A 175,704-nucleotide genomic window follows, 5' to 3' on the forward strand; every position below is an offset into this window, starting at 1 on the left:
GGGGCCCCGCAGGGGCAGGGCCAGCGGGCCGGCCCCGACACCGCCGGCCGGGCCTGGGCGTTCGGCCCCGGCCCCGCCCGCCGGGGTGGCCGAGGATCCCACCTGTGCCACCCGCACGGGCGACTCGCGCAACATCCCCGCCGCCCGCGCCGCGACGAGTAGCCCGATTGCCGAAAACGGTGCCCCGAGCAGGCCGGCACCCGCATCACCAAGTGCCGCGGCCACCGGGTACGGCACGCCCAGCCGGCCCAGCACCGCATCATCGGCCGAGCCCACGAGCGCCCGGACCACTGCGACCGTCCCCGGGTCGGTGAGCCGCCGCGGATTCTCCCGCAGCCAGTCGGTGAGCGGCGGCGGCAGCACCGACGGGGTGCGTCCCAGCGCCGCAGTGGACAGCAGCGAGCCGGCGGCCAGGTAGGCCAGCGGCGACGCCAGGGACAGCACCAGCACCGGCGCCAGCACCCCCAGGGTGTGTGCCATCCAGGCGCCCGTACCCCGCAGCACCAGGTCAAGACCGGACTCCAGGCGACCGTACTCCTCGGCGGCCTGCTCGAGGGCCTCGGCCAGCTCGTGGCTCCGTGCGGCAATCGCGTCTATCGCCACGGACGCGCCGAACACGCAGGCGCCGAGATCGTCCGGTTGCCAGCTCGGCGCCGAACCGACGCCCAACGCCCGCACCCGGCCGATTTGCCACTGCCACTGCTCCGCCTCCCGCTGCACCAGGCGCAGCGCCGCCATCTCGGCGAACACGGTGTCGGTGGCGACCTGGATGCTGCCGCCGCCGGACACCGTCAGGGTCCCGTCGTGTCCCCCGGGCGCAGCGCCCGAGCCGGTCACAGCGCTGCCTTCAGCCGGTCGATGGCCTCATCCACGGCCCACAGCGCATCGTCCAGGGCTCGCCAGACCCCGGCCAGGTCAAGGCCCAACTCACCCCGGCGGGTGCCGTACGCCCGTTGGGCCGGCGACCGCCAGGCCCCGCCGGACGCCTGGCCCGCCAGCCGACGCCCCGATTCCTCCACACCGTCCCGCACCCCTCTCAACAGCCGCCGTTGCTCGCGCAGCCGCGCGAGGGTCTCGGCATCCGGCCCATTGCCTGCATCCGGCAGGATGCTGCCACCCAGTGATTCCACCGCGCCTCCTCGGTCCAGACTGTGCGGCCCACCCTGGGCCGGCCCGGTCGTGGCCGCGTGGTCCGCGCTCAACCCGGGGAAAATTTGCCCAGGACCGCGGATGTGGAGGAGGGGAATGTGGAACACAATGGACACATGAATTTCGCGGCGCTCAGTCCAGATGAGTCGACGCCATTCCGGATCATTTTCGTCTGCACCGGCAATATCTGCCGGTCGCCCATGGCCGAGGTGATGCTGCGCGACCTCGTCACGCGCTCCGGACTGGGTCGGCTCATCACGACGAGCTCCGCGGGCACCGGCGACTGGCACGTCGGCGAGCAGGCCGACACCCGCACGATCTCGGCGTTGGCCAAGCGCGGCTACGACGGCAGTCACCACCGGGCCCGCCAATTCGACGCGGGCTGGTTCGACGACCTCGACCTCGTCGTGGTGCTCGACAGGTCGCAGGAACGCATCCTGCGCAATTGGGCGCCGACCGAACGGGACCGCAACAAGGTGCGCCTGCTGCTCAGCTTCGACCGGGATCAGGCCACTCTGCGGGACGTGCCCGACCCCTACTATTCCGACGATGCGCTGTTTGACTCCGTATTAGGCATGATTGAGAGAGCCAATTTTGCGCTCTTCGCGCAGCTCGCACCCGCAATCAGACAGGGAGTCCGATGAGTCCTCTACCCCCGCAGGTCCTCAGTCCACTCGACGGCCGGTATCAAGCCGCCGTCACCGAACTGGGCGAGTACCTGTCTGAGGCCGGACTGAACCGGGCCAGGGTCAAGGTCGAGGTGGAGTGGTTGATCACCCTCACCGACCGCAGCCTGTTCGGATCCACGCCGCTCACCGTCGACCAGAAGTCAGGCCTCCGCGCCCTCGTCACCGACTTCGGTCAGGCCGAGATCGACGAACTGGCCGCCCTCGAGGCCGTCACCCGGCACGACGTCAAGGCCGTGGAGTACCTCGTGCGCCGCCGCCTGGTGCCGCTGGGCCTCGAATCGATCAGCGAACTGACCCACTTCGCCGCCACCAGTGAGGACATCAACAACCTCGCCTACGCCCTCACGGTCTCCGACGCCGTGCGTGAGGTCTGGCTGCCCAAGTTCCGCGCCCTGATCGGCGCCCTCCGCGCCCTGGCCGGCGACTACCGTGCCGACGCCATGCTGGCCCGCACCCACGGCCAGCCCGCCACGCCCACCACCATGGGCAAGGAGCTGGCGGTCTTCGTCTACAGGCTCGAGCGGATCCAGAAGCAGATCGAGGCCAACGAGTACCTCGGCAAGTTCAGCGGCGCCACCGGCACCTTCGCCGCGCACGTCGCCGCGGATCCCGCCGTGGACTGGCCGTCGGTGTCCCGCGAGTTCGTCGAGGGCCTGGGCCTGGGCTGGAACCCGCTGACCACCCAGATCGAGTCGCACGACTGGCAGGCCGAGCTGTACGGCAAGGTGTCGCACGCCAACCGGGTGCTGCACAACCTCGCCACGGATGTCTGGACCTACATCTCGATCGGCTACTTCCGTCAGGTGCCGCAGGCCGGCGCCACCGGATCGTCGACCATGCCGCACAAGATCAACCCGATCCGGTTCGAGAACGCCGAGGCCAACCTCGAACTCTCCAGCGCCCTGCTGGATTCGCTGGCCGCCACCCTGGTCACCTCCAGGCTGCAGCGCGACCTGACCGATTCCACCACCCAGCGCAACATCGGCGTCGGTTTCGGGCACTCGTTGCTCGCACTGGACAACCTGGTGCGGGGCTTGGGCGAGATCGACCTGGACCGCGAGCTGCTCGCCCACGACCTGGACACCAACTGGGAGATCCTCGGCGAGGCCATCCAGACGGTCATCCGCGCCGAGGTCAGCTCCGGGCGCTCCACCATCGCCGACCCGTATGCGCTGCTCAAGGAACTCACCCGCGGCAAGCGGATCAACCGCGCCGACCTGGTCGCGTTCGTGCAGGAACTCGAGATCGGCGACGCCGCCAAGGCCCGCCTGCTCGAGCTGACGCCGGCCGGCTACGTGGGCCTGGCCGACCCGCTGGTGGATTACCTGGGCTGACCGTCCGACGGCCGGGCATCCCGGGGTGCTGCGCCCCGGGATCCCGCCGCACTGTCCGCGCGGCGGCGCGCCCCGCGCCGGCCGATCAGCTTGTTGACTTCGACGAGCAGGAAGATCACCAGGGCAAGGCCCAGCGTGTACACCCACTCGCGTAGGCCGATCGGTGTGGAGCTGAACCATACGTTCATCACCGGCGTGTAAATGAAGACCAGCTGCAGCACGAGCATCGTGCCTACCGAGATCCACACCGACCGATTCCCGCGCAGCACGGCCGGGGTGAGGCTCGACGCGCGCAGGAACCGGCAGTTGAACAGGAACACGAGCTGGCTGAGCACCAGCATCGTCACGGCGGTGGTCTGCGCTACCGCGCGCGGCGACCCGATCGACAGCTCGTAGAAGAACACCCCGATGGTCGCGGCCGTGATCAGCACCGAGACCCAGAGCAGCCTGCCCAGGTATTCGGAGTCGAGCACCGCGCCGCCGGCCGGCCGGGGCCGGCGCAGCATGATGCCGGGTTCGGCGGGTTCGGTGGCCAGGGCGAGCGACAGGGTGACGGCGGTGATCAGGTTCACCCAGAGGATCTGGGTGGGCTGCAGTGGCAGCGCAAAACCGAACAGCACCGCCAGCAGCACCACCAGCGACTGGGCCGCGGTGGTGGGCAGGATGAAGATGATCGATTTCTGCAGGTTGTCCCTGATCCGCCGGCCCTCTTCGACGGCCTTCTGGATGGTGGCGAAGTTGTCGTCGGCCAGCACGATGTCGGCGGCCTCCTTGGTGGCCTCCGTGCCCTTGATGCCCATCGCCACGCCCACATCCGCCCGGCGCAGTGCCGGGGCGTCGTTGACGCCGTCACCGGTCATCGCGACGACCTCACCGTGCGATTGCAGCGCCTTCACGATGCGCAACTTGTGCTCAGGGCTGGTGCGGGCGAACACGTCGACGTCGCGCACCACCCGTGCCAGCCGGTCCTGGGAGAGTTTCTGCAGCTCGCCACCGGTGAGCACCCGGGGTTCACCGGTCACGATGCCCATCTCCCTGGCGATCGCGACGGCCGTGCCGTGGTGGTCGCCGGTGATCATCTTCACCCGGATGCCGGCGGCGTGCATGATCCCGATCGCCGCGATCGCCTCCGGCCGGGGCGGATCCACGATGCCGACCACGCCGAGGAACAGCAGGCCGTCCTCGACATCGCCCAGGTGCAGGGCGCTCAGGTCGGCCGGGGCGTCGCCGACGGCCGCGCCGAGGACTCGCAGCCCGGTGGAGCTGAGCTCGTCGACCTGCTGCTCCCAGAAGGCCTCGTCGAGGGGTTCCGGCAGCCCCGCGGCATCCAGCTGCCTGCTGCACCGCTCGAGCAGCCGGGCCGGTGCGCCCTTGACCAGGATGCGTGCGGGCTCGTCGTGCCACCGGTTGAGGGTGGCCATGAACTTGTTGGCCGACTCGAACGGGATCACGGCCAGCCGATCGAAGCCCGCCGGGTCGAAACCGGCCTTGTGCCCGAGGGTGCGGAGCGCCCCCTCGGTCGGTTCGCCGACCACCCGCCAGACGCCGTCGTCGGCGCTGACCCTGGCGTCGTTGCAGACGGCCATGACCTCCACCAGCCGGGCCAGGTCGTCCTGGTCGGCCACGGTCACGGGCCGGCCGTCCCTGAGGACCGCGCCGTCGGGCTCGTAGCCGATCCCCAGCACCTCGTACCGGGCCGCACCGGTGATCACGGTGCGTACCGTCATCTCGTTGCGGGTGAGGGTGCCGGTCTTGTCGGTGCACACCGTGGTCACCGACCCGAGGGTCTCCACGGCGGTGAGCTTCCGCACGATGGCGTTGTGGGTGGCCATCTGCCGCACGCCGAGGGCCAGCGTGATGGTGACGAGTGCCGGCAGCCCCTCCGGCACCGCCGCCACCGCGAAGCCGATGGTGGCGGCGAAGAGGTCGGCAAAGCCGCGGTCGTGCACCAGCCGGCCGATCACGAGCATCAGCCCGGACACGGCGAGGATGCCCAGCGAGATACGGGTGCTGAAGACATCCAGTTGCCGGGTCAACGGGGTGGCCAGGGCTTCGGTGTCGGTGACCAGGGTCTGGATGCGGCCGATCTCGGTGTCCGATCCGGTGCCGGTCACCACGCCCCGGCCGCTGCCCGCCGCCACGATGGTGCCGGAGAAGAGCATGCAGTGCCGGTCCCCGACGCCGGCATCCGCCGCGACGGCGGCGACGTCCTTGCCGGCCGGCACGGATTCGCCGGTCAGCGCGGACTCCTCGACCCTGAGATTGGTGCCCTCGATCAGACGCAGGTCGGCGGGCACCTTGTCGCCGGACTTCACCCGCACGATGTCGCCGGGCACCAGGGTCGCGGCGTCGGTGTTCACCCAGTGTCCGCCGCGGCGGGCCTTCGCGTTCAGCGACAGCATCCGGCGGATCCCGTCGAGCGCCTTCTCCGCCCGGCCCTCCTGCAGGAACCCGATCACCGCGTTGATCACGGCCACCGCGAGGATCACCGACGCGTCCACCCAGTCGCCGAACACCATCGTGAGCACTGCGGAGCCGAGCAGCACGTAGATGAGCACGTCGTTGAAGTGGCCGAGGAAGCGAAGCACCGGGTTCTTCTTCGCCACGACGGGCAGGGCGTTGGGGCCGAACCGGACCAGCCGTGCGGCGGCCTCGGCCTCGTCGAGACCGTGCCGGCTGGTGTGCAGGTCGGCGCACACGGCCTCGACGGTGCGGGCATAGGGCCGGTCTGGACTCGCCGGGGCGGGGCCGGCCAAGCCGTCTGTGGTCATGGCTGCCCCGTCAGGGGAGGAAACGCCGGGAAGCGGACCACAATGGGTCCATTAAAGCACCCTGCGGGCGGCGGAGGAGGCTAGAGGCCCGGGGTCTCGCCGGTCTTGTTCTGCTCGTCGAGGTCGCTTTTCTCGGCCGCGTCGGGCTTCATACCCAGCGCGAGCATCGCGATGACGACCAAGGCCACGATGAAGGTGATGCCCAGGGCGATCGACGACAGCGCCCAGTTGCGGGTGGCCAGCAGGATGGTGAGCCCGACGAAGAGCCCCATTCCGGCGGAGATGGCGACCAGCTCGACGGGCTTGAGGATCTCGGACCGGCTGGGCTTGTGTGGGCTGTTCTGGGTCACGGGGTGTCCGAATCTGTGGAGGAGGAGGCCAGGTCGCGCGGCGCATCCGCGTGCGCAGAAGAAAGGGAGACGCCGGCGATGACCAGGTAGACGCCGATGATCACCAGGTAGGCGCCGAGCAGCCCGACCGCGACGACGGCGTGCGGCGGCAGCAACAGGAACACCAGCGCGAGCACCGCGGTGAGAGAACCGACGACCAGCCAGTCGCGGGTGACCTGGCCACGTCCGCGGACGCGGATGCCCGTGTACAGCTCGAGAGCGCCAGTGACCGCAGCCCACACCGAGACGATGTAGAGGAAGAAGCCCAGCCCGCCGGCGGGCATGGCCAGCGCGAGCACGCCGGCGAGCACACCGACCGCGCCCTGGATGGCGAAAATGTTGCGGTCGCGGGGGTCGGTGACGGTCTTCCAGCTGAGCAGCCCGGTGATCAGGCCGCTGACCAGCGCGAAGGCGCCGAACACGATGAGCCCGAAACCGGCGGAGTGGTCGGCGTTGAACGTGATCACGGCCGCCGGCACGAAGGCCACGATGGCGCGCGTTATGGGCACGGTCCAGTACCGGGTACCGATGACGGCTGCTGCCGGGGCATGCGCCACGCGGGCACCTCTTTCGTCGCAGGGAGTCCTGCCAGTCTACGCGGCGCATTCGGCCGGGTTCGGTGCCCGGGCGTAGCGGGCGCCGGCATCCGCGACTACCGTCGGACGGGACAGGGGGTCCAACGGTGGTCACTTCGAACGTACCGGCCGGCAGCGTGCGGGTCAGCCCTAGGGAAGACGCGGCCTCGTTGGCGGACCTGCTGGCCCGGGCGCCGGCCGAGGTGCCCGGTTTCCTCACCGGTCGCTCCGGCCTGCCGGGCCCGCGGGCCAACCTCCCGCTCGCCGATGCGTTCGCCGGTACGGCGCCGGCCGAACTGATCTGGAGCCTGGTCGATTCGGCCGACGAGTATCTGGCATTCTGCGGCACCGAGGGGCTCGGACGGCTCGCGGTCTCCCCCGACGAGCGGCCCGCTGCCCTCACGGCGCTTCGTCGGGCCGCCGCCGACGAGCGCTGGCGGGTACGGGAGGGCGCCGCGCGGGCGCTGCAGCTGATCGGGGACGCCGACCCGGCCCTGATGCACGCCGTCGTGGAGGCCTGGTCGGAGTCCATGGACGCCTGGCTGGCGCGCGCCGCCGTGGCCGCGATCTGTGAGCCACGGCTGTTGGCCGATGACGACGCCCAGGCGCTGGCACTGCGGGTCTGCGACCGGGCCACGGCCCTGCTGCTTCGCGGCGAACCGAACCCGAACGACCCTGTGCGCGCCCGCGAGGCGCACCGGGTGCTGCGCCAGGCCCTGGGCTACGGCTGGAGCGTGGCGATCGCCGCGAGCCCGGCGGCGGGCCTCACCGCTTTCCGCGCGCTGACCGCCAGCGACGACCCGGATGCCCGCTGGATCGTGCGGTCGAACCACGCCAAGGCGCGGCTGCGGTCGGTGCTCGCCGATCGCAACCTTTGGGGAACCCTCGGCTGAACCGCGCTCTGTACTCCGAGGCACTGAGTCGCCCCGCCTTGCAGTGTCGAAGGGACGCAGCCCGGTTCAGAGGGCGTTGACGGCGCCGAGCACCTTGGTGAGCGAGTCCTTGGCGTCACCGAACAGCAGCGTGGTCTTCGGGTCGAAGAGCAGCTCGTTCTCGATGCCGGCGAAGCCCGGGCGCATCGACCGCTTGAGGAAGACGATCTGGCGGCCCTCTTCGACCTCGAGGATCGGCATCCCGTAGATCGGCGCGCCCGGCGAGGTCTTCGCGGCCGGGTTGACGACATCGTTCGCGCCGACCACGAGCACCACATCGGTGTTCTTGAACTCGGGGTTGACCTCGGCCATCTCTTTGAGCGACTCGTAGGGCACGTTGGCCTCGGCGAGCAGCACGTTCATGTGTCCGGGCATCCGCCCGGCGACGGGATGGATCGCGAAGGCCACGTCGACGCCGCGCGCCTCGAGGGTCGTGGCGAGCTCGGCGATGGTGTGCTGACCCTGGGCCACGGCCAGGCCGTAGCCGGGCACGATCACCACACGCTGCGCGTAGGCGAGCATCACGGCGACGTCCTCGGGGTTCGAGGAGCGCACCGGGCGGTCGCTCTGCGTTGTGGAGCCGGCGGTCGAGCCGCCGCGGAAAGCGCCGAACATGATGCCGCTGACGCCGCGCCCCATGGCGGAGGCCATGGCTCGGGTGAGGATGGTACCGCTGGCACCGACCAGGGTGCCGGCGACCACGAGCAGCACGTTGTCCAGCACCACACCGGATGCCGCGACCGCGAGTCCGGTGAAGGCGTTGAGCAGCGAGATGACGATGGGCACATCGGCGCCGCCGACGGGCAACACGAGCAGCAGGCCGACGACCAGGCCGAGTACCAGGAGCAGCAGCGCCCAGCCGGTGGACCCCGTCGCCACGACGAGCCCGCCGATGACGAGGGCTGCCACGACCGCGAGGGTCATGACCCACTTCATGCCGGGGAACACCACCGGGCGGGTGGTGATCAGTTCCTGCAGCTTGGCCACGGTGATCGCGGAACCGGCGAACGAGACCGCGCCGACGAGCATGGTGAAGACCACCGCCACGAGCACCCAGGGGCCTTCACTGTGACCGAGTTCGAGCATCGCGACCAGCGCCGCGGCGCCGCCGCCGACGCCGTTGAACAGTGCCACCAGTTGGGGCATCTGAGTCATCTGCACCCGACGGGAGATGGGCGCCGCGATCGCGGATCCCACCGCGATCGCCAGCAGGATCAGCGGGATGTTGTCGAGCTTGGCCGACAGGAACACCGTGATCACGGCGAGGGTGGCGCCGGCGGCGCCGATCAGATTGCCGCGGCGGGCGGTGCGGGGCGAGCTCAGGCCCTTGAGGGCGAGGATGAAGCAGACGGCCGCGGCCAGGTAGAGCAGTGCGGTCCACTCGGCGGACAGGAGGCTCATTTGGTGGTGTCCTTCGGGGTGGCGGCGGGCTTCCGGCCGCGGAACATGCCCAGCATCCGGTCGGTGACGACGAAACCGCCGACGAGATTGGCGGTGGCGAGGGCGACGGCGAGTAGGGCCACGAATATCAGCCACGGGTCGTCCAGCTGGCCGGCGACGATGATCGCGCCGATCAGGATGATGCCGTGGATGGCGTTGGCGCCGCTCATCAGGGGGGTGTGCAGGGTGCTGGACACCTTGGAGACCACCTCGAAGCCGACGAAGACGGTCAACACGATGACCGTGAGCAGAGTGATCGGATCCATCAGTTCTTTCCTTCCAGCGCGGCAGCGGTCGGTGCGTGCCGCACCTCGCCGCCGGTGGTGAGACAGGCTCCGGCGATGACCTCGTCGGTGAAGTCGGGTACGACCTGGCCGTCATGAATCATCAGCGCGAGCAGGTTGGCGACGTTCTTGGCGTACAGCCGCGATGCGTCGGAGGCCATCGCGGAGGCGGCGTCCTGCATGCCGACGAGGGTGACGAAGCCGTCACCGGCCGCGGTGGGCACCAGCTGGTCGACGCCGGGGAGTACGCCCTCTACGTTGCCGCCGGTTTCGGCGGCGAGGTCGATGACCACGGAACCGGCGGGCATGGCCGCGACCATCTCCCGGGTCACCAACAGCGGGGCCGGCCGGCCGGGGATCGCGGCGGTGGTGATGAGCACATCCGCCTTGGCCACGTGTGGGGCCAGCAGTTCGCGCTGGCGCACGGCGCGGTCCTCGGCCAGTTCGCTGGCGTAACCGCCGGTGCCTTCGACGGCGGCCAGGTCGAGGGTGATGAAGGTGCCGCCCATCGAGGTGACCTCGTCGGCCGACGCCGGCCGCACGTCATAGGCGGAGACCCTGGCGCCGAGGCGCTTGGCGGTGCCGATGGCCTGCAGTCCGGCGACGCCGGCGCCGAGTACGAGCGCCCGGGCCGGCGGAATGGTGCCGGCCGCGGTCATGTAGAGCGGGAAGAACCGGGGGAACCGGATGGTGGCTTCGAGCACGGCCCGGTAGCCGGCGACCAGGGCCTGCGAGGTGAGCGCGTCCATCGACTGGGCCCGGGAGATACGTGGCACCAGTTCGAGCGCGAACGATGTGACCTGTGCGGCGGCCAGGGCTGCCACCGTGGGCAGTTCGGACGCCGGCGACGCCAGACCCACCGTGATGACTCCGGCCGGTAGCGTGGCGGCCAGCTGGGGACTCAGCGGACGCACGTGGCAGAGCACATCGAACGCGGTGGCGTCGAAGTCCGCGACCAGCTGCGCGCCGGCCTTCTCATAGGCGGCGTCGGAGTAGCCCGATGCCAGTCCGGCGCCGGCTTCGACGGTGACGTCGACACCCAGCGCGGTGAGTTGGGTCACCGTTTCCGGTGTTGCTGCGACGCGTTTTTCGCCCTCTCGGCGTTCACGCCCTATGCCAACCTTCACGAGTAACCACTCCTTTGACGCATCTGCCACCTGACGAGCGAAACGGGGTCGTTCGCGCGTCCCAGGGCGATCTCACTCCGTAGCGTACCGTCGGGTTTTGCCGGCCCGGGGCGTTTTTCAGGGCCGAAAGACCCTGCCCGGGTGGCCAAGAGCACCCTCGACCTCGTAGGCTGAAGGATTGCCCGGGCCGCCGTAGTGGCGCCCACCCCGTACGAATTGCCTGATCTTCCCGCACTGCCGCCGGCATCCACACCCGAGCAGCGCCCGGCTAAACGGATGCCCCAACCCGATTGGTTGTCCGTTATCAGCTCCACTGAACCTGCCGACGTGGCGGGCGCTCCCAGCGCCGCCCCGTCCCCGTCAGCCCCGCAAACAGCAGCCGCCTCGACCAGCCGGCCCCGACGTTTCGGGGTGCACGTGCCGGCCCCGCGGATCTTCTATCCGGCGTTGGGCATCATCGTGGCCGTCGTCCTGGTCAGCATCTTCTTCCCGGTGCGCACCGGCGCCGTCCTCGCGCAATTGCAGACCCTGGTGGTGGCCGGCCTCGGGCCGTATTACCTCGTGCTGGTGGCCTTCTTCGTCATCTTCGCACTGTGGATGGGGCTGAGCCGGTTCGGTGACATCAAGCTCGGCCAGGACGACGACAAGCCGGAATTCGGGCTGATGTCCTGGTTCTCGATGCTCTTCGCCGCGGGCATGGGCATCGGCCTGGTGTTCTGGGGTGCCGCCGAGCCGCTCACCTACTTCCTGGAGCCCAAGCCGGGCGTGCACGGCAGCCGCCCGGAACTTGCGGCCGCAGCCATGTCCCAGACCTTCCTGCACTGGGGCTTCCACGCCTGGGCGGTGTACGCCGTGGTCGGCCTGTCCCTCGCCTATGCCATTCACCGCAAGGGACGGCCGGTCTCGATCCGTTGGGCCCTGGAACCGCTGCTCGGCGACAAGGTGAAGGGTCGCCTCGGCGATGCCATCGACGTCACCGCGATCGTGGGCACCCTGTTCGGTGTGGCCACGTCGCTCGGGCTCGGTGTCAAGCAGATCGCTGCGGGGCTGCGCCACCTGGGCGTCGTCGATTCCGTGAGCAACACCCTGCTGGTGGTCCTGATCGTGATCATCACCCTCATCGCCATCGCCAGCGTCGTCAGCGGCGTCGGCAAGGGCATCAAGTGGCTGTCGAACATCAACCTCGGCGCGGCCGCGCTCTTCCTGGTCGCCGTCCTGCTGCTCGGCCCCACGATGTACCTGCTGCGGGTCTTCGTGGAGTCCCTCGGCGGCTACTTGCAGAACATCGTCGGACTCACCTTCGACGCCAGCGCCTTCACCGGACAGGCGGGTCTGGACTGGCAGGGCAGCTGGACGGTCTTCTACTGGGGCTGGTGGATTTCCTGGGCGCCGTTCGTCGGTGTCTTCATCGCCCGGATCTCCCGTGGCCGCACCGTGCGCGAGTTCGTCGCCGGCGTTCTCCTGGTGCCGACCCTTGTCACGTTCCTCTGGTTCGCCGTGATGGGTGGCAGCGTTATCAAGCAGGTGTGGGAGGACCCCGCGGCCCTGGTCGACCCCGAGGTGGGGATCGTGCCGGAGAACGTGCTCTTCGACTTCCTCGCCGCGCTTCCGTTCGGGCCGGTGCTGGCGGTGCTGGCTGTCGCGATCGTCGCGATCTTCTTCATCACCTCGGCCGATTCCGGCTCCCTCGTGATCGATATACTCGCCTCCGGTGGCGAGACTGATCCGCCCAAGTGGAGCCGTATCCTGTGGGCCAGCCTGGTCGGCGTCGTCGCGATCGCTCTCCTGCTCGCCGGTGGCCTGTCCGCGCTGCAGACCGGCGCCATCCTCACCGCCATCCCGGTGAGCGTGGTGATGATCGGCATGTGTATCGCCACCTATCGGGCCTTCAGGGCCGAACACCAGGTGCTCGTGCAGGTCGAACGCCGGGTCCGCCGGGAGGAAATGGCCCGCCGGATCAGCCAGAGCGTCACCAACCATCTGGAGAACAACTTCGACGACCACTTCGGCGACCAGATGGACGGCCGCATCAGCGCCGCGATCACGGATGCCGCCGGCAACGTCTCCATCCAGACGCGGGAACGACGTGCTTTCTGGCCACGCCGACCGCGCGGCCAGACCCCTCTGGTCGACCGCCCCGACCTGGGCGATTTCACCCCGGAGGAGATCGGAGAGATGCAGGACCTGGGCGATCTGATGCCTCAGGACCCGCAGCCCACTGCGGACACGTCGTCGGCGCACCCGTCGGCGGCAGACCACGCCGAACCCGACGCCGTGACGCCGGATGCCGCTCTCGCGCCGGACGCCGACCCGGAGGACCCGCGCACGTCGTGAGCCGTCTGGCGAACCGGGCCGGCCGGGCCTGATGCGCCGCACACCGAAAGGGCCTGACAGGCGAGGCCATCCCCGCTGTCAGGCCTTTATCGACGGTTGCCGAAGCGGGCCAGTGGCTCGCTGAGGCAAGTCACGTGGGCACAGAGTCGAGGCTCGGTACCTACGACACGTGAGCACACACCCCCCAAACGCGACAGACTGAGGACGTGACCCGTCTTTCGTTCGATCCGTCCAGACTCGGTCGCGGGCTCGCATTCGCCTCGGCGATCGATGATCTGAGTGCTGCGCTTGATCGGAGCCGCACCGTGGTCGTCAGCGCGCCGCCGGGCACGGGAAAGACCACACTCGTGCCGCCCATCCTCGCCGATCGGGTTCCGGGTCGTGTGATCGTCACTCAGCCACGCCGGGTCGCTGCCCGCGCTGCCGCCCGACGACTCGCGCAGTTGGACGGATCCTCTCTCGGCTCTCGCGTCGGATACACCGTCCGTGGCGAACGCCAGGTGAGTCCATCCACCCTGATCGAGTTCGTTACCGCCGGCGTGCTCCTGCGCCGACTGCTCGATGACCCTGGTCTCGACGGGATCGATGCGGTCATCATCGACGAAGTGCACGAACGGGCTTTGGAGACGGACCTGCTGATCGGGCTACTCGGCGAGGTCCGCGAGCTGCGCGACGACCTCGTCCTCATCGCGATGTCCGCGACCCTCGACGCCGAGAGGTTCGCGTCAATTCTCGGTACGGATGCGGGCCCGGCCCCGATCGTGACCCAGAGCGCACCGGCCCATCCGCTCGAGGTGCGCTGGGCGCCCTCTCCCACCCCTCGACTGGATGAGCGGGGGGTCACCTGGGCTTTCCTCGACCACGTCGCGAGCACCGCGGTTGCCGCACACCGCACCCTCGTGCGCACCGATCCGGCCGCCGATGCTCTCGTCTTCGCGCCGGGTGCGCGTGAGGTCTCCGAGATCGCCGGACGCATCCGTGGTCTCGCCGCGGAGTTCGACGTGCGGGAACTGCACGGCCAGATCCCCGCCGCGGAGCAGGATACGGTGGTCAGTGGGCGGAGCCCCGATGCTGCGGCACGGATCATCGTCACGACGTCACTGGCCGAATCCTCTCTGACCGTGCCCGGCGTACGCCTGGTCGTCGACACCTGCCTGTCTCGTGCTCCGCAGCGGGATGCTGCGCGCGGCATGAGCGGTCTCGTCACCGGCCCGACGCCCAAGGCCTCCGCCATCCAGCGCTCGGGGCGCGCCACCCGGCAGGGGCCTGGCGTCGTGGTCCGCTGCGTCGACGAGCGCACCTTCGCCACGGCGCCGTCGCACGCCGCCCCTGAGATCCAGGCGGCAGATCTCACCGATGCAGCCCTGCTCCTCGCCTGCTGGGGCGCCCCAAGTGGCGTGGGCCTGCGGCTGCTCGATCCGCTCCCGTCTGGCAGCCTGGACGAGGCCCTCGCCGCGCTGCGTGGGCTCGGCGCGATCGATGCCGATGGCCGCGCCACCGACGAAGGCCGAGCGCTCGCCCGCGTCCCGACAGCTCCGCGCCTCGCCCGCGCACTGCGCGCCGGGAGTGACCTGGTCGGCGGGCGCACAGCGGCCGAGGTCATCGCGCTGCTCACAGGTGACCTCCGCGTTCACGACGGAGACGCCCAGGCCACTCTCAACGCGCTGCGCACTGGACGAAGCCCGGATGCCCGCCGATGGGAGCAGGATGTCCGCCGTCTCGAGCGCTTCGCCGGGGCGATTGACACGGCGCGAGGAGGCGCTGATCAGACCGGACTGATCATCGCGCTCGCCTTTCCCGAGTGGATCGCCCGCCGCGTCGATCAATCGCCCAACGGCGCAACCTTTCTTCTCGCCTCCGGCACCCGTGCCGGGATCACCGGTCAGCTCGCGAGTGCCGACTGGTTGGCGGTGGCGGACGTCACTCGGGCAGAGGGACGAGCGGCCGCAGGAACCGGAGCACTCATCCGCTCTGCCGCCGTCATCTCCGAGAACCAGGCGGAGCAGGTGGCGCCCCATCTCTGCACAGACCGGGTCGAAGCACGGTTCGTGGACGGGCGCGTCGTGGCCCGCCGCGAACGTCGGATCGGTGCGATCATTCGTTCGTCCTTGCCGGTGCGCGTACCGGCGGACGATGGCGGACGGGATGCCGTCCGCCGTGCCGTCACAGCGCACGGCCTCGGAGTGTTCATCTGGTCAGACGCCGCGGACGCTCTGCGGCGTCGCCTCGCGCTGCTGTATCGCGAGCTCGGATCGCCCTGGCCGGATGTCTCAGACACCGTTCTGCTCGCTACGCTCGATGCCTGGCTCGGCCCCGAGCTGTCAGACCTGGCCGCCGGCACTCCGGCCGCGCGCATCGACCTTGCCCCTGCACTCCGCCGTACCCTGCCCTGGCCCGCCGCGGTCGACCTTGACGCTCTGGTTCCGGAGCGCTTCCGGGTTCCCAGCGGTTCGCATGTCCGTCTCAGCTACCCACCCGCCGATGATTCGTCGGCTCGTCCCGTTGTGGCTGTGAAACTCCAGGAGTGCTTCGGATGGGCAGAGACCCCACGAATCGTCGGAGGACGAGTGCCGGTGTTGTTCCACTTGCTTTCCCCCGCCGGGCATCCCCTTGCCGTGACCGACGACCTCGCATCCTTCTGGGCAGGTCCGTACTCGCAGGTGCGAGCGGAGATGCGCGGACGCTACCCGAAGCACCCTTGGCCGGAGGACCCCTGGTCCGCCGTACCCACCCGGCACACCACGCGCCGCGCTGCCCTGGGCTAGGGCCGCGACACACCCTGCGGTCAGCTGAGCGCTATGCGCCGGGCACCATGTCTGCGAAGCGGGAGTAGTGGCCGTGGAAGGCCACGGTGACGGTGCGGGTGGGGCCGTTACGGTGCTTGGCCACGATCAGGTCGGCCTCGCCCGCGCGCGGGTTGTCCTTTTCGTACGCGCTCTCGCGGTGCAGCAGGATCACCATGTCGGCATCCTGCTCGAGCGAGCCGGACTCGCGAAGGTCGGAGATCGCGGGCATCTTGTCGGCTCGCTGCTCCGGGCCACGGTTCAGCTGGGACAGGGCGATCACGGGGACCTGCAGTTCCTTGGCGAGCAGCTTGAGCGCCCGGGAGAACTCGCTCACCTCTTGCTGGCGGGATTCGACCTTCTTGCCCGACGTCATCAGCTGCAGGTAGTCGATCACGACGAGCTTGAGGCCGACGCGCTGCTTGAGTCGTCGGCACTTGGCGCGGATCTCGACGAGGGTCATATTGGGGCTGTCGTCGATGTAGAGCGGCGCATCGTTGATGCGGCCGCGGGTGGCGGCGATGGTGGTCCAGTCGCGCGCTTCGACGTTGCCCTTACGCATGCTCTGCAGGGGCACGGAGGCCTCGGCGGCGAGCAGACGCATGGCGATCTCACTGCGGCCCATTTCGAGCGAGAAGAAGATGCTCGGCATGTCGTGGTGGATCGAGGCGGCCCGCGCGAAGTCCAGCGCGAGGGTGGACTTACCCAGGGCCGGTCGGGCGGCGACGATGATGAGCTGGCCGCCGTGGAAGCCGTTGGTGAGCTCGTCGAGGTCGGCGAAGCCGGTGGGGACTCCGGTGAATTGGCCGTCCTTGAGCTTGGCGGCCTCGATGTCCTCGATAGCGGCCGTGACGGCGTCGGTGAGGGGGACGTAGTCTTCGACCTCGGTGCTGCCGGTGATCGAGTAGATCTCGGCCTGCGCGGTGTTCACCAGGTCGAGGACCTCGCCCTCCCCCGCGTAACCCATCTGGGCGATCCGGGTTCCGGCGTCGACGAGCTTACGGAGCATGGACCGTTCGGCCACGATGGTGGCATAAAAACCGGCGTTGGCGGCGGTGGGCACCAGGCTGGTGAGGGTGTGCAGGTAGTCGGCGCCGCCGGCGCGGGAGATCTCGCCGAGCTTGGTCAGCTCGTCGGTGACGGTGATGACGTCGGTGGGTTCACCCTGCGCGTAGAGCGAGAGGATCGCGTCGAAGATGATCTCGTGCTTGGGAACGTAGAAATCGGCCGCGCGGACGGTCTCGACGACATCGGCGACGGCATCCTTGCTCAACATCATGCCGCCCAGGGCGCTCTGTTCGGCCAGCAGGTCGTGTGGCGGCGTGCGTTCGGCGTGGCGCGGTTCGGAGCTGCCACGGTACTCGGAGCCGCGTTGATCTGAGCCGCGTTGATCGGCGTAACCCAGGTGAGCTATCGACACGCCGAGCCTCCTCGTGTTGGTGTGGTTCTGGTGTATCAGGAGCCGCTGACAGCGATCATCCGGTAGGCAGGCGCACAAGAGCGAATACCTGCTTGCCCACCATAGAGAGACTCGTCTGCCCAGCCAAACCACCCTGTGGATAACTCTGTGAGTAATCTGCGCGAAACGCCGCACGACTTGTGCACAACCTGTGCACTCGGCTGTGGACAACTCACGGATATTTAACTAGAAGTTGCGTTTGATCAGGCATTAAAACTACTCACATGTGTGTGGAAAAACTAGTTTCAATGCTCGATTGAATGTTGATGAAATAGGTGGACACCTGTGCACAAAGCGGTGTGAAACACGGGACAAATGTGCCAAGAACGGGGGCTACGCGCTTGCCATTAAATAGGAGTAGCGGCGGCTTCTTTCGAAACCGCCGCTACTCCTGATGAAACGAGACTACTTTGCGGCTACCACCTGGAGGGTGATGGTCGCGCTGACCTCGTCGCGCAGACGAACCGTCGCGGTGTGCTCACCGGTCAGCTTGATCGGGCTGAGCTCGATCTTGCGCTTGTCGATGGCACCGAGGCCGGCCGCGGCAACCGCGTCGGCTACGTCGGTGGTCTTGACGGAGCCGAACAGGCGTCCGCCGGCGCCGGCCTTGACGACCAGCTTGACCTTGGTGTTCTCAAGGGTTGCCTTGAGAGCCTGGGCCTCTTCGAGGGTGGCGTGCTCGCGGGCTACGCGGGCGGCCTTGATCTGCTCGATCTGCTTTTCGCCACCGCGGGTCCACGCAACAGCGAAGCCCTGGGGGAGAAGGTAGTTGCGAGCGAACCCGTTCTTGACATCAACGATGTCACCGGGGGTACCGAGGCCGGAGACCTCGTGCGTCAGAATCAATTTCGACATGTGAGGGCTCCTTACCGGCCTGAGCCGGCGTAGGGCAGCAAGGCCATTTCGCGGGCGTTCTTGACGGCACGCGCGATCAGGCGCTGCTCCTGGACGGAGACGCCGGTGATGCGGCGGGCGCGGATCTTTCCACGCTCTGAGATGAACTTCCGAAGAGTGGGGACATCTTTGTAATCGATGACACCAACCCGGATCGACTTCGCGGGAGCGGCGTTCTTGCCACCCTTAGCACCGCGGAGCGGCTTGCGGCGGTCGCCGCTCGACTTTCCAGCCATGATTTCCTAACTTTCTAAAACGTGTGAGTGCAGCCGTCAACCGTGAGGTTCGGCTTAGAAGGGGGTCTCGTCGCTGAAGTTGCCCGGGGTGTTCCAGACGTCGCCGCCGCCAGTGTTGGCTGCGGGGGCGCTGGGTGCCCAGGGCTCGTCGTTACCCTGCTGCTGCGCGACGGGCGCGCCGCCGCGGGGAGCAGAGGATGACTGCGCGCGCGTGAGGGAGGCGGTGGCGTAGCGCAGCGAAGGACCAATTTCGTCGATCTCGAGCTCCATGCTCGTGCGCTTTTCACCTTCCTTGGTCTCATACGAACGCTGCTTGAGACGCCCGGAAGCGATGACACGGGAACCCTTGGTCAATGAACCGGCCACGTGCTCGGCGAATTCACGCCAAACGCTCGCGCGCAGGAACAGTGCCTCGCCATCTTTCCACTCACTCGTTGCGCGATCGAAATTGCGCGGAGTGGAAGCGATGGTGAAGTTGGCTACCGCCAGCCCGTTCTGCGTGTAACGCAGTTCCGGATCGCTGGTGAGGTTGCCCACCACGGTGATTACGGTCTCGCCGGCCATGGGCTACTTGTCGCTTGCCTTGTCGGCGTCTGCCTCGGCAGGAGCGTCCACGGCGACCGGAGCTGCCGGGGCAGCTGCAGGCTTCGCGGATGCGGCGACCTTGGCAGCGGGAGCTGCGGCAGGAGCGTCGGCCTTGACCGGAGCAGCAGCAGCCTTCGGGTTGGCTGCCTTGCGGGCGGCCTTCTCGGCGGCAAGCTTGCTTGCGACGGCAACCTGGGCGATGCCCTCTTCTGCGCGAAGCACCTTGGTGCGCATGACGGCTTCCGACAGCTTCAGCTGACGGTCGAGCTCGGCAGTTGCTGAGGCGTTTGCGGTGAAGTCGACGACGGCATAGATGCCTTCGGCCTTCTTGTTGATCTCGTATGCGAGACGGCGGCGACCCCAAACGTCAACCTTGTCAATGGTTCCACCATCGTTGCGAACAACGTTGAGGAACTTGTCAAGGCTGGGAGCTACGGTGCGCTCATCGATCTCGGGATCGAGGATTACCATCAATTCGTACTGATGCATGACTAACCCACCTCCTTCGGACTAAACGGCTGCAGTATTTCTGCAACAGGAGGGTTGTGCATGTGTTGAACGTGGAGGCCGGGAATCCGGCACACAGACAACCTGCCAAGACTACTGGAACCGCGGCGATTGCGCCACCATCGCCTCCGATGCCCTCCGCACCGGAAATCTTCGGCCGGGACCGCCGACCCTCCCGGCAACACGTGGAAGCCGCGGCGCAGGTGCTCGGTGGCGCCGGGTCCGTGCTCGCGGGGCCGGGCGCGAGCGTCGTGGTCAAGCTGATCGCGAGTGAGTCGCAGCTGGGACAGCGTGGAAGCGTAAGGGTCCATGCCGAGAAGCGTCTCCCGGTGGTCGTGTCAGGCGCTGACCGCTGCGTGGGCGGTGCAGAACACGGCCGGATTCAACCTGTGGAGGACAGGCACTCCTACCCGAGTTACCCCGCCCCGGTTGGCAACGCGACGAGGGGGTGCAGCGGCGGGCGGGTCAGGCGTTGCGGGCCGCCCACCAGGACTGCAAACGGCGGGTGGCTTCCTCGGTGCCGAGAGGCCCGTCGTCCAGGCGCTGCTCCAGGAGATAGCGGTAGGCCTCGCCCACCTCACGGCCCGGCGTCAGGCCCAGGATCGCCATGATCTCTTCACCATCGAGGTCGGGCCGAACCGAGTCCATCTCTTCCTGGGCCGCGAGCTCACGGATGCGCTGTTCGAGGTCGTCGTAGGCGAAGCCCAGCCGGTCGGCCTTGCGCCGGTTGCGGGTGGTGACGTCGGCTCGGGTGAGGATGTGCAGCCGCTCGAGCTGGTCGCCGGCGTCGCGCACGTACCGGCGCACGGCGGAGTCGGTCCAGGCCCCTTCGGTGTAACCGAAGAACCGCAGGTGCAGTTCCACGAGTTTGCCCACCGCAGCGATGGTGTCGTTGTCGAAGCGCAGCGCACGCAACCGTTTCTTGGCCAGCTTCGCACCGACCACGTCGTGGTGGTAAAAACTCACCACACCGCCGGACTCGAGCCGCCGGGTGGCCGGCTTGCCGATGTCGTGCATGAGCGCCGCCAACCGCACCACGAGGTCGGGTTCGGGAAGGTTCTTACGGGTTCGCTCGTAACCGATGGCCTGGTCGAGCACCGTCAGGGTGTGCTGGTAGACGTCTTTGTGATGATGGTGCTCGTCGACCTCCAGGCGCAGGTCCGGGATCTCCGGCAGCACGATCGCGGCCAGGCCGGATTCCACGAGCAGCTCGATGCCGGCACGCGGGTTCGCCGAGCGCAGCAGCTTGCCGAGCTCATCGCCGACCCGTTCGGCGGAGATGATGTTGATGCTCCCGGCCATGGCGGACATGGCGATCGCGGTGTCGATCTCGAGGGTGAAGCCCAGCTGAGCGGTGAAGCGGGCGGCCCGCATCATCCGCAGCGGGTCGTCGCCAAACGAGATCTCGGGTGCGGTGGGCGTCCGCAGCACCCCGTTGAGCAGATCGTCGATCCCATCAGACGGGTCGACGAGAGTGAGCTGCGGCAGCCGCAGAGCGAGCGCGTTCACGGTGAAGTCCCGCCGCAGCAGGTCATCATCGAGGCTGCTGCCGAAGACCACGTCGGGGCGGCGGGTCTGACCGTCGTAGCTGTCGGCCCGATAGGTGGTGATCTCGACCTTCTCGCCCGCGATCTGGGCGCCGATGGTGCCGAACGCACGACCGATGTCCCAGTGCGCCTCGGCGATCGGCTTGACGATCGTCAGGATCTGGTCGGGAGTGGCGTTGGTGGTGAAGTCGAGGTCATTGGTGACCCGGTTCAGGAACGCGTCGCGGACGGGACCGCCCACCAGGGCCAGTTCAAAACCGGCCGCGGCGAATGAGTTCGCCAAACGGGACACCGTGGGGGACGCAGCCAGGTCGCCCAGTCTTGCGAGGGCTGCCGTGACGCTCTGCATGCCCCAATGGTAGTTGCTCGCCCGTCCCACCCGCGCGCCACCCAGCCGGCGCGGAGGGTTCTCACGTGGCTACGCCGTAGAATCCCGTACATGCTGGCCGATCCGAATCACGCGCGTCGGCCTGCGCTCCCCGGAATCCGGCGTCGCATCGTGGCCGCGCTGCTGTGCGCCCCCCTGCTGCTCTGCCCGGCGCTGGCCACCGCGACTCCGGCAACCGCCGCGACGGGCACGTTCGTCGGGTCGGTGGACACGGCGACCAACGACGACACCGTCGCCCTGCACGTCACACCGGCCACCTCCTCGATCCTGCGCCTCAACGAGGACCTCAAGCTCTCCGTCACCATCACCAACGATTCCGCCACCGCCATCCCCGCCGGAAACATCGACGTCTTCCTGGCGGAGCGGGCGCTGACCAGTTCAACGGACCTGGACGACTGGCTCGCCTCGGACGAGGACGACGACACCGGCAGCGACCTGATGACCAGCGTCCCGCTCACCGTCCCCGTGCAGCCCAACAGCACGGTCACGGTCGCGGTCTCGGTGCCCAACGCCGCGCTCGGCCTGTTCGAGTGGAGTCCCTGGGGACCGCGGGGCATCGCGGCCTCCCTCAACACTGATGAATCGGTGCGGGCGTCCGGTCGGTCCACCTTCGTCTGGTACCCGGATGCCTCCGTGCAGCAGCCCCCCGTCGTCACCCCGGTCAACCTCGCCGTAGCGATGCCGATCACCACCCCCGCGAACAGCTCCGGCCTTATCAGCGCCGAGGATCTCGCCGCGTACACCTCCAGCTCCGGTATCCTCACCCGCCAGCTCGACGGGCTTCTCAACCGCCCCGTCGCAATCGCCGTCGACCCGATGATCATCGCCTCGATCCGGGTGCTCGGAACGAGCGCGCCTGAGTCCGCGATCACCTGGCTGGACCGCCTCGATCTGGCGGAAAACGATATATTCCCGCTCGGGTATGCAGACTCGGATCCTTCCCTGGCCGTTCAGGCCGGGTCAAGCAGCCCGCTCTCACCGACCTCGCTGACCTTCGCCACCGACCCGGCCCTGTTTGTTCCCATCGAACCCACCGCCGCGCCAGAGCCCGAGGGCAGCGCCGTCGATCCCGGCGCACCGACCTCGTCCGACGCGCCCGCGGTCCCGGACCAGCCCACCGGTGAAAACCCTGTGCCGACCCTCGACCAGCTGCTCGCCTGGGACTACACCTCCACGTCCATCGCCTGGCCCGCCGACGACGCCGTCGCTCAGGCAGACCTGTCCGCCTTCGCGACCGCGGGACTCACCACGACGCTCCTCTCATCGGGCAACGTGACCCTGGACGACCCTGAAGTCACCACCAGCACAACTGTCGACCTGGGCTCCAACGAACTCGGCCTGGTTGCCGACGCCGGGATCTCGGAGGCGATGCGCTCGGCCGTCATGGCCACGACCGATGACGACTGGCGCGGGTACATGGCCGAGTTGTCCTCCCAAATCGCCGTCGTGGCCGCCGCGAATCCCGACCAGGCGCACACGCTCCTCGCTACCCTCGATCGCGGCTGGCCGCCGACCGCGGCGCGGCTGGCGCAGACCATCGACGCACTGTCGGCCCTGCCCTGGTACTCCGCAACAACGCTGACGGCGGCAGCAGCAGCCCCGGTTTCCACCGACGTCACCTTCCGGCCGCAGGCCGAGCCCAGCAGCAGCGTCGACCTCGCGAGCCGACTGATCGCCCGGGAAGCCGAGATCGTCTCCTTCTCCACAGCCCTTGCCGATCCGGCCGCCGTCACGGCACCGAACCGGCTCGCCGTGCTGGCCCTGCTGGCGACGTCCTGGCGGGCCGACCCGGACGACTGGCGCACCGCCGTTGACGACAATCTGGCGACGTCCAGCGAGGTGTTGCGGTCGGTCACGGTGAGCACCAAGGGACCGATCAATGTCGTCGGAAGCAAGGTCGACATCCCCGTCACGCTGAACAACGCCCTCGGCCAGGCCGTCACGGTGCGGGTACAGGTCGTCCCCTCCAACGGCCGCCTGGTGGTGGGCAACGATGTCGAGGCCGTGATCGACGCGAGTTCGGCCAAGACAGTGTCTATCCCCGTGACCGCAGCGGTCGGAAACGGCGCGGTCAGCCTGCGAGTGACGCTCTTCACCCCGTCCGGGGCGCAACTGGGTCAGCCCTCGTTAATCTCGGTCAATGTGCGCGCGGACTGGGAAGGCATCGGATCCCGCATCTTTGCCGCTCTGGTCGTGCTGTTCTTCGGCTTCGGCGTGTGGCGCAACATCGTGCACCGGCGACGCGACCGTTCACAGGGCGCCGAAGCTGACGCCGACCCGCTCGACAGCGACCCCGCCGTCACTCCCCCAGCTGTTGCCGACGATGTCCCCCCGGCTCCCCGTGGTTAGCCAGGGCGGCGTCGGCCGCGCCAGTGCGATCCTGGCCTCGGGAACTCTCGTCTCGCGTCTGCTCGGTTTTCTCAAGGTCATCGTCTTCGCCCACATCATCGGGCAGATCGGCAACGTCCCCGACGCCTTCACGGTCGCCAACCAGCTGCCGAACACCGTGTACACGATCGTGGCCGGCGGCGTCCTCACCGCGGTGCTGGTTCCCCAAATCGTGCGCGCGAGCCTGCACGACGATGGCGGGACCGCATACATCAACAAGCTCGTCACCCTGGCCTTGAGCATCCTGGCCGTCACGACCCTGGCCGCCACGCTGCTCGCACCCCTGATCACCCGGTTCATCGGCCTGGGCTTCTCCCCCGAGCAACTGTCGTTGGCGATCGGATTCGCGTACTGGTGCCTGCCGCAGATCTTCTTCTACGGCTTGTACACGGTCCTGGGCGAGGTCCTCAACGCCCGCAAGTCCTTCGGCCCGTTCACCTGGGTGCCCGTGATCAACAACGTGATCTCCATCGGCGGTCTGCTGCTGTTCGGTCTCCTGTTCGGTATCGACACGGATGGCCAACGGCCGCCGGCCGACTTCACCCCGGGGATGACCGCCCTGCTGGCCGGCAGCGCGACGCTCGGTGTCGTGTTGCAGGCCGTGGTGCTCTACTACTTCTGGCGCCGCATCGGCTTGCGCTACCGTCCCGACTTCGCCTTCAGGGGTGTCGGCCTCGGCGCGGCCGGCAAGATGGCCAGCTGGACCTTCGGCATGCTGCTGCTGACCACGATCGCCGGCATCGTCGAAACGCAGGTCGTGACCCTAGCATCGGGAGAAGGCGCTTCCTCCACCGTCATGAGCACGGCGTGGCTGATCTTCATGTTGCCGCACTCGATCATCACGGTTTCCGTGGCCACCGCGTATTTCACCCGGATGAGCGAGCACGCCGCCCGCGATGACACCGAGAAGTTGCGCACGGACGCCTCCTCGGCCATCCGCGGGACCACCCTGCTGATCGTGCTCGCCAGTGCGGTCATCATGGTCTGCGCGTACCCGTTCGCCACGGTCTTCGGCGAAGCCGGGTTCGAACAGGTGCAAGCCATCGGCAACGTCATCATCGCCTTCCTCCTGGGCCTGGTTGCCTTCTGCGTGCTCTTCGTCGTGCAGCGCACCTTCTACGCCCTCGGCGACACGCGGACCCCGTTCTTCTTCACCCTGTTCCAGGTGGTCCTGGTCATCACGGGTGTGCTGGGCTGCGCCCTGCTTCCGCCGCAATGGATCGCGTTCGGCATCGCCCTCGTGGTGACGGTATCCGGGATCCTCCAGGCGATCCTGGCCGCGTGGCTGCTGCGCAAGCGGCTCGGCGGTATCGACGGGCGGCGGATCCTGCGCAGCCTGGTGAAGTACGTCGTCGCCGTCATCGTCCCGGTCGCCGCGGGAATCGGCATCCTGGTCGTGCTGGGCGGCACCACGGCGGGCGGTTTCGCCGTGTCGGGAATCGGACCGGCGATTCTCTCCATGATCCTGATCGGTTCGGTCATGGCCGTGCTGTACTTCGGCCTGTTGCTTCTCATGCGCAGCCCCGAACTACACGGCTTCCTGGCCCCGTTGAAGGCCCGTCTCGGGCGGTAGCCCGCCCGTGCTGCGGGTAATGGCCAGGTGACCGGTTGCTGAACAGCAGCTGTGCAGCGGGGGCTCGAGCCGGACGGAGCGGAATAGCTTCCGATTAGGATGTGTTGTACCCGAATGTGAGGCGCCGAAAGGCGTCTCTTCCACTGATTTCAAGGAGTCTACGCGTGCGTCAGATCATCATCATCGGTTCGGGTCCTGCCGGATTCACCGCCGCCATCTACGCTGCGCGTGCGAACATGAAGCCGCTGCTGATCGCCAGTTCGGTCGAGGCCGGCGGTGAACTGATGAACACCACCGACGTTGAGAACTTCCCGGGCTTCGCCGACGGCATCCAGGGCCCGGAGCTGATGGCGAAGATGCAGGAGCAGGCCGAGAAGTTCGGCACCGAGGTCGTCTACGACGACGTGACCAAGCTCGAATTCGGCGACACGGTCAAGTCGGTCACCCTCGGCAACGGCGAGAAGCACGAGGCCCTGTCGGTGATTTTCGCCACCGGGTCCGCCTACCGCAAGCTCGGCATCCACGACGAAGAGCGTCTGAGCGGCCGGGGCGTGTCCTGGTGTGCCACCTGCGACGGTTTCTTCTTCAAGGAGAAGGTCATCGCCGTTGTCGGCGGCGGCGACTCCGCCATGGAGGAGGCCACCTTCCTCACCCGCTTCGCGAAAAAGGTCTACATCATTCACCGCAAGGACACCCTCCGGGCGTCCAAGATCATGCAGGAGCGCGCTCTGTCGCACCCGAAGATCGAGTTCGTCTGGAACTCCGAGGTCGTCGGCATCGATGGTGAAGAGGCCGTTGAGGGTTTGCGTCTGCGCGACACCGTCACAGGCACCGAGAGCACCCTCGAGGTGGGCGGCCTGTTCGTCGCCATCGGCAACGACCCGCGCACCCACCTCGTGCACGATCTGCTCGACCTCACCAGCGAGGGCACCATCGCCGTCGCGGGACGCTCCTCCAAGACCAGCCAGGCCGGCGTCTTCGCCGCCGGAGACGTCATCGACCCCACCTACCGCCAGGCCGTCACCGCGGCCGCCAGCGGCACTGTGGCGGCCCTGGACGCCGAGCACTACCTGGCCACCCTCCCCGAGGACTTGCTGGCTGCGGCCGGCGACCCCGAATTTGCAAGCGTCACCAACTAAGGAGCACTACATGTCAGCACGCGCCGTCACCGACGCCACCTTCGACCAGGAAGTCATCAACAACGAGAAGACCGTCCTGGTGGACTTCTGGGCCGAGTGGTGTGGTCCGTGTCGCGCCGTCAGCCCGATCCTCGACCAGATCGCCGCGGAGCACTCCGACAAGATCGACATCGTCAAGCTGAACGTGGACGACCACCCGGCCCTCGCCGCAAAGTACATGATTACCTCCATCCCCGCGATGAAGGTCTTCCAGAAGGGTGAGGTCGTCAAGACCGTCATCGGCGCCAAGCCGAAGCCCGCCCTCGAAGCCGACCTGGCCGCCTACCTCAAGTAGCCGCCGGCAGGTTCTTCCGCGAACCCGACACCCGCCCGGCAGCCGCCGGGCGGGTGTTTTTGTATATTCAGGCGGATGCGGCCGCTGAGCGACGCACCCCATACGATTAAGGCCACACCAGAACGGATATGACGTGACAGCGATAGGCACCTCCCAGGCCGGCAACAACCTCGACCCGTGGTACCACCACTACGCCGAGCGGGCCGCCGCCCTGCGCGCCTCCGAGGTGCGCGCCCTGTTCGCCGTCGCCTCACGCCCCGAGGTCGTCTCCCTTGCCGGTGGCATGCCCTACGTCGCCGCCCTGCCCCAGGACCTCGTGATCAACGCGATGGACAGCGTTATGCGCAAACAGGGCCCCGTTGCGCTGCAATATGGCTCTGGCCAGGGAGTTCCCTTGTTCCGTGAGCAGATACTCGAGGTCATGGCGCTGGAAGGCATCCGCGCCCACGCCGATGACGTCGTCGTCACCACGGGGTCGCAACACGCTCTCGAACTGGTCAGCAAGCTCTTCCTGGACCCCGGCGACGTTGTCATCGCTGAGGGGCCGAGCTATGTCACGGCCATGGTCATCTTCAAGTCGTACCAGGCCGATGTCGACCACGTACCCATGGACGAGCACGGCATGATCCCCGAGGCCCTCCGCGAACACATCGCACGCCTGAAGGCCGCCGGTCGCAAGATCAAGTTCCTCTACACGATTCCCAGTTTCCACAACCCGGCCGGGGTGACCCTCAGCTGGGCCCGCCGTCTGGAGATCCTGGAGATCGCGAAGGCCAACCAGATTCTGGTCCTCGAGGACAACCCGTATGGGCTGTTGTATTTCGACCAGAAAGCACCGGATGCCATGCGTTCCATCGAACGGGACGGTGTGGTGTACCTGGGGACCTTCTCCAAGACCCTCGCCCCCGGCTTCCGGGTGGGTTGGGCCCTGGCCCCGCACGCCATCCGCGAGAAGCTCGTGCTGGCCAACGAGGCGGCGGTACTGTCCCCCAGCTCGTTCAGCCAACTGGTGATCTCCGAATACCTGTCCACCGCGGATTGGAAGGGTCAGATCAACACCTTCCGCGGCGTCTACCGCGAACGCAAGAACGCCATGCTTTCCGCGTTGATGGAATACCTTCCCGAGCTCACCTGGACCAACCCCAACGGCGGGTTCTACGTGTGGCTCAATCTGCCGGACACCCTGGACTCCAAGGCAATGCTGCCTCGCGCGGTCAAGGAGCTCGTGGCGTACACCCCCGGCACGGCGTTCTTCGCGGATGGTCAGGGTCGCCAGAACATCCGGCTTTCCTTCTGCTATCCCACGCCGGACCACATCCGCCTGGGTATCCGTCGCCTCGCCACCGTCATCCGTGACGAACTGGAGCTGCTCGACACCTTCGCCGGAACAGGCTCGCTGTTTCCCGCCCACGACGGTCGCCGCTTCGGCGCCCCGCCGCCCGACATCAACTAACCCCGCGTTTCTCCGGCTCGAGCTAAGGAAAACCCCAGATCATGAGCGAATCAGAGTTTCTTGACATTGTGGTGCTCGCGGGTGGAATCTCGCACGAGCGCGACGTCTCCATGCGCAGTGGCCGCCGGGTGGCAGACGAGCTGACCGGGCTCGGTCACACCGTGACGGTGCTCGACCCGCAGGCGGGACTCCTCACCGAGCTGGCCACCCGCAAGCCCGACGTGATCTGGCCCGTTCTGCACGGTGCGACCGGAGAAGACGGTGCCCTGCTCTCACTGCTCGAGACCACCGGGATCCCGCACGTCGGCCCGCGTGGCACAGCGGCGGGACTGGCCTGGTCCAAGCCCACCGCCAAGGAGCTTGTGCGTCGCGCCGGATACGCCACCCCGACCTGGATCGCCCTCTCGCGTGAGACTTTCCGAGACCTCGGTGCCGCCAGCGTGCTCGAGCACCTCGTGACCGCCCTGGGCACACCCCTGGTCGTCAAACCCGCTCAGGGTGGTTCCGCCCAGGGCGTGACCATTGTCGACACGGCAGCGGGTCTCCCCCGCGCCATGGTCGATGCTTACACCTACGACGAGACCGCCCTCGTCGAGACGAAGATCGAAGGCACCGAGCTTGCCGTCACGGTCATCAACACCGGTGCCGGGCCCGTCGCACTCCCCGCCGTTGAAATCGTGCCCGTGAGTGGCGTCTTCAGCTTCGAAGCGCGGTACAACGCCGGCGAAACGCTGTTCTTCACGCCGGCCCGCATCGCGCCGGACGTCGCCCAGCGGGTGGCAGAGACCGCTGTGGCGATCCACAGCCTGCTCGGATTGGCCCAGCTTTCCCGCATCGACCTGATGGTTGACGCCGATGGCGTCGCCTGGTTCCTCGAGGCGAACGTCCTACCCGGACTCACCGAAACCTCGCTCGCCCCGCAGTCCATCGAAGCCTCCGGAGAATCGCTCGGAACCGTCTACGCCGCCCTCGCTCGAGCGGCCTCCACAAGCCTGCAGTAGCCGCCCGAGCCGTCATGTTTCACGTGAAACATGCCCCTCCTAGGGTGAGCGTTTCACGTGAAACATTGACATCGACTGCTCCCGGCGGCCGCTCGTTACCCTCTCGCCGGTCCAGCCAGGGCGCGAGGCGCGCATGCCGGTGGTGGAGGTTGTCGAGCAGTCACGAGTCGCACATCGCCGGTGGTCGAGGTTGTCGAGGCCCTGCCGGCGGCACCTTGGGTGCTGTCCGCTTTTGGCGACAGATCCGAACTTCGGTCCACAGTTCGTGTGATTTTCCGGTTCGGAGCGCCACCGCTGCCCACTCCCCCGCGCGTCAATGCTGCCGAAGCATGTCGGGAGCGCCACAATCGTCCTCAACTGGCCCCAAACCGGCCCAAAATGCGCTCTAGAAACAGTCTCATGAGCCCCAGTGCAACCCATAGCCACCGAAAACCCGCTTTCGACCAGCACAATCAGCGAAGGGGCACACCCAAGACCATGAAGTGCAGGCCGTAACCACCTCGCCGGTCGAGACTGTCGAGACCCGCCACGACCAATGTTTCACGTGAAACACCGAGCCTGAGACGAGGTAGCTTCGGACTGTACATCGGCCGCAACGACCAAATTGCCTCAATTTTCGCTGAAATAGCCCCGTAGGTCCCCTCCTACGACCGCTCCCCTCAGGGGATCGTACGTACTCATCAGTGCCGGGAGCTTGATTTCGACGAGCTCAATATACGAGAAATGCAGCCCGCTGGGCCTGTCCAGAAGCAGAAGCTGAACCTCGACGGGCTCAATCAGGGAGCGGGTCATGTCGAGACAGCCAGACGGCCCGAACCACGGGCACGGCCGGATTGCCCCGGCTAGCTCCGGCCAGAACACCATGTCGCAACCACGTCGGTGGTCAGGCCTCTTCAGACCCGACAAGGCCAGTGGTTCACGGGCAGGTAGAAGCCTGCAGGGACACGCGATTCAGTTTCAACTGAACAGCCATCGACCCCGTTGCTGCCGGTTGAGGTCTAGTCGGCACAATCGCGGGCCGTTTCACGTGAAACGGGAGACCTGAGCGCCATCGTGCGGCCACTCCCCCGCGCTTCGGACGGCCAGAGACAGCCCTGTAACGCCAGGATCGTCTTACGAACGTCCGGAATTGGGCCGGAAGGCGGTCAAGGTCGGCACAGAGCAGTGCGAATCGCGCACATTGGCACAAGAGGGCTCATCTCGAAAAGGTCAAGCGGGTAGGTCAGGCCTGTCCAACTCGGCTTCTCGAACCGGTCAACCCGACTTCGGGGCGCCCATTCAACCCGCCCCGAATGAAATGCAATGGCATGCGCGGCGCAACCACGTCGTTGGTCAAGCTTGTCGAGACCACGCGCCGCAAATGTTTCACGTGAAACATGAGGCCCGAGAACCCTCCCGCCGTGAGCCACGGTTCGGCAACCAGCGGCCAACCGGATTCCCGCCGCGGCGGGGCTCCGATGAGCAGTTTTCCGGCGAGAAAGGGATGAAACGGCGCCCCTGAGAGCCATCGTACGGCCGCTTCTGCGCTCATCAGCCGCGCAAATGCTGCACCGTCGCGCCACAATTGCCCTCTCAACGCCCAACATGGGCTGAAATAGCGCTCCCCGAAGACAGCCGGCCGCGCCGTTGGGTGCTCATAGGCACCGGGAGTCCGATTTTGACACGCTCAAGCAAGGAGGACTACCGCAGGGCAAGCGTGCCCAGAGTAGGTACTCCGACATCGATCAGCTCGATCAGCGAGACCCGCCGTTTGGCAGGCCTACCTCGTCCCACACCGAATGTTTCACGTGAAACAGTGCCCGGCTAGTTGGCTCCGAAGCCGGGTTCCCCGAGGACGCCGAGGATGCGGTTCAGGTCGCCGATCGTAGCGAAATCAACTGTGATCTGGCCTTTTCGTGCGCCCAGGCTGATTTTCACGCGGGTATCGAGGCGGTCTCCGAGGTGTTCGGCGATCTCGTTGAGATGTCCCTGCCGCTTTCCGGGTGCGGGTTTCACGACAACGGGCTTGGGTCCGGCAGCGGCTGCGGCCTCAGCCGCCCGCACCGACAGGTCCTCGTTGACGATCTTGTCTGCGAGGCGCAACATGCCCTCGGTGTCCCCCACTGACAGCACTGCTCGCGCATGACCAGCCGACAATACGCCGGCCGCAACACGAAGCTGCACGGCCTCCGGCAGCTTCAACAGGCGCAGGGTGTTGGTGATCTGCGGGCGCGACCTACCGATGCGGCTGGCCAGCTCTTCCTGGGTGATGTCGAAGTCCGACAGCAGCTGCTGGTAAGCGGACGCTTCTTCGAGCGGGTTCAGCTGCGCACGGTGCAGATTCTCCAGCAGCGCGTCGCGGAGCATGTCGATGTCAGCGGTATCCCGCACGATCGCCGGGATGCTGTCGAGGCCGACTTCCTTGGTGGCGCGCAAGCGCCGCTCCCCCATGACGAGTTCGTACTTGCCCGGCTGCTCCACGAGCGGACGCACGACGATGGGCTGCAGCACTCCGACTTCGCGAATGCTGTGCACGAGTTCAGCCAGGTCGTCCTCGTCGAAAACGCTGCGTGGCTGTACGGCATTGGGCACGATGTCGGCCGGATTCAGATGCGCAAGGCGCGCCCCGGGAACCGGAAGCAGCTCAACGGTGGCCTCGTCGGCCGCCTCGATGGTCGCCGTCGAAGCCGAACCTGCGGAAGACGTCGGCGCAGAGCCGGGCACCGGGGAGGCGCCGGCGGTGCCCTCGGCGTGCGGGACCTCGTTGTACGGGAAGAAGACGTCGACGGGCCGGGCCTGTGAAGGGTTGTCCTGCACGGGAATGAGCGAACCGATACCGCGGCCGAGCCCTGTACGTTTCGCCATTACTGCGCATCTCCTGTTCGTGGAACGCCCCGACGGGCGATTTCTGCGGCTGCTTCGAGGTAGGAGAGCGATCCTGCCGAGTTGAGATCGTAGCTGATGACGCTCTGACCGTAGCTGGGCGCCTCAGAAACCCGCACCGAGCGTGGAATCAGCGTGTCCAGCACCTGTTTCGGGAAGTGGTCGCGCACATCTTGCGCCACCTGGTTCGCGAGGTTCGTGCGGCTGTCGTACATGGTGAGCAGGATCGTCGAGACGATGAGTTGCGGGTTCAGGTGCTTCTCGATCAGCTCGATGTTCTTCAACAGCTGACTCAGTCCCTCCAGCGCGTAGTACTCGCACTGAATCGGGATGAGAACCTCCCGAGCGGCGACGAACGCATTGATCGTGAGGAGCCCGAGGGACGGCGGGCAGTCGATGAAGACGTAGTCGTAGGGGTCCGCCATCTCCTTGATGTGCAGGTCCAGGGCGCGACGCAGTCGCTGTTCCCGGGCAACGAGCGAAACGAGTTCGATCTCTGCGCCGGCCAGGTGGATGGTCGCCGGTACACAGTACAGCGCCCCGAACTCCGGGCTCTTCTGCACAACGTCCACCATCGGCAGGTCATTGATGATGACGTCGTAGACACTCGAGGTCTCGGCGCGGTGCTCCACACCGAGCGCGGTGGAGGCGTTGCCCTGCGGGTCCAGGTCAATCACGAGAACACGCGCACCCTGGCGGGCCAACGCGGCGGCCAGGTTGACGGCGGTGGTGGTTTTGCCCACCCCACCCTTCTGATTGGAGATGGTGATCACCCGAGTGCTCTCGGGCTTGGGTAGCCTCTCGGCGGCGATCACCTGACGGCGGCGGGTCAGATCCGAGATCTCCCGCGCCAGGGGGGTGCTGTTGTCGACGCCGGAACCGGGAGTGCCGGTCTGCTGGTCTTCGCCGGGATGTTTCACGTGAAACCTTTGCGTTCGACGGTTGATGAGCCACCCGAAAGGGTGCCCCGGAGTTCTCCGCCCATGTTGCGCGGATGTTGCCGGGGACTAGTCCACTGTAGCCTTAATGACCCGCGTGACGTCCTCCAGCACACCCTCGCCGAGGGTGAGGACCTCCACATCGCGCAGGCGGAACTTCTTGATCGGCTTGGCGGCGTTGGCGATCTCCCCCGCGGCACCCGCGCCCTTCATCAGCACGAGTTCACCGCCGGAACGCAACAGTGGGGCCGTGAGGGGAATCAGGGTCTTGAACGCGCTCACGGCGCGGGCGGTGACCTGATCCAGGGGCGTATCCAGACGGATGTCTTCGGCGCGGGCCCGCTGCACCCGTGCGTTGGTGAGGCCGAGTGCGGCGATCTGGCCGGTCAACCACGCCACTCGGCGTTCCATCGGCTCGATGAGCACGAACGAGACATCGGGCCGCGCGATCGCCAGCACCAGACCCGGCAGCCCGGCGCCCGATCCCACGTCGCCGACCAGGCCGGGCTTCAGGAGTGGTGCGACCACGACGCAGTTCAGGATGTGCCGGCTCCACAACCGGGGAAGTTCGAGCGGACCGATCAGGCCGAGCTCCTCCCCCTGCTCGGCGAGGTGCCTGGTGAACTCTCGGGCGACCTCGATGCGGTCACCGAAGAGTCCAGCTGCAACGGCGGGCTCGGCCTCGAGGGTCTCAGTCATACTCGGTGTGGCTACGCTGCCGTGATGACGGTGTGACGGTCGCGACCTTCGCCCAGGGACTCGGAGACGTATCCGCGCTCCGAAACGATGTCGTGCACGAGCTTGCGCTCGTAGGACGACATCGGGGGGAGGGAAGCCTCCGTTGCGCCGCCTTCGATGCGCTCGATGGCGTGGCCGACGAGGTCGGTCAGCTCGGCCTCGCGGGCCTCGCGGGATCCGCCGATGTCGAGGATCAGCCTGGAGAAGGACCCGGTCTTGTTCTGCACGGCCAGTCGGGTGAGCTCCTGCAGGGCGTTCACGGTGTCGGGCTTGGACAGCAGGCGCAGGTTCTGCGGGTCAACCGAATTCACCGACAGGTAGGCCCGTCCGTTCCGGGCATCGATGTCGATGTCACCGTCGAGGTCGCAGATATCCAGGAACTCTTCAATGTAGTCCGCTGCGATGTCGCCTTCCTGCTCCAGCTGGCCGATGGTGGGAGCGGCGTCGGACGCGGCATCCGCGTTGATCACGTCGGTGTTCTCAGTCACGATGTCCATCCCTCTTACTTCTTGGGGCCGGTCTGCTTTTTGGCACGGTTCTTGCCAACGGGCTGCTGGCGCTGGGCCGGCTTCTTGGGCTCGTCGACAATGATGACGTCTCCGTCGGTTGCGATGAGCTTGCCCTTGCGGGCGAGCCGCTCTTCGCGGGCCTTGGCGGCCTCACTGCCCGGTGTGGGCATGTTTCGGATGACGAGGAACTGCTGGGCCATGGTCCAGATGTTCGAGGTGAGCCAGTAGAACATCACGCCGAGCGGGAAGGCCACACCGGAGAAGGCGAAGACCAGGGGCAGCAGGTACAGCATGATCTTCTGCTGCTTGAACATCGGGCTGGCCTTGGTCTCCGGCGACATGTTCTTGGAGACGATCTGCAGCTGGGTGATGAACTGCGACGCGGTCATCAGGACGACCATCGTGGCCGCGATGATCATGACGGAGAGATTGAAGTCCGCTCCGGAGGTCCACAGCGTCCACTGCTGGGCGAACGTGTCGTGCAGCGGGGCAACGCCGAACAGGTTGGCATTGCCGAAGCTGGTCGCCAGGGCCTGGTTGAGGGGGCCGACGCCGGCGTTGGAGCGCTGGGCGTCGTTGAGCACCGAGAACAGGGCGAAGAAGATCGGCATCTGCAGGAGCAGGGGCAGGCACGAGGCGAGCGGGTTGGTCCCGGTGCGCTTGTACAGCTCCATGGTCTCGCGGGACATGGCCTCGCGGGAGAACTGGTCCTTCTTGCCCTTGTACTTGTCCTGGATCTTCTTCAGCTGCGGCGCGACCTCGAGCATCTTGCGCTGGCTCTTGATCTGCTTCACGAAGATGGGGATCAGCGCAGCTCGCACCACGAGGACGAGGCCAACGATGGACAGCACCCAGGTGATGCCGTCGTTGTAGCCCATGCCGAGGTTGGAGAACAACCAGTGGAAGGCGACGAGCAGAAGCTCAACGGCCCACTTCAGCGGCCAGAGGATAGTACCTATGAGGTCCATACGTGCGGGTCAGCCCTTTCCGTGGCTAAAGGAACTACAAATCCAAACGACGTCACGGTGTAGCGACGGTGTCGTTTCAGGGGAACATCATCGATTCCGCCCTCAGCCCAAGGATGACAACGCAAGACCCGACGTGCGGCGAAAAAAGAGCCGACGATCAGGCCATATTCTTGGACGGCGCCGAGGGCGTACGCCGAACACGAGGGGTAGTACCGGCAAACATCGCCGTACAACGGTGAGATTACTGCGCGATAGACCCGCAGGAGGGCTACCCCGAGATTTCGGGGCAGCAATACCAACGTGAGGATCACCCTGTTCATCTCGCGCGCTGCCCCTTGACCAGTGCAGTCGACAGCTCGGCCACAAGATCGGGCCAGCTGGCGTGCACAGATGTCGGCAGTGCGCGAAAAACGATCTCCGTCCCGGCGGGAACGCCAGGAAGGAGATCGAAGCTTGCCGCTTTCAGACGACGACGCACGCGGTTTCGAACCACCGCGCCGCCCACGTTCTTGGCGACGATGAACCCGAACCGCACCGGGGTGGGTTCTGAGTTGCGGCGGAGGTACGCCACAGTGTGCGGGCCGACGACCCGCACACCTCGTCGAACGACAGCCTTATAGTCGCTCCCGCTCGTGATGCGATTGGCGTGAGCGAGCACGGGAGGTCTTACGCGGAGAGTTCGGTGCGACCCTTGCGACGACGAGCACCGAGGATGGCGCGTCCGGCGCGGGTGCGCATACGAAGACGGAAACCGTGCACCTTCGCGCGACGACGGTTGTTCGGCTGGAACGTTCTCTTGCTCATTGTTCAATCTCCACGTATTGGATCTCCGCAGGCCAAAACGAGCGGCCGGGAAAGAGTGAGGTAGCCCACGGGCTGGGGTCAACTGATTAAAACTACGGCTTCGCTCGCCCGTGGTCAAACTGACGACGCCCAAACGTTCGATTCTGCCCATTGAATTCCCATTTCCGGTACAGACACGCTGGCAATCTTCAAGCTAATTTGGCCTGACCGCCGGTCATTGACTACCGTGAGGACAAGTTATCCACAGGTTGTGGGTAAACCCTGAGAATCCAGTTGTTATTTGCCCACAGGCGGTGGATAACGTTGTGGATGAATCGCCCGATGGGCATTCTGTGTCCACCCGCGAAGGCTCTCTCAGGGCGGCAAACGTACAGATGAAGATTGTGGGAAACCATGCCAGACGGGGAACAGCCCATCAGCGAGACATGGCGGTCAGTTCTGACCATTCTGGAGTCGGACGACACGGTCACTCCGATGCTGTACGGCTTCCTGAACCTGGTCGAGCCCAAAGGCATCGCGGCCGGCACCTTCTACCTGGAAGTCCCGAACGAGTTCACCGCGAGCATGCTCAACGTGCGCATGCGGGTTCCCCTGCTCACGGCCATGGGCCAGCTCAGCGAATCGGTCGCGGTCACCACGTTCTACGTCGTGGTCAATCCCGAGCTCGAGCAGGAGTCCCTGCGCCCGGTTCAGGAACCCATCGAACGCCAGCCTGACATCGAGACGCCGGCCACGCCGCAGTCGGTTTTCGAAAGCACTCCCCCTGAGCGCCCCCACGACACCCGGCTGAACTCCAAGTACAGCTTCGACAACTTCGTCATCGGACAGTCCAACCGGTTCGCACATGCCGCGGCCGTCGCCGTTGCCGAGGCTCCGGCCAAGGCGTACAACCCGCTCTTCATCTACGGTTCCTCCGGCCTGGGCAAGACCCACCTGCTGCACGCCATCGGCCACTACGCGATGAGCCTGTATCCGGGCATCCGTGTGCGCTACGTCAGTAGCGAGGAATTCACCAACGACTTCATCAACTCGATTGCCAACAACCGCGGTTCCGCCTTCCAGAACCGGTACCGCAACATCGACATCCTGATGATCGACGACATCCAGTTCCTGCAGGGCAAGGCGGAGACCCAGGAAGCGTTCTTCCACACCTTCAACACCCTGCACGATCACAACAAACAGGTCGTCATCACCAGCGACCTGCCGCCGAAGGCCCTCACCGGGTTTGAAGACCGCATGCGGTCGCGCTTCGAGTGGGGCCTGATCACGGATGTCCAGGCTCCTGACCTGGAGACCCGCATCGCGATCCTCCGCAAGAAGGCGCAGAGCGAGAAGCTGCAGGTTCCGCACGACATTCTCGAGTTCATGGCGTCGAAGGTGTCGTCGAACATCCGCGAACTCGAGGGCACGCTGATCCGGGTCACCGCGTTCGCGAGCCTGAACCGCACCCCGGTGGACATGAACCTCGTGCAGACGGTGTTGAAGGACGTGATCACCCTCGATGAGGACAACGTGATCGCTCCGGTGGACATCATCACGAACACCGCGGACTACTTCAAGCTCACCGTCGACGACCTGTACGGTTCGTCACGTTCGCAGGCTGTGGCCACCGCACGACAGATCGCAATGTACCTGTGCCGGGAACTGACAAATCTCTCGCTCCCCAAGATCGGCCAGCTGTTCGGCAACCGCGACCACACGACGGTGATGTACGCGAACAAGAAGATCAGCGAGCTCATGAAGGAACGCCGATCCATCTACAACCAGGTGACGGAACTGACAAACCGCATCAAGCAGGATCACCGCTACAAGTAAGAGAAAATTTTTTTGTGTTTCGTACCTGTGGATAACCCTGTGGAAACTGCCCGGACAACTTGGCACAATCTGTAGAAACGCACGGCTCGCTTGTGAAAACTCGGAATTACAGAAACAAGTTCGTGTCATTCATTGGGCTTACCGCTCACAGGGCGTCCACAAGTTACAAGTTTGTAGTTCCCAGTCGCTGAGCGCTATCCACCGAGTTATCCACAGTTTCCACAGCGGTTAAGAAGATTAACGATTAACTTCATTAGCTCCAGGTCCAACAACCTTTACTCGCCGAGGCTCACAAGAAATGGGCAGCGGATAAACCCGACTAGCATTGAGGCCGTATCCAGGTCTCCACCGACAGGAGTGACTTCGTGAGATTTCAGGCCAATCGGGATGTCTTCAGCGAAGCCGTATCTTTCGCTGTCAAGCTCCTTCCCCAACGCACCACCCTGCCCATTTTGAGCGGCGTCTTAATCGAAGCGACAGAGACCGGCCTGATCCTGTCCTCGTTCGACTACGAAGTGTCGGCCCAGACCGAGATCGCCGCCGATGTCGAAGAGACCGGCAAGGTGCTCGTCTCCGGACGCCTTCTGGCCGAGATCGCCAGCCGGATGCCGAACGCTCCGGTGCGGTTTTCCACCAACGAGTCCCGCATCACCGTGAGCTGCGGTACCGCGAACTTCACCCTGCTGTCTATGCCGGTAGAGGAATATCCAAGTATTCCCCAGGTCAGCGCCCAATCTGGCCTGGTACCCGCCGAGGAATTCGCCGCGGCAGTCTCGCAGGTCGCTGTCGCCGCATCCCGCGATGACGTCACACCGGTGATCACCGGCGTGCAGCTGCAGATCACCGAGAACAGCATCAGCCTCGTCGCAACCGACCGGTACCGTGTCGCCGTTCGCGAGATCGACTGGGACCCGGGAGCCAACCAGGCCCAGGAACCGATCACGGCCCTGGTGCCGGCGCGGACCCTGCAGGAGGTCGGTAAGACCTTCGGCCACAGCGGCACGATCTCGGTGGCCATCACCAACACCGACGACCGCGAACTGATCGCCTTCACCGCGGACAAAAAAACCGTCACGTCGCTGCTGATCAAGGGCAACTACCCGCCGGTGCGTCGCCTGTTCCCGGACAACGTCGACAACTACGCCGTGATGAACACCGCCGAACTGATCGAGGCCACCCGCCGCGTGCAGCTGGTGCTGGAGCGGGAGGCGGCCCTGCGGTTCAGCTTCACTTCCGACGGTCTCACCCTCGAGGCCATCGGCTCGGAGCAGGCCCAGGCCTCTGAGACCATCGACGCGATCCTCGCCGGCGGCGACACCGTCGTCTCTCTCAAGCCGCAGTTCCTGCTGGACGGCCTCGGCGCCGTGCACTCCGAGTTCGTGCGCATCTCTTTCACCAAGACCGAGAACCCCAACAAGCCGGGACCCGTGCTCATCACGAGCCAGACGTCGCGCGAGCAGCCGGGCGCCGACAGCTACCGGTACCTGCTGCAGCCGAACCTGCTCCTGCGCTAACCCGCCGGCCTCACCAGCACGACACGAACCACGAAGGACTGCCATGCACATCGGAATCGTCGGCCTGGGCAAAATGGGCGCCAACATGCGCGACCGCCTGCGCGCCGCCGGTCTGACCGTCACCGGCTACGACCGCAATCCCGAGGTTTCCGACGTCGCCGGCACCGCCGAGCTGGTCGAGGCGATCCCGTCTCCCCGGCTGGTCTGGGTCATGGTTCCGGCCGGAGCCATCACCACCGCGGTGATCGCGGACCTGGCCACGAAGCTCTCCCCCGGCGACCTGGTCATCGACGGCGGCAACTCCAGGTTCACCGACGACTTCACCCATGAAGCGCTGCTCGCCGAAAACGGGATCCACTACGTCGACGCCGGTGTTTCCGGTGGGGTCTGGGGTCTCACCAACGGATTCGGCCTCATGGTCGGCGGTTCCGCCGCCGATGTGGAAACGGCCATGCCGGTCTTCGACGCGCTGCGTCCGGAGGGCCCGCGCGAAGAAGGCTTCGTGCACGCCGGCAAGGTCGGCGCCGGTCACTACGCCAAAATGGTGCACAACGGCATCGAATACGCGCTGATGCAGGCCTATGCCGAGGGCTACGAACTGCTGGAGAAGCGCGACGACCTCATCCAGGATGTGCCCGGCATTTTCACGGCCTGGCAGCGCGGCACCGTCGTGCGGTCCTGGCTGCTCGAACTCCTGGTGCGTGCCCTCAAGGACGACCCGCAGCTGGGCGACATCGAAGGCTACGTCGAAGACTCCGGCGAGGGACGCTGGACCATCGAAGAAGCCATCAACAATGCCGTTCCGGTGCCCGCGATCAGCGCGTCGATCTTCGCCCGGTTCGCCTCCCGCCAGGATGATTCCCCGGCCATGAAGGCGGTGGCCGCGCTGCGCAACCAGTTCGGTGGGCATGCCATAAAGAAGGCAGACTGATCCCGAGTGCGGGTCACACACCTCTCCCTCACTGACTTCCGCAACTATGCGCAAGCCGAAGTCCCGTTCGGCCCCGGACCCAACCTGATCGTCGGCCGAAACGGCCAGGGCAAGACAAATCTGGTCGAGGCGCTCGGATTCCTCAGCACCCTGAGCTCGCACCGGGTGTCCCAGACCGGGGCGATGGTGCGCTCCGGCGCAGAATCCGCGATCATCCGCGCACGCCTTGAGTACAACGGCCGGGACATCCTCGCTGAGGTGCAGATCAACCGGTCCGGACTCAACCGGGCCCAGATCAACCGGTCGGTCATCAAGACCCGGGAACTTCCCCGCTATTTCTCCAGCGTGCTGTTCGCACCGGAAGACCTTGCCCTGGTGCGCGGCGACCCGTCCGGTCGTCGACGATTCCTCGACCAGTTGCTGGTGTTGCGGAGCCCCAGACTCTCCGGGGTGCTTGCCGACTATGACCGGGTGCTGAAACAACGCAATACCCTGCTCAAGTCCGCCAGGGCCTCCGGTTTGAAGACCACCCAGCTGGGCACCCTCGATATCTGGGACGAACGGCTGGTGGCACTGGGCTCCGAGATCATCGATGCCCGCGCGGATCTGGTGGCTGAGTTGATGCCGCCGCTGCAAAAGGCGTACAAATCGGTTGCCGGCGCGGATCACGGGCCGAACCTGGTCGCGTCGCTGAGCATTCTCGGTGCCGATGAGGAAGCCGGCGAGACCGCCTCCCCGGCCGCAGCTTCGCCGAGTGCGAGCTCAGGTTCCGCGACGGCCGACACCTTCCGCACCGCGCTGGCCGGTCTGCGGCGCAAGGAACTGGACCGCGGAATGACCCTGGCCGGACCGCACCGTGACGATCTGGTCTTCGAACTCAACAATCTGCCGGCCAAGGGCTATGCCAGCCACGGCGAATCCTGGTCCTTCGCGCTTGCGCTCAAACTCGCGTCGGCGGAGCTGCTCCGGCGAGATTCGTCCAGTGGTGACCCGGTGCTGATCCTCGACGATGTGTTCGCCGAGCTCGACCAATCTCGCCGCCGGCGCCTCGCCGAAGCCGTCACCGGCTACGAACAGGTTCTGATCACGGCCGCCGTCTTCGAAGACGTCCCTGCGGTGCTCGCTGCCCACGCCATCCACATCCACGCCGGCGCCGTGGTCGCTGCGCCCGAGGCCGAGAGCGGGACGGTCCGTGGCTGAACACAGTGAAGCCGCCAAGGTCTACCTCCGGTTCAAGGATGTCTTCGGCGACCCGAACGCGAAGCGAACCCGCGCCAGGCGCAAGGCCAGCCCTCAAATCGGGTCGAGCGTGCCGTTCGGCGCCGGCCGGGACCCGCGGGGACTGGGCGAAACCATCAATTCGCTCACCGCGCAGCTGGGCTGGAATTCACCGATGGCCCAGTCGGACCTGCTCGGGTCCTGGATCGAACTCGCCGGTGAGGAAACCGCGAAACACTCCACCCCGGCCGGTATCGACGAGGGCATCCTGACCGTGCACTGCGAGTCGACGGCGTGGGCGACTCAGCTGCGCATGATGCGGGTGGAAATCATGACTCAGATCATGCAGAAGTTCCCGGATGCCGGCATCGCCGCAATTCGTTTTCAAGGACCCAACGCCCCCTCCTGGAAAAAGGGTCCCAGATCAATCCCAGGGCGTGGTCCACGCGATACCTATGGCTAGGTAGCCAAAACAGGTCACCCTTACGAATAAAACGCGTCAAACGGCGGTTTTGGCCGTTGGGGCTTGGGGTGTTTGGTAGGCTGAGGGGTCGCCTGTGCGACGGTCAGGAGCCCAATTTCACATGACAATTGAACCGAAAACTGAGCCGGAGCAGCACGCTTACGGCGCAGAAGACATCCAGGTTCTCGAAGGCCTCGAAGCTGTTCGCAAACGACCCGGAATGTACATCGGTTCAACCGGTCCACGCGGTCTGCACCACCTGGTCTACGAGATCGTCGACAACTCCGTCGACGAGGCCCTGGCCGGCTATTGCGACACCATTGACATCCGTATTCTTCCCGATGGCGCCGTGCGCGTGCAGGACAACGGTCGAGGTATCCCTGTCGATATCCACAAGGCGGAAGGCAAGTCCACCGTCGAGGTCGTCCTGACCGTGCTGCATGCCGGTGGAAAGTTCGGGGGCGGCGGTTACGCGGTCTCCGGAGGACTCCACGGCGTCGGCAGCTCGGTGGTCAACGCGCTCTCCAGCCGCCTCGAGGTCGAGGTGCGCCGGCAGGGCCATGTGTGGCGCCAGAGCTTCCACGACGGTGTGCCCAACGAGTCACTGCACCAGGACGAGGTCTCCGACGAGACCGGGACCACGATCACCTTCTGGCCGAGTTCGGAGACCTTCGAGACGACGGTCTTCGACTACGAAACCCTGCGCGCGCGCTTCCAGCAGATGGCGTTCCTCAACAAGGGTCTGCGCCTCACGCTCACCGACGAGCGTGCCGACAGCTTGGACGCCGAGGACAAGCCGCTCAGCAACAGCTTCATGTACGAGCAGGGCCTGATGGACTACGTGGCCTACCTCAACCGGGCCAAGAAGGCCGAACTGGTCAACGAGGAGATCATCTCCTTCGAGTTCGAGGACACCGAGAAGAAGATCGCCCTCGAAGTGGCTATGCAGTGGACCACCGCGTACACCGAGAGCGTGCACACCTACGCGAACACCATCAACACCCACGAGGGCGGTACCCACGAAGAAGGCTTCCGCGCGGCGCTGACCACCCTGGTGAACAAGTACGCGCGTGAAAAAGGCATCCTGAAGGAGAAGGACGACAACCTCTCCGGCGACGACGTGCGCGAAGGCCTCACCGCCGTCGTCTCGATCAAGCTCGCCGAACCGCAGTTCGAGGGCCAGACCAAGACCAAGCTGGGTAACACCGAGGCCAAGGCATTCGTGCAGCGGGTCGTCGGCGACCAGCTTTCCGACTGGTTCAACCGCAACCCGGTTCAGGCCCGCGAGATCATCCGCAAGTCGCTGCAGGCCGCGACCGCCCGGATGGCCGCCCGCAAGGCCCGCGAGACCGCCCGACGGAAGGGCCTGCTCGAGGGTGGCGGCATGCCGGGCAAGCTCAAGGACTGCCAGAGCAAGGACCCCGCCGCCTCAGAGATCTTCATCGTGGAGGGCGACTCGGCCGGCGGCTCCGCCGTGCAGGGCCGCAACCCGGAGACCCAGGCGATCCTGCCCCTGCGCGGCAAGATCCTCAACGTGGAGAAGGCGCGCCTGGACCGTGCCCTCGGCAACGCCGAAGTGCAGGCGATGATCACGGCGTTCGGCGCCGGCATCGGTGAAGACTTCAACCAGGACAAGGTGCGCTACCACAAGATCGTGCTGATGGCCGATGCCGATGTCGACGGCCAGCACATCACCACCCTGCTGCTCACCCTGCTCTTCAGGTACATGCGTCCGCTGATCGACCTCGGCTACGTGTACCTCGCGCAGCCGCCGCTGTACCGACTCAAGTGGTCCAACTCCGCCCACGAGTACGTGTACTCGGATGCGGAGCGGGACGCCCTGCTCGCCGACGGCGCGGCCGCCGGCAAGCGGATCCCCAAGGACAACGGCATCCAGCGCTACAAGGGCCTGGGTGAGATGGACTACAAGGAGCTGTGGGAAACCACGATGGCTCCCGAGTCCCGCACCCTGCTCCAGGTGACCCTGGACGACGCGGCAGCCGCCGACGAGATTTTCTCCACCCTGATGGGCGAAGACGTCGAATCCCGACGCAACTTCATCCAGAAGAACGCGAAGGACGTGCGTTTCCTTGACATCTGACGACACCACAGGCACCACGCCGGAAGCCCCCGACGCGGCCAGCGTCGCGGCAGCTGCCGCGCACCTCACCCAGCACGGCAAGATCGACCAGGTCGACCTGCAGCTGGAAATGCAGCGCTCCTACCTCGACTACGCCATGAGCGTCATCGTCGGGCGCGCGTTGCCGGACGTGCGTGACGGCATGAAGCCCGTGCACCGCCGCGTGATCTACGCCATGTACGACGGCGGCTACCGCCCCGACAAGGCGTTCTCCAAGTGCGCCCGCGTCGTCGGCGACGTGATGGGCCAGTTCCACCCGCACGGTGACTCCTCGATCTACGACGCACTCGTGCGCCTGGTGCAGCCGTGGAGCCTGCGGTACCCGCTGGCACTCGGCCAGGGCAACTTCGGCTCCCCCGGCAACGACGGCGCCGCCGCCCCGCGATACACCGAAACCAAGATGGCTCCGCTGGCCCTCGAAATGGTCCGCGACATCGACGAAGACACCGTCGACTTCCAGGACAACTATGACGGCCGGACCCTCGAGCCCACGGTGCTGCCCGCCCGCTTCCCCAACCTGCTGGTGAACGGCTCCGTCGGCATCGCCGTCGGTATGGCCACCAACATCCCGCCGCACAACCTGCGCGAGGTCGCCGCCGGCGCCCTGTGGTACCTCGAGAATCCCGACGCCAGCCGCGACGAGCTGCTCGAAGCGCTGATCCAGCGCATCAAGGGCCCTGACTTCCCCACCGGTGCGCAGATCCTGGGCATCAAGGGCATCCAGGACGCCTACCGCACCGGACGTGGCTCGATCACGATGCGCGCCGTGGTGAGCATCGAGGAACTGCAGGGTCGCACCTGCCTGGTGATCACCGAACTGCCGTACCAGGTGAACCCGGACAACCTGGCGATCAAGATTGCCGACCTGGTCAAGGACGCCAAAATCACCGGCATCGCCGACATCCGCGACGAGACCAGCGGCCGTACCGGTCAGCGCCTCGTTATCGTGCTCAAGCGCGACGCTGTGGCCAAGGTCGTGCTGAACAACCTCTACAAGCACACCCCGCTGCAGGAGAACTTCGGCGCGAACATGCTCGCGATCGTCGACGGCATCCCGCGCACCCTGGCCTTGGACGGCTTCATCACCGCCTGGGTGTCGCACCAGATCGACGTCATCGTTCGCCGTACCCAGTTCCGGTTGAACAAGGCTGAGGCGGATGCGCACATCCTGCGCGGCTACCTCAAGGCGCTCGACGCGCTCGACGAGGTCATCGCCCTGATCCGCCGCTCCCCCACCGTGGACGACGCCCGTGAGGGTCTGATGGACCTGTTGACGGTCGACAGGCTCCAGGCCGACGCCATCCTGACGATGCAGCTGCGCCGCCTTGCCGCTCTCGAGCGACAGAAGATCATCGACCAAGCCGCCGAACTCGAACTGCAGATCGTCGAATTCAAGTCGATCCTGGCCAGCCCCGAGCGTCAGCGCACCATCGTGAGCACCGAGCTCGGTGAGATCACCGATAAGTTCGGTGACGACCGCCGCACCGAGATCATGTTCGGCTTCGACGGCGACATGTCGGTCGAGGACCTCATCCCCGAAGAGGAGATGGTGGTCACCGTCACCCGCGGCGGCTACATCAAGCGCACCCGCAGCGACAACTACCGCAACCAGCACCGCGGCGGCAAGGGCGTCAAGGGCGCCCAGCTGCGCGCCGACGACGTGGTCGAGCACTTCTTCGTCACCACGACCCACCACTGGCTGTTGTTCTTCACGAACACCGGCCGGGTCTACCGGGCCAAGGCCTATGAAGCTCAGGAATCCGGTCGGGACGCCAAGGGCCAGCACGTGGCCAACCTGCTCGCGCTGCAGCCGGGCGAGGAGATCGCCCAGATCCTGGACATCCGGGACTACGGCGTGGCCCAGTACCTCACCCTGGCCACCCGTGACGGCCTGATCAAGAAGACCGCGCTCAGCGAGTACGACACCAACCGCACCGGCGGCATCATCGCGATCAAGCTGCGCGAGGGCGACGAACTCGTCTCCGCGCTGCTCGTCGACGAGGATTCCGATCTGCTGCTGGTGTCGAAAAAGGGCATGTCCATCCGGTTCACCGCCTCCGACGAGGCGCTGCGCCCGATGGGCCGCAGCACCTCGGGCGTGATCGGTATGCACTTCCGTGGCCAGGACACCCTGTTGGACGCGTCCGTGGTTTCCGACGACGGGTTTGTGTTCGTCGTCACGGAGGGCGGCTACGCCAAGCGCACCGCCGCCGACCAGTACCGCCTGCAGAACCGCGGCGGACTGGGCATCAAGGTGGCCAAGTTGAACGATGACCGCGGCGATCTGGTCGGTTCTCTCATCGTCGACGAGGAGGACGAAGTCCTTGTGGTCCTTGCCAGTGGCAAGGTGGTACGCTCTGACGTCGCCGAAGTGCCGGCCAAGGGCCGGGATACCATGGGCGTCGTTTTTGCAAAGTTCGCGACCGAAGATCGAATCATCGCCATCGCGAAGAACACCGAACGCAATCTGGTCGCCCTCGAAATCGAGGGGGCCACCGAGATTGATTCGGGGAAAGTAGAATCAGCAGATGAGTAGTGTTGCCGAGAAACTGGCCAAAAAGTCGAGTCGGGGTGCAATGTCGTCCAAGCAGGTACGTCTGAAGCTCGTTTACATCGACTTCTGGTCGGCCGTCAAGCTGTCCTTCCTGATCGCCGTGTGCCTGGCCGTGGTGACCATCGTCGCCACGTTCCTCACCTTCACGGTCCTCAATGGAACAGGCATCTTCACCCAGATCGACGCCCTGTACACGGATATCGCCGGGAGCGCGTCTGAGCTCACGACAATCCTGTCGATCGGCAACGTGATGGGCTTCGCCGTGGTCGTCGCCGTCATCAACACCGTCGTCGTCACCGCGCTGGGCGCAATCTTCGCCGTACTGTACAACCTGAGCGTCAAGGTCACCGGAGGCCTGCTCGTCGGATTCACCAACAACTGACGGATGTGTGCCCAATCGATGGTCGCTTGCGGCCTCGATTGGGACTTTTCGCCAGTTTCCGTTAGTCTGAAACCTGCCCAATGGGGGGATATAGCTCAGTTGGTTAGAGCGCTTCGCTGATAACGAAGAGGTCCCAGGTTCAAATCCCGGTATCCCCACGCAGTACCTCAACACCGTGTCCGTAAACACCGTGTACTTCATAGCCTTACATCTCCGCCAGATCCTCACCCGTGAAGATCCGGTTCGGGGCCATAGCTCAATTGGTAGAGCGCCTGCTTTGCAAGCAGGAGGTCCGGGGTTCGATTCCCCGTGGCTCCACAGAAGAAAACCCCCCAGTCGGCACTGCCGGCCGGGGGGTTTTTTGATTGTCCCCTCTTCGGGCCCCCAGTGGGCCTCTGTACACCGCAGGATGCGCCCGGGCCAGCCGCGTCCATGCCGGCATGCGCGTCCGCTCACACCAGCACTCAGCGCCGTTGAAGGTATGGCCGGGCGAAGCAGCACAAAAAGGGGCCCCCGTCGTATGACGGGGGCCCTCTTCTGTAAAGTGCCGGAGCTAGATGTCCGAGGACTTCTCGATCGGCGAGTCAAGCAGCGACTCGTCTTCGGAGACCCACAACTCATCGTCGGCACGGAAGGTCTGCCAAAGGGCGTAGGCGACCCCGGCGGCGGCAGCGATGCCGACTCCGATGGCGATGTACGTGCCCGCGCCCAGACCCTGCTTCTCAATCACGACGGGCTTCTGGAAGCGAACCCGGTTGAGAGCGGCGATGCGCGCGTCCTTGGCGATATCCCCCACCGACATGACAGTGCCCAGTGCGGTTCCGATCCCCGGCAGAACCTTGTCAGTGACCTGGTGGCGTACGCCACCGGCAAAATCTTGGGTAGCGTGCACGCCGGGGAGCAGGTAGTGCTCGTATCCCTGGCGAACGCGGGGTACAACTTCTTCACGAGTGAGCACACCAGCCTGACGGCCGGCTTCACGTGCAATCTCGTTGGCGCGGTCGAGAACTTCCTGCTGATTACTCCACAGTTCGTCCGCGCTCTTGCGCAGACGAGTGAGTTCCTTTCGGCGCTTGCGTGACAGGCTCATCTGGACCCTCCATCGTTTCTTGTGGTGAACACTGCCCATCTTGCCACTGAATACCCTGTGAGCGCTCTGAATGCCTGACCGGCATACGGATTCGGATAAAGCTGCTGTGCAAGAATTGTGCCTATGTCTAAGCACACTGCCGTCGCCACGCTCAATACCACCCTCGGACCCATCAAGGTCAACCTCTTCGGGAACCACGCTCCGAAGACCGTCAAGAACTTCGTCGGCCTCGCCACCGGCGAAATCGAGTGGAAGCACCCGGCCACGGGAAAGACCTCCAACGACCCGCTGTACAACGGGACCGTCTTCCACCGCATCATCAAGGACTTCATGATCCAGGCCGGCGACCCGCTGGGCCAGGGCACCGGCGGACCCGGCTTCCAGTTCGACGACGAGATCAACCCCGAACTCGACTTCACCCAGCCGTACGTCCTCGCCATGGCCAACGCCGGCATCCAGGGCGGCCGCGGCACCAACGGTTCGCAGTTCTTCATCACCGTCGTGCCCACCACCTGGCTGCAGGGTAAGCACAGCATCTTCGGCGCCGTCGAGGACGAGGCGTCCCGCGCGATCGTCGAGCAGCTTGCTGCCGTGCCGACCGATGGCCGCGACCGTCCGCTCACCGACGTCGTCATCGAGAGCATCACCGTCGAGCAGGTCTAGGACCACCAGCTCATGAGCCTGCCCGGAACCGCCGCCAACTTCTGTTACCGGCATCCGGGCAGGCAGAGTTTTATCCTCTGTCAGCGCTGCGGACGCACCATCTGCCCCGAGTGCCAGACCCAGGCCGCCGTCGGTGTCATCTGCCCCGAGTGCATGCGCGAGCAGCGCCAGAGCGCGCCCCGCACCAAGTCGGCCGCCCGCACCCGGCTCGGCCGCATGACCGCTGCCGGTGAGCCGGTGGTCACCTATTCGATCATCGCCCTGACTGTCGTGGTTTTCCTGCTGCAGCTCGTTCCCGGGCTCGATGTCACCAACCGGCTGCTCTACGCCGGCCTGTACTCCTACCCGGTCGCCTTCGAACCGTGGCGGATGTTGACCAGCATTGTTGTGCACTCCACGGGGTTCTTCTTCCACGTGCTCCTGAACATGTACACTCTGTGGATCTTCGGCCAGATCCTCGAGCGGATGCTCGGACGCGGCCGATTCCTCACGCTCTACCTGCTCAGCGGCCTGGCCGGTTCGCTGGGCGTGCTGTTCCTGGCCGACCCGCGCGTGGCCGTGGTGGGCGCCTCCGGGGCGATCTTCGGCCTGATGGGCGCGTTCCTGGTCATCCAGCGAAAGCTCGGCGGTAACGCCACCCAACTGTTGATCCTGGTGGGGATCAACCTGGTGATCGGCTTCCTGCCCGGGCTCAACGTCGCCTGGCAGGCCCACGTGGGTGGTCTCATCGGCGGTGCCGTCATCGGCCTGATCTACGTGCAGACCCGCCAGCGCAGTAAGCGGACCCTGCAGTTCGCCCTGATCGGCGGTTTCGCTGCCCTGCTGGTGGCGTTGAGCCTGACCAAGCTGTTCGTCTAGGCGGCCCGGCGACTGAGTTTCCCCAGGGTTATCCACACCCCGGGAGAAAGTTATCCACAGGAGTTTCCACATTGGGGATAATTACACTGCTGTAATTGACTACCCGAACGGGTGGTTAATTCACGCGGAACGGGTGGTGAACAACCGGGCTCAGCGCCAGCGGGTGGTCATCAGGAAGCCGATGAAGGCGATCCCGAAACCGACGAGGATGTTCCACGATCCGAACGCTGCGACGGGTAGGGCGCCCTGGCTCACGTAGAAGACGATGATCCAGGCCAGCCCGATGAGCATGAAACCGAACATCACGGGCTTGAACCAGACGGCGTTCGGGGCTTCCTCGCCCGCGCGGGCCTCGGGGCGGGCGGGCTTGGTTCGGGGATTTGTGCGTGCCATGCCTGCGATTCTAGCGTCACTGCCTGCGCGGGCCTGCCGGAACTGTCGGCAGATCACCATGTGCGCCCCGATTAGAATCGACTGCATGACCGAGTCGGCCAAGACCGAAGTTCCGGCCCTGCGCGGGCGGAGAGCCCTTCGCGGGCCGAAGGCGCGGGTGCGCCCCCGGGTGAGCGTGTTCGGCGTCCTCGGTGAACTGCTGATCACGGGCGGCGTGCTCGTGCTGCTCTTCCTGGGTTGGCAGCTCTGGTGGAACGACGCCGTGATGGCTGCCTCCCAGTCGCGTGCGGCGGAGTCGATCAGCCAGGGCTGGGTCGAAGACGTCAAGCCAGACCCGGCACCGGCTCCGGCTGCCGAGACGGGGTTCGGCGATCCCGTGGTTGCGACGGCCCCCGGTGATCAGACGGCCTTCGCCGTGCTGTACGTGCCGCGCTTCGGCGACACCTACAAGCGCACCATCGCCGAGGGCATCGGCACCAATGTACTGAACAGCCCCGACCTCGGCATCGGCCACTACCCGGGCACCCAGATGCCCGGGGAGGTGGGTAACTTCGCGATCGCCTCCCACCGCAGTGCCAATGGCGGCGGGATGCACCTGATCAACGAGCTGCAGCTGGGCGATGCGATCTACGTGCAGACCGCCGACGGCTACTACACCTACAGGTTCCGCGACATGGAGTACGTGCCGCCGAGCGCCGTCGAGGCCATCGCACCGGTCCCGCACGACCCTGACGGCACACCGGTGGACCGGCTGATCGCCCTCACCACCTGCAACCCGCTGTTGTCCACCGCTGAACGGATCATCGCTTACGGTGTGTTCGAGTCCTGGCAGCCGACCTCGGCCGGGCCGCCGACCGAGCTGGCGGCTTTGCTCCCCGCCGCTTAGCGGCCCCTCCCTCCACCCGCGACACAGAAGACCGAAGGAACATCCGATGTACGCAGCAATCTGGCGCCTGATGCCCGGACCGGTCTGGGTGCGCATCCTGCTCGTTCTGGTGCTCCTGGCCGCGGTGCTCTATTCCCTCGCCACCTGGGTATTTCCCTGGGTCGACACGATGGTCAACAACCAGGAAGTGACGGTGGGCGTCCCATGACCCGCATCCTTGTAATCGACAATTACGACAGCTTCGTCTACACCCTCAACGGATACCTGCGGGAGCTGGGCGCCGAGACCGAGGTCGTGCGCAACGACGCCTTCCCGGCAACGGATGTGGCCGCCCGCCTCGCCGAGTTCGACGGGGTGCTCGTCTCCCCCGGCCCCGGCAAGCCGTCCGACGCCGGGGTATCGATCGCGGCGGTGGAAGCGGCCCTCGCGACCAATCAGCCGTTGTTCGGGGTGTGCCTGGGCCACCAGGCCATCGCCGAGGCCTTCGGTGCGACAGTCACCAACGCCGAAGAGCTCATGCACGGCAAGACCTCGCAGATCACTCACGACGGCAGCGAGTTCTACGACGGGGTGCCCCAGCCCTTCACGGCCACCCGGTACCACTCCCTGGCCGTGGTGGACGGAACCGTCCCCAGCGATCTGGTGGTGACCTCCCGCACCCAGGGCGGAGTGATCATGGGACTGCGGCACGTCTCGGCGCCGATCCTCGGGGTGCAGTTCCATCCGGAGTCGGTGCTGACGGAGGGGGGCTACCTGATGGTGGCCAACTGGCTGGCGCTGGCCGGCCTGCCGGATGCGCGCGAGACGGCCAAGCACCTCACCCCGATGCTCAAGCTCAACTGACGGCTCCGCGGCCCCAGGTGGTCCGGACAGGATCGAGGGCGTGCCCAGTGCAGGTTGAGCCTGTTGAGCCTGTTGAGCCTGTCGAGCCTGTCGAGCCTGTCGAGACCCGGTGAGACGGCCTGCGCGGCGTTGGCGGCTGGTTAGCCGGCGCAGTAGGTCAGGACGACCTCGGACTTCTGCGGCACATCGCCGGGTGGCAGCGACTGCTTGGTGACCGGTGAGCCGTCGGCGCTGTCACAGGTGTAGTCGGGCTCGAGCTCCAACTCCAGTTGCGTGTTGTCGGATTGCAGGAGCGCGGTGGCCGCGGTGAGGGCCTGGCCGACGACGTTGGGCATGGTCACCAGGCCGCTGGACACCGTGAAGTCCACCGTGGAGCCGACCGGCGTCTTCTCTTCCGGAGCCGGGATGGTCTTCAGCACGATGCCCTCCGGAACGTCCGGAGAGTTCTCGGTGGTCACCGAGCCAGACACGAAGCCGCGTTCGGTGAGGAACGGTTCGGCCGCGGCGAACGGCTGCGTGGTGGTATCCGGCATATCGACAAGCTCAGCGCCAGACGACACGTAGACCTTGACGACGGTGGCCGGCGGTGCGATGGTGCCGGACGGCGGATCGGTGCGGATGACCTCGTCCTTGGCCACGGTGGGACTGCTCTCTTCGGCCTTCGTGGCGGCGAGATCCAATTCCAGCAACGCATCCTGAGCGTCGTCGTAGCTGAAGCCGGTGAGGACCGGAACCCGGCGGGACGTGTCGGGCAGGTTGTTGCTGGGGGTGAGGCTCAGCGCCCAGAACATCACGGCGATGACGATGACGATGACACTGACGATGCCGGCCCAGATCCAGATCACCGGGGGGCGACGCTGGGTACGGTCCATGGTCTGGTCTTCGGCAAGCTGTTTGAGGGCGAGCTCCGAACTCGATTCCACCTCTGGAGGCGCGCCGAACAGACCGCCGGCGACATCGTCCGCCGGGCGTTTCACGGGAATGTGGCCGGCGCCGGCCGTTTCGACGTCGTTGCGGAACTCGACGGCGCTCTGGTAGCGGCCGAAGCGGTCCTTGGCCAGGGCGTGTACCACTACCGTATCCAGCGCGGGGGACACCTTGGGGTTGATGGAACTGGGCTTGACCGGGGCTTCGCTGACATGCTGGTACGCCACGGCGACGGGGGTGTCGCCCCGGAACGGTGGGCGGCCCGTAAGCATTTCGAAGAGCACCACACCGCTGGAGTACAGGTCGGTGCGGGCATCCACCGACTCGCCCTTGGCCTGCTCGGGGGAGAAGTACGAGGCGGTGCCGAGGATGGCGGTGGTCTGGGCGACCGTCGTGGCGGAGTCGGAGATGGCCCGGGCGATACCGAAGTCCATCACCTTGACCTGGCCGGCCTTGGTGATCATGATGTTGCCGGGCTTGATGTCCCGGTGCACCACACCGGCACGGTGCGAGTACTCCAGGGCGGTCAGGACCCCGTCGATGATGCGCACGGCCTCGACGGAGTCGATCGGACCCTCACGGATGATGTCCTTGAGTAGACGCCCGTCGACGAACTCCATGATGATGAACGGGATCTGCGATTCGTTGCCGTTGTCCTCGGTGATGGTTTCTTCGCCGGCGTCGAAGACCCGAACGATCGTCGGGTGCGCCATTCGCGCGGCGGCCTGGGCTTCCTGGCGGAACCGGGTGCGGAAGGCGGGGTCCGCGGCGAGGGAGGACTTGAGGAGCTTGATGGCCACCGTGCGGCCGAGCCTGGAGTCGGTGCCGATGTGCACGTCGGACATGCCTCCGCGGCCGATCGACGCCCCCACGCGGTATCGACCAGCAAGCAGACGGCCCTCATCACTCAATGCAAAACTCCCTGCTCGCGGACAATGTTGATCATTTTAGTCAAGATCCGGTGGGCGCCGGCGGGCGCCCACCGGGTGCACCTACCCTGCAGGCGTGGTGGGGGTCGGGACGGGCACAACCGGCGCCGTCACGGTGACCGTGCTCGCGCCCGAGTAGTCGGAGGCCGTCTCGCCGCAGAAGTACCGGAACTTCACGGTGAAGTTTCCGGTGCCCGCCGTGACGGTGGTCGTGGTCGTGTCCGGCCCGGTGCGAGCGGGGGAGGAGACCCCGTTGCCCTCGGCGAGCAGCTCGTAACCGGAGAGCTCCTGGCCGGCCGGGCAGGACTGCCCCGGCCAGGTGACCGTGACGGTACCGGCGGGAGCGACGGTGGACGGCGTGGCCGACGGCGTGCCTGAGGGCGCGTCGGGGAGCGCGGGAATGAAGTCGGAATAGACCCGCACCTCGATCGGCGTGCCCTCGGCGACCCGACCCGTGGGGTTGATCCCGTAGACCCTGTCGACCTGGTCGGCGTCGGGCGCGGCCTTGTCCGCCACCACGTTGGCGCTGAGACCGAGCTCGCTGAGCCGGTCCCGTGCCTCGGAGCTGGTCATACCGAGGAACTCGTTCTGGTCGAGTTCCACCATGTTGGTGGTCGGCGTTGGTGTCGGCGTGGGCGTGGTCTTGGGCGGAGTCGGCGTCTGGGAGGTTGCCGTGGGTTCCGGTTCCGGCGTGGCGGCCGGCTGCATGAACAGCGTGACCAGGGTACCGACGAGAACCAGACCGAGGATGGAGATGAGCGCCACCAGCGGCCAGGTCCAGGGACTGCGCTTCTTCTTTTTCTTGGGATCCGCTGCGGCTGCCGCGGCGGCCGCCTCAGCGCGGGTGCCCGGCTGTGTCACACCGGACGCTGACGGCATCAGCTGGGTGGTCTGGTCGTTGCCGGCACCGGGCATCAGCATGGTGGCCGCTGTGGGCGTGAGGCCCGTCATGACGGCCGGTACGGATGCGGCAGCGGCCGCGACGTCACCGCGGCGGAGCGCGATGGCGGCACGAGCCAGGTGCGCCGCCGAGGCGGGGCGCTCGGCTGGGTTCTTGGCCAGGCAGGAGATCACCAGGTTACGGACCGGCTCCGAGACCGTTTCGGGCAGGGGCGGTGGCTGCTCGTTGATCTGAGCCATCGCGATCGCCACCTGGGACTCACCCGTGAACGGGCGCCGGCCGGCGAGGCTTTCGTAGGCGACGATGCCCAGGGAGTAGATATCGGTGGTCGGCGAGGCCGAGCGTCCGCTCGCCTGTTCGGGCGAGAGGTACTGCACCGTGCCCATGACCTGGCCGGTCGCGGTGAGGGGAACCTGGTCGGCGATACGTGCGATGCCGAAGTCGGTGATCTTGACGCGGCCCTCTGGGGTGATCAGCAGGTTGCCCGGCTTGATATCGCGGTGCACGAGCCCGGCCGCGTGCGCGGCATGCAGGGCGGCGGCGGTCTGCGCGACGATGTCGAGGACCTTGTCGGCGGGCAGCGTGTGCTCGCGTTCGAGGATCGTGGAGAGCGCCTCACCGGGCACCAGCTCCATGACGAGGAAGGCGCTGCCGTCTTCTTCGCCGTAGTCGAAGACGTTGGCGATGCCCTCGTGGTTCACCAGGGCGGCGTGCCGGGCCTCAGCGCGGAAGCGCTCGAGGAATCCGGGGTCGCCAAGGTACTCGTCCTTGAGGATCTTGATGGCGACTGTGCGCCCGATCACCAGGTCGACGGACTGCCAAACCTCGCCCATACCGCCGATGGCGATGCGGGATTGCAGCTCGTATCGTCCCCCGAAGGTGAGCCCTGCTGTGGGTCTCATTTATTCAGCACCGCCTCTAGTACCTGTTTCGCTATCGGTGCGGCAAGCAAGTTGCCGTACCCCGTCTGACCGAGTCCCCCGCCATCTTCGATGAGAACGGTGATCGCGTATTGCGGGTCTGCCGCGGGGGCGAATCCGGTGAACCACAGTGTGTATGGGTCATCGGCGCCGTTCTCCGCAGTCCCCGTTTTTCCCGCCACGTCGACTCCGTCTATTCTTGCATTGCTCGCGGCCCCGTCCTGGACCCCGTTGACCATCATCTGGGTCATGGTCGCCGCGGTTTCGGCGCTGAGCACCCGGTCGGCGGCGACGGGTTCGAAGGTCTGCAACGGGCTGAGGTCCGGTGCCAGGATTTCATCGACCAGGTTGGGCTGCATTTCGATACCTCCATTGGCGATCGTCGCTGAGACCAGCGCCATCTGCAGTGGTGTGGCGCGCACGCTGGTCTGGCCGAAAGCCGACAGGGCAGTCTGCGCGTCGTCGGGGTCTTCGGGATACTCACTGGCGGTGACCGACAGGGGGATGGTGAATTCGGAGTTGAAACCGAACTTCTCCGCCATGGCGCGGATGGCGTCATCGCCGAGCGCCAGGCCGAGCTCGGCCATGGGGATGTTGCAGGACAGTTTGAGCGCCGTGGCGATGGTTACGGTGTCGCCCGAACCGCAGGTGCCGCCGCCGGAGTTGATCACGACGGAGCTGGAATTGGGCAGCGTCCAGGTCGCCGGGTTCGGGAAGGTGCTCTCCGGGGTGTACTGACCCGATTCCAGGGCCGCGGCCACCACCACGAGCTTGAACACCGAACCGGGCGGGTTGAGCGAATTGATGGCCCGGTTGATCAGCGGGTTGCCCGGAGCGTTGACGAGGGCGTCGTAGGTGTCGTTGACCGCGGCACTGTCGTGCACGGCGAGGGTGTTGGGGTCGTAGCTCGGCTTGGACACCATCGCGAGCACCCGGCCGGTTTTGGGCTCGGTGACGACGACGGAGCCGGTGTTGTCGCCCAGCGCGTCCCACGCGGCCTGCTGCGCGACCGGGTCGATGCTGGTCTCGACCGAGGCGCCCTTGGGGTCCTGGCCGGTGACCAGGCTGGAGACCTGGTCGAAGAACTGCGCATTCGAGGTGCCGCTGAGCTCGCCGTTGAGGGCCTGCTCCAGCCCGGTGGGCGCACCGTTGACCGGGATGAAGCCGGTGATCGGGGCGTAGAGCAAGCCGTTGCTGTAGGTGCGCTGGAACTTGTAGTTGTCATCGACCGGCATCGACTGGGCGATCGGCTCGCCGCCGGCGAGGATCGCGCCGCGCTCGACGGAGTAGCTGTCGAGAAGGGTGCGGGTGTTCCGGTCATCCGCCGCGAGGTTATCGGCCTGGAAGACCTGCACGACGGAGGTTGATCCGAGCAGGGCGGCGAACATGAGCATCACGACGATACTCACGCGCTTGAGTTCACGATTCATCTAGACCACCAGCCGAGGTTGGTTGCGCACAGTGTCGGACAATCGCAGCAGCAGGGCCACGATGATCCAGTTGGCGACGAGGGAGGAGCCACCGGCGGCCAGGAACGGGGTGGTGAGGCCGGTGAGCGGGATGACACGGGTGACACCGCCGATGACGATGAAGCACTGCAGGGCGATGACGAAGGAGAGTCCGACGCCGAGAAGCTTGCCGAAGTCGTCTTGCCCGGCGAATCCGATACGGAAGCCGCGGGCGACCAGGAGCAGGTACAGGGCCAGGATCGCGAAGACGCCGGCCAGGCCGAGTTCTTCGCCGAGGCTGGCGATGATGTAGTCGCTCTGGGGGACCGGGGTGAGTTCCGGACGGCCCTGGCCGAGGCCGGTGCCGATCAACCCGCCCTTGGCGAGGCCGAAGAGACCCTGAACGAGCTGGTAACTGCCGCCGGCTGCGTCGTAGACGGCCGGGTTGAGCGCATCCAGCCAGTTGGTGAACCGGCCGTTGACGTACTCGAGGGTCTGGCTGGCGATGAGGGCCCCACCGAGGAACAGGCCCATGCCCAGCAGCACCCAGCTGAGCCGGCCGGTGGCGAGGTAAAGCATCACCAGGAACAGTCCGAAGTACAACAGGGCTGTGCCCAGGTCGCGCTGGAAGATGATGACCGACATGGACAGGGCCCAGACGACCAGGATCGGGCCGAGGTCGCGCAGACGCGGGAAACGCATTCCCAGGAACTTCTTGCCGACCATGGAGAGGCTGTCGCGGTTGCGCACGAGGTAGCCGGCGAAGAACACGGCCAGGGCGATCTTGGCGATCTCGCCGGGCTGGAAGGTGGCGAACGAGCCGAAGCCGATCCAGACCCTGGCACCGCTGACCTCGCGGCCGAGACCGGGAACCAGCGGCAGCAGCAACAGCGAAACGCCGACAAAGCCGGCGACGTAGGTGTACCTGAACAGCACGCGGTGGTTGCGGATGATGAGGAGCACGGCGATGGCGAGGGCGATGGCCAACCCGCTCCACACCGTCTGCCGCACGGCGGCACTGGCCCAGCCGGCTTCCTCGTTGGCGATATCGATGCGGTAGATCATCGCGATGCCGATGCCGTTGAGCAGGGTGGCGATCGGCAGGATGAACGGGTCGGCCTCCCTCGCGACAAAACGCAGCACGATGTGCATCGCGAAGACCAAACCGGACAAGCTCGCGCCCAGGAGCACCAGGGTGGTGTCGATCTGGCCGAGTGCGCCCAGCTGCACGAGCACGACGGCGCCCAGGTTGATGCCGCAGGCGAGGATCAGCAGAAACAGCTCGAGATTGCGCAGCTTCTGCGGCAGGTGCAACCGGCGGATTTTGCCGGTCTGCGGGGCCGCCTCGCGGGCATCCGAGGTCGTTTTACTCTGCCGGGGCATTGCTCAACCGTTCCACGATGAGTTTGGCGTCTTCCAGGGATGACGCGTTGATGGTGCGCTCCACCAGCTGGCGGTCGTAGACGCGCAACTGGTTCAGCTCCAGGTTGGTGTCTTCGTAGACGCTGGACAGTTTGAGCGGGCCCAGATCCTGCTGGATGCCCTGGTAGATCGCGACGGTGCTGCCTTCGACGCCGACGAAGTACCGGCTCTGCGTCCACTGGTAACCCAGCAACGCGGCACCGACGATGGTCACGATCAGCAGCACGATGGCGGCCAGCCAGGTGACCTTGCGGCGTGTGGCGCGGCGCGCGTCTTCCTCGATGAGTTCGGACAGGTAGTCCTGGGAGTCGGGTTCGAAGTGGGTTTCCCGCACGGGGTGCAGCCGCAGCGATGGGATGCGGGGCGCGCGGGTGCGCACCGGCTCCTCACCGAACGCCAGCGGCGCCGCGGCGGAGCCGACCACGATCGGCTCACCCAGTCGTTCTCCGCCGGAACCGATGTCGACGACGACGATGGTGACGTTGTCTGGCGCGCCGCCGTCCAGGCTCTCCTTGACCAGGCGGTCGGCAACGGCCTGCGCATCGAGCGAGGATCTCAGGGCGTTGCCGATGCCCGTGTTCGACACCACGCCGCTCAGCCCGTCGGAACAGATCAGCCAGCGGTCGCCCGCCCGGGTGGCCAGGATCGAGGTGTCGATCTCCGGAGAGGACTCGACGTCGCCGAGCACCCGCATCAGCACCGACCGGCGCGGATGCACCATGGCTTCGGCCTCGGTGATGCGACCGCTGTCGACGAGGCGCTGCACGAAGGTGTGGTCGGTGGTGATCTGCGACAGCTCACCGTCCCGGAACAGATAGATCCGGGAATCACCGATGTGCGCGATGGCGACCTGGTCATCGAGCACCACGAGGGCGCTGACGGTGGTGCCCATGCCGGTGAGTTCGGCGTGCTCGAAAACAGTCTCGGCCAACTGCGAGTTCGCGGCGATCAGCGCAGCCTGGAGCGCGAACTCGGCGTCCTGAGCCGACAGGTAGGCCGTGTCGGCCTCCATGATGCGCTTGGTGGCGATGGCCGAGGCCACGTCACCACCGGCGTGTCCGCCCATGCCGTCGGCCACGACGAACAGGGTGTGTCCCGCGTACCCGGAGTCCTGGTTGTTGGACCGAATCTTGCCAACGTTGGACGCGGCTGCGCTGTGACTAACCGATGCCATGCACTACCGCCGAAGCTCGAAGCTCGTCGCGCCGATTTTCACGGTGGCGTTCAGCGGCACCGACGTGGGCACGGCAACACGTTTGCCGTCGAGGAAGGTGCCGTTGGTGGAATCCAGGTCCTGCACCATCCAGTCGTCATGCCACAGCATCAGCCGTGCGTGGTGGGTGGAGGTGTAGTCGTCCCGGATGACCAGGCTCGAATCGCTGGACCGGCCGATGGTGACGGGCTCGGTGCCGAGCGGGAACTCGGTGCCGGCCTTGGGTCCGGAGGTGATGACCAGGCGGGTGGCGGTCTGCGCGGTGGCCTTCTCTGGCCCGGCTTGCGGGAGCGGAGCGGCCTTCTGGCGGGAGAACTGCTCGGTGGGTGCGGAGGCCGAGGCCGCCGGGGGCTGCGCGAACGCTCCGGCGGGTACCGGCGCGGGCGGCGGGGTGGCGAAGGGTACGGGTGCCGCTGCGGGCGCATCCGTGGACATCTTGCGCACTCGCTGGCCGAACAGGTCACTGCGGAGGGCGTAGACGATGCCGAAGATGAACAGCCAGAGCACCAGCAGGAACGCCAGGCGCAGGACAAGAAGGGTCAGTTCACTGGGATTCATGCGTTCGGCCCCCAGAAACCGCCCATATCGTGCCGTTGGGTGGACTCGTCGACCCGACGGGCCTCGGTTCTGTCGGTGCCGGCCTGGGCGACGACCCTGAAGACGATGCTGGTGCGCCCGATGGTGATGACAGAGTCGGGCTCCAGGATGGCCTGTTTAACGGGGGAGCCGTTCAGCTGGGAGCCGTTGGTGGAGCCGAGGTCGCGTACCTGGGCGCGGGCGCCGTCCCAGATGATCTCGACGTGGCGGCGGGAGGTGCCGGTGTCGTCGATGGTGATGTCGGCGTCCGAGCCGCGGCCGATCACCGTGCGGGACTTGACGAGCTGATGACGGTGCCCGTTGATGTCAACGACCGGGGTCCAGGCCACGCTGCCGTTGACGGAGGTGGAATCGATCTGCACCATGCCCTCGCTGAGGCCGGGGTCGTTGGCGAACGTGATCGAGACGACGCCGGTGAACTGATAACCCTGCGAGGACGCGTGCTGCTGCACGAGCTGGACGAGTTCGTCGATGAGGGCGGGGCCCAGATCTCTCATGCGGCCGAAGTCGGCCTGGGCCAGGCGCACGGTGAAGCGATTGGGCGCCAGGATACGATCCCGCGACACGACCGCGGCTTTGGTGTCGAGCTCACGACGCAGCGCTGAGGTGATCTCCACCGGCTGCACGCCCGACTTGAAGGTCTTGGCGAAAGCGCCGTTTACGGCGCGCTCAAGACCTTTCTCAAAGTTATCCAGTATGCCCACAGGTCTCCCGATCCGGTCCGTTTGGCTATGAGCATGTTACTTGCCTCACGTGTTAACTCGCCCAATGGGCGGGTCAGGGCACGGGAAGTCATCCTACGGGGGTAGTGCGGTCAGACCACTAACGGGGGGCATTCCGCGGGTCTGGCGCAGGCTGAGTCGGGGCGGAAGCCCTCGAATGGCGTTCAGGCCCTGCGGAATGCTAGGATTTCAAAGTTCGCGCGAGTGGCGGAATTGGCAGACGCGCTGGCTTCAGGTGCCAGTGTTCGAAAGGACGTGGGGGTTCAAGTCCCCCCTCGCGCACAGTGAAAAGTGCACGATGGATGAATAATCTGCGCGAACAGGAAAGGCCCCCGGGAAACCGGGGGCCTTTCGTCATTCTCGGTGGTGCATACGGAACTGCACTCGTTGTCAGGCTCTCACCGGATTCACCAGTTCTGGTTCTCAATGGCATCGGTGAGTGTTGTTGTACTTCTGCACCGCGCGTCCCTACGGTGGAATTACACCGCAGCGGCGCGAGAGGCTCGAACGTGCAGCACCCGCCGCCGGTGCATCACCCGAGAGGACCACCGTGAAGCGTTTCACCATGCCCGGAACCGAGATCGTCGCCCCGAACGTTGTGCTGGGCCTGATGCGGATCGCGGAGAAGACCGACGACGAGGTGCGCGAACTGGTGCGCACCGCCCGTGACGCCGGCATCGACTTCCTCGACCACGCCGATGTGTACGGCACCGACCTGCACGGGTGCGAGCGCCGGTTCGCCGAGGCGATGCAGCTCACCCCGTCGCAGCGTGACGAGCTGACCATCCAGACCAAGACCGGGATCGTGGGGGATGGGCCGTACTTCGACTTCTCTTATGAACACATCATGGATTCGGTGGACGGTTCCCTGGCCGCGCTCAACACGGACCACATCGACATCCTGCTGCTGCACCGCCCAGACGCGCTTGTCGAACCCGCAGAGGTCGCCAGGGCCTTCGACGAGCTGGACGCCGCCGGCAAGGTGCGCGCCTTCGGTGTCTCCAACCACACCCCGCGCCAGATCGACCTGCTCAAGAAGTACGTACGACAGCCGCTCGTTGCCAATCAGCTGCAGCTCTCGATCACCCACGCTCCGATCGTCGCGCAGGGCGTGGCGGCGAACATGGCCGGAGAGCGGCAGTCGCTCACCCTCGACGGCGGCGGAATCCTGGACTACTGCCGGCTGAACGACATCACGGTTCAGGCCTGGTCGCCGTTCCAGGCCGGCTTCTTCACCGGGGTCTTCCTCGGCTCAGCGGAGTACCCCGAGCTGAACGCGGTCATCGACCGTCTCGCCGCTGCCTACGACGTTCCCGCGATCGCCATCGCCACGGCCTGGATCACCCGCCACCCCGCACAGATGCAGGTGGTGCTCGGCACCACCAGCCCTGAGCGGGTGGCCGCGGCCGCGCTCGGCTCGGAGATCCCGCTCACCCGCTCAGAGTGGTACGAGCTGTTCCGCGCCGCGGGCTACCGGGTGCCGTAACCCTGGCTAGTCCTCGACGGTGAAGCCGAGGAGGGCGCCGGGGGAGGCGACGATCAGTCGCCCGGCTCCGGCGTCGACCCCGACCATCCGCACCGACCCGATCGAGAACGTGTCACTGAGCTCTCCGGTCGCTTCGCAGGCTTGGTGGTCGTCGCCGCCACCGAACGACGTGCTCTCTCCGGTTCCGGGGTACATCGCGATCAGCGGCTCGCGCTGGATGGAGCAGGCGTAGACGGCCTCCTCCGAGGCGTCGGAGTGCTCCCCGGTGATGAGGTTCACGATCGTCGATTTGCCGTCGATGAGCCTGACGCTGTCGGCAGAGAATGAGGCGAAGGTCGATTCCTTCTCGTCGCCGGTGCCGTTGTAGTCGTCGCCGCCCAGCGGGAGGGTCCAGTCGATCTCCCCTGTTGCCACGTCGACCCCGACGAGATCGACGTCGAAGTCGGTGCGGGTGACGTCGAAGCCCGACCCGTCTGCTTTCTTGACGACCGATGTTGTACCGGAGTTGATGACGCAGAAGGTGCGCTTGCCGTCGGCGCGCGCCTCTTCACGCACGTAATAGTCACAGAACTCGGCTCCGTCGAGGCTCCAGACGCTCTCACCGGACTCCGGATCCAGCGCCACGACGCGCTGCTGCGTTGCGTCGTCGGTGTATTCGGTGGCGTCCGCACGGGACGCGTCGAACAGGCCCCCGGCGCCGATCAACAGGCCGGTGGTTTTCTCCTTGGTCCAGAACCAACCGCCGTCGGACGAGGTGCCCTCGCCGAAGACCTCCTGATAGGGGCGCTCCCAGAGAAACTCGCCGTCGGCGCTGCTGCCGAGCATCTCGGTGCCTTCCGGGGGTCGGCTATTGGTGGAATAGACGCGGTTGCCGATCAGGCGGGCCGAGTCCGGCAGCACGACGTCGGTATCCGGGGTGATCTCGCCTCCGGCGGTGGTGAAGCGGTAGCTCAGGCTGCCGGCGTCGTAGTCGGTCTGCTTCCAGCCCGTGAAACAGATATCGGTGCCGTCGGCGCAGGATGACGGTCGGCTGGTCGCCCAGACCCGGTTGTCGGTCAGCGGGACAGGCGTTCCCGTGCCGAGGTCCGCCAGCACCAGGTCCTGCCAGTCTTTGTCGTCGCCCGGGCGAAGGTAGGCGGCGTAGTGCTGGTCGCCATCGCTGATGATGGTGGCCGACGCCTGCACACCGACCGTTGCCGCCCCGGTCACTGCGCTGTCGGCCCAGAGCTGTTCACCGGTCGTGGCGTCCCAGGCCACGACCTGCAGGGAACCTGAGGACGCCTTCGCGTAGGCGAGAACCACGCCGTCTGCCGCGGCGGGATCGCCGACCAGGGACGCGTCGACGGACCAGTCCGGCGTGGCCACCTCGTCGAGCTCCCGAGCCGCGATATCGGCGGCGCTTTCCGGGATCAAGCTGGTCCCCGGTGTGCAGCCGGTGAGAGCAACAAGCAGCACCAGAGCCGCGATCGGCAGCGTGGACGTGGCTCTGAACATGGTTTCCCCCGAATCCCCCCTGGCGCGCTCGCCAAGACTGCAAGTATGGCGCATCCGCCCCGCTCGGGTGACTATCGAGAACGAACGCAGGGCGCGGTGGCGTTGATCGAGATGCCCGCGGCGGTGCCGCGGATCGACAGGGTCTCCAGGCTGCCGTCCGGCACGGAGTAGAAGTCTGTTCCCATGGCACGGTCGGATCGGCTGAAGCCGCTGATCTCCCAGGCCGTTGTGATCGCGTCGAAGGCCTCGTCGGCGCTGTCGGCGATCTCGAAGATCGGGATCACGACAGAGCCCGTCACCTGCTCGTCGGAGCCGCCGGTGCACGTCGTGGTGGTGACAGAGGCCGGCCCGCGAATGCCCGCTTCGTCGCCGGCGGCATCCAGCAGCGCCGTCACCAGGGCGAGGTCGCCGGCAATCCGGGTGGTGGCATCCGCCGGATCGACGACGGCCGGGGGAGTGGCGCCGGGCAGCCCGGCCAACCTGTCGTCGGGCTCGGCCGAGCCGAGCGGGAGCCCCAGGTAGCCCGTCAAGGTCTCTGGTGAGTCGGTGGCGGTGGCTGGTGCCAGGGATACGTCGAAAGATGCCAGAGGCAGGCCGTCGACCTGGGTCTGGGAGTCGTCGAGCTCGGTCAGCAGGCCGGCCACGTCCTCGACGTCTCCGAGAGCCGCGACCCGCACCCTCAGGTTCGGACGCCACGCTGCGGAGTCCTTGCGGTTGTCGACACCGTCGAAGTACACGGAAGTGACCGCCAAGTCGGTGCTGAGCTCGGCGAGAAACCGTACCAGGCCGGTTCCGGGCGAAGTGGGGTCGATTGTCAGGGAGGAGCCCTCGCTCGAGCCGTCCGCCGGCGAGGTGAGAGTGATCGCCGGCAGGGCTCCGCTGCCGAAATCGGGCAGTGCCCGGACTGTTGTTGTCAGGTCGGCCCAGACCGAGGCGGACTCGACCTCGATGCCGACAGGCTCACCGTGCTGGAACACCGACACCGACAGGGTTCCAGGCAGGTCGCGCAGGGCGACGGCCGCGTCGGCCATCTGCTCAGGATCGAGGCTGGTGATGACGCCGATGCCGGGCGGCGAGAAGCTCAGCGACACGTCGGCGCCCCCCTTCTCGCCCGGGATCCGCACGACGGAACTCATCGAGACCGTGCCGTTCTGGGCAGCCGAGTCGACCGACACCGCCAGAGCCGGCACGTCCACGTTCGAGTCGTCGGCCTGCACCGTGAAGTGGGCGTCCCACAGGTCCGGTGCGGTGGGCGACTTGTCGGACTGGGCGAAGCCGTCGCTGACCCGGATGTCCGCGGTCACACTGGCCACCCCGGGGGTGGCCCGGATCTCGGTCAGGGCCTCGTCGACCACCGTAGTGACCTCTGTCGGTGGCCCGTCGGCGGGCCCTGCCCAGGCCGCGCACCCCGTCAGCGTAAGCGCCAGCGCCAGCGCCCCGACCCCCGCGCCGGCCGTCATCCGTAAGAACCCCCGTGCTGTCATCGAGCCAGTATCCCGCACCGACCTGGACGGTGTGCCACGCGGAGCCAGGCGCCCGGCTGAACACTCACGGCCGACTCAAGGCCTGCCTGTTACTGTCGGTTGGTCACCTCGAACCGAGCTGACACCACAGTCGTCAGGGAGATCCCGTGAATCAGCCGCGCATGAACGTCGAGTCGTTCAACCTCGACCACCGCACCGTCGTTGCGCCGTACGTGCGCCTGGCCGACACCAAGGTGCTGCCGCTGGGCGATGTCATCGTGAAATATGACGTGCGCTTCACTCAGCCCAACGTCGCCCACCTGGAGATGCCGGCGGTGCACTCGATCGAGCACCTCTTCGCCGAGCACTCCCGCAACCACTCGGACCGGGTCATCGATTTCTCGCCGATGGGCTGCCAGACCGGTTTTTACCTGATCCTGCAGGGACGACCGGAGTTCACCGAGGTGCTCGAGCTGATCGAGGCCACCATGACCGACATCCTCGGCGCCTCCGATGTGCCGGCGGCCAACGAGGTGCAGTGCGGCTGGGGCGCGAACCACTCGCTGAGCACCGCCCAGGAGGCCGTGACGGTGTTCTTGGCCGGCCGCGACGGCTGGGCCAACGTCACCGCATGAGCAGCGTAGACACCCTCGGCGCGAGCACCCTCATCCCTGACAGCCCCGACGCGATCGTCCTGGTCGCCATGGCGGAGGAGGCCGCGCCGTTCCTGGCGGCGGCCACCGTCGCCGCCGAACCGGTCACCGTGGGCAAGGCCCTGCAGTACCGGCTGACGCTGGCCGGGCGCGATGTGCTGCTCGTGCAGGGCGGTATCGGGCTGGTCAATGCGGCCGGTGCAACGACATCCGCGATTCTCGCCGCCCGGGCGGGTGACCCTGTGGCCGCGCCGCTGGTGATCAGCGCCGGCTCGGCCGGCGGCGTGGGCGTAGAGGTGCGGGTCGGTGAGGTCGTGATCGGCAGCGACTGCCTGAACAGCGACGCGGATGCGCGCCCCTTCGGCTACGCCCTCGGCCAGGTGCCCGGTATGCCCGCCCGGTATGCCGGCGCGGCCGCTGCCCTCGACGCCGCCGATACGCCCACCCGGATGCCCGACGGGTCGGCCCTGGTCGTGCAACGCGGGCTGATGGTCTCCAACGACAAGTTCGTGGGCGCCGAGCTCGCCGAGACCCTGCGCGAGCTGTTCCCAGGGGTGCTCTGCACCGACATGGAAACCGTGGGAATCGCGCAGACCTGCTTCGCCTACGGGGTGCCCTTTGTGGCCATCCGCGGCATCTCGGATCTGTGCGGACCCGTGGGCGATCACCTCACCCACGTTGACGATGCGGCCGAACGTTCGGCCGTGGTGGTGCTGGAAACCCTCCGCCGGCTCTAGAGCTCGTCCATCGCGGGCGGGGGAGACCGGACCGATCAGGGTGCTGCTGGTCGTGCCGGCGTTGCGCGCATCCGCCGAGGAGGTGATGGCCAACCCCGCCGGTACCGCCAGGGTGGCCGGTTACCCGCGTATCGCCGCCGGATCCGGCATCGTCACCCTGTTGCTGGTCGGCGTGACCGTGGTGATGGTCTGGAAGCCGTAACCGGGGCGGGTCAGGCAGCCTCGTAGGCGCGCCGCAGCCAATCGAGCACCTCGGCGGTGAGATCGTCGGGCTCGGCCAGGCGCAGCCGGTGGGTGACCATGCTGTTCCAGCTGCCGGATGCCTCCAGCGCGTCGGCGCCATCGACGCCGGGCAGCTTGAGACCCAGGTCGAGCCGGCCGGCGGTGACCTGCACGATGGCGAACTTCTTCGTCCCCTTGAGCAGACTGATGTAGCTGTTCGTGGGAGCGAGGTTCACCTCGCCGCTCTCACGGGCGTGGCTGACCAGGGCGTCGTAGGTACCCCGCCAGTGCGCCTTGCCGCCGCCGAACTGGGCGTTGATCTTCTCGTCGACCGGCAGGCGCTGCCCGGAAACCTGCCCCAGGGCCGAGACGAGGGCCATCGCATGGCCGGTGCCGAGGCCATAGTCGTCCTTCAGCCAGGCCACGATGCGGGCGGTCTTCACGTCGGGCCCGAGCAGGCCCTTGGCGGCCGCGGCGGCACGGAAGTCGTCCGGGTCGAGGCCGGTTTTGGCCTTGATGGTGTCGAAATACGCCTGGATCGTCATGGAGGTCCTCGCTGCGAGCCGGATCAGTGACGTTAACGTAGCAGGGCCGCGCATCCGGGTGGATGCGCGGCCCTGCAATGGTGCGAACGCTAGTCGAGCGTGGGCATCTGCTCGGTGATGTGCGCGATCGTGGGGATCGACGAGGTGATCACGGTGCCGTCGGCGCGACGGGTGTCCTCGATGAGCGCCGCCGTGGGAGCGCCGGGGTCGCGGGCGCCCTGGTGCGACAACGGAACGGTCTCCGGCTGGCCGGCAGTCACGATGACCTGCAGACCGCGCACGGTGAGCCGCGCCTCGGTGCCCTCCTCGATGCTGAGGTGCACGCTGGTCTGCGTGACGGCCACGCGCAGGCGAGAGCCCTTCAGCGTGACCCTGAAGATCAGCTCATCCCAGTCCTCCGGCAGGCGCGGGTCGAGCGTGATGCGCCCGCTGTGGTCGCGCAGGCCACCGAACCCGTAGACCAGCGCGCTCCACACGCCACCGGCGGAGGCGACGTGCACGCCGTCCTGCGCGTTGTGGTGCAGGTCGGCGAGGTCCACGAACAGCCCGGAGGTGAAGTAGTTCAGCGCGAGCTCGTGGTAGCCCACCTCGGCGGCGATGATCGACTGCACGACATCCGACAGCGTGGAGTCGCCCGTGGTCAGCGGGTCGTAGTAGTCGAAGTCGGCACGTTTCTCTTCCGGCGTGAACTGGTCGCCCTGCAACAAGAGCGCCAGCACCACGTCGGCCTGCTTGAGCACCTGGAAACGGTAGATCACCAGCGGGTGGTAATGCAGCAGCAGCGGCCGGTTCTCCGGCGGCGTCGCGGTGAGGTCCCAGCGTTCCTTCTCGAGGAACTGGGCGTCCTGCGGGTGGATGCCGAGGTTGCGGTCGAAGGGGATGTGCATCGCCTCGGCGGCGAAGGACCACTCCATCACCTCGGCCTCATCGAGCTTCAACCGTGCGGACATGGAGTCGAACGAGGCCCGGTCGACCGAGTACAGCCGGCGCACGCTCTTCACCGCGGCACGCAGGTTGGAGCGGGCCATGATGTTCGTGTACAGGTTGTCGTTGACGACGGTGGTGTACTCGTCCGGGCCGGTGACGCCGTGGATGTGGAAGACGTCGTTGCCGTTGCCGCGCCAGAAGCCCAGGTCGGCCCACATCCTGGCGGTCTCCACCAGGATGTCGATGGCTTCGCGGGCGAGGAAGTCCTCGTCGCCGGTGGCCGCGACGTACTGGCTGAGCGCATAGGAGATGTCGGCGTCGATGTGGTACTGCGCCGTGCCGGCCGCGTAATACGCGCTGGACTCGAGCCCGTTGATGGTGCGCCACGGGAACAGGGCGCCGAGCTGGTTCAGCTCGGTGGCGCGGGCGCGGGCGTGGTCGAGCATGCCGTGCCTGAAGCGCAGGGCGTTCCTGGCCGCGTTCGGCGACGTGTAGGTGAGGAACGGCAGCACGTAGACCTCGGTGTCCCAGAAGTAGTGCCCGCCGTAACCGGACCCGGACACCCCCTTGGCCGAGACGCCCTGGCCGTCGGCGCGCATGGACGCCTGGGCGAGCTGGAAGAAGTTCCACCGGGTGGCCTGCTGCAGGGCCGGCTGGCCGGGCAGCTCGACATCCGTGCGGGCCCAGAAGGCGTCGAGCCAGTCGCGCTGCTCCTGGATGATCGCGGCGACGCCGGCTTCCTTGGCACGGTCGAGGGTGCGGTCGCACCGGTCGGCGAGCTCGTGCGTGGGCACCCCGGCCGAGGTGTGGTAGCTGAGCAGCTTGGTGATGCGGATGGGGTTGCCCATCTTGGCCTTCACCTTGTACACGTGCTTGGCCAGATCGTCGCCCAGCTGCGACGACTCGTCGAAGTCGTTGATCGTGTCGATCGAGTGGTCGGACGCCGTGGCGATGGTCATGCCGGAGTTGGTGCACCGGAAGCCCAGGATGTAGCGGCCGTTGTTGGCCCGCTTCAACCGCGGCTGCAGCACCCGGTCGGTGAACGTCTCGGCGCGGCGGGGATCCCAGTCGTTCGCCGAACCGGACTTGGGCCGGTCGTACTCGCCGATGCCGTCCTGCCGGTTGAGGGTCTGGCTGGAGATGACGACCGACGCGTCGGCATCGAGCATGGTGACCTCGTACTCGATCACAGCGAGGTGGCGTTCGGTGAACGACACCAGGCGGCGCGAGCGGATCAGCACCTGCTTGCCCGACGGGGTGCGCCAGACCAGCGACCGCGACAGGATGCCGTCGGCGAAGTCGAGCCGGCGCTCGTAGCTGAGCAGCTCGGCGAGGGTGAGAACCAGGGGCTCGTCATCGACGTAGATGCGGATGATCTTCGCATCCGGTGCGTTGACGATGGTCTGGCCGACCCTGGCGAAACCGAAGGCCTCTTCGGCGTGCCGGATGGGCCATGTCTCGTGGAACCCGTTGATGAAGGTGCCGTGCACGTGGCCGTCGCGGCCCTCGTCGACGTTGCCGCGGAGCCCCAGGTAACCGTTGCCGACGGCGAACAGGGTCTCGGTGCGGCCCATGTCCTCGCCGGAGAAGTCGGTCTCCACCAGCGCCCACTCATCGAGCGGGAACCGGCTGCGGTCCAGTGGGTCGGAGAGGTTCTGGATGGTCGCGTCAAGAGTCATGCGCGCACTCCACTCGGGGTCAGGACGGTGCTGCCGATCAGCGGCAGGAGTTCGTCGAGGTCGGTGACGACGGTGTCGGCCCCCGCCTCGAAGAGCACGTGGGCGCCGACGCCGCGGTCGACACCGAGCACCAGGCCGAAGTCGCCGGCGCGGCCGGACTGGATGCCGGACTCGGCGTCTTCGACGACGACACACTGGGCGGCGGTGAGGCCGAGCAGCTCGGCGGCGAACGCGTAGGTATCGGGGGCGGGCTTGCCGGCGAGCTTCTCGGCGCGGGCGCGCACACCGTCGACGACGATCTCGAACCTGTTACGCAGGCCCGCGGCGGTGAGCACCATCTCACCGTTGAGGGAGCTGGTGACCACGGCGACCTGGATGCCGGCCGCGACGACCGCGTCGAGGAACCGTAGCGAACCGGGGTACGGGCTCACGCCGTCCTCGGCGAGGGTCTCGTTGAATGCCTTGTTCTTGCGGTTGCCGAGTCCGCAGACGGTCTCGAGCTCCGGCGCATCCGTGGGCTCGCCGTCGGGCAGGGACAGGCCGCGGGAGGCCAGCAGTGACCGCACGCCGTCGTACCGGGGCTTGCCGTCGATGAAGCCGAAATAGTCGGCGTCGGTGTACGGTTTGACGCCCTTCGACTCGAGGAACGGGGTGAACAGTCGCGACCAAGCGCTCATGTGCACCTCGGCGGTGGGGGTGAGCACACCGTCAAGGTCGAAGAGCACGCCGCGCGCGCCAAGTACCCGGTCTCGGGTCTCAGCTGGCGTAAGGGGGGAGTGGGGGGAAGTCAATATGGAGCCCTGCTTGGTAGGTGCGTGACGAACAGATGGCGGAAACGGGTAGTCGAGCTTGTCACCTGCTCTGCGGATCACGAAATTCCGAAGGCTAACGCCCCAGGGTCCGGGAGGCCGAGCACGTGCAAGTCGATCCTAGGTCGCGGACCGGTCCAGCATGGTGCCGGAGTGTTAACATTCTGTTGCCATTCGGGCGGACTCGGCGCGCTGTGATGCCGCCTCGGTGAACGCTCAGTGCGCCATCATCGGCGCGTCGTGGGTGTCGGTGACCGACGGGGCCGGCTTGCGGATGAAGAACGCCAGCGGGATCGCGAAGAGCGAGATGATCGCGCCGTAGAGGAAGGCGCTCTGGGTGCCCGCCGCCGTCGCGGCGACCTCGCCGGCACCGTTGGCCATCTGCGTCGCCGCGGTCGAGGACATCACCGTGACGAACAGGGCCGTGCCCGCGGCTCCGGCCAACTGCTGGGCGGTGCCGACGACGGCGCTACCGTGCGAGTACAGCTTGGGCTTGAGGGAGGCGAGCGCCGAGGTGAACAGCGGAGTGAACAGGAACGCCAAGCCGAAGCTCAGTGTCACGTGGGCCACGAGCACCCACCAGACCGGCGTCGTGGCGGTGAGCATGGTGAGGAACCAGAACGCGGCGCTGACGATGATCGACCCCGGCACGAGCAGGACGGTGGGGCCGAACCTGTCGTAGAACCGGCCGACGAACGGGGCGAGCAGGCCCATCGTGAGACCGCCGGGCAGCAGCAACAGACCGGTGGTCAGCGCATCCAGGCCCAGCACGGTCTGCATGTAGATCGGCAGCAGGATCAGGGTGCCGAACAGGGCCATCATGCTCACGGCGAGCATCACGATGGCGAAGCTGAACGTGCGCGAGACGAAGGTACGCAGGTCGAGCAGGGCCCGGTCGGTGCGCTGCAGCGTGAGCTGGCGCCAGACGAACAGGGCGATCGCCAGCACGCCGATGGCCAGTGGCACCAGGCCGGCGGCGGCGTTGCCTGTGGCGGATTCGCCGAGGTTGCTCAGCCCGTAAACCAGGCCGCCGAAGCCGAAAGCCGAGAGGATCACCGAGACGACGTCGAGGGGCACCGCGGTGGGAGTGGTCACGTTCTTGATGCGTGCGGCGCCGAGCGCCAGGGAGCCGAGGGCGATCGGCAACACGAGGATGAACATCCAGCGCCAGTCGAGCACGCTCAGGATGAGGCCGGAGATCGTGGGGCCGATCGCCGGGGCGACCGAGATGACAATGGAGATGTTGCCCATGGTCTTGCCGCGGGCGGCCGGTGCCACCAGGGTCATCACGGTGGTCATCAGCAGCGGCATCATGATGGCGGTGCCCATGGCCTGCACCACCCGGCCCACGATGAGCACCTCGAAGCCCGGTGCGATGGCGGCGATGAGGGTGCCCGTGCTGAACAGGGTCATCGCGGCGAGGAAGACCGGGCGGGTGTTGAACCGCTGCAGCAGGAAACCGGTGATCGGGATCACCACGGCCATGGTGAGCATGAACGCGGTCGTCAGCCACTGGGCGGCGCCGGCCGTGATGTTCAGGTCCTTCATCAGGTGCGGCAGCGCCACACCCATGATGGTCTCGTTGAGGATGACCACGAACGCGGACACCAGCAGCAGCGAGATGACGAGCTTGGTGCCGGCGGCATCCGGGGCATTGCCGGTCGGCGCGGCGGGCGCGGGGGCAGTGGTGACGGCGGAGTCGGTCATCGGGGTCCTAACGGAACGGGCTCAGGTGCGACCCCGGTATGAGGTACCCATGGTTCAACCAGAATGCGCCGGTTATGTTCCCGAATCGGACAATTCCGTCCGGCGCACCGGCACCATTTGTCCGCACGGGCAACAGTTGCCGGTCTTTTAGACTGGGGAGCATGGGGGAATGGCTGATCGACAACTGGACCGAGGTTTTGGGATTCGGAACGGGGGCCGCGTGCGTGTGGTTGGCCGCGCGCCGCAACATCTGGACCTTCCCGCTCGGCATCGCGAACAACCTGGTCTTCATCGTGCTGTTCTTCGGCGCCGCGCTCTACGCCGACCTCGGCCTGCAGATCGTCTACCTGGTGCTCGGGGTGATGGGCTGGCTTGGCTGGTCCCGGCACCGGGCCGCCGACGACCGCGCGCTGATCGGCCGGATGCCCAGGCAAGCCATCCTGCCGCTGGTCGCCGCCGCGCTGGCCGGCACCGCGATCATCGCCTACGCCCTGCACTCCTACACCGACTCCACCACCGAGATCGCGGATGCCGCCACCACCTCGGTGAGCCTGGTCGCGCAGTACATGCTCAACCGGCGCTGGCTGGAGAACTGGTTCGTCTGGATCGCCGTCGACGTGGCCTATGTGGGCCTGTTCCTCTATAAGGGGCTGAACATCACCGCCGCGCTCTACCTGCTCTTCATCGGCCTGTGCGTCTGGGGCCTTCGCGGCTGGATGCGGGCCCGCACAGATCAGACGGCGAGCGACTCCGGGGCGGCCGGCGCCTCGCCCCACCAACCGGTGCCAGCCGGCACGACGGGTGCCCGAGCCGGTGCCTGACCCGCTGCCGGCGGCTGACCCGGTGCCGGTGGCGGCGACCCGATTCGGGCACGGCCTGGTGCTCGGCAAGTTCTACCCTCTGCACGCCGGGCACTCGGCCCTGATCCGCACGGCCCTCAGTCGCTGTGACAGGGTCACCGTGCAACTGTTCGGGGCCAGCGTGGAATCCATCCCGCTGAGCGTGCGCGAGGAGTGGCTGCGCGAAGAGCACCCCACCGCGCACGTCGTGAGCGCCATCGACGACGCTCCGGTGGACTTCGACTCCGCCGACGCCTGGGACGAGCACATGGTGTTGATCCGGGCGCTGCTGGACGCACCGGTCGACGCCGTGTTCTCCAGTGACCCGTACGGCGCCGAACTAGCCGCCCGCCTGGGCGCCGCGTGGGTGCAGGTCGACCCCGGCCGGCGGCACACCCCGGTCTCCGGCACCGCGATCCGAGCGGATGTGCCGGGACACTGGTGGGCGCTGGCCCCCGCCGTGCGCGCCTGGCTGACCCCGCGCGTGGTGGTGCTCGGTGCCGAATCCACCGGCTCCACCACCCTCGCCGAAGCCCTCGCCGACCACTACGACACCGCGTGGGTGCCGGAGTACGGCCGCGAGCACAGCGAAACCCGGGTGGGCGGCCTGGACACCCCGTGGCGTAGTGACGAGTTCGACGTCATCGTGGACCGTCAGATCGGCTGGGAGAACCAGGCCCTGCGCCGGGTGCCGCGGCCGCTGCTCATCTGCGACACCGACGTGCTGGCCACCACCCTCTGGCACGAACGCTACGTGGGACCGACCCCGGCGGGGCTCGTGGCGCGCGCCGCCGCGCATCCGCCCGCGCTGTACCTGCTCACCGGGGACGAGATCCCGTTCGTGCAGGACGGCCTGCGCGACGGCGAGCACATCCGGCACGCCATGCAGCACCGGTTTCGCCAGACGCTGGCCGGGCAGGACGTGCCGTGGCTGGAGGTGACCGGGTCGGTGCCGGAGCGCCTGGCGCAGGCGGCCGTTGCCATCGACCGGATGCTCGCCGGAGTCTTCGACTTCGCGCTGCCCCTGGAACAGCAGGCCGCGCTCGAGGCCGCCGTCGCCGCCGGGCCCGCCCGATAGGCTGAAAACCATGGCGCTGGGGAATCGTTGGAACAAGGTATCCGAATCACCGACGCGCGCTAACGCCGCCACACTGGCCGAGGAGCTGACCGCGGAGGACCTCTTCACCGAGGCGCCGGCGGTGGTGGACACGGCGCTGGACGAGAAGCTGCGCCAGGCCTACTTCTGGTTGGTGAACCGGGCCGTGATCTCGCCGTTCTACGACGTCGAATTCTCCACCGGCTCCCCGGTCACCTTCGAACTCGGCGACGCCGGCGCCGAACTGCACCTGCCCACCGACCAGTCCTACTCCTCGAACGTGCTGCTGCCGCTGCTCACCTTCGCGGTGGGCGGCAAGTGCCTGCTCGTGGGCGGTCCCGGGCGTGGCAAGACCACCCTGGCCATCCTGATGGGTGTGCTCGCCGGGTCGAGCGCCCGGGAGGTGCGCCGCAACGTGCAACAGGGCCAGCCTCAGGTCACGGTGAGCGACCTGGTCGGGATGCCGCTGCCGCGCGACCTCGTCACCGCCGGGAGCCTGGCCGAGATCGAGATCGCCTGGCGCGGCTGGCTCAGCCAGCCGGTGAAGATCATCGACGAGTACAACCGCATCCCCACCAAGACCCAGTCGGCGCTGCTCACGATGGTGGCCGAGGGCTACGTGGAAAGCCACGACCAGATGCACTCCACCGCGCCGGAATCCGGGGTGGAGAGCTGGTTCTTCACCGCCAACGACGACGCCGGCGGCGGCACCTTCCCGGTGATCCAGGCGCTCCGCGACCGGATGGACGTGACCGTCGCCGCGCAGGGTTTCAACAACCGGTTCTTCGACGAACTCGTCGCCCGCGTCGAGGCCGGCGAACGGCCGGAGGACCACCTGCCGCCCGAGCTCATCTTCGACGCAGAAGAACAGCGCCTGCTCGAGGCGGCCATCCGGGCCGTGCCACTGCCCGGTGCGGTGCGTCGCCAGCTGGAGTTTTTCGCCAGCCACTTCGAATTCGTGCAGCAGGGCGGGCGCCGCTTCGAATACCGCACCAAGGACACCGTGCGCACCGGCGGCGGCGAGGTGGCCGAGGTGATCGAGGCCAACTCCGGCGCCGACCTGCAGGTGGACCTCGGCTCGCAGACCAGCAACAGCCTCTCGGTGCGGTCGCTGCAGACCCTCATCCGCTACGCCAAGGCGATGGCCTACTTTCGCGGCCGGCCCGTGGTGGGCCTGGACGACCTAGCCGCCGTGCTGCCCTTCGCCCTGCGCGGCAAACTACTGCCCAACGAACTGCACCCCCGCTTCGACGTGGGTGCCGACCGGGAGCTGGCCACCGACTCGATCAGCTGGCTCGCCGACCTCTTCACCGAGTCCCGCCGGCAGTTCACCGCCCTCGGCCTCGGCGGCAACGACCCGATCAGCGACGCCCTCGACCTGTTCAACCAGGGCCTGGATGCAGTCAGCTCCGCCGAGGCCGCGCAGCGCCTCACCGGCATTGAATCCCTGATCAGCGGCATCGCCAAGCAGGGCAAGCTCTACGGTCGGCACTTCGACGACCTGCTCGCCCTCAAATACCTGCACCAGCGCTACACGAACTACGTCAGCTGGTTGGGGTTCAGCGGGTGACCCAGCGCCCCCGGCACCTCGTGAACGATTCGCTGGAGCTCACCGACGAGGCCCTGCCGGAGACCACGGTCGACCTCGAGCTCTCGGCGACCCGCATTCAGGAGCGGCACGGCGAGGCGGCCGGCGCCCGCTACCGCCACTTCATCGGCCGGGCCGTGGCGGCAGCGCCCGACGCCGACCGGGACGACCTGCTCACCCTCGCCGCCCTCGCTGCCTGGCGCTCGGGTGCGCCGGCGTTCCGAACGGATGCGCTGCGTCGCCTCGACCTGGCCCTCGCCGCCGGCCGCACCGGCCTGCCCGCCCTCGCCGCGGCGCTGGGCCTGGGTGAGGGCGGGGTGGCCCCGTTCGCGGCGTTGCAACTGAATTCCCGGTTCGGTTGGCCCGGCCTGCACGCTCCCGGAGAACTCCTCGCCGTGATCGGCGGTTTCCGCGGCCTCTACGGCCCGTGGCTGGCGCCCCCGGTGGCGGCGCTGCCCGGCGACCGGCCGGGCAGCTTCCTGATCCGCACGGGCAGTGCTGCCACGGCCGAGGACTGGCTGCTCACCGTGGATGTCTTCGGGCACACCCTCGTGCGGCTCGCGACCGACGAGCAGGGGAATGTCGACGCTGCGGCCGACGCACGGTGGTCTGCAGCGGGCGATACCGCGCAGGGGCTCGCCGAGACTGGAGCGGCCGGCGCCGTGCTGACCGTGCGCGCCTACACCGCACAGCTGTGGACCCCGGAGAAGAGCCCGTGACGGCTGCGCCGCTCACCCCCGAGCAGCGCAGCGCCTGGCAGAGCGCCCAGGCGCTCTGGGGCGTCGAACTCCACGACCCCGAGCTCGCGCCGGACGCGAAGGAGGCGTCCTTCGCCTGGTTCAGCTTCCCGCCCCAGGTGGCCTTCGACCTTCCGCAGGCCGAGCGGCTGGGCGTCGGGGCGTTTCTGGAGAGCATCTTCGCGCACGAGATCGGCCACCACGCCCTTTCTCCCTCGACCCGGCTGACGAGCCTGAAAATCCGGCACCAGATCGCGCGGGCGCTCGCGGCCACCGATGCCGCGCGCATCCCGGATGTCGCCGACCAGGTTCACAAACTCTCGAACCTGTGGTCGGACATGCTCATCAACGTGCGGGTGGCCGAGCTGCAACGGCGGCGGGACGGCGAAGCCACGCCGCCGGAGATGGTGCGGATGTGGGCGGTGCTGGGCGGGAACGACAGCGCCGATCGGCTCTGGTGGGTGCTCCTGCGGGCCTACGAGATTCTGTGGGTGCTCGCGGCCGGGGCACTCTGCTCGGCCGAGCCACCGGCCGTCCCGATAGACCCTGACGAGGTGGTGCGGCAGCGGATATCGAAGATCACCGACGCGTGGCAGAAGAAGAACCGGCTCAATGAGGTCTTGGCCACCAAAGACCCGAAAAAGCTCGCCGAGTTGCAGCTGTCGGAGCGGACCCAGGAGCTGGCCGCCGAAGTGCAGCGCGAGTTCGACGCCCTGGCGCTCACCGACCCGCGGCTCGACGCGGTGCTGCTGGCCGAGACCGTGCGCACATTCGGTGACGATCCGGTGAGCGGGGCGCTGCGCTTCGGGATGCTGCTGGCACCGTACCTGGTGGCCCAGGGGCCCACCAGGCACCGCCCCGGGTTGGTGGTTCACGGGGGAGGCTGCGACGGCGAGTCCGGAGCAACCCCGGCGACCGCGGGTGAGCTGGTCGCGGTGCTGGGGGATGCGCGCCTACGGGAAGACCCGGCGCATCCGGCGGTGGCCAAGGCACGCGGCCTCACGACGGCCAGCCCCGGCGCCGGCACGGTGCCGGGCGCCCCGGACTCCCCGGGTGACGGCCCGCCCACCGCGCCCACCGGCCAGGGCTACGGCCTGGCCCGGACGCTGGAGCTCTACCGCGACAGCGGCGCCAACGCTGTCATCGCCGCCTGGTATCAGACCCGGGCGCGCAGCTACGTTAAGCCGCTGCTGCAGCGCACTCCGGATGCGCCCCCGGCCGACGCCGAGATCCCGGGTCCCCTGGCAGCGTGGGAGCTCGGCGACGACCTCGCCGACATCGACTGGGCCGCATCCATGGCGAGAAGCCCCACGGTCGTGCCCGGGGTGACCACCCGGCAGCGGGAATACCTGCCCGACGCGCCGCCCGTGGCCACCGCGAGCCTCGATCTGGACCTGTACATCGACTCCTCGGGGTCGATGGTGAGTCCCGCCAACGAGTCGCCGGCCGTCCTGGCCGGCAGCATCCTCATCCTCTCGGTGCTGCGCGGCGGCGGCCGGGTGCGGGTGACCTCATTCTCGGCGGCCGGACAGGTCGCCGGTGGCGAGAGATTCACCCGTGACCGCCTCGAGGCGCTGCGTGACCTCACCACCTACTTCGGCTGGGGCACGGTCTTCCCGCTCGACCTGTACGGGAGCCGGTATCGCGGCCTGGGCCGCACCAGCGCGAGTGTGCGCCGGCACGTGGTGGTGCTTTCCGACGAGGGACTGCTCTCGATGTTCGGCGCAGGGCAGCCAGAGTACGCCGACGTCGCCGCCCGGGTGCGCCGCGGGCTCGACACGGCCACCCTGATCCTGCAGGATCCCCGCCGCTCCGTCGCCGAACCTGCCGCTCTGGCCGGCTATGACGTCGAGTACATCCAGCGGATGGACGATGCACCGGCCGCCTGCGCCCGGCTCGCCCGGCGACTGACGGAGAGCGATCCGCGCCGTGCCGCCCGAACACCAGGAGGATTCCGTGGCTGAGAGACCCGCGCCGTTCTGGCGACGGCTGACCAACTCCGCCGGGCTCAGGGAGCCCGACCGGGGGGAGCTGGCGACGAACGCCATCCCGTTCTCTCCTCCCACCGCGCGGGTGCCGCGCCCGGCGGCCGACGCGGAGCCAGCCGGCGCCACGCCGGATGCAGTTGACTCGGAGGTGCTTCTCGCGGTGTGGTTCGCGCGTGAGCAGGACGACATGCTCGTCTGGCGCACCTGCCTGCCCGGGGCGAGTACCGCCGAGATCGCCACCCGCCTGTCCTTGGTTCCGGCGTCCTTCCTCGCCGATGACGTGGCTATCCTCCCGCTCGCCGAGAATATTCTTGAAATGGAATACGGCGCCGTCGGATCAACGCCGCCGGACCGGAGGGGGCAGGAGGTCCTCCGGATTGTGGACCAGGTGCGTGCCACCGGGTCGGCCGCCGCCCGCCGGGGCGCGGCCCTGGTGCTGTGGCTCTGGGCCAGCGAGGACCTGAACGGTCCGTTGTCGGTGCCCTTGAGCCCGGTTTGGTACGGCCGCGCCATGGCCGCGCTCTCGTTTCGGTTGGCGGCGGTGGTCGACCCGGCCGAGTGGGTGCGCACGGCCGACCGGCGCGACGAAGCAGCCCGCACCTTCCTGCTCTGGTCCGGCCATCTGCCGGCCGGCGAGGACGAGGCCACCGCCAGGTCGATCCTCGCCATGCGCGACTCCCTGCAGCAGAACGCGGCGCTGGCCCAGACCATGGCCGAACACGAACACCGGCTCCAGGTGACCAAACAGCTGCAGGAGGCCAGGGCCCGCGAGGCCGCCGCCCGGTACTCGAATGAGTAACCCGCCGGGGCCGGCCATGGCAGTGCCCGACCCGGACGACCCGCTGGCGCTGGCCGAATACGCCCCGGGCGGCACCGTCGCGCTCACCGACGCCGAACGGTGGCCCACCCTCGATGTGGCCGGCGCGGCGCGTCTGGATGCCGTGCAGCGGCATCCGCTCGCCCCGGCCTGGGTACACCGGACCGGTGACAGGCTCACCGCCGACGGAGTCGCCAGGGCCCAGGCGGCGCTGCCCGTCACCGGTTGGCTGGCCGAGCACCTCGCCATCGCTCGCCGGCTGCCCGCCTACCGCAGGGTCGCCGACACCCTCGGTGAGCTGCGCACCTGGCCCACCGTGACCCGCGACGACCTGCTCGAGAACGTGTCGGCGTTCGTGCCGCTGGATGCCGACCTCGATCGGATGATCGAGGGCTCCAGTTCCGGCACCACCGGGCGCGCGCTACAGATCCCCGACGACATCGAGGAGGTCGCTCGCAGCTTCCACCTGCTGGTGACCCTGGTGGCCGAGCAGGGTATCGACTGGCGGCCCGACCCGGCACGGATGGCCCTGGCCTACCTGGTGCACCAGCGCCAGGCGTTCACGTACACGTCCTCGATCAGCAGTTTCGGTCAGTCCACCATGGCCAGGCTCAACCTGCATCCTTCGCAGTGGCCGGCGCCCGGGCAGCGCACCGGGTTCCTGCTTGACCAGCAGCCGCAGGTGATCACCGGCAACCCCACCAGCCTGGCGGAGCTGCTGCACCCCGACCTTGTGGCGGGCCTGCGGCCGCTCGCGCTGTTCAGCGGCGCGATGGCGCTCAGTCTCGCCCTCCGCCGCGACCTGGAGGCGGCATACGGCTGCCCGGTGATTGACGTCTACGGGTTGCACGAGACCCGGCCGATCGCCGCCAGCACTGACGGGGGACCCTTCGTGATCCTCGATCGGCGGGTGCACGTGGAGGTGCTCGACGGTTCCGGCCATCCGGTGGCACCCGGGGAGCGCGGCGAGATCGTGGTGACCGCGGGGGAGAACCCGCTGTTGCCGCTGGTGCGGTACCGTACCGGGGACTTCGGCCGGCTGGTCGACGTGGCCGGCCGGCCCGCACTGGCCGACCTGGAGGGCCGGGAGGCCACCCGGTTTCTGGCGTTGGACGGTTCCCTGGTGCCCTGCGTCGACCTCACCCAGCAGTTGCAGGCCGGCGGGGCGCGCGGCTGGGCTGTGCGGCAGGGCGTCGACGGCAGCGTGACCGCCACTGTGGTGGGCGGTGCAACCGGGCAGATCGGTACGGCGCTCCGACGGCTGCTGGCACAGCCGGTGACCGTGACCGCGGTGCCGACCCTGCTCGACCTCGGCGAGGGCAAACCGCGCCGCTACGAGTCGGAGGCGCCGGGCACCTAGCTCACCGTTGCCGCAGGGATGCGATTGGCAGTGTCTGCACCATTTGTGGCAGTCAGTTCCCGCAGCCGGCCGGCCGGTTTCCCTAGGCTGTGAAGATGCCGATCACCACCGACACCAAAGACTGGACCTGGGTGCTCGAGCGCCCCTGCCTCGAGTGCGGATTCTCCGCCGCCGAGCTTCGTTACGACGACGTACCCGATCTTGTGCGCCAGAACGCGGCCGCCTGGGCACCCGTGCTCGACCGACCGGATGTTGCGGCGCGGCCCGACGACACCACCTGGTCGGCGCTGGAATACGCGGCCCACGTGCGTGACGTGTTCCGCATCTTCGACCTGCGGCTGGGCCTGATCCGCGCCGAGGACGACCCGCTCTTCGCGAACTGGGACCAGGACGCCACCGCGGCGGCCGAGCGCTACAACGAGCAGGATCCACGGGTCGTGGCGGCGGAACTGGCCGCGGCCGCGGCATCCGTTGCCGACGCCTTCGCGGCCGTGCCGCCCGCCGACCGGCAGCGCACCGGCCGCCGCAGCGACGGCGCCCGCTTCACAGTGACCACGCTGGCCCAGTACTTCATCCACGACCCGACGCACCACCTGCATGACGTATCCCGCTGACCGGACGTCAGCGATCCGGTCACTCGAACGGCCGACGCTGTAAACTTCGGCCATGACGACGGACCGCAGCGTGGCGCGCAGCCCGGCCGTTGTGGCGCACAAGGTGCTCAACAACAACGTCGTCATCTCGGTCGACAGCGCCGGCCAGGAACGGGTACTGATGGGACGGGGGCTGGGATTCCAGTTGCAGCCCACCGACACCATCGACCCGGCGAAGGTCGAGAAGACCTTCATCCTCGAGCAGGGCAGCGGAGCCGATCACGCCCGGCAGCTGCTCGCCTCGGTGCCGTATCCGGTCATCGAGGCCGTCACGGCCGCCGTCGATGAGGCCGAGCGGATCCTGGGGCGCAGCCTCGGTCGGCGGCTGCCGATGGCCATCATCGACCACGTGCAATACGTGCTCGAGCGTATGCAGAAAGGCATTCGGATCCCGAGCACGGCGATGCCCGAATTGCGCGTGCTGCACCCGCAGGAATTCGACGCGGCGCTGGCGATGGCACGATCCGTCAGTGCCAGTCTGCAGACCGACCTCCCGGCGGAGGAGGCCGTATTCCTCACGATGCATATTCTCAACGCGACCCGAGACGAGCCCAACGGCACCGCGGCGTTGCTCTTCCGTCGGGTACAGCACGTGGTCACCACGGTTGAGGGCGGCCTCGGCGTGCAGCTGGACGTGGCGAGCCCGGACTACGCGCGGTTCATCCTGCACATCCAATTCCTCCTGCAGCGACTCGTGGCCCAGACGATGCTGCGAGGCTCCGACACGTCGTTCTTCGAGTTCGCTAAACACAGTTATCCGCGCTCGTACGCGATCGCCGCCGACGTCAAGCTGTACGTCAGTGAAGCCACCGGCTCCGATCTCACCGATGAAGAACTCCTCTACGTGATCGTGCACGTGGAGCGCCTGGCCAACCAGGTTGTGGATGGCGCGGCGCCCTGACGGTGTGCTAGCGTGAGCGTCGCAGGGCGAAGACGACCTGTGGAAGCTCTTCGGATTGTTACTGCGCAAGCAGGCAAAACCTGGACTCTCATCGCATAGCGCGATGTCTGAGTTCAGGTCTTTTTTTTGCCCAAAACACCGTGAGCCGCTTCTCAGAGACAGAAGTCGCGATGCCGCGGCGGAAGGCGAATGACACAGATGGATTATTCCAAGACCGCTGCTGCGGTCCTCAAGGGCGTTGGCGGCGAACAAAATGTATCGTCGCTCGTGCACTGCGCGACGCGCCTGAGGTTTGTCATCAAGGACGACTCGAAGATCGACAAGGCCGCCGTTAAGGCCTCGCCCGGCGTCATCGCCACGGCAGAAGCCGGCGGCCAGTACCAGGTCGTCATTGGCAATGAGGTGCCAGAGGTGTTCGCCGAGATCGCGAAGATCTCCAAGCTCGCCGGTCTGTCAGCGAACGAGACGTCCGCCTCGCACGGACCCAAGAGAAACCTTCTCAACCGTTTCATTGCGATGATCTCGGCGATTTTCACCCCGCTGGTATGGGCTCTGGCCGGAACGGGCCTGCTCAAGGCGTTCCTCGCCGCGGCGGTCACCTTCGGCTGGCTCGACAACACGACCACGACCTACGTGATCCTCAATGCGCTGTCGGATGCGTTCATCAATTTCCTGCCGCTCGCACTGGCGATCACGGCGGCGAAGTACTTCAAGGCCGAGCAGTTCACCTCACTCGCGATCGCCGGCGCCTTCGTCTATCCGTCGATCGTCGCCCTCAACGGGGTGCCCGACATCACCTTCTTCGGCATCCCCGTCACAATGGTCAGCTACGTGTCGAGTGTTATCCCGATCATCGTCATCGTCTGGCTGCAGAGCCACGCCGAGCGCTTTCTCTACACCAAGCTTCCCGCCGCGATCCGCCGGTTCGTCACCCCGATGCTCCTGGTTGCCATTCTTGTTCCGTTGACCTTCCTCGCCATCGGCCCGCTCTCCAACCTGATCAGCGGCGGCCTCGCCGGTGGCATCGGCTGGATTTTCACCGTTCTGCCGTGGCTCGGTGGCGCCATTATGGGTGGCCTCTGGCAGGTCTTCGTGATCTTCGGCTTGCACTGGGGATTTGTTCCCCTGATGACGGCCGAGTTGCAGAGCACAGGTTTGACCTACCTCCTGGCGCCACTCTTCGCTGCAGTTCTGGCGCAGGCCGCGGCCGTCACCGGTGTCTGGGTTCGCACCAAAGACGCGAACCTGAGGTCCCTCGCGGCCCCCGCGGCGCTGTCTGGCTTCCTGGCCGGTGTCACCGAGCCAGCAATCTACGGCGTGAATCTGCCGCTCAAGCGCCCGTTCCTGTATGGAATCATCGGCGGTGTCATCGGCGGCGGGATGATTTCGGCGGGCGGTGTGGCCGGCAACGCCTTCGTGCTCCCATCGGCACTGGGCCTGCCCGCGCTATTCAGCGAGGGAAGCGTCGTGATGCTGGTCCTCGGCCTTGCCGTCGCCGTCCTGGTGCCGTTCCTCCTCACCGTCATCGTCGGTTTCACGGACCCGGTCGCCGAGACCGCCGCTCCGGTGGATGGCACCGACCTTGTCGTCCTCAGCCCGCTGGACGGCACCGCCGTGCCGCTCACCGAGGTTCCCGACGCCGTCTTCGCCGGTGGCGCACTCGGCAAGGGTGTCGCGATCATCCCCCGCGTCGGCGCTCTGTACGCCCCGTTCGACGCTCTCGTGGTCGCCGCGTTCCCGACCGGTCACGCGATCGGCCTGCAGCACGCCGATGGCGCCGAAGCGCTGATCCACATCGGACTCGACACCGTCAAGCTCGGCGGAAAGCACTTCTCCCTCAAGGTCGAAAAGGGCCAGCAGGTCAGGGCCGGCGACCTCCTGGTGGAGTTCGACATAGCCGCGATCACCGCGGCCGGCTACGACGTGACCACGCCGGTCATCATCACCAACCCGAAGAAGTACCCGACTATCGGCTCGCCCGCATCGGGACCGGTGGCCCACGGTGACGCCCTTTTCCTCGCCATCGCCGAAGCAGAACTAGCCATCGCCTAACAAGCACACCCAGCACGTCTCGGCAGAGGAGCGGCCCGACCGCTCCTCCGCCCCGTGCACTGCACCACATCTGCACTGCGTAATAGAAGGAGCACACGAATGACTGATTCCATAACGTTTCCCGCTGATTTCCTCTGGGGCGGCGCCACTGCCGCGAACCAGATCGAAGGCGCATACAACGAGGGCGGCAAGGGCCTGTCGATCCAGGACGTCATGCCCCAGGGCATCACTACGCCGCGTACCGACGGCCCCACCGACGACAACCTCAAGCAGGTGGCCATCGACTTCTACCACCGCTACGCCGAAGACATCGCCCTGTTCGCCGAGATGGGCTTCAAGACCTTCCGCTTCTCCATCGCCTGGAGCCGGATCTTCCCGCTCGGCGACGAGGCCGAGCCCAACGAAGAGGGCCTCGCGTTCTACGAGCGGGTTCTCGACGAGTGCGAAAAGCACGGCATCGAGCCGCTGGTGACCATCTCGCACTACGAGACGCCGCTCCACCTCACCGACACCTACGACGGCTGGGTCAACCGCGAGCTGATCGGCTTTTACGAGCGCTACGCCCGCGTGCTCTTCGCCCGCTACGGCGCCCGGGTGAAGTACTGGCTCACGTTCAACGAGATCAACTCCGTGCTGCACGCCCCGCTCCTCTCTGGCGGTATCAACACACCCAAGGGCCAGCTCACCAAAACCGACCTGTACCAGGCCGTGCACAACGAGCTGGTTGCCAGCGCGCTGGCTACCAAGGCCGCCCGCGAGCTCGCCCCGAACGCCCAGGTCGGCTGCATGATCCTCGCAATGCCGGTGTACCCGCTGTCGCCGTCTCCCGATGACATGATGGCGTCACTCACCACCGAGCGCACCAACCTCGCGTTCGGCGACATCCACGTGCGCGGTGAATACCCGGGCTACTACCTGCGGAGCCTGCGCGACCAGGGCGTCGACCTTGTCATCACCGACGACGACCGCGCGGTCCTCAAAGAGAACACCGTCGACTTCGTCTCGTTCAGTTACTACGTGAGTGTGGCCGAGACGGCCGACGATTCGCAGCGGGTGATGGGCGAGGGCAACATTTTCCCCGGCGTGCGCAACCCGACGCTGAAGGCATCCGAGTGGGGCTGGCAGATCGACCCCGTGGGCCTGCGCATCGTGCTCAACCAGTTCTGGGACCGCTGGCAGAAGCCGCTGTTCATCGTGGAGAACGGCCTGGGTGCCAAGGACGAACTCGTCGAGGTCGACGGCCGCAAGACCGTCATCGACGACTACCGCATCGCCTACCTGAACGACCACCTCGTGCAGGTCGGTGAGGCGCTCACCGATGGTGTGGATGTGATGGGCTTCACACCCTGGGGCTGTATCGACCTCGTCAGTGCCAGCACGGCACAGATGAGCAAGCGCTACGGGTTCATCTATGTCGACCGCAACGACGACGGCAGCGGCACCCTCGACCGGTACAAGAAGAAGTCCTTCGACTGGTACGCCGAGGTCATCGAGTCGAACGGTGCCAGCCTCACCCGCTAGCGTCGATTTATACGTACTAACCCTTAGGTGGTCTCCCGGGCCCGGTTCGGCTCCGGAGACCGCCTCGTTTGGAGCTCCACATGATTTCCCCGCGCATCGCTTTTCTCGACGTGGACGGCACCCTCATCGACTCGGGCGAAGTGATCGCCCCGTCCACCATCGAGGCGGTGCGGACCGCCAGGGCGAACGGGCACCTGGTCTACCTGAGCACCGGGCGGGCTTCGGTGGAAATCTACGCGGCGATCCGCGACATCGGCTTCGACGGTGCCATCACCGCCGGTGGCGGTTTCGCCGAGATCGGCGACGAACTCGTGATCTCCCGCACGATGCCCGAGGATGCGGTCGCCCGAATGGTCGGCTTCTATGAGGAGTCGGGGTACGACTTCTACCTGCAGTCCTACGACGAGCTCTTCCCGAGCCCCGGGGTTCGGGGGCGGTTCGCGGCGTACCTCGACGACGACAGCGAACGGAAGGGTGAAACCCGCACCGACCTGGCCTCCGTGACCGACGCCGACGAGCACCCCGCGCTGAAGGCATTCGCCGACGTACGACCGCTTCGTTACAGCGGCATCGCGAAGTCCGTGTTCCTCGCCGCCGACCTCACGGCCTTCGACAGGGTGTCGGAAGCGCTCAGCGGCGACTTCCACGTGATCACCGGCACCATCCCGCACATGGGTAAGGGCAGCGGCGAGGTCACCCTTGACGGGGTGAACAAGGGCACGACCCTCCTGCAGCTGCTCGACAAGCTCGGCATCGACGCGGCATCCGCCATCGGCATCGGCGACAGCACCAACGACATCGAGATGCTGCAGGTCTGCGGCGTCGGCATCGCCATGGGCAACGCCACCGACACGGTCAAGGCGCACGCCGACGAGGTCACCACCTCGGTCCTGGACGACGGCGTCTGGAACGCGTTCCGCCGCCACGGCCTGATCTGAGGGCTGCTCGCCCCGGGTTGCGCGGGTAGCCTGAGCGGATGAACGAGTCCTCGGCCGAGATGCGCACGCGGCTGACCGCGTGGGGTGTGACGCCCGTGGGGACGGGGTTCTCGACACCGTCGAGCGAGCTCATGCCCGGTACCCGCGGGGGTGAAGCCGTGATGCTCAAGATCGCGCTGGTGGAGGAGGAAGCTCGGGGTGCCACCCTCCTCGAGTGGTGGGGCGGGCACGGAGCCGCGCGGGTGTTGGCGCGGACCGACCGGGCGACGCTGATGGTGCGAGCGACCGGTTCTCGCGATCTGACGGTCATGGCGGCGGCGGGTCAGGATGCGGCAGCGACAGCCGTCCTCGTGCAGAGCGCGCTGACCTTGCACGAGCGCACACCGCCCTCATCCGGCGAGGTGCCTCTCGTCGCCCTCCGCGACTGGTTCCAGGTCCTGCTCACCACCCGGTCCGACGACCCGGTGCTGCGGCGGGCGGCCGAACGGGCCGAACGGCTGCTGGCCACGACGCCGCCGGCGGATGTTGCGGTGCTGCACGGCGACATCCACCATGGCAACGTGCTCGACTTCGGCGACCGCTGGGCGGTGATCGATCCGAAGGGCCTGATCGGGCATCGCGCCTTCGACTTCGCCAACATCCTCTGCAACCCGACAGAGACGGCCGCGCTCGACAATCTCGCGGCGCGGCTGAACACCATCAGCCGCCAGGCGAGCATCGACCCGGTGACGCTAGCGGAGTGGACCATCGCCTGGTGCGGTCTGTCCCTGGCCTGGGCGCGGGGCGACGCCATTCCCACCTGGCACGCCCGAACCGCCCGCGCCGTGGCGGAACTCCTGTTGGAAAGCCTGAACGACGGGTCTAAGTCGAGTGGAACTTTCAGCATCGGAGCGTAGTGTCGGGGATACGCATTGCGCAGTTCTATGTGGTGACACTGGAGGTCTTCTGTCATGTCCCGAACCTGGTTGAAGTGGATGCCCGCCGTCGCGGTTCCCGCCGTGATCGTCGCGGGGGTCCTCGCGGTTCCGTTGCAGGCCGGCGCGGCCGTTGACCTGCCGGACAAGACCCCGCAGGACGTGCTCGAACTGGCGGCCGGCAGCACCGTCGACACCTTCTCCGGCACCATCGAGCAGACCTCGGAACTCGGACTGCCCGAGATCCCCAGCACCGGGGACGCCGCCACCGCCGAGTTCGCCGACGCCCTCGACCTGCTCACCGGCAGTCACACCGTACGGGTCTACCAGAACGGCCCCGACCAGAGCCGGGTACAGGTGCAGGACACCATGACCGAGCGCAACCTGATTCAGAACGGCGCCGACCTCTGGCTCTACGACTCCGCCGACAACACCGCCGCGCACACGACCCTGCCGGCCGACACGGGTGACCGGTCGGCGCCGGGTTACACGCCGAGCGAGATGGCCGACACGTTCCTCGCCGAGGTGGCGCCAAGCACCGAGGTGACCCTGGGTGAGAACACCGAGGTGGCCGGTCGCACCGCGTACGAGCTGGTGCTCACCCCGAACACCGACGACACCCTGGTGGGATCCGTCTCGATCGCGGTCGACTCCGAGACCGGGCTGCCGCTGCGCGTGCAGGTCGAGGCGCTGGAGGCCGCGGAGCCCGCGATCAGCGTGGCCTTCACCTCGCTCAGCTTCGACGCCCCGCCCGCCGACCTGTTCGTCTTCACCGCGCCGGCCGGAGCCACGGTCACCGAGGAGTCCCTGCCCACCAAGGACGCGGCCGGCCACCCCGAGGGCGAGACCAGCGGCGTGACCGTCACGGGCTCCGGCTGGGACGCCGTCGTGTCTGTGCCGGCCGGCGCGGATGCCGCGGCCATGGCCGAACTCACCGCCTCACCCCTGTACAGCCAGCTCACCGACGCCGTTGACGGCGGCCGGGCCCTGAGCGCCACCCTCATGAGCGTGCTGATCACGGACGACGGCCGGGTCTTCGCCGGTTCCGTCCCTGTGGAGCGGCTGCAGGCCGCCGCAGCCCAGGAGTGACCATCGCCGCCCGGGCCGGCGACCTGGCCATCGAGACCCGGGCTCTTACCAAGCGGTTCGGCCGCCAGATCGCCGTGGACGCCATCGACCTTGCCGTGCCGATGGGCTCGGTGTTCGGCTTCCTCGGCCCGAACGGGTCGGGCAAGACCACCAGCATCCGGGTGATGCTCGGCCTCGCCGCGGCCACCAGCGGCGAGGTTAGCCTGCTCGGTGAGTCGATGCCGGGCCGCCTGGCCAGGGTGCTGCCGCAGGTGGGCGCCCTGGTGGAGGGCCCCGCGTTCTACCCGTTCCTCTCCGGCGCCGCCAACCTGCGCCGGCTCGACTCCGCCGATCGCGCCGCGCCCGGCCGCAGCCGCCGGGCCCGGGTGGACCGCGCGCTGGACCGGGTGGGCCTGTCGAACGCTGCGGGCAAGAAGGTGTCGGCGTACTCGCTGGGTATGAAGCAGCGCCTGGGCATCGCGAACGCCCTGCTGATGCCGCGCCGACTGCTCGTGCTGGACGAACCGACCAACGGGCTCGACCCGCAGGGCACCCGCGAGGTGCGCGCCCTGGTGCGATCCTTGGCCGGCGAGGGCACCACGGTCTTCGTGTCCAGCCATCTGCTCGCCGAGGTGGAGCACATGTGCACGCACGCGGCCATCATGAGCGCCGGACGCCTGGTGTCCCAGGGCACCCTCGACGAGCTGCGCGCCGGTGAAGCCAGGGTGCGGGTGCGAACCCCGGATGCCGCGGCGGCGATCCGGGTGCTGGCCGCCGCCGGACTGGTGGCCGAGCTGGAGTCCGCGCCGGACGAGCGCGGCGCCGAGAGTTTCTCCGCCGCCGGCGGTTCCTCGAACCGGCCCGCCGACCACTGGGTGAGCGCCCCCCTCGAGGTGCCCGCAGGCGGACACCTCGCAGAGGAAGACCTCGTCGCGGCGCTCGTCGCCGCCGGGGTGCGGGTGCGTGGCTTCCACCTGCAGGACACCAGCCTCGAGGACCGCTTCGTGGCTCTCACCGGAGAGGGGTTCGACGTTGTCCGATAAGACGGTGTCCGATAGGTCGGTGTCCGACAGAGCGGCGCCCGAGAGTGGGCCTGCGGCATCCTCGGCGACGGCGCCGACCGGCTCGCCCCGACCCGGCGGCGCCTGGGCGCTGCTGGTCTCCGAACTGACGGTGCTCTTCCGCCGCCGCCGCACCTGGGCGCTGCTGCTCGCGTTGGCCGCGGTGCCGGTGCTCATCGCCGTCGCCGTGCGGCTCTCCTCGCAGGAGCCGACCCCCGGCCGCGGTCCGCCGTTCCTCGACCAGGTCACCCAGAACGGCCTGTTCGTCGCCGTGACCGGACTGATCGTGTCGATCCCGCTGTTCCTGCCGCTCACCGTGGGCGTCGTCGCGGGGGACACCATCGCGGGCGAGGCCGGCCTGGGCACCCTGCGCTACCTGCTCGCGGCCCCGGCCGGGCGGGTCTGGTTGCTCGTGGTGAAGTACATCGGCGCCGCGGTGTTCTGCCTCGCGGCCACGCTCACCGTCGTCACCGCCGGGGTGCTCGCCGGGCTGGCACTGTTCCCGGTCGGCCCGCTGACCCTGCTCTCCGGAGACACCATCAGCCTGGCCGAGTCATTCCTGCGGGCCCTGCTCATCGCCGGCTACGTCACGGTCTCACTGCTCGGCCTCTCGGCCATCGGGCTGTTCTTCTCCACCCTCACCGTGGTGTCCGTCGGGGCGATGGCCGCCACCATCGTGCTCTCGGTCGTGGCGCAGGTGCTCGACTCGCTGCCGCAACTGGACTGGCTGCATCCGTGGCTGTTCAGCCACTACTGGCTCGACTTCGCCGACCTGCTGCGCCAACCGATCGATTTCACCTCGTTCGGCGCCAATGCGTTGCTGCAGGGCGGCTATCTGCTGGTCTTCGGGGCGCTCGCCTACGGCCGATTCGCCACCAAGGACATCCTGAGCTGAGGTCGCCGGGCAACCCGAGACGGGCCCGCGCTGCGCCGCTTTCTATGCAATTGACATGAGTGTGCCAGAACGGGCCGCTATCGCAGGTCCCTTGCAGAACGGGAGCCTACGGTAATATTCTGCCCTCATTCGGGGGGTGAATCCGGAGGCATCTGTTTTGGCAATCGAAAGTACCCCACCCGTCGTTAGACCGAGCAGCCCGCCGCGGGTTCGCTTGGCGGATGTCGCCGTTCGGGCCGACACCTCGTGCGCCCCGGCCGACGCGGGCACAATCGTGACGGGCATCGCCCTCTCCACCCAGTCGGTGCAGCCGGGCGACCTTTTTGTGGCCCTGCCCGGCAAGAACGGCCACGGCGCCGCGTACACCGACGGCGCGGTGCAGGCCGGCGCGGTGGCCGTGCTCACCGATGCAGACGGCGAGGCCGAGGCGCGTGCCGCCGGCGTGCCCGTTCTCGTGAGCGACAACCTGCGCGGCCGACTGGGCGAACTCAGCGCCTTCATCTACGGCACCGCCGACAGCGCCCCCACGATCTTCGGCATCACCGGAACCAACGGCAAGACCACCACCGCCTACGTGCTCGAGGCCGTGCTGCGCCAGATGGGCCTGGTCACCGGCCTGTCCACCACGGCCGAACGCCACATCGCGGGCGAGGTCTTCGTCTCCAGGCTCACCACCCCCGAGGCCACCGACGTGCACGCTCTCCTCGCCCGCATGAAGGAAAAGCAGGTGGAGGCCGTGGTGCTCGAAGTCAGCGCCCAGGGCCTGACCCACGGCAGGGTCGACGGCATCGTCTTCGACGTCGCCGGCTTCACCAACCTCTCGATCGACCACCTCGACGACTACGGCACCATGGAGAACTACTTCGACGCCAAGGAGCTTCTGTTCCGGCCGGACCGCGCCCGCAGAGGCGTCGTGAGCATGGAGACCCCCTGGGGCCTCAAGCTGCTGTCCGAGCCGAAGATCCCGGTGACCTCGATCTCGGCGGATGCCAAGACCGACCCGGATTGGCGCCTGGACATCCTCGAGGCCCTGCCGGAGGCCACCCGGTTCCGGGTGCAGAACCGGGCCGGCGAGTTCGTCGAAACGACGGTCGCGCTGCTGGGCGACCACCTCGTCGCGGACGCCGGGCTGGCCGTGGCGATGATCGTCGAGGCCGGCTACGACGCCGCCCGGGTGCAGGCGGCGCTGCAGGACGGCATCGAGGTGTACATCCCCGGCCGCACCGAGAGCGTGTCCGGTCCGACCGGCCCGCGCGTCTACGTGGACTTCGGCCACAGCTCCGACGCGTTCGAAAAGACCCTGCGTGCGGTCAAGGCCGTCACCACGGGCCGGGTCATCATGCTCTTCGGCGCCGACGGCGACCGGGACCCGGTCAAGCGCCCCGAAATGGCGCGCGTCGCGGCGGCCGGCTCCGACATCGTGGTCATCACCGACCACCACCCCCGCTTCGAAGACCCGGCCAGCATCCGACGGATGCTCGTGGACGCCGCCAGGGAAGCCTTCCCCACCAAGCAGATCGTGGAGGTCTCCCCGCCGGAGGCCGCGATCGACTACGCGGTCGACCTGGCCAGGGACGGCGACGCCATCCTCTGGGCCGGACCCGGCCACCAGGACTACCGCGACATTCGAGGCGTGCGCACACCGTACTCGGCGCGCGCTTTGGCCCGGGAGGCCCTCGCCCGGCACGGCTGGCCGGTCTCCTAACTCGCGAACTGTGACCTAATCACCAAAACTCCCGGTTTCAGGTGCTTAAGTCACGGCTTGCGTGGGGGTCGGCGCGCACACCCTCGGTCCAGGTGGCGACGCAGAGCGGCACCCCCGGCCGGTAGGCCAGATGTGCCACCGACGGGGCATCGAGCACCTGCAGATCGGCGCGGCCGCCGATGCGGAGCGAGCCCACGGCATCGGGCCCGTGCTCACGGCCGACCGCCCGCGCCGCGCCGCGGGTGGCCGCCCAGACCGCCTCGCGCACGGTCAGGCCCATCTGCAGCACCGCCGTGGCCACGCAGAACGGCATCGACGTGGTGTACGAGGTGCCCGGGTTGCAGTTGCTGGCCAGCGCGATGTGTGCGCCCGCATCGAGCAGCCGACGGGCGGGCGGGAACGGCTGCCGGGTGGACAGGTCGCAGGCCGGAAGCAGGGTGGCCACGGTGTCGGAGCCGGCCAGGGCGTCGACGTCGGCGTCGTCGAGGTGGTTGCAGTGGTCCACGCTGGCGCAGCCGAGCTCCACGGCGAGCCGCACGCCACCGCCGGCGCCGAGCTGGTTGCCGTGCAGGCGGAGGCCCAACCCGGCGGCCCGGCCGGCGAGCAGCACCTCGCGGCACTCGTCGACGTCGAACGCTCCGGTGTCGCAGAACGCGTCGATGAAGTCGACGTGCGGGGCCACCGCCTGAAGCATCGGACCTGTCACCAGGTCGAGGTAGTCGCGCCGGTCGATGCCCGGCGGCACCAGGTGGGCGCCGAGGAAGGTGACGACATCGGCGACCTCGGCCGCCGCCCTGGCACCGCGGAGTTCGGTGGCCAGGTCGAGGCCGTAGCCGGTCTTGGTCTCCAGGAAGGTGGTGCCCGAGGCAGCGGCCTCCCGGCGGAGGCGGCGGGCATTGGCGACCAGATCGGCCTCGCTCGCTGCCCGGGTGGCGGCCACCGTGGTGGCTATGCCGCCGGCGGCATATCTCTGCCCGGCCATGCGGGCCTCGAACTCGGCAGCCCGGTCACCGGCGAAAACCAGGTGGGTGTGGGTGTCGACCCAACCGGGGAGCACCGCCCGGCCGTGCACATTCACCTCGCTGTCGGCGGCGGGCGCGTCCGCGGCCGGCCCGATCCAGGCGATGCGGCCGTTCTCGATCACGAGCGCGGCATCCGCCAGCCTGTTGTCGTCATGACTGTCATGGCTGGACTCGGCGGCTTGGGTGGTGAGCTCTGCGATCCCGGTGATCAGTTCGGCGGTCATCGTGGGGCCTTCCGGTCGGGGTGAAGAACGGTGATGCAACTGTTCCTGTTCCGGACAATTGTGGCCGGTGCGCCGGTAACAGTTGTCCGCATGGGGCACAGAAGAGCCGGGCGCGGGTGGTCATGCGGGGCTCGGGGCGGCGGGGAAGCTGCCTGTGTCGGGGGAGCTGAGGGCGTCGAAGGGATCGAGGGCGTCGAGCGCATCGCCGAGGAGCGCCGCGGGCGACCCGTCGAGGGCGAGGGCGGCCGCGGCGGTGCCCACCAAGCGGCCGCTGTCGGCGACGATGCGGCCGGCCACGATCACCCGCCGCACGTCGGTCGCCGTGGCGGCGAGCACTAGCTGGTCGAGCCGGGCCCCGATGGTGCGGATGCTGCGCGCATCGACCTCGACCAGGTCGGCCGGGTCACCCGGGACCAGGCGCGCCCGACCGAGGCCGAGGGCGGCGTAACCGTCGGTGCCGGCGGCCTGCAGCAGCTCCGCCGGGGTGAACCGGCCGCGACAACCGGAGGCCAGGCGTTCGCCCATCTCCAGGCCGCGCAGCTCCAGGAACGGGTCGATCACGGCGTTCTGGTCGGAGCCCAGGGCGACCGGTGAGCCCGCGTCGGCCAGGGCCCGGGCCGGACCGATGCCGTCGCCGAGGTCGGCCTCGGTGCTCGGGCACATCGATACGGTGACACCGTTGGTGCCGAGTAGGCGCACGTCGTCGTCGCTGAGGTGGGTGGCGTGCACCACGCTCAACCGTGGTGTGAGGGCGCCGAGGCCGTCGAGCACTCCGGTCGGCGTGACCCCGTATGCGGCCAGGCAGTCAGCGTTCTCTTGCACCTGTTCGGAGAGGTGGATGTGCAGCGGAACGTCGGCCGGCAACCCGGCGAGGATCTCGCGCATGGCCTCCGTCGGGACTGCCCGCACGGAGTGCAGCGCGGCACCGAGGCTGACCAGGGCCGGTTCGGCCGGCCGGGCGGCGGCATCCGCGTCGAGAGTCTCGCGCAGACGCGCCCAGCGGGCCAGCCAGCCGGCGGCGGAACCGTCGCTGAAGGCGCGTTGCTCGGGCCGCAACGGGGTATGGATACCGCCGGCCAGGTAGCTGGTGTCCAGCAGCACCAAGCGGATGCCCACCTCGCGGGCCGCGGTCGCCAGCGCGAGCTCCATGGCGTGGGCCTGCGGGTATGGCGCGCCGCCCGACTGGTGGTGCAGGTAGTGGAATTCGCCGACGGCGGTGTAGCCGCTGACCAGCATCTCGGCGAAAACGGCCCGCGCCAGCCGCAGATAGCGCTCGGGGGTGAGCGCCTGCGCCACGGCGTACATGGACTCACGCCAGTGCCAGAAATCGCCGCCCTGGTCGTGGGTGCGGCCGCGGAGTGCCCGGTGGAAGGCGTGCGAGTGCGCGTTGGCCAGCCCGGGCAGAACAGTGCCGAGGCGGATGTCGCCGGGCTCGACCGGAACACCATCGGTGCGGTCGGTCAGGCGGCCGTCGATGCCGGCGGACAGGCGCACGCCGGCGACCGCGACGCCGTCGACCAGCAGCGCCTCGCACCAGTAGGTGGCGCCTGTCGGCAGCGGGCTGCTCGCCGGGGGCGAGGTCACAGCAGCTCCCGCAGCAGGGTGTCGAGGGCGTCGACGCCGGCGAGGCAATCCGCCAGGGTGGCGAATTCCTCGGGGGAGTGCGAAATGCCGGTGGGGTTGCGCACGAACAGCATCGCGGTGGGCAGCCGGGCGGCGAGCACTCCGGCGTCGTGGCCGGCTCCCGTGGCCAGCGCGGGCACGCCGCCGAGCGCGAGGGCCAGGCGGGCGGCCAGCTCCGGGTCGAAGGTGACGGTGCCGGTCCAGGACTCCTCGACCACGGTCGCGGCGCAGCCGGAGTGCGGGGCCTGCAGCCGGGCGGTGATGTCGCCGACCACGGCGCGGGCCTGGTCGTCGGTGTCCGCGCGGGCGTCCAGCCAGGCGGTGACGGCCGAGGGGATCACGTTGGTGCCGCCGGGTATCGCCTCGATGCGGCCGACGGTGGCACGGGCCCCCGGGTTGGCCAGGGCGGCCTGCTGCACCGCGACGATGGCATGTGCCGCGGCCACCATGGGGTCGCGGCGGCCGGACATCGGGGTGGCGCCGGCATGGTTGCCCTGGCCGGTGAAACTCAGCCGCCAGCGCCCGTGGGCGAGGATGGAGGAGGCCACCGCGACGGGTTCACCGAGGTCGATCAGGCGGCGGCCCTGCTCCACATGCAGTTCCAGGAATATGCCGATGCGGTCGAGGGCGGCCTGGTCTCGGCCCAGGTGTGCAGGGTTGAGCCCGGCCGTTTTCGCCGCCTCGGCGAGGGTGATTCCCGCCCGGTCCGTCAGGGCACGGGCCGTATCGGCGTCGATCGCGCCGGAGAGCAGCCGGGAACCGAGGCAGGCCACCCCGAATCTCGAGCCCTCCTCCTCGGCGAACACCAGCACGGCGCAGGGCCGGCTCGGCACGAAACCGGCGGCCTGCAGTCGGGCGACGGCGTCGAGGGCGGAGACCACGCCGAGCGGGCCGTCGTAGGCGCCGCCGCCGGGCACCGAGTCGAGGTGGCTGCCGACCACCACGGCATCCGCGCCAGGTTCGCCCCACCAAGCCCAGGTGTTGCCGTTGCGGTCTGTCTCCACAGCCAGCCCGAGCCGCTCGGCACGTTCGGTGAACCAGGCCCGCAGCTCGTGTTCGGCCGGCTCCCAGAGGTGCCGGGAGTAGCCGGCGGCACGCCGGTCCCTGCCGGTGTCGGCGATCTCGTCGAGGCCGGCCAGCAGGCCGTGCGCGATGAGGTCAGGCATGCGGCGCATCCGCGACCGAGCCGGCGGGCGCATCCGTCTCCCACATCGGCACCCGCAGGCCGCGTTCGCGGGCCACCTCTTCGGCGCGTTCGTAGCCGGCGTCGACGTGGCGCATGACGCCGGTGCCCGGGTCGTTGGTGAGCACCCGTTCGATCTTCTCGGCGGCCAGCGGGGTGCCGTCGGCCACGATCACCTGGCCGGCGTGGATGCTGCGGCCGATGCCGACCCCGCCGCCGTGGTGGATCGAGACCCAGGTGGCGCCGGACGCGGTGTTCAGCAGGGCGTTCAGCAGCGGCCAGTCGGCGATGGCGTCTGACCCGTCTTTCATGGCCTCGGTCTCCCGGTAGGGCGAGGCGACCGAGCCGGAATCGAGGTGATCACGGCCGATCACGATCGGGGCGGACAGTTCGCCGGAGGCGACCATCTGATTGAACTTGAGGCCGGCCAGGTGGCGTTCCTGGTAGCCGAGCCAACAGATGCGGGCGGGCAAGCCCTCGAAGCGCACCTTCTCGCCGGCGGCGGTGATCCAGCGACGCAGGTGCTCGTCATGAGGAAACAGGTCCACGATGGCCTTGTCGGTGGCCGCGATGTCGGCCGGGTCGCCGGAGAGCGCCGCCCAGCGGAACGGGCCCTTGCCCTCGGCGAAGAGCGGCCGGATGTAGGCGGGCACGAAGCCGGGGAACTCGAACGCCCGCTCGCAGCCGCCGAGCAGCGCCTCGGCGCGAATGGAGTTGCCGTAGTCGAAGACCTCGGCTCCGGCATCCTGAAAATCGACCATCGCCTGCACCTGCTTGGCCATCGCGGCGCGGGCCCGGTCGGTGAACTCTTCGGGTTTGTCGGCCGCGTAGGCGTGCCAGTCGGCGACGCTGACGCCCTCGGGCAGGTACGCGAGCGGGTCGTGTGCGCTGGTCTGGTCGGTGACGATATCGATGGGTACCTCGCGGGCGCGGAGCTCGGCGAACACCGTGGCGGCGTTGCCGACCAGGCCCACCGACAGTGGCCGGCGATCGGCCTTCGCCGCCAGCACCCGGGCGATGGCGTCGTCGATGTCGTCGGTCATCTCGTCGAGGTAGCCGCGCTCGACCCGGCGCTCGAGCCGGGACGGGTCGACGTCGACGATGAGCACGACGCCCTCGTTGAGGGTGACCGCCATCGGCTGGGCGCCGCCCATGCCGCCGGCGCCGCCGGTGAGGGTGAGGGTGCCGGCCAGGGTGCCGTTGAACCTCTTGGCGGCCACGGCGGCGAAGGTCTCGTAGGTGCCCTGCAGGATGCCCTGGGTGCCGATGTAGATCCAGGATCCGGCGGTCATCTGGCCGTACATGGTGAGGCCCAGGGCCTCGAGCCTGCGGAACTCCGGCCAGGTGGCCCAGTCGCCGACGAGGTTGGAGTTGGCGATCAGCACCCGGGGCGCCCACTCGTGGGTACGGAACACGCCCACCGGCTTGCCGGACTGCACAAGCAGGGTCTCATCCTTCTCCAGCGTGGTGAGGGTGCGCACGATGACGTCATACGCCGCCCAGTTGCGGGCAGCCTTGCCGGTGCCGCCGTAGACCACCAGCTTCTCCGGGTGCTCGGCGACCTCGGGGTCGAGGTTGTTCATCAGCATCCGCAGCGGGCCCTCGGTCTGCCAGCTCTTGGCGGTGAGGGTGTTGCCGCGGGCGGCGCGCACGACGCGCGGGGCGTGCGGGTCGGTGGCCGGCACATCCGCGGCTGCTGGCGCCGTGCTGTCGGTCAGGTCGGTCATGAGCGGGTCTGCTTTCTCGAGAGCTGAGCGTGCGGATGCGGTTAGTACAGCGAGCCGGTCATGGTCTGGGCGGCGTCGAGTAAGGCGCCGCTGCGTGCGGATGCGGCGACCGACTCGATTTCGGGGGAGAGGAACCGGTCGGGGCCGGGGCCGGCAACGCCCCGGCGCACCTCGGCCAGCACGGCACCGGTCGCGGGCCCGGGCTTCAGCGGCGCGCGCAGGTCGAGGGCGCGGCTCGCGGTCATGATCTCGATGCCGAGCACCCGGGCGAGGCCGTCGATGCCGGTGCGGAGCTTGCGGGCGGCGTGCCAGCCCATGGATACGTGGTCCTCCTGCATGGCCGAGGAGGGGATCGAGTCGACCGAGGCCGGCACGGCGAGGCGCTTGAGCTCGGAGACGATGCCGGCGGCGGTGTACTGGGCGATCATCAGGCCGGAGTCGACCCCCACGTCGTGGGCGAGGAAGGCCGGCAGACCGTTGTTGCGGGCCGGATCGAGCATCCGGTCGGTGCGGCGCTCGGACATGCTCGCCACGTCCGCGACGGCGATGGCGAGGAAGTCGAGCACGTAGGCGACCGGGGCGCCGTGGAAGTTGCCGTTGGACTCGACCCGGCCGTCGAGAGTGACGACGGGGTTGTCGATCGCTGAGGCCAGTTCGCGGTCGGCGATGCGGCCCGCGTGCTCAACGGTGTCCCGGGCGGCGCCGTGCACCTGCGGGGCGCAGCGCAGCGAGTACGCGTCCTGCACCCGGGTGCACTCCGGGGTCTGGTGGCTGGCCACGATCGGCGAGCCGGCGAGCAGGTGGCGGAGGTTCTCGGCGGAGGCCTGCTGACCCAGCTGCGGGCGGAGGCCGGCGAGGTCGGCGGCGAAGACGGCGTCGGAGCCGAGCAGGGCCTCGATGCTCATCGCGGCGGCCACGTCGGCGGTGGAGAACAGGGTCTGCAGGTCGTGCAGGGCCAGGCTGAGCTGGCCGAGCATGCCATCCGTGCCGTTGATCAGGGCCAGGCCCTCCTTCTCGGCCAGGAGCACCGGCTCGAGGCCGGCGGCGGCCAGGGCGTCGGCGGCGGGCAGCTCAGTACCGGCGCGGTCGCGCACGGTGCCCTCGCCCATCAGCGCCAGGGCGCAGTGCGCCAGCGGGGCCAGGTCGCCCGAGCAGCCGAGCGAGCCGTATTCGCGCACGATCGGGGTGATGCCGGCGTTGAGCAGGCCGGCATACGCCTCCGCGGTCGACAGACGGATGCCGGTGCGCCCGGTGAGCAGGGTGGACAGGCGCAACAACATCAGGGCGCGCACGGTCTCCCGTTCCACCTCGGGGCCGGAGCCGGCCGCGTGTGAGCGCACCAGGCTCTGCTGCAGCCGGGTGCGATCGGCGGCGTCGATGAAGGTGGTGGCCAGGGCGCCGAAGCCCGTGGAGATGCCGTAGTGCGGCGCCGTGTCGGTGGCGAGCACCTCGATGGTGGCCCGGCTGGCGGCCACGGCGGCGCGGGCGTCATCGCCGAGCAGCACCGGGGCGTCGTGGCGGGCGACGGCCACGACATCCGCCACGGAGACCGGGCCGGTGCCCACTGTGACGGGGGACGGGGTGATGTTGGTGGCGGGCAGGACGGTGTCGACGGTGTGCATGTGTCCATCTGACTCCTGCCCGGTCCTCGGCGCACGGGGCTCAGCCGACTTGGTGTCTCGGATACGAGACACTTGCCGGATCCCCACAGCGGGTTAGGGTGGCGCGTGAACGGGTCCTCGGGTGGGCCGGTCGTCGACCCACAGGAGGTACCGGATGCTGTCGACCGACCTGATCACGGATGCGTTCGGCCGTGTGCAGGGGGCTGTGCACGCCGCCCTCGTCGGAGCCGGCCCCGAGCTGCTGGGGTACCGGGCCGACCACGAGGCGAACACCATCGCGTGGCTGGTCTGGCACCTCACCCGGGTGCAAGACAACCACGTGGCCGATCTCATGGGCGAGCCCCAACTGTGGACGTCGGCGGGCTGGCAGAAACGGTTCAACCTCCCCTTCGCGCCGACGGCGACCGGCTACGGCCAGGGTTCCACCGAGGTGGCCGCGGTGCGGGCCGGTGCTGACCTGCTGCAGGGTTACTTCGACGCGGTGCACGAACGCACCCTCGGCTACCTGGCCACCCTGCACGAGGACGATTTCAGTCGCATCGTCGACACCCGCTGGACCCCGCCGGTGACCCTGGCGGTGCGGCTGGTCAGCGTGATCGCCGACGATCTGCAGCACGCCGGCCAGGCCGCGTACGTGCGCGGGTTGGCGCAGCGGGCCGGCCTGCTCTGAGCCGGGCCGATCGCCCGGCTAGGCTCGGTGTCAGCACCTCGACACTGGAGAGCCCGTGGCCCACTCGTATCCGCTGTATGTGAACGTGCTGGCGCAGTGCTTCTGCTGCCAGTCGCTGCAGCCGTTCCACTTCACCTCGGCGACCGACCAGGTCGTGTGCGGCCACTGCCTGCGCCACCTCGGGCCCGAAAAGGCCGAGCAGCGCGACGCCGACCACATCAAATTGTGGCTGGGGCAGTTCGCCGCGCAGCAAGAGACCCTTCAGGAGCTGGACGCGACGACCACCGCGACGATCGCCGAGCGGGACGCCGAGATTGCGGCGTTGGCCGCCCAGGTCGCCGACCTCACCGGCATCGTGGCCGGCCGCTTCGACCGCGGGCCCGACGCGGGCCTGCGCGGCCTGCTCGAGACCGAGGTGCTCAAGCGGGCCGAGCGCAAGGCCGAGCTCGGCCAGCGCCGAACGGATGCGGCCATGGCCGTGCTCTGGGAGATCGACAGCCTGCACCGGGTGACGCCCGCCGACCCGCAGCACTGCGGATGCGGCAAGTCGGCCGCTGCCTGCCCCGAAACACGTGCACTCAACCCGATGCGCCAGGCGCTGGGCGACTGGGAGAGCAAGAACCAGAAGCTGCACGCCGCCGGCCAGCGGCACGCCCTGCCCGCCGGGCATCCCGACCTCACCTGACGCGCTGCGCATCCACCCTGACCGCACCCGTACCAGCAGACAACTGTTCCCGGTGCGGACAATTGCGCCCGGTGTGCCGGGCGCAGATGTCCGAATCGGGCACAGATGTGGCGCTGGGCTAGCGGGCGACCGAGGACTGGCCGGGATCGCGCGCGCCGAGGCTCGACGAACCGGGGCTCGGCGTGAGGCCGAGGCGGCGCACGATCTCGGCGGCCTCCTCGGCGGGCTTCCGGCCGGCGTCGATGGTGATCGCGTTCTCGTCGGGCTCCGGCGGCTCGAGCGCGTCCACCTGCGAGTCGAGCAGCGAGGTGGGCATGTAGTGGTCGTGCCGGGTGGCCAGGCGGCGCCCGATCAGGTCTTTCGACCCGGTCAGGTGCACAAAGATCACGTTGTGCTCGCGCAGCACGTCGCGGTAGCGGCGCTTGAGCGCCGAACAGGTGATGATGCCGGGCACGCCCGCCATGGAGTGCTCGATGATCCACGAGGAGATCGTGTCGAGCCACGGCGCGCGGTCTTCATCGTTGAGAGGCTCGCCAGAGGACATCTTGTCGATGTTCTCCTGCGGGTGCAGGTCGTCGCCCTCTTCGAGGTCCCAGCCGAGCTGGCCGGCGAGGATTCCCGCCACGGTGGACTTGCCGGATCCGGAGATTCCCATGATCACGAGCACGGGTTGCTGATTCTCGAACACGGCTAGATCACGATGTTCAGGAGGAGGACGCCGGCCAGGCCGGTGACGGAGATGAGGCACTCCATGACCGTCCAGGTCTTCAGGGTCTGCGGAACGCTGGTGCCGAGGTACTCCTTGACCAGCCAGAAGCCCGCGTCGTTGACGTGCGAGAGGAACAGCGAACCGGCGCCGATGGCGAGCACCATGAGCGACACATCCGTGGAACTCAGGCTCGCGGCGACCGGGGCGAGGATGCCGGCGGCCGTGACCGTGGCGACGGTGGCCGAGCCGGTGGCGACGCGAACCAGCGCGGCGACGACCCACGCCAGCAGCAGCACCGAGACGCTCGAGCCGTTGACCGCGTCGGCGATGACGGTGCCGATGCCGGTGTCGATGAGCACCTGCTTGAAGCCACCGCCGGCGCCGACGATGAGCAGGATGCCGGCGATCGGGGGAAGCGAGTCAGCGAGCGACTTCGAGACCGCAGCGCGGTCCATGCCGCCGCCGCGACCGAACACGATCATGGCGTAGATCACGGCGATGCCGAGCGCGATCATCGGGGTGCCGAGGAAGTCTAGTGTGGCGTTGAGCGGGTCGGTCGAGCCGGGGTTGATCGCGTCGGCGATCGACCTGGCGAGCATCAGCACGACCGGCAGCAGGATTCCTGAGACCGTGGCGATGAAGCTCGGGCGCTTGATGTTCTCTTCGAGACCCTGGTCGGCGGCGGTGATGAACATCTCGGGAACGGGCACCTTGACCCAGCGGGCAGCGAACTTGCTGAACAGTGGGCCGGAAATGATCACCGTGGGGATGGCGATGAGCACGCCGATGGCCAGGGTGAGGCCGAGGTTGGCGTTCAGGGTGGTGACGGCCACGAGCGGGCCGGGGTGCGGCGGCACCAGGCCGTGCATGACCGACAGGCCGGCGAGGGCCGGGATGGCGATACGGATGAGCGACTGCCCGCTGCGACGGGCGACCAGGATGATGACGGGGATGAGCAGGACCAGGCCGACCTCGAAGAACATCGGCAGGCCGATGAGGCCACCGATCAGGGCCATGGTCCACGGCAGGGTGCGCACGCTCGAACGGCTCACCAGTGCGTCGACGATGCGGTCGGCTCCGCCGGAGTCGGCCAGCAGCTTGCCGAACATGGCGCCGAAGCCCACGAGCACACCCACGCCGGCCATGGTGGAGCCGAAGCCCGCACCGAAGCTGGTGACCGCGGCGTTGGGGGCCATGCCGGCGCCCACACCCACGCCGACGGCGCCGATGGACAGGGCCAGGAAAGGATGCACCTTGAGCCACGTGATCAGCACGATGATCACGGCGACACCGATGGTCGCCGCGAGAATGAGTTGCAGGGTGCTGCCGGCGGGAACCACTGGTTCCACCGCCTGAATCGCGCGGGTCACATTCATCTCGAGAATCCGTTCCGAGGCCGCGTCCCTGCGACCCCTTCGTCATGTGGTGAACACGTAAGTCGCCCTCTCGCCGCGGGATGCGGCATAGTGAAGGAGGAAGTACGTAATCTGATTAATCTGATTAATCGGATTTATGAAGTCTTACACAACGACGGCGATGCAGGCAACATCACCGAAGTGCAGAGTGCGATGACGCAGGCTGGGACGGATCGGTGCGACGGGGTCGCACCGGGTGAGTGAGGGTGTGACAGTGACTGCAGTGGGCGACGAAACCTGGCGGGACCGGGGATTGCACGCGCGAGTGGTGAATGCGCTCGGCCAGGAGATCGTCGACGGAACCTACGCGCCCGGCGACATCCTCAATCTGGACAGACTGAGCGAACGGTTTACCGTGTCGCGCTCGGTGCTGCGCGAGGCACTCCGGGTGCTGCAGTCTCTGGGCATGGTCGAACCCCGGCAGCGCGTGGGCACGCAGGTGCTGCCCCGGCAGTTGTGGGACCTCTTCAGCCCGCAGATCATCCAGTGGCGCGGCCAGGGAGACTACTTCGCCCAGATGCGCGAAATGCTCGAGCTGCGCCTGGGCATCGAACCCGTGGCCGCGCGGCTGAGCGCCCGCCTGATGACGACAGAGGAGCGGGAGGCCGTCGCCCGGGCCGCCGCCGTCATGGTCCAGTCCGACCAGGCACAGGACGGCCGGCGGTACCTCGAGGCCGACGTCGACTTCCACACCCTGATCCTGCAGGGCTCGGGCAACGCGGTGATGGGCCACTTCGCGAGCACCGTGGCGGCGTTGCTGCGCACCCGGGAGCAGGAGAAGCGCTTCACGATCACCGAGTACACGCCGCCGTCCGCCCATCGGCACAACGACCTGGCCGAGGCCATTGTCGCGGGCGACGAGGATGCCGCCTACTCCTGCGCGTATGCCACCCTCGAGGCCACCCTCACCGAGTTCGTGCAGGAGTCGGCCGACGCGAACTCCACCGCGGGCTAGTTCTCCGTAGCCGGGGCCGGCTCAGAGCCGCGCGAGCCGGTCGATGTCCTCGAGGAACTCGGCGGCCACCTGCGCCGACACCGTCGTGCGGGTGCCGCGGATGCCGGCCAGATAGTCCTGGGTGCCCGGCCCGCCGGGCACGGACTCGTCGGCGCCCGCGGAGAGGGCATCCTCCAAGGCCTGCTGGGAAGCCCGACGGGCGGCGTATTCGATGTCGGCTGGGGAGAAGCCGTCGCTGGCCGCGACGAGGGCCGCGAGGTCGACGGTGCCGGCCACCGCCGGGGGAATGTAGCGCTCCCAGATGGCCTGCCGGGCGGCGGCATCCGGCAACCCGATCGGCACCACGTAGTCGAATCGGCCGTGCCGCAGGAACGCCGAGTCGAGGGTGCGGATGAAGTTGGTGGCGCAGACGAGCAGCCGCCCGGGCCGCTCGCGGAACGCCGGGATGAGCTTGAGCAGCTCGTTGGTCACGCCCTGCAGGGGCGAGGGCGGTTCGCCACCGCGCTGGGCGGCGATCTCCTCGACCTCGTCGATGAAGACCACCACGTTGTCGAGGTCGTCGATCTTGTGGAACGTCTCCCGCAGCGCCCCGGCCAGTCCTTGCGGGTCGCTGGCCAGCCGGGACGGGAACACCTCCACGAACGGCCAGTCCAGCCTGGACGCGATGGCCTTGGCGAAGGTGGTCTTGCCGGTCCCGGGCGGGCCGAAGAGCACCACGGCCTTGGGCGGCACAACGCCGTATTGTTCGGCCATCTCCGGCCGGGCCAGGGGCATCACCAGGCGCCGCTCGAGCAGTTCCTTCTCGCGCACCATGCCACCCACGCTCGCCCACAGGTCCCGCGGCAGGATGCGCCCGCCGAGGTCGGCCAGGGCCCTGATCGACTGGCCCTGCACCGGGATGCGGCGCTCGAAGTAGCTGAGGTGGTTCTTGATTTCGAACCCGCGGTTGAGGAACGCGTCGACCCTGGTGGCGGTCTCCGGCATCAGCGCCGAGAGCTTGGTCAGGCCGTGCGGTGCCATCCGTCGTTCGAGGGCGGCGAGCAGGGCCGAACCGATGCCGTGGCTCTGCCACGGTTTGGTGGTGGCGAGGAACACGATCCAGCCCTGCGCGTGGGCGGCCCGGCCGACCGCGGCGCCGACCACCTCGTCGCCGTGCACGGCCACGACGGCATCGTCCTTCTGGCAGGAGGCGAGCACCTCAGACAGGGCGTAGACAGGGTCGGTGCTGGAGGCGGTGATCTCCTCCCACAGGCGCAGGATGCCGTCGAGATCGTCGGTATGAAAGTCGCGGATACGCCACTCGGTCATCGGGCTCCCTCGGTGTGTGAGGTCACTATGCCACCCTCCCTACCGCGACCCGTGACTCAATCCCCACAAGTTTGCGATTTTTGGGGCTTTCCTCACGGTTCGCGGATGGGCGGGCCCGGCTACTGCAGGCCGTCGACCGAGACCAGGCCGTCGTGGCGGCGGCCGTCGAAGATGATCGTGGGGATCTTCACGGTGGCGATCTTCTCCTCCACGAGGGTCTTGTTGGCGGCGATGATGTCGGTAACCGTGTCCGAAGCGGCCTCGGTCACGACCGCGTCGATCTGGTCGGCGGAGAGGCCGAACTCGCCGAGCCAGTCGACCAGGGTCGCGGTGGCCTCGTCGGAATCCATCGAGTTGATGGTTTCCTGCCACGGCAGGCCGGTTTCGGCCTTTTCGGTGAAGATGCGCTCGAGCACCTGCCAGTCGACGGGGGTCTCGGCGCCGTCCAGCGGGTGCAGCCGCAGGGCCTCGAGGTACTGGGTCACCAGCAGCGAATTGGGGAACTTGTAGCCCTCGGTGCCCGCGATCGGGTAGGCGATATAGGTGAGGTTGTAGGCCGATTCGAAGCCTGCCTCCTCGATGTTCTGGAACAGCGCCTTGCAGAAGGTGCAGCCGGGGTCGATGACCTCGACGGCGACGGGGTTGGCGGTGTCCTCGGTGAGGTAACTGGCATTGGCGGGCAGGTAGTCCTCGGCGGTCCAGGTCTGCAGGCGGGCCGGGATGGCCGCGAAGGTCTCGCCGAGGCTGCCGAATTCGTTGCCGAATGCGCCGAGCACGTCGAACTCACCCAGCGACTCCATGAAGCCCGGCGTCTCATCCGGGATCGAGCAGGCCTCGGCGCCCAGGGTGCAGGATGCCGAATCCTGCTTGTTGCAGGTGCCGTAGACGTAGAGGTTGACGGCGCTTTTGACCACGGTGTAACCCGACCAGATGGTGGTGACCAGAACGAGCACGGCAAGGATCTCGAGGCCGATGCTGGCCGGACGCACGAGCCCCGGCCGGCGCACGGCGATCGGCGCGAGCAGGTGGTCCTTGATGTCCTGCTTGAAGGTGGTGTCGCAGGGCCGGAAGGTGACCCGGCGCCAGGTGCAGTTCCAGGCCTTGCCGACGTAGCGGCGGTACTTGGCCGAGAAGGCGGCCATGACGACCAGGACGATGAATGCGGCGATGCAGAACACTTAGGAGAGGCCTTTCATCAGCCGGGTGAGGGCCTGCGTGGCCGAGTCGATGTCCGACTCGGTCGAGTGCAGGCCGAGGGAGAGGCGCAGCAGCGGGGGTAGCCCGAGCTGTTCCTTCAGGTAGTGGTGGGCGCAGAAGTAGCCGCTGCGCACGGAGATCCGCGAGTGCGAGAGGAACACCGCGAGCCGGTGCGAGTCCTGCGCGGGCGCGTAGAGGCTGATCACCGGGCTGGGCTCGGTGTTCAGCAGTGTGAGTCCGGGGATCTCGGCGAGGCCGTCGTGGAGCCGCCTGGACAGGCCGGTGATGTGCTCGGCGGGGGTGAGCCCGCCGGGGCGGACGTCGCCGAGCCACTCGATCGCCCGGCCGAGCGCGATGATCTCGCCCCAGGCCTGCAGGCCCGGTTCGAGCAGCGCCGCCGGGTCACCCTGAACGAGGTCGAAGTCGTTCTCGCGCACGTCGGAGACCATGCCGCCGCCCACGAAGCCGAGCTCGAGGGAGGTGAGCAGCTCGTGCCGCGCCACGACGACGCCGAGACTTGCGGCGTACATCTTGTGGCCGGAGAAGCAGACCGCATCCGCCTCGGTCTTCTGCAGCAGCGCCCGGCTGTGGCCCATGGCCTGGGCGGCGTCGACGATGACGATGCCGCCGCGGGCGTGAGTGTCCCGCACGAGGTCGGCGAGGTTGCTGAGCTGGCGGCCGTCGATGTTGGACGTGGCGTTGACGACGACGACGGCCTTCTCCAGCTGCGCGGGCTCGTAGAGCAGGGCGCCGTCGGCGGCGCGACCCAGCACCAGGCGGTCGACGCCCAGCCGGCGGGCGGCGGTGATGGTGGGCAGGAACACCGAGTTGTGTTCGACGTGGCTGGTGACGACCCTGGTGAAGCGGCCAAGCGGCAGCTGCTGCAGGAGCAGGTTGAGGCCGTAGGTGGTGTTGAGGGTGAACGACACGGCGTGGCTCTTATTCGAGAGCCCGAGCAGGCCGAGCACGGCCTTGCGGGTGTCGGCCACCGCGGCATCGACCTTCAGGCCCCAGGCGTATTTCACCCGTCCGCCGCAGGCGTTATAGGTCGTGTAGTAGTCGGTGAGGGCGTCGATCACGGGCTGCGGGCGCAGGCTCTGGCAGGCGGCGTCGAGGTAGACCTCACCGGATTGCAGGTAGCCGAAATCGCCCGACCGGCCCGTGTCGAGTCGCTCGGCGGCGGGCCTGCGGAACAGCGTGCTGCGCTTCATAAGGTCTCAACTCCAGGCTCAGCTTAGATTCGCGGCTGTTCCGGGAATGGGGACCAAAGTCCCGTTTGACCGGGTGTAGCACCGTTTACACAGCCAGCTCCAAGCGTTGGGCGAGGTAGGGCGCCGTGCGGCTGTGCGGATGCGCCGCGACAGTCGCCGGAGTGCCCTCCGCCACGATGCGGCCGCCCGCGCTGCCGCCGGCCGGGCCCAGGTCGATGACCCAGTCGGCCGCGGCCACGACGCCCATGTCGTGCTCCACCACGACAACGGTGTTGCCCGCGTCGACGAGCCGGCCCAGCTGCGTCATCAGCAGCTCCACATCGGCCGGGTGCAACCCGGTGGTGGGCTCGTCGAGCAGATACAGGGTGTGGCCGCGGCGGGCGCGCTGCAGCTCGGTGGCCAGCTTGATGCGCTGCGCCTCACCGCCGGAGAGCTCGGTGGCCGGCTGGCCGAGCCGCAGGTAGCCCAGACCCACCTCGCGGAGGGTCGCCAGGCTGCGGGCGGCGCTGGGCACCTCGGCCAGGAAGTCGGCGGCCGCGTCGACGGTGAGTCCCAGCACGTCGGCGACGGACTTGCCGTTGTAGAGCACCGCGAGGGTCTCGGCGTTGTAGCGGGAGCCGTCGCAGGTCGGGCAGGGTGCGTAGCTGCCGGGCAGGAAGAGCAGCTCCACGGCCACGAAGCCCTCGCCCTGGCAGGTGTCGCAGCGGCCGCCGGCCACGTTGAAGGAGAACCGACCGGCGCCGAAGCCGGCGGCCTTCGCCGCATCCGTCGCCGCGAAGGTGGACCGCACGGCGTCGAACAGGCCCGTGTAGGTGGCCAGGTTGGAGCGCGGGGTGCGGCCGATGGGCTTCTGGTCCACGCGCACCAGACGGTCGATGGCCCCGGCACCGGTCACCGTGTCGACGACGGTGCTGGCACGGTCCGCACCGGTCTCGTCGTCATCCGCGTCCTGGGCAGCCTGCTGGTCGGCCGCGCCGTCTCCGGCAGCGCTGGCGGCGGGCCCGGCGTCGACCGGGCCCTGGCGCAGTTCCCGGCCCACGGCATCCGCCAGCACCCGGCTGACCAGGGTGGACTTGCCCGACCCCGAGACACCGGTGACGGCGGTCAGCACGCCGAGCGGCACCTTCACGTCAAGGTCGACGAGGTTGTGCCGGGTGACGCCGGTCAGGCCCAGCCAGGCGGCCGGCTCACGGTGCGCCGGCGCCGCCGAGTCGCCCATCGAGGGGAACAGGTAACCGCGGGTGACGGAGGTCTCGACCTCGGCCAGCCCCGGCACCGGGCCGCTGTAGAGCACCTCGCCGCCACCGTCGCCCGCGCGCGGGCCCACGTCGACGAGCCAGTCGGCGCGGCGCACGACGTCCATATTGTGTTCGACCACGAAGACCGAGTTGCCGGATGCCTTGAGCTGTTCGAGCACCACCAGCAGCGGTTCCGCGTCGGCCGGGTGCAGCCCCGCGGAGGGTTCGTCGAGCACGTAGATCACACCGAACAGGCCGCTGCGGAGCTGGGTGGCGATGCGCAGCCGCTGCATCTCGCCGGGCGAGAGGGTGGGGGTGGCCCGGTTCAGGCTGAGGTAGCCCAGGCCCAGGTCGATGAGCACCTCGAGGCGGCGCACCAGGTCGCCGGCCACGGTGACGGCCACCTCGGTGACCTCGCCGGACTGCGCGGAGCGGTGCGACCCGGTGGCCCCGGTGAGCTCGGCGGTGGGCCGCAGCACCTCGGCGAGGTCGCTGAGGGTGAGGGCGTTGAGTTCATTGATCGGCCGGCCGGCAAAATGCACCGCGAGGGCCTCGGCGCGCAGGCCGCTGCCGCCGCAGAGCCGGCACGGGCCGGTCTCCACGAACGCGAGCACCCGCTGGCGCATCTGGGCGCTCTTCGAATCGGCCAGCGTGTGCATCACGTAGCTCTTCGCGCTCCAGAACCGGCCCTTGTACGGCTTGGCCACCCTGTCTCGCTGCGGGGTGACCTCCACGACGGGCTGCTCCTCGGTATAGAGGAGCCAATCGCGCGACTCGCGGCTGAGCTGTGACCACGGCACGTCGATGTCGTGGCCCAGCACCCCGGTGATGTCGCGCAGGTTCTTGCCCTGCCAGGCGCCGGGCCAGGCTGCGATGGCGCCGTCGCGGATGCTCAGGCTCGCGTCGGGCACCAGGAGGGGTTCGGTGACGGTGTGCGAGATGCCCAGGCCGTGGCACTCCGGGCAGGCGCCGGTGGCCGTGTTGGGCGAGAAGGCGTCGGAGTCCAAGCGCAGGTCCGACCCGGCGGGGTAGGTGCCGGCGCGGGAGTAGAGCATCCGCATCGAGTTGGACAGGGTGGTGACGGTGCCCACGCTGGAGCGGGAGCTGGGCGAGCCGCGGCGCTGCTGGAGGGCCACGGCCGGCGGCAGCCCGGTGATGAGGTCAACGTGCGGGGTGTGACCCTGCTGGATCAGGCGGCGTGCGTACGGCGCGACGGACTCGAAGAACCGGCGCTGGGCCTCGGCGAAGATGGTGCCGAAGGCCAGCGACGACTTGCCCGAGCCGGAGACTCCGGTGAAGGCGACGATGGCATCGCGGGGGATGTCGACGTTGACGTCTTGCAGGTTGTTCTCCCTGGCACCGCGCACACGCACGAAGCCGTCAGCGCCGGGGTGGGCGGCGAGGTCCGCCGGAAGGGCCGGAGAAATGGGTGCCGAAGAAGTCAAGGGAGAGTGAGGCATTCGATCGACTCTAGTTCGGCCCCCTGACACTCGACCGTGCGCGGCACGCGTATCGTGGAGAAGTTGATCCTCGAAAGGCCCTGATGCGCCGCACAATGTTCAAGTCCAAGATCCACCGCGCCACCGTGACGCACTCCGCCCTGCACTACGTGGGGTCGCTGACCGTCGACCTTGACCTGCTCGACGCGGCCGACCTGCTGCCCGGCGAGCTGGTGAGCATCGTGAACGTCAACAACGGCGCCCGCTTCGAGACCTACCTGATCGCCGGGGAGCGCGGCAGCGGTGTGATCGGCGTCAATGGCGCGGCAGCGCGGATGGCACACGAGGGCGACCTGGTCATCATCATCTCCTACGCCCAGATGGGCACGAAGAAGGCCAGGGTCTACCAGCCCACCGTCGTGCACGTGGATGCGCAGAACGCGATCATCTCGGTCGGCACCGACCCGGCCGCTGCGGACGGCGATGACGACCTGGAGCGCCCGCCCCACGCTCTCTGAGCTTCGCTGCCTGTCGGGCGCCGAGGAGAATCATGGCACCCGGATCGGATGGCTGAGATCGTGTGAAAAAGTTCTCCACAGCCGTGGCTTCCACCACACAAACGTTCGATATTGAGCTATTCTCATCGCATGGTCACCATCGTAGCTGTCTCCGAACCCGGTTCCGCGCCGGATGGCACGGCGCCGACGGCTCCGCTGCCGGGGTCGTTGATCGCCGCGGTAGAAGCGGTGGAGCACCTCGGGGCGTGCAGCGCCGACTACGACGCGCTCTCCGACGCGGAGCTGATCGCCGGCCAGAGAGACCTGGCCAGGTTGCGTGGCTTGGTGGAGACCCGATCGGTATGGCTGGCGAAGACCCTCGCGCACCGTTCCCGCCGGGAGCTGGGCCAGCAGGGCCTGGCAGCACGGCAGGGGTTTCTGTCGCCGGCGGACCTGATCCAGACCCTCACCGGCTCTACCCGGGCCGACGCCCGCAAACTCGTTGACGTGGGCACGATGCTCAGCGAGACAGAGACGGCCCAGGCGGTGCGGGACGCCGAGGCCAACGACCGGGGGCAACAGGACGGCCGCGACGACGTCGACGGCGGTGATGTGGCCGCCGTTCCCGGCGCTGAGCCTGTCCCGCTGCCCTGGTACAGCGCCATTTCCGATGCCGTGGCTGCCGGAACCCTCTCGGTCGCCGCGGCGCACGCGATCCGCGCGGGCCTGGGCACGATCGACGTCGTCATCACCGCCGAAGTCCTCGGTGATGCGGTGCAGAAGCTCCTCACAGAAGCGAAGACAACCACCGTCGACGACCTCCTCAAACGCTCCCGCAGGATGCGGGACACCCTCGATGAGGCCGGCATCGCGAAACGCGAACAGAAGGCATGGGACGACCGGTACCTGCGGATCTGGACCGGTGACTCCGGCCAGGTCCACCTCAACGGCCAATTCCCGCCTGAGCAGGGCGCGTTCATTCTCTCCGTCTGCGACAGTGCCGCCGGTCCCCGCCGCGGCGGCGTGAGATTCGTCGACCCGGACCGGGCCGCCTGGGCCAAGGCGATACAGGATGACCCGCGCAGCACCGACCAGTTAACCGCCGACTCCTTCGTCGAGCTCCTCAGGGCCGGTAGCACCGTCAACCCGCACCGAATGCTCGGCGGTCGCAGCCCGGCGGTTCGGATCCTCACTCCCGCGCCCACCCCGGCGCCCACCCCGGTGCCAGCCGGGGACGGGGAGGCCGAAGCAGCGACTCCCTCACCCGCACCAGCAGGCGAACTCGCGCCGGCAGTCGACCCCGCCGAGGTTCTCGTTGCGATTCCCGACGGCAGCGGGCACGGCTTCATCGAGGGCAATCCCGCACCCGTGTGCCAGCAGAGCGTCGACAGGATCATCTGCACCAGCGGCACCGTCGAGATCACCTTCGACGACGACGGCCAACCCCTCAACCTCGGCCGCGAAGAACGCATCTTCACCGCAGCGCAACGCATCGCCCTGGCTGCCCGCGACGGCGGCTGCCGATGGGGCGACTGCGACAGGCCACCCTCCCGAACCGAGGCGCATCATCTCGAAGAATGGGTCCGCGATCACGGCGCCACCGACATCCGCGTCGGCATCCTGCTCTGCCCCCCACACCACCGGCTGCTCCACGCCCAGGGCTGGCAAATCTTCGAGAACCGGGGCGTCTATTGGCTGCGGCCCCCGGCCAGTGTTGATCCCGGGCAGTCGCTCATCAGGCTGAACCGTAAGAGCCCCATCGCTCCGGAAGGCCAACACCCCGACCGGGGCGACCGGCCCTGATGTGGTAGCGACGATCACCGGTGGTGGCGGCAGCATCCGCCGATCGTGAGAGACATCGCGAGCCGGAGGCGGGAGGGCTAGTGGCCGCCGTCGACGAGCTTCAGGCCGATGACGCAGCCGACGAGGCCCAGGATGAGCAGGATTTTGATGAGCGACGCCGGTTCGCCGCCGAAGATCATCGCGTAGAGCACAGTCAGCGCCGCGCCGATCCCCACCCAGACGGCGTAAGCGGTGCCGATCGGGATGGTGCGCATCGCGAACGCGAGGCCGGCCATGCTCAAGACCAGACCGGCACCGAAGATCACGGTGGGCCAGAGCTTGGTGAAGCCGACGGATTTGCCGAGGGCCGTCGCCCAGACGGCTTCGAGAACACCGGACACGATCAAAATGATCCACGACATGAGAACTCCTATGGCCAGTCTTGTCGCGTGCCGGGTACTGATCCGTCGTCCGGAACCGCGGTGAGCGGTCTCCCAGAAGACTAGCCCGGCGGCCTGTGCAGACACTGGGCAGGCCGCCGGGGACACTTAGGCTGCGGCGATGATGTCCACGACGAAGACGAGAGTGTCTGTTTCGCTGATGCCGGCCGTCTCGTTACCGCCCTCATAACCCAGCTCGCCCGGCGGGATGACAATGACCACCTGGGAGCCGACGGTCTGTCCGACCAGGCCCTGGGTGAAGCCGGTGATCAACCCGGAGACCGGGAACGACGTGGGGCCGACACCCCAGCTCTGGTCGAACACCTTGCCGGTGTCCCAGATGGCGCCGGTGTACTGCACGGTCACCGTGGAGGTCTCCGTGACGGCCGCGCCGTCACCCTTTTTGAGCACCTCGACCGCGAGGTCGGTGGGCGGGTCGCTCTTGGGCATGGTCACGGTGGGCGCGCCGTCATCGGCGAGCTTCACGGTGGGGAAGCCGTCCGTGGGCTCCTGGTCTTCCCCGGTGGCGCGGGTGGGCAGCTTTTCCTTGATGTCGATCACGAAGAGCAGCTGGTCGGTGGCGGCCACACCCAGGTCGGTGTTGCCGGTCTCGCCGAAGCCGTCGGCCGGCGGGAAGACCACGGCCACCCTGTCGCCCACTTTGGAGCAGGCCACACCCTTGAGGATGCCCGGGATGACGCCCTGGCCGTTGACGACGTTCACGGTGAGGCCGGCGGCGTCGCCGAAGCCGCCGGCGGTGAGCTTGGCGCCGGTGGTGGCGTTGTACGCGGCGTAGGAGATCGCCACGGAATCACCCTCCTCGATGGCGTCTCCGGTGCCCTCCGTGATGACGGTGCGTTCGGTCGCTTTCGTGGCCAGAGGGGCCTCGAAGGTCACGGTCGGTTCGGCTGCGGCATCACCGGCGACGGTGACGGCATCCGAGGTCGCACCCGGATCGGTGCATGCGACCGGGGCCGTCGTGGCCGACCGTGTCGGCGACGACGCGGGTGACGCCGCGCAGCCGGTCAGGGCGACGGCGGCGACCGCCGTCAGGGTGAGGAAAGTGGGAAGTGTACGCACGCAGGTGTCTCCAGTCAGATTCGGGCCTCGACCAGTCTGGTCCCCGCACCTATGTATGTGCTGAATCGGTGTGCTCCCAGCCGGCTCACAGACCCGCCGATTCGGGACCTTCGTCCCCTGACGGGGGGAAGTGCGGAGATCTAAACTGATTATTCGGCCCCGGGAATTCGTCAGGCCGAGCAGGTCGATGGTGACCGAAACCCACCGACAGTGGCGCCACGCTCATCACGGCAACCTCCTGATTGACGCCCTGCCCCACCCATCGAACGCCGCTCGATGTGGTGACAGCACGTCAAGAGAAAGAGCAATTCGTGTCCGACCAAAAGTCGACCTCAGTAAACGCCGTCAGCATGGACCGCTGGGAGAGCCTCAAGCGCGAGTACTTCTGGCGCACCCACCGCAACGTGCCCGCCGCCGCCCCGGCCGCCACGGTAGCCGACCCCAACGCGGAGTAGCCCGAAGCCCGGCCGTTTGCCGGCACCGGCGACGGGACCTTGGTCCGGGGTTATCCGCTGGTAGCGCGATATGATGAATTCATGGAACCGCTGAATGACGACCCGACCGGCACCTTCACGGATGCGAACCGTCCGCTGTATGAGGTGAAGGCCAACCTGTTCAAGGGGTTGGCGCATCCGGTTCGGGTGCGGGTGCTCGAGGTGCTCGCCCACGCCGACACCGACCTGTCGGTCTCCGACCTGCTCGCCGACACCGGCCTGGAGGCCTCGCACCTCTCCCAGCACCTGTCGGTGCTGCGCCGGCACAACCTGGTGGTGGCTGAGCGCCGCGGCAGCCTGGTCTTCTACGGCCTGGCCTACCCGCAGGTCGCCGATCTGCTCGCGGTGGCCCGGCAGCTGCTCGTCGAGATTCTCGAGACCACCCAGCAGCGCCTGATCAGCACGGTCGGCCGGCCCCGGCTCGGGTCGACGGATGCGGCGTCCAACGCTGCCGTGTCCAGTGACGCGGTGTCCCGGTGAGTGTGATCACCGTCGCCGCCGGCAGGACCGGCCGTTACCTGCGCGCGCTGTTGCCCAGCTGGCAGGATTACCGCGATGTGAAGCGCACCTGGCGCGGCGACATCGTGGCCGGCCTCACCGTGGGCATCATTGCGCTGCCGCTGGCCCTGGCCTTCGGGGTCAGCTCCGGCGCCGGCGCCGAAAGCGGCCTGATCACCGCCATCGTGGCCGGTGTCATCGCCGCGGTGTTCGGCGGCTCCAACATCCAGGTCTCCGGCCCCACCGGCGCCATGGTCGTGGTGCTCGGTCCGGTCGTGGCCGCCCACGGCGTCGGCGTTGTCGCGGTGCTCAGCCTCATGGCGGGCCTCATCGTGATCATTGCCGGCGCCCTCAAACTCGGCCGAGCGGTCACCTTCATCCCCTGGCCGGTGATCGAGGGGTTCACCCTGGGCATCGCCGTCATCATCTTCCTGCAGCAGGTACCCGCCGCGATCGGTTCCAAGGCCGGGCCGAGCAGCAATGCCTTCGTGGCCGCCGTACAGTCCTTCCAGACCGTCGACTGGTCCACCGTGATCGTGCCTGTGGCCATGGTGCTCATGGTGGCCGCGATCATGCTGCTGGCCCCCCTGGTGCACAAGAAGCTGCCGGGGTCGATCGTGGCCATCATCGTCGTGACCGTGATCGCCAACCTCGCCAACCTGCCGCTGGCCCGCATCGGCGAGCTGCCCAGCTCGCTGCCGTCGCCCGCGCTGCCGCAGCTTGATGCCGGCCTGCTGAGCTCCCTGGTCGGCCCCGCCCTCACCATCGCGGCGCTCGCCGCGATCGAGTCCCTGCTCTCTGCGCGGGTGGCCGTCACGCTGTCCGACACCGGCCCGTACGACGCCGACCGCGAGCTCGTGGGCCAGGGCCTGGCCTCGATCGCCTCCGGCTTCTTCGGCGGCATGCCGGCCACCGGCGCGATCGCCCGCACGGCGGTCAACATCCGCTCTGGCGGCCGCACCCGGCTGGCGGCGATCGTGCACTCGATCGTGCTCGTCGGCGTGGTCTACCTCGCCACCGGGGTGGTTTCGCAGATCCCGCTCGCCGCGCTCTCCGGGGTGCTCATGGTGACCGCGGCCCGGATGATCTCGATCGCCACCGTGCGAAGCATCATCGGCTCCACGGGGTCGGATGCCACGGTGTTCGTCATCACCGCCCTGGTGACGGTCTCGGTCGACCTCATCGTGGCCGTGGGCATCGGCATCGCCGTCGCCGCTTTCTTCGCGCTGCGGGCGGTGTCGGCCTCCAGTGGCGTGCACCGGGAGGAACTGCCCGGCACCCCGGTTCCCGGCGACGAGCGCATCGCGCTGTTCAGGCTCGACGGCGCCCTGTTCTTCGGTGCGGCCGAGCGGATGCTCGAACGGGTCAACCAGACCAGCCACATCACGGTGGTGATCATCCGGATGTCGCAGCTGCAGATCCTCGACGCCACCGGCGCCCGGGTGATCACCGAGATGATCCAGGCGCTCGAGCGGCGCGGCATCACGGTGCTCGTCAAGGGCATCCAGCCGCGGCACCTCAAACTCGTCACCCGGGTGGGCGTGATCACGTCGCTGCGGCACCGCAACCACCTCTTCGTCGACCTTGACGCCGCGATCGAACACGCCCGCAGCCACGTCACCCGGGCCGCCACGGCCGGCGGCGCGGATGCCGGCGACTACGGCTGGACCAGCGCGATCCGGTTGCCCAGGGACTAGCGGGCCAGCGAAGCCAGCTCGGCGCGGGTGGAGGCGCCCACCTTGCGCAGCAGGTTGGCCACGTGGAACTTCACGGTGTTCTCGCTGATCAGCAGCTCGCCGGCGATGGCCTTGTTCCGCGCGCCGGAGGCGACCAGCGCCAGCACCCCCTGCTCCCGCGGGCTCAACCCCCACTCGGTGGCGGGGGCCAGCGGGGCCGACGGTGGGTCCAACGGCAGCGACACCGTGAGCTCGGAGCCCCAGCCGGCGGTGGCCTGCACGCCGAAGGTGCCGCCGAGCGCGGCGACCCTGGCCGTGAGAGGGACGACGCCGGGGGAGTCCGTGCTGAGAACGCCCGCGCCGTCGTCGCGGATCTGGATCAACAGGTTGCTGCCGTCGCAGTCCCACTGCACGCGTACCCGGCTCACCCCCGCCTGCTCCACCAGGGCCAGCACGGCGCCGCGCACGATGGCGCGGCCCGCGTGCGCGACCTCACCGGGCAGGGCTGGGCCGTTCGCCGGCGGCTCGACGAACTGCACGTCGAGGTCACCGAACCGCACCAAGGGCCTCAGATCGTCCCGCAGCCTGGCAAAGGCCGCCGCCACCGGTTCCTGGGCGAGTGAGCGGTCCCGGTCCGACACCGCGCGCAGGTTCACCATGGCGCTCGCGGCGAGATCGGTGGCGGTCTGGCGGGCGGCCTCGGCGCTGACCGTGGGCGAGCGCAGCACCCCGAGCAGGGATTCGAGAGTGGTCGAATGGGCATCCGTGAGATCGGCGATGAGCTTGGCACGCTCGGCCAACGCGGGCCGCGAGTCGAGCAGGTGGGCGGGACTGGGCGCGGCCACCTGTTGGCGGATGCTCGTGGCCACGAGCTGCCACAACCGGCCGACGAGCGCGAGGGTCGCCTCGGGGTCGGCCGCGCCGGCCGGCGTGAGTTCGGGGTCGGCGAGCACCAGCAGGGCGCCGGTGGAAGCAGTCCAGGCCGTGATCGGGCGATCGGTGCCACCGAGCACGGCACGTCGGCCCCACGGGTCGGACGGTTCGCTGGTGAGCGAGCGGCGCACGGCGTCGAGCTCGACGAGGGTGACGTCGTCGATGATCGACGCCTCGCCGGCCGTCTTCCGCGGTCGGCCGGTGCAGTCGTCTGTGCAGTCGTCGGTGAGAATCAGCAGCGCGCTGTGCCCGATGAACGGCTCGAGAAGGGCCGAGAAGCCGCCGGCGACGTCGGGCGGGGAGCTCTGCACGACGCCGTGCAGGGCGTCGAGCAGTTCCATTGAGCGGGGGTTGGCGAGCGACTTCACCGCGTCAGCCTACCCGGATCTGGCCGTCCGGCCTGACTGCCCCTACCCATCCGGGTGGGCTCGTCATCTCCGCCCGGCCACGGATGCCCCCGCCGCGACGTGCGCCGAATCGCCGCTTCGCCGCCCGCAGAGGGACCATTTGCGGCAAGTCAGCAACCCGCGCGGTCACGACGTGCCGAAAAGTGCCCCATCACCATGCGTGAAGGGGCACTGTGCGGCAACTCGGCGCCGCGGGAAGGCGACGGGTCAGCCGAGGAGGAGCTTGCCGAGCTGGTCGGTGGAGTGCACCACGGCGGTGGCCAGGGCGGCCTCCGCGGGGGAGCCGTAGCCCCACTCGACGAGGATGGTGGGAACGCCGTTCGCGTTGGCGCCCTCGGCGTCATAGATGCGGTCGCCGACCATGACGACGGCGGAGGTGTCGACACCGACGGCGGCGAAGCGCACCAGGGCCTCTTCGACGATGTCGGCCTTGTTGCTGCGGGTCTCGTTCTCGGTGGCGCCCACCATGACGGTGAAGTACTGGGCCAGCTCGAAGTGCGTAAGGATCGCGATCGCGGTGTGCTCGGGCTTGCTGGTGGCCAAGCCGAGCGGGATACCGGACTCGTGGATGCGCTCGAGCAGGCCGGCGACGCCCGGGTACACGGCGGTGTCCAGCGACGCGGGGCCCTGGTAGTCGGCGCGGTACACCGCCAGGGCCTCCTGGGCCTCGTCGGGCGTCATGCCGGCGTACTCGCCGAACGCCGCCAGCAGCGGCGGGCCGACGTACTTCATCAGCTCGGTGTCGGAGGGAACCGGGCGGCCGAGCAGAGCGAAGGTGCGCGCCAACGAGTTCGTGATTGCCGGGGCGGAATCCGTGATGGTTCCGTCGAGGTCGAAGAGGATGGCGCTCCAGGTGCGCGTCAGAGTGGGGTTCACTCGCAATATCCTAGGGCCGCAGGGGGCAAACCCTTGCATGCGAGGTGGATACAAGGTATGCGCGCGACCCCGCGGTCGGCCGCATCGCTGCCGGCGAACGGATGCCGCCGGGTCGTGCCTCTCTCCGAGAACCCGGCCAACTGTGTCCGCACGGGGAACAGTTGCGGCGGCGGGGCCGGTCAGGCCGAGGGGATGACCGTGGCGTCGAGGCCGGAGACCCGCAATGTGGCGCGCGGCGCTGACCGTTCGATGAGCACGGCGTTGGCTCCGTCGACGTTCTCGGCCCAGTCCCGGGCGGCCCCGGGGCTGCGTCCGTGCCGCTGGTGCCGCGCCACCAGGCGCTGCAGACGCTCGGCGCCCGGGGTCTCGCAGAACCACACCTCAGCGGCCAGACCGGGCACCAGGTTCCAGGGTTCCCGGTCCACGAGCAGGTAGTTACCCTCGACGATCACGATGCGGGTGCCCGGCTCCACAACCAGGGCGCCCGCCACCCCCTCGTCGACCGCACGGTCGAAGCTCGGGGCGTAGACCGGGTGGTCGGTCTCGGCCCTGAGCCGTCGCAGCAGCGCCACGAAGCCCCAGCCGTCGAAGGTGTCGATGGCGCCCTTGCGGTCGTGCCGGCCGAGCCTGTCGAGGGTGGCATTGGCCAGGTGGAAGCCGTCCATCGGCAGGTGCACGGCCCAGGGAACGGCGGCAGTCGCCCCGGTCGCCGGGCCGGCCGCCGCAGCCGACCCGGCCGCATCCGCATCCACCCCGGCAAGCTCGGTGAGGCGCCGCGCCAGCCGCTCGGCCAGGGTGGTCTTGCCCGCGCCGGGGCTGCCGGCGATGCCCACAACGATGCGGCCATCGATGGGCAGTAGGCCGAGCACCCGCCGGGCGAGCAGGTCGAGCGGCGCGGTGTCGCCGGCCGCCTCGGAGGACAAGGCAGCGGACCGGTCAGGCACGGGAGCCTAGAAGAGCTTGGACGCGGTGTCGTCGAGCCCGCGCATGGCGTCGTAGTCGAGCACTAGGCAGCGGATGCCGCGGTCCTCGGCCAGCGTGCGCGCCTGCGGCTTGATCTGCTGCGCGGCGAACACGCCCACCACGGGCGCCAGGTGCGGGTCGCGGTTCATCAGCTCGAGGTAGCGGGTGAGCTGCTCGACGCCGTCGATGTCGCCGCGGCGCTTGAGTTCCACGGCCACCGAGGCGCCCTGGGCGTCCCTGGCCAGGATGTCGACGGGGCCGATCGCCGTCATGTACTCGCGGCGCACGAGGGTGTGGCCGTCGCCGAGCAGGTGAATGTGCTCGGCGAGGAGCTTCTGCAGGTGCGCCTCGACGCCGTCCTTGATGAGGCCCGGGTCGATGCCGAGTTCGTGGGCGGAGTCGTGCTCAACGTCGTAGAGGCTCACGATGAGCTGGTCGGCGGTCTTGGCGTGCGTCACGGTCCACAGCTCGGTGATCCCGGCCTCGGCCTGCAGCTCGTCGGGCGCCGAGACGGCCAGGCTGCACGGCGGGCTCATCCAGTTGAGCGGCTTGTACGAGCCGCCGTCCGAGTGCACGAGCAGGCTGCCGTCGGACTTGAGCATGAGCAGGCGGGTGGCCAGCGGCAAATGCGCGCTGAGCCGTCCGGCGTAGTCAACTGAACATCTTGCTATTACGAGGCGCACTGAACGAGCTTAACCGGCGGCGGCGGTCTGCGCGCGCTCGCGGGCCGCCGGGGCGGCCAGCCCGGCGAGGGCCATGAGCACGACGATCACGAACAGGGCGTTCAGGATGCCCCACTGCTCGCCGATCAGGCCCAACACCGGTGGCCCGACCAGAAATGCGAAATAGCCGATCATGGCTACGGCGCTCACCCGGGCGGCCGCGTTTGCGGTGTCATCCGCGGCGGCCGACATGCCCACCGGGAAGCCGAGCGAGGCGCCGAGGCCCCACAGCACGGTGCCGACGATGAGCAGCCAGATGGCCGGCGCCAGGATCACCAGCAACAGGCCGGCCACGCCGAGAACCGAGCAGGCCCGCAGCACCGGAACCCGGCCGAACCTGTCCAGCACCGGGCCGCCGAGCACCCGGCCCACCGTCATCGCCGAGACGAACACCCCGAAGACCAGCGCCCCGGTGGCGTCGCTCTGGCCGTGCCCGTCGACCACGGCCAGGGCCAGCCAGTCGCTGGCCGATCCCTCGGCGAAGGTCATGCCCAGCACGATCACCCCGATCAGCAGGATGCTCGGGTCGCGCCACACCGCGAGGCTGGTGCGCATCCGTTCGACCCAGTTCGGCCGCACGACGGTGTGCGCGGCGGACTGGTCTGCGGGGTCGCCGAGGGCCGGGCGGAGCGGCACGAACCGGACCGCGATCGCGGCGGCGGCCAGCGCGAGGGCGGCGACGAGGCTGAGGTGCCAGACCACCGACACGGCGAGGGCGGCGGCCCCGGCGCCGAGCAGCGCCCCGGCCACGGTGCCCAGGCTGAAGCAGGCGTGCAGCAACGGCATCAGGGTGATGCCGAGTTCGCGTTCGACCGCTGCCCCCTCGACGTTCATCATGACGTCGGTCGAACCCATGCCGAAGCCCACCAGGGCCAGGGCGGTGAACGCGATCGGCGACGACCCCCACACCGTGGCCGCGGCGCCCACCAGGACCAGACCTGCCGAGGAGGTGGCGATGCTGATCACCAGGGCCCGGCGGGCGCCGAACGCCGACAGCAGCCAGACGGCCGCGACGAGTCCGAGAATGGATCCGGCGGAGAGCCCGAAGATCAGCAGGCCCACCTGGTCGGTGCGGAGCGCCAGGTCGTCGCGCACGGTGGGGATCCGGGACACCCACGACGCCAGCCCGAGCCCGCTCACAAAAAACAGCATGAAGATGGCGTTCCGCCAGCGGGTGAGTTCGCGCCGTCCGCGAGTCTTCGTCATTCCACCCACGCTACCGCCCCCGCGAACTGTGAGCTGAGCCCCGGAAATCGAGAGATCCCGGGGCTTTTCTCACAGTTCGCGGACCGGTCAGGCGCCCAGGCGCACCCAGTGGGTGCCTCGGGCGCGCACGGACAGGGTCACCGCTCTGGCGCCGAGGAAACCGAAGACGAACGCGGCCATCAGCCAAGCCAGCCCCGCGGCACCGGCGGGAGCGAAGAGCAGCACCAGGCCGGCCAGCGGGACGAAGGCGGCCAGGTTGACCAGGCCGGTGATCGCGAGATAGCGGGCGTCGCCGGCACCGATCAGCACCCCATCGAGCACAAAGACCAGGCCGCCCAGCGGCACGGACAGGCCGAGCACCACGAGGGTCGGCGGCAGCAGCGCGGTGACCTCAGCGGCGTTGGTGAATACCCCGCCGAGCACCCCGCTGGCGGCCACCACGACCAGGCCGAGCAGCACGCCGCCGCCGATGCCCCACTCCAGGCAGCGCCGCAGCACCTGGCGCACCTGCTGCAGGTCGCCGGCACCGAGACCCCGGCCCACCAGGGCCTGCGCGGCGATGGCGAGGGCGTCGAGGGCGAAGGCCAGCGTGGCGAACAGGGTCATCGCGATCTGGAATGCCGCGAGCTCGGGGGAGCCGAGGCTGGTGGCCACAAAAACCGCCAACAGCATGGCGGCGCGAAGGCTCGCGGTGCGCAGGAACAACCAGCCGCCGCTGGTGGCCCCGCGGAGCAGCCCCGCACGGTGCGGTCGGAGCGGCGCACGCTCGCGGCGGGCGTGCCGCACGACGATGACCAGATACACGGCCACCATGCCCCACTGGGCGAGCACCGTGCCCAGCGCCGACCCGATCAGGCCCAAGCCCAGCCCGTAGATGAACCACAGATTGAGCAGGATGTTGGTCAGGAAGCCGAGCCCGGCGACCCAGAGCGGGGTGCGGGTGTCCTGCAGGCCGCGCAGCAGTCCGGTCGCGGCGAAGACCAGCAGCATCGCGGGCACACCCAGCATCGACAGGGCCAGATAGTCGGCGGCGGCGCGGGTCACCTCGGGGTCGGCACCGAACGCGGCCACCAGCGCGGGGGCCGCGAACCAGCCGGCCACGGCGAGCACGGCGCCGAGGCCGAGCGCAAGCCACAGGCCATCCACCCCCACCGACACCGCACGGCGCCGGTCGCCGACACCGAGCCAGCGGGCCACGGCGGGGGTGGTGCTGTACGCGAGGAACACCATCAGCCCGATGATGGTCTGCAGCACCGCGCTGGCCAGGCCGAGACCGGCCAGTGGCACCGCGCCGAGGTGGCCGACCATGGCCGAGTCGGACAGCAGGAACAGGGGCTCGGCGATGAGGGCGCCGAGGGCAGGCAGGGCCAGCCGGCGGATCTCACGGTCGATGGGTTGCGGGCGTAGAAGTTCGATGCTTCGACTCTAGTTATCCGCACCGACGGGGGAGGACGCCGACCAAGGTTCGGGCGTAGTCTCACGGCTATGAGCCCCGTTGTTCAGACGCGTGACCTCACCAAGCGGTTCGGCCGGGTGCAGGCCCTCGCCGGCCTCGACCTGTCGGTGGCCGAGGGGGAGGTGCACGGTTTCGTCGGCCCGAACGGCGCGGGCAAATCCACCACCATCCGCATCCTGCTCGGCCTGATGCGCGCCGGCGGCGGCTCGGCCAGCGTGCTCGGCGGTGATCCCTGGGCGGATGCCTCCGCGCTGCATCGCCGCATCGCCTACGTCCCCGGCGACGTGAGCCTGTGGCCCAACCTCTCCGGCGGCGAGGCCATCGACCTGCTCGCCCGGCTGCGCGGGGCCCGCACCGCCGATCCGGCCTACCAGGCGCGGCGCCGGCAGTTGCTGGAGCGCTTCCAGCTCGACCCGACCAAAAAGGGCCGCACCTACTCGACGGGCAACCGGCAGAAGGTGGCCCTCGTCGCGGCGCTCGCCGTGCCCGCCGACCTGCTCATCCTCGACGAACCCACCTCGGGCCTTGACCCGCTGATGGATACCGTTTTCAGGGCCGAGATCGTCGCCGCGGCCGCCGACGGTGCCACGGTGTTGCTCTCCAGCCACATCCTCAGCGAGGTCGAGCGCCTCTGCGACCGGGTGAGCATCATCCGCTCCGGCCGGATCATCGAGACCGGTACCCTGGCCGAGCTGCGCCACCTCACCCGCACCGAGGTGGCCTTCGCCGCCGCCGGGCTCACGGATGCCCAACTGGCCGGCCTCGCCGCACGGCTGCCGGGCGCGCGTGACCTCTCGGTCGGTGACGACAGGGTGAGCTTCACAGTCGACGCCCAGGCGCTGCCCGGGATGCTGCCGGTACTCGCCGAGCTGCGGGTGCAGGGGCTCACCGTTGCGCCGCCCACCCTGGAGAGCCTGTTCCTGCGCCACTACGATGACGCGTCGGCGGCCCCGAACGGGCCGGAGAACGTCGATTCAGACCCGGCCGGCGCTCACTCTCCGCAGCACCGGCACCGGCGATGACGGCCCCGGCAGCCCCGGCACGCCAGGCCGCCCCGACGTACGTGCGAGCAGCGGTGCCCACCCTGTGGCCGATGCTGCGGCTGCGGCTGCGACGGGACCGCGTGCAACTGCCGATCTGGCTCCTCTCGCTTGCGGCTGTCGCGTTGCTCGCCGGTATCGCCGTGCCCGCCAGTTTCGGCACCCTCGCCGACCGGGAAGCTCTCGTGCAGATCGCCGTGGGCACGCCGAGCATCCTGATGCTCCGCGGCGAACCGAGGGGCCCCACCACCGACGCGTTGCTGTTCTTCAGCATGTTCGCCAACCTCGCCGCCGCCGTGGCGTTCATGAGCACGTTCCTCGCGGTGCGGCACAGCCGCGCGGAGGAGGAGGCCGGCCGCAGCGAGCTGATCGGCGCCACCGTCGCCGGACGGGTGGTGCCGCTGTTGGCCACGGTGCTGTTCGGCGTCGTCGCGAGCCTGGCCGCGGGAGCCGCGGTGGCGCTGGCCCTGGTCATCGCCGGGCTCGACCCGCTCGGCTCGCTCGTCACGGGAGCCGCTCTGGCCGCTACCGGCGTCGCGTTTCTCGGTGTGGGGGTGGTGGCCGCGCAACTGATGCGCACCTCCCGGGGTGCGAACGGACTGGCGGCCGCCGTGGTCGGTCTGGCCTATGTGCTGCGCGCCGCCGGCGACGCGGGCGGCACCCCGTCCGCCGACGGGCTGAGCCTGACGAGCGCCTGGCCGAGCTGGCTGTCCCCGATCGGCTGGGGCCAGCGCGCTCGTGCGTTCACCGAGAACAACCCGGCACCGCTGCTGCTGTCGGTCGCCCTAGCCGGCCTGCTCGTGGCCGTTGCCGTACTGCTGCAGTCCCGCCGCGACACCGGCTCGAGCGTCTTCGCCGAGCGGGCCGGCCGACCGGCGGCCGGCTGGCTGCTGCACGGCTCGCTGGGACTGGCCTGGCGGCTGCACTGGCCCGCGATTCTCGGCTGGGCCATCACCGGGCTGCTGTTCGGGCTTCTGGCGGGCAGTCTCGGCGAGACCGTGGTCGAGCTGATGGAGGGGAACCCGGTCTTCCAGAGTGTGCTGGTGGGCCTGGCCGGTGGCCGGGGCGCGATCATCGACCTGTTCACCGCGACCCTGTTCAGCCTGGTCGGGGTGCTGGCCACGGTCGCCGGGATCCAGGCGATGCTCCGGGCGCGTCAGGAGGAGGCCGCCGGGGTGGCCGAGGCCATGCTCAGCACGAGCCTTGGCCGCATCCGCTGGCTGTTCGACTACCTCATCGTCGGCCTGGCCGGGATCGTGCTGGTGCTCGCGGCCGCCGTGGCCGGTGCGGCTGCCGGGCTCCTCCGTTCCGCGAACGCCGGCGACCGCATCGACAGCGTGCTGGCGGCCGGTGCCGCCCAGCTACCGGCGGCGCTGCTGCTGCTCAGCGTCGCCGCGGTGCTCGTGGCGCTGCTGCCGCGCCTGAGTATCGGCCTGAGCTGGGGTCTGTTGCTCGCCGCGGTGGTCGTGGGTCAGTTCGGCGACCTGCTCGACCTGCCCCAGTGGCTGCGCGACCTCTCACCGTTCAGCCACACGCCGATCGTGGCGGCCGCGGAGGTGGACTGGAGCGGGGCCTGGTGGATGCCGGCGCTGGCCGTACTGCTGGCGGCCGTGGCGGCCGTGGGCATCCGCCGCCGCGACCTCGCGCTCTAGCTGGCCCTCAGTGTTGCCCATGCGGACACCTGCGCCCGGCGTACCGGCCACAGTTGTCCGCACGGGCAACAGTTACGTCTTACGGCAGGATGACGAGCTTGCCGCGCGCGCCGGACTCGAAGTCGTCGAATGCCTCGGCAACGTCGGCGAGGGCGTAGCTGCCCTGAACGGTCACGGAGGTGCGGCCGGCGGCGAGGCTCTCGGCCAGGCGGGTCAGCACCTCGGGGGTGGGGTCGGCGAGGATCGGGACCACGGTGACGGTGTCGGTGCCGAGCTGGTCGGGCGAGCCGATCAGGGTGGAGACCAGGCGACCGCCGGCTCGCAGCGCCGGCAGCACGGTGGCCGCGTCGCCGGCGAAGTGCAGCACCACGTCGACACCGTCGGGGTGGGCGGCGAGCACGGCCTCGCTGAGGTTCTGGGTGTGGTCAACGACCTCGCTGGCGCCGAGCAGGCGCACCTGGGCGATGCCGAGGGCGGTGCGGGCGGTGGCGATCACGGTGGCGCCGGCCGCGGCGGCGAGCTGCAGCGCCTGGTTGCCGACACCGCCGGTGGCGCCGACGACCAGTACGGTGCTGCCGGCGCTGAGCTCGGCGGCATCCACGGCGGCCTGCGCTGCCGTACCGGCCAGCCCGAGGGCGGCGCCGCGGGCGAAGTCGACCTGCTCGGGCAGCTTCGCCAGGCCCGTCGCGACGGGGACAACCACGAACTCGCCGAACGAACCGTCACCCAGGTGGGCCTTGGTGACGACGCCGAAGACCCGGTCACCCACGGCGTATGCGGTGACGTCGTCGCCGACGGCATCCACGATCCCCGCGAAGTCCTTGCCCAGCACCACCGGGAACCGGTGCTCCATCAGGCCATTGAGGTAGCCGGCGGCCACGGCCAGGTCGAACCCGTTGACGGATGCCGCGTGCACGCGCACGCGGACCTCTCCCGCAGACGGCTGAGGGGTGTCGATCTCGGTCAGTTCGAGGGCGGAGCCGAACTCGGGCAGGGTGATGACGCGCATGGGGATCTCCTGGGTCGAGGGCGACCCGTGTGGAGCGCCGTTGTCCTTATGCTCCCATGCCGCCGCATCGCCCACCACGGCCCATGGTCCCACGCCCGCTACATCCCCCACCATTTCACGGTGAGGTTTAGGCTGGTGCGATGACTGATCAGGCGACGGCATCCGGAATCGACACCGACGAACTCGACCCGGGCGTGCGCCCGCAGGACGACCTCTTCCGCCACGTGAACGGCAAGTGGATCGCCCGCACCGAGATCCCGAACGACAAGGCCCGCTGGGGTTCGTTCTACCTGCTCGCCGAGGAGGCCGAGAAGGCCGTGCGGGCCATCATCCTCGAGGCGCAGACCGCCGCCGAGGGCACCGAGGAGCGCAAGTTCGGTGACCTCTATGCCAGCTTCATGGACGAGGAACGCATCGAGCAGCTCGGCGCCACCCCGCTCGCGGCCGACCTGGCCACCGTGGACGGCATCAGCAGCGTGCCGGTGTTCCTCGCCACCCTCGGCCGCCTCGAGCGGTCCGGCGTCGCGGGCACCTTCCAGCTCTTCGTCGACAACGACCCGGGCAACCCCGAGCGCTACCTGGTCTTCGTCGAGCAGGCCGGCCTGGGCCTGCCCGACGAGTCCTACTACCGTGACGAGAAGTTCGCCGGCGTGCGCGAGGCCTACCTTGCCTTCGTCGAACGGATGCTCACCCTCGCCGGCGTCGACGACGCCGCGGAGCGCGCCGGTCGCATCTTCGCCCTCGAAACCGAGCTCGCCAGCCACCACTGGGACAACGTGCGCACCCGCGACAGCGAGAAGACCTACAACCTCAAGACCTGGGACCAGCTGTCCGCGCTCGCCGCGGGCGCCGACCTCGACCTGTGGCTGGAGGGCCTGGACGCCCCGGCCGTGTCCTTCGCCGAGGTCGTCGTGCGCCAGCCGAGCTTCGTGGTCGGCCTGGCCGAGATGCTTACCGAAGACCGGCTCGACGCCTGGCGGGACTGGCTGCGCTGGCAGGTCATCCGCTCGAGCGCGTCGTACCTGTCGAACGACTTCGTCGAGGCGAACTTCGACTTCTACGGCCGCACCCTCACCGGCACCCCGCAGATCCGTGCCCGCTGGAAGCGCGGCGTCTCGCTCGTGGAGGGCGCCCTCGGCGAGGCCGTCGGCCGCATCTACGTTGACCGGCACTTCTCGCCCGACGCCAAGACGAGCATGGACGTTCTCGTCGGCTACCTCGTCGAGGCCTACCGGGCCAGCATCTCGGGTCTGGACTGGATGACTGAGGAGACCCGGGTTCGCGCCCTGGAGAAGCTGGACAAGTTCACCCCCAAGATCGGTTACCCGGTGAAATGGCGTGACTACTCCAGCCTGGCCATCGAGCCCGGCGACCTGATCAAGAACGTGCGCGCCACCGGCGAGTTCGAGTTCCACCGTGAGCTGGGCAAGATCGGCAACCCGCTGGACCGCGACGAGTGGTTCATGACCCCGCAGACCATCAACGCCTATTACAACCCGGGCTTCAACGAGATCGTCTTCCCCGCGGCCATCCTGCAGGTGCCGTTCTTCGACGTGAACCGGGATGCCGCAGCGAACTACGGTGCGATCGGCGCGGTCATCGGCCACGAGATCGGCCACGGCTTCGACGACCAGGGCTCCAAGTACGACGGCGACGGCCGGCTCACCGACTGGTGGACCGAGGCCGACAAGGCCGCGTTCGAGCAGCGCACGGCGTCGCTGATCGAGCAGTACGACGCGCTCCACCCGGCGCAGGTGCCCGACCACCACGTGAACGGTGCCCTCACCATCGGTGAGAACATCGGCGACCTCGGCGGCCTTTCCATCGCCTGGGAGGCGTACCTGCTGTCGCTCGAGGGCGCCGAGCCGCCCGTCATCGACGGGTTCACCGGGGCCCAGCGGTTCTTCCTCTCCTGGGCGCAGGCGTGGCAGATGAAGATGCGCGACGAGGAGGCCATCCGGCTGCTCGCGATCGACCCGCACTCGCCGAACGAGTTCCGGTGCAACCAGATTGTGCGCAACATCGACGAGTACTACACGGCGTTCGGCGTGACCGAGACGGATGCCGCGTGGCTCGCTCCCGAGAAGCGCGTCACGATCTGGTAGCGGTCTCCTCCGGCCCCGCGACCCGTGGGTTAGGGTGTTCGCGGGGATGTCGCAGTACCGATAGTCAGAGGACAACGCAGTAGTGGTCGCGCCAGCACAGGAATCCGAACGCCGGTCCAGGCACGCGATCGAACGCGGCGGCAGACACCGGGAATCCTCGGTGCCGTCCAGTTTCGAGCGTGGCTTCCACTCGCTCGGCGAGCTCGCCATGGGCGGTGCGCAGGTGTCGGCTCGGGCGACCGACCTGGCCACCGGCCGGGTGCTGTTCTCCGTCGATGACCACGTCGTCATGCCCACCGCCGGCGTCGGCACGGTGTTGCTGCTCATCGAGGTGGCCTCGCGGCTGCGCGACGCCGATTTCGGCGCGTACACGATCCTCGACCGCACGGTGCGCGACTCGGTCGACGGCTCCGGACTCTGGCAGCACCTGCAGGCGCCGTCGCTGCCCGTCGCCGACCTCGCCGCACTGGTGGGAGCCACCAACGACAACCTGGCCACCAACGTGCTGTTGCGCGCGGTGGGCCTGGAGGCCGTGCGCCGTCGCACCGAGGAACTCGGCCTGAGCGGCACCGGCCTGCTCGACCTCGTCCGCGACGCCCGTGGCCCCGACGACGCCCCCAACCTGTCGGTGGGCAGCGCCCGCGAACTCACCTGGCTGTTCACGGCCCTGGCGCGCGGGGAGATCCTCGACGACGAGGGCAGCGAACGGGTTCTCGGCTGGCTGTCGCTGAACTCCGACCTGTCCATGGTGGCCAGCGCGTTCGGCTTCGAGCCGCACGCCCACCGGTCGGCGTCGCACGGCGTGCTGCTGGTGAACTCCACAGGCTCCGACAACGGGGTGCGCAGCGAGGTGGGCGTGTTGCGCGGACCGCGCGCCGGCGTCGCCTACGCCGTGTCGATTTTCTTCGATGACCACAACCTGTCCTCACGCCTCTCGGTGCTGGACGGCATGCGCTCGGTCGGCCTCGACCTGCTCGAATACGTGCACTGACCCCCCCCCCCCAAAGAACTGTGAGTTAAGCCCCGGAATCATCGGGTGTAGGGCCTTTTTCACAGTTCGCGGCGCTGGGCCGGGGGGACCCACTGGTGGGCGCGCTCGTTGCGCGCGGCCGCCTCGGCCGTCTCCCGGATGCGGGAGGCGCGGGTGGCCGGCCGCTTGGCCTGCACGATCCACTCCAGGATGCCGCGGCGGGGCGAGCGGGGAAAGGCATCCCAGTTCGCCCGGGCACCGTCGAGAGCGGCGAGGGCCACGGCCAGGTCGGGCGGCACGATCAGGTCCTCGACCTCGTCGAGCCGGGTCCAGGAGCCGTCGGCCTCGGCGGAGCGCACCGCAGCCTCCCCGGCGTCCCGCATCAGTCCCTCGGCGCGGAGCCGTTCGATGCGCTGCTTATTGGGCCTGGACCACGCGCTGCCGCGGCGGCGCGGCGCGAAGTAGAGCATGGTGCGCCGCTCGTCGACCTTGCCGCCCTTGCTGTCGACCCAGCCCACCGCGAGGGCCTCGAGCACGGCCTCCTCGTAGCCGAGCACCGGCATCCCGGAGCCTTGCCGCCAGGTGACCAGCCACACGCCGGTCTTCGTCGTGTGGTTCTTCGCCAGCCAGGCCCGCCACGCGGCCCGGTCGTCCGGGTGCACCCGTTCGGCGTCGTCACTCACGGCGCCACCATAGCCCGCGAACGGTGCGCTGAACCCCGCGCGCCGGGCGCACGCGGCTAGAGCGTCGCATCGTAGGCGTGCTTCAGCCAGGCGGCCACCTCGGAGTCGACCTGGCTGGCCGAGGTGAGCGGGATCCGGGCGGGGAAGTCGGCGCCGAGCTCGGTGGCCGGCCGCAGCCGGGTGCTCGGTGCCACGTCAGGCATCGGTATGCGCAGACCCAGGTCCACACGGTGCCGGGTGGTCGGCTGCACCACGGCGAAGGTGCGCTGCGGTCCGGACAACGCGACGTGCGTGGTGCGCGTCTGGATGCCCACCTCGTCGAGGTCGCCGGCGTACAGCAGCACGGCGTCCAGAATCGGCCGCAGCAACGGGCGGTCGGCATACTGGGCGTCGATCAGTTCGTCGGCGGCCCGCACCGTGGAGTCCGGGTAGCCGAACGTCTCGTGCACGAGAAGCGCGCGCGGGTAGCCGCTGAGCCCCTCGGTTCCCAACCACTCGCGCAGGGCGTGTTCGTCGGGTGGGTCCAACTCCTGGATGCGGGCCAGCCAGTGCTCGAGGCCGCTGCCGGTGGACTGCTGCAACATGCCGATCTCCCAGAGCCGGATCGCGGCCCAGGGCAGTGGCTGCTCGTCGGTCATGCAGGCAGGGTACGCCCGCGGCGCCGCCCGCGCACCGACTGTGCGCCGGCCGCGCCGTGGATTTCGGCTCGTCGCCTAGATGACGCCCAGCGCGAGCATCGCGTCGGCGACCCGCGTGAAGCCGGCGATGTTCGCCCCGGCCACGTAACTTCCCGGTGTCCCGTACTCGTCAGCGGTCTCCAGGCACCGATCGTGGATGCCGCGCATGATCTCGGCGAGACGGTCCTCGGTGTGCTCGAAGGTCCACGAGTCGCGCGACGCGTTCTGCTGCATCTCCAGCGCGCTGGTGGCCACCCCGCCCGCGTTGACGGCCTTCGCGGGAGCGAACAACACGTTGGCCTCCGCCAACAACCGGGCGGCGTTCGGGGTAGTCGGCATGTTCGCGCCCTCGGCGACGATCTGGCAGCCGTTGCGGATCAGCGCCGCGGCGCCGTCGGCGTCGAGTTCGTTCTGGGTCGCGCACGGCAGCGCGATGTCGCACGGAACGTCCCAAATCGACCCGCCGGCGACGTGCGTGACGCTTCCCGGGCGCAGGGTCGCGTACTCGGCGATCCGTCCCCGGCGCTCACCCTTGACCTCCTTTAGTAGGGCGAGGTCGATCCCGGACGGGTCGACGACGTAACCGCCGGAGTCCGAGCAGGCGATCACGGTGCCGCCGAGCTGGTGCACCTTCTCGATCGCGTAGATCGCGACGTTGCCCGAGCCGGACACGACGACGCGCTTGCCGTCGAAGCCCTGGCCGGCGGCTTTGAGCATCTCGTCGACGAAGAACACGGTGCCGTAGCCGGTCGCTTCGGTGCGCACCTGGGAGCCGCCCCAGCTCAGTCCCTTGCCGGTCATCGTGCCTGACTCGTAGCGGTTGGTGATGCGCTTGTACTGGCCGAACATGTAGCCGATCTCACGCCCGCCGACGCCGATGTCACCGGCCGGGACATCCGTGTACTCGCCCAGGTGCCGATACAGCTCGGTCATGAACGACTGGCAGAAACGCATCACTTCGGCGTCCGAGCGGCCCTTCGGATCAAAGTCTGACCCGCCTTTTCCGCCGCCGATGGGCAGCCCGGTGAGGGAGTTCTTGAAGATCTGCTCGAAGCCCAGGAATTTCACGATCCCGAGGTTGACGCTCGGGTGGAAGCGCAGGCCGCCCTTGTACGGCCCGAGGGCGGAGTTGAACTCCACCCGGAACCCGCGATTCACCTCGATCTTGCCCGAATCCGTCACCCACGGCACCCGGAAGATGATCTGTCGTTCGGGTTCGCACAGGCGTCGGATCACGGCCGAGTCGGCGTACTGCGGATGCTTGGTCACCACCGGTCCGAGACTCTCCAGAACCTCCCGCACCGCCTGATGGAATTCGGCTTCGCCCGGGTTCCGGTCGAGGACCTCCTCGAAAATTGGAACCAACTGCCTGTCGAGCACCGACATAGATCTCCTTAGTGCGTGGGGGAGCCGAAGGCAGCTCGGCAGCTGCGTGATGGGTTCGGCCTTTCCACCGTACCGGCTCCACCTGGCAGGGGCATTCGGGGGTGCCCGCCGCCCGCGCAGCGCGACGCTCAGTCGATCAGGTCGGCGGCGTGCAGACGGCGCAGCACCTCGACACCGGCCGGCGGGCACCGCTGGTGGTCGGCCGAGGTGGCCCAGTGCACGGCGCTGACCTCGGCGCTGGCCGCGGGTTCATCGGTGGTCTGAGCCCCGAAGACGCTCATCCGCACCAGCCGGCCGTCGGGTTCGCCGTGTGCCTGGATCAGCACGGTGAACAGGGGTTCGAGTTCGGCGGGGTCCAGGCGTACGGTGACCTCTTCCCAGGCTTCCCTGGCGGCCGCATCCGCCTCGCCCTCGCCGGGGTCGATCTTGCCGCCGGGCATGAACCAGACGTCCCTCCCGCGGGCGGTGACCATGAGCACCCGGCGGTCACGGATGAGTGCGACGGCGGCGACCAGGATGTCGGGGTGCGCGCCGGCGGGCGCGGCCGGAGCGTCGCTCACGCGCGGGCGAAGGCCGAGGCGTCCCGCACCTGCTCGGGGGTCGGCCGCACGCCGGTGTAGCGCTCGAACTGTTCGGCGGCCTGCAGGGCGATGACCTCGGCGCCGGTGATGACGGTCTTGCCGGCCGCCCGCGCCGCGAGGATCAGCGGCGTCTCCGCGGGCAGCGCCACGACGTCGAAGACGGTGTCGGCTGCGGCGATGGCCGCGGCCGTGAAGGCGGACTCGGTGGCCTGCGCGCCGCCGGCCATGCCGATCGGGGTGACGTTCACCAGCAGCGGCGCTGTCGCGGTGCCGGGCTCGGCCAGCCAGCTGTAGCCGAGCTCGTCGGCCAGGGCCCGGCCGCGGCTCTCGTTGTGGGCCACGATGGTGCCCGCGGCGAAGCCGGTGTCGCGGAGGGCAGCACCGACGGCCTTGGCCATGCCGCCGGACCCGCGCAACAGGAACGGGGTGGCCGGGTCGAGGTTGTTGGCTCTGAGCAGGTCGGCCGCGGCGATGTAGTCGGTGTTGTACGCCCGCAGGTAGCCGTCGTCGTTGACGATGGTGTTCACCGACTGGATGGCCGTGGCCGAGGCGTCGAGTTCGTCCACGAGAGCGATGACATCCTCCTTGAACGGCATCGACACCGAGCAGCCGCGGATGCCGAGCGCCCGCACCCCGGCGATGGCGCCGGCCAGGTCGGTCGAGGTGAACGCCTTGTAGACGAAGTCCAGCCCGAACTGCTCGTAGAGGTAGTTGTGGAACCGGGTGCCGAAGTTGCTCGGCCGCGCGGCCAGCGAGATGCAGAGCCGGGTGTCTTTGTTGAGCGGGGGCTTGGTCGGAGTCGTCAGCGGGGGCTTCGTTGTGTCAGTCATCGCCTCCAATGCTACGGCCCGCCCGGATTTTCACCCGGGCGGGCCGCAGTACTGAAGAGGAAGGGACGCGCTCAGCAGCACCGGCCCTGGGGATTGGTGTCCTGACGGTCGGTCTGGTCGCGCCAGAACTCCCGTTCGGTCAGCACCGGTGCCGAGGCATCCGTGCCGTGCACCGACTCGTGGTGCGCGCGGTACTTGTCGTAGGCATCCTCACCCATGACCCCTTTGACGTACCAGGCGAGCCCGGCCGCGGCCGAGCGCACCGCGGTGGCGACGCGCATCAGTGCTGGCCTGACATCAGTGCTCGCGCGCCTTGCGCTTACCGGTCTTCGGGAGGGCGTCCCAGAGGGCCTGGTTGGCCTTCTCGGCCGGCGTGGCCATGATGCCCGCCGGCGCGAAGATCCGCGACGGCACGGCCGGGTCCTCGCTGGTCGCACTGGCGTGGGTCTTCCACGCGTTCCAGGTGGCCTGCAGCGCGGTGAAGATCACGACCACGGCGAGGGTGACGAAGACTATCGAGAGGATGCCCTGCACCATGGTGTTGCGCACCACGGCCTCCATCGCCTCAACCGAGGTGGCCGTGCCGAAGCTCGTCTCCCCGGCGGCCAGGGCATTGGAGAACGCGGCGTTCTGGGCGAAGTAGCCCACCGACGGCACGGTCGAGAAGATCTTCAGGATCGAGGCAGTGATGGTCACGACGGCCGCGAAGCCGAGCGGCAGCGCCACGATCCAGATGTACTTGAACAGTCCGCGCTTGGCCACGATGGCCATACACACGGCGAGGGCGATCGCAGCCAGCAGCTGGTTGGCGATACCGAACAGCGGGAACAGCGTGTTGATGCCGCCAAGCGGGTCGGTGACGCCCATCACGAGCACCGCGCCCCAGGCTGCGACCATGATGCCGGTGCAGATCCAGGCGCCGGTGCGCCAGCTGGTGTCCTTGAACTTCGGGAAGATGTTGCCCAGGCTGTCCTGCAGCATGAACCGCGCGACGCGGGTGCCGGCATCCACTGCCGTGAGGATGAACAGCGCCTCGAACATGATCGCGAAGTGGTACCAGAACGCCATCATGCCGCTGCCGCCGGCGACCTGCTGCATGATGTTGGCCAGCCCCACCGACAGGGTCGGGGCGCCACCGGTGCGGGACACGATCGATTCCTCGCCGACGTTGATCGCGGTCTGGGTGAGCAGCTCCGGGGTGACGCTCACGCCGGTCAAGCCCAGGCCGTTCACGAACGCGGCCGCGCCCTGCACGGTGCCGCCGGTGAGGGCGGGTGACGCGTTCATGGCGTAGTAGATGCCCTGGTCGATCGACAGCGCGGCCACGAGGGCCATGATCGCCACGAAGGACTCCATCAGCATGCCGCCGTAGCCGATGAACCGGCTCTGGCGTTCCTTCTCGATCAGCTTGGGCGTGGTGCCGGAGGCGATCAGCGCGTGGAACCCGCTCAACGCACCGCAGGCGATGGTGACGAAGAGGAACGGGAAGAGGGTGCCGCTGACGACAGGGCCGGCGCCGCTGGAGGCGAACTCGGTGACCGCGGGAACCAGGATCTCGGGCCGCACGATGATGATCGCGATGGCAAGCATGCCGATGGTGCCGATCTTCATGAAGGTGGAGAGGTAGTCGCGCGGGGCCAGCAGCAGCCAGACCGGCAGGATGGCGGCGATGAAACCGTAGACGATGATGCCGATCGCCAGCGGCACCTTGTCGATGGTGAAGAGGGCCGCGCCCCACGTGGTTTCGCTGATCGCGCCACCGCCGACGATCGCGGCGATGAGCAGCACGAAGCCGATGATCGAGATCTCGGTGACCTTGCCCGGGCGCAGGAAGCGCAGGTAGCAGCCCATGAACAGGGCGATCGGGATGGTCATGCCGACCGAGAAGACGCCCCAGGCGCTCTCGGCGAGGGCGTTGACCACGACGAGGGCGAGGATGGCCACGATGATGACCATGATCGTGAGCGTGGCGAGCAGGGCGGCGGTGCCGCCGACCCGGCCGAGCTCGTCGCGGGCCATCTGGCCCAGCGACCGGCCGCCACGGCGCATCGAGAAGAACAGCACCAGGTAGTCCTGCACCGCACCGGCGAACACCACACCGACGATGATCCAGATCGTGCCGGGCAGGTAACCCATCTGCGCGGCGAGAACCGGGCCCACCAGGGGGCCGGCGCCGGCGATGGCGGCGAAGTGGTGGCCGAAGAGCACCCGGCGGTCGGTGGCGGCGTAGTCCTTGCCGTCGGCCTTGTACTCGGCGGGGGTCGCCCGCCGGTCATCCGGGTGAAGCAGGTGCTTCTGGATGTAGTTGGAGTAGAACCGGTACCCGATCAGGTACGTGCAGATGGCGGCGAAGACGAACCAGATGGCGTTCACGGTCTCGCCGCGGACGACGGCCAGCATCACCCAGCTCAGCCCGCCGAGCAGCGCGATGGCCACCCAGATCGCGATCTTCACCGGGGTCCAGTGGGCCTCCTCGGCCTCGTGGATTCTGGGATCCAGGGCCACCGGCGGAAGGGCCGGGTCCTGGGTCAGGTCTGGATCGTCGGTTGCGCCTTGCGGAATGCTGGACGTCGCGCCCATCGGTACTCCTCTTTGAGGTACACGGTCTATGAAAACACAGAGAAACTCACAGCATTTTGCCGGGTAACTCGGTAACGGTAACACTCGTCGCGCTCGGCAACGGTGCCATTGGTCCCCCTGGTGACGTGTCGTGAGGTGCGAATGTCACGGATGAGCCGCGCTGGTGAACACGTCGTTGAGGGTGACCGTGGTCAGCCCGCGGTCGTGCAGCAGCGCGCTCAACTGCGGGAAAACGTTGGTGACCGGTTCGAAGTTGAGGTGCCCGATCACGATGTGTTGAGGCAGGAACCAGGTGGTCGCGAAATCCACCACCTGTTGTTCGGTGAGGAGCCCCGAGTCCGCCAGCGACCCGTACCAGGTGGTCGGGACCGTGTAACCCAGCGCGGCGGCCAGGGCATCCACCCGATCGTCGTGCACGCCGTACGGCGGCCGGAAATAGGGCCGGGCGTCGACGCCGTAGGTGTCGCTGAGGAAGTCGTGGTTGCGCTGTAGTTCGGTGGTGACGTCGGCGTCACTGAGGGTGCTGAGGTCGGGGTGTGACCAGGTGTGGTTGCCCAGCTGGATCTGGCCGGTCTGCACGAGCGGCCGGAGCCGGTCGGCGTTGTCGGTCCAGGCGTCGTAACAGCCGGTGACGAAGAAGGTGAGCCTGGTGCCCGTCTCGGCAGCGAAGCGGATGTACCGGGCCAGCACCTCGCTGCTGGAACCGTCGTCGACGGTCCAGGCCAGCAGGGTGCCCTCGCCGGGCAGGTCGGACAGGGTGCCGGGCGGCACCGGAACCCGCACCAGACCGGGCGCGGGCTGGGCGACGGGCACGGGCGGCGGTACCGCGCCGGGCAACGGCCGGGGGAGCGGGCTGGGAGTCGGTGGCGTCGTCGTTGCCGGGACGCTCGGGCGCGGGGCGGCTGCGAGTGTCGCGCAGCCGGCGAGGGTGAGGGAAAGGCCAAGCGAGGCCAGCACGGTGCGCCGGGTGAGGGCGGGGTCCTGCCGCACGGCGGTCCTCCCCCCGGAGCCGGTCGTTGGAGCCGATGGAAAGCCAGAACAAGCCGGGCGTGAGTCGAACGAGTCGAAGATATCGCCGCTGCCGGCCGCTGACAACGCCCGTAATCGGGGGCCGTGCCCGCATCGCTAAAATGGACGAATCCGTACCCGGGCCTCTGCCCGGTATTTTGACCATCCTTTTGGACCATTGGAGCCACCGTGGCCGCACTTTCCCGTCTTGATTCCGTCATCGCCCTCGCCCGCCACCGCGGCTTCGTCTTCCAGGCCGGTGAGATCTACGGCGGCAGCCGGTCGGCCTGGGACTACGGGCCCCTCGGCGTGGAGCTCAAGGAGAACATCAAGAAGCAGTGGTGGCGGTTCATGGTCACCAGCCGCGACGACGTCGTGGGCCTGGACTCCTCGGTGATCCTGCCGCGCAAGGTCTGGGAGGCCTCCGGCCACGTCGAGGTCTTCTCCGACCCGCTGGTGGAGTGCACCAGCTGCCACAAGCGCTTCCGCGAGGACCACCTGGTGGAGGAGTTCGAGGAGAAGAAGGGCCGCGCCCCCGAGGGCGGCATCGACGGCATCGCCTGCCCCAACTGCGGCAACCGGCACACCTGGACCGAGCCGCGCGCATTCTCGGGCCTGCTCAAGACCTTCCTCGGCCCGGTCGATGAAGAGGCCGGTATGGTCTACCTGCGCCCGGAGACCGCGCAGGGCATCTTCGTGAACTTCGCCAACGTGCTGCAGGCCGCGCGCATGAAGCCCCCGTTCGGCATCGGCCAGATCGGCAAGAGCTTCCGCAACGAGATCACCCCCGGAAACTTCATCTTCCGCACCCGCGAGTTCGAGCAGATGGAGATGGAGTTCTTCGTCGAGCCCGGCACCGACGAGGAATGGCACCAGTACTGGATCGACCAGCGGATGAGCTGGTACACGGGTCTGGGCATCAACATCGAGAACCTCCGCCTGTTCGAGCACCCCGCGGAGAAGCTCTCGCACTACTCCAAGCGCACCGTCGACATCGAGTACCGCTTCGGCTTCTCCGGCAGCGAGTTCGGTGAACTCGAGGGTGTCGCCAACCGCACCGACTTCGACCTCAAGACGCACTCGGAGGCGTCGGGCAAGGACCTCTCCTACTTCGACCAGACCAAGAACGAACGCTGGGTCCCCTACGTGATCGAGCCCGCGGCCGGCCTGACCCGCTCGCTGATGGCGTTCCTGGTGGATGCGTACCACGAGGAAGAAGTGCCCAACGCGAAGGGCGGCGTCGACAAGCGCACCGTGCTCAAGCTCGACCCGCGCCTGGCCCCGATCAAGGCGGCCGTGCTGCCGCTGAGTCGCAACGAGGCCCTCTCACCGATGGCCCGCTCGCTGGCCGCGCGCCTGCGCGAATCATGGAACGTGGACTTCGACGACGCCGGCGCCATCGGCCGTCGTTACCGCCGCCAGGACGAGATCGGCACACCGTACTGCATCACGGTGGACTTCGACTCGCTCGAGGACCAGGCCGTCACCGTACGTGACCGCGACACCATGGCGCAGGAGCGGGTGCCCCTGGCCGAGCTCGACGCCTACCTGGCCGTGCGCCTGCGCGGAGCGTAACCCGCCCCATCCGGCGCCTGACCCGCTTGAGCGTTTCGCGGGTCGGGCGCCGCTGTGCGCGTGGCACGCCACCCGCAGAGCGGCGCCACACCCGCACAACCCCGGATGCTGCGCCTCCGGGCGACCGCGACGACCGGGTCAGGACGCGGCGTCGGAGAGGCCGGCCGCGCCGGGCAGCCCGACGGGCGCCGCTGCGGTCTCCGGCAGGGTCACCTCGATGCCGAACAGGGCGTCGAGCCCGCCGAGGAACGCTTCCTGATCGCCGGCGCGGGCCAGCTCGCGGGAACGCACCATGGGCGTGTGCAACAGCACCCCGGCGAGGTGCCGCAGGGCGGATTCGGTCTGCTCGCTGGTGTCACCGCGCCGCCTGGCCCGCTCGATCTCCCCGTCGAGGATGTCGAAGACGTGCGAACGCAGCGCCACGACGGCGGGCGCCAGGCTCTGCTCCTCGGCCACGGCCGAGAACTTCCTGGCGGCGCGGCCCACCAGCTCTCGCGCCTCGCTGGTGGCGTTGAGCTGTTCGAGCGGGGCGTGGATGCGGATGGTCTCGAGGTCCAGCAGCTCCACCCCGGGCACGTCGCTGACGTCGGGGTCGACGTTGCGCGGCAGGCCGAGGTCGATGACCAGCTGGCGGGCCGCCTCGGCCTCGGAACCGACGGGACAGGAACGCACGGGACCGGCCTCGGCAACCGACGCACCGACACCGGCGTGCGTCGCGGCGAGGAGCGCCCGGCCGGCGGTGAGGATGCCCGCATCGATGACGTGGTGATCGACGGTGGTGCAGGTGAGGATCAGGTCGGCCAGGGCGGTCTCGGCGGCCAGGGAATCGGCATCCGTCGACACGGCCGAGATGTCGTGGGCCACGGCGAACTTCTCGGCCCGGCCCGACGACGAGTAGACCCGCACGTCGGTGACGCCGAGTTCACGGAGGGCCGCCAGCGAGGCGCCGGCGTACCGGCCGGTGCCCACGAGCAGCACCCGGGTGTGTGCCCAGTCGGTGACCCGGCTCTCGGCCAGTTCAAGCGCCAGACGCACCAGGGAGCGGCCGGCGGCGCCGATGCCGGTGTGGTTCTTCACGCCGCGGGAGGTCTGCGAGGCGCGCTGGAACAGGCGCTCCAGCTCGGGGCTGGTGGTGCCGGCGGCGCGGGCCTCCTCGAGGGAGCGCCGCACCTGGCCGGCGATCTCGCCCTCGCCGACGACCACGGACTCGAGTCCGCTGGTCACGGCGAAGAGGTGCTCGGCCACGCCGTTGCCGTGCACAAGGTCAAGGGTGTCGCGCAGCAGCGCGGCGCTCACGCCGGTGCTCTCGCTCACGGCGTCGATCGCGGCGTAGACCGCGGGAAGCGGGGAGACCCCGAACGGTTCGTCGAGGTCGAGGTAGGCCTCGAAACGGTTGCAGGTGGCCACGACCACGGCCCCGCTGAGGGCATCGTGCCCCGTGAGCATCCCGCCCGCTGCCGAGTCGGCGCCCACAGACAGCTTTTCGAGCACGTCAAAGCTGGAGTTCTTGTGGTTCGCGGACAAACAAATCAACACCGCTTGATTCTACGGTGTGTGCAACAACACCTCGAATCGTTCCCCCGGCCGATGTAGAGGACAATCGAGAGTGATGAACCTCGCGACGACACACCCACTTTCTTCAGGCCTCACCGCAGACTCCCGGCTCGTGCGGGCATACCAGGGCACCCGTCCGGACGTGACTCCGGTCTGGTTCATGCGCCAGGCCGGCCGCTCGCTGCCCGAGTACCGTGAGCTGCGGGTGGGCACCCGGATGCTCGACGCCTGCCTGGACCCGGCCATGGCCAGCGAGATCACCCTGCAGCCGATCCGCCGGCACGGTGTCGACGCGGGCATTCTGTTCAGCGACATCGTGGTGCCCCTCAAGCTCGTGGGCGTGGACGTGGAGATCGTGGCCGGCAAGGGCCCGGTGCTCGCCAAGGCCGTGCGCACCGCGGCGGATGTCGACAGTCTCACCGCGCTCGACCCCGCCGTGCTCGACACGGCGTTGGCCCCGATCAGGGAGGCCGTCGCGCTCACCGTCGCTGCGCTGGGCTCGACCCCGCTGATCGGTTTCGCCGGGGCGCCGTTCACCCTCGCCGCGTACATCGTCGAGGGTGGACCGTCCAAGGACCACATCCACGCCCGCACGCTCATGCACTCGGATCCGGACGCGTGGGCCCGGCTGATGGCCTGGACCGCCGAGGTCACCGGCCGGTTCCTCCGCGCCCAGGTGCTCGCCGGCGCCAGCGCTGCGCAGCTGTTCGACTCCTGGGCCGGCGCCCTCTCGCTCAACGACTACACCCGCTTCGTCGCCCCGGCGTCCACCGCCGCGATCGCGCACGTGCGCGACCTCACCTACACGGAACCTGCCGCCGACGCGGCCGCCGATCCGGAGTCGATCCGGCGCAACGTGCCCGTCGTGCACTTCGGCGTCGGCACCGGCGAACTGCTCAAGGCCATGCACGGCATCGGCGCCGACGTCGTCGGGGTGGACTACAGGGTGCCGCTGGATGAGGCCAGCCGGCGCCTCGGCGGTGTCGTGCCGGTGCAGGGCAACATCGACCCCGCCCTGCTGAACGCGCCCTGGCCGGTGCTGGAAGCACACGTTCTCGATGTGCTCGAGCGCGGCCGCACGGCGCCGTCCCACGTGCTCAACCTGGGCCACGGCGTGCCGCCGGAGACGAACCCCGACGTGCTCACCCGGCTCGTGGAGTTCGTGCACAGCACGACGTCGAGTGCCTCCAGCGCGTCCTAGAACACCGCTCACTCGAGCACGTGCCGGCGGTAGCCGCCGGCGGAAAGCAAGGTCATGAAGGACGTTCTGGTCATCGGCGGAGGTGTCGCCGGTCTGGTGGCCGCCCGCGAGTGCGCCCACCTCGGGCTCAGCGTTGTCGTGCTGGAGACCGCAGACGCGCCGGGCGGAGCCGTGGCCGGCCACGAGGTCGCCGGCCTCCGGCTCGATGCCGGTGCGGAGAGCTTCGCCGTGCGCGGCAACACCGTGGCGGCCTTCATCGCCGACCTCGGCCTCACCGCCGAGATCATCGAACCGAACCCGGCCGGGGCCTGGCTGCACCTGCCGCCGCACCGGCCCGGCGGAGCCCCGATGTCGGTGCCGCTGCCCAAGGCCGGCGTGCTCGGCATTCCGGGCTCACCGCTGGCCGAAGACGTGCGCCGCGCGATCGGCTGGTCCGGCGCCCTGCGCGCCTACGCCGACAGGCTGATGCCGGTGCTCAAGATCGGCCGTGAGCAGAGCCTCGGTGAACTGGTCGGCAAACGGATGGGCACCAAGGTGCTCGAACGCCTGGTCAACCCGGTCGCCGGAGGCGTCTACGCCACCGCGGCCGCCGACCTCGAGGTCGACGTCGTGGCCCCGGGCCTCAACCGCGCCCTCACCACGGCCGGGTCGCTCTCCGGCGCCGTCACGGCTCTCCGCACCGCCGCACCGGCCGGTTCCGCCGTCCGCGGGCTGAACGGCGGCATGCACCGCCTCGTCGCCGCCCTCGTCACCGACCTCGACACCTACGACGTCGAGATTCGCACGAGCACCGCCGCGACCGGCCTCACGCCCGTTGACACCGAAGAAACCGGCGCCGACGGCACCGCGACGACCATTCGCACGTGGGCCGTCCGGCTTGCCCCGACCACGGATGCCGAAGCCGCGGCCGACGCCGAGCCGGGCACCCTCGAAGCCCGGCAGGTCATCCTCGCCGTGCCGGCGGCGGCCGCCCTGGCCCTGCTGGCCCCGCTCGGCGCCGAATTCGCAGCTCTCGCCGCCCTGGACTGGCCGGAACCGGCCGCCGTGGAGCTCGCCACGCTGGTGCTCGACGCCCCGGTGCTGGACGCGCATCCGCGCGGCACCGGCGCGCTCGTGGCGGAGGGGACCCCTGGCGTCACCGCCAAGGCGATCACCCACGTCACCGCCAAGTGGGCCTGGGTGGATGCCCTCACGCCGCCAGGCCGGCACATTGTGCGGCTCTCCTACGGACGCGCCGGCGCCCCGGTGCCGACCCTCGGCCTCAGCGACGACCAGCTGCAGCAGCTCGCCGTGCAGGACGCCGCCGCGATCCTCGGGGTGGACCTCGCCAACAGTCAGGTGGCCGGTTTCGCCCGCACGCTGTGGGCCGACGGCCTCTCGCCGGCCACGATCGGCGCGCCCGAACGCATCCGCCGGGTGCGGGAGGTCGTCGAGACAACGCCCGGCCTCGACGTGACCGGTGGCTGGCTCTCCGGCACCGGCCTGGCCTCGGTGATCCCCGACGCCCTCGCGGCGGGTATCCGGGTCAGGCGGGCAGTGCTAGACCTCTGATCAGGAGTCTTTTAGGTCCCGTACACATGTGCCTCCCCGGGCTGGGGGGCTACGCTGGCAACTCATGAACGTATAGGAATGGAGTCACAATGCGGGGAAAGCTTCTTTTCATCACGGGTGGCCTCGTGGGCTACGTGCTGGGTGCACGCGCCGGACGTCAGCGCTACGACCAGATCGCGTCGGCCGCCTCGGACCTGTGGAACCGGCCGCCCGTGCAGAGGCGCGTGAACGAGGTCAAGGACTTCGCCCTCGAGCGTGTCGGCGACGTTCCCGGCGCACTCTACGAAGCGGGCAAGAAGGTCGCTTCTGCAGTGTCGAACAAGACCGACAAGACCAAGGGCGCCCCGGCCACCGGCACGTCCGGCGCCGCCACCGCGGCCACGAAGGCCGCCGCATCCGCCACGAAATCGGCCAAAGCGGCGGCGGATTCTGCCACCTCCGCGGCTGATTCCGCGAAGGCCGCCGACGACACCTCGGCCGCGCAGTAATCTCACAGACGACAGTCCAAGGAAGGATGCCAGTGAGCAACAGCGGGTACAACCCCAAGAGCAAGCAGTCACTGTTCACGCTCCTCAGCGAGCTTCCCGGTCAGATCGTTGATCTGGTCAAGGCCGAGATCGACGCCTTCAAGGCCGACATCTCCGGCAAGGCCAAGAACGTCGGCATCGGCCTGGGCCTGTTCATCGGTGCCGCGGTGTTCGGCTTCTTCGCGATCATCGTGTTCATCGCCTTGGCCGTGATCGCCCTCGACCTCGTGCTGCCGCTTTGGCTGGCCGCCCTCATCGTGGCCGTCGCGCTGCTCCTGATCGCGGTGATCCTGGCCCTGATCGGGCTCAACCGGGTCAAAAAGGGCACCCGCCACGACCCGGATGGCGTGACCGCGAGCATCCAGAAGGACGTCGACGCATTCAAGGGAGTTGGCGAGTATGAGCACTGACAAGAGCCCGGAGACCACGCCGGAACACCGAAGCACCGCCGAGTTGCGCTCCGAAGCCGACCGGGCGCGTGCCGCGCTCGCCGGCACGCTGGACGCCATCGAGTACAAGCTCAATGTGCCCAAGCAGATCAAGATCAATACCCGGCGCTTCACCCTCGGGTTGCACAGGCTCGGCGATGACAACCCTCTCGCCCTGGCCGGCGTCGCCCTGGGTGCTGCCGCGGCAGCGGGAACAATCGTGTGGTGGGGCGTGAAAACGGTCCTCGACCGCCGCTGAGCGCGCGGGTGGGCGGGTCTACTTTTGGCTCTCCGGGCAAAGCGGTGGAGACTAGTACACATGACTCACCCGGCTGCCGGAGAGGCAGTAGACATGACCACGCCCACCCCCGCTACACACACCTCATCAGAGGTTGAACCCACCGAGGCCTCGCCCTCCGGATTCACCCTCTTCACGGTGCTGCGCAAGGACCCGGCCAACCCCGACGACCTCGACGGTCGCGACGTGCCGCGGTTCGTCGACGAACTCGACGACATCATCGCCCTGGTCGAGGCCGAGGGCGTGACCCTGCGCGGGATCTACGACGTCTCCGGCCTCCGCGCCGATGCCGACGCGATGCTCTGGACCCACGCTGATGAGGCTCAGACCTTGCAGTGGGCCAACCGGGAGCTGCGCCGAAGCCGCCTGCTCAAGAGCCTGCTGCCCACTTGGAACGCCATGGGCGTGCACCGCGACGCCGAGTTCAACAAAAGCCACGTGCCCGGCTTCCTGCGCGGCGTCGAGCCCAAGGCCTGGCTCACCGTCTACCCCTTCGTGCGCAGCTTCGAGTGGTATCTGCTGCCCGAGGCCGAGCGCAGCAAGATGCTCGCTGACCACGGCCGCAAGGGTGCCGCGTTCCGCGGCGCCATCGCCAACACAGTGTCGTCGTTCGCGCTGGGCGACTACGAATGGCTGCTGCCGATCGAGTCCGACGAGCTCACCGAGCTTGTCGACCTGATGCGGGAGCTCCGCGCCACGGAGGCCCGTCGTCATGTGCGCGAGGAGGTGCCGTTCTACACCGGACGGCGCATCTCGACCGCCGAGCTTGTGGAGGTCTTGCAGTAATGACGAACTACGACGCCATCCTGCTCGCCGGCTTCGGCGGTCCAGAGGGCCAGGACGACGTGATCCCGTTCCTGCGCAATGTCACCCGTGGCCGCGGCATCCCGGAGGAACGCCTCGAAGAGGTCGCGGTGCACTACCGCCACTTCGGCGGCATCAGCCCGATCAACCAGCAGAACCGCGTGCTGCGCGCCGCCCTGCAGGCCGAATTGGACCGTCGCGGCATCAACCTGCCGGTGATCTGGGGCAACCGCAACTGGGCGCCCTACCTGCCGGACACCATCGCCGAGGCGCACGCCAACGGCCAGGACCGCCTGCTCGCCATCGCCACCAGCGCGTACAGCTCCTACTCCGGCTGCCGCCAGTACCGGGAGGACTTTGCCCAGGCGCTGGACACCACCGGACTGACCGGCACCGTGCAGATCGACAAGATCCGCCAGTTCTTCGACCACCCCGGCTTCGTCACCCCGTTCATCACCGGCGTGCGCCAGGGCCTGGCCGACGTCGAAGCCGCGAACCCCGGCATCAACCTCAGCACCGAGGTCGAGGTGCTGTTCAGCACCCACTCGATCCCGTCCACGGATGCCGCCAAGAGCGGGCCCGCCGAGCGCGGCTTCGGGGAGGGTGGCGCATACGCCGCCCAGCACCTGGCCGTCGCCGACGTGGTCATGCAGGGCCTCGAGTCCCCGTGGCAGCTGGTCTACCAGTCCCGCAGCGGCCCGCCCAGCATGCCGTGGCTCGAGCCCGACATCAACGACGCCATCGCGCTGCTGCCGGCGCGCGGCATCCGCGCCGTCGTCATCGTGCCGCTCGGCTTCGTCAGCGACCACATGGAGGTCATGTGGGACCTCGACAATGAGGCCACCGAAACGGCGAAGGAACACGGCCTGTTCTCGGTGCGGGTGCCCACCCCCGGCGCTGACCCGGTCTACGTGAGCGGCTTGATCGACCTCGTCGAGGAACGTCTCAACGACGTGCCCGTTGAGGGCCGTCCAGCCCTGACCGACCTCGGCCCCTGGTACGACATCTGCCGGCCGGGCTGCTGCGAGAACGTGCGCCTCGGTTTCAAGCCGGCCGTCGCCGGTGTAGCGCCGTGAGCATCATCCGCGTCGGCACCCGGGGCAGCGCCCTGGCCATGGCCCAGACCACGGCCGTCGCCAACCGCATCCAGGCCGCGACCGGCGGCGAGGTGGAGATCATCCCGATCACCACGCACGGCGACGTGTCCCGTGAATCGCTCTCCAGCCTGGGCGGCACCGGCGTCTTCGCCAGCGCCCTTCGCGAGGCCCTGCTGAACGACGAGTGCGACGTTGTCGTGCACTCGTTCAAGGACCTGCCCACCGAGGAGTACCCGGGCCTCGTCATCGGCGCCACGCCCAAGCGCGCCGATGCCAGGGACGTACTCTGCGCCAGGGACGGCTACACCCTGGCCACCCTGCCCGAGGGTGCCACGGTCGGTACCGGGTCTCCGCGCCGAGCCGCGCAGCTGCGCGCCCAGCGTCCAGACCTGGAGGTCGTCGACATCCGCGGCAACGTCGGCACCCGGCTCGCGCTCGTCGCCGACGAGAAGCTGCACGCCGTGGTGCTCGCCGCGGCGGGGCTGGGCCGCCTGGGCCTGCTGGAGAACATGGCCACCGACTACCTGGAACTCTCCGACTGGCCCACCGCGCCGGGGCAGGGCGCCCTGGCCATCGAGGTGCGCCAGGGTAAGCCGGACCGCCTGCTCACCAAGGCCCTCGCCGTGCTCAACCACGCCACCACCCAGGCCACAGTGACGGCCGAGCGCCACGTGCTCGCCCGGCTCGAGGCCGGCTGCGCGGCCCCGATCGGGGCCACCGCTGTGCTCGACGACGGCCTGCTGTTCCTCACCGCCACCGTGTACAGCCCGGATGGCACCCGCCGGATCACCGCATCGCACGCGGCGACCCCCGAGTCGCACTCCGCTGTCGACCTGCAGGATGCCGCCCTCGACGTCGCCGAGCGCGCCGCCCGAGAGCTCCTCGCCGGCGGGGCCGCCGAGATCGCCCCGCTGTCGGTGACCCTGTGAGCGCCGTGCGGCACAATCCGGACAAGCCGTTGGCCGGCTGGCGGGTCCTCGTGCCCCGCGGCGGGCCCTGGGGTGACCAGGTGGCCGCGAACCTGCGCTCCCGCGGCGCCATGCCGATCGTCGCTCCGATGATCAACTTCGCGCCCACCGACGACGCCGCGGCCCTCGACACGGCCCTGGCCAAACTCGCCGCCGGCGACTTCGACTGGATGACCGTCACCAGCGCCACCACCGTCGATGTGCTCTCCTCCCACCGGGCCGTCGTGGCGCCGGGCACCCGCATCGCCGCGGTCGGCGAGACCACCGCCGCCGCGCTCGTGGCTGCGGGTTATCACGTCGACATCGTCCCGTCCGAGGACAACTCGGCCAAGGGCCTGCTCGCCGACTGGGAAGCCGCCACCCACGGCGTCATCCCGCTTCGCATCCTCACCCTGCGGTCCGAGATCGCCAAACCGCTGCTCACCGAGGGCCTGCGCCGCATCGGTCACGACGTCGAGTCCGTCGTGGCCTACCGCACCGTCGGGGTGCCGGTCTCCGACCGGGTCGTCGCCGACATCAAGGCAGGACGGGTGCACGCGGTCCTGGTCACCAGCGGGAGCGTCGCGCAGCAGGTGCAGGATCAGCTCGGCCCGATTCCCCGGACCACCCTGGTCGCCTGTATCGGCCCGCGCACGGCGAAGGATGCGGCGGCCATCGGTCTGCGCGTGGACGTGATCGCCGACGAGCGCAGCGCCGAGTCCCTCATCGAGGCTCTCGTGGGTCTCGCTCCCCGGGACCTGTAGAACAGCTGGGAGTGCATTGCACTTTGTGCGTCGTTGCACTTAGTGTAAGTATGTGATTCCGCCCCTCATCGCCCCCGATCGGCGTGCCGACATCAAGGCACGGCATCGTCGGGCGATCCTGGATGCCGCCGACGCGCTGATCCGCGAACGGGGCAAGCCTCAATTCAGTGTCAACGAACTCGCCGACCGTGCCGACGTCTCCCGGCGCACGGTATTCAATCACTTCACCTCGCTCGACGACGTGATCATGACGACCTGCACCCGGTTGCTCGGCGTCACCGTCGACGACTTCCGGGCGGCAACGCGGGCGACGCCAGCGGGCGATGGCAGTCGGGTGGCTCTCTTCGACGAGATCACCACGGCCCTTCGTGCCGTCGACCTGCCCACCGTGGTGTCCTACCTCTGGGGTGTCCTCGCCGCGGATGGCGAGAACGGCCGCTCCCAGCACGCTCTCACCGACGTCTTCACCCGCGCCACCGAGCAACTCTCCGCCGAGATCGCCGATCGCAGCACCGCCATCGACGCGTTCGAGGTGGCGATCCTGGTCAGCACGGTGATGAACGGCGTCGCGGTCGTGTCGGAGCACTGGATCGCCATGACGGGCGCCACGCTCGACGAGTCCTCCCGGACGGTGTGGGACGACCTGCTCAACCGCCTCATCGCCTCCATCCGAATGGGCTACTCGGCGTCAAGCTGACCCACACCCTCCTCGAGCTTCTGTACCCACTCTCTTCCCGATGACGCGATGCGAGTTCCCCCTCCCGTCACTAGGCAAACACGAAAGAACCTGAGGATTATGGCATCCCTTCTCTACCGACTCGGTCGGTTCTCCGCCCATCGGGCCTGGCTGGTCATCGTCGCGTGGGTGGTCATTCTCGGCCTCGCCGGCGGCGCCTTCGCCCTCTTCGGCGGCACTCTCACCTCGGCGGTGAGCATCCCCGGCACCGCCACCCAGAAGGTGAGCGACGAGCTCGCCGAGAAGTTCCCCGCCGCCAGCGGTGGTCGGGGCTCCGTCGTTTTCACCACCACCGACGACACGGCGTTCACGGCCGAGCAGAAAACGGCGATCGGTGAGCTGCTCGCCGACACCGTCGAGCTCGACAACGTGACGTCGAGTACCAACCCCTTCGACACGCAAGCGCAGATCGACGGCCAGGCCCAGCAGATCATCGACGGCCGCCAGCAGATCGTCGACGGCACGACCCAGATAGATGCCGGGCAGGCGCAGATCGACGCGGCCACCGCCCAGCTCGCTGCCGGTCAGGCACAGCTCGACGCTGCCCGCAGCCAGGCGGAGGCGGCCGGACAACTCGCCGCCGCCCAGCCGGCGCTGGATGAGCAGCAGGCCCAGCTTGACGCGGGCGCTGCAGCCATCGCCGAGCAGCAGGCCACTCTCGATGCGGGCCGCACCGCCCTGGAGACGCAGAGCACCACCCTGGAACAGGGCTCCGACCTGCTCGACCTGGCCGCGGGCATCCGCCAGGTATCGGACGATGAGACGACCGCGGTCGCGAGCCTGCAGTTCGACACGTCGCTCAACCAGGTTCCGGCCGAGTCGAAGGAGGCGGTTGTCGAGGAGATGGAGAACGCCCAGATCGACGGCGTCGTCGCCGAGGTGTCCAACGAGATCGCCGCCAGCATTCCCGAGATCCTCGGCCCGGGCGAGATCGGCGGCGTGATCATCGCGGCCGTCGTGCTGTTCGTCATGCTCGGCACACTGATCGGTGCGGGTCTTCCGCTGGTGAACGCGCTCATCGGCGTCGGTGTCGGCGTGCTCGCGTCGCTCGCCCTGTCCGGCAGCGTCGAGATGCTCTCCGTCACCCCGGTCCTGGGCGTCATGCTCGGGCTCGCGGTCGGCATCGACTACTCGCTCTTCATCCTCAACCGGCATCGCACCCAGCTGCGCAGAGGGGTAGAGCTGCAGGAGTCGATCGGACTGGCGAACGGCACCTCCGGCAACGCCGTGGTGTTCGCCGGCGCCACCGTGCTCATCGCCCTGCTCGCCCTCAACCTCACCGGCATCCCGTTCCTGGGCCTGATGGGCACCGTCGGCGCCGTCTGTGTCTTCGTGGCGATCCTCGTCGCGATCACCCTGACGCCGGCGCTGCTGGGCCTGGTCGGCGAGAAGATCCTCACCAAGAAGGCACGCGCGCACATCGGCACCCCCTCCGCCAAGGTCTCGGCGCCGATCAAGCCGATGAACACCCTGCGCGCCGTCGTGACCGTGATCGCGGGCATTGCCGTGCTGCTGATCGTGGCGATCCCCGCGCTGTCCATGCGCCTGGGGCTCCCCGCCGGCTCGTCCGAGCCGCTGGACTCGAGTGCGTACCGGGCCTACAAGCTCGTCGACGACAAGTTCGGCGCCGGTGTCAACGGCCCGCTGCTCGTGGTCGCCGACCTCGAGACGGCCATCACCGACGACGAGCTCATCGCCGAACAGGTGCGCATCGGAACCGCGCTGAAGGCGGAGAACGACGTCGTCGCGGTCGCACCGATCGGTGCGTCCGACGACGACCTGCTGCTCGCCTTCCAGGTCATCCCCGGGGACGGGCCGAACAGCGAGTCCACCGAGCAGCTGGTGCGGGATCTGCGAGGCCTCGACATCGACGGGGTCAGCTCCCTCGGCGTCGCCGGCAACGCATCCGGCAACATCGACGTCAGCGAGAAACTCGCCGACGCTCTGCCGCTGTACCTGCTCGTGGTCGTCGGACTCTCGTTGATCATCCTGATCTTCGTGTTCCGCTCGATCCTGGTGCCGATCACCGCGACCCTCGGCTTCGTGCTGTCGTTGTTCGCCTCGTTCGGCGCGATCACGGCGGTCTTCCAGTGGGGCTGGCTCGGTGCGCTGTTCGGCATCCATGACCCGGGGCCCATCCTGAGCTTCCTGCCCATCCTGGTTGTCGGCGTGCTGTTCGGCCTGGCGATGGACTACCAGCTGTTCCTGGTCAGCGGCATGCGCGAAGCGTACGCCCACGGCGCACCGGCCCGGATGGCCGTGCAGCGCGGTTTCCACGCCGGCCGCACGGTGGTCATCGCCGCGGCGCTGATCATGGCCTCGGTCTTCTCCGGTTTCGTGTTCTCGAACTCGGTGATGATCCAGTCGATCGGCTTCGGGCTCGCCATCGGCGTGCTTTTGGACGCCTTCGTGGTGCGGTTGCTCATCATCCCGGCCGTGATGCACCTGCTGGGTGACGCGGCCTGGTGGCTGCCGAAGTGGCTGGACCGCATCCTGCCCAACGTCGACGTGGAAGGCGCATCGCTCGAGCGCACGCACCCGGTGCACCCGGCGGATGAGCCCGAGCTCGTCACCACCCCGCGCGTCTAAGCACGCACCCCGCTCGGCCCACGGCGCGGCTCGATCCCTCACGGATCGGGCCGCGCCGTTTCCGCACCCTGCTGGCCACGCCCCTTGGCCGCTCTCCCCGGCCCGCCCTCCCCAGGCCCGCGCACTCAGGCTGGAGGCCTAGGCTGGTCGGGTGATAAACCCCGTCATCCGCCCGCGACGACTGCGCAGCACCCCCGCACTCCGCCGCCTGGCCAGCGAAACCCGTGTCCACCCCGCCGAGCTCGTTCTGCCGCTCTTCGTGCGTGAGGGCAACGAGTCCACCCCGATCTCGTCGATGCCGGGCATCGTGCAGCACAGCGTCGACGGCGCCCGCCGCGCCGTGGCGGAGGCCGCCGCGGCCGGCATCGGGGGAGTGATGCTCTTCGGAGTCCCCGCCGTGCGCGATGCCACCGGCACCGGCGCCACCGACCCCGACGGCATCCTGAACGCCGCCACCCGCGCCGTGGTCGCCGAAGTGGGCGACGCCCTCGTGGTGCAGACCGACCTGTGCCTGGACGAGTTCACCGACCACGGCCACTGCGGTGTGCTCGCCGCCGACGGTTCCGTCGACAACGACGCCACCCTGCTGCGCTACAACGACATGGCGCTGGCGCAGGCCGAGGCCGGCTCGGCGCTGCTGGGCCTGTCCGGCATGATGGACGGTCAGGTCGCCTCCGTGCGCGCCACCCTCGACGCCGCCGGCTACGCCGACACCGCCGTGCTGGCCTACTCGGCCAAGTACGCCTCCGCCTACTACGGCCCGTTCCGCGAGGCCGTGCAGTCCACCCTCGTCGGCGACCGCCGTACCTATCAGCTCGACCCCGCCAACCGCCGCGAGGGCGTGCGCGAGGCCCGCATCGACATCGACGAGGGCGCCGACGTCGTCATGGTCAAGCCAGCAGGCAGCTACCTCGACGTGCTCGCCGAGGTCGCCGCGATGAGCGAGGTCCCGGTCTGGGCGTACCAGGTGTCCGGCGAATACGCCATGATCGAGGCCGCAGCCGCGCAGGGCTGGATCGACCGCCGCCGTGCCATCGAGGAGTCGGTGCTCAGTATCCGCCGGGCCGGCGCCGACGCCATTCTCACCTACTGGGCAGTCGAACTCGCCGCCTGGCTCACCGAAACGGATGCCCGATGACGCACACCACCCACAACGACGAGCTCTTCGCCCGCGCCCAGCTCTCCATCCCGGGCGGTGTCAACTCGCCGGTGCGCGCCTTCCGCTCGGTCGGCGGCACCCCGCTGTTCCTGGTGAAGGCGGCGGGCGCCTACGTCACCGACTCCGACGGACGCGAGTACGTCGACCTGGTCAGCTCCTGGGGTCCGGCGATCCTCGGCCACGCGCATCCCGCCGTCGTTGGCGCCGTGCAGGAGGCCGCCGCACTCGGGCTCTCCTTCGGGGCCTCCACCCCTGGCGAGACCGTGCTGGCCGAGCTGATCAAGAGCCGGGTCGGCGCGATCGAGAAGCTGCGCCTGGTCTCCACCGGAACCGAGGCCACCATGACGGCCATCCGCCTGGCCCGCGGCTTCACCCAGCGTGACCTGCTGATCAAGTTCGCCGGCCACTACCACGGCCACTCCGACGGCCTGCTGGCCGAGGCCGGCTCCGGCCTGGCCACCCTCGCGCTGCCCGGCTCGGCCGGCGTCACCGCGGCCACCGCGGCGCAGACCCTGGTGCTGCCGTACAACGACCTGGGCGCCGTGCGCGCCGCGTTCGAGGCGTACCCCGGTCAGATCGCCGCGGTGATCACCGAGGCCGCCGCCGCGAACATGGGCGTCGTCGCCCCGGATGCCGGCTTCAACGCGGCCCTCTGCGACCTCGCCCACGAATACGGCGCGCTGCTCATCGTCGACGAGGTCCTCACCGGCTTCAGGGTGCACCCGGGCGGCTACTGGGCGTTGCAGGCCGAGGACGGCGAGAGCTACACGCCGGACCTGTTCACCTACGGCAAGGTCATCGGCGGCGGCCTGCCGGTCGCCGCGCTCGGTGGCCGGGCCGACGTGATGGACTTCCTCGCCCCTGCCGGGCCGGTCTACCAGGCCGGAACGCTCTCGGGCAACCCGGTGGCCGTGGCCGCAGGCATCGCCACCCTCACCGCGGCCGACGGCCACGTGTACGAGCGCCTGAACGAGACCGCCGAGCTGCTCTCCGAGGCCGTGTCCAGTGCGCTCTTCGCCGAGGGAGTCGCGCACAGCGTTCAGCACGCGGGCAACCTGTTCAGCTTCGTCTTCGGTCAGGAAGCCGCGATCACGCCGCCGCGCAGCTACGCCGAGGTGCAGCGCCAGGAAACCTACCGGTACGGGCCGTTCTTCCACTCCATGCTCGAAAGCGGCATCTCCCTGCCGCCGTCGGTGTTCGAGGCCTGGTTCGTCTCCGCCGCGCATGACGGCGACTCGATCGGCAAGATCCTCGAGGCACTGCCGGCCGCGGCCAAGGCGGCCGCCGAGGCGCGCCCGGCAGCCTGAATCGGGAGCCACCCGCTGACTGAAGCGGCTCGTCTAGGGGCACTCCAGCGCGGCGGCGTTACGTCTTTGTGAGGTAGCGACAGGAGGTTTTCCAACCGGACCCGGCAGACTGGGGGAATGGCTTCCTTGCGCGTACATCCCGATCGGCTGGAGATTCACCTGACGGCCGCGGAAAAGACGCTGGCGTTCCGCCGAGAAGACGTGGTGATCCAGCGTGAGAACATCCGATCGGTGACGATCACGGATGATCCGTGGATTTGGGTGCGCGGCATCCGCGCCCCTGGCGCCCTCGTGCCGCTGGTCCTGGCCGTCGGTGTGTGGAAGTTCCACGGCGGCAAGGACTTCCTGGCCATCAAGCGCCGGCGCCAGGCCGTCGTGATCGACCTGATCGGCGACGACTTCGCCCGGGTGATCCTGTCGACCAACCACGCACCCGACCTCATCGCCTCGCTCAAGCTCGAGGCCACCGACGCGCAGGACGTGCCGGAGCTCGACGAGCCGGCCAAGCCGGTCAAGCCGGCCAAACGGGTGCGAACCCCCAAGGCCGTCAAGCCCGTCGAGACGAGTCATCCCGTGGACGCTGCTGCGCCGGTGAAGCCGGCCCGGCGGGCCAGGCCGGGCAAGGCCGTCGGAACCGTCGAACCGGCCGAGACCGCCGAGACGATTGAGTCGGCCGCTCCGGCCAAGCCCGCCCGGCGGGTCAGGACCGCCAAGCCCGTCACGGTCGTCGAACCGGCCGAAGCGGTCGAGCCCGCCGAACCCGCCGTTGCGGTCAAGCCCAAGCGCACGTCTCGCGCCAAGGTGGCCCCGGTCGCCGAGAGCGACGTTGAGGTGACCGCTGAGCCGGTAGATGAGCCGGTCGAGTCGCCGGAGGCCACCGCCTAGGTCGCCCGGCTCGAGAGGGGTCAGCGAATGGTGCTGGCCCGCACGTGGATGCGTTCGCCGGTCTGGCCGAACAGGCTCAGGATCTCCGTAGGCTCCGGCCCCGCGCTGCCGAAGGCGTGCGGCACCCGGGTGTCGAACTCCGCGACCTCGCCCACGCCGAGGATCATGTCGTGGTCGCCCAGCATCAGGCGCAGGCGACCGCTCAGCACGTAGAACCAGTCGAATCCCTCGTGGCTGCGCTGCTCGAGTTGCTCGTCGCCGGCGCGCCCGGGGATGGTCACCTTGAACGCCTGCAGGCCGCCGGCGGTACGGCTCAGCGGCACGAAGGTGCGGCCGTGGCGGGTGAACGGGCGTTGATCCAGCCGCGGGTCGTCGGTGGCGGGAGTGTGCACCAGGTCGTCGATGGTCACGTCATGGGCGCTCGAGAGAGCGAGCAGCAGTTCCAGGGTGGGCTTGCGCTGCCCTGACTCCAGGCGGGAGAGGGTGCTCTCGGAGATTCCGGTGGTCGCGGAGAGCTGGGCCTGGGTGCGGCCGCTCTGCAGGCGCAGCTCACGCAGCCGGGCGCCCACGGTTTGGGCCACGGATGGCGGGTCAGAGGTCATCCCCCCATCGTGCCACTACTCGCGAAAGCGGTCTTGTGGCTGCCACAGCCGGCGGAAGCAAGCGAGTGCCCGCTCTCGCGGCCGCACTCAGGCGAGGCGGTCGAGGAACTGGAGCGTGCGCGCCAGGATGAGCTCGGCGATTTCCTCGTCATATTCGTTCAGGCTGGGGTCGGCGACCAGGTGGGCGGAGCCTGGGTAGATGTACAACTCGGCCGCACCGGCATCCTCGGCGAGTTCCTCGACTTCGAGCAACTCGACCCAGTCGTCCTCCGCGGTCACGTGCAGTTGCAGCGCTGCCGTGGCTGGCCAGTCCGAACCGAACATGGCGGCCGGAACCCCGCCGTGGTACAGGATCGCGCCGAGAGCACCTGGGCGGGTCTGGGCGAGCTTCTGGGCCGGCAGGGAGCCGAGCGAGAAGCCGGCGTAGACAGTGTCCGCGGGCATCGCATCCGCTGCCCGTTCGCCACGCTCGATGATGGTGTACACGCCGGTCTTCTCGGCGTGCGCGACACCGGCGTCGAGGGTGTCGAAGGTGAGCCCGTCGTAGAGGTCGGGCACGACCACGTCGTGGCCGGCGTCCCGCAGGCGCTGGGCGAAATCTGCCACCCCGTCGGTGAGGCCCTGCGCGTGGTGAAAGAGGATGACGTGGGTCACAACGGTCCTTTCGGCACGGTCCGGCCCGGTCGGGAACCTAGGCGGACAGGAAGAGGATGAATCCGATCAGCGGCAGCGTACCCTGCGTGAGGGCCGACCTGACCCTGCCCGGCCCCGAGGTGGTGAGAACGATGGCGGCGACGAACATCGACGCCGAGCTGAACAGGATCAGGGCCGCGCCGGCCTGCTCGGGGCCGCCGAAGTACAAGAACAGCCCGAGGACGGCGCCCACCGCCAGAAAGAGATTGTAGAAACCCTGGTTGTAGGCCAGGACTCGGGTGGTCTCCGCCTCGGTCTGGCTGGCCAGGCCGAAGCGCCGCCAGATCTTCGGCCGAGTCCACCAGGCACTCTCCATCAGAAAGATGTAGACGTGCAGCACCGCGGCGAGAGCGATGAAAACGGATGCGATGATGGCCATTCCGTCAGCCTAGCTGGGCGTTTACCGTCGCGGCAGGTGCCAGCAGGTGTCAGCGCAATACGTCGACGACGGTGCGGCCGTGCACCCGGCCGGCCAGGATGTCTTCGGCGGCCGCGAATGACTGCTCGAGGGTGATGACCGAGGTCAGGCTGTCAAGCAGCTCGAGGTCGAGGTCGGTCGAGAGGTGCGCCCAGGCCTCCTCGCGAAGGGGCAGGGGAGCCTCGACCGAATTGATGCCGGCCAGGGTGACCGCGCGCAGGATGAACGGCATCACGGTGGTCGGCAGGTCGGCACCCTGGGCCAGCCCGCAGGCGGCAACCACCCCGCCCTGGTTGGTCTGGGCGAGGATGTTGGCGAGGGTGAAGCTGCCGACGGAGTCGATCGCGCCGGCCCAGCGCTGGGTCTGCAGGGGCTTGCCCGCCTCGTCGAGGGTGTGCCGGTCGAGGATCTCGGAGGCGCCGAGACCGCGCAGGTAGTCCCCGAGCTCGTTCCCGCGGCCGGTGGAGGCGACCACGTGGTAGCCGCGCGCCGCGAGCAGCGCGATGGCGATCGACCCGACGCCGCCGGCGGCGCCGGTCACGAGGACATCTCCGGAGTCGGGGGTCACGCCGCCGCGTTCGAGGGCGAGCACCGCGAGCATGGCCGTGAAGCCGGCCGTGCCGATGGCTGCGGCGCGCTGGGCGCTCACGGCCTTCGGCAGGCGCACCAGGGAGCCGCCGGAGACGCGGGCCCGTTCGGCGAGGCCACCGTGGTGGCTTTCGCCGATCCCGGCGCCGTTGAGGATGACGTGGTCGCCGGTCGCCCAGCGTGGGTCGTTGCTGGACTCGACGGTGCCGACCAGGTCGATGCCCGCGATCAGCGGCCAGACCCTGGCCACGCCGGGCTTGCCCATCAGGGCCAGGCCGTCCTTGTAGTTGATGCTGGAGAACTCCACCGCCACGGTGACATCGCCGTCCATCAGCGCAGCGTCACCAAGCGTGGTCAGGGCCGAGGACTGGGTGCGAGTGCCCGACTCATCCTCAGTGCGGGTGACGACGATCGCGCGGAATTCGGTAGCAGACATGCCTTCACCCTAGACCCGCCAGATGTGCCGGATCCGGTCCGGCACCGGGCCTTTCTGCCCGAAGCGCCCTCAGGTGACGTCGCGCTTCCAGCTGATGAAGTAGCCGCCTACGGTGGCGGCCAGCCCGTAGGCCAACAGCACCAGGCCGCCCTGCCAGCTGGTGAGCACGGCCATGCCCGGGCTGGTCAAGGCGTAGAAGCTCTCCCCCACCAGGGCGTCAGAGGCGGCGCCCGGCAGGAACTTGCCGATGTCGGCGGTCACCTCGGTGAACGTCGCGGCGAAGCGCAGCAGTGGCTCGACGAACTGGGTGAACGCGAGCACGATCACGATCGACGCGACCTGGCTCGGCACGAGCACGCCCAGGCCCACACCGATCACGGCCCAGAGCGCCATTGCGAGCACTGTACGGCCGATCAGGGCCCAGGTTTCGCCGTCGGCGAGCAGCGGGTCCACGCCGAAGCCACCGAGAACCAGCGCGCCGACTCCGACGGATGCGGCCAGGCCGACCACGCCCAGCGCCGCACCCACCACGAACAGGGCGATGGTCTTGGCGCCAAGCACCCGGCCGCGCTTCGGGGTGGCGAGGAAGGTGGGAGTGAGGGTCTGGTGCCGGAACTCGCCCGTGGTGGCCAGGGCGCCCAGCAGCACCGGGAAGACATACCCCACCGAGGAGGCGAAGCTGTAAATCAACAGGGGCACGCTGCCCAGGCTGGTCAGGTCGGCACCGCCGCCGCCGGCGTTCATGGCGTCGGGGGTGATGGCGCCGCTGTCCAGGCCGCCGAACAGGGCGGCGAGGCCGCCGGCCAGCAGGGTGATATAGCCGAAGAGCACCAGCGCAAGGATCCACCACATCCGGGTGGTCAGGATCTTGCTGAATTCGGCGGCCACGGGGCGCAGGATCAGGTTCACAGCGAGTCGCCTCCTTCGACGAGGGCGAGGAAGGATTCTTCCAGGCCCGCCTTCTGCCGGTGCAGTGCGTTCAATTCCACGCCCGCGGCGAAAGCTATGTGCCCCACCCGGCCGGGGTCCGGCACCGCGACGATCAGGCCGGTGCGGCCGGAGGTGAAGGGCAGGCCGGCCTCGGTGAGGGCCGCGATGAGGGCGTCCCGGTCCGGGGAGTCCACGATGACCTGCGGCGCGATGTTGGTGTCGAGGCTGGACAGCGGGCCCGAGTGCACCAGTTCACCCTTGGCGATGATGATCACGTCGTCGACACTCTGCTGCACCTCGCTGAGCAGGTGGGAGCTGACCAGCACGGTGCGCCCCTCTGCGGCCATGCTGCTGAGGAAGCCGCGGATCCATTTGATGCCTTCTGGATCGAGGCCGTTGATCGGTTCGTCGAGCACCAGCACGCCGGGGTCTCCCAGCAGCGAGTAAGCCAGGCCCAGTCGCTGGCGCATACCCAGCGAGTACCCGCCGACCCGCTGGCTGGCGTGTTCGGCCAGGCCCACCGTGTGCAGCACCTCGGCGACCCTGGTGCGGGGGATCCCGGCGGCGATGGTGTACACGCCCAGGTGATGGGCTGCGGTGCGACCCGGGTGGAAGCTGGCGGCTTCCAGCGCCGCCCCGACGGTGTGCAGCGGTCGGGGCAGGTCACGGTAGCGCAGGCCCCCGAAGGTGGCGGTGCCCGATGTGGGGGCGACGAGGCCCAGCAGCATCCGCAGCGTCGTGGTCTTACCGGCGCCATTCGGGCCGAGGAAACCGGTGACCCGGCCGGGCTCGACGGTGAAGGACAGGTCATTGACCGCCGTGACCTGGCCGAACTTTTTGGTGATGCTGGTGAATTCGATGACAGCGCCGATTGGCATCCGAGTCCCCTCTATCGCTCGATGCCCAGCCTATGGGGAAAACGAGCCGGTCCGCCGGGGTTTTTCGGGCGTGGGTGAGTCAACCTTGGCCGAATGCGGTCACCGGAGCACAAAATCCGTGATCGCCGCCAGCAGCACATCGATCTCGCCGGGGGTGCTGTACGGGGCCAGGCCGATGCGCAGGGCACCGGCCTCCCCCAGGCCCAGGTGCCTGGAGGCCTCCAACGCGTAGAACGAGCCGGAGGGCGCGAGGATCCCACGCTCGAACAGGAACTCGGTGGCGTCGGCGGCACTCCGGCCCGCGAAGCCCACCAACACCGTGGGGGTGCGCTCGACGGCCCGGGAATACACCGTCACGCCGGGCAGGGCGGCCAGCCCGGACTCCAGCCGGTCGCGGAGGGAATCCTCGTGGGCCTCGGCCAGTTTCAGCGAGGAGCGCAGCAGCGCCCGGCGGCTGATGCTCGGCCGCGCCGCCACCCCGGTGGTCAGCTCGCCGAGCCCCGCGAGGAAGTCGACGGCGGCGCTCACCCCGGCCAGGGTCTCGTACGGCAGGGTGCCGAGTTCGAAACGCTCCGGCACCACATCCGTCGATGGCAGCAGCTTGTCGGGGTGGATGCCGGCCAGCAGCGCCGGGTCCGCCGCGAGCACTCCGCAGTGCGGGCCGAAGAACTTGTATGGCGAGCAGACGAAGAAGTCCGCGCCGAGCACGGCGAGGTCCACGAAAGTGTGCGGCACGTAGTGCACGCCGTCGACGAAGAGCAGCGCCCCGGCCTCGTGCACCACCGCGGCGATCTCGGCGATCGGCGGCCGCGTGCCGATCAGGTTGGAGGCGGCTGTCACCGCCACGAGGCGGGTGCGGGCGGTGAGCACCGCGGCCACCGCGGACGCGGGCAGTTCACCGGTCTCCGGGTCGAAGTCAACCCAGACCACGGTGGCGCCGGCGCGGTCGGCGGCCTGCAACCAGGGGCGGATGTTGGCGTCGTGGTCGAGCCTGGACACCACGATCTCGTCGCCGGGCGCCCAGTCGCGCGCGAGGTGGCGGGAGAAGTCGTAGGTGAGCTGGGTGGCGCTGCGTCCGTAGACGATGCCGTGCGGGTCGGCGCCGAGCAGGTCGGCCATTGCCGAACGGAATTCGGTGACGGCATCGTCGGCGTTCCGCTCCGAGAGGCTGCGGCGGCCGCGGATCGACAGCGGGCCGGTGAGGGTGTCGAGGATGGCCTGTCCGACCCCGAGCGGGGTCTGCGTGCCGCCAGGGCTGTCGAAGTGCACGGTTCCGGCCGAGAGGGCGGGGAAATGGGCGCGGATCGATTCGACGTCGTAGGTCACCCTGCCATCCAAGCATTGATCCGGCGACCGCCGCCGCCGCCGCTGACGCCGACACCGACACCGAACTACCATGGCGCCATGCCAGAGACCCCGGCGGTGCCCTCCGGACGCCGGCGCGTCTCGCCCGGGGCGGTTCTCGACGGGTTTTTCTTTGTGCTGGCCGGCCTCGCGTCGGTGTGGCTGGCGGTGCTGCTGGCCACCGAGAGCCTAGGCCTGGGCTGGGGGCTGCTCTGGTTCGCGGTGCTGTTCTGGGCGCTGCTGGCCTATCTGGTGCTGCCGCGCCTGCACCGCATCCTTACCCGGCTCTATGTGCCGGACTACTTCATCGGCCGCACCCGCACCAGCGACGGCCTGCTCGGCGACCCGGTCAACCTCGCCGTCATCGGAAGCGCCGAACAGCTGCACGCGGCGCTCGCCGCGGCCGGCTGGAACCGGGCCGACGACGTCACGCTCGCCTCGAGCTGGCGCATCGTGACCGCCACGGTACGCCGGCGTAGCTATCTGCGGGCGCCGGTGAGTCCGCTGCTGCTCTTCGACAGGGTGCAGGACTTCGCCTATCAGCAGGAGGTGGCGAACAACCCGGCCAAGCGCCACCACGTGCGCTTCTGGCGCTGCCCGGACGGCTGGATGCTGCCCGGCGGGCACCGGGTGGACTGGGTGGCGGCGGGCACCTTTGACAGGGCGGTGGGACTGTCGCTGTTCACCTTGCAGGTCACCCACAAGATCGACGAGCACACCGACATCGAACGTGACCACGTCGTGGCGAGCATCCGGCGGGCGGTGCCGCAGACCCGCCTGGTGCTGATCCGGGACTTCGCCACCGGCTACCACTCCCGGAACGGCGGCGGCGACAACATCCAGACGGATGGCGACCTGCCGGTGATCGACCTGCGCGGGATGCCTCTGATCGGGACGCCGCCCGGCACGGCGCTGCCCGATGGGGGAACCGTCATCGAATTGACCGGGCTGTCGTGACGGGCACGGTCGCCCCCGGCAGGGTCGAGCGTCCCCCGTCGGTGATCGGCGGGGTGCTGCTGATGTGGGTGCGGGCGCTGACGGGTGGATTCGCCATCCTCACTGTCGTCCTGTCGTGGGACAGCTTCGTGGGTACGATCGTGGTCAACGGCGAGAAGCTCGCTCGGAGCGACCCGCAGGCCGCCGGTGCCGTGCTTGGCTGGCTGCTCGCGGCCTACGGGCTTTACCTCGTGCTCTACCTGGGTCTGGCCGTGCTGGTGTTCACCGGCCACAACTGGGCCCGTGTGGTGGCGATGTCGTTTGCCTCGGTGAGCATCCTGCTCTCGTTCGCCGACTACGCGCTCAACGGCGCCCAGATCACCCTGCGCACATCGCTGGTGAGCGTCACGATCGACATCCTGATCCTGCTCGCGCTCTCGAGCACCCAGGCGCGCCACTACGCCCGGGCCGCAAGGGCGTCCCGGGCGTAGCGGTGAAACAACTCAGCCGTTGAACTCGACCGGGTCCGGGCCGATCCGGGAGTCGGTGTTCAGGCCGTCGATCAGCAGCAGGTCGGCGGGGCTGAGATCGAAGTCGAAGACGGCCAGGTTCTCAATGATGCGGCTGGGCGTGACCGACTTGGGGATCACGATGCGGCCCTGCTGCAGGTGCCAGCGCAGGATGACCTGCGCGGGGGAGCGGCCGGCGCGGGCGGCGACATCCGCCACGACGGGGTCGGCCAGCAGGCCGCCCTGCGCGAGCGGGCTCCAAGCCTCGGTCGCGATGCCCTGCGCCGCGTTGGCGGCGCGCACCGCCGTCTGGGTGAGGCGCGGGTGCAGCTCCACCTGGTTCACGGCCGGCACGATCCTGGAGGTATGGGTAAGACGCTCGAGGTGCTCGGGGGCGAAGTTCGAGACGCCGATCGCTCGTACTCGCCCGTCGGTGAGCAGCTGCTCCATGGCGCGCCACGACTCGATGTAGTTGTCGTTGGCCGGTGCGGGCCAGTGGATCAGGTAAAGGTCAAGGTAATCCAGGCCCAGCGCGGCCAGGCTGGCCTCGTGGGCGGCAATCGTGCTCGCAAAGCCCTGGTCGCTGTTCCACAGCTTGGTGGTGATGAACAGCTCGTCGCGCGGGATGCCCGACGCGGCCAGGGCACGGCCGACGCCGGCCTCGTTGCCGTAGATGGCGGCGGTGTCGATGCTGCGGTAACCGGCGTCGAGGGCGGCGGTCACGGCCGCGGCGGTCTCGTCGTCCGGCACCTGGAAGACGCCGAAGCCGAGCTGGGGAATCTCGACACCGTTGTTCAGGGTGATGGTGGGGATGCTCATGCGGTGGTCCTTTTGGTTCGGGGTGCGGGGGATCAGGAGGCGGTGGTGACGAGGGGGGTGGCGCTCGCCGCGGGGTCCGGCGCGGCGCTGGGCGGGGTCAGCACATTGCGGCGGGTGGCGGCCACGATCATCACGATCGCGGCGGCCGCGGTGATCGCGGCACCGGCCCAGAGCGGCGAGGTGTAGCCGAGGCCCACGCTGATGGTGATGCCGCCGATCCAGGCGCCGAGGGCGTTGCCCACGTTGAATGCGGCGATGTTGGCGCTGGAGGCCAGGGTCGGCGCGGTGTCGGCGTAGAGCATGATGCGGGTCTGCAGCCCGGGCACGGTCCCGAAGCCGAAGCCGCCCATCAGCACGAGCGCAATCACGGTGGCGACCGGGTTCGCCGCGGTGAGGGCGAAGAGCGCCATCACCACCGTGAGCCCGATCAACAGCACCACCAGGGTGGGATCGAGCCGCCGGTCGGCCGCCTTGCCGCCGAGGATGTTGCCCGCGAAGAGGCCGGCGCCGAAGACCACAAGCAGCCACGGCACGGCCCCGCTGGAGAAGCCGCTCACCTCGGTGAGTGTGTAGGCGATGTAGGTGAAGGCGCCGAACATGCCGCCGAAGCCGAGCACCGTCACCACCAGGGAGAGCCAGACCTGGCTGGAACGAAAGGCGCGCAGTTCGCCGCGCAGGTTGCTGACGTGCGCGGTGTCGTCGGTGGCGCGGGGCACGAGGACCACGATGCCGGCCAGGGCCACAACGCCGATCACGGTGATCGCCCAGAAGGTGGCCCGCCAGCCGAAGCTCTGGCCGATGAAGGTGCCGAACGGCACGCCGAGAACGTTGGCGAGGGTGAGGCCGGTGAACATGATGGCGATGGCGCCGGACTTCTTGCTCGGCGGCACGAGGCTGGCGGCGACGACGGCGCCGATGCCGAAGAAGGCGCCGTGACAGAGAGCGGCGATGATGCGGCCGAGCAGCATGATCGGGTAGCTCGGGGCGAGTGCCGAGATCAGGTTGCCGATGATGAAGAGCACCATCAGTCCCACCAGAACGTGTTTGCGGGGCAGCCGGGTCACCGCGGCGGTGAGCAGGATAGCGCCGACGGCGACGCTGAGGGCGTAGCCGGAGATGAGCCAGCCGGCGGCGGCCTCGGTCACGGCGAAGTCGGCGGCCACCTCGGGCAGCAGGCCGGCGATGACGAACTCGGTCAGGCCGATCCCGAAGCCGCCGAGGGCGAGTGCGATCAATCCAATGGGCATGCGGAAATTCCTTCAAGGGTGCGGCGGTGCGCGGGCCGTTGGTCGAGCCTGTCGAGGCCACGCGCTGGTAGTTGCAGGCGCGTCATAAATGATTGCACACGCTAGGTAACTGCGCAAGCAACTACTTTTTGCGAGCAAGCGGATGCGTGGTCGGGCTGATCTGCTCAGGCCGCGTGTGCCGCGCAGGCCGGGGCGGCGACGGCCACGCAGTCCGGGCAGGCAACCAGCTGCTCCCGGCAGGACACGTCCCGGCAGTTGAGCATGTTCTTGGTGCCCGCGCCGCAGACCTGGCAGTGGCCGAGAACGGTGGCGTGGTCGCTGAAATCCACCGACATCCGCTGGTCGAACACGTAGAGCGAGCCGTCCCAGAGCCCGTCGTCGCCGTAGGCCTCGCCATAGCGCACGATGCCGCCCTCGAGTTGGTAGACCTCGCCGAAGCCACGGTCCTTCATCAGTGACGACAGCACCTCGCAGCGGATGCCACCGGTGCAATACGTCACCACGGGCTGGCCCTTGAGGTGGTCGTATTTGCCGCTGTCGAGCTCGGCCGCGAACTCGCGGGTGTTCGCCACATCCGGCACCACGGCACCCCGGAACCGGCCGATCTCGGCCTCGAAGGCGTTGCGGCCGTCGAAGAACACCACGTCGTCGCCGCGTTCGGCCACGAGGGCGTGCAGTTCGGCCGGGGCCAGGCGGGTGCCGCCGCCCACGACGCCGCCGGCATCCACGGTGAGGGCCTCTGGCGAGCCGAAGCTCACGATCTCGTCGCGCACCTTCACCACCAGCCGAGGGAAGTCCAGGCTCGCCCCGGACTCGTCGAGGCCGGTTCCCTCACTCCACTTGAAGTCGATCTGGGCGAACGGTGCGTACTGACGGGTCTTGCGTACGTAGCGCTTGAGGGCGGGCAGGTCGCCGCCCACAGTGCCGTTCAGGCCGTCCCTCGAGATCAGGATGCGGCCGCGCAGGCCCAACGACTCGCAGAGGTCGCGCTGCCACAGGCGGATGGCTTCGGGGTCGCTGAGCGGAGTGAAGACGTAGTAGAGCAGGATCTTCGGAATGGCCACCCCCACATTTTAGGCGGCGGCGAGGGGCGCGAGGCGGCCCACGTAGGCTGAGCCAACCAGACCGCCACCAGATCCTTGGAGTGTGCATGACCACGATCGATCCCTTCGCCCGTTTCGGCGAGGTGCCCCAGTTCAACCTGACCAGCTCGGTGATGACCGACGGTGGCCCGCTGGCCGCCGCCCAGTACGGCGTCGGCGCCGGCGGTCAGGATGTCTCGCCCGACCTGCACTGGAGCGGCTTCCCGGCCGAGACCCAGAGCTTCGCACTCACTGTGTTCGACCCGGATGCCCCGACCGGTTCCGGATATTGGCACTGGGCGGTTTTCAACATCCCCGCCGACGTTGACAGCCTGCCCACCGGTGCCGGAGTCGCGAACTCGGTGCTGCTGCCCGCCGGTGCCGTCGTCATGCCCAACGAAATCCGCCAGCCCACCTTCATCGGTGCGGCACCGCCACGCGGAACGGGCACGCACCGCTACCAGTTCGTGCTGCACGCCCTCGACGTTGCAGACCTCGGCGTCGACCCGCAGGCCACCCCGGCCGTGCTCGGCTTCAACGTGCACTTCCATACCTTGGCCCGCGCCGTGCTCGAGGCCACCGGAGTCGCCGGAGGCGCCGCCTAGCGGTACTGAGCCGACAGCCCTCTCTCTCCTCGGGCGGCAGATCGCTCGTCCGTAAGCCATCCTCGACTACGCGCCCATCGCTTCGGTCGAGCGTGTCGAGACCCTCGCGCCCGTCCCCTTTGGCCCAGAACTGTGTTCGATAATTGCTCAAGTTCTTGCTGACAATTCCTCGCATATAGTTACGATTCGTGAGAGAATGGGGGTATGGACGACGAGCTGGATAGTGGCTCCACCGCACCGACGGGATCCTCTCCCACCGGGTCGAACTTGCACGACTGGAACACGGGCCTGTCCGGTCCGGATCCCCTCACAGGCCCGGATGTCCACAGTCTGAGCGGCACCACCGATATGAAGGCCGCCGCTGCAGGTGGAACTGCCGGCCGCACTCGGGGCCGCTCGAAGCCGCGGCCCGAGTGGCGGGATCCGGCCGAGCTGCCGGGGGTGCAGCGCGCGTATACCGGTGCGTTCGGTCAGAAGCTCCAGGCTCTGGATGATGCGGCGCGGACGGTGATGGCGGTGATGGACTCCATTGACGTGAACGCGTTGAGTGACCCGGAGGTGGTCGCGTTGACGCAGATGGTCGAGCGCACCGGTCGGCCGGTGGATGCGGCCCGGGTGGCCACGGCGACCGTGGTGGGTTACCGGGCTCGTACGGGGTTGGGTTCCGAGTCGTTGGCGTGGCGGTTGGGCACCTCGCACCCCACGGATTTGCTGATTCGGTTGACGGGCATGTCGGTGCCGGAGATGAAACGACGCGTGGCCCTGGGTGAGAAGGTCTCCCCGCGGATGCTGGGCGGCACGGTCCTGGAGCCCGAGTTCCCGTTCGTGGCCGCGGCACTGACCGCCGGGGAGATCGGCATCGACGCGGCCGAGAACATCGTCAAGGGCCTGGCCGACTACAAGGTGCACGGCCGCTTCGATGCCGACCAGTCGCTGGTGGACGGCGGTGAAGCCGAGCTGGTGGAATCGGCAACCGGGTCGGTATTCGGCGGCACCCCCGGACCCGGCGACATCGCCACCGCCACCGCCACCGCCACCGATACCGATACCGATGGTGCCGGGCCTGCCTGCACGGGGCCGGTCCGCCGTCTGGGTGCGTCGGCGGGGTTCACTTTTCCGGCGGACCGGATTCGGGAGATGGCGGCGACGTGGCAGGCGGTGTTGAATCCGGACGGGGCCGCGCCCACCGTGGAGATCCTCGAGGCCAAATCCACGTTCTCGTTCGGCAAACTCAGCCAAGGCCTGCACCCGCTGCGCGGTGGGGTGACCCCGGAGCTTAAGGGCATCATGCAGAACCTGTTCAATACGTTCCAGTCCGCGCGCAGCGCCCCCGCGTTCCCGTCCGCGGACGAACAGCAGCGCATCGAGGCCGGCGAACTCGTTCCCGGCGAGATCCTCGACGAACGCGACGGCGGCCAGAAACGTGCCGATATTCTCCGCGGCATCCTCGTCCAGGTCGCCCAAGACCCCCGCACCCCGACCATGGGCGGGATGCCACCGACGGTGATGGTGCACGTGAACGCAACCGACCTGATCAACGGGGTCGGCGTCGGTTGGATCGACGGCGTCGAGGGCCCCGTCTCGATGAAAACGATCAACCAGATGGTCGACAACGGCGGCTTCCGGCCGATCTTCTTCGGCGGCACCGGCGCCGTCCTCGCCCTCGGCGACAAAGTCCGCTGCTTCACCCCGCTGCAACGCAAAGCGATCACCGCCCGAGACGGCGGCTGCATCATCCCCGGCTGCACCTGCCCACCGCAATGGACCGAAGTGCACCATGTGACACCGTGGCAAAACGGCGGCCCGACCAACGCCTCGAACGGGGTGCTGCTGTGTTGGTATCACCACCACAACATCGACACCTCCGGATGGCACATCCGCATGGTCCTGGGCATGCCCGAAGTCAAAGCCCCCCACTGGATCGACCCCACCGGAACCTGGCGAAAACCACCCCAACACCGCGCCCACGACCCCAAATACCGCCGGCAAGACGAGTAGCCGCGGCTGATGCAAGGGGACGGTCGATTCAAGCCAAGTGAGAGATTCTCAGGTCATCTCATGGTTGCGCGCCTATGTTCTACACGCGGCAAAAAACGATGCAAGCGCTACCAACGCCAGTCGGCACTTCGAAGCCGCTTCCGGTAGCGCCACGTCGGCAGTAAGGCACCATGTTTCACTCGTCCCCCCACTCCAGCACCAGCTTCGACCCCGCTGCCGGCCCCTCCGCGGACTCGCACCTCACGCACCGGGAAACCGGCCTGTCCAGGGTGCCGGTGTGGCTCTGGAAAGCGATCATGACGCGCATCGCGCCGGGCGAACTGCACAAGTTCAACGCCGACCCGATCGACGACGTCGACTACCACTTCGACCTTGACTACGTGGGCGACGGCATCCGTGATCACCGCCTCGACGTTCTCGTGCCGCACGAGCACCACGACGGTCATCCCGACAGCCACGACGTGACCACGCCACCGAGCCCGCTGCCCGTCTACATCTACTTCCACGGCGGCGGTTGGACGTCCGGCGACAAGGCGCCGCTCACCAAGTACGCTGCCAGCCAGGCGGTCGAGGGCATGGTTGTCGTCAACGCCAACTACCGCATGGCCACTCGATTCAAGATCGGCCACATGCTCGACGACGCCAACGCTGTGCTCACCTGGGTCCAGCGCAACATCGTCGAATACGGCGGCGACCCCACCCGCATCGTTCTCGGCGGCGACTCGGCGGGCGGGCACATCGCGGCCCTGCTCACCGCCGCGGCCAACGACGACACCCTCGCCGCGCACTACAACCTCGACCTGCCGATCGAGGCCGGCCACCTGCGCGGACTCGTGCAGCACTGCAGTATCGCCGACTTCTCGGTCATGTTCGAGCGCGGCTTCGTGCTCAGCCTCAACTTCCTGCGGATGCTGCTTCCCGAACGCAGCCCCGGAATGTCGCTGCGCGACGCCGCCCGATTCCTCTCGCCCATCGAGTGGCTCGACAAGGGCTTCCCGCCGGTCTTCATCACGACCTCCGAGCGCGACTACTTCTACCGGGCCAACCTCAACTTCATCGAGGCCCTGCGCCGACGGTCCATCCTGGCCGACACGGTGATCTACGGCCGGCACCGCACCAACACCCGGCACACCTGGCAGCAGGACGCCCGGCACCCCGAATCGCAGGAGGTCTACCGCCGTCTGGGTTCATTCGTGCGCAAGGTGGCGGCGCTGCCCACCCAGGCTCGGTACACGCCTGCTCAGGCCGAGCCCGCCCTGGCCTAGCTCCCCGGCCTGCGCGGTTCTGCCCGGGCATGGTAGACAAGTTCGACACTTGCCAGGCCATTCGGGCCGCGCCAGCCAAGAGGAGCACACATGAGCCAGGCCGACACGTTCCCGGTGACCGGGCTCCCCAAGACCGGGCTACCCACCCGCGCCCTCGTCGTCGGTGACCCGTTCCGGGCCGAGCAGATCTCCCACCTGCTCGACAACGTGCGCGAGGTCGCCCACCAGCGTGAGTATCGCTCGTTCGTCGGTGACTGGAACGGCAGCACCGTCGTCGTCTCCTCGCACGGTGTGGGCGCCCCCGGCGCCATCTGTCTGTTCCAGGAGCTGATGGATGCCGGCGTGGACACCATCATCAGGCTCGGCACCGCCGGAGCCCTGCTGCGTGGCATCGGCGACGGCGACCTGATCATCGCCGAGTCCTGCGTGCGCGACGACGGCGTCACCCACCAGCTGGTGCCGGAGAGCTACCCGGCCGCCGCGAATCCCGAGGTCGTGATCGCTTTGGCCGAGGCAGCCCGGCGGCACGACGCCCCCCACCACCGCGGAATCGTCTGGACCCGGGCGGCCTTCTACCCGGGAATCATCGATCTCAACCAGGCCGGTTACGTGAAGCTCGGCGTGCTCGCCATCGAAATGGAACTCTCGGCCCTGCTCGTGCTCGCCTCCACCCGCGGCGTGCGCGCGGGCGGCGGCCTCGTGATCGACGGCGCCACCGCCGACGACCTCGTCGACACCACCGGATACGACCCGCATCGCACCGTCGTGGCGGATGGCGTCAGTCGCGGCATCTCCGTCACCCTCGACGCCCTCGTCGCCCTGCCGGAGCTCGCCTGATGGCCACCGACCACGTCGACCTGATCCTCACCGCGGATGCCGTGCTCACCGTCGACGCCGCTGGCACGATCATCGAGGCCGGCGCCGTCGCCATCCGTGCCGGGATCATCGTCGGCGTCGGGCCGGCCGCCGACCTGCTCGCCCGGTACGACGCGGCGGAGGTGCTCGAGAGCCCGGGCTGCGTGATCGCCCCCGGCTGGGTGAACACCCACAGCCACTTGGCCATGAACCTGTTCAGGGGCGCGGCCGACGACGTCACCCTCGAGGTGTTCCTCGAGCGGATGGTCGGCGCCGAACTCGCCACCCTCAGCGCCGAGACTGTCGCCGTCGGCACCAGGGCCGGGATCGCCGAGTGCCTCTTGGGCGGCACCACCACGGCGCTGGACATGTACTGGTTCCCGCGGGCCAGCCGCGCTGTCGCGGCGGAGGCCGGATTCCGGCTGCTGAACGGCCCCACCTTCCTCGGCAACGCGGACCCCGAGGGCCGCGACTTCGCGGGCATGCTCGAGGAAGCCAGATCGATCCTCACCGACAACCGCACCGAGTCGCCCGACGACGACCTCTGGGTGATGCCCCACTCGGCCTACACCCTCAGTAGCGACCAGCTGGAGAGCATTCGGGAGCTGGCCGCCTCGCGCGGCGCCCGCATCCACACGCACGCCTCTGAGAGCCTCGGCGAACTGGCGCTGACGGTGCAGGTCAACGGTGACCGGCCGGTCGCCGTGCTCGATGCGGCCGGGCTGCTGACCAACCACACCGTCCTGGCCCATGCCGTGCACCTCACAGACGACGAGGTCACCCGCATCGCCGCCAGCGGCGCCGCCGTGGCGCACTGCCCGATGTCGAACCTCAAGCTCGGCTGCGGCATCGCCCGGCTGCCCGAGCTGTTGCAGCACGGCGCCGCCGTGGGCTTGGGCACCGATGGGGCCGCCTCTGCCGGTTCCCTCGACATGTACGCCGCCGTGCGGATGGCCGCGCTGCTGCACAAGGGCACCAGCAACGACCCCACCATGATCAGCGCCGAACGCGCCGTGCGGCTCGGCACCGTCGACGGCGCCCGCGCCCTCGGTCTGGCCGACGTGGGCACGATCGAGCCCGGCATGCAGGCCGACCTCCAGGTCGTGCGCATCGACACACTGAACAGCAGCCCCGGCCGTGACCCGTGGTCTGCGCTGGCCTACACGGCCACGGCCACCGACGTGCGACACGCCGTGGCCCGGGGCCGGATTGTGCTGCGCGACAGGGTGCTGCAGACCATCGACGAGACGTCGGCCCTGCGCGAGCTGTCGGAGGCCGCCGCCCGCTAGCATCATCGGGTGCACATGTTCTTTCGAACCCTGCTCCATAGCCTGCTGTCGCGCTTCGGCCCACGCCTCGGGCACTACGACGTCGCCCGCACGCGGTTCATCACGCTGCCCACCGACCAGGACATCCTGCGGCACATGAACAACGGCGTGTACCTGTCGATCATGGACATCGCCAGGTTCGACATGCTGCACCGCACCGGAATCTGGGCGATCTTCCAGGCCAAGGGCTGGTATCCGGTGGTGGTGGCCGAGACCATCAGTTTTCGCAAGTCACTGACACTCGGCCAGCGGTTCACCGTCGAGTCGCGCATCTTGGGTTTCGACGACAAGGCCGTTTACGTCGAGCAACGCTTCGTGCGGCCCGTTGAGGGCCCGGATGCGAGACCGGGCGACGTCGAGGTCTACGCCCGCGGCTTCATCCGCGGCCGGTTCCTCAAGCGCACGGGCGGCGTGGTCACCATCGACGAACTCACCGACGCCGTCGGTGCCGTGCCCGCCGAAGTGAGCGTGCCCGACTGGCTGCTCGAGTGGAGCGCCGACGTGGCCATGCCCGCTACCCGGGCGCCGGCCCCCAGCATCTGGGAGTAGTGGCTAGGCGCGGTCCTCGCTTGCTGGCGCAGGGGTGGGCTTGGGCACCAGGAGCTCTTGATAGTGACTCTGCAGCGCGGGGTAGTACTTGCTGAACGACGGCAGCGCGTGGTGGGTGCGGGAGGCGACGAGCCTATCGAGGTAGTAGTCCCAGACCGGCCCGAACGTGGCGGCCTCGGCGGGGGAGTGCAGCCGCAGCCCGAAGGTCAGCACGGTCTTGCCGGATCCGCCCGACAGATGCGCCATCACCCGCCAGGCATCCTCGCCCTCGCCGATGTCCAGCGCCAACTTCTTGAATTCGACACATTCCAGAATGCTCACGTACTCCCACTGCGAGTCGTTCTTCGATTCCATCCGGAACCGCACGGCCCCGGTGCGAGGGGACCCTGTGTAGGTGCCGATCCAGCCGTGCAGGCCCTCGGGTTTGGTCACGGCCTCCCACACCGACTCCGGGGCCGCCGGGAAGATGCGGTCGAAGAGCAGATAGAGCCCGTCCTCCCGGTGGGCGAACCGCCCTGTGGCGTGGGCGACGTCCGGCGGACCGGGCAGGGGCTGGGTGGGCATGGTGACCTCCACGTTGAGTGAAACACGAGCCTTCCCTCTGAGGCTATGCCTAGTTCGAGGCCGCCGCCAGAGTCCTCAGTCGCCCTCGAGCACGGCCATGGCGGCGTTGTGCCCGCCGAGTCCGCTCACCCCGCCGCCGCGCCGAGCGCCGGCTCCACAGAGCAGAATCCGCGGATGCCGGGTAGCCACGCCCCAGCGCTGGGCGGCGGTGTCCCTGGGCGCGTCATCTTCCAGGAACGGCCAGGACAGGAGCCCGTGGAAAATGTCCCCGCCGGGCAGGTTGAGCGCCGACTCGAGGTCCGCGGTGGTCTTGGTCTCGATGCACGGCCTGCCGGCGGCATCCCGGAGCAGCAGGTCCTCGATGGGTTCGGCCAGCACCGAGTTGAGGGAGGCCAGAACGGCGGCCTGCAACTGGGCCCTGACGGCGGTGTTGTCCAGGCGGGTAAGCCGGTCGGGGGTGTGCAGGCCGAACACCGTGAGGGTCTGCGCGCCGGCCGCCACCAGTTCCGGCGAGAGGATGCTCGGATCGGTGAGGGAGTGGCAATAGATCTCACAGGAGACCAGACCGGGGACCCGGCCCGCACTGGCCTGCCGATACGCGTCCTCGAGCTGGCTGAGCGTCTCATTGATGTGAAAGGTTCCGCCGAACGCGGCCTCGGCCGACACCGACGCATCAAGCAGGCGGGGAAGTCGGCTGAGCAGCAGATTCACCTTCACCTGGGCGCCCTCGGGCTTCACGGTGTCCGGTGTGCGCTCACCAAGCAGGCCGTCCAGCACCCACGGTGCCACGTTCGCCAGCACGTGGCTTCCCACGGTGCTCTCGTCCCGGAGTTCGTGCCGGTAGCGCACGGTGCCGTCCGGATCGATGCTGGTGACCTCTGCGCTCGTCAGGATGCGCGCACCGGCCTGGCGGGCAACTCGCTCCAGCTCCCCGGTCACCGCACCCATACCGCCGACGGGTACATCCCAGTCGCCGGTGCCGTTTCCGATCGAGTGGTAGAGAAAGCAGCGGTTCGCATCCAGTGACGCGTCATTCACCGAGGTGAACGTGCCGATCAGGCCGTCGGTGGCCACCACCCCGCGCACGAGGTCGGAGCCGAATCGCCGGTTGAGCATGTCGCCGAGGGGATGCTCGATGAGCTCGTCCCACAGGGCGTCGTCGCCGACCAGCCGGCGGGCCTCTGACCGGGTGGGAAGCGGCTCGCACACCGTGGGGAACAGCGCACGGGCCAGATGCCCGAGGTCGCCACCGAGTTGCTGCCACCCCGCGATGTCCGCCCCGGCTCCAATCCGGTCGAAGGAGGCCCGCGTCGCCTCGGCATCGCCCGCATCCACCAGCAGGCCGGTCGCCGGGTTGGCCGGATCCGGGGTGTACGACGAGTACCGCCGCCGCGCCAGCTCGATCGACAGGCCGAGCTCGTCGATGATGCGGGCAGGCAGCAGGCTCACCAGGTACGAGTACCGGGACAGACGGGCATCCACCCCGGTGAAGGCGGCAGCCGATACCGCTGCTCCGCCCACGTGGTCGTCCCGTTCGAGAACCAGCACCCTCCGCCCGGCCTTGGCCAGATAGGCCGCGGCGGTGAGGCCATTATGGCCGCCTCCGACGATCACGATGTCGTGCGTGGAGTCCATGAAAGAGCCCTTCTCAAGCGCCGATGCTGGTCTGTCGACCCTATCCTCGCTAGGGCGACACGCCCGGGATGCGGATGGGATTTGCGACCCCCCCAGAATCCCCGTAATGTCATCTCTCGTCACCCCACAGGTTCGGAAAGCCGAAGAGCTACCGGCCTCAAGCGGGACCAAATCCAAGCAGAAAAGAAAGCGATTCTTCGCTTTGTACAGCTTGATGAAGTTTGCTTCGAATTCCCGAATAGGAATCCCAGCAGACAACAAGAACAAACATCGAAGTGCCCCGGAGCGACAGCCATTAGGCCTGAAGTCGGGTGCGTCCGATCCTTGAGAACTCAACAGCGTGCACAATGTCAAATGCCAAAAACCTCGGTCGTAGGGTCCCTTTCTAGGGGATACCGCGACAGAGAT

157 protein-coding genes, 3 tRNA genes, 1 pseudogene and 1 riboswitch are annotated in these 175,704 nt (G+C 68.4%); of the genes and pseudogenes, 83 read left to right on the forward strand and 78 right to left on the reverse strand.

What is annotated here, in order from left to right; genetic code table 11:
* Together C3B61_RS07265 and C3B61_RS07270 are read right to left on the reverse strand one after the other, a co-directional pair.
* A partial coding sequence (locus C3B61_RS07265; RefSeq protein ID WP_198416832.1) for a hypothetical protein occupies positions 1-837 on the reverse strand: 837 nt, incomplete at its 3' end.
* Complete coding sequence (locus tag C3B61_RS07270) at positions 834-1,130, reverse strand: hypothetical protein (protein WP_133159761.1); 297 nt, start codon at positions 1,128-1,130, stop codon at positions 834-836. The genes C3B61_RS07265 and C3B61_RS07270, both read right to left, overlap by 4 nt.
* Positions 1,131-1,265: 135 nt before the next feature.
* Between C3B61_RS07270 and C3B61_RS07275 the strand changes: the two genes are divergently transcribed.
* Together C3B61_RS07275 and purB are read left to right on the forward strand one after the other, a co-directional pair.
* A complete protein-coding gene (locus tag C3B61_RS07275) occupies positions 1,266-1,793 on the forward strand; it encodes a low molecular weight protein-tyrosine-phosphatase (protein WP_088457753.1) in 528 nt (175 codons plus the stop codon).
* Positions 1,790-3,172, forward strand: a complete 1,383-nt coding sequence (gene purB, locus C3B61_RS07280; protein WP_088457754.1) for an adenylosuccinate lyase — start codon at positions 1,790-1,792, stop codon at positions 3,170-3,172. Before C3B61_RS07275 ends, purB begins: the two co-directional genes overlap by 4 nt.
* Here purB and C3B61_RS07285 read toward each other — a convergent pair.
* From C3B61_RS07285 to C3B61_RS07295, 3 genes are all read right to left on the reverse strand, one after another.
* Complete coding sequence (locus C3B61_RS07285; protein ID WP_103460051.1) at positions 3,160-5,943, reverse strand: cation-translocating P-type ATPase; 2,784 nt, start codon at positions 5,941-5,943, stop codon at positions 3,160-3,162. The two genes, purB and C3B61_RS07285, sit on opposite strands and share 13 nt — an antisense overlap.
* Before the next feature lie 80 nt (positions 5,944-6,023).
* The gene (locus C3B61_RS07290; protein WP_103460052.1) at positions 6,024-6,293 is read right to left on the reverse strand and encodes a hypothetical protein; all 270 of its coding nucleotides are present in this window, start codon (positions 6,291-6,293) and stop codon (positions 6,024-6,026) included.
* Positions 6,290-6,889 (reverse strand): HdeD family acid-resistance protein, encoded by a 600-nt coding sequence (locus C3B61_RS07295; RefSeq protein WP_174776341.1) that lies wholly within the window; start codon positions 6,887-6,889, stop codon positions 6,290-6,292. The genes C3B61_RS07290 and C3B61_RS07295 overlap by 4 nt, the downstream gene beginning before the upstream one ends.
* A 125-nt stretch (positions 6,890-7,014) precedes the next feature.
* Between C3B61_RS07295 and C3B61_RS07300 the strand changes: the two genes are divergently transcribed.
* On the forward strand, positions 7,015-7,800 hold the full coding sequence (locus C3B61_RS07300) for a HEAT repeat domain-containing protein (RefSeq protein WP_208858783.1): 786 nt from the start codon (positions 7,015-7,017) through the stop codon (positions 7,798-7,800).
* A gap of 66 nt (positions 7,801-7,866) precedes the next feature.
* Here C3B61_RS07300 and C3B61_RS07305 read toward each other — a convergent pair whose 3' ends face one another.
* The 3 genes from C3B61_RS07305 to C3B61_RS07315 are packed head-to-tail and all read right to left on the reverse strand — an operon-like array spanning position 7,867 to position 10,690.
* Positions 7,867-9,240, reverse strand: a complete 1,374-nt coding sequence (locus C3B61_RS07305; protein WP_088457758.1) for an NAD(P)(+) transhydrogenase (Re/Si-specific) subunit beta — start codon at positions 9,238-9,240, stop codon at positions 7,867-7,869.
* Positions 9,237-9,545 carry an NAD(P) transhydrogenase subunit alpha part 2 gene (locus tag C3B61_RS07310; RefSeq protein ID WP_103460053.1) on the reverse strand — a complete coding sequence of 103 codons (309 nt, stop codon included), beginning with the start codon at positions 9,543-9,545 and terminating at the stop codon, positions 9,237-9,239. Before C3B61_RS07310 ends, C3B61_RS07305 begins: the two co-directional genes overlap by 4 nt.
* Positions 9,545-10,690 carry an NAD(P) transhydrogenase subunit alpha gene (locus tag C3B61_RS07315; protein WP_103460054.1) on the reverse strand — a complete coding sequence of 382 codons (1,146 nt, stop codon included), beginning with the start codon at positions 10,688-10,690 and terminating at the stop codon, positions 9,545-9,547. Before C3B61_RS07315 ends, C3B61_RS07310 begins: the two co-directional genes overlap by 1 nt.
* Before the next feature lie 327 nt (positions 10,691-11,017).
* Here C3B61_RS07315 and C3B61_RS07320 point away from each other — a divergent pair, with 327 nt between their 5' ends.
* Entirely contained in the window at positions 11,018-13,024 is a 2,007-nt protein-coding gene (locus C3B61_RS07320) for a BCCT family transporter (protein WP_244285866.1), read from the forward strand.
* A gap of 206 nt (positions 13,025-13,230) precedes the next feature.
* Positions 13,231-15,789: an ATP-dependent helicase HrpB gene (gene hrpB / locus C3B61_RS07325; RefSeq protein WP_103460055.1), complete on the forward strand. Its 2,559-nt coding sequence runs from the start codon at positions 13,231-13,233 to the stop codon at positions 15,787-15,789.
* 31 nt (positions 15,790-15,820) lie between these two features.
* On the opposite strand, the gene dnaB is transcribed toward hrpB, so the two are convergent.
* The 6 genes and pseudogenes from dnaB to C3B61_RS07355 form a co-directional block, all read right to left on the reverse strand.
* Positions 15,821-17,227, reverse strand: coding sequence for a replicative DNA helicase (gene dnaB, locus C3B61_RS07330; RefSeq protein ID WP_088457763.1), 1,407 nt, complete (start codon positions 17,225-17,227; stop codon positions 15,821-15,823).
* 444 nt (positions 17,228-17,671) lie between these two features.
* Positions 17,672-18,121: a 50S ribosomal protein L9 gene (gene rplI, locus C3B61_RS07335; RefSeq protein ID WP_088457764.1), complete on the reverse strand. Its 450-nt coding sequence runs from the start codon at positions 18,119-18,121 to the stop codon at positions 17,672-17,674.
* A gap of 11 nt (positions 18,122-18,132) precedes the next feature.
* Positions 18,133-18,396, reverse strand: a complete 264-nt coding sequence (rpsR, locus tag C3B61_RS07340; RefSeq protein ID WP_035835236.1) for a 30S ribosomal protein S18 — start codon at positions 18,394-18,396, stop codon at positions 18,133-18,135.
* Between the two features lie 54 nt (positions 18,397-18,450).
* Complete coding sequence (locus C3B61_RS07345; RefSeq protein WP_088457765.1) at positions 18,451-18,960, reverse strand: single-stranded DNA-binding protein; 510 nt, start codon at positions 18,958-18,960, stop codon at positions 18,451-18,453.
* 141 nt (positions 18,961-19,101) lie between these two features.
* Positions 19,102-19,470, reverse strand: a pseudogene (gene rpsF, locus C3B61_RS07350) (30S ribosomal protein S6); the annotation flags it as partial.
* A 483-nt stretch (positions 19,471-19,953) separates the two neighbouring features.
* Entirely contained in the window at positions 19,954-21,384 is a 1,431-nt protein-coding gene (locus C3B61_RS07355; RefSeq protein ID WP_103460056.1) for a CCA tRNA nucleotidyltransferase, read from the reverse strand.
* Between the two features lie 90 nt (positions 21,385-21,474).
* Here C3B61_RS07355 and C3B61_RS07360 point away from each other — a divergent pair, with 90 nt between their 5' ends.
* From C3B61_RS07360 to C3B61_RS07385, 6 genes are all read left to right on the forward strand, one after another.
* Positions 21,475-23,772, forward strand: coding sequence for a DUF6049 family protein (locus C3B61_RS07360; protein ID WP_103460057.1), 2,298 nt, complete (start codon positions 21,475-21,477; stop codon positions 23,770-23,772).
* Positions 23,765-25,384 (forward strand): murein biosynthesis integral membrane protein MurJ, encoded by a 1,620-nt coding sequence (gene murJ / locus C3B61_RS07365; RefSeq protein ID WP_244285867.1) that lies wholly within the window; start codon positions 23,765-23,767, stop codon positions 25,382-25,384. Before C3B61_RS07360 ends, murJ begins: the two co-directional genes overlap by 8 nt.
* Positions 25,385-25,548: 164 nt before the next feature.
* Entirely contained in the window at positions 25,549-26,523 is a 975-nt protein-coding gene (trxB, locus tag C3B61_RS07370) for a thioredoxin-disulfide reductase (protein WP_103429920.1), read from the forward strand.
* 10 nt (positions 26,524-26,533) lie between these two features.
* Entirely contained in the window at positions 26,534-26,857 is a 324-nt protein-coding gene (trxA, locus tag C3B61_RS07375; RefSeq protein WP_088457771.1) for a thioredoxin, read from the forward strand.
* A 133-nt stretch (positions 26,858-26,990) separates the two neighbouring features.
* Positions 26,991-28,310: an aminotransferase-like domain-containing protein gene (locus C3B61_RS07380; protein ID WP_103460059.1), complete on the forward strand. Its 1,320-nt coding sequence runs from the start codon at positions 26,991-26,993 to the stop codon at positions 28,308-28,310.
* Positions 28,311-28,351: 41 nt separating this feature from the next.
* Entirely contained in the window at positions 28,352-29,311 is a 960-nt protein-coding gene (locus C3B61_RS07385) for a D-alanine--D-alanine ligase family protein (protein ID WP_103460060.1), read from the forward strand.
* Positions 29,312-31,114: 1,803 nt separating this feature from the next.
* Here the strand turns inward: C3B61_RS07385 and C3B61_RS07395 are convergent.
* From C3B61_RS07395 to rpmH, 8 genes are all read right to left on the reverse strand, one after another.
* Positions 31,115-32,155, reverse strand: coding sequence for a ParB/RepB/Spo0J family partition protein (locus C3B61_RS07395; RefSeq protein ID WP_103460062.1), 1,041 nt, complete (start codon positions 32,153-32,155; stop codon positions 31,115-31,117).
* On the reverse strand, positions 32,155-33,093 hold the full coding sequence (locus C3B61_RS07400; RefSeq protein ID WP_088457775.1) for a ParA family protein: 939 nt from the start codon (positions 33,091-33,093) through the stop codon (positions 32,155-32,157). The genes C3B61_RS07395 and C3B61_RS07400 overlap by 1 nt, the downstream gene beginning before the upstream one ends.
* A gap of 87 nt (positions 33,094-33,180) precedes the next feature.
* Positions 33,181-33,810 carry a 16S rRNA (guanine(527)-N(7))-methyltransferase RsmG gene (gene rsmG, locus C3B61_RS07405; protein WP_088457776.1) on the reverse strand — a complete coding sequence of 210 codons (630 nt, stop codon included), beginning with the start codon at positions 33,808-33,810 and terminating at the stop codon, positions 33,181-33,183.
* Between the two features lie 11 nt (positions 33,811-33,821).
* Positions 33,822-34,346 carry a Jag family protein gene (locus tag C3B61_RS07410; RefSeq protein WP_088457777.1) on the reverse strand — a complete coding sequence of 175 codons (525 nt, stop codon included), beginning with the start codon at positions 34,344-34,346 and terminating at the stop codon, positions 33,822-33,824.
* A gap of 5 nt (positions 34,347-34,351) precedes the next feature.
* A complete protein-coding gene (yidC, locus tag C3B61_RS07415; RefSeq protein WP_088457778.1) occupies positions 34,352-35,326 on the reverse strand; it encodes a membrane protein insertase YidC in 975 nt (324 codons plus the stop codon).
* On the reverse strand, positions 35,314-35,646 hold the full coding sequence (gene yidD / locus C3B61_RS07420) for a membrane protein insertion efficiency factor YidD (RefSeq protein WP_088457779.1): 333 nt from the start codon (positions 35,644-35,646) through the stop codon (positions 35,314-35,316). The genes yidC and yidD overlap by 13 nt, the downstream gene beginning before the upstream one ends.
* Positions 35,643-35,984, reverse strand: coding sequence for a ribonuclease P protein component (gene rnpA, locus C3B61_RS07425; protein WP_103460063.1), 342 nt, complete (start codon positions 35,982-35,984; stop codon positions 35,643-35,645). The genes yidD and rnpA overlap by 4 nt, the downstream gene beginning before the upstream one ends.
* 8 nt (positions 35,985-35,992) lie before the next feature.
* A complete protein-coding gene (gene rpmH / locus C3B61_RS07430; protein ID WP_010204566.1) occupies positions 35,993-36,130 on the reverse strand; it encodes a 50S ribosomal protein L34 in 138 nt (45 codons plus the stop codon).
* Positions 36,131-36,523: 393 nt separating this feature from the next.
* Between rpmH and dnaA the strand changes: the two genes are divergently transcribed.
* From dnaA to C3B61_RS07480, 10 genes are all read left to right on the forward strand, one after another.
* Positions 36,524-37,945, forward strand: coding sequence for a chromosomal replication initiator protein DnaA (dnaA, locus tag C3B61_RS07435; RefSeq protein WP_088454781.1), 1,422 nt, complete (start codon positions 36,524-36,526; stop codon positions 37,943-37,945).
* Positions 37,946-38,310: 365 nt separating this feature from the next.
* On the forward strand, positions 38,311-39,459 hold the full coding sequence (gene dnaN, locus C3B61_RS07440) for a DNA polymerase III subunit beta (RefSeq protein WP_088454782.1): 1,149 nt from the start codon (positions 38,311-38,313) through the stop codon (positions 39,457-39,459).
* A 43-nt stretch (positions 39,460-39,502) separates the two neighbouring features.
* Positions 39,503-40,390 carry a phosphogluconate dehydrogenase (NAD(+)-dependent, decarboxylating) gene (gene gnd, locus C3B61_RS07445; protein ID WP_088454783.1) on the forward strand — a complete coding sequence of 296 codons (888 nt, stop codon included), beginning with the start codon at positions 39,503-39,505 and terminating at the stop codon, positions 40,388-40,390.
* A 6-nt stretch (positions 40,391-40,396) separates the two neighbouring features.
* On the forward strand, positions 40,397-41,590 hold the full coding sequence (gene recF / locus C3B61_RS07450) for a DNA replication/repair protein RecF (protein ID WP_103460064.1): 1,194 nt from the start codon (positions 40,397-40,399) through the stop codon (positions 41,588-41,590).
* Positions 41,583-42,071: a DciA family protein gene (locus tag C3B61_RS07455; RefSeq protein ID WP_088454785.1), complete on the forward strand. Its 489-nt coding sequence runs from the start codon at positions 41,583-41,585 to the stop codon at positions 42,069-42,071. The genes recF and C3B61_RS07455 overlap by 8 nt, the downstream gene beginning before the upstream one ends.
* 121 nt (positions 42,072-42,192) lie before the next feature.
* Positions 42,193-44,172 carry a DNA topoisomerase (ATP-hydrolyzing) subunit B gene (gene gyrB, locus C3B61_RS07460; RefSeq protein WP_103460065.1) on the forward strand — a complete coding sequence of 660 codons (1,980 nt, stop codon included), beginning with the start codon at positions 42,193-42,195 and terminating at the stop codon, positions 44,170-44,172.
* 82 nt (positions 44,173-44,254) lie between these two features.
* The gene (gene gyrA / locus C3B61_RS07465; RefSeq protein ID WP_244285878.1) at positions 44,255-46,747 is read left to right on the forward strand and encodes a DNA gyrase subunit A; all 2,493 of its coding nucleotides are present in this window, start codon (positions 44,255-44,257) and stop codon (positions 46,745-46,747) included.
* Positions 46,740-47,147 carry a DUF3566 domain-containing protein gene (locus C3B61_RS07470; protein WP_088454787.1) on the forward strand — a complete coding sequence of 136 codons (408 nt, stop codon included), beginning with the start codon at positions 46,740-46,742 and terminating at the stop codon, positions 47,145-47,147. Before gyrA ends, C3B61_RS07470 begins: the two co-directional genes overlap by 8 nt.
* An 84-nt stretch (positions 47,148-47,231) precedes the next feature.
* Positions 47,232-47,305: transfer RNA gene (locus C3B61_RS07475), tRNA-Ile, on the forward strand.
* Between the two features lie 87 nt (positions 47,306-47,392).
* A tRNA-Ala gene (locus tag C3B61_RS07480) sits at positions 47,393-47,465 on the forward strand.
* 235 nt (positions 47,466-47,700) lie between these two features.
* Here the strand turns inward: C3B61_RS07480 and C3B61_RS07485 are convergent.
* Positions 47,701-48,237 (reverse strand): hypothetical protein, encoded by a 537-nt coding sequence (locus C3B61_RS07485; protein WP_103460066.1) that lies wholly within the window; start codon positions 48,235-48,237, stop codon positions 47,701-47,703.
* A 123-nt stretch (positions 48,238-48,360) separates the two neighbouring features.
* Here C3B61_RS07485 and C3B61_RS07490 point away from each other — a divergent pair, with 123 nt between their 5' ends.
* Both C3B61_RS07490 and C3B61_RS07495 read left to right on the forward strand, forming a co-directional pair.
* Complete coding sequence (locus tag C3B61_RS07490) at positions 48,361-48,900, forward strand: peptidylprolyl isomerase (RefSeq protein ID WP_088454789.1); 540 nt, start codon at positions 48,361-48,363, stop codon at positions 48,898-48,900.
* Positions 48,901-48,912: 12 nt separating this feature from the next.
* Entirely contained in the window at positions 48,913-49,758 is an 846-nt protein-coding gene (locus C3B61_RS07495; protein WP_103460067.1) for a rhomboid family intramembrane serine protease, read from the forward strand.
* A gap of 150 nt (positions 49,759-49,908) precedes the next feature.
* Here C3B61_RS07495 and C3B61_RS07500 read toward each other — a convergent pair whose 3' ends face one another.
* Entirely contained in the window at positions 49,909-50,151 is a 243-nt protein-coding gene (locus tag C3B61_RS07500) for a cell division protein CrgA (RefSeq protein WP_088454791.1), read from the reverse strand.
* 85 nt (positions 50,152-50,236) lie between these two features.
* Here C3B61_RS07500 and C3B61_RS07505 point away from each other — a divergent pair, with 85 nt between their 5' ends.
* From C3B61_RS07505 to C3B61_RS07510, 3 genes are read left to right on the forward strand one after another with little or no spacing between them, the layout of a single operon-like run.
* On the forward strand, positions 50,237-51,037 hold the full coding sequence (locus C3B61_RS07505; RefSeq protein WP_241990399.1) for a class E sortase: 801 nt from the start codon (positions 50,237-50,239) through the stop codon (positions 51,035-51,037).
* 46 nt (positions 51,038-51,083) lie between these two features.
* The gene (locus tag C3B61_RS19645) at positions 51,084-51,245 is read left to right on the forward strand and encodes a hypothetical protein (protein ID WP_165787924.1); all 162 of its coding nucleotides are present in this window, start codon (positions 51,084-51,086) and stop codon (positions 51,243-51,245) included.
* Positions 51,242-51,880, forward strand: a complete 639-nt coding sequence (locus C3B61_RS07510) for an anthranilate synthase component II (protein WP_103460068.1) — start codon at positions 51,242-51,244, stop codon at positions 51,878-51,880. Before C3B61_RS19645 ends, C3B61_RS07510 begins: the two co-directional genes overlap by 4 nt.
* Before the next feature lie 140 nt (positions 51,881-52,020).
* Here the strand turns inward: C3B61_RS07510 and pknB are convergent, their stop codons facing one another.
* The 7 genes from pknB to C3B61_RS07545 all read right to left on the reverse strand — a co-directional run bounded on the left by pknB (position 52,021) and on the right by C3B61_RS07545 (position 60,941).
* Positions 52,021-53,652, reverse strand: coding sequence for a Stk1 family PASTA domain-containing Ser/Thr kinase (gene pknB / locus C3B61_RS07515; protein WP_241990398.1), 1,632 nt, complete (start codon positions 53,650-53,652; stop codon positions 52,021-52,023).
* Positions 53,653-53,799: 147 nt separating this feature from the next.
* Entirely contained in the window at positions 53,800-55,539 is a 1,740-nt protein-coding gene (locus tag C3B61_RS07520) for a protein kinase domain-containing protein (protein WP_103460070.1), read from the reverse strand.
* The gene (locus C3B61_RS07525) at positions 55,536-56,987 is read right to left on the reverse strand and encodes a peptidoglycan D,D-transpeptidase FtsI family protein (protein ID WP_103460071.1); all 1,452 of its coding nucleotides are present in this window, start codon (positions 56,985-56,987) and stop codon (positions 55,536-55,538) included. The genes C3B61_RS07520 and C3B61_RS07525 overlap by 4 nt, the downstream gene beginning before the upstream one ends.
* Positions 56,988-58,388 carry an FtsW/RodA/SpoVE family cell cycle protein gene (locus tag C3B61_RS07530; RefSeq protein WP_103460072.1) on the reverse strand — a complete coding sequence of 467 codons (1,401 nt, stop codon included), beginning with the start codon at positions 58,386-58,388 and terminating at the stop codon, positions 56,988-56,990.
* A complete protein-coding gene (locus tag C3B61_RS07535; protein ID WP_088454797.1) occupies positions 58,372-59,601 on the reverse strand; it encodes a PP2C family protein-serine/threonine phosphatase in 1,230 nt (409 codons plus the stop codon). Before C3B61_RS07535 ends, C3B61_RS07530 begins: the two co-directional genes overlap by 17 nt.
* Positions 59,602-59,604: 3 nt before the next feature.
* A complete protein-coding gene (locus C3B61_RS07540) occupies positions 59,605-60,198 on the reverse strand; it encodes an FHA domain-containing protein FhaB/FipA (RefSeq protein WP_103429902.1) in 594 nt (197 codons plus the stop codon).
* The gene (locus tag C3B61_RS07545) at positions 60,195-60,941 is read right to left on the reverse strand and encodes an FhaA domain-containing protein (protein WP_088454799.1); all 747 of its coding nucleotides are present in this window, start codon (positions 60,939-60,941) and stop codon (positions 60,195-60,197) included. The genes C3B61_RS07540 and C3B61_RS07545 overlap by 4 nt, the downstream gene beginning before the upstream one ends.
* Positions 60,942-61,157: 216 nt before the next feature.
* Between C3B61_RS07545 and C3B61_RS07550 the strand changes: the two genes are divergently transcribed.
* Both C3B61_RS07550 and C3B61_RS07555 read left to right on the forward strand, forming a co-directional pair.
* Positions 61,158-61,241, forward strand: a tRNA-Leu gene (locus C3B61_RS07550).
* A gap of 268 nt (positions 61,242-61,509) precedes the next feature.
* Positions 61,510-62,445 carry an aldo/keto reductase gene (locus C3B61_RS07555; RefSeq protein WP_103460073.1) on the forward strand — a complete coding sequence of 312 codons (936 nt, stop codon included), beginning with the start codon at positions 61,510-61,512 and terminating at the stop codon, positions 62,443-62,445.
* 6 nt (positions 62,446-62,451) lie between these two features.
* Here C3B61_RS07555 and C3B61_RS07560 read toward each other — a convergent pair whose 3' ends face one another.
* A complete protein-coding gene (locus C3B61_RS07560; protein ID WP_103460074.1) occupies positions 62,452-63,939 on the reverse strand; it encodes an outer membrane protein assembly factor BamB family protein in 1,488 nt (495 codons plus the stop codon).
* Between the two features lie 71 nt (positions 63,940-64,010).
* A complete protein-coding gene (locus tag C3B61_RS07565) occupies positions 64,011-65,423 on the reverse strand; it encodes a hypothetical protein (RefSeq protein WP_133160246.1) in 1,413 nt (470 codons plus the stop codon).
* 161 nt (positions 65,424-65,584) lie between these two features.
* Between C3B61_RS07565 and C3B61_RS07570 the strand changes: the two genes are divergently transcribed.
* From C3B61_RS07570 to C3B61_RS19650, 3 genes are read left to right on the forward strand one after another with little or no spacing between them, the layout of a single operon-like run.
* Positions 65,585-66,037 carry an S-ribosylhomocysteine lyase gene (locus tag C3B61_RS07570; protein WP_103460076.1) on the forward strand — a complete coding sequence of 151 codons (453 nt, stop codon included), beginning with the start codon at positions 65,585-65,587 and terminating at the stop codon, positions 66,035-66,037.
* Complete coding sequence (mtnN, locus tag C3B61_RS07575) at positions 66,034-66,792, forward strand: 5'-methylthioadenosine/S-adenosylhomocysteine nucleosidase (protein ID WP_103460077.1); 759 nt, start codon at positions 66,034-66,036, stop codon at positions 66,790-66,792. Before C3B61_RS07570 ends, mtnN begins: the two co-directional genes overlap by 4 nt.
* A 40-nt stretch (positions 66,793-66,832) precedes the next feature.
* Positions 66,833-66,994: a hypothetical protein gene (locus C3B61_RS19650; RefSeq protein ID WP_165787925.1), complete on the forward strand. Its 162-nt coding sequence runs from the start codon at positions 66,833-66,835 to the stop codon at positions 66,992-66,994.
* A 10-nt stretch (positions 66,995-67,004) separates the two neighbouring features.
* Here the strand turns inward: C3B61_RS19650 and C3B61_RS07580 are convergent, their stop codons facing one another.
* From C3B61_RS07580 to C3B61_RS07595, 4 genes are all read right to left on the reverse strand, one after another.
* Complete coding sequence (locus tag C3B61_RS07580) at positions 67,005-67,559, reverse strand: DUF4287 domain-containing protein (protein ID WP_088454804.1); 555 nt, start codon at positions 67,557-67,559, stop codon at positions 67,005-67,007.
* An 89-nt stretch (positions 67,560-67,648) separates the two neighbouring features.
* Complete coding sequence (locus C3B61_RS07585; RefSeq protein WP_088454805.1) at positions 67,649-70,165, reverse strand: glycoside hydrolase family 65 protein; 2,517 nt, start codon at positions 70,163-70,165, stop codon at positions 67,649-67,651.
* Positions 70,162-70,890, reverse strand: coding sequence for an HAD family hydrolase (locus C3B61_RS07590; protein ID WP_088454806.1), 729 nt, complete (start codon positions 70,888-70,890; stop codon positions 70,162-70,164). The genes C3B61_RS07585 and C3B61_RS07590 overlap by 4 nt, the downstream gene beginning before the upstream one ends.
* Positions 70,891-71,190: 300 nt before the next feature.
* Positions 71,191-72,681 (reverse strand): MDR family MFS transporter, encoded by a 1,491-nt coding sequence (locus C3B61_RS07595; protein ID WP_103460078.1) that lies wholly within the window; start codon positions 72,679-72,681, stop codon positions 71,191-71,193.
* Between the two features lie 161 nt (positions 72,682-72,842).
* On the opposite strand from C3B61_RS07595, the gene pnuC reads away from it, so the two are divergent.
* The 17 genes from pnuC (at position 72,843) to C3B61_RS07680 (ending at position 92,814) form a co-directional block, all read left to right on the forward strand.
* The gene (pnuC, locus tag C3B61_RS07600; protein ID WP_103460079.1) at positions 72,843-73,502 is read left to right on the forward strand and encodes a nicotinamide riboside transporter PnuC; all 660 of its coding nucleotides are present in this window, start codon (positions 72,843-72,845) and stop codon (positions 73,500-73,502) included.
* A complete protein-coding gene (locus C3B61_RS07605; protein ID WP_244285868.1) occupies positions 73,495-74,598 on the forward strand; it encodes an AAA family ATPase in 1,104 nt (367 codons plus the stop codon). The genes pnuC and C3B61_RS07605 overlap by 8 nt, the downstream gene beginning before the upstream one ends.
* A gap of 10 nt (positions 74,599-74,608) precedes the next feature.
* Positions 74,609-76,186 carry an AAA family ATPase gene (locus tag C3B61_RS07610; RefSeq protein WP_244285869.1) on the forward strand — a complete coding sequence of 526 codons (1,578 nt, stop codon included), beginning with the start codon at positions 74,609-74,611 and terminating at the stop codon, positions 76,184-76,186.
* Positions 76,183-76,923, forward strand: coding sequence for a hypothetical protein (locus C3B61_RS07615; RefSeq protein ID WP_103460080.1), 741 nt, complete (start codon positions 76,183-76,185; stop codon positions 76,921-76,923). Before C3B61_RS07610 ends, C3B61_RS07615 begins: the two co-directional genes overlap by 4 nt.
* Positions 76,920-78,905 carry a VWA domain-containing protein gene (locus tag C3B61_RS07620; RefSeq protein WP_208858785.1) on the forward strand — a complete coding sequence of 662 codons (1,986 nt, stop codon included), beginning with the start codon at positions 76,920-76,922 and terminating at the stop codon, positions 78,903-78,905. The genes C3B61_RS07615 and C3B61_RS07620 overlap by 4 nt, the downstream gene beginning before the upstream one ends.
* Positions 78,898-79,728, forward strand: a complete 831-nt coding sequence (locus tag C3B61_RS07625) for a phosphohydrolase (RefSeq protein ID WP_103460081.1) — start codon at positions 78,898-78,900, stop codon at positions 79,726-79,728. Before C3B61_RS07620 ends, C3B61_RS07625 begins: the two co-directional genes overlap by 8 nt.
* A complete protein-coding gene (locus C3B61_RS07630; protein ID WP_244285870.1) occupies positions 79,721-81,106 on the forward strand; it encodes an AMP-binding protein in 1,386 nt (461 codons plus the stop codon). The genes C3B61_RS07625 and C3B61_RS07630 overlap by 8 nt, the downstream gene beginning before the upstream one ends.
* 95 nt (positions 81,107-81,201) lie before the next feature.
* On the forward strand, positions 81,202-81,720 hold the full coding sequence (locus tag C3B61_RS07635; RefSeq protein ID WP_103460146.1) for a DinB family protein: 519 nt from the start codon (positions 81,202-81,204) through the stop codon (positions 81,718-81,720).
* Between the two features lie 52 nt (positions 81,721-81,772).
* Entirely contained in the window at positions 81,773-82,660 is an 888-nt protein-coding gene (locus C3B61_RS07640) for a PRD domain-containing protein (RefSeq protein ID WP_103460082.1), read from the forward strand.
* Positions 82,661-82,849: 189 nt separating this feature from the next.
* A complete protein-coding gene (locus C3B61_RS07645; protein ID WP_244285871.1) occupies positions 82,850-84,712 on the forward strand; it encodes a beta-glucoside-specific PTS transporter subunit IIABC in 1,863 nt (620 codons plus the stop codon).
* Positions 84,713-84,811: 99 nt separating this feature from the next.
* Positions 84,812-86,233, forward strand: a complete 1,422-nt coding sequence (locus tag C3B61_RS07650) for a glycoside hydrolase family 1 protein (RefSeq protein ID WP_103460084.1) — start codon at positions 84,812-84,814, stop codon at positions 86,231-86,233.
* Positions 86,234-86,313: 80 nt separating this feature from the next.
* The gene (locus tag C3B61_RS07655) at positions 86,314-87,171 is read left to right on the forward strand and encodes a Cof-type HAD-IIB family hydrolase (RefSeq protein ID WP_103460085.1); all 858 of its coding nucleotides are present in this window, start codon (positions 86,314-86,316) and stop codon (positions 87,169-87,171) included.
* Positions 87,172-87,209: 38 nt separating this feature from the next.
* Positions 87,210-88,067, forward strand: a complete 858-nt coding sequence (locus C3B61_RS07660; RefSeq protein ID WP_103460086.1) for an aminoglycoside phosphotransferase family protein — start codon at positions 87,210-87,212, stop codon at positions 88,065-88,067.
* A 54-nt stretch (positions 88,068-88,121) separates the two neighbouring features.
* Positions 88,122-89,174, forward strand: a complete 1,053-nt coding sequence (locus C3B61_RS07665) for a LolA family protein (RefSeq protein ID WP_208858786.1) — start codon at positions 88,122-88,124, stop codon at positions 89,172-89,174.
* Complete coding sequence (locus C3B61_RS07670; RefSeq protein ID WP_103460087.1) at positions 89,171-90,196, forward strand: ABC transporter ATP-binding protein; 1,026 nt, start codon at positions 89,171-89,173, stop codon at positions 90,194-90,196. Before C3B61_RS07665 ends, C3B61_RS07670 begins: the two co-directional genes overlap by 4 nt.
* Before the next feature lie 109 nt (positions 90,197-90,305).
* On the forward strand, positions 90,306-91,109 hold the full coding sequence (locus C3B61_RS07675) for an ABC transporter permease (protein WP_244285879.1): 804 nt from the start codon (positions 90,306-90,308) through the stop codon (positions 91,107-91,109).
* 274 nt (positions 91,110-91,383) lie between these two features.
* The gene (locus C3B61_RS07680) at positions 91,384-92,814 is read left to right on the forward strand and encodes a Mur ligase family protein (RefSeq protein ID WP_244285872.1); all 1,431 of its coding nucleotides are present in this window, start codon (positions 91,384-91,386) and stop codon (positions 92,812-92,814) included.
* Positions 92,815-92,851: 37 nt separating this feature from the next.
* Here the strand turns inward: C3B61_RS07680 and hutI are convergent, their stop codons facing one another.
* From hutI to hutH, 5 genes are all read right to left on the reverse strand, one after another.
* A complete protein-coding gene (hutI, locus tag C3B61_RS07685) occupies positions 92,852-94,060 on the reverse strand; it encodes an imidazolonepropionase (RefSeq protein ID WP_103460088.1) in 1,209 nt (402 codons plus the stop codon).
* A 120-nt stretch (positions 94,061-94,180) separates the two neighbouring features.
* The gene (locus C3B61_RS07690) at positions 94,181-95,644 is read right to left on the reverse strand and encodes a formimidoylglutamate deiminase (protein WP_244285873.1); all 1,464 of its coding nucleotides are present in this window, start codon (positions 95,642-95,644) and stop codon (positions 94,181-94,183) included.
* Complete coding sequence (locus C3B61_RS07695; protein WP_103460151.1) at positions 95,641-96,849, reverse strand: allantoate amidohydrolase; 1,209 nt, start codon at positions 96,847-96,849, stop codon at positions 95,641-95,643. Before C3B61_RS07695 ends, C3B61_RS07690 begins: the two co-directional genes overlap by 4 nt.
* On the reverse strand, positions 96,842-98,593 hold the full coding sequence (gene hutU / locus C3B61_RS07700) for a urocanate hydratase (protein WP_103460089.1): 1,752 nt from the start codon (positions 98,591-98,593) through the stop codon (positions 96,842-96,844). The genes C3B61_RS07695 and hutU overlap by 8 nt, the downstream gene beginning before the upstream one ends.
* Before the next feature lie 41 nt (positions 98,594-98,634).
* On the reverse strand, positions 98,635-100,215 hold the full coding sequence (hutH, locus tag C3B61_RS07705) for a histidine ammonia-lyase (protein ID WP_103460090.1): 1,581 nt from the start codon (positions 100,213-100,215) through the stop codon (positions 98,635-98,637).
* A gap of 154 nt (positions 100,216-100,369) precedes the next feature.
* On the opposite strand from hutH, the gene C3B61_RS07710 reads away from it, so the two are divergent.
* A complete protein-coding gene (locus C3B61_RS07710; protein WP_088454822.1) occupies positions 100,370-100,885 on the forward strand; it encodes a mycothiol transferase in 516 nt (171 codons plus the stop codon).
* A 55-nt stretch (positions 100,886-100,940) separates the two neighbouring features.
* Positions 100,941-101,570 (forward strand): hypothetical protein, encoded by a 630-nt coding sequence (locus C3B61_RS07715; protein ID WP_103460091.1) that lies wholly within the window; start codon positions 100,941-100,943, stop codon positions 101,568-101,570.
* 118 nt (positions 101,571-101,688) lie between these two features.
* Here the strand turns inward: C3B61_RS07715 and C3B61_RS07720 are convergent, their stop codons facing one another.
* Positions 101,689-102,225, reverse strand: coding sequence for a gluconokinase (locus C3B61_RS07720; protein ID WP_103460152.1), 537 nt, complete (start codon positions 102,223-102,225; stop codon positions 101,689-101,691).
* A 35-nt stretch (positions 102,226-102,260) separates the two neighbouring features.
* Complete coding sequence (locus tag C3B61_RS07725; RefSeq protein WP_103460092.1) at positions 102,261-103,655, reverse strand: GntP family permease; 1,395 nt, start codon at positions 103,653-103,655, stop codon at positions 102,261-102,263.
* A gap of 247 nt (positions 103,656-103,902) precedes the next feature.
* Between C3B61_RS07725 and C3B61_RS07730 the strand changes: the two genes are divergently transcribed.
* Positions 103,903-104,649, forward strand: a complete 747-nt coding sequence (locus tag C3B61_RS07730; RefSeq protein ID WP_133159763.1) for a FadR/GntR family transcriptional regulator — start codon at positions 103,903-103,905, stop codon at positions 104,647-104,649.
* Between the two features lie 21 nt (positions 104,650-104,670).
* Here C3B61_RS07730 and C3B61_RS07735 read toward each other — a convergent pair whose 3' ends face one another.
* From C3B61_RS07735 to C3B61_RS07750, 4 genes are all read right to left on the reverse strand, one after another.
* Positions 104,671-105,957: an ATP-binding protein gene (locus tag C3B61_RS07735; RefSeq protein ID WP_103460094.1), complete on the reverse strand. Its 1,287-nt coding sequence runs from the start codon at positions 105,955-105,957 to the stop codon at positions 104,671-104,673.
* 119 nt (positions 105,958-106,076) lie between these two features.
* A complete protein-coding gene (locus C3B61_RS07740; RefSeq protein WP_103460095.1) occupies positions 106,077-107,135 on the reverse strand; it encodes a DsbA family protein in 1,059 nt (352 codons plus the stop codon).
* A complete protein-coding gene (locus C3B61_RS07745; RefSeq protein ID WP_103460096.1) occupies positions 107,136-108,365 on the reverse strand; it encodes an aminotransferase class V-fold PLP-dependent enzyme in 1,230 nt (409 codons plus the stop codon).
* 85 nt (positions 108,366-108,450) lie between these two features.
* Positions 108,451-111,063: an excinuclease ABC subunit UvrA gene (locus tag C3B61_RS07750; protein WP_165787927.1), complete on the reverse strand. Its 2,613-nt coding sequence runs from the start codon at positions 111,061-111,063 to the stop codon at positions 108,451-108,453.
* An 83-nt stretch (positions 111,064-111,146) separates the two neighbouring features.
* Here C3B61_RS07750 and panD point away from each other — a divergent pair, with 83 nt between their 5' ends.
* Positions 111,147-111,560 (forward strand): aspartate 1-decarboxylase, encoded by a 414-nt coding sequence (panD, locus tag C3B61_RS07755; protein WP_088454831.1) that lies wholly within the window; start codon positions 111,147-111,149, stop codon positions 111,558-111,560.
* 129 nt (positions 111,561-111,689) lie between these two features.
* Positions 111,690-113,342 carry an HNH endonuclease signature motif containing protein gene (locus C3B61_RS07760; RefSeq protein ID WP_103460097.1) on the forward strand — a complete coding sequence of 551 codons (1,653 nt, stop codon included), beginning with the start codon at positions 111,690-111,692 and terminating at the stop codon, positions 113,340-113,342.
* A 77-nt stretch (positions 113,343-113,419) separates the two neighbouring features.
* Here C3B61_RS07760 and C3B61_RS07765 read toward each other — a convergent pair whose 3' ends face one another.
* Both C3B61_RS07765 and C3B61_RS07770 read right to left on the reverse strand, forming a co-directional pair.
* Entirely contained in the window at positions 113,420-113,743 is a 324-nt protein-coding gene (locus C3B61_RS07765) for a DMT family transporter (protein WP_088454832.1), read from the reverse strand.
* A 9-nt stretch (positions 113,744-113,752) separates the two neighbouring features.
* A riboswitch (guanidine-III (ykkC-III) riboswitch) is annotated at positions 113,753-113,817 on the reverse strand.
* A gap of 52 nt (positions 113,818-113,869) precedes the next feature.
* On the reverse strand, positions 113,870-114,841 hold the full coding sequence (locus C3B61_RS07770) for an FKBP-type peptidyl-prolyl cis-trans isomerase (RefSeq protein WP_103460098.1): 972 nt from the start codon (positions 114,839-114,841) through the stop codon (positions 113,870-113,872).
* Positions 114,842-115,152: 311 nt separating this feature from the next.
* On the opposite strand from C3B61_RS07770, the gene C3B61_RS19655 reads away from it, so the two are divergent.
* From C3B61_RS19655 to C3B61_RS07780, 3 genes are all read left to right on the forward strand, one after another.
* Positions 115,153-115,296: a hypothetical protein gene (locus C3B61_RS19655; RefSeq protein WP_158253860.1), complete on the forward strand. Its 144-nt coding sequence runs from the start codon at positions 115,153-115,155 to the stop codon at positions 115,294-115,296.
* Positions 115,297-115,377: 81 nt separating this feature from the next.
* The gene (locus C3B61_RS07775; RefSeq protein WP_088454834.1) at positions 115,378-115,815 is read left to right on the forward strand and encodes an ArsR/SmtB family transcription factor; all 438 of its coding nucleotides are present in this window, start codon (positions 115,378-115,380) and stop codon (positions 115,813-115,815) included.
* A complete protein-coding gene (locus tag C3B61_RS07780) occupies positions 115,812-117,530 on the forward strand; it encodes a SulP family inorganic anion transporter (RefSeq protein ID WP_241990393.1) in 1,719 nt (572 codons plus the stop codon). Before C3B61_RS07775 ends, C3B61_RS07780 begins: the two co-directional genes overlap by 4 nt.
* Here C3B61_RS07780 and C3B61_RS07785 read toward each other — a convergent pair.
* The 6 genes from C3B61_RS07785 to C3B61_RS07810 form a co-directional block, all read right to left on the reverse strand.
* On the reverse strand, positions 117,527-118,810 hold the full coding sequence (locus C3B61_RS07785; RefSeq protein ID WP_244285874.1) for a LuxR C-terminal-related transcriptional regulator: 1,284 nt from the start codon (positions 118,808-118,810) through the stop codon (positions 117,527-117,529). The genes C3B61_RS07780 and C3B61_RS07785 overlap by 4 nt on opposite strands.
* Before the next feature lie 246 nt (positions 118,811-119,056).
* Positions 119,057-119,725 carry an HAD hydrolase-like protein gene (locus tag C3B61_RS07790; protein WP_240632321.1) on the reverse strand — a complete coding sequence of 223 codons (669 nt, stop codon included), beginning with the start codon at positions 119,723-119,725 and terminating at the stop codon, positions 119,057-119,059.
* Positions 119,726-119,904: 179 nt separating this feature from the next.
* A complete protein-coding gene (locus tag C3B61_RS07795; protein ID WP_241990391.1) occupies positions 119,905-120,669 on the reverse strand; it encodes a nucleoside/nucleotide kinase family protein in 765 nt (254 codons plus the stop codon).
* Positions 120,670-120,675: 6 nt separating this feature from the next.
* A complete protein-coding gene (gene nucS / locus C3B61_RS07800; RefSeq protein ID WP_103460102.1) occupies positions 120,676-121,371 on the reverse strand; it encodes an endonuclease NucS in 696 nt (231 codons plus the stop codon).
* A gap of 9 nt (positions 121,372-121,380) precedes the next feature.
* The gene (locus C3B61_RS07805; protein ID WP_103460103.1) at positions 121,381-122,616 is read right to left on the reverse strand and encodes an MFS transporter; all 1,236 of its coding nucleotides are present in this window, start codon (positions 122,614-122,616) and stop codon (positions 121,381-121,383) included.
* An 87-nt stretch (positions 122,617-122,703) separates the two neighbouring features.
* Entirely contained in the window at positions 122,704-124,032 is a 1,329-nt protein-coding gene (locus tag C3B61_RS07810; protein WP_279628286.1) for an MATE family efflux transporter, read from the reverse strand.
* 69 nt (positions 124,033-124,101) lie between these two features.
* On the opposite strand from C3B61_RS07810, the gene C3B61_RS07815 reads away from it, so the two are divergent.
* Positions 124,102-125,094: an ABC transporter ATP-binding protein gene (locus C3B61_RS07815; protein ID WP_103460105.1), complete on the forward strand. Its 993-nt coding sequence runs from the start codon at positions 124,102-124,104 to the stop codon at positions 125,092-125,094.
* The gene (locus tag C3B61_RS07820) at positions 125,091-126,764 is read left to right on the forward strand and encodes an ABC transporter permease (RefSeq protein ID WP_103460106.1); all 1,674 of its coding nucleotides are present in this window, start codon (positions 125,091-125,093) and stop codon (positions 126,762-126,764) included. The genes C3B61_RS07815 and C3B61_RS07820 overlap by 4 nt, the downstream gene beginning before the upstream one ends.
* Before the next feature lie 79 nt (positions 126,765-126,843).
* Here the strand turns inward: C3B61_RS07820 and C3B61_RS07825 are convergent, their stop codons facing one another.
* Positions 126,844-127,773 carry an NADP-dependent oxidoreductase gene (locus C3B61_RS07825; RefSeq protein WP_103460107.1) on the reverse strand — a complete coding sequence of 310 codons (930 nt, stop codon included), beginning with the start codon at positions 127,771-127,773 and terminating at the stop codon, positions 126,844-126,846.
* 140 nt (positions 127,774-127,913) lie between these two features.
* Between C3B61_RS07825 and C3B61_RS07830 the strand changes: the two genes are divergently transcribed.
* Entirely contained in the window at positions 127,914-129,878 is a 1,965-nt protein-coding gene (locus tag C3B61_RS07830) for a M13 family metallopeptidase (RefSeq protein ID WP_103460108.1), read from the forward strand.
* A gap of 82 nt (positions 129,879-129,960) precedes the next feature.
* Entirely contained in the window at positions 129,961-130,869 is a 909-nt protein-coding gene (locus C3B61_RS07835) for a serine hydrolase (RefSeq protein ID WP_103460109.1), read from the forward strand.
* A gap of 59 nt (positions 130,870-130,928) precedes the next feature.
* Here the strand turns inward: C3B61_RS07835 and C3B61_RS07840 are convergent, their stop codons facing one another.
* The 8 genes from C3B61_RS07840 to C3B61_RS07875 form a co-directional block, all read right to left on the reverse strand.
* Positions 130,929-131,531, reverse strand: coding sequence for a YdeI/OmpD-associated family protein (locus tag C3B61_RS07840; RefSeq protein ID WP_103460110.1), 603 nt, complete (start codon positions 131,529-131,531; stop codon positions 130,929-130,931).
* Between the two features lie 56 nt (positions 131,532-131,587).
* Complete coding sequence (locus C3B61_RS07845; RefSeq protein WP_088454849.1) at positions 131,588-132,169, reverse strand: DUF5655 domain-containing protein; 582 nt, start codon at positions 132,167-132,169, stop codon at positions 131,588-131,590.
* 75 nt (positions 132,170-132,244) lie between these two features.
* Positions 132,245-133,594, reverse strand: coding sequence for an NADP-specific glutamate dehydrogenase (gdhA, locus tag C3B61_RS07850; protein ID WP_103460111.1), 1,350 nt, complete (start codon positions 133,592-133,594; stop codon positions 132,245-132,247).
* 128 nt (positions 133,595-133,722) lie between these two features.
* Positions 133,723-134,154 carry an NUDIX hydrolase gene (locus tag C3B61_RS07855; protein ID WP_241990389.1) on the reverse strand — a complete coding sequence of 144 codons (432 nt, stop codon included), beginning with the start codon at positions 134,152-134,154 and terminating at the stop codon, positions 133,723-133,725.
* Positions 134,151-135,005 carry a shikimate 5-dehydrogenase gene (locus C3B61_RS07860; RefSeq protein ID WP_103460112.1) on the reverse strand — a complete coding sequence of 285 codons (855 nt, stop codon included), beginning with the start codon at positions 135,003-135,005 and terminating at the stop codon, positions 134,151-134,153. The genes C3B61_RS07855 and C3B61_RS07860 overlap by 4 nt, the downstream gene beginning before the upstream one ends.
* A gap of 71 nt (positions 135,006-135,076) precedes the next feature.
* Complete coding sequence (locus tag C3B61_RS07865) at positions 135,077-135,286, reverse strand: YbdD/YjiX family protein (RefSeq protein WP_103460113.1); 210 nt, start codon at positions 135,284-135,286, stop codon at positions 135,077-135,079.
* A 16-nt stretch (positions 135,287-135,302) separates the two neighbouring features.
* On the reverse strand, positions 135,303-137,585 hold the full coding sequence (locus C3B61_RS07870; RefSeq protein WP_103460114.1) for a carbon starvation CstA family protein: 2,283 nt from the start codon (positions 137,583-137,585) through the stop codon (positions 135,303-135,305).
* A 144-nt stretch (positions 137,586-137,729) separates the two neighbouring features.
* Positions 137,730-138,575 carry a polysaccharide deacetylase family protein gene (locus tag C3B61_RS07875; protein WP_103460115.1) on the reverse strand — a complete coding sequence of 282 codons (846 nt, stop codon included), beginning with the start codon at positions 138,573-138,575 and terminating at the stop codon, positions 137,730-137,732.
* A gap of 207 nt (positions 138,576-138,782) precedes the next feature.
* On the opposite strand from C3B61_RS07875, the gene C3B61_RS07880 reads away from it, so the two are divergent.
* Complete coding sequence (locus tag C3B61_RS07880; protein WP_103460116.1) at positions 138,783-140,168, forward strand: glycine--tRNA ligase; 1,386 nt, start codon at positions 138,783-138,785, stop codon at positions 140,166-140,168.
* A gap of 138 nt (positions 140,169-140,306) precedes the next feature.
* Here the strand turns inward: C3B61_RS07880 and C3B61_RS07885 are convergent, their stop codons facing one another.
* Positions 140,307-141,704, reverse strand: a complete 1,398-nt coding sequence (locus C3B61_RS07885) for a glutamyl-tRNA reductase (RefSeq protein WP_103460117.1) — start codon at positions 141,702-141,704, stop codon at positions 140,307-140,309.
* Positions 141,705-141,777: 73 nt separating this feature from the next.
* Between C3B61_RS07885 and hemE the strand changes: the two genes are divergently transcribed.
* The 14 genes from hemE (at position 141,778) to C3B61_RS19865 (ending at position 156,015) form a co-directional block, all read left to right on the forward strand.
* On the forward strand, positions 141,778-142,923 hold the full coding sequence (hemE, locus tag C3B61_RS07890) for a uroporphyrinogen decarboxylase (RefSeq protein WP_103460118.1): 1,146 nt from the start codon (positions 141,778-141,780) through the stop codon (positions 142,921-142,923).
* Positions 142,924-142,977: 54 nt separating this feature from the next.
* Positions 142,978-144,474, forward strand: coding sequence for a protoporphyrinogen oxidase (hemG, locus tag C3B61_RS07895; protein WP_103460119.1), 1,497 nt, complete (start codon positions 142,978-142,980; stop codon positions 144,472-144,474).
* A gap of 89 nt (positions 144,475-144,563) precedes the next feature.
* On the forward strand, positions 144,564-144,962 hold the full coding sequence (locus C3B61_RS07900) for a hypothetical protein (protein ID WP_088454859.1): 399 nt from the start codon (positions 144,564-144,566) through the stop codon (positions 144,960-144,962).
* Between the two features lie 32 nt (positions 144,963-144,994).
* On the forward strand, positions 144,995-145,411 hold the full coding sequence (locus C3B61_RS07905; protein WP_165787928.1) for a phage holin family protein: 417 nt from the start codon (positions 144,995-144,997) through the stop codon (positions 145,409-145,411).
* Positions 145,401-145,688: a DUF3618 domain-containing protein gene (locus C3B61_RS07910; RefSeq protein ID WP_088454861.1), complete on the forward strand. Its 288-nt coding sequence runs from the start codon at positions 145,401-145,403 to the stop codon at positions 145,686-145,688. Before C3B61_RS07905 ends, C3B61_RS07910 begins: the two co-directional genes overlap by 11 nt.
* Before the next feature lie 93 nt (positions 145,689-145,781).
* Positions 145,782-146,513 (forward strand): hydrogen peroxide-dependent heme synthase, encoded by a 732-nt coding sequence (gene hemQ / locus C3B61_RS07915; RefSeq protein WP_103460120.1) that lies wholly within the window; start codon positions 145,782-145,784, stop codon positions 146,511-146,513.
* Positions 146,513-147,607, forward strand: coding sequence for a ferrochelatase (locus tag C3B61_RS07920; RefSeq protein WP_088454863.1), 1,095 nt, complete (start codon positions 146,513-146,515; stop codon positions 147,605-147,607). The genes hemQ and C3B61_RS07920 overlap by 1 nt, the downstream gene beginning before the upstream one ends.
* Entirely contained in the window at positions 147,604-148,557 is a 954-nt protein-coding gene (gene hemC, locus C3B61_RS07925) for a hydroxymethylbilane synthase (RefSeq protein ID WP_088454864.1), read from the forward strand. The genes C3B61_RS07920 and hemC overlap by 4 nt, the downstream gene beginning before the upstream one ends.
* 5 nt (positions 148,558-148,562) lie before the next feature.
* On the forward strand, positions 148,563-149,339 hold the full coding sequence (locus C3B61_RS07930) for a uroporphyrinogen-III synthase (protein ID WP_244285876.1): 777 nt from the start codon (positions 148,563-148,565) through the stop codon (positions 149,337-149,339).
* 52 nt (positions 149,340-149,391) lie between these two features.
* Positions 149,392-150,036 carry a TetR/AcrR family transcriptional regulator gene (locus tag C3B61_RS07935; protein ID WP_103460121.1) on the forward strand — a complete coding sequence of 215 codons (645 nt, stop codon included), beginning with the start codon at positions 149,392-149,394 and terminating at the stop codon, positions 150,034-150,036.
* Positions 150,037-150,135: 99 nt separating this feature from the next.
* Entirely contained in the window at positions 150,136-152,664 is a 2,529-nt protein-coding gene (locus C3B61_RS07940) for an MMPL family transporter (protein ID WP_103460122.1), read from the forward strand.
* A gap of 154 nt (positions 152,665-152,818) precedes the next feature.
* Positions 152,819-153,802: a porphobilinogen synthase gene (hemB, locus tag C3B61_RS07945; protein WP_425266415.1), complete on the forward strand. Its 984-nt coding sequence runs from the start codon at positions 152,819-152,821 to the stop codon at positions 153,800-153,802.
* Positions 153,799-155,130, forward strand: coding sequence for a glutamate-1-semialdehyde 2,1-aminomutase (hemL, locus tag C3B61_RS07950; protein WP_103429832.1), 1,332 nt, complete (start codon positions 153,799-153,801; stop codon positions 155,128-155,130). The genes hemB and hemL overlap by 4 nt, the downstream gene beginning before the upstream one ends.
* Positions 155,131-155,247: 117 nt before the next feature.
* Positions 155,248-156,015 carry a hypothetical protein gene (locus C3B61_RS19865; RefSeq protein ID WP_208858787.1) on the forward strand — a complete coding sequence of 256 codons (768 nt, stop codon included), beginning with the start codon at positions 155,248-155,250 and terminating at the stop codon, positions 156,013-156,015.
* A 20-nt stretch (positions 156,016-156,035) separates the two neighbouring features.
* On the opposite strand, the gene C3B61_RS07960 is transcribed toward C3B61_RS19865, so the two are convergent.
* The 7 genes from C3B61_RS07960 to C3B61_RS07990 form a co-directional block, all read right to left on the reverse strand.
* A complete protein-coding gene (locus tag C3B61_RS07960; protein WP_103460124.1) occupies positions 156,036-156,617 on the reverse strand; it encodes a helix-turn-helix domain-containing protein in 582 nt (193 codons plus the stop codon).
* A gap of 87 nt (positions 156,618-156,704) precedes the next feature.
* Positions 156,705-157,271, reverse strand: a complete 567-nt coding sequence (locus C3B61_RS07965) for a dienelactone hydrolase family protein (RefSeq protein WP_103460125.1) — start codon at positions 157,269-157,271, stop codon at positions 156,705-156,707.
* Between the two features lie 37 nt (positions 157,272-157,308).
* On the reverse strand, positions 157,309-157,689 hold the full coding sequence (locus C3B61_RS07970) for a DUF1304 domain-containing protein (protein WP_088454872.1): 381 nt from the start codon (positions 157,687-157,689) through the stop codon (positions 157,309-157,311).
* Between the two features lie 49 nt (positions 157,690-157,738).
* Positions 157,739-158,752 (reverse strand): MDR family oxidoreductase, encoded by a 1,014-nt coding sequence (locus C3B61_RS07975; RefSeq protein WP_103460126.1) that lies wholly within the window; start codon positions 158,750-158,752, stop codon positions 157,739-157,741.
* 69 nt (positions 158,753-158,821) lie between these two features.
* Entirely contained in the window at positions 158,822-159,661 is an 840-nt protein-coding gene (locus tag C3B61_RS07980; RefSeq protein ID WP_240632326.1) for an ABC transporter permease, read from the reverse strand.
* Positions 159,658-160,560, reverse strand: a complete 903-nt coding sequence (locus C3B61_RS07985; RefSeq protein ID WP_103460127.1) for an ATP-binding cassette domain-containing protein — start codon at positions 160,558-160,560, stop codon at positions 159,658-159,660. Before C3B61_RS07985 ends, C3B61_RS07980 begins: the two co-directional genes overlap by 4 nt.
* 99 nt (positions 160,561-160,659) lie before the next feature.
* On the reverse strand, positions 160,660-161,886 hold the full coding sequence (locus tag C3B61_RS07990) for a cysteine desulfurase-like protein (RefSeq protein WP_103460128.1): 1,227 nt from the start codon (positions 161,884-161,886) through the stop codon (positions 160,660-160,662).
* Between the two features lie 78 nt (positions 161,887-161,964).
* Between C3B61_RS07990 and C3B61_RS07995 the strand changes: the two genes are divergently transcribed.
* Together C3B61_RS07995 and C3B61_RS08000 are read left to right on the forward strand one after the other, a co-directional pair.
* Positions 161,965-162,861, forward strand: a complete 897-nt coding sequence (locus tag C3B61_RS07995; RefSeq protein ID WP_103460129.1) for an LssY C-terminal domain-containing protein — start codon at positions 161,965-161,967, stop codon at positions 162,859-162,861.
* Complete coding sequence (locus C3B61_RS08000) at positions 162,858-163,331, forward strand: hypothetical protein (RefSeq protein ID WP_103460130.1); 474 nt, start codon at positions 162,858-162,860, stop codon at positions 163,329-163,331. The genes C3B61_RS07995 and C3B61_RS08000 overlap by 4 nt, the downstream gene beginning before the upstream one ends.
* Positions 163,332-163,343: 12 nt before the next feature.
* On the opposite strand, the gene C3B61_RS08005 is transcribed toward C3B61_RS08000, so the two are convergent.
* The 3 genes from C3B61_RS08005 to trhO all read right to left on the reverse strand — a co-directional run bounded on the left by C3B61_RS08005 (position 163,344) and on the right by trhO (position 166,479).
* Entirely contained in the window at positions 163,344-164,168 is an 825-nt protein-coding gene (locus C3B61_RS08005) for an aldo/keto reductase (RefSeq protein ID WP_103460131.1), read from the reverse strand.
* A 32-nt stretch (positions 164,169-164,200) separates the two neighbouring features.
* Entirely contained in the window at positions 164,201-165,415 is a 1,215-nt protein-coding gene (locus tag C3B61_RS08010; RefSeq protein ID WP_103460132.1) for an MFS transporter, read from the reverse strand.
* Positions 165,416-165,579: 164 nt separating this feature from the next.
* Positions 165,580-166,479, reverse strand: a complete 900-nt coding sequence (gene trhO, locus C3B61_RS08015) for an oxygen-dependent tRNA uridine(34) hydroxylase TrhO (protein ID WP_103460156.1) — start codon at positions 166,477-166,479, stop codon at positions 165,580-165,582.
* Positions 166,480-166,565: 86 nt separating this feature from the next.
* Between trhO and C3B61_RS08020 the strand changes: the two genes are divergently transcribed.
* The 6 genes from C3B61_RS08020 to C3B61_RS08045 all read left to right on the forward strand — a co-directional run bounded on the left by C3B61_RS08020 (position 166,566) and on the right by C3B61_RS08045 (position 173,097).
* Positions 166,566-167,102, forward strand: a complete 537-nt coding sequence (locus tag C3B61_RS08020) for a YbhB/YbcL family Raf kinase inhibitor-like protein (protein ID WP_088454879.1) — start codon at positions 166,566-166,568, stop codon at positions 167,100-167,102.
* Positions 167,103-167,306: 204 nt separating this feature from the next.
* Positions 167,307-169,100, forward strand: a complete 1,794-nt coding sequence (locus C3B61_RS08025) for an HNH endonuclease signature motif containing protein (protein ID WP_103460133.1) — start codon at positions 167,307-167,309, stop codon at positions 169,098-169,100.
* 170 nt (positions 169,101-169,270) lie between these two features.
* On the forward strand, positions 169,271-170,365 hold the full coding sequence (locus tag C3B61_RS08030) for an alpha/beta hydrolase (protein WP_244285877.1): 1,095 nt from the start codon (positions 169,271-169,273) through the stop codon (positions 170,363-170,365).
* A 90-nt stretch (positions 170,366-170,455) separates the two neighbouring features.
* Positions 170,456-171,202 carry a nucleoside phosphorylase gene (locus C3B61_RS08035; RefSeq protein ID WP_103460134.1) on the forward strand — a complete coding sequence of 249 codons (747 nt, stop codon included), beginning with the start codon at positions 170,456-170,458 and terminating at the stop codon, positions 171,200-171,202.
* Positions 171,202-172,509, forward strand: a complete 1,308-nt coding sequence (locus tag C3B61_RS08040; protein WP_103460135.1) for an amidohydrolase family protein — start codon at positions 171,202-171,204, stop codon at positions 172,507-172,509. Before C3B61_RS08035 ends, C3B61_RS08040 begins: the two co-directional genes overlap by 1 nt.
* A 9-nt stretch (positions 172,510-172,518) precedes the next feature.
* The gene (locus tag C3B61_RS08045; RefSeq protein WP_208858788.1) at positions 172,519-173,097 is read left to right on the forward strand and encodes a thioesterase family protein; all 579 of its coding nucleotides are present in this window, start codon (positions 172,519-172,521) and stop codon (positions 173,095-173,097) included.
* 3 nt (positions 173,098-173,100) lie between these two features.
* Here the strand turns inward: C3B61_RS08045 and C3B61_RS08050 are convergent, their stop codons facing one another.
* On the reverse strand, positions 173,101-173,661 hold the full coding sequence (locus C3B61_RS08050) for an SRPBCC domain-containing protein (protein WP_103460137.1): 561 nt from the start codon (positions 173,659-173,661) through the stop codon (positions 173,101-173,103).
* Between the two features lie 75 nt (positions 173,662-173,736).
* Complete coding sequence (locus tag C3B61_RS08055) at positions 173,737-175,296, reverse strand: phytoene desaturase family protein (protein ID WP_103460138.1); 1,560 nt, start codon at positions 175,294-175,296, stop codon at positions 173,737-173,739.
* Between the last annotated feature and the right edge of the window lie 408 nt (positions 175,297-175,704).

Source organism: Cryobacterium zongtaii, assembly GCF_002909375.1.
Classification (GTDB): domain Bacteria; phylum Actinomycetota; class Actinomycetes; order Actinomycetales; family Microbacteriaceae; genus Cryobacterium; species Cryobacterium zongtaii.

What these genes read in the sequence shown, in the direction of transcription:
- C3B61_RS07275 (WP_088457753.1), top strand. Translation starts at nt 1,266, where the DNA reads ATGAATTTCGCGGCGCTCAGTCCAGATGAGTCGACGCCATTCCGGATC.
- purB (WP_088457754.1), top strand. Translation starts at nt 1,790, where the DNA reads ATGAGTCCTCTACCCCCGCAGGTCCTCAGTCCACTCGACGGCCGGTAT.
- C3B61_RS07285 (WP_103460051.1), bottom strand. Translation starts at nt 5,943, where the DNA reads ATGACCACAGACGGCTTGGCCGGCCCCGCCCCGGCGAGTCCAGACCGG.
- C3B61_RS07305 (WP_088457758.1), bottom strand. Translation starts at nt 9,240, where the DNA reads ATGAGCCTCCTGTCCGCCGAGTGGACCGCACTGCTCTACCTGGCCGCG.
- C3B61_RS07310 (WP_103460053.1), bottom strand. Translation starts at nt 9,545, where the DNA reads ATGGATCCGATCACTCTGCTCACGGTCATCGTGTTGACCGTCTTCGTC.
- rplI (WP_088457764.1), bottom strand. Translation starts at nt 18,121, where the DNA reads ATGTCGAAATTGATTCTGACGCACGAGGTCTCCGGCCTCGGTACCCCC.
- rpsR (WP_035835236.1), bottom strand. Translation starts at nt 18,396, where the DNA reads ATGGCTGGAAAGTCGAGCGGCGACCGCCGCAAGCCGCTCCGCGGTGCT.
- C3B61_RS07345 (WP_088457765.1), bottom strand. Translation starts at nt 18,960, where the DNA reads ATGGCCGGCGAGACCGTAATCACCGTGGTGGGCAACCTCACCAGCGAT.
- C3B61_RS07355 (WP_103460056.1), bottom strand. Translation starts at nt 21,384, where the DNA reads ATGCAGAGCGTCACGGCAGCCCTCGCAAGACTGGGCGACCTGGCTGCG.
- C3B61_RS07360 (WP_103460057.1), top strand. Translation starts at nt 21,475, where the DNA reads ATGCTGGCCGATCCGAATCACGCGCGTCGGCCTGCGCTCCCCGGAATC.
- trxA (WP_088457771.1), top strand. Translation starts at nt 26,534, where the DNA reads ATGTCAGCACGCGCCGTCACCGACGCCACCTTCGACCAGGAAGTCATC.
- C3B61_RS07385 (WP_103460060.1), top strand. Translation starts at nt 28,352, where the DNA reads ATGAGCGAATCAGAGTTTCTTGACATTGTGGTGCTCGCGGGTGGAATC.
- C3B61_RS07395 (WP_103460062.1), bottom strand. Translation starts at nt 32,155, where the DNA reads ATGGCGAAACGTACAGGGCTCGGCCGCGGTATCGGTTCGCTCATTCCC.
- rsmG (WP_088457776.1), bottom strand. Translation starts at nt 33,810, where the DNA reads ATGACTGAGACCCTCGAGGCCGAGCCCGCCGTTGCAGCTGGACTCTTC.
- C3B61_RS07410 (WP_088457777.1), bottom strand. Translation starts at nt 34,346, where the DNA reads ATGGACATCGTGACTGAGAACACCGACGTGATCAACGCGGATGCCGCG.
- yidC (WP_088457778.1), bottom strand. Translation starts at nt 35,326, where the DNA reads ATGGACCTCATAGGTACTATCCTCTGGCCGCTGAAGTGGGCCGTTGAG.
- yidD (WP_088457779.1), bottom strand. Translation starts at nt 35,646, where the DNA reads ATGAACAGGGTGATCCTCACGTTGGTATTGCTGCCCCGAAATCTCGGG.
- rpmH (WP_010204566.1), bottom strand. Translation starts at nt 36,130, where the DNA reads ATGAGCAAGAGAACGTTCCAGCCGAACAACCGTCGTCGCGCGAAGGTG.
- dnaA (WP_088454781.1), top strand. Translation starts at nt 36,524, where the DNA reads ATGCCAGACGGGGAACAGCCCATCAGCGAGACATGGCGGTCAGTTCTG.
- gnd (WP_088454783.1), top strand. Translation starts at nt 39,503, where the DNA reads ATGCACATCGGAATCGTCGGCCTGGGCAAAATGGGCGCCAACATGCGC.
- gyrB (WP_103460065.1), top strand. Translation starts at nt 42,193, where the DNA reads ATGACAATTGAACCGAAAACTGAGCCGGAGCAGCACGCTTACGGCGCA.
- C3B61_RS07470 (WP_088454787.1), top strand. Translation starts at nt 46,740, where the DNA reads ATGAGTAGTGTTGCCGAGAAACTGGCCAAAAAGTCGAGTCGGGGTGCA.
- C3B61_RS07485 (WP_103460066.1), bottom strand. Translation starts at nt 48,237, where the DNA reads ATGAGCCTGTCACGCAAGCGCCGAAAGGAACTCACTCGTCTGCGCAAG.
- C3B61_RS07490 (WP_088454789.1), top strand. Translation starts at nt 48,361, where the DNA reads ATGTCTAAGCACACTGCCGTCGCCACGCTCAATACCACCCTCGGACCC.
- C3B61_RS07495 (WP_103460067.1), top strand. Translation starts at nt 48,913, where the DNA reads ATGAGCCTGCCCGGAACCGCCGCCAACTTCTGTTACCGGCATCCGGGC.
- C3B61_RS07500 (WP_088454791.1), bottom strand. Translation starts at nt 50,151, where the DNA reads ATGGCACGCACAAATCCCCGAACCAAGCCCGCCCGCCCCGAGGCCCGC.
- C3B61_RS07505 (WP_241990399.1), top strand. Translation starts at nt 50,237, where the DNA reads ATGACCGAGTCGGCCAAGACCGAAGTTCCGGCCCTGCGCGGGCGGAGA.
- C3B61_RS19645 (WP_165787924.1), top strand. Translation starts at nt 51,084, where the DNA reads ATGTACGCAGCAATCTGGCGCCTGATGCCCGGACCGGTCTGGGTGCGC.
- C3B61_RS07510 (WP_103460068.1), top strand. Translation starts at nt 51,242, where the DNA reads ATGACCCGCATCCTTGTAATCGACAATTACGACAGCTTCGTCTACACC.
- pknB (WP_241990398.1), bottom strand. Translation starts at nt 53,652, where the DNA reads ATGTCCGACGTGCACATCGGCACCGACTCCAGGCTCGGCCGCACGGTG.
- C3B61_RS07520 (WP_103460070.1), bottom strand. Translation starts at nt 55,539, where the DNA reads ATGAGACCCACAGCAGGGCTCACCTTCGGGGGACGATACGAGCTGCAA.
- C3B61_RS07525 (WP_103460071.1), bottom strand. Translation starts at nt 56,987, where the DNA reads ATGAATCGTGAACTCAAGCGCGTGAGTATCGTCGTGATGCTCATGTTC.
- C3B61_RS07530 (WP_103460072.1), bottom strand. Translation starts at nt 58,388, where the DNA reads ATGCCCCGGCAGAGTAAAACGACCTCGGATGCCCGCGAGGCGGCCCCG.
- C3B61_RS07535 (WP_088454797.1), bottom strand. Translation starts at nt 59,601, where the DNA reads ATGGCATCGGTTAGTCACAGCGCAGCCGCGTCCAACGTTGGCAAGATT.
- C3B61_RS07540 (WP_103429902.1), bottom strand. Translation starts at nt 60,198, where the DNA reads ATGAATCCCAGTGAACTGACCCTTCTTGTCCTGCGCCTGGCGTTCCTG.
- C3B61_RS07560 (WP_103460074.1), bottom strand. Translation starts at nt 63,939, where the DNA reads ATGTTCAGAGCCACGTCCACGCTGCCGATCGCGGCTCTGGTGCTGCTT.
- C3B61_RS07565 (WP_133160246.1), bottom strand. Translation starts at nt 65,423, where the DNA reads ATGACAGCACGGGGGTTCTTACGGATGACGGCCGGCGCGGGGGTCGGG.
- C3B61_RS07570 (WP_103460076.1), top strand. Translation starts at nt 65,585, where the DNA reads ATGAACGTCGAGTCGTTCAACCTCGACCACCGCACCGTCGTTGCGCCG.
- mtnN (WP_103460077.1), top strand. Translation starts at nt 66,034, where the DNA reads ATGAGCAGCGTAGACACCCTCGGCGCGAGCACCCTCATCCCTGACAGC.
- C3B61_RS07580 (WP_088454804.1), bottom strand. Translation starts at nt 67,559, where the DNA reads ATGACGATCCAGGCGTATTTCGACACCATCAAGGCCAAAACCGGCCTC.
- C3B61_RS07585 (WP_088454805.1), bottom strand. Translation starts at nt 70,165, where the DNA reads ATGACTCTTGACGCGACCATCCAGAACCTCTCCGACCCACTGGACCGC.
- C3B61_RS07595 (WP_103460078.1), bottom strand. Translation starts at nt 72,681, where the DNA reads ATGACCGACTCCGCCGTCACCACTGCCCCCGCGCCCGCCGCGCCGACC.
- pnuC (WP_103460079.1), top strand. Translation starts at nt 72,843, where the DNA reads ATGGGGGAATGGCTGATCGACAACTGGACCGAGGTTTTGGGATTCGGA.
- C3B61_RS07610 (WP_244285869.1), top strand. Translation starts at nt 74,609, where the DNA reads ATGGCGCTGGGGAATCGTTGGAACAAGGTATCCGAATCACCGACGCGC.
- C3B61_RS07630 (WP_244285870.1), top strand. Translation starts at nt 79,721, where the DNA reads ATGAGTAACCCGCCGGGGCCGGCCATGGCAGTGCCCGACCCGGACGAC.
- C3B61_RS07635 (WP_103460146.1), top strand. Translation starts at nt 81,202, where the DNA reads ATGCCGATCACCACCGACACCAAAGACTGGACCTGGGTGCTCGAGCGC.
- C3B61_RS07640 (WP_103460082.1), top strand. Translation starts at nt 81,773, where the DNA reads ATGACGACGGACCGCAGCGTGGCGCGCAGCCCGGCCGTTGTGGCGCAC.
- C3B61_RS07645 (WP_244285871.1), top strand. Translation starts at nt 82,850, where the DNA reads ATGACACAGATGGATTATTCCAAGACCGCTGCTGCGGTCCTCAAGGGC.
- C3B61_RS07650 (WP_103460084.1), top strand. Translation starts at nt 84,812, where the DNA reads ATGACTGATTCCATAACGTTTCCCGCTGATTTCCTCTGGGGCGGCGCC.
- C3B61_RS07655 (WP_103460085.1), top strand. Translation starts at nt 86,314, where the DNA reads ATGATTTCCCCGCGCATCGCTTTTCTCGACGTGGACGGCACCCTCATC.
- C3B61_RS07660 (WP_103460086.1), top strand. Translation starts at nt 87,210, where the DNA reads ATGAACGAGTCCTCGGCCGAGATGCGCACGCGGCTGACCGCGTGGGGT.
- C3B61_RS07665 (WP_208858786.1), top strand. Translation starts at nt 88,122, where the DNA reads ATGTCCCGAACCTGGTTGAAGTGGATGCCCGCCGTCGCGGTTCCCGCC.
- hutI (WP_103460088.1), bottom strand. Translation starts at nt 94,060, where the DNA reads ATGACCGCCGAACTGATCACCGGGATCGCAGAGCTCACCACCCAAGCC.
- C3B61_RS07695 (WP_103460151.1), bottom strand. Translation starts at nt 96,849, where the DNA reads ATGCCTGACCTCATCGCGCACGGCCTGCTGGCCGGCCTCGACGAGATC.
- hutU (WP_103460089.1), bottom strand. Translation starts at nt 98,593, where the DNA reads ATGACCGACCTGACCGACAGCACGGCGCCAGCAGCCGCGGATGTGCCG.
- hutH (WP_103460090.1), bottom strand. Translation starts at nt 100,215, where the DNA reads ATGCACACCGTCGACACCGTCCTGCCCGCCACCAACATCACCCCGTCC.
- C3B61_RS07710 (WP_088454822.1), top strand. Translation starts at nt 100,370, where the DNA reads ATGCTGTCGACCGACCTGATCACGGATGCGTTCGGCCGTGTGCAGGGG.
- C3B61_RS07720 (WP_103460152.1), bottom strand. Translation starts at nt 102,225, where the DNA reads ATGGGAATCTCCGGATCCGGCAAGTCCACCGTGGCGGGAATCCTCGCC.
- C3B61_RS07725 (WP_103460092.1), bottom strand. Translation starts at nt 103,655, where the DNA reads ATGAATGTGACCCGCGCGATTCAGGCGGTGGAACCAGTGGTTCCCGCC.
- C3B61_RS07735 (WP_103460094.1), bottom strand. Translation starts at nt 105,957, where the DNA reads ATGACCGAGTGGCGTATCCGCGACTTTCATACCGACGATCTCGACGGC.
- C3B61_RS07745 (WP_103460096.1), bottom strand. Translation starts at nt 108,365, where the DNA reads ATGAAGCGCAGCACGCTGTTCCGCAGGCCCGCCGCCGAGCGACTCGAC.
- C3B61_RS07750 (WP_165787927.1), bottom strand. Translation starts at nt 111,063, where the DNA reads ATGCCTCACTCTCCCTTGACTTCTTCGGCACCCATTTCTCCGGCCCTT.
- panD (WP_088454831.1), top strand. Translation starts at nt 111,147, where the DNA reads ATGCGCCGCACAATGTTCAAGTCCAAGATCCACCGCGCCACCGTGACG.
- C3B61_RS07760 (WP_103460097.1), top strand. Translation starts at nt 111,690, where the DNA reads ATGGTCACCATCGTAGCTGTCTCCGAACCCGGTTCCGCGCCGGATGGC.
- C3B61_RS07765 (WP_088454832.1), bottom strand. Translation starts at nt 113,743, where the DNA reads ATGTCGTGGATCATTTTGATCGTGTCCGGTGTTCTCGAAGCCGTCTGG.
- C3B61_RS07775 (WP_088454834.1), top strand. Translation starts at nt 115,378, where the DNA reads ATGGAACCGCTGAATGACGACCCGACCGGCACCTTCACGGATGCGAAC.
- C3B61_RS07805 (WP_103460103.1), bottom strand. Translation starts at nt 122,616, where the DNA reads ATGACGAAGACTCGCGGACGGCGCGAACTCACCCGCTGGCGGAACGCC.
- C3B61_RS07815 (WP_103460105.1), top strand. Translation starts at nt 124,102, where the DNA reads ATGAGCCCCGTTGTTCAGACGCGTGACCTCACCAAGCGGTTCGGCCGG.
- C3B61_RS07820 (WP_103460106.1), top strand. Translation starts at nt 125,091, where the DNA reads ATGACGGCCCCGGCAGCCCCGGCACGCCAGGCCGCCCCGACGTACGTG.
- C3B61_RS07825 (WP_103460107.1), bottom strand. Translation starts at nt 127,773, where the DNA reads ATGCGCGTCATCACCCTGCCCGAGTTCGGCTCCGCCCTCGAACTGACC.
- C3B61_RS07830 (WP_103460108.1), top strand. Translation starts at nt 127,914, where the DNA reads ATGACTGATCAGGCGACGGCATCCGGAATCGACACCGACGAACTCGAC.
- C3B61_RS07845 (WP_088454849.1), bottom strand. Translation starts at nt 132,169, where the DNA reads ATGACCGACGAGCAGCCACTGCCCTGGGCCGCGATCCGGCTCTGGGAG.
- gdhA (WP_103460111.1), bottom strand. Translation starts at nt 133,594, where the DNA reads ATGTCGGTGCTCGACAGGCAGTTGGTTCCAATTTTCGAGGAGGTCCTC.
- C3B61_RS07860 (WP_103460112.1), bottom strand. Translation starts at nt 135,005, where the DNA reads ATGACTGACACAACGAAGCCCCCGCTGACGACTCCGACCAAGCCCCCG.
- C3B61_RS07865 (WP_103460113.1), bottom strand. Translation starts at nt 135,286, where the DNA reads ATGCGCGTCGCCACCGCGGTGCGCTCGGCCGCGGCCGGGCTCGCCTGG.
- C3B61_RS07870 (WP_103460114.1), bottom strand. Translation starts at nt 137,585, where the DNA reads ATGGGCGCGACGTCCAGCATTCCGCAAGGCGCAACCGACGATCCAGAC.
- hemE (WP_103460118.1), top strand. Translation starts at nt 141,778, where the DNA reads ATGAACCTCGCGACGACACACCCACTTTCTTCAGGCCTCACCGCAGAC.
- hemG (WP_103460119.1), top strand. Translation starts at nt 142,978, where the DNA reads ATGAAGGACGTTCTGGTCATCGGCGGAGGTGTCGCCGGTCTGGTGGCC.
- C3B61_RS07900 (WP_088454859.1), top strand. Translation starts at nt 144,564, where the DNA reads ATGCGGGGAAAGCTTCTTTTCATCACGGGTGGCCTCGTGGGCTACGTG.
- C3B61_RS07910 (WP_088454861.1), top strand. Translation starts at nt 145,401, where the DNA reads ATGAGCACTGACAAGAGCCCGGAGACCACGCCGGAACACCGAAGCACC.
- hemQ (WP_103460120.1), top strand. Translation starts at nt 145,782, where the DNA reads ATGACCACGCCCACCCCCGCTACACACACCTCATCAGAGGTTGAACCC.
- C3B61_RS07920 (WP_088454863.1), top strand. Translation starts at nt 146,513, where the DNA reads ATGACGAACTACGACGCCATCCTGCTCGCCGGCTTCGGCGGTCCAGAG.
- C3B61_RS07940 (WP_103460122.1), top strand. Translation starts at nt 150,136, where the DNA reads ATGGCATCCCTTCTCTACCGACTCGGTCGGTTCTCCGCCCATCGGGCC.
- hemL (WP_103429832.1), top strand. Translation starts at nt 153,799, where the DNA reads ATGACGCACACCACCCACAACGACGAGCTCTTCGCCCGCGCCCAGCTC.
- C3B61_RS19865 (WP_208858787.1), top strand. Translation starts at nt 155,248, where the DNA reads ATGGCTTCCTTGCGCGTACATCCCGATCGGCTGGAGATTCACCTGACG.
- C3B61_RS07960 (WP_103460124.1), bottom strand. Translation starts at nt 156,617, where the DNA reads ATGACCTCTGACCCGCCATCCGTGGCCCAAACCGTGGGCGCCCGGCTG.
- C3B61_RS07970 (WP_088454872.1), bottom strand. Translation starts at nt 157,689, where the DNA reads ATGGCCATCATCGCATCCGTTTTCATCGCTCTCGCCGCGGTGCTGCAC.
- C3B61_RS07975 (WP_103460126.1), bottom strand. Translation starts at nt 158,752, where the DNA reads ATGTCTGCTACCGAATTCCGCGCGATCGTCGTCACCCGCACTGAGGAT.
- C3B61_RS07985 (WP_103460127.1), bottom strand. Translation starts at nt 160,560, where the DNA reads ATGCCAATCGGCGCTGTCATCGAATTCACCAGCATCACCAAAAAGTTC.
- C3B61_RS07995 (WP_103460129.1), top strand. Translation starts at nt 161,965, where the DNA reads ATGCCAGAGACCCCGGCGGTGCCCTCCGGACGCCGGCGCGTCTCGCCC.
- C3B61_RS08005 (WP_103460131.1), bottom strand. Translation starts at nt 164,168, where the DNA reads ATGAGCATCCCCACCATCACCCTGAACAACGGTGTCGAGATTCCCCAG.
- C3B61_RS08010 (WP_103460132.1), bottom strand. Translation starts at nt 165,415, where the DNA reads ATGCCCATTGGATTGATCGCACTCGCCCTCGGCGGCTTCGGGATCGGC.
- C3B61_RS08020 (WP_088454879.1), top strand. Translation starts at nt 166,566, where the DNA reads ATGACCACGATCGATCCCTTCGCCCGTTTCGGCGAGGTGCCCCAGTTC.
- C3B61_RS08025 (WP_103460133.1), top strand. Translation starts at nt 167,307, where the DNA reads ATGGACGACGAGCTGGATAGTGGCTCCACCGCACCGACGGGATCCTCT.
- C3B61_RS08030 (WP_244285877.1), top strand. Translation starts at nt 169,271, where the DNA reads ATGTTTCACTCGTCCCCCCACTCCAGCACCAGCTTCGACCCCGCTGCC.
- C3B61_RS08035 (WP_103460134.1), top strand. Translation starts at nt 170,456, where the DNA reads ATGAGCCAGGCCGACACGTTCCCGGTGACCGGGCTCCCCAAGACCGGG.
- C3B61_RS08040 (WP_103460135.1), top strand. Translation starts at nt 171,202, where the DNA reads ATGGCCACCGACCACGTCGACCTGATCCTCACCGCGGATGCCGTGCTC.
- C3B61_RS08050 (WP_103460137.1), bottom strand. Translation starts at nt 173,661, where the DNA reads ATGCCCACCCAGCCCCTGCCCGGTCCGCCGGACGTCGCCCACGCCACA.
- C3B61_RS08055 (WP_103460138.1), bottom strand. Translation starts at nt 175,296, where the DNA reads ATGGACTCCACGCACGACATCGTGATCGTCGGAGGCGGCCATAATGGC.